Below are 228,839 nucleotides of genomic sequence, written 5' to 3'. Positions count from 1 at the left end.
AAAACTTAGGCCGGCCCAGGGGATCAGCAGCATCAGCAGGCTCGCCAGGAACAGCTGGCGCTTCAGGCTCAAGGGTTACACCTCACGGGCATTCCAGCGGTAGCCCATGCCGTAGGCGGTCTGGATGCCATCAAAGGTTTCGTCCAGTTGAATAAATTTGCGCCGGATGCGTTTGATGTGGGAAGTCACCGTGTTGTCGTCCAGCACGGTGCTGGCGGCTTCCATCAGCTGGTCCCGGGTGCGGACATGGCCGGGGTGCTGGACCAGTGCGTGCAGCATCCAGAATTCGGTCACTGTCAGGTCCACCGGCTGGCCGTTCCAGGCGATGGTCATGCGGTCTACATTCATGGTCATCCGGCCCCGGTGAATCACTTCGTCCGGCTTCTGCAGGGCTTCGGCCCAGGCCTCGGCCCGGCGCAGCAGGGCGGTGATGCGGGCCAGCAGGTGATCCAGGCTCATGTCCTTGGTCACGTAGTCGTCGGCGCCAAGGCGCAGGCCGTGCACCGAGTCGATGTCGCTGTCCCGGGCGGTCAGGAAAATAATCGGCAGGGTGGCCGACAGGGCCCGCAAATCCTGGCACAGGGTAAAGCCGCCTTCGGGTTCGTCGCCCAGGCCTACATCGATAATGGCCAGGTCTGGCAGGCTCTGGCGCAGCACCTGCCAGGCGGAGGGCCGGTCACCATAGGCGGATACCCGGTAGCCCCGGCGTTCGAACGCGGCCCGGTAGTTGTCGCGGATACCGGCCTCGTCTTCTATCAGAACAATGTGTTTTTTCATGGCTGTGTGTTTCACCGGAATGTGTAGCCATTAAACCACGCTCAAGGGCTGGTACAAGTTGTGCCGGCCCGATTGCCATAATTCATCATTTTTTGTCGCCGGCCTGCCCGTTTCTGCCACGGCGGCGCCCGTTCCGGCTGTTGCAATGGCATCACCAACTTCCACTAAAAAGGATGCCGTGATGATGTTGCTGTCGCTGCTTGCCAACCCGGCCGTGCGGGCCGACCTTTATCCGCAAACGACCCGCACCGCTCGCCCGCTGATCAACAAACGCCGGTGGCTGCGCTGTGCCGAAGGTGTCAGCCTGTGGCTGGCGGTTCTTTTGATGCTGTTTGTCCATCCGCTGTATGCCGAGGCCAGTGACCGGCAAGCCGGGCAAGCTGAGGAAGCCGGCCAGCTTTACCTGGTCGACAGCCAGGGCAACCGGCAGCAGCCGGCACTGGTTCTGGACAGTGAGTTTCAGGTGCGGGTGTCCGGCCTGCTGGCGGAGACCACGCTTACCCGGGAATTCCGCAATACCAGTGACTCATGGCACGAAGGCATTTTCGTGTTTCCGTTACCGGAACAGGCCGCCGTATTCGGGTTGACTATGACCGTGGGTGAACGCCGGATTGTCGGGCGTATCGAGCCCCGGGCCAAGGCCCGGGAAACCTATGAGAAAGCGAAGTCTGCCGGCCAGCACGCCGCCACGCTGGAGCAGCAGCGCCCCAATCTGTTTACCAGCCGGGTGGCCAATATCCCGCCCGGTGAAACCGTCCGGGTGGAGGTTCGCTACCAGCAACCGGTGAGCTATCGCCACGGCGAGTTCGAGTTGCGCCTGCCCACCACGCTCACGCCCCGTTACATGCCGGGTGAATCACTTATCGAGACAGCAACGCAGTGGCAGGCGGGCTGGGCCACGGCCACCACGCAAGTGCCGGATGCTGCGGAGATCAGCCCGTTCACGGTGCGGGCGGCTGATGTAGATGAGCGCAGCCACCGGGCCCGGATTGAGCTGGCCATCGACAGTGGATTCCCGCTGGCCGGGGTAACCAGCCCCAGTCACAGCCTGGTGACCGAGGCCGACGGCGGCCGGGTGGTGGTGCGTCCGGAAGCCCGGGAAGTGCTGATGGATCGTGACCTGATTGTGCGCTGGCGGCCGTTAACCGGCCGGGAACCGGCTGCGGCGGTGTTTCACCAGCAGTGGCAGGGTGAGGATTTTCTGATGGCGATGATATTGCCCCCGGACGCCACCGGCCCGGTGTTGCGCCGGGAGCTGTTGTTTGTGATTGATACCTCCGGGTCCATGGCAGGAGAGTCCATTGTCCAGGCCCGTTCGGCACTGCTGAAAGGTCTGGATAGCCTGCGCCCGGGGGACTATTTCAACGTTATTCAGTTCAATTCCCAGGCCCACAGCCTGTTTGCCCGCCCGGTGCCGGCCGAGGGCCATTACCTGGCCCGTGCGAGGCGGTATGTGGAAGGCCTGAACGCCAACGGCGGCACAGAAATGGCCGGCGCGCTGTCACTGGCGATGGCGATGGAACAAGCGCCGGCAGAAGGACTGGTGCAGCAGATGGTGTTTATCACCGACGGTGCCGTAGGCAATGAATTGGCGTTGTTCGAGCGGATCCGTACCGGCCTTGATGAACGAAGGTTGTTCACGGTGGGCATCGGCTCGGCCCCTAATATGCACTTTCTGCGCGAAGCGGCCCGCTGGGGCCGTGGCGAGTTCACAGCCGTACACAGCGCGGGTGAAGTGAATCGTGCCCTTAACGGCCTGTTTGCGGCCATGGAAGCCCCGGTTATGAGTGATCTGGGCGTGCGCTGGCCCACCGGTGGCAATCCGGTGGAAACGGTGCCCGCCAGGCCCGGTGACCTGTTTCAGGGCAGCCCGCTGGTACAGGTGGTGCGCGGTGTGCCTGCCGGTGGTGAGCTGGAGGTCTCCGGCCGCCTGGCCGGCGACCGGCCCTGGAATATCCGCCTTGATCTGGGCAGTGCGGCTCCGGCCAGCGGCCTGAACCGCCAGTGGGCCCGGGGCCGGATTGACGAGCTGATGGATGCCGCCCGCCTGCAGGGTGAAGCGCCGGATGAGCCGGCGATCGTGGCGTTGTCGGTGCAGCACGGGGTGATGTCGCCGTTCACCAGTTTTGTGGCGGTCGAGGAGCAACCGGCCCGACCGGCGGAGGCGAAGCTGGACACCGAGGCGGTTCCCACCTTGCTGCCAGCAGGTAGCCGGGACGGCATGTTGCGTTACCCGCAAACCGCCACCGCCTGGCCGTTGCTGGCAGCACTGGGCCTGTCCGGATTGATGCTGGCACTGGCCATGTTGCTGCTGAACCGGAGGCCAGCATGATGAACCGCCTGCTATTGCTGTTGTTTGGTGCCTCCGCCACCGTGTTGATGTTCGGCCTGTGGATTCCGTTCAAGGCGCTGGTAGCCCAGGAGCTGCTGGCACTGGCCTGGGCCGAAACCCAGGCGCGGCAAGTGGAAGCCCGGCCCTGGCCCTGGGCCGATACCTGGCCGGTGGCCAGGCTGGAGTTGCCGGAGCTGGGGGTGTCGATGATTGTGCTGGAGGGCCTGCACGGAGAAAGCCTGGCATTTGGCCCGGGGCGGATGGTCACCGGGGAGCAGGGGCCGGTGATTCTGGCTGGCCACCGGGATACCCATTTCCGGCCCCTGGAGCACCTTGAGCAGGGCCACCGGGTGCAGCTGCAGGGCCAGGACCAGCAGTGGCAGCAGTATCAGGTAACCGGAACCCGGGTGGTGGACAGCAGAACAGAGTCCATCGATACCAGCACCTTCGGCCCGGATACCCTGCTGCTGGTAACCTGTTACCCGTTTGATGCGCTCGATGCCAACGGCCCGCTGCGTTTCGTGGTGGAGGCAAAACCGGTTAACAGACCGGTACAAAAGGATACTGTTGCCGCCCTCTGATTTTGGCGTACACTTGTGCGCCAAAATTTCGAGTAACGGTAAAGCTGTATGGCAGTCGCAAGAAAAATCCTGGCCTGGCTGAGTGTTCCGCTGATTTGCATGCTGGCCCTGATTGGCTACATCGCACGGCCTTTCAACCCGGATAACAACCGTTTGCTGGCATGGACACTGGCCCGTGTGGGGCGCTGTCTGCTGGGTATGAAGCGCCCTTTGTATGGCGCCGAAAACATGCCGCAAGACCGGCCCACGGTAATCATCGCCAACCACCAGCAGAACGATGACCTGTTCGTGGTGGGCGACCTGCTACCGCCGCGCACTGTGGCGGTGGGCAAGTCCTCACTGGTGTGGTTGCCGTTCTTCGGCCAGGTGTTCTGGCTCGGCGGCAACATCATCCTCAATCGCGGCCGATCCCATAAAGCCGTGGCAGCCATGCAGGCTACCAGTGATGCTATCCGCAATGACCGCAAAAGCATCTGGGTGTTTCCTGAAGGCACCCGTAGCCGTGGCCGGGGGCTGGGCAGCTTCAAAAAAGGCGCTTTCCACACGGCTATTGCCGCCGGAGCCCCCATCACCATGGTGTGTGCCGGCGAGTATCACGGCCAAACCCGTGGCTGGGCCGGCCGCCGGAAACCGGTGCCGGTACATATCCTGCCGCCGGTAGAAACCACCGGCCTGACCCGTGACGATGTGCCGGAGCTGATGGCCCGGTGTCACCAGCAGATGGCAGACGCCATCACAGCCCTTGGCCACCACCCCGGAACTGCTTGAATGCCCGCCCGAAACAGGGCAGTCTTCTGGCAGGATTGAACAGCACAAAAGGGGAATGGATAAATGAGCTTTATCTGGTTTCTGATTATTGGTGGTTTGGCCGGCTGGCTGGCAGGCCTGATCATGAAGGGTAAAGGTTTCGGGGTACTGGCCAATATCGGTATCGGTATTGTCGGCTCGGTGATCGGCGGTGTGCTGTTCAGCATGCTGGGCCTGGCGGTAAAGAGCATGGTCGGTGAGCTGGTGACAGCCACGGTGGGTGCTGTGTTGCTGCTGGCTGTGGTCAACAAAATCAAGCAGGGCTGACATGATCGTACCCGTAACCGCAGTCTTCGCGGCCGTTATCGGCCTGTTGTTGCTGGTGCTCTCGGGCCAGGTGGTGAAGTACCGGCTCAAGTACCGCATGGGTCTGGGGGTGAATGACGACCCGGAGTTTGAAGCGGCGGTGCGCGCCCACGCCAACCTGGTGGAGTACGCGCCGGTTGGCCTGATCATGCTGGCCATTGCCGAGTTGAACGGTGTCGCCAGCGGCCTGGTCTACTGGACCGGTATGGCATTAGTGGTCGGGCGAATCCTGCATGCCTGGGGCATGATCAACGGCAAGGGTGGCCCCCACAAGGCCCGTATGATCGGTATTTTGCTGACCTGGCTGGCGATCCTGGTGGCGGCGTTGTTGCTGCTGTGGAATGTCTGGCAGGTATACGGCTGAGCCGGATAGCTGTCTAAGAAACGGGGCCCTCGAGGCCCCGTTTCTGTTTACGGCGCGTGACGTTTCAGAGGGCCTGGGCCATATCCACGGTAAGATACTCCAGTTCCACCCGCCGGTTGGCTGCGTGGTCTTCCGGCCGGGTCAGGGGGCGTTCGGCGCCCCAGGTGGTCATCAGGATAGCACTTTGCGGCACGCCCTCCTGAATCAGCAACCGGGCTACAGCGTTGGCACGCAGCCTGGCCAGGAAGCGGTTGTACTCGGGTGAACCAAAGTTGTCGGTATGGCCGTGGATTCTGACCCGTACACCGGGGTGGTTTTTCAGGTAGGCGGCATGCTGGCGCATAATGGCAGCATCGCCGGCGTCAGGCACATGTTTGTTAAAGCCATAATGGAACCGGGTGCGGTGAGGGCGGCCGGCTTCTGTCCCCAGCGAATCTGCCATTACACCGGAGAGCAGGGCGGCCCGGGCGAGCATTTCGGGGTTGTCCAGAACGAGTACGGTCATGTGCAGTATCCTTGAGTCCAGTGTCAGGTTCTTCTTGTTATTGCCGTTTCACTATTCAGTTATAGAGCAATAACAACAATTGGCTAATGGTCGATAGCCCCTGACGGGGTTGTTGGTCACCGATTGAATGGCATTTGTGTGACCTGGTGATGACATTACACCGCGAAAAGAAGGCCCCGCTGTGGTAAAAAACAGCTTTTCAGGGACAGATTATGATGAATTGTGACCGCCCATGCTGATTATCCCCGCCGAGAACGCCATTAACTGGAAACGCCCACCCTGGGTAACCCTGGGCCTGATGATGGCCTGTGTCATGGTGTTCCTGTTCTATCAGGGAGCAGACGACCGCAAGCTGGACGCAGCGATCGAGCAGTACCTCGATGGCAACCTGCTGGCACTGGAAGCGCCCGCCTACGAAGACTACCTGCAGCGGGAAATCCGCTTCGAAGGCGACCAGCAGAGTGTGCTGGAGCTGCAGGAGTTCCAGGCACTGAGGGAGCAGGATGAACAAGGCTGGCAGGCGGTTACCCTGCTGTTTGACCGGGACTATTACCAGTACCTGCAAGACAATCGTGACCTGATCTGGTCGGTAGCCGAGCGCAACCAGTGGTCGGAGCAGCGCGGTGCCATTGAGGAGCAGTGGATCAGCCGCATGAGCGCCTTCCAGCTGGGGCTGGTGCCGTCTGACTTGTCGCTGTATACCCTGATCACCTACCAGTTTCTGCACGGCGGCTGGGGCCACATCATCGGCAACCTGCTGTTTCTGTTCCTGCTCGGTTTTACCGTGGAGCGGGCGCTGGGCCCGGGCAAATTCCTGGTGGCCTACCTGGTGTGCGGCGCCCTGTCCGGGTTGGTATTTACCGGGTTTTCCATGGGCAGCCAGATCCCGCTGGTGGGCGCATCCGGTTCCATATCCGGGCTGATGGGTATGTACGTGGCCATTTATGGCCTGCAGAAAATCCGGTTTTTCTACTTCCTGGGTGTGTACTTCAACTACTTCCGGGCGCCGGCCATTGCCATGCTGCCGGTGTGGCTGGGCAAGGAGATCTACGATTACTGGTTCGCCGGAGCTACCGGTATTGCCTACATGGCCCACGCCGGCGGCCTGCTGGCGGGGGCTGCGCTGGTCTGGCTGTTGGGCAAGAGCTGGTTGCAGGTAAAAGAAGAGTTCTTCGAGCCGGAACCGGAGCAGCAAGACGAGCAGTTTACCCGGGGGTATGCCCAGGCCATGGCCAGTGTTGGCCGCATGGAATTCGACCTGGCCCGGCGCCAGTTCGAGGCTTTACGGGAAAACTATCCGGACAGAACGGTATTGCTGGAGCACCTGTACCAGCTGGCCAAGTTGCGCCCGGACCTGCCGGAATACCGGGACCTGGCCCGAACCCTGATGGCCGATGCCATGAACCGGCGGCAGCCAGAACAGATGCTGGACGTCTGGAACGAGTACCTCAGCAAGGGCGAAGCCCACCACCCGCTGGCGGTGGAAGACCATAACCGGGTGCTGTTCACCAGCCTGAAAAACCACGACCTGAAAGCCGCTGAAAAGGCCTTCGAACGCATGCGCCTGAAGGCCGAGCCGGATATGGTGCAGGAAGCCTGCCGGTTACTGCTGGCCGAGTTCGAAAAGCTGCAGATGGAACCCAAGGCCCGGCATTACCGGCAGTTGTTAAGGGGCTAGTCCGGCACCTGAAAGCTCGCTTTCGGCCCTTTCAAAGGCTGCCGGTTGCGGGCCTGTTCCAGCCACACCTCAATATCCTGGTGCACCGGATGGCCGGCGCATCGCTTCTGGATAAACGCCAGGAATGCGCTGGCCTTCTCCCATTGCTGAAGGCCATTGGCCAGGGCCTGGGCCACAATCAGGTAGGCCGGCGCCAGCTGGTCACTGTTCGGGAAGCGTTTGTGGAAGTCCTGCAGCAGGCGGATAGCCGTTTTCGGGTGGCCCCGGTGATACAGGGTGGTGGCACAGGTTACTGCCAGTTCCGGGTCTTCGAGCTTGAAGCCGGGCTCCAGCGTCTGCAGGGTTTCTACCAGCCGGTTCAGCCCGTCACCGTCCTGCCGCGCGGCCAGCCAGGCCATGATTCTGGGGTGGAACCGGTACAGCTCCCGGGCATCGTTCCGGGCGGTCAGCAGCTGGTATAACTGGCCGACGCGCACCGGGTTATCCCGGTCATTCTTCAGGGCTTCCAGCAGCATGCTGTGTACCCGGTCGTAGTTGCCGTCTTTCAGGTTCATGTCCAGGTCGGCATCAAACCGGCTGCTGCGATCCCGCTGGTGGTTTTCGGTTATACCTTCCCCATCCTGCAAGTCTGACGCAAAGCCCAGTTCCTCTTGGTACTGGAACAGCAGGTATCCGAGCATGTGGAACAGAATCAGGGTGAAGGTACTGTTCAGAAAGCCCGCTAGGGGTTGCGCTACCCACATGGGGAAGTGGTTGACGGCAAAGTCCTGGGCTGCACCGGAGGCCAGGGTCAGCAGAATCAGGTAGCCATAAAGCAGGAAGTAGGGGGTGCCGATTCGGGAGATCAGTACCGCCAGGTTCATGGGGTTTACTGCGGCACCCACCGACCGCTCCATGGCCAGCACCATGATGCTGGCGGGCAGGGCCAGTACCGCAAAGGCCAGTGCCAGCATCATCAGGATCGGCCCGCCGATCATGGCGGCGGCGCCCACAAGGCCGCCCATCAGCACAAACACCAGTAGCTGCAGAATCACGATATTGAACCCGCTGCCGGTAAAGGCAACGGCCACGGGTGGTGGCTTGAGGTGGCCTTCGGCGGTGTGGTTGATCACCGCGTAGGTGTACTTGAACAGGGCCAGTGCCAGCACAATCCAGATCAGCAGGCCGATCAGGTTGGGTGGTGCAATCAGCGGCACCAGGGTGCAGATGGCGATGACGATCAGCGGGTCAGTATGGAACGGGTAGCGGAAAAACGCGCCTACCCGTTGCCAGAAAGGTACCACTTCAGTGGCGGCGCCCAGATAACGCATGGCTTTGCTGCAGCGGGGGCACAGTGCCCGGCGCTGGCGGGTGTCGGCATCGGGCATACAGCGGGTGCAATAATGCAGCTGGCATTCACCGCAATGCCACTTGGCGGGCTCACCCGGGTGGTAATGACAATCGTGCTTCACGGAGAGGATCCTGGTCCGTCAGAAAACAGGCGCTAATGATGACAGAACTGGCAGGGGGTCGCAGCCATTGTGTTCACACTGCGGCGCTCTTTATGGGCAGATGCAGGTATCGGCAGCTCAGGCTGCGGTTACCCGGTTCTTGCCGCCGCGCTTGGAGTCGTACAGCAGTTGGTCTACACGGTCCAGAATGCTGGTGGGCGTGTCCTCGTTCCGGGATTCGGTTACGCCGATCGACAGGGTTACCTGGCCAATCTCGTCGAAAACCTGGCTGGCCAGGGCGATACGGATACTCTCGGCAATAACGGTTGCTTTCTCAAGCCCGCAGAAAGGCAGCAGCACGATGAACTCCTCGCCACCCCAGCGCACGGCCTTGTCGGTTTTGCGGATTTCTTTTTCCAGTACACCGGCAACGCATTCGATCACATCGTCACCCCGGTTGTGGCCAAAGGTGTCGTTAACCGCTTTGAAGTCATCGATGTCTGCCATCAGGATGCAGAATGGTGAGCTGTTTTCCTGGGCTTTAAGTAACGACAGGTCCAGTTCGATCTCGCCGGCCCGGCGGTTCAGCAGCCCGGTCAGGCCATCGTGGGACGCCTGCTCCCGCAGCTTCAGTTCTTCAAACACCCGGTCGCTCAGGTCTTTGATAATGCTGATGTAGTGGCTGATCTCGCCCAGGGCATTCTTCACTGGAGTGATGGTTTGCTGGCAATGGATCTTGTGGCCATGCTTGTGGCGGTTAACCACCATGGCCCGGAAGGGCACGCCGCTGGTCAGGTGGCCCCAGAGGTCCTTGTAGAAGGCATCGTCGTGTTCGCCGGATTTCAGCACCGACGGCTTCAGGCCTACCACTTCCGCCGGTCGGTAGCCGGTGATGATTTCGAAACCCTGGTTGGCAAACTCGATCACGCCATCAGCGGTGGTGATAAAAATGCCGTCGTAGGCCGCATCGATGGCTTTGATGAACAGGTTACCGGTGGACTGCTCGGCCTGCAGCTGGGTGATGTCTTTTTGTACCGAAATGTAAAAGCGGGGCTTTCCGGACTCATCCATCACCGGCGAGATGGTCCATTCCACCAGGTACGGGCGGCCATCCTTGCGGTAATTGAAGGTAGAGCCGGTGAAGTGCCCGGTGGTGTCCAGGTCATTGCGCAACTTTTCGATCACGCTTTTGTCGGTCAGCGGCCCTTGAAGAATGCGCGGGTTCTGGCCCTCCAGCTCGTCCGGGCTATACCCGGTTGTTGCGCAGAAGGCCGGGTTGGCATAGAGAATCCGGTGTTGGGCGTCGGTGACCAGTATAGAGCTGAACGACAACTCGGTTGCCGCGCGCAACAACATGAGTGAGTCATCAGCAGAGATACCTGGCAGGTTCATGGAAGGTACCTTGGTCAAGTTGCCGCCTGTGGTGTCGGGTGACGTTGGATTGAAACCATAGGCCAGCATTGTTCAGATTGCCGGCCGTGTCAACGCAAGTGACTATTCACCAAGGAAATGCTGAACATTCATCGTCGCCGGTTGAAGTCTCACTTATCGGTGCAATAGTTAGTGGATAGAGTGTTACCAGACAAACTCCACGAGGAGGCAATGTATGTCGAACACATCACCAAGCAAAGACAGCCTGAATACCCTCTCCACCCTGAGCGCGGGCGGCAAGACGTACCACTACTACAGCCTGCCCAAGGCAGCAGACACCCTGGGCGATCTCAACCGCCTGCCGTTCTCCCTGAAAGTACTGATGGAGAACCTGCTGCGCAACGAAGACGACACCACGGTCGACCGTTCCCACATCGATGCCATGGTGCAGTGGCTGAAAGACCGGGGCTCCGACACGGAAATCCAGTTCCGTCCGGCCCGGGTGCTGATGCAGGACTTCACCGGGGTGCCCGGGGTGGTGGACCTGGCCGCCATGCGCGAGGCGGTGAAGCAGGCGGGTAAAGACCCGGCCCTGATCAACCCGCTGTCGCCGGTGGACCTGGTCATCGACCACTCGGTAATGGTGGACAAGTACGGCAATCCGTCTGCCTTCAAGGACAACGTCGCCATCGAGATGGAGCGCAACCAGGAGCGCTACGAGTTTCTGCGCTGGGGCCAGCAGGCCTTCGACAACTTCCGGGTGGTGCCACCGGGGACTGGCATCTGCCACCAGGTGAATCTGGAATATCTGGGCAAAACGGTGTGGCAGAAGGAGGTGGACGGTAAAACCATCGCCTACCCGGACACGCTGGTGGGCACCGATTCCCACACCACCATGATCAACGGCCTGGGCATACTCGGCTGGGGTGTGGGCGGCATCGAAGCGGAAGCCGCCATGCTCGGCCAGCCGGTCTCCATGCTGATTCCGGAGGTGATCGGCTTCAAGATCACCGGCAAGCTGCGTGAAGGCATTACCGCCACCGACCTGGTGCTGACCGTGGTGGAAATGCTGCGCAAGAAAGGCGTGGTGGGCAAGTTCGTGGAATTCTATGGCGACGGCCTTAAAGACATGCCGGTAGCCGACCGGGCCACCATCGCCAATATGGCGCCGGAATATGGTGCTACCTGCGGCTTCTTCCCGGTGGATGACCAGACCATCACCTACATGCGCCTGACCGGCCGCGATGAGGAACTGCTGGAACTGGTCGAGAACTACGCCAGGGCCCAGGGCCTGTGGCGGGAACCAGGCCATGAGCCGGCGTACACCGACACCCTGGAACTGGACATGGGCGATGTCGAGGCCAGCCTGGCCGGCCCGAAGCGGCCCCAGGACCGGGTAGCCCTGAAGAACATGAAGGCTTCCTTCGAGTTGCTGATGGAAACTGCTGAAGGCCCGGCGAAAACCCAGGAAGGCAAGCTGGAATCAGAAGGCGGCCAGACCGCAGTGGGGGTGGATAACAGCTACGAACACCCGGCCAGTCAGCCGCTGGAAATGAACGGCGAAAAGTGCCGGCTGGACCCGGGTGCCGTGGTGATTGCTGCCATTACCTCCTGCACCAATACCTCCAACCCGAGCGTGATGATGGCCGCCGGCCTGATCGCCCGGAAGGCGGTGGAGAAGGGCCTGAGCACCAAGCCCTGGGTGAAAACTTCTCTGGCGCCGGGCTCAAAGGTGGTCACCGACTACCTGAAAGTGGCCGGCTTGCAGGACGACCTGGACAAGCTCGGTTTCAACCTGGTGGGTTACGGCTGCACCACCTGCATCGGTAACTCCGGCCCATTGCCGGATGCCGTGGAAAAGGCCATTACCGATGGCGACATTACTGTAGCCTCGGTGCTGTCCGGCAACCGCAACTTTGAAGGCCGGGTGCATCCGCTGGTGAAAACCAACTGGCTGGCTTCGCCGCCCCTGGTGGTGGCCTATGCCCTGGCGGGCAACGTAAGGCTGGATCTGACCAAAGACCCGCTGGGCACCGACAAAGACGGCAACCCGGTGTACCTGAACGACCTCTGGCCCAGCCAGGCGGAAATTGCCGAAGCGGTCGAGAAGGTGAAAACCGACATGTTCCGCAAGGAATACGGCGAGGTGTTCGAAGGTGACGACATCTGGAAGTCCATCAAGGTACCGGAGAGCAAGGTGTACGAGTGGAGCGACAAATCCACCTACATCCAGCATCCACCCTTCTTCGAAGGCATGGGCGAGCAGCCCGAGCCCATCGAGAACATCAAGGATGCCAACATCCTGGCCCTGCTGGGGGATTCGGTGACCACAGACCACATCTCCCCGGCCGGTTCCTTCAAGCCGGACACTCCTGCCGGTAAATACCTGCAGGAACACGGTGTAGAGCCGAAAGACTTCAACTCCTACGGCTCCCGCCGGGGCAACCACGAGGTGATGATGCGCGGCACCTTCGCCAACGTGCGCATCCGCAACGAGATGCTCGACGGCGTGGAAGGCGGCTTCACCAAATTCGTGCCCACCGGCGAGCAGATGGCCATCTACGATGCCGCCATGAAGTACCAGGAAAGCGGCACCCCGCTGGTGGTGATTGCCGGCAAGGAGTACGGCACCGGCTCCAGCCGGGACTGGGCCGCCAAGGGTACCCGCCTGCTGGGCGTGAAAGCCGTGGTGGCGGAATCCTATGAGCGTATTCACCGTTCCAACCTGATCGGCATGGGGGTGATGCCGCTGCAGTTCCCGGAGGGTACGGATCGCAAGAGCCTGAAACTCACCGGTGAGGAAACCATCAGCATCGAAGGCCTGTCCGGCGAGATCAAGCCGGGCCAGACCCTGACCATGACCGTGAAGTACAAGGACGGCTCCACCGAGAGCTGTGAACTCAAATCACGGATTGATACCGCCAACGAGGCGGTGTACTTCCAGCATGGCGGTATCCTGCACTATGTGGTGCGGGAGATGCTTCGCACCGCCTGATGCCATCCTGCGGGGCCAGCCCGGCTGGCCCCGTGTCCTGCCTCGTATTTTCAGGTAAGCTGGCGACCTTTTCGATAACCCCTGAATGAAGACAAGGTACCATGGCTGACTCCCCACGCGACGACATCAAAGCCAAACTCAACCTCGAAACCTCCCGCATTCACTGGCACGAGCTGCAGACCTACTACGCCCGCGGGCAAGTTGTGCGGGTTGCACCGGAGCTGGACTTGCTGGATGTGGCCGCAGAACTGACCGCCGACAACAAGGCCCGGTTCGAACAGTGGATGACCTCCGGGCAGGTGGGTGAAGTGGCACCGGACCTGGCGCGCGGCTGGTACGACCGCAACGCGGAACTCTGGGCCGTGGTCATTGCGCCCTGGGTACTGGTGCAGGATCGCTCGGGCGCCAGCCTGCACTGATCGTTTCCCTTAGCCGTTCTTTTCCGAGGTTGCCATGCTCACCGGCGCTTTGCTGATTCTTGCCCCGTTATTTCTGGGCTTTGCCTTTGCCCTGTCCAATCGCCGGTTGATGACGGCGATTCACTACACCGTGGAAGGGCTGGTGTATTTCATTCTTGCACTGCTGGGCCTGAGCCTCGGGCAGATGGAAGGGCTGCTGGGGCAGCTGGGCACCATGGCGGGACAGGTCAGCGCGCTGGTGCTGGTGTTACTGGTAGCGAACATGCTGGGGCTGTGGCTGTTTCATCGCTGGGCGCCACTCGATACCGGGGAACAAACCGGCGAGGGTCGGCCGGGCTACCGGCGCCTGTTCCTGGCCGGGCTGAAACCCCTGTTGGCGGTGCTTGTGGGGGCTTTGCTGGGTTATTTCCTATTTCCGGAGCTGCCGCTGGTGGACGATGTGGCTACCGGCGCCTTGATGTTTCTGCTGTTTCTGATTGGCCTGCAATTACGTAATGCCGGCCTTTCCCTGCGCAAGTTGCTGATGAACCGTCAGGGGCTGGGCATTGCCCTGGCGCTGGTGGCAAGCTCCCTGGTGGCGGGCCTGGCGTTGATTCCGGTATTGCAGGTGCCCTGGCACCAGGCCCTGGCGCTGGCGTCTGGCTTTGGCTGGTATTCGCTGTCCGGCATTGTCATTGGCGATGCCCTGGGCCCGGCCTGGGGTGGCGTGGCGTTTCTGAACGACGTGCTGCGGGAAATCATTGCCCTGGCGTTGATTCCGCTGGTGATCACCGCTCGCCCGGCCATGGCCATCGGTTACGGTGGTGCCACCGCGATGGACTTCACTTTGCCGGTTATCCGCAGCAGTGGCGGCCTGGCCTGTGTGCCGGTGGCCATTGCCTCCGGTTTTCTGCTGTCGTTTCTGTCTCCGGTGTTGATGGGCGTGTTCCTGTCTTTCGGCTAAGCTGAATAACAGGGTTCTGGTTGGGTCCGATGGCCCTTGCGGGTAGGCGGCTGCAGAACATCTGTATTACTATCCGACACATTGTGTTATTCGGAGCCTTTCATGCACCGCCGTCGCTTCCTACAGCTCTCGCTTGCCGCCGGCCTGGCCGCCAGCCTGCCCGGTTGTGGCCGGGGTGACCCCCTGCGAGTCGGTATTCACCCCTGGATCGGGTACGAGCCCTTGTACCTGGCGGAAGAATTCGGCTGGTTACCGGATACCGTGCAACTGGTCAAGGGCACGGCGGCCAGGGATTCCATGAGCGGCTTGTTGTCAGGGCAACTGGACGCAGCCGCCCTGACACTGGATGAAGCGCGGCGGGTCTGTTCGGCGGGGGTAGACCTGCGGCTGGTGGCGGTCACCAACGTTTCGGTGGGCGCCGATATGCTGCTGGTTCGACCGGACATCACCGCAATCGAGCAGCTGAAGGGGCGAGCGGTGGGGGTGGAACTCAATGGCGTGTCCGGGGTTATGTTGCTGCACCTGCTTGAACGGGCAGGGCTGACGACAGGGGATATTTCGGTTGTCGATATACCGGTAGACCAGCACCTGGAAGCCTGGAATAACGGATTGATTGATGCGTCGGTCTGTTATCAGCCGGTCGCTGCCCGCCTGGAGCAGGCCGGGGCCGTCAGCCTGTTTGACAGCCGGGAGTTGCCGGATACCATTTTTGATGTGCTGGCGGTAACCCACCGGGCCGAAGGCCGCCAGCCCGGGCCAATAAAGGACCTGGTGGCCGGCCATTTTGCTGGTTACCGGTACCTGGTGCGCAACCTGCACGACGCGGTTTACCGGATAGCAACGCGGCAGGGCATGGCGCCGGAGCTTATCCGCCAGGCACTGGCAACGGTTATGTTGCCAGATCTCGCCGCCAACCAGCGTTACCTGGCCAAGAGCGGAACAATTGAAACAACGGCCATACGCCTGGCCGGGCTTCTGGAACGGGAGGGACTGATGGACAAGCACCCGGAACACGAACGGATCGCCAGCCAGCAGTTTCTGCCAAGGCGGGCAGAGTGAGTTGGTTATCGGTTCTTGCAGGTAACCCGGGGCGGGCGATTGCGCTGTTGGTGCTGCTGGTTCTGGCGCCGCTCCCGGTGGCGGCAGAAGCGGATAGCGTGACGCTGGGGGTGCTGGGATACCGCCCCGACCCCCTGGTGATGGCAAAGTATCAGCCGCTGGCGGACTATCTGAGCCGGGAGACCGGCAGGGATATCACCATCCGTGTGCTGGCCCAGGAAGAAATGGACCGTGCGGTTGCTTCCAACCGCATTGATTTTTTCCTGACCAATCCGGCCCATTTCCTGATGATCCGCAGCGAGCGCAGCCTGACCGGCGTACTGGCTACCCTGCAGCGCGACTGGAACGGCATCACTACCGGCAGCATTGGCGGTGTGATCATTGCCCGAGCCGGGCGCAGTGATATTCAAGCACTGGAAGACCTGCGCGGCAAAAGCATTGCTACCCCGGGCCTTCACTATCTGGGCGGCTACCAGGCCCAGGCCCTGGAGCTGCAGTCGGCAGGCCTGGATATCCGGCGGGATAACCGGATCATCTATCTGGGTAACCATGACCGGGTGGTTCGGGCTGTGCTGGCGGGAGACACCGACATCGGCTTTATCCGAACCGGTGTTCTGGAAGAACTTCTGCAGGAAGACCCGGGGCTGGAAACCGCGCTGAAGGTGATCAACGCCCAGAACCTCCGGGGCTATCCGTTCCGGCTTTCAACCCGCCTGTATCCGGAATGGCCACTGGTGTCGCTGCCCCATGTGGATTCCCGCACCATTCGCCAGATTGCCTCCGCCCTGTTTGCCCTGGAACCGGACGACCCGGCTGCCGTGGCCGCAGGCCTGGCTTCCTTCTCGCCCCCGGCCGATTACCAGTCGGTGGAACACCTGACCCGCAGCCTGCGCCTGCCGCCTTACGACCAAGTCCCCCAGGTAACCTGGCTGGATGTACTCCATCAGTACCGGCTATGGGTAGCGGTGGTAACCGTGTTGGTGCTGTTATTGCTGGCTACCAGCATCTGGCTGGGCCGCAAGAAGCGCCAGCTGTCCCGGGAAAGCCGCCGGCTTCAGGAGCTGGTGGCAAGCTGGCCCCAGCCCATGCTGATGATTCGTGGCCGGGCCCTGAGTGACTGTAACCGGGCCGCAGTGGAGCTGCTGGAGTGCCGCTCTGCTGGCGACATGCTGGGCCAGCCCCTGGAGCGGTTTTCCCCGGAGGTCCAGCCGGATGGTCAGGACTCCGCCCGAAAGCTGGCAGGACTGCTGCAGCGGGTTCAGGTAGGGGATGTTGCTCAATCCGAGTGGCTATTCGGCCGGGAGGATGGCAGCCACGTGTGGGTGGACATGACCCTGGCCCCGGTCTACCAGAATGATGACGACACACCATCGGTGCTGTGTTCCTGGTACAACATCACCCGGCGGAAACAGGCCGAAGAACGTCAGCGGCTGGCCCTGAAGGTGTTTGAAAATGCCCGGGAAGCGATCTTCATCACCGATGCCCATGGTGTGGTCATCGACACCAACGAGGCCTACTTCCTGATTACCGGCTGGGACCGCAACACCGCAATAGGCCGCCTGCCACCGCTGCCGGTGGATGAAGGCAGCTCGATACTGGTGGCTGCCCGCAAACACGGAGTATGGAGCGGCGAGTTCGCCAGCCGTAACCGGGATGGCCGGCGGCTGATCCTGAGCCTGACCCTGAGCAGCGTGGTGGATGAGCAGGGCGAGAAAAGCCATTTCGTGGGTGTGTTCAGTGATATCACCCGGCTCAAGGAAACCGAGAAGAAGCTTCGCACCATGGCGCACTATGACGCCCTCACCAACCTGCCCAACCGGGTGTTGTTTGCCGAGCGCCTGCAGCAGGCCATGGCCCAGGCCAGGCGGCAGGATTACCTTTTGGCGGTGCTTTATATCGACCTGGATAAATTCAAACCGGTGAATGATGCCTTCGGCCATGACGCCGGTGACCAGTTACTGGTGGAAGTGGCCCGGCGACTGCGCACGGTGCTGCGGGAAGAAGATACCCTGGCACGGCTTGGTGGCGACGAGTTTGCGGCCATCGTAGTGAACGTGGCCGATGTGGACGCTATTGAAAACCTGATGGACAGGCTGCTGACGGCGGTTGCCGAGCCGGTCTGGGTGGCTGACCACATGGTGGAAGTCTCTGCCAGTGTCGGCTACACCCTGTATCCCCAGCCTGCGGAGCTGGACGGCGACCAGCTGCTACGGCAGGCCGACCAGGCCATGTACCAGGCCAAGAACACGGGCCGCAACGGTTATTGCGGGTTCTCCGGCACCGGCTCCTGATGGTGATAGCCGTTCAGGATATCGGTGCCGGCGCGCCAGTAGAGTGACTTGGCCCACTGGTCGCTCAGCCGGCGTACCGAGCTGAGGGTATCCAGCATCTGGTCCCCGAGGGTGGTGGCCAGCCGCTGCCAGACAATTTTCTGCAGGGTGTCGTTCTTCAGGCTGTGATAAACCTGTTCGGTTTTCGCCAGCAATTCCGGAGCCGGTTCTTCCGACGCCACCAGTGCCCGCAGGGTGTCCAGATAGTCGCTGTAGGCCTGTTTGGAACCGGCAAATTCGGTGCGGTCTGCCAGTTCCCTGAGGGTCAGCAACCGGTCTGCCAGGTCGGTGGCTTCGGCCAGGTAGCGACAGGTGCGAACGCTGATCGTCAGGGCATCGACAATGGAGACCTGCATTTTCTCCGCCCGCAACCGCCCGATATAGTCGGTAATGGCGCTGTTCAGGGACTTGATGGCCTCCATTTTCGGGCGGATCTGGGCGACATTCAGGCCTTCCCGGTCCAGGCATACCCTCAGCAGGCCCCGGGTATGGCCGATCAGCCGTTTCATCTCCTGGTCCACGGCACCGATCGCCAGTTCCGGGGTGGTGATCAGGGTGTCATCCAGGTGCCGGGGTTCGGCATTGTCTTCTTCCTTGCTGCGGAACAGCCGGCCCAGAAAACGGGCAAAGGGTGTGATAAACGGCAGCATTACCGCGGCGCCCAACACGTTGAACAGGGTGTGGAACAGGGCCAGCGACACTGCCGGGTTGGCTTCCAGGTCCAGCAGGTCGGTCAGTGTGGCGACCATCCAGAGCATCACCGGCAGGATCAGCAGGGCGATGATGCCGGTCACCACGTTGAATAGAATATGGCCGATGGCCAGGCGCCGGGCGTTGGCGGTGGCTTTCAGGGCCGACAGCGCAGCGGTGGAGGTAGACCCCAGGTTGGCACCCACCACGGCTGCGGCGGCATTATCGAGCGGGATCAGTCCACCGGCAGCTGCAGTCAGCACAATGGCCAGCGAGGCACTGGAGGATTGGGTCAGAACGGTGGCGATCAGGCCAATCATGAAGAACGCCGGCAGGCCGTAGTCCGGGCTGATGATGTCGCCACTGGTAAGGCCGCCGGCGGCGGATTCCAGCGCGGTTTTCAGAATCGACAGGCCCAGGAAAAACAGCGCAAAACCGGCCAGGGCCTCTCCCAGAAACTGGTTTCGGGGCGTGCGGCTGATGGTGCGGAATCCCACGCCCGCCGCCAGCAGGGGCAGTGCAATGGCTTCGATTTTGAAACCGAAGCCCACCAGGCTCACCAGCCAACCGGTCATGGTGGTGCCGATGTTGGAGCCGAAGATCACCCCCAGGGAGTGTTTCAGGGACAGCAAGCCGGCGTTAACAAAGCCGATGGTGGCCACGGTGACCGCGCCGGAGTGCTGCACAATACCGGTAATCACAAAGCCGGCCATCAGCCCTCGCATCGGGGTGCGCGTCCAGTGGCCGAGCAGGTGGCGCAGGGAATGGCCGGCGGCGTTTTTCAGGCCGTTGGTCATCATTTCCATGGCCAGCATGAACAACGCCAGCCCGCCGAGTACCTGAAAAACGGATGAGATCATGGTTGCGGGAAAAACACCCTGAGACTGTTTTGATAAGTCTGGCTCACAACCTGCCCGAGCGGTAGTTCTTTAACCTCGGCGATTTTTTCCGCCACGAACGGCAGGTAGAAGGGCGCGTTCTCCCGCCCGCGGTAGGGCACCGGCGTCAGGAACGGGGCATCGGTTTCCAGCAGAATCTGCTCGATGGGTGTCATGCGCACGATGTCCCGCACGTTTTCTGCCTTGTTGAAGGTGGTGATGCCGTTAAAACCCAGACACCAGCCCTGGTCCAGGGCGTATTGCGCCAGGCCGGGGCCGGAGGTAAAGCTGTGAATGACGCCGCGCCGTTCCAGGGTGTTTTCGAATTCCTTGAGGATGGCGATGGTGTCGTCATCGGCATCCCGGCTGTGGATCACCACCGGGAGGTTGGTGTCGCAGGCAATTTGCAGCTGGCGGCGGAACACCTCCCGCTGCACTTCGCGGTCGGCGTTGTCGTAGTAATAATCCAGGCCGATCTCGCCAATGGCGACGATCTTGCTGTCGCCCGCGTGCTGGCGGATTTCGGCTTCCACCGCATCGGTGTAGCTCTCGGCTTCATGGGGGTGGATACCCTGGGTGCCATACACCCAGTCGGCAGCCCGGCTCAGTTCCCGCACTGCCGCCAGGTTGTCCGGCGACACCGCAATGGTGATGACCTTTTCGATGTTGACCTTCCGGCTGTGCTCGAGAATATCCGCCAGGGGCTGGTCTTTCAGATAGTCCAGGTGGCAGTGGGTCTCAATGATCGGGTGATCGAAAACGGGAATCTCGCGACGTTTTTTGCTCATATCCGGGGTTCTGGCTCCATCGCAGCACAGGGCTGGCTGCTATCCTGAAAGTTGATACCCTGAGTTTAACAGTTTGCATACAGCTTGACCTGCCCGGCAGGCCTAGGGAGTTTCCTTGATGAAGTACACGGCCTTTGCCCGTTCCTGGTTTCTGAACCCGAAACAACCGGGGCTGGGGCATTACCCCACAGAGCTGGATGACAGCGCCGGTGTGCCATCGCTTGAGGCCAGCCTGGAAGACATCGGGGAATACCAGCGCAGGCTCTGGGCCAACCGCAAGCAGGCACTGTTGCTGGTGGTCCATGGCCCGGATACCAGTGGCAAGGACAGCCTGATCCGCACACTCGCCACCTATGCAGACCCTGCCGGCTTCCATGCCTGGTCGTTCAGCCGGCCGACCGGGGCCGAGGCCGCCCATGATTTTCTGTGGCGGGTGACGCCTTACCTGCCGGCCTATGGCCAGATGGTGGCCTTCAACCGCAGCCACCATGAAGCGGTGATTGGCGAGCGGGTGTGGCCGGTGCGGGCCGAAGACACCTACAACTGGCCGGCCCGGTACCAGGCAGTCTGTGACTTCGAACGACACCTGGTGTCTGAAGGCACCTGTATTGTGAAAGTCTGGCTCAACCTGTCGGAAGATGAGCACAAACGGCGGTTGCTGAAACGCCTGGACAAGCCCAGGAAACGCTGGAAATTCGATCATTCCGATATCGAAGGCTGGAAGCAGCGGGCCACTTACCAGAAGTATGCCGAGCAGGCGCTGGCGGCAACCCATACCGACGATGCACCCTGGTTTGTTGTGCCCGGAGACAGCAAGCCGGTTGCCCGTGCGATTGTGGCGGCGCTGGTGGCGGATGTGTTGAAGCAGCTGGCACCGGAGTATCCGGCGGAACATCCGGAGGTGCTGGAGGAGTATCGGCAGTTGCTGGCCGAAAATGGCGTGAGTTAACGGAGGCAAGTCATGCACATTGTGGTGATAGGCGGCGGTGTGGTGGGTGTAACCACTGCCCGGGAGCTGATACGGCGGGGCCACAGGGTAACGGTACTGGAACGGCACCCGGTGGCGGGTAACGAAACCAGCAAGGGCAATGCGGCCCAGCGCTCCTACGGGGTGGTGTATCCCTGGGCGGACCCCTCCATGGTGTTCAAGTCCCTGCCATGGCTGTTGCAACAGGACGGCCCGCTGAAACTGGGCCTGCCGCCGTCGCTGGAGGCCTTGCGGTTCATGTTTGCCACCCTGCGCTACGCCTGGTCGCCGGGGTTATTCGGGCTGAACAAGCGGGCCATGTTGCGCCTTGGTATCTACAGCCGGGAATGTTTCCTGGCACTGGAACAGGAACACAAGCTGGCCTTTGACGGTGCCCATCAAGGCCTGCTGCACCTGGCCAGCACGCCAGGCGCCATGGAAGACTACCGCAAGCTGCATGAATTGCTGGCCGGCATGGGCATTGCCTCAAGCCTGCTGACCCCGGAGCAGGTGCGGCAGGTGGAGCCGGGCATGACCGGTGGCGGCCCCCTGTACGGTGCCATTCGCTACGACACCGACGGCACCGGTGACTGCCACCTGTTCAGCCGGGAACTGGCACGGGTCTGCCAGGAGCTGGGGGCCGAATTCCGCTATGAAGTGTCAGTGGAACACCTGCTGGCGGACCAGCAGCGGGTGAATGGCGTTCAGATCCGGCGGGCTGATGGCCGTACCGAGATTGTCGAGGGGGATGCCTTCGTGGTGTCTGCAGGCTGCTGGTCGCCGGAGCTGGTGCGGCCGTTGGGGCTGAAGCTGCCGATATACCCGGTCAAGGGTTACAGCATTACCGTGCCACTCAGCGAGCCTGGCCGGGCGCCGGTGAGCACCATTCACGATGACAACTTCAAGGTGGTTTCCACCCGGCTGGGCAACCGCCTGCGGGCCACCGGGTTTGTGGAGCTGGCGGACTTCAACCGGGACATCCCCGGGGCCCGCATTGCCACCATTAAAAAATCCGTGCAGTCGCGCTTTCCGGGGTGCGCCAACCTGGATGACGCCGAAACCTGGACCGGGTTCCGGCCGATGACGCCGGACGGCCCCGCCATTATCGGGCGAGGCCCCAGGGACAACCTGTTCCTGAATACCGGGCACGGTACCTTCGGCTGGACCCTGTCGGCAGGGAGCGCGGCGGTGATTGCCCAGGTGATTGATGGCGAGGAGCCGGCGGTGCAACTGGACGCCTTCCGGCCCGGGCGGTTCTCCGAATAGCTCAGAGCTTGCGCTCGATGTTGCCGCACAGGGTATGCACAAAGCCGATATCCCGCTCCGACAGCAGGGGCAGGCGCTCGAACACCCATTGCGACAGCTTTTCATCGGCTGGGGCATCCAGTTTCGGCAACAGGGTTTCCAGCCGGGTACGCAGGGCACCGAGACCGGCGGCTTCCGTTTCTTCGGCAGGGCTGTCGGTGCCGGCACCGGCGAGCCCCGACAGTTCCCAGGCGTAGAGCATCACCGACTGGGCCAGGTTCAGTGACGGATAACTGACCGCCATGGGGAAGCCGGTCAGCAGGTCACACAGGGCCAGTTCGTCGTTCGACAAGCCCCGGTCTTCCCGCCCGAACACCAGGGCCGCGGTAGCCACTGCCGCGCCCTTGTTGGCCAGTACCGATTTCAGCTGCGCCGGCGGGTGCCAGTCCTGCCGGTTATGGCGGGGCTTGGCCGAGGTGCCCATCAGCAAATCCGCGGAGTTTCTAACCGCTGCCAGATCAGGGAAAATGCGCGCGTTATCCAGGATGTGATCACTGCCGTGAGCCAGCCAGTGGGCTTCAGGCCGGGTGTGCAGGTCGGAATTGACCAGCCACAGCTCGGCAAAACCCATAGTGCACAGGGCCCGGGCAGCTGCGCCCACGTTTTCCGGAACTTTTGGTTCAACCAGTACAAAGGCCAGTTTCATGACGTTACCTCCGGCGGCGAGTTTACACCAGCCAGCGAGATCTTTTTACAGCCACTGGCAGCAGGTGAATGACTGGCTGGTCCGGCACCAGGAGTTGTGGCAGCCGGCACCGTTTATGGAGCCGGAACCGGCCTGGTGCGAACGTTATCCGGAGCTTGCACACTGGCTGGACACGCTGACGCTGGACGCCTGCGAAGCCTTTGAAGAAAACCTGGCGGCGTTTGCCGTCGAAGCTGCCCGGTTTGTGCCGGGCCTTGCTGACTACGGGCCCCTGGTAGAGCTGCCGGAACTGTCACCTCCCGACAGCGGGGCCCGGTCGGCACTGCCGGAGCTGCAGGCCGTGGATATGCCCGGTCGCAAGCGTTTGCAGGCCGGTGCCTTTGCCGCCGCGGTGCTGCCGCTGGAACAGCCTGTGCTGGATTGGTGCTGTGGCAAAGGCCACCTGGCACGAACGCTGGCGGCCCGGGGGGCGGCGCGCGTGCGGGGCTTCGAGTGGAATGATGAACTGGTTCAGGACGGCAACCGGCTGGCCCGGCATTACGGCGATCCGGTGCAGTTGCACCACCAGGATGTGATGGCGGATTCCCTGAACTGGCCTGCGGGAGTGCATGGCGTGGCGCTGCATGCCTGTGGCGACCTGCACCGGCAACTGCTGAAGCGCGGCGCGGCGGCCGGTACGCCGAGACTGAGTTTTTCCCCCTGCTGTTATCACCTGACGGCCCAGGAGCCGTATCAACCCCTGGCACAAGGCAGCCGAAACCACGCACCCGCCTTGAGGCCTGGCCGTAACACCCTGCGCCTGGCCGTGCAGGAAACGGTCACAGCGCCCGCAAGGGTAAGGGAGCAGACGGCCCGGGTAACGGCGTGGCGGCTGGGTTTTGATGCCCTGCAGCGTTATCTGAGGGCAGTAGACGGCTATCTGCCGGTGCCTTCCCATCCGCCGTCCCTGAATAACGGTGACTTCGAAGGCTTCTGCCGCTGGGCTGCGGGCAAGAAACAGCTGGACTTGCCGGATAACCTGGGCTGGCAGCACTGGTTGACGCGGGGTGAACAGCGGGCGTTGCAGGTTCAGCGCCACGAGTTACTGCGGCATCTGTTCCGCCGGCCACTGGAGCTCTGGATGGTGCTGGATTACGCGGTGTTTCTGGAGGAGCAGGGCTACAGGGTGCGCCTGGGCCGTTTCTGTGCACGGGAACTGACGCCCAGAAACCTGCTGGTGGATGCGGTTCGGGTGGAATGACTGCGGTTGAAACAAGTAAGGCGCCCGAAGGCGCCTTACTTATTCACTACCCGTCCGGTTGGTCTTAGCGACGAACCTGGATGCGGGCTTCTACACGGCGGTTCTGGGCACGGCCAGCTGCAGTGTCGTTGCTGGCAATCGGCTCGACTTCACCGTAACCAACTGCAGTTACACGGTCCGGATCCACACCCAGTACGGAAGTCAGGCGATCAGCCACGGCTTCGGCACGGCGCTGGGACAGGAAGCGGTTGTATTTGGCATCACCAATGCTGTCGGAGTGACCGGCAATCTCAACGGTGGTGTCCGGGTACTCTTCCATGAAGTCCGCAGCCTTGCGGATTTCGGCGTCGTAGGTGGCGTCAATCACGGAGCTGTTAGTGGGGAACTGAACTCGCAGTTCGATGGTTTCGATGGTCTCGGTGACACCTTCGCAACCGGTTTCGTCCACTTCAGCACCAGCGGCAGTGTTCGGGCACTGGTCCTTGCTGTTCACCACGCCATCGTTGTCGCTGTCCAGCTCACAACCACGGCTGTTTACTTCAGCGCCAGCCGGGGTGTTCGGACACTGGTCCTTGCTGTCGGCAACGCCATCGTTGTCGGCATCCAGTTCACAGCCACGGCTGTCTACCTGGGCACCGGCCGGGGTGTTGGCGCACTGGTCACGGGAATCGGGCACACCGTCGTTGTCCGCATCCGCCGGCTTGGGCTCGGTGGTGGTGCGGTGGAACGCGAGGCTCAGGCCCAGAGACACCATGGTGTCGAAGGTGCTTTCGTCAATGCCGTGGAACTCGCGGAGGTCACCGCGCAGGGAAATCATGTCGCTGATGTTGTAACGCACACCGGCGCCCACGTTTACACGGGTTTCGTCATGGTTGGTGCCAGCAGTAAATACCGGGCCGTCACCGAAATCAGCATGGCCGGCACCGAAGGCCAGGTACGGGTTCCAGGCAGAATCCTGGCCGCGGAAGTAATACAGGCCGTCCAGGCGCAGTTCTTCGAACTCGGAATCGCCGTCCACGTACTTGCGGTCTGCATCAGCGCGTGAGTAAACCGCTTCTACCGCCCAGTGGGGTTTGAACCGGTATTCAATACCAACACCGTAGGTGTCGGTTTCGCTCAGGTCACGCTTGTCGTCAAACAGCTGATAACCGGCGAACGGGTTCAGGTAAATGGATTGCTTGTCGGCGGCCAGGGCTGGCGCAGACAGGGATGAAGCTAAGACGGCCAAAGCGACCGGGCGCACGATGTTCATGCAGAACCTCCTGTTTCATTTTTATGTTCCCGTTCTCTCATCAGGAACGCAGACAAATCCCTAGATTTAATGCCTTATCTGGAATCTAGGTTAGTAAGCCAAAAAATACAAAAAATTACACCTTTACCGGGGTCAGGATTTGTACGCAGGGAATTCCATTTATGGATCAGTCTGTTACCGGGGTGAAGTACAGGTGGGCGCTTTTCTTGCTGAAATTCAGGATGTCGCCATTATCAAAGCGTACCTCGAATGAGCTTTCGTCTTCCCCGGTTACGCGGCCGGCGCCAAAGATGGCGTGAATGAGCCGGGGCTGGTGCCATACGGGTTGTGAGGCGTCCGGGGTGCTGGCTGGCGCCTGGCCATCCAGGGTGATTTTGGCCCTTTCGGCATAGCGCAGGCTGACCGGGGTGAGGGGATGCCGGAGCGTTATGGGCTGGGCAGAGGCGGGGTTACCTGCGTCCAGAACCTGCCCCAGCTCACGGGCCAGGGGGAAGCAGAATTCTGCCACGAAGCGGCTGGGGCCCTGATCACCATCCAGGTGCGGGTGGCTGCTGTCGGGGCGGGTAATCAGGTGCAGCTGCTCCCGGCAACGGGTCATGCCCACGTAGAGCAACCGCCGTTCACTCTCCAGCAGGGCCCGGGCATCGTCCTGCGGGCGGGGGCTGTAGGGCAGGTACTTTTCCTGCAGGCCGGGAATGATGACCACCGGCCACTCCAGACCCTTGGTGCGGTGGATGGTGGATAAGAGTACGCCCTGCTCCCTCTGTTCGCCGGCTTGCTGTTTCAGGGCCTTGAGGTGGTCCAGCGCACCGGCGGCGTCAACATCCAGGCTTTTCAGGTAGTCGCGGAAGCCCTGGATGGTGTCGATGCGCTCTTCGGCGCTGTCGTGGGTCAGGGCGAGGCTGCGAATGCCTTCGTACAGATCGGTATGGTCGGCGTAGACGCTGATCAGTCCGGCCACGGGGCCCTTGTAGTTGCGCAGCTGCATCAACACTTCGCCCAGTTTTTTCAGCTTGCGGGCGGCCATGGGGGCCAGGGCGTTGAAGTCCATGGCCAGCAGGCGTTCGTGCCAGTCGCTGTCGAAGCCGGCGAGGAACTGCGCCAGGTTTTCCAGTTCCGGCTCTTTCAGGCCGACGTGGGGAAAACGCAGCAGTTGCCGGGCCAGGTCCAGCCGGTCGCTGTCCGGCAGCTGTTGCAGGCGGCCGCTGACCACCATCAGCAGTGCGATGATGGCCTGCACTTCCCGGCTGAACAGGGCCCCTTTGCCGCTGTCGATGCGATAGGGGATGTGCCGGGCCAGCAGTTTCAGCTCGATCGGTACGCTCTGGCTCCAGACCCGGAACAGGATGGCGCTCTGGCTGGTTTGCTCCGGGCTTTGTCGCTGCAGGATTTTCAGGATCTGGTCGCTGTCGTTGTCTGCCCGGTGCAGGTTTACTTCGGTAGCCGGAGTGGATAAGTGGGAGTGGCACAGGACATCCTTGCGGCCAGTGTTGTGGCAAATCAGGTGGTTGGCCAGCAGGGCGACCTGGTGGCCGTACCGGAAGGTGTAGCTGAGGGTCTGTTCCAGGGGGCTTTCGAACTCGTCGCTGAACCGGCGCAGGATAAATTCAGGCTTGGCGCCGCGGAATTCGTAGATGGTCTGGTCCGGGTCGCCGACCACGGTCACCCGGGCGCGGTCGCCGGCCACGTAGCGCAGCAGCAGGTGCTGGATTTCGTTGGTGTCCTGGTATTCGTCCACCAGGATCAGGTCCATTTTATTGCCGACGAGGCGCTGCAATGGCGGGTTCTGGTGAATGGCCATGACCGGTTCGTACAGCATGTCGGCGTAGCTGATGCGGCTCTGGCTCTTGCGCCATTGCTCAAAGCTGTGAAACAGGTCGATCAGGTATTTGTGTTTTTCCGAGTAGCCCAGTTCTTCGAATACGATTTCTGCTGGTGACAGGCAGGTTTTGACCAGGTCGACAAAGCCGGTGGCGGTTTCCACATAATCTTTTTTGTTGCGGCGGATTTCGTCGGCCAGGTCTTCCGGTGCCAGCCGGCGGGTGAGCAGCCAGGCCTGGTAGCCGATTTCCTGTTCGGTGAGGATTTTTTCAGAGAATCCGGGCAGGTAGCCTTCCCGCACGAAGCGTTTGTACAGCCGCAGGCCCATGGCGTGGTAAGTGCGGATTTCCGGCAGGGCCAGGCCGGACTGGTGGCACACCTCTTGTAGCTTGCGCTGGAAGTCGATGCGGGCGCTGCGGTTGAACATGAGTACCAGCACGCGGTCCGGGTCGTGGCCCTGTTGCAGCAGGTGGCGTATGCGCCAGGCCAGGGTGGAGGTTTTGCCGCTGCCGGCCACGGCGGTGATCACCGAGTGTTCGAAGCCGGCGGTGATGATGGCCCGCTGTTCGTCGGTTAGGTGGGGCGGCAGGTAGCTGGTGTCTGGCATCTGGGGCTGGTTTGGCATGGCGGGTATTGTACTTGGCTGCTGGCAGCGGGAGTAGCCGTGCCGCATAATTGCCTGAGACTTTTGTCATTCATGCCCGCACTGCGCCGGGGGTGGCCTTCAAAAAAACGCTCCTGTCGGCACATCCATGTGGCGCTTCTGCTCCGCCATCCATGGCTCCGCAAATTTTTTGAAGGCCACCCCCGGCGCAGCGCTCCATCGGAGTTGCCTTCAGATTATGCCTTCCTCGATCACACAGAACTGGCAAACCTTTTCGGCTCAATTGGCCCATACCGGTCAACGCCGCCTCGTTCTGGTGGAGGGTGAACAGGAGTGGGCCCGGGGCTGGGTGCAGGAGCGGCTGGGTGGTTTTGATGTCGCCGGGGCGCTGTGGGTTGGCCGTGATGAGGACGCCGGGGTTGCGGGTGTCCGTGGTGTCTCGGCGGGGCAGTACAAGCGCTGGCTGGGGCGGGAGGCCGGGGTGTTGGTTTGGGATGGCTGGCAGGGGAATCCGCCGGATGGGTTTGCGGGGTTGGCGGGTACGTTGAGGGCCGGTGGGTTGTTGTTCTGGTTGATGCCGCCGCTGGCGCAATGGCCGGGGTTTGAGGATCCGGATTACTTGCGCACGGGGCTGGACGGGGCGGGGGAGCATCCGTTTTTGGCGCGGTTGGCGGAGGTTGTGGCGTCTGACGGTGCGGTGGTCCGGGTTCGGCAGGGTCTTGATGAGCGCCCGCTGCTGCCGGATGTCCGGTGTGATGATGCAGCGTTCAGGCCGGGGGCGACGGCGGAGCAGTCGGAGCTGGTGGCGCGGCTGGTGCGTTTCGGGTTGGGGCGGCGTCGGCGGCCGGTGGTGGTGACGGCAGACCGGGGCCGGGGGAAGTCGGCGGCGTTGGGGATGGCGGCGGCGGAGTTGTTGCTGGCGGGGCGGCAGCAGGTGTTGGTGACGTCGCCTTCGGTGGACAATCTGCAGAGTTTTTTCCGGCATGCGGCGGAGGTTCTGGGCGACCGGGTTGAGAGCCGGTCGGAGTCGGAGCTGGTGCTGCCTGGCGGGCAGGCGATTCGTTTCCTGCCGGTGCCGGAGTTGCTGGCGCAGAAGCCGGAGGCCGAGGTGGTGATGGTGGACGAGGCCGCCGGTTTGCCGGCGAGCTGGCTGCGGGAGGTTTTGCTGGGTTGGCCTCGGGTGGCGTTTGCCAGCACAGTGCATGGCTATGAGGGCACCGGGCGTGGCTTTGCGATCCGGTTCCGGCAGGTGCTGGACCGGGAGACGCCGCACTGGCAATCGGTGGAGCTGAAGCAGCCGGTGCGCTGGGCGCAGGGTGATCCCCTGGAGCGGGTGTTGTTCCGGATGTTTCTGTTGGGTGCCCGGGGGCCGGACAGCAGCAAGCCGAAACCCGGTGCGGTGCATGTCGAACCCTGGAATCTGGCACAGGCCAGCGAGGCGGAACTTGCCGAGGCCTTCGGCTTGCTGGTGGATGCCCATTACCGCACCACGCCGGCGGACTTGCGGCAGTGGCTGGACGATCCGGCCGCCAGCAGCTGGCGGGCGGTGGTGCAGGGCAAAACCGTGGGTGTGCTCTGGGGATGTGTGGAAGGTGGCCTGGATCAGGGCCTGGCCGTCCAGGTGGCCATGGGCCAGCGCCGTTTGCGGGGGCATTTGCTGGCGCAGTCCCTGGCCAGCCATGGCGGCTTTGCGGAGGCGGCGCAGCAGCGGTGTTTTCGGGTGGTGCGCATTGCCGTGGCAGAGCCGGCCCGGCAGCTGGGTGTGGGCCGGGCGCTGGTGGCGGCGGCGGAAGATTTTTGCCGGAGCCAGGGGCTGGATTCGCTGGGTACCAGTTTTGGTGGCGAAGCGGGTTTGCAGTCGTTCTGGCAAGGTTGTGGATTACGCCTGGTGCGTATCGGGCTGACCCGGGAGAATTCTACCGGCGAGTTTCCGGTGCAACTGCTCAAGGGCGTATCCCCGGCGGGCTGCGACCTGGAACAGCGCCTGCGCCGTCGGTTTGCCAGGCACTGGCAGGTGCTGATTCCCCGGCACTGGCCCGACATGCCCCCGGAATTGCTGGCGCAGCTTGCCGCAGACCTGCCTGCCACGGCAGAGCCCGGGCCGGACGACTGGCAGGATTTGCGGAGCTTTGCCGAGGGCTATCGGGGGTTTGAAGTGACTTTGCCGCTGCTGCGTGAAGTCTGCAGCTGGCCTGGCTGGATGGCCTGGCTGGCCGGGCAGGAAGATGCCGGGCTCTGGTGCCGTGCGGTACTTCAGGGTTGGGCCTGGCCGCAGTTGCAGGCGCTTGGGCTGGTCACCGGCAAGCGAGAGGGCGAAATGCGGCTGAGACAAATCGTGGCCCGCTGGCTGGCGCAAGTGTCGGAGTTGTGACCGTTTCGATTTAATTATCACCACCCGGCCCGCAAAATAGCTGAAAAAATCAAACAAGAGAGTACGAATGATGAGCAGGGATGCGGGCAGTCGCTTTCATTTTGTGGTTTTGGTGGTGCTGTCGTTGCTGGCTGGTTGCAGCAGTACGGGCGAGGTAGGCGATACCGGGGCAACCGGCGCGGATTTGCTGGCAGCGGTTGCGGCCAATGAAGACCGGGCGGTGCTGGATATGCTGTCGCAGGGCGTGGACCCGGACCCCAGGGCAGGTTCTTCCAAAACCCCGCTGATGCTGGCAGCGGCGGAGGGTAACCGGCGTATTGTCCGCTTGTTGCTGGCGGCCGGTGCCGATGTGAACAGCGAAGACAACAGCGGTTACACGCCGGTGATCCATGCGGCGGAAAACGGGCATTTGTCGGTGGTTCGCGCCTTGTTGGCGGCGGGAGCCAACGTCAATGTCAGCCAGGGCGGCGAATCCCTGCTGATGAAAGTGGTGGAAGCCGGCGACCTGCTGACCGCCGAGATGCTGCTGGCCGCTGGTGCTGATGTGCACTACCGGCGCACCGATGGTACCACGGCCCTCGACATTGCCCGGGCCCGCAATAACCAGGACCTGGAAATGCTGCTGGTGCAGGCGGGCGCTGCCCGCTGATTCCCTGGCCCGGTGTCAGTCCAGCTGCATCGGGTCGTTCAGGTCGTCCCACACCGGCTCGAAATGCCGTTCAATCACTTCTTCCGGTACGTCCCTGGTGGATTTGAACGACCACACCGGCGTTTTATCTTTATCTACCAGCACTGCCCGGATGCCTTCGGCGAGGTCGGGGCGGCGGGTGCATTCCAGTGCCATGGCCAGTTCCATCCGGAAAATATCCTTCAGTGACATCTGCTGACCCTTGCGCAGCTGGTGCCAGACCAGCCAGGCGGTCACCGGGCAGCCATTCTTCAGGTTTTCCGCACAGCTTTGCCACCAGGGGTCGTCAATGTCGGCGGCGAGTATCTGTTCGATGATGGCGGGCAGCTCGGTGCCTGCGGTCAGCCGGGCGATGGTCTGTTCGTGCCGCTCCAGGTGGCCCGGCGCCAGGCTCCGGTAATCCAGCGCTTCCACCTGGTTCAGCAGGCGGAACAGCCGGTTGTCATCGGCGGCGGCCTCGCCGGTCCAGCGCTCATCCTGCAGGCGGGCCAGCAGGGTTTCGATCTGGCCGGCATCAATCACCAGGTCTGCCAGCCCCACCCGCAGGGTGTCGGCCACGTTCAGGCGGGCCCCGGTCAGCCCCATAAACAGCCCGAGGCGCCCCGGCAGACGGTTCAGGAACCAGCTGGCACCGACATCCGGGAACAGGCCGATGCTGATTTCCGGCATGGCCAGGGTGACATCGGGTGTGACCAGCCGGTAGCGGCAGGCCGACAGCAGGCCCAGGCCGCCCCCCATCACAATGCCCCGGGCCAGGCCCACCACCGGCTTCGGGAAACGGTGCAGGCTGTAGTCAAGCCGGTACTCCCGGGTGAAGAAGCGTTCCGGGGCAGATGTGTCACCTTCGCCTTTCAGGGCCTGGTAAAGGTTGCGGATGTTACCGCCGGCACAGAAGGCCCGTTCGCCACTGCCTTGCAACACCACCATGCAGATGCGGTCGTCTGTGGCCCAGCGATCCAGGGTTTCCTGGGCCTGGTTGACCATGTCCTCGGTCAGGGCGTTGAGGGTCTGGGCTGCATTCAGGGTAAGCAGACCGATGTGGCCCTGGCGGCAGGCGAGTTCCTGAACCTCTACAGACATGTGGCGTGATCTCCGGTGTGCAGGTGATTTTGTTAATTAATGTATTTTTGCGGTTTGTTCGTACTGTCCTATAGTCAGCACGAGAGTAAAACAGCACTATGGTCGCACGAATGTCCTTGACCTATCACATTTGAGGCCTTGGATGGCTGTGCTATAAAGAAAGTCTGACTTACGGTCCGGTTGATAAAAAACTGAATTGTAAACGTAAAAACGATGAGAGGATGAACTCTATGAACCTGAAACACTTCGCAGTTGCTGGTCTGTTCGCACTGGGTGCTGCTGCGCCTGCCGCTTCCATGGCAGCCGATGCCGAAGCCGGTAAGGCCAAGGCTGGCGTTTGTGCCGCGTGCCACGGCCAGAACGGTATCTCCCAGGTGCCCATTTACCCGAACCTGGCAGGCCAGAAAGAGCAGTACCTGGTTGCTGCCCTGAAAGCCTACAAGGCTGGTCAGCGTCAGGGTGGCCAGGCTCCGGTCATGCAGGGCCAGGCAACTGCCCTGAGCGATGAAGACATCGCCAACCTGGCGGCTTACTACGCAAGCCTGCCGGCTGGCGGCAAGTAATTGCCCGGCAGTGGTGCGGCTCAGGCCGCACCACTGACAATACGGTAACTGGGCCGATAAGCGGATGATCCTGGCAGTTTCATCCGGTTCTGGGCAATAAACTGCTCCAGCATGGCCTCAAGGGGTTTGATCAGCGTCGGGTCTCCGGCAATTTCAAACGGTCCCTTTTCCTGAATCTGCCGAATTCCGCTTTCCTTCACATTTCCCGCCACGATACCGCTGAACGCCTTGCGCAGATTCGCCGCAATCAGGTGTGACGGTTGATCCCTGTGTAATTCCAGCGCCCGCATGTTGCTGTGGTTGGGCTCGAACGGTAACTGGAACACCGGGTCGATCTTCAGCATCCAGTTGAAGTAGTAGGCATCCTGCATGGCGCGGCGGAAGGTCTCCACATCCTTGATGCCCTGCTTCATGGTCTGGGCTACCCGTACCGGGTCATCAATGATGATGTCGTACTTGCTGGCGGCTTCGTCGCCCAGGGCATTGCGGATGAACTTGTCGATCATCTCGAAGTATTCCGCATTTTCCCGGCGGCCGGTAAACACCACCGGGAAGGGCAGGTCGGCGTTGTCCGGGTGTAGCAGAATACCCAGAAGATACAGAATCTCTTCGGCCGTACCCACGCCACCGGGGAAAACGATCACCCCGTGGCCGCAGCGCACAAAGGCTTCCAGCCGCTTTTCGATATCCGGCATGATCACCAGTTCGTTGACAATCGGGTTGGGCGCTTCCGCCCCGATGATGCCCGGTTCGGTTATACCAATGTAACGACCGTTCTTGATCCGCTGCTTGGCGTGGGCAATGGTCGCGCCTTTCATGGGGCCTTTCATGGCACCGGGGCCGCAGCCGGTGCAGATGCTCATTCCCCGAAGCCCCAGCTGGTGCCCCACTTCCTTGCTGTACTGGTACTCGTCATGGCTGATGGAATGGCCACCCCAGCACACCACCATGTCGGGCTGGCGGCCGGGCTCCAGGGCCCGGGCATTGCGCAGGATATGGAACACCAGGTTGGTAATGTCTTCCGGATTATCCTTGCGGAAGCCGGAGACGGTGTCTGGCAGCGAGTGGCTGTAGACAATATCCCGCAACACCGAGAACAGGTGTTCCCTGATGGCCCGCAGCATTTCGCCGTCAACAAAGGCGTGCGCCGGGGCATTGATCAGCTCCAGCTTCAGGCCCCGGGGCTGGGGAACCAGCCGCACATCGAAATCGCCGTGGGCTTCCATCAGTTCCTTGCAGTCGTCGGTTTCCATGCCGGTATTCAGCACCGCCAGGGCGCATTGCCTGAACAATCGGTACAAACCCCCTTCACTCTTGTCCTTGAGCCGGTTTACCTCGTGGGTGGAGAGAATTTCGAGGCTGCCCTCCGGAGAGACCAGGGCATTCATGGTGGGTTCGGTCATCGGTGTTGGAACTCCTGCTGTTTCGGCAATGACGGATTTTGAGCCACTCAGGCGAAAGGGTACACTAAGCGCTTTCCGCCTTTTACGCTACCCGACGTTCCTCCGATCAAAGTCCTTTTTTATGAAATTACTGATTCGTCCCGCCGCTGAAGTGGCCATCAAAAGCAAACCCGTTCGCCAGCAGCAAATGCGTCAGTTGCGGCAGAATATCCGGAAACTCCTGGCTCGCTTGGATGCCGACATCCGGGTGGATGGCAGCTGGGACCGGGTAGATGTGGACGTGCCCGAAGGCCGGGGCCTGACCGGCGCGGTGATTGATGAACTTACCCGCATTTCCGGCATTTCCACCATCCAGGAAATCGCGGTTTACCCGTTTGTGGACCTGGACGACGTGGGCGCCAAGGCTGTACAGGCCTTTGCTGGTCGACTGAAAGGCAAAACCTTTGCGGTGCGTGCACGGCGCCATGGCCAGCATGATTTCCGTTCGATTGACCTGGAGCGACTGGTCGGCGGCGCGCTGATGCAAGCCTCCGAGGCCCGTGGGGTCGATCTGAAAAATCCGGAAGTGGAAGTGCGCATCGAAGTGAACGATGACCAGTTCCACATTGCCCATCGCCGTCACGAGGGCCTGGGCGGCTATCCGCTGGGTACCGTGGAAACCGTGATGACATTGATCTCCGGTGGCTACGATTCGTCGGTAGCGGCTTACCTGATGATGCGCCGCGGTATCCGCAGCCATTTCCTGTTCTTCAACCTTGGCGGCACCGCCCATGAGGTTGGCGTGCGCCAGGTGGTGCACTACCTGTGGCAGCGTTACGGCGCGTCCCATAATGTGAAGTTTATCTCGGTACCTTTCGAGGGTGTGGTGGCCGAAATCATGCGTTCGGTAAACCATCGCCACTGGGGCGTGGTGCTCAAGCGCATGATGCTGAAAGCCGCTGCCGAAATTGCCCGGGATTACACCGCCACCGGCCTGGTGATGGGCGATGCCGTGGCCCAGGTGTCGAGCCAGACCCTGACCAACCTGAACGTGGTCGATCGCGCCAGCGATGAAGTGGTGCTGCGCCCGCTGATTGCCATGGACAAACAGGAAATCATCCGCATTGCCCGGGACATCGGCACCGAGCCCTTCGCCCGCAACATGCCGGAATACTGTGGCGTGATTTCCAGCAAGCCGGTCACCCGCGCCAAGCTGCACCGGGTGGAGGAAGAAGAGACCCACATGGACCCGCAAGTGCTGGCCAGCGCCATCGCCAACAGCGAGCACACCAAGGTGAGCGAACTGCTCGACAGCGTGGTGACTCCGGAAGAGGTGGAACTGGTACAGACCCCGGCGGTAGACGATGTGATCATCGACGTGCGCCACCCTTCCGAGGAAGAGCGGGCGCCGCTGACACTTACGAACAACGAGATCCTGAAGATCCCGTTCTATGAGCTCAACCAGCAGGTGCCGGGGCTACCGGCAGGCCGTCAGTACCTGTTGTACTGTGACCGGGGCACCATGAGCCGCATGCACGCCGGTCACCTGAAGGCGGAAGGCCTTAACAACGTGAAGGTTTACGCTCCGGGCGCCTAGCCTTCCAGCCCCCTGAAGAACTGCTGGACGTTCTCGCTGAGGGCGTCCAGGTCATATCCCCCCTCCTGTACGATCAGCGTCGGCAGCCCCAGCTGACGGATGTGGGTGCTGAGCCGGCAGAAGCCCTCGGATGACACCGACACCTTGGCCTGCGGGTCGTTTTTGTAGATATCGAAGCCCAGCGGCAGGATCAGCACATCGGGCTGGTACAGCCGCACGGCCGCCAGTGCTTCCTCCACGCGGGCAAAGAAATCCTCCTCGCTGGAGCCGTGGGGCATGGGCAGGTTGATGTTGTAACCGTAGCCTTCGCCTTCGCCGCGCTCGTCCTCGAAGCCGCTCACCACCGGGTAGAAGTTGGTGGGGTCGCCATGGATAGAGATATACAGCACATCGCTGCGATTGTAGAAGATTTCCTGGATACCCTGGCCGTGGTGCATGTCGGTGTCCAGGATCACCGTGCGCGGGAACCGGCTTTTCAGGTGTTCGGCGGCAATGGCCGCATTATTCAGGTAGCAGAATCCCCCGGCGGCATCTTTGCGAGCGTGGTGGCCGGGCGGGCGGCACACGGCATAGGCGTAGCGCTCGCCGGCAATCAGCGCATCGGCCGCCCCGAGAGCGGTCTGGGCCGACCAGTAGGCGGCCTTCCAGGTATTCTCGCCAATCGGACAACTGCCATCGGCCAGGTAACAGGCTGCTTCCGCCAGGACACCCCGCAGGGCATTCGGGGAACGCACGAAGATGTTGGACATCACCTCGTCGCCCCAGTCTTCCATCTCCATCCAGCGCCGGTGGGCGGACTCCAGGAACCGAAGATAACCCAGGTCATGCACCTTCGAGATTGGCGCCGCACCCTGGTCGGCAGGCTGGAACACCGGAATGCCCAGCGCTTTCAGGCCTTCCACCATCTGGCCGGTACGATCCGGCACCTCCTGGGGCTGGCGCATCTGGCCCCGGGTGAAATACGTCTTCGGGATGTGCAGATCCTGTGACGGATGGAAAAATGCTTTCATGTCCGGCCTCCTTGATTCACTCCCTCGAGTATAGGCAGAGACCGGGATGGGTCAAAAAATCCCCGCTGACTTTACAGGCCGGCCCCCAGCTACCACTATGAAGGCAGAACCCGAACCCCGGATCCCGGCCCGCAACCGGGCGTGATCAGGCACAGAAAAGGAGTCGAGATGATCGAATCACCACTGTTGCAGAATCTTACCGGCTACATTGGCGGGCGCTGGACAGACAGCGCCGGTGGCAGCACCTTTGATGTCTACAATCCGGCCACGGGCGAGGTGATTGCCAAAGTGCCTTCGATGCCGGAGCACGACATACTGGATGCGGTTGAAGCCGGCAAGCAGGCCCTGCGGCTGACCAACCCCTATCCCCTTGAAACCCGCCGCAAATGGCTGGAAGACATCCGCGATGCCCTGAAGGACAACCGCGAGGAAATCGGCCGCATCCTGTGCATGGAACACGGCAAGCCCTGGAAAGAAGGCCAGGGCGAAGTGGACTACGCCGCCGGCTTCTTCGATTACTGCGCCAAACATATCCAGGCGCTGGATGCCCACACCATTCCGGAAAAGCCGAAAGACTGCACCTGGACGGTTCACTACCGCCCCATCGGCGTCACCGGCCTGATTGTGCCCTGGAACTTCCCCATCGGCATGATCGCCAAGAAACTCTCGGCAGCCCTGGCGGCCGGCTGCCCCTCGGTCATCAAACCGGCCAGTGAAACCCCGCTGACCATGATTGCCTTCTTCAGCATCATGGACAAGCTCGGCCTGCCCGATGGCATGGTCAACCTGGTGATGGGCAAGGCCAGCGTCATAGGCAAGGTGCTGTGTGAACACAAAGACGTACCCATGCTCAGCTTCACTGGCTCCACCGAAGTGGGCCGAAAACTGATCGTCGACACCGCCGAGCAGGTGAAAAAGCTGTCCCTGGAACTGGGTGGCAACGCCCCGTATATCGTCTTCGACGACGCCGACCTGGACGCCGCCGCCGACAACCTGATCGCCAACAAATTCCGTGGTGGCGGCCAGACCTGCGTGTGCGCCAACCGCATCTTCGTCCATGAAAAAGTGGCCGACGCCTTCGGCGAAAAACTCGCCGAGCGAGTGAATAAAATGACCGTCGGCGACGGCATGAACGATGGCGTCGACATCGGCCCGCTGGTCAACCAAGCCGGCTTCGACAAGGTCAAACGCCACCTGGAGGATGCCCTGGCCAAAGGCGGCAAACTGGTTGCCGGCAAGCAGCCGGATGAGTTGGGTGAAGGCCTGTTCTTCCCGCCCACAGTGGTGCAGGGCGTTGACCGCAATATGGCCTGCTACCAGGAAGAAACCTTCGGCCCGCTGGTGCCCATGGCCCTGTTCCGCACCGAAGAGGAAGTCATCGAAGCCGGCAACGACACCGAATTCGGCCTGGCCTCCTACGTCTTCACCGCCGATGCCGAGCGTGCCCAGCGAGTCGCCGCCGGCCTGCGTTTCGGCCACGTAGGCTGGAACACCGGCACCGGGCCTACTCCGGAAGCGCCGTTTGGTGGCATGAAAGCGTCCGGTATTGGCCGCGAAGGTGGCTTGGAAGGCTTGTTCGAGTTTGTGGAAGCGCAGACGGTTCCACGAGGCTTCTAAAGCTCTGAGCCCTCATCTCCTGGAGTTGTCGCACGGGGGAGGTGCCCCTTCGTTGCCAGACAGCGCAGGAACGGGGACTTCTTCCCAGGACTGTCTGTGGCCATGGATGGCCACAGTCAAGCGCACAGGGATGTGCTCGTAGCGTGTCCTGGGAAGAAGTCCCCGTTCCTGTGCGTTAACTCCAAAGATCCTGAGCGTTAACTCCAAAAGAGCGGCGCCAATCCCTGCCCGACAAACCTGCTTTTCTCCTGTTATACTCTCAGGCCTGTTTATTTAACCAGTAAAAGCCAGGTGCTATGGACGTTTCCCACATTATTGACCCCCTGAACGATGCCCAGCGCGAGGCCGTTACCGCCCAGAACGACCACCTGCTGGTACTGGCCGGCGCGGGCAGTGGCAAAACGCGGGTGCTGGTGCACCGGATTGCCTGGCTGATGACTGTGGATCGGGTGCCGCCGACCGGCATCCTGGCGGTGACCTTTACCAACAAAGCCGCCAAGGAAATGCGCTACCGCATCGAAGAAATGATGAACATCCCCTCCCGGGGACTGTGGTTCGGCACCTTCCACGGCATCGCCCACCGCTTGCTGCGCTCGCACTGGAAAGACGCCGGCCTGCCGGAGAATTTCCAGGTGCTCGACAGCGACGACCAGCTGCGCATGGTCAAGCGGGTGATGCGCGAGTTCCAGATTGATGAAAGCCAGTGGCCGCCGAAACAGGCCCAGTGGTTTATCAACAGCCAGAAAGACGAAGGCCTGCGGGCGGACCATATCCAGGAAAACCCCGGTGACCACTTCACCAGCACCATGCTGAAAATCTACCGCCAGTACGAAAAACTCTGCCAGCAGGGCGGCCTGGTGGACTTTGGCGAACTGCTGCTGCGCTCCCACGAGCTGTGGCTGCACCGGCCGGAGCTACTGAGTCACTACCAGCAGCGCTTCCAGCACATCCTGGTGGACGAGTTCCAGGACACCAACACCATCCAATACGCCTGGCTTCAGGTACTGGCCAGCAACCGCGTGCCGCTGACCGTGGTCGGGGATGACGACCAGTCCATCTACGGCTGGCGTGGTGCCAAGATCGAAAACATCCAGCAGTACCAGCGGGACTTCCCGAACGCCCGCCTGGTGCGGCTGGAGCAGAACTACCGCTCCACCCAGATGATCCTGAAGGCGGCCAACGCGGTGATCGCCAATAACCAGGGCCGCCTCGGTAAAGAGCTGTGGACCGACGGCCCCGAAGGCGAACCGATCAGCCTGTACGCGGCCTTTAACGAACAGGACGAAGCCAATTACATCGCTGACTCCATCACCGCCTGGGTCAACGACGGCAACCTGCGCAGCGAATCCGCCATCCTGTACCGCTCCAACGCCCAGTCCCGGGTGCTGGAAGAAGCCCTGATGCGCCAGGGCATTCCCTACCGGGTGTATGGTGGCCTGCGGTTCTACGACCGCCAGGAAATCCGCAACGCCCTCGCCTACCTGCGCCTGGTGCAGTACCACCGTGATGATGCCGCCTTCGAACGGGTGGTGAACATCCCGACCCGCGGCATCGGCGCCAAGAGCCTGGCGGAGCTACGTGAATACGCCACAGAGCAGGGCATTTCCCTGTGGGAATCTGCCGAACGCCTGCTGGCAGCAGGGCAGGTGAAAGGCCGGGCGAAAACCGGGCTGCAGTCGTTTATGGAAATCATCAACGGCCTGTCTGCAATGGTGTGCGAAGCCTCATTGCAGGGGCTGATGAAGCAGGCCATCGAAGCCAGTGGCCTGAAGGACTACCACGCCAGCGAAAAAGGCGAGAAAGGTCAGGCAAGGGTAGAGAACCTGGAAGAGCTGGTAAATGCGCTGTCCGATTTCGAGGTGGAAGACGGCGTCGACCCGCTGGCAGAATTCATCGCCCAGGCGGCACTGGATGCCGGCGAAGCCCAGGCCGATGCCCATGAAGACAGCGTGCAGCTGATGACCCTGCACTCCGCCAAGGGCCTGGAATTCCCGCTGGTGTTCCTGGCGGGCGTGGAAGAAGGTTTGTTCCCCCACAGCATGTCGCTGGAAGAGCCGGGGCGTATGGAAGAAGAGCGCCGTCTGGCCTACGTAGGCATTACCCGTGCCATGAAAAAGCTGGTGCTCACTTACGCCGAATCCCGCCGCTTGTACGGGCAGGAAAAATTCCACGCGCTGTCCCGCTTCGTTCGGGAGATTCCGGGTGACTGCCTGCAGGAAGTACGGTTACGCAATACGGTGACCCGGCCGGCGATGGTGTCCCGCCCCAATGAGAGCATGTTCAGTCAGGATTCGGCGCAGCAATCGGGTTTCAGTCTGGGGCAGCGGGTGCGTCATCCGAAGTTCGGCGAGGGTATCGTAATGAACTCCGAGGGCACCGGGCACCACACCCGGGTGCAGGTAAACTTCGACGAGGGCGCCAAGTGGCTGGTGCTGGCCTATGCGCCGTTGGAGGCCTGCTGAGCTTGGTTGCAGGCATCTTGTAGCCTGATGGTTTTGGCGATGGCATGGGTGTGGGGTAGTCTTTCCAAAAAGCGCTCGAGCCGTCCATGGGCGCTTGTGTTCCGCCATCCATGGCTCCACAAATTTTTGGAAAGACTACCCCACACCCATGCTTCGTCATTCTGAGAATCCGAAACGGAAAAGCTTAGGAAGAAGTAGGTTGTTGTTTAGAAGTATTGGGAACTCGTTGTGGTGTCTGGGGCAGGTATCGGGAAGGGCTGTCCAAAAATGTGCGGAGCCATGGATGGCGGAGCAGAAGCGCCACATGGATGTGCCGCCAGGAGCGGTTTTTGGACAGCCCTTCCCGATACCTGCCTGACTCCGAAGTCCTGGCCCGGAGCCGAAAACTCCCAAACCGCGATTACATCAGAACCGCGTAAATCACCCCGGCCAGAATAATCCGGTAGAGAACATACGGCCACATGCCCACTTTGTTGAGCCACTTCAGGAAGAAGTGGATGGCGGTGATGGCCATCAGGAACGACGTTACGCCGCCAATCAGGAAGCCATTCCAGTCTACGATCACATCGGATGATGCCACTTCCAGCAGCTTCACCGCAGACGCCAGCACGATAATCGGAATCGCCAGCAGGAACGAAAACCGCGAGGCGGTTTCCCGCGTCATGCCCAGGAACAGGCCGGCGGTGATGGTGACGCCGGAGCGGGAGGTGCCGGGGACCAGGGCCATGGCCTGGGCGATGCCGACGACGACGGCGTCTTTCCAGTTCAGCGAATCCATGGTGCGCTGGCGTTTCGGCAGCCAGTCGGCAATGCCAAGCAGGATGCCGAACACCAGGGTGGTGAAGAAGATCACTGAGGCGCCGCGCAGTTCGTTGTCGATCATGTCGAGCAGGGCCAGGCCAGCGAGGCCGGCGGGAATGGTGCCGATGACCAGGTACCAGGCCAGGGCGCCCTGGCCGACGATTCTGCGCTGGCCAATGGAAATCAGGCCGTCCCGGGCGATGCCGAAGACATCCCGACGGAAGTAAAGCACCACGGCCAGCAGCGTGCCCACATGCACCGACAGGTCAAAGCCTACGCCCTGGTCTTCCCAGCCAAAGAAGGCAGGTGTCAGTATCAGGTGGGCGGAGCTGGATATGGGCAGGAATTCGGTCAGTCCCTGGAGGAGGCCAAGGAAAAGGGCCTGGTAAACATCCATTCTTTTAATTCCGGTCGGTGGTGCTGATTAACGGGTTTGGCGCGCTCAGAAAACGAGCGGGATATTAGCAGGGTGACTGCCGGCTGAACAGGCGCGGCAGGTTACGCACCCAGCAGCACGCCGCCGGCGGCCATCACGATCACCACGCCCCAGGCCGGGAGTTTCCATACGCTTAGCAGCATAAACCCGGTCAGGCCAAGGGCGAATTCGCCGGGGCCGACGATGGCGCTGGTGAATACCGGCTGGTACAGCGCGGCACCGAGAATGCCCACCACAGCCGCGTTGGCGCCGCGCATCAGGGCCTGGGCGCGGTGCCAGCGGCGGAAGTTGTTCCAGTGCGGCAGTACCGCCATCAGGATCAGCATGCCGGGCAGGAAAATGGCCAGCAGGGCCAGCGCGGCCCAGATAATTGGTGCAGAGGGCCCCATCACGGCACCCAGATAGGCGGCAAAGGTAAACAGCGGGCCGGGGATGGCCTGGGCGGCGCCGTAGCCGGCGAGGAATTCATCGGCGGTTACCCGGCCGGTCTGTACCACTTCCGCTTCCAGCAGCGGCAGCATCACGTGGCCACCGCCGAAGACCAGGGCCCCGGCGCGGTAGAAGCCATCAAGCATATCCAGCAGGGTGGAGGGCGCGAGCCATGCCAGCAGGGGCAGGCCGACCAGCAGGAATACATACAAAACAGCCGTCAGCCGGCCGGTGCCCGCTGACACCGAGATGCCGGAATGTCCGGCCGCACCGTCGTCGGCAGCGCGGCACAGCACCAGGCCCCCAAGGGCTCCGACCACAATCGCGGAAACCTGCCCGGCAGTACCGCCCACAAACACCACCAGCAGAACCGCTGCCAGGGCGATACCGGCCCGCTGCTGATCCGGGCACAGTGAGCGCGCCATGCCCAACACGGCGTGGGCTACTACGGCTACAGCGGCCACTTTCAAGCCATGGATAATGCCCTGGCTGACCGCACCATCCAGCAGGCTGGCGCTCAGGGCAAAGGCCACCAGGATGATGGCCGAGGGCAGGGTGAATGCGGTCGAGGCGGCAGCAGCACCCCAGCCGCCACCGCGCTGCAGGCCAAGGGCAAACCCCACCTGGCTGCTGGCGGGCCCGGGCAGGAACTGGCACAGGGCGACCAGATCTGCATAGTCCTGCTCTGACAGCCAGCGGCGCCGGGCCACAAACTCATTACGGAAATAACCCAGATGGGCCGCCGGGCCGCCAAAGGAGGTCAGGCCCAGGGCCAGGAAGGCCAGGAAAATTTCCCGAATTCGTGCAACTGACACCGGGCCAGGGGCCATATTCACTCCCAAAGACAATCTCTGATCAGGCCGGGAACTTGTCCCGGGTGTTATTGGCTATGCGCACCAGCATCAGCATCAACGGCACTTCCACCAGTACGCCCACCACCGTGGCCAGCGCCGCCCCGGATTGCAGGCCGAACAGGGCGATGGCGGCAGCCACGGCCAGTTCAAAGAAGTTGCTGGCACCGATCATGGCACCGGGTGCGGCGATGCAATGGCGCACCTTCCACAGCCTGGCCCATCCGTAAGCGAGCAGGAAGATGAACACCGTCTGGATAATCAGCGGCACCGCAATCAGCAGTATATGCAACGGATTTTGCAGAATGACTTCACCCTGAAAGGCAAACAGCAAGACCAGGGTGACGATCAGCGCCGCCGGTGTCACCGGGCCGAGGCGCTTCATGAACACGTCATCGTACCACTGCTCGCCGTGGCGGGCAATAAGAGCGCGGCGGGTCAGGTAGCCGGCAGTGAGCGGAATCACGATGTACAGCACCACCGACAGAATCACCGTATCCCAGGGTACCTGGATGTCGGAAATGCCCAGCAGGAACACCACAATCGGCGCAAAGGCGAACAGCATGATGATGTCGTTCAGGGACACCTGCACCAGGGTGTAGGCCGCATCGCCTTTGGTCAGATAGCTCCAGACAAACACCATCGCCGTGCAGGGGGCGGCGCCCAGCAGAATGGCACCGGCCAGGTATTCGCTGGCCAGTTGCGGAGCGATCCAGGGCTCGAATACCACCATCAGGAAGAACCAGGCAATGGCGAACATGGTAAAGGGCTTGATCAGCCAGTTCACGATGGTGGTGATGGCGAGGCCCTTGGGCTCCTTGCGCACCCCGACCACAGCGCTGAAATCAATCTGCGCCATCATCGGAAAAATCATCGCCCAGATCAGGATGGCGATGGGGATGGATACCTGGGCGTATTCGAAGCGGGACAGGGTCTCGGGGATTGAGGGGGCGAGCTGCCCGAGGGCTACACCGGCCACAATGGCCAGCGCCACCCACACGGACAGGTAACGCCCGAACAGGTCCATTCCGCCGTCAGTGGCTTCAACCGTGTTTACATCGCTGTTACGGCTCATTGCACATCCTTAAATGGAACGTTGGTTCACACGCTTCGACAGTTCTTCGGCGCTTTCCTTGCGTTCGGAATAGCGGTCGGTCAGGTAATCGCTGCGGTCCCGCACCAGCAGGGTGAACTTTACCAGCTCCTCCATGACATCCACGATACGGTCGTAGTAGGCCGAAGGCTTCATCCGGTCGTTGTCGTCAAATTCCATGAACGCCTTGGGTACGGACGACTGGTTCGGGATGGTCACCATGCGCATCCAGCGGCCCAGCACCCGCAACTGGTTGACTGCGTTGAATGACTGGGAGCCGCCGCACACCTGCATCACCGCCAGGGTTTTGCCCTGAGTCGGCCGAACGGCGCCCATGGACAGGGGAATCCAGTCGATCTGGGTTTTCATTATGCCGGTCATGGCGCCGTGGCGTTCCGGTGAGCACCACACCATGCCCTCGCTCCACTGCACCAGCTCCCGCAGCTCCTGAACCTTCGGGTGGGAGGCATCTTCGGCATCGGCCAGGGGCAGGCCGCGGGGATTAAAGATGCGGGTTTCCGCACCGATGGCTTCCAGCAGGCGGGCGGCTTCTTCCACCGCCAGGCGGCTGAACGAGCGCTCGCGCAGGGAGCCGTACAGCAGCAGAATCCGGGCGGGATGTTCTGAGGCCGGGGCCTGGAACACCTTCGATGCAGTGGGAACGTTGAACAGCTCAGCTTTAATATTGGGAAGATCCGCGGTTGGCATGTTGATCGTCGATCCTTTACGTCATCACTGTGTCACACTAATATGCGAAAAACTGCATATTCGAATAAGCGTATATATTGGTCGGTAAATATGAAAGGTCAAGCCCATTACAATCCGGTGACTGTGTTCAAGGCATTGGGAGATGAACTCCGGCTGGCAGCCACGCTGCTGATCTACCGCCATGGCGAGCTGTGTGTGTGTGAACTGATGGCGGCCTTTGAAGCGCCCCAGCCAAAAGTCAGCCGGCACCTGGCCTCCCTGCGGGAGGCCGGCCTGCTGGAAACAGAGCGCCGAGGCCAATGGGTCTATTATTACCTTCATCCGCATCTGCCAGACTGGGTAGTGCGGGTTCTGGAGGGAACCGCCCGGAACAATTTGGCACTGATCGGGCAGCCCCTGGCCAGGTTGCAGGCCATGGCAGACCGCCCGGCGGTGCAGTGCCCCTGATCACGAATTTACAAGGATTGCGAACCTCGCAAGGAGAACACCATGAGCAAGATCAAAGTAGGCATCAACGGATTTGGACGCATTGGCCGTTTGGCACTGCGGGCGGCTTGGGGTTGGCCGGAGCTGGAATTTGTGGCCGTCAATGACCCGGGTGCTGACACCAACACGCTGGCGCACCTGCTGAACTTTGACAGCGTGCATGGCCGCTGGAACCACGAAGCCACCGCCGATGGCGATGAGATGGTGATTGACGGCCAGCGCATCCGCGTGACCCATAACAAAGCCATTGCCGATACCGACTGGTCTGGTTGCGACCTGGTGATCGAGGCCAGTGGCGTGAACAAGAAAGTTGCCGTGCTGCAGGGCTACCTGGATCAGGGTGTGAAGCGGGTGGTGGTGACCGCGCCGGTGAAGGAAGCCGGAGCCAAGAACATCGTGCTGGGCGTGAACGAACACATCTTCGATCCGGCCAATGACCGAATCATCACGGCGGCCTCCTGCACCACCAACTGCCTGGCGCCGGTAGTGAAGGTCATCCACGAGAAACTGGGCATCAAGCACGGTTCCCTGACCACGATCCACAGCCTGACCAACACCCAGACCATCATCGATGCGCCCCACAAGGACCTGCGCCGGGCCCGGGCCTGTGGCAGTTCGCTGATTCCCACCAGCACCGGTTCCGCCACGGCGATTATCGAAATCTTCCCGGAACTGAAAGGCAAACTGGATGGCCACGCGGTGCGGATTCCGCTGATCAACGCGTCACTGACCGACTGCGTGTTCGAGGTGGAAACACCCACCGATAAAGACACCGTAAACCGTCTGCTGAAAGAGGCCTCCGAGGGCGAGCTGAAGGATATTCTGGGCTACGAAGAGCGCCCGCTGGTGTCTATCGACTACAAGACCGACCCCCGTTCTTCCATCGTCGATGCCCTGTCCACTCTGGTGGTAAACAGAACCCATGTGAAAATCTATGCCTGGTACGACAACGAATGGGGCTACGCCAACCGCACCGCAGAACTGGTCCGCAAGGTAGGGCTGGCCTGATATGAGCGCTGCCATCCGACAGTATCTGGTGATCACCGGTAACTACTGGGCTTTCACCCTGACCGATGGCGCGCTGCGAATGCTGGTGGTGCTGCACTTCCACCAGCTGGGATATTCGCCTCTGGAAATCGCCCTGTTGTTCATCTTCTACGAGTTTTTCGGGGTGGTGACCAACCTGGTGGGCGGCTATCTCGGCGCCCGTATGGGCCTGAACCGCACCATGAACATCGGGCTGTTTCTGCAGATTGTGGCGCTGGCCATGCTGGCGGTGCCGGCGGCCATGCTCACGGTGCCCTGGGTGATGGCGGCGCAGGCGTTGTCTGGCATTGCCAAGGATCTGAACAAGATGTCCGCCAAGAGCGGCATCAAGTTGCTGGTTCCGGACGAGCAGCAGGGCACCCTGTACAAGTGGGTGGCGATCCTCACCGGCTCCAAAAACACCCTGAAAGGGGTGGGCTTCTTTCTGGGCGGCTTACTGCTGATGGCAGCCGGCTTTACCGGCGCGGTGATCCTCATGGCAGTGGCGCTGGGGCTGGTGTGGCTGGCCAGCCTGTTCCTGCTGGGGCAGGATCTGGGCAAGAGCAAGGCCAAGCCGAAGTTCAGCGAGATCCTGTCCAAGAGCCGGGCCATCAACGTGCTGTCTGCTGCGCGTATGTTCCTGTTCGGTGCCCGGGATGTCTGGTTCGTGGTGGCCCTGCCGGTGTACATGGCCACGGTGTTCGGCTGGGACCACTGGAAGGTGGGAGGCTTTATGGCCAGCTGGATTATCGGCTATGGCTTTATCCAGACCATTGCACCCAAAATCACCGGACACTCCAACGGTAAATCCGGTGCGGTGTTCTGGGCGGCCTTGCTGGCGGTGGTTCCGGCAGCCATTGCCGGGGCTTTGATGGCCGGCTGGTCGGCACAGGCGGTGGTGATCGGCGGTTTGCTGCTGTTCGGGGTGCTGTTTGCCATCAACTCCTCCCTGCACAGCTACCTGATTGTCAGCTACGCCCGGGGTGATGGGGTGTCGCTGGATGTGGGTTTTTACTATATGTCTAACGCTGCCGGCCGGCTGCTGGGTACCATCCTGTCTGGCTGGGTGTATCAGGCCTACGAGCTGGAGGCCTGCCTGTGGATTTCCGCAGCCCTGGTAGCCACAGCGGCCGTGTTTTCAGTATGGTTGCCGGAGCGCTCGGACAAGCCAGGCTTCAGCCAACTGGCTGCAACAAAGACAATAAAATGATCGGGTTACTTCGGCGTTTCCCCCTGCCAGTCATTGTACTGGCGCAACTCTTTGGCACATCCCTCTGGTTCAGTATCAACGGAGTCTGGTTATCCCTGTCCGCCGAGCTGGGGCTGGCGGAATCGGATCTGGGCCGGTTGACGCTCTCGGTTCAGGCCGGCTTTATTGCGGGTACGCTTGCCCTGGCGGTGACCGGGCTGGCAGACCGCTTTGGCGCCAGCCGTATCTTCCTGGTATCGAGCCTGCTGGGTGCGCTTGCGAACGCCGCATTCGTGACGGTGGCCGGAGTATTTCCGCTGGACAGCCTGCTGCGGTTCGCCACCGGTCTGTGCCTGGCCGGAATCTACCCTCTGGGTATGAAACTTGTCATTGCCTGGACGCCCAAATACGCCGGAGCGGCCCTGGCCTGGCTGGTGGGCATGCTGACTTTGGGTACAGCTCTGCCGCATCTTATGCGTGGGGCAACGCTGGGCATGCCCTGGGAGTGGCCACTGCTCGCATCTTCCTGCCTGGCACTTCTGGGCGGGTTGTTGGTATTTCTGTTGGGCGATGGGCCGCACCTGCCCAAAGCCAGTGGTCGTCTCCCGCTCAGTCAGGGGCTGGCGGCTTTGCGTAGTCCCCGCTTCAGGGCCGTGGCGGGCGGTTATTTTGGCCACATGTGGGAGCTATATGCCTTCTGGACCTTGGTGCCGCTGTTGATCGGGCGAGAACTTCAAAGGCTGGGGCAGGGTGAGGCTTTGATACCCTGGCTGTCATTTGCGGTAATCGGCATCGGCGCTGCCGGCTGTATCGGTGGCGGTCGGCTCAGTCGGACCCTGGGCAGTGAGTGGGTGGCCCGGCGGGCGCTGATGGTGTCCGGGGCTCTGTGTCTGCTCTATCCCTGGATGAACGGGCTGCCGCCTTTGTTGTTAATGGTTTTGCTGTTGGTTTGGGGCGTGGCGGTAGTGGCCGATTCACCGCAATTCTCTGCACTGGCGGCCTCGACCGCACCGAAGGAAACCGTGGGTTCATCCCTGGCTGTGATGAACGCGGTGGGCTTTGGCCTGACACTGCCTGCCATCTGGCTCACCAGCGGGTTCTGGAACGCCTGGGGTGTCTGGGTCGCTTTGCTGTTGTTGCCGGGGCCGGTGTTCGGCCTGTGGTCCCTGAGCCGGGGAAAGCCCCGGGCCTGATACACTTGCCGACTCCTTCGTCCTCCAGCTATGGATCGCCATGACCCAACGCATTCTTCTATTGTCAGGCTACGATGCCGCCAGCCATCGGCGCTGGCGAGAGCAATTGGTCACCCTGCTGCCCGGTTATCACTGGCAGACGCTGGCGCTTCCGCCCAGATTCTTCCAGTGGCGGATACGAGGCAATCCGGTGAGCTGGCTGGACGAGCCCTGCCTGCAGGAATCCTGGGACCTGGTCATTGCCACCTCCATGGTCGACCTGGCCACATTGCGCGGGTTGCACCCCTCGCTGGCAAACACGCCGTGCCTGCTTTATATGCATGAAAACCAGTTCGCCTTTCCGGTCAGCGATCAGCAGCGGGGCCGGGTAGAGCCGCAAATGGTCAATCTCTACAGCGCGCTGGCGGCCGATGCGGTGGTCTTCAACAGTGCCTGGAACCGGGACAGCTTTCTGCAAGGCGTTGAAGGCTTTCTGAACAAAATTCCGGATGCGGTGCCCGACGGGGTGATGGAAAAACTCAGGGAAAGGTCTTCGGTGCTGCCGGTGCCGATTGAAGACCGGTTGTTTAGCGATCAGCCCCGGCCTGTGAACCGGGCGTGTCCGCACTTGCTGTGGAATCACCGCTGGGAATACGACAAGGGGCCGGACCGATTGTTTACATTGCTGGAGCAGCTGACAGAGCGTGCAATGCCTTTCCGTATCAGCGTGGTGGGCGAGGGCTTTCGCAGCCGCCCGGAAGCATTTGACCGGATTCACCGGCAATTTTCAGGGCACATTGAACACTGGGGCTTTCTGGAGCGCCGCGCAGATTATGATCGCTTGCTGGGCCGTGCCGATATTGTGCTGACGACAGCGCTTCACGATTTCCAGGGGCTGGCGATGCTGGAAGCCATGGCTGCCGGGTGTTTGCCACTGGCACCGGACCGTCTGGCCTACCGGGAGTATGTGCCGCCGCAGTGCCGGTACACCAGCATTGAGTCTGACAGAGCGGCGGAAGCCAGGGCGGCAGCTGATCAGCTGGCCAGGCTGCTTGAACAACCACCTGTTGCGGAGCCACCGAATCCTTGGCGGGCTTCAAGGCTGGCGCCCCGGTATCAGGCTCTCATCGAACAGCTGGTGTCGAAAGGTCAGTGATTCTGCTCTGGCACCTCCCGGATGCGGCCGTGCTCGTCTATGGCTACGTATACAAACAGGCCTTCCGTTACCTTGCGCGGCGTCTTTGAGCTGCGGTCCAGGGTCCAGACTTCCACCTGGATCTTCATGGAGCTGCGCCCAATGTCCACCAGGTCACAGTAACAACCTACCTGGGAGCCCACCCGCAACGGCGACAGGAACTCCATACGATCCATGGCCACGGTGGCATTGCGGCCCCGGGAAATGCGCCCGGCCATGGCAGCGGCGGCAATATCCATCTGTTTGACTAGCCAGCCGGCGAACACATCGCCATTGGCATTGGTGTCTGAGGGCAGGGGAATCACCTGCAACATCATCTCCCCGCGTGGGGCGGGTTTGTCGTCATCGTATGCTTTCATGAATGGTTTGCCTTACGGAAGCTTATGAATTGTTTTCCGTGCATGGTAACGGGCTGGCCGCGCGCTGCAAGAAAATTTCGCTAATGACGGCTATATTTCAAAAGCTGTAACAAAGTTGTCACAGAGTCTCCCTAGGATGCACTCATCGGTAAAGCAGATACCAACATAACGTCCACCGATACTGGAGACATAACGTGATGAAATTGAAAACTGCAATCGCTTCTGTTGCCCTGGCGGGCAGCATTGCCGCCGTGTCCACCCCGGCCATGGCCCGTGATACCGTCAATGTCGTCGGTTCTTCCACTGTTTATCCGTTCGCCACTGTAGTTGCCGAGCGTTTTGGCCGTAACACCGACTTCCCGACTCCGAAACTGGAATCTACCGGTTCCGGCGGTGGTCTGAAGCTGTTCTGTGCCGGTATCGGTACCCAGCACCCGGACATCACTAACGCTTCCCGTCGCATGAAGAAGAGCGAGTTCGAGCTGTGCCAGAGCAATGGCGTGAAGGAAATCACCGAAGTGAAAATCGGTGCTGACGGTATCGTTATCGCCAACTCCAAAGATGCTGGCAAGCTGGACCTGAGCCTGAAGCAGGTGTTCCTGGCCCTGGCCAAGGAAGTTCCGGATCCCAAGGGCGGCGACAAGCTGGTCGCTAACCCTTACCAGAAGTGGAGCGAGATCGACTCCAGCCTGCCGAACCTGGAAATCAGCGTGATGGGCCCGCCTCCGACTTCCGGTACCCGTGATGCTTTCGTTGAAATCGCAATGGAAGGTGGCTGCAAGACCTTCGATTTCATCAAGGCCATGCCGAAGAAAGAAATGAAGAGCGTTTGCCACAGCATGCGTGAAGACGGCCCGTTTGTTGAGGCTGGCGAAAACGACAACCTGATCGTTCAGCGCCTGGCGCAGGACAAGGACACCCTGGGTATCTTCGGTTACAGTTTCCTGATGGAAAACAGCAGCCAGATCCAGGCCGCGACTATCGGTGGCGTTGAGCCGACTCCGGAAACCATCGCTGATGAAGATTACCCGGTTGCCCGCTCCCTGTTCTTCTACATCAAGAACGCTCACGTAGGCGTGGTTCCGGGCATCAAGGAATATGCCGAGGAATTTACTAGTGAAGGCGCCTGGGGCGATAACGGTTACCTGGTCGACGTAGGCCTGATTCCGAACCCGCGCAACACTCGCATGGAAGTGGCCAAGAATGTGCGCAACCTGAAGCCGATGACCGGCAACGAGCTGTAAGCAGCTCCGGGTAGTCAGGGACGACGACAAAGAACGCGGGCCGGGGAGGTTCGCGTTCTTTTGTTACAACCAGATGAATAAAACAGCCGCTAAACTGGCACAATAATAAAAACGTTGAGCTGGCTTTAACTCAACATTTACACGATACAGAGAACGTTATGCAAACGGCCAATCTGTTGCCTCTGATCCTGGTGATTGCCGTCATCGCCTATGGTTTGTCCTACATGCGCTCGCGCGCGGTAGCCGAGCCCATCGGTGGTATTCGCAATCTGAAGGCGCTGCCCTTTTACTACGCGGCCCGTGCCGCTTTGTGGTGTGCGATCCCTGCGCTGGTTGTGCTGGCGCTGTGGGCAGGTTTTGAAGGCAAGGTTATCCAGAACTATGTGGTGGCTTCGTTGCCGGCAGAACTTGCACCTGAGTCTGACGGCCAGGCGAGCCTTATCCTTTCGCAGATCAACAACGTGGCAGCCGGCAAGCTGGATCCGCAGTTTGTGCCCCCGGAAGTGGTGGGTGCAGCGGACCTTCTGGATGCCCTCAAACAGCGCAGTGCCAGCTTCAAGGCCACGCTGGTAATTCTTCTTGCGGTACTGGGCGCAGCCTATGCCTGGACCCGGGTACAACCCCACATCAATGCCCGCGAGAACGTGGAGCGCACCTTGCGGTGGATTTTCTTTGTCTGTGCGGCGGTTGCCGTTCTGACCACCGTCGGCATTGTCTTTTCCGTGATTTTTGAAACCTTCCGGTTCTTCGGCAAGGTTCCCATTACCGAGTTTCTGTTCGGCACGTCCTGGAGCCCCCAGACTGCCCTTCGGGCTGACCAGGTAGGTTCAGACGGTGCTTTCGGTATTATCCCGCTGTTCACCGGCACCCTGCTGATTTCGGCCATTGCGCTGCTGGTGGCGGTGCCTGTGGGGTTGCTGTCTGCGGTGTACCTGTCTGAGTACGCAACCAGGCCGGCCCGGGCGGTGATCAAACCGCTGCTGGAGATGCTGGCAGGCGTACCTACCGTGGTGTACGGCTTTTTTGCGGCCCTTACGGTTGCCCCGTTCATTCGGGACCTGGCTGAAAGTATCGGCCTTGAAGCCTCATCCCAGAGCGCGCTGGCGGCGGGCCTGGTGATGGGTGTCATGATTATTCCGTTTGTTTCATCGTTGTCTGACGACGTGATCAACGCCGTACCCCAGACCCTGCGGGACGGTTCCCTGGCACTGGGTGCCACCCAGTCAGAAACCATGAAGAACGTAATTTTCCCCGCGGCCCTGCCGGGAATTATGGGCGGCATCCTGCTGGCGGCTTCCCGGGCCATCGGCGAAACCATGATTGTGGTGATGGCAGCAGGCCTGGCAGCCAACCTGACGGCCAATCCGCTGGATTCCGTCACCACGGTTACGGTGCAGATTGTCACCCTGCTGACCGGTGACCAGGAATTCGACAGCGCCAAGACCCTGGCCGCGTTTGCCCTGGGCATGATGCTGTTCATCGTAACCCTGGCCCTCAACGTGGTTGCCCTGAAGATTGTCCGCAAGTATAGGGAACAGTATGACTGATCAACGTTCACAGGCGGAGATTGTCCGCCAGTCACTCAAGCGGCGGTACCGCAAGGAGCGCCGGTTCCGGCTCTACGGCATGACCGCCATCGCCATCGCCCTGTTGTCCCTGGTGGTTCTGTTTACCGACATCATTGGCAAGGGCTACACCGGCTTTATCAAGACCACAATGACCCTTGAGGTGGTGCTTGATGGCGAGCAGATGTACCTGGACGACGCGTCTGACAAAGACCAGATGTCCATGGCGGACTTCCAGGCGCCCATCATAACGGCCCTGCAGAAGCATTTTCCCGATGTGCAGGAGCGCTCGGACCTGCGGGAATTGAGCCGGTTGGCCGGCAGCTATGCCAGCAACCAGGTCAAGGATTTGCTGGAAAAACAGCCGGAATTGCTGGGCAGCACCCAGACCATGGAGTTCCTGGTGCACGATACGGTGTCGGTCTATGTGAAGCATGCCGACAATCCGGCCTACAGCATCCGTTTGTCGGAACAGCAGCAGCGCTGGGTTGATGAGCTGGTTGAGAAGGGCGTGGTAGATACCGGTTTCAACGATGTGTTCTTCAGCCGGGGCGATTCCCGGGAGCCGTCCAATGCCGGTATTCTGGGTGCCATTGTCGGCTCCCTGCTGACCATGGTGGTTACCCTGGTGATTGCCTTCCCGATGGGGGTTGCGGCAGCGGTGTACCTGGAGGAATTTGCGCCCCAGAACAAGTTCACCGATTTTATCGAAGTCAACATCAACAACCTGGCGGCGGTACCGTCGATCATCTTCGGCCTGTTGGGCCTGGCGGTGTTTATCGGGGTGTTCGGCTTGCCGCGCTCCGTACCGGTATTGGGTGGCCTGGTGCTGGCGCTGATGACCCTGCCCACCATCATCATTTCCAGCCGTGCGGCCATCAAGAGTGTGCCGCCCTCTATCCGTGAAGCAGCGGAAGGCATCGGCGCCTCGAAAATGCAGGTGGTGCTGCACCATGTGGTGCCCCTGGCCATGCCCGGCATGATGACCGGTTCGATCATCGGCATGGCCCAGGCACTGGGTGAGACCGCACCGCTGCTGCTGATTGGCATGGTGGCATTCATCGTGGAGATTCCTGACGGTTTCTTCAGTTCCGCCACTGTGCTCCCGGTACAGATTTACCTCTGGGCCAGCAGTGCCGAGCAGGGCTTTGTTGAACTTGCCTCTGCCGGAATCATGATCCTGCTGACCTTTATGATCACCATGAATGCATTGGCCATCTGGCTCCGTAAACGTCTTGAGCGCCGGTGGTAAGGAGTTAAACCATGAACACTATGAATTCGACAGTAACCAGCAACACCGAAACCACCGAGGCGCCCGCTGTTCCCGTTCAGGACGAGCGCCCGGCAGAGACGATCATCCAGGAAGGGGTCACCGTTGGCAGCCCCTACGCCGACGACCCGAAGTTCAAGCTGCGGGATGTTGAGGTGTTTTACGGCGAAAGCCGGGCCATCAAGAAGATCAGCCTGGATATTGCCCGCAACGAAGTGATTGCCTTTATCGGCCCGTCCGGGTGCGGCAAGTCCACCTTCCTGCGCTGCCTGAACCGGATGAACGACAGCATCGATATCTGTAGCGTGAAAGGCGAGTTGATGCTGGATGACCAGAACATCTACGACTCCAAGCGTGACGTGGTTGAGCTGCGGGCCCGGGTTGGCATGGTATTCCAGAAGCCGAACCCGTTCCCCAAGTCGATCTACGATAACGTGGCCTATGGCCCGCGTATTCACGGCCTGGCCAATCGCAAGTCCGACCTGGACGATATTGTGGAAGACAGCCTGCGCAAGGCTGGCCTGTGGAACGAGGTAAAAGACCGCCTGGATGCCACTGCCACCGGCATGTCCGGCGGTCAGCAGCAGCGTCTGTGTATTGCCCGGGCCATTGCCGTCAGCCCCGAAGTGATCCTGATGGACGAGCCCTGTTCAGCGCTGGACCCGATCGCTACCGCCAAGGTGGAAGAGCTGATCGCGGAAATGTCCGAGAGCTACACCATTGTGATCGTAACCCACTCGATGCAGCAGGCCGCCCGGGTATCCAACCGCACGGCGTACTTCCACCTGGGCCACCTGGTGGAAGTGAACGAAACCGACAAAGTATTTACTTCGCCGGACCACGAACTGACCGAATCCTACATCACCGGTCGTTTTGGTTAATCAGGTCCGGGAACCTTGGAGACAAAGAAGATGCCGAACAGAAAGGATGATGTATACGGAGATCATATCTCCGGCAAGTTCAACGATGAACTTAACGAGCTGAAAACCCAGTTCCTGAACATGGGGGGCATGGTGGAAAGCCAGGTGGAGCAGGCTATCCAGTCACTGGTTGACAGTGACGGCCAGCTGGCGGAAAAAGTCCGCCTTGGCGACAAGCTGGTCGACAAGATGGAAATGGACCTGGATGAAGAAGCCATCCTGGTCATCGCCCGCCGGCAACCGACAGCCCGGGACCTGCGCCTGGTGATTTCCGTGATCAAGATGGTGGCGGACCTGGAACGTGTGGGTGACGAAGCCAAGAAAATTGCCAAGATGGCCATCAAGCTGACCGAAGAAGGCCAGGCTCCCCGGGGTTACGTGGAAATCCGCCACATCGGCACCCACGTGCTCAGCATGCTGCACGATGCCCTGGATGCCTTTGCCCGACTGGATTCCGAGCAGGCCCTGCGCATCATGAAAGAAGACAAGCAGGTCGATGAAGAGTACCAGGCTGCGGCCCGGGCCTTGCTGACCTTCATGATGGAAGATACCCGCAACATCACCCGTTGCATGATGGTGATGTGGGTACTTCGCGCCCTCGAGCGCATTGGTGACCACGCCTGTAACATCGCCGAGCACGTCATTTTCATGGCCAAGGGTGAGGATATTCGCCATTCGCCGATGGAAGAAGCAGAGCGGGTCGTCGGCCGCTGATACCCAGGGCGGAATCCGGTGATATCGGGTTCCGCCCTTATTTGCGCACCTCATTTGCTCAACTCTGGTTTTCCTATATTCTGTCGGGGTCTTGACCAACTCTGAGGATATATGACGCTTCTCATCGCGTTTGCGATTGTTTCCATTGGTTTTTCCTTCCTGTGCTCCATTCTGGAGGCGGCGTTGTTGTCCATAACGCCCAGTTACATTGCATCCCTGAAAAAAGACCGGCCGGACCTGTTTGCCCGTTTGCGCAAACTCAAGGATGAAATTGACGATCCGCTATCGGCCATCCTGACCCTGAACACCATTGCCCATACCGCCGGTGCTACGGGTGTGGGTGCCCAGGTTGCGGTGGTGTTCGGGGAAGCCTGGCTGGGTGCGGCCTCCGCGCTTATGACCCTGGCCATTCTGATTTTCTCCGAGATCATTCCGAAAACCATCGGCGCCAAGTACTGGCGCGGCATTGCCCCGGCCCTGCCTGCGGTGCTGGGCTTTATGGTAAAAGCGCTGCTGCCATTCGTGTGGTTGTCCAAGCAGGTTACCCGACGCATTGCCCAGGGCGAGGGCGAAACAGACATTCGTGGTGAAATCAGCGCCCTGGCTGAAATCGGCCGCGACCAGCAGGCCCTGGATGAAGACGAGCGCCGGATTATCCACAACGTGCTGCGCTTTCATGAGATCAAGGTGAGTTCGGTGATGACGCCACGCACCGTGTGCAAGTACATCACCCCGGAAACGACGGTGCCGGAGTTCCGGGAAAAGGTGATCAAGGCTCCGTTTTCCCGCTATCCGATGATTGATTCAGAGGGCGAAACCCTGGGCTATGTGCACCGCTCGGATCTGATTACGATGGCAGAAGACGCTGATCTGAAAAGCGGTTTGCGACAGATTATGCGGGTGAAGGCCAACACCAACATTGAATTCCTGTTCTCGGAAATGTTGCGGGAACGCCAGCACCTGGCGGTGGTTTATGACGAGCTGGGCACCTGGCTGGGTGTGGTGACCCTGGAAGATATCCTGGAAACCCTGTTGGGCACCGAGATCATGGACGAAACCGACAACGTCTCTAACCTCCGGCGCTACGCCAAGCAGCGCTGGAGCCGGCGCCTGAAGCGCTCTGGCGGTTCGGAGTAGGTTTGAAGCATCACGGCCGGAAGGGTTACCGGCCGTGATGCCTGTAGTCAGGCCTGCTTCATCTTGTCAGTATAAGGCGGCCAGCCCAGTGGCTTGCCGGCCAGCAGGTGCAGATGGATGTGGAACACCGTCTGCCCGGCATTCTCTCCGCAGTTCATCACCACCCGGTAGCCGTCTTCGGCAAAGCCCATGTCTCTGGCCAGTTTTCCGGCCACCCAGTACAGGTGTCCCACCACTTCCCGATCGCCTTCTTCAATGTCGTTGATGGTCGCGATCGCCTTTTTCGGGATGATCAGCAGGTGTACCGGTGCCTGGGGATTGATGTCCCTGAAGGCGAGGCTGAGGTCGTCTTCATAGACGATGTCCGCCGGGATTTCCCGGTTGATGATTTTGGTGAAGATGGTTTCCGACATGAAAACTCCCTGTTCGTTGTTAAGCGTGCAAGTTGACCACTATAGACTGCCGAGACCCGGCAGACGATTGACCATTTGTTGAAGCGGTGCGGGCAGTTTGTCGTCCAGCCCCATGGCGTAGCGGGCGACGCGGTTGCGGGCGAACGGCAGGGCGCGGGCGGCGCCGAGGCTCAGGTTGCGCACAAGGTGTACCGGCGGTATGGCGTTGCTGAACAGGTGGTAGAACAGGTCCATGGCCAGCATCATGCGCTGGTTGGCGGGCCGGCGTTGCTGTTCGTACAGGGCCAGCCAGCGTTCGCAGGCGAGGTCGTCACCACCGCGCCGGGCTTCTTTCAGCAAACCCTGCAGGCACTGGGCATCCTGGAAACCCAGGTTTACGCCCTGGCCGGCCAGCGGGTTGATGGTGTGGGCGGCATCGCCGGCCAGTACCACCCGGTTCAGGTAATAGTGTTTGGCGTGCTGGCGGGCAATGGGGAAGCTGGCCCGGGCATCAATGCGAGTCAGCTCCGGCAGGCGGGCGGGAAACCGTTTCTGGATCTCGGCCATCAATGCCGGTTCATCCATGGCCTTGAGTTCCGCCAGCCGGGCCGGGTGGTCATACCATACCAGCGAGCCCCAGCATTCACCGGGGAACTGTTCGCCGGCGCTGTGCAGGGGTAAAAAGGCCCGCGGACCGCTGGGGAAGAAGCCTTGCCAGGTGATGTCTTCTACGCTGCCCCGGTAACGCACGGAAATCACCATGGCCTGCTGGTCGTATTGATCGCGGGTAACGCCGATGCCGGCCAGGTCCCGAACCCGTGACATAGCGCCGTCCGCACCGATGACCAGCTGTGCTTCCAGTTGGCTGCCATCATCCAGGGTGACCCGGGCCTGTTGTTGATCCTGCTTCAGGTCCTGCACGCTGCGGCCGGTTATCAGGGTCACGTCCGGCTCGGCTTCGGCGCTCTGCCAGAGCGCCTGCTGGGTGATGCTGTTTTCCACAATGTGGCCCAGGTGGCGGGCGCCGAGCTGTTCGGCACTGAATTCCACTTCGGTCAGGGAGGTTGGCAGCAGTCGGCTCAAGGGGTTGGGGGTTTCGTCCCACACCGCAAGGCGGCGATAGGGTGTGGCGCGCATGGCCAGGATGGAATGCCAGGCTCCCAGGCTGTCCAGGTAGCGTTCGCTGCCGGCACTCAGGGCCGACACCCGGATGTCCGGGGCACTGGAGGCATCGAAGGCGCTGGGTTCGGCTTTGTCGATCAGGGCCACACGGATGCCTTGCTGACCAAGGCCGGTGGCAAGTGCGGCGCCGACCATGCCGGCGCCCACGATAATGGTGTCAAATGCTTGGTTCATATCCGGTTCCTGTCTGTTGGCATCAGTTTACGCGATGCCGGGCGCCAGACAAGCGACCGGGGTCAATCCGGCGGGTTTCAGTATCCGGCCAGCAGGGTTTCCTCCCGGGGTTCCGGTCTTTTGCGGTTCTTCAGTAGCCAGGCCGGTTTCTGGGTGCCCGGGCGGGTGAAGCCTTGATTGATCACCATGGGTTGCACCAGGTTGAGGAAATCCCGGGTTTTCATGTGGATGGATTCGGTGTGGCTGCCGGCGGCAAATGCCAGTTCGGGCTGTTCGGTGAGTACTTCGGCGCAATAAACCGTCATTCCGAACAGGTTGCCGAACGGTGGCATGGCGCCCACTTCGCAATCCGGGAAACTGTCCTGGAATTCCTGTTCGTCTGCCAGTTCCACAAAGTCGGTGTCGAGAATGCGGGACAGTCTGTCCCAGCGCACGCGCCAGGTGGCGGGCATCACCAGCATGGCCATCTTGCCATCCAGTTCGATGATCACGGTTTTAACCACACGGTCACCGGCAATCTTCACATGGTGGGCGAGTTGTTGGGCAGTAAAGGCGGGAGGGTGGGACAGGCACATGTATTCCACATTGGCCTTGTCCAGGTAATCTTTTAACTGCTGTACCGGCATGTTCACAACCTCCTGACAACATGGACAGTGTTGCAGAGCCGTCTGCCAATCCCGGGCCAGGCTCCGGTAAGACGGGGTAAATTCCCGCCTTACCGACAGCTTAGCGCAGGATCTGCAGTTTGCGAATAACCGGTTGTGTCTGTGTGACAGGCTTCCGGTCAGTCAGCCTTGTACATATGCACGTCGCGCTGCGGGAAAGGGATGGAGATACCCTCGGCGTCGAACGCTTTCTTCACACGTTCCTGCATGTCCCAGTAGAACGGCCACAGGTCGCCGGCCTTGGTCCAGGCCCGTACGGTCAGGTCGACAGAGCTTTCGCCCAGGCCACCCACTACGATCAGCGGAGCCGGGTCTTTCAGGGCGCGTTCGTCTTCTTCGATCAGGCGCTTGCAGATCGCCTTGGCCTTGTCGATGTCGTCGCTGTAGCCGATGCCGAAGGTCATGTCGCAACGACGGGTTTCATACACGCTCATGTTGGTCAGGCTGGCGTTGGACAGCTGGCCGTTCGGGATCACCACGCGACGGTTATCGAAGGTGTCGATGATGGTGTACAGGATGCTGATTTCACGCACCGAACCCAGGAAACCCTGTGCTTCGATGGCATCGCCCACCTTGAACGGCTTGAAGATCAGGATCAGTACGCCACCGGCAAAGTTGCCCAGGCTGCCTTGCAGGGCCAGGCCCACGGCCAGGCCGGCGGCACCGATAATGGCGACGAAGGAGGTGGTGGCAATACCGACCATGGAAGCTACGGAAACCAGCAGCAGGATCTTGAGGATGGCGCCGATCAGGCCGCACAGGAACTTGTTGAGGGTGGGGTCTTTCTTGCCCAGTTTGTTGTCCAGCACGCCGACAAAACGATTGATCAGCCACAGGCCGACAATGAGGGTGATGATGGCCAGTACTACTTTCGGGGCGTAGGCCATAACCAGTGCGATGCCCTGGTCAATCCATTCAGACGCTTGTCCGTTACTTATGATGTCTTCCATATAGAAGCTCCTTGATCGTTAGTATTTTCTGAGGTGGCGAAAACCCGACAAATGATTGCCAGCACAATATTTATCTGACAAAGAGTATATAGCAGACATATTAAATGTCAGCGTCAGAAAGTGTTGGTACGCAGCGGTTAGTTATACGGATTGTGATGCTCTCTGGCATATGCCGTGATTTCATCGGGGCCGCCCCGCACCAGGATCCGGCCCTGTTTCTGGCTCAGCTGGTAATCGTACATGGGGTCGTAGTAATCGGTGAGCAGGGCTTCGATCCAGAGATGGTGGCCGCTGGTGTCGCCGGTGCGTTCCTGTTGCTCCAGGGCCTGCTCCATCAAGGCGCGAAGTTCCTGGTGGCGCGCCCCGCCCAGGCGTTTCCGGATACGGTCGATGGCGCTCAGCAGGTAGTCCCGGAAGTTCAGCCAGCCGGCTTCTTCGCCATCCCGGGCGATGTAGTCGGCCAGCATGTGTTCCACATAGTCGGTGCGGATAATATCGACACGCTCTGCCATGGGCTGTTCCAGGATCAGCAGCGGCGATTCGCTCATGCGGGCCCGGAAGTGTTCCGGTAGCGCGCAGCGGCCGATCAGCCGGCTTTCGTCTTCCAGGTACACCGGCCCGCCTACCTGGTGGTGTGCCTTGAGCATGGCAACCGCCAGGTGGTTTTCGAAATCGATCTGGGACGGCTGCGGGGTGACTTGCCGGCCGAAGCTGGAGCCCCGGTGGTTGGCCAGGCCCTCCAGGTCGACCGGGTTGGGAAGGTCCATCAGTACCCGGGTTTTGCCGGTGCCGGTGCGGCCGCTGAGAATGCGGAAGTCTTCGCTGTCGATCAGCTGGTCCAGGCTGTCGATCAGAAAGCGTCGCAAGGCCTTGTAGCCACCTTTCACCAGCGGGTAATCAATGCCGGCGTCCTTGATCCATTGCTGGGTCAGACGGGAGCGTAACCCACCCCGAAAACAGAACAGGTAGCCGTCCGGGTGACGGGCTACGAAGCGCTTCCAGGCTTCGATACGCTGGGCTTTTACATCACCGGCGACCAGTTGGTGGCCAAGCTCGATGGCCTTGTCCTGGCCCTTTTCCTTGTAGCAGATGCCCACCCGGTGGCGTTCCCCGTCGTTCATCAGGGGCGCGTTCTCGGCGTTGGGAAAACTGCCTTTGCTGAACTCCACCGGGGCGCGAACGTCCATCAGGGGAACGTCGCTCAGGAACAGGTTGAGGTAATCGCTGGTATCGGGTCTGCTTGCCATGTCAACGGATCGCTGTTGTTCTGGGTAGGGCGGCAGTATACCGGAGTGCCGATTTCCGGGCATCCCGGCTGGTGTCCCGTCTGACTTATTCCTTAATCTACTGCTTGCCTCTGAGGACTCTGACCAAGGCGACAGTCTGCAGGTGTGGTGGTTCCACATCAAGGACTGGCAACACAGGCTCAGAGTCCTCAGAGGCAAGCCCTTCGGGAGCATCTGAAAAGCCGAATAGTGTCGTTCTGCTGTCTCGATTTGGAACCACCAAATTTTCACCAGCACGCCTAACTCTTCGGCTTTGCAGATGCTCAGTAGGTTAAGGAATTAGTCAGACGGGACACTAGGGTACAATGGCGGTTTGGACTGCCGAGAGAGCCAGCAATGACCCCGGAACACCTGAACCAGCACCTGCGCAAGACCCTGAGCCGTGGCCGTGTGGCCGCATCGGCACCGGCAGGTTGCCCGGACCTCCCCTTGTACCTGTTTGATCCCTCGGTACTGGAAGGTCCCCTGAGCCATGATGAAGCCCAGGCCGTGGTAGCTGAGCCGGCGTACTGGTCATTCTGCTGGGCCAGCGGCCAGGTGCTGGCCAGCTGGATTTTGCAGCATCCGGAGTTGGTGGCTGGCAAAGCGGTACTGGATTTCGGCTCCGGCTCCGGCGTGGTGGCGGTGGCGGCGGCGCGGGCGGGTGCTGCCCGGGCCATTGCCTGCGATATCGACCCGGCAGCGCTGGATGCTGCAGCAGCCAATGCCCGGCTTAACGGTGTGCAGGTGGAGCTTTGTGACGACTGGGCGGCGCGGCCGGAATCCCTGGACCTGGTCACCGCGGCCGATGTGCTCTATGACCCTGACAACCGGCCGTTGCTGGAGGCGTTCCGGGCGGCAGCAAGCCGGGTTTTGCTGGCAGATTCGCGGGTTCGGGATCTCGGTAACCCGGCCTATCAGCTGCAAACGGTGATTGAAGCCAGGACCTGGCCAGACCTGAACGAATTCGAGGAGTTCAACAATGTGCGTATCTACCTGGCGGAAGGCGCAGGCTAAGAAGTTGCTGCAGCAGAAAAAACAAAGGGCAGCTCTAGGGCTGCCCTTTAACAGGTTTGAACCGCCATCCCGGGCAGTTCACAGTCGGAACAAGTGGTGCGTCCGTGCACTCGGGGCAACCGCCGTGTTGCCGTAATCCTTGCGTCTTTCCCTGATGGCCAGCGTCCGAGCCGGCAATCCAAATCGTTATCCCTTAAGCGAGGCATCCCTGTGTCCTTGCCTCTCCCCACAGTCCCTGCAGGGGTGCATCCAGTGCGTCGTCCTTTTCCCTGTCATCCTTGACGGTTCCCACTATACCAAGGCCAATCTGACAAACGTGTGACCGGCGCACACCATTTGCGGGCTTCAACTATCACGTTAATAGTTTTTTCTTTGAATTCATGGCTCTGCGGGAAATGGCTATGGGCCGGGCTGCGTCTTCGTACGTGAAGACACTGAAAGTTCCTACAGGCTTGTGAGATATCTCTTACAAGGATTCAGGCGAATCTCTCAAATCCATTTCGCGCGGCCTGCGTGTGCCGGGCCAGGGCAGCATGCCGATGGCAATCCCCAGGCTGTCTGCCAGCACATCGGCCAGGGAAAAATCCCGGTAGGGCAGATTGGCCTGGACCACCTCCAGCAGCAGCCCGAAACCCAGAAGTGCCGGGGCATACCAGAAGGCGCTCAGGCGCGGCCAGGCCAGCCGGGTAACGATGGTCAGCTCGATAAAGGCAATCAGGTGATTGACCTTGTCATTATCGGACGACGGAATCGGGTAGCTGCTGCTGGTGGTGGCCAGGTACAGAATGGCGACAACCGACACCAGCAACACGGCCTGCCACAGGCGGCGCATGTGAAGAATATGCCGGATGGTTGGCCAGAGTCGCGTCATAGGGTAATCCGAAGGTGGTTGCGTGCTGTGGGAACGAGGCTGACATGATATGCTTTGCGCCCCGTTATTGTCATGGCAGCGGAGGACCACCAGCAATGCTCAAAGGAAACTTTTTTCGCGGACTGGGCTACCTGGGGGAGGGCTTCAGGCTGATTCGCCAGCCCGGCCTGCGGCTGTTCGTGATCATTCCTGTTGTGATCAACGTCATCCTGTTCGGGCTGATGTTCTATTTCCTGGCCGAGATGTTCTCCCTGATGATCGCCGGTGCCATGGCCTGGCTGCCCGACTGGGCATGGCTGCAAGCGCTCGATTGGTTGTTCTGGCTGCTCTACGGCGTGGTTATCCTGCTGATGCTGGCCTACGGCTTCGTGATCGTTGCCAACCTGATCGGCTCTCCTTTTTATGGTTACCTGGCCGAGTTGACCGAAAAACACCTCACCGGCCAGGAAGTCAGCACGGATGGCAGCTGGGCCGCCATCATCAAGGACATTCCCCGGGCGCTGTGGCGGGAAGTCCAGAAAATTGCCTATTACCTGCCCCGGGCGCTGGGCCTGTTTATTATCGGCCTGATTCCGGTCGTTAACCTGGTGGCAGCGGTGCTCTGGTTCCTGTTCAACAGCTGGATGATGGCCCTGCAATATGTGGATTTCCCGGCCGATAACCACCGGGTCAGCTTCCCGAAATTAAGAAAAGACCTGGCAGCCAGCCGGCTTTCGGCCCTGGGCTTCGGCCTGCCGGTGGCCCTTGCGGCCATGGTGCCGGTGCTCAACCTGGTGGTGGTGCCGGCGGCCGTGTGCGGTGCGACCGCGTTCTGGGTGCGTGAAAACGATTCAAACCAACAGTAATTCAGTCAGCGGAGGTTTCTTGGAAACATCGGAATTTGTCATTGGTCAGCGTTGGGTAAGCCACAGCGATACCGCTTTGGGTCTGGGAATTGTTACCGACATTTCCGGGCGCAGGGTCACATTGGGCTTTCCCGCGGCCGATGAGGAGCGCACCTACGCCATCGATAATGCTCCCCTGTCGAGGATTGTGTACCAGATGGGTGAGGAAATAGAGACTTTCGAAGGCGAGAAATACATTGTGCGCGCCGTGGAGGACCTGAACGGCGTTCTGCTGTACCACGCCGACGATGGCGAAAATATCCACCAGGTTTCGGAAGTGAAGCTGGCCGGTTCGGTGAATTTTTCTGCCCCGCACCAACGCCTGTTTGCCGGCCAGTTCGACCGTAACGGAGCCTTCCGGTTGCGGGTGTCGACCCTGGAACACATGGATCGCCTGCGGGCCTCGCCGGCCCAGGGGCTGATTGGCGCCCGTACCCAGCATTTGCCGCACCAGCTCTATATTGCCCACGAAGTGGCCCGCCGCCACGCGCCCCGGGTACTGCTGGCCGATGAGGTGGGCCTGGGCAAAACCATCGAAGCCGGCCTGATCCTGCATTACCAGCTGCACACCGGCCGCGCCCGCCGGGCCTTGATTGTGGTGCCGGATTCGCTGATTCACCAGTGGCTGGTGGAAATGCTGCGCCGCTTCAACCTGCGTTTCTCCATCGTCGACCAGGGCCGCTACGACGACCTCAAGGCCCAGGAAGATGATGTCGATGCCCTGGTAAACCACATCTTCGGTGACGATGATGACGGTGTTAACCCGTTCGAGGCGGACCAGCTGGTGCTGTGCAGCCTGGACTTCCTGGTGCGCAGCGAAAAGGCCAGGAACCATGCCCTCGCCGCCGGCTGGGACCTGATGGTAGTGGATGAAGCGCACCACCTGGCCTGGTCGCCGGAGCAGGCCAGCCCCGAGTATGAAGTAGTGGAAAGCCTGTCTGGGGCCAGCAAGGGCTTGCTGTTGCTGACGGCCACCCCGGAACAGGTCGGGATTGCCAGTCACTTTGCCCGGCTGCGCCTGCTGGACCCGGCCCGGTTCCATAACCTGGACACATTCCGGCAGGAAGAGCAGCAGTATGAGCGTATCAACCAGGTGGTGCGCCGGCTTCAGGAAAACCCGGACGCCATCGCCGAGGACGACAAGTCCGCCTTGTCTGACTGGCTTGGTAGTGAACTGGACGAGCTGCTGGCCCGCGACAACGCCCACCATGCCGTGATTGATGCCTTGCTGGATCGCCACGGCACCGGCCGGGTACTGTTCCGCAATACCCGCGCGGCCATTCAGGGCTTCCCCGAACGCCAGCCGCTGCCGGAGCCGTTGCCGTGCCCGGAACTCTATGAAGAAGTGCGCCACGGCAAAACCGGCCTGGCGCCGGAGCAGTCGGCCCCGGAAGAGCAATGGCTGGCCGATGACCCCCGCGTGGCCTGGCTGGAAAAGAAACTGGCCAGCCTGCGCCCGGCCAAGGTGGTGGTCATCTGTGCCCGGGCCGACACCGCCATGGCGCTGGAACATTACCTGCAGTTGCGTGCCGGTATTCGCAGTGCTGCCTTCCATGAGCACCTGAGCCTGCTGGAGCGGGACCGGGCCGCGGCCTACTTCGCCGACACCGAGCAGGGCGCCCAGGCGCTGATCTGTTCCGAGATTGGCAGCGAGGGCCGCAACTTCCAGTTTGCCCATCACCTGGTGCTGTTTGACCTGCCGGAAAACCCGGACCTGCTGGAGCAGCGCATTGGCCGGCTGGATCGTATCGGCCAGACCGAAGCCATCCGGATTCATATCCCGTACCTGCAGGGCTCCAGCCAGGCGCTGCAGTACCGCTGGTTCCATGAAGGCCTGAACGCCTTTGCCGAGAGCTGCGCCGTGGGTGTCGCGGTGCACGAACACGTGGCCGATAACTGGCAGAAAGCCCTGGACGGCGATGACAGTGTCATCGAGCCGCTGCTGGCGGACAGCGCCGCAGAGACCCGGCGCCTGAAAACCCTGCTGCATAACGGCCGGGATGCCTTGATCGAGCTGAACTCCTGTCGCCGCGAAGGAGCCAATGCGCTGATCGCCGAGATCGAGAAAGAAGAGGGCTCTGCCCGGGTCCGGGATTACCTGGTGCAGGCGTTCGACATCCTGGGTGTTGATGTGGAAGACCACAGCGAACACGCCGATGTCCTCAAGCCCGGAGAGCAATACCAGGCCGGCCATGTGGCGGAGTTGCCGGAAGACGGGCTGACCGTCACCTGGGAGCGGGAGCAGGCCCTGCAGCGGGAAGATATGGCGTTTATGAGCTGGGAGCACCCGATCGTGACCGGGGTGATGGATTCGGTAACCAGTTCCGGCCTGGGCAAGGCGGCGCTGGCCAATCTGTCGGTCAAGGCCCTGCCACCGGGTACCCTGTTGCTGGAAGCCGTGTTCGCGGTGCATTGTCCGGCGCCGGAAGCCCTGCAGCTGACCCGCTACCTGCCGGTTTCGCCGCTGCGCCTGGTGGTAGACGTCAACGGCCGGGACCTGTCCAAGGCCCTGCCCCATGACCGGCTGAACGAGCTGTGTTCCAACATCCGCCGCCGGACCGCCCAGGCCATCGTGCCCAAGATCCGGGCAGAAGTGGAAACCATGGTGGACCATGCCGAGCGGCTGGCCGAACCGAACCTCGAACCACTGCAGGAAAAGGCGCTGGCGCAGGTGGAAGCCGGCTTTGTACCGGAAATCCGCCGCCTTGAAGCCCTGCAGAAAGTAAACCCGGCTATTCGCGATGAGGAAATCGACTTCCTGCGCAAACAGCTGGAAGCCGCCCGCGAGGCGGTGGGCCATGCCAGCCTGGCGCTGGAGGGAATCCGGGTGATTGTCACATCCTGAGGCCCCTAACTGTCTGAATCCGGTGTGTTATCTGGAATACAGGCATCTGTTAGGGTAAGTTGAACGTAACGAAGTGTTAGCGAAGTGGCTCCGGCTGCGTGCCGGAGGCTCTAATCCATGGAAGACAGAGAGAACTTGCGATGACTTTGATTCTGTTTCTGGTAGCACTGGCCGGCCTGCTGTTTGTGATGCGCCGGGAGTCCGGTGCCAAGCCGGCCATCGGCGTGATGCTGGTGGTGGGTGTGCTGTCCCTGTTTATGGCTTCCGGCTGGCTGACCCTGCTTCTGTTCCTGGGTGCGGCAGCCACGGCCGCTGCCGGTTTGCCCCAGTTCCGCATGAACTGGCTGACCCCCCGGGTGTTCGCCATGTTCAAGAAGGTGGCGCCGAAGGTTTCCGACACTGAAAAGGTGGCCCTGGAGGCTGGCACCGTAGGCTGGGACGGCGAGCTGTTCACCGGCCGCCCGGACTGGCACAACCTGCTGATCAACCGTCATACCGGCCTGAGCGATGAGGAACAGGCCTTTGTGGATAACCAGTGCACCCAGGCGATTTCCATGTGCAATGCCTGGGACCTGGCGGTAGAGCGGGCTGACCTGCCCAAAGAACTGTGGGATTTCCTGAAGCAGGAAAAATTCTTCGGCATGATCATTCCGAAGGAATACGGTGGCCTGGGTTTCTCGGCCAAGGCCCAGACGGCGGTACTGCAGAAACTGGCCGCCAATGAAATGCTGATGGTGACCGTGGGCGTGCCCAACTCCCTCGGCCCGGGCGAGCTGCTGGTCAAATACGGTACCCAGGAGCAGAAAGACTATTATCTGCCGCGCCTGGCGGATGGCCGGGAAGTGCCCTGTTTCGGCCTGACCGGCCCGCGCGCGGGCTCCGACGCCACCTCCCTGCCGGACACCGGTATCGTGTGCAAACAGGAAGTGGACGGCAAGGAAGTGTTGGGCATCCGCCTGAACTTCGAGAAGCGCTGGATTACCCTGGCGCCGGTGGCCACAGTGGTGGGCCTGGCGTTCCGGATGTTCGACCCGGACGGCCTGCTGGGCGATACCAGGGATCACGGCATTACCTGTGCGCTGATTCCCCGGGATACAGACGGCATGGAAATCGGCCGTCGCCATTGCCCCATCGGCTCGCCGTTCATGAACGGCCCGATCAAGGGCAAGGATGTGTTCATCCCGCTGGATTACATCATCGGTGGCCAGGAAATGGCCGGTCAGGGCTGGCGTATGCTGGTTGAGTGCCTGTCGGTTGGCCGCTGTATCACCCTGCCGTCCGGTGCTGCCGGTGCGGCTGCCTATGCCGTGGGCACGGCCGGTGGCTTCACCCGTATCCGTCGCCAGTTCAACACCCCGGTGGCAGAGATGGAAGGTGTCCAGGCCCCGCTGGCGCGGATTGCTGCCAAGACCTACATTGCCCAGTCTGCGGTCAACCATACCGCCAACATGATCGACCAGGGCGAAAAGCCGGCGGTGCCGTCGGCCATTCTCAAGTACCACCTGACCGAGTTCCAGCGTGACATCCTCACCGATGCCATGGATGTGCACGGCGGCAAGACGGTTACCCTGGGGCCGCGCAACTATCTGGGTATCGGTTACAGTGGTGCCGCGGTGTCGATCACCGTGGAAGGCGCGAATATCATGACCCGCAGCCTGATGATCTTCGGCCAGGGCGCCATTCGCTGCCATCCCTATGTACTCAAGGAGCTGGCGGCCAAGGATAACGATGACATCAAGGCCTTCGATGAAGCCTTCTTCGGCCACGCCGGCCTGATCTTCGGCAACGCTGCCCGCGCTTTCACCCAGGCCCTGGGTATCGGCAAGGCGGACGTGCCGTTTGACAGCGCGTCGCGGCCCTATGCCCAGGCCCTTGCCCGCTTCAGTTCTGCCTTCGGCTTGTGTGCCGACGCGGCCATGACCACCCTTGGCGGAGAGCTGAAAATGCGTGAGCTGATTTCCGCGCGCCTCGGCGACATGCTGGCCAACCTGTACCTGGCCTCCATGGTGCTCAAGAACTGGTATGAAACCCAGCCGGTGGATGGCGAGAAGGAACTGATGCAATACAGCATGACCCTGCTGCTGCATCGTACTGAGAAAGCCCTGGACGAATTCCTGAAGAACCTGCCCAACCGGCCGGCCGCCATGGCGTTGCGGGCGGTAACCCTGCCGCTGGGCCGTCGCTGGGCTGAGCCGGGCGACGAGCTTACCCGCAAACTGGCCAACAGCATCAGCACGGATACGCCGGTGCGCAGCAAGCTGACAGAAAGTGCGTGGACAACGGCAGGTGAGGGTGATGTGGCCAATCCGCTGGCTCAGTACAACAGCCTGCTCAAGGACTATGGCAAGGCAGAGCAGTTGTACCGCAAAGCTACCAAGGCCTACGCCAAGGGCGAGTTGCCCATGACTGCCCTGCATCCGGAAGAACGGTTCGAGGCGGCCCTGGAAGCGGGTATCTTCAGCCAGGAAGAGGCCGATTTCATGCGCGAGTATGAGGCGCTGGTGCTGGAAATGCTGACCGTCGACGATTTCCCGTTCGACGAGTTCGCCCGCAACAAGGACACCCTCATTGACCACAATCCGGCCTGAAGCAGGCCGCTGATATGTGGCTGTCGGTAGTTGCTGTCAGTGTTGGCGCCGTGATCGGCGCCAACCTGCGTTGGGCCCTTAGCCTGTGGCTGAATGCCAGTTACCATGCCATTCCCTGGGGCACCCTGGTGGCCAACCTCAGTGGTGGCTGGCTGATCGGGCTGCTGATGGGCTTCTTTACCCACAGCAGTGCGCTGGCTCCGGAGTGGCGGCTGTTCGCCGTGACGGGCCTGTGCGGTGCGTTGACGACCTTCTCGGCCTTTTCCCTGGAAATGTTTGCCGCTATGCAGGAAGGCAAGTGGGCGGTGGCCCTCACCGGCATCCTGGCCCACGTGATTGGTTCCATCCTGATGACGGCCCTGGGCTTCTGGACCTTCACACTGTTCAGGGGATAAAGACGGTTGCGGATGACCGCTCCGGCCCTGGTATCACTACCTACATAAATTATTGAATTTACCCTTGGCAAGCCGGAAATTCAGGAGTAGAGTGAATCCTGAAGGAAAGATTAGCAAAGCAGTTCATGAATAAGACGTACCTCCGCAGTTAGTAGTGCCGTCCTGTTTTTGATCCCGCGAGTTCAGTTTTTCCGTAACACGCTGACCAGCACCAGAATGGTGTGTGGCAGCAGATAAAATGATTGATTTCAGGAAGTTTACGTATGTCTACTGTTACCGGTACTGTTAAGTTCTTCAACGAAGCAAAAGGCTTTGGCTTTATCACTCGTGAAGGCGGCCCGGACGTATTTGTTCACTACAGCGCCATCCAAGGCTCTGGATTCAAGACCCTGGCCGAAGGTCAGCAGGTTGAGTTCACCGTAACTCAGGGCCAGAAAGGTCCTCAGGCGGAGAACGTTGTTCCGCTGTAATCTGTAAAGATTCAGGAACATCAAAAAAGGCAGCCAAGGCTGCCTTTTTTTGTGGCCGTTTGGTTGTTTGGTCAGTTGCCAAACAGCTCCTGATAGAACAGCAGGGTGCCATCCCAGGAACGGCGGGCGGCATCCTCGTCGTAGCCAACCGGCATACCGAACTTTTCGGCAAAGGCATCCGCACCCGGATTGGTGAAGGAGTGCTTGACCCCCGGGAAGCTCACCAGCGTCAGGTCCACCTCGGCATCCTGCATTTCCTGAACCAGGCCGGCCACCTGTTCTGATGGCACCATCGGGTCGGCGCCGCCGGTATACACCTGTACCCGTGCGGTCACTTTGCCGGCTTCGGCCTGCAGAGGGCTGGCCAGGGCGCCGTGATAGCTAACCACGCCATCAAGGTCGACGCCCATCCGTGCCATATTGAGCACCACAGCACCGCCAAAGCAGTAGCCCTGGGCGGCAATCTTGTCAGCATCCACCGATTCGTGGTTCTGCAACAGCTCCTTTGCTTTGATAAAGCGGGCTTTTACCTGCTCCATATCCCGGGTGGCTTGTTTCATGAACTCCTGGGCGGTATCCGGGTGCTCGGCCAGCTTGCCTTCGCCATACATGTCCAGGGCAAAGGCGGTATAACCGGCGGCCGCCAGCTGTTCTGCCTGTTCCCGGACAAAGTCGTTGTGGCCCCACCATTCGTGTACCAGCAGGATTCCGGGTCTTTTACCTTCGGCTTCATCATCCCAGGCCAGGTAGCCGCTGAAGACCTGGCCATCGAGCGTGTATTCCACGGTCTCGGTGCGAAGCTCGGCATGTGCGTTGAGGCTGGCAATGGCCAGGGTAAGGGCGGCGAGCGAGTGTTTGTTCAAACGTGGTTTCATGGCGGTTCCTGCTCCTGTTCATCAAGAACTAAAGGGTATGATAACGGCGGGCTTTGAACAAAATAGCATCAAAGCCGTCTTTTACCACCGGCATTCTTGACTATAGTTAAGTACAGGAACGGTTGTAAGTCTGAACTGGTTCAGGCGCCGTATATCCCCATACCAACAACAGCAACAATGCGGGGTGGTCTATGCTCCTGTCACATGCGTTCGGTCTCTTTACTCACCCTGACCAGGAGTGGGTATCCATCAGAAAGGAACACGAGAATCCAACCAGGCTTTATATCGCTTACATTGCCATTCTGGCGGCCATTGCTCCCATCTGCGCCTATATTTCAACAGCACACTTCGGCTGGTCTGTGGGTAGCGAGCGGCTGATCAAACTTACGGAAATCAGTGCGGTTCAACTGAGTGTCCTGACCTACGTGGCAATGCTGGTGGGGGTGTTTGCCCTCGGCTATGCCATCAACTGGATGGCCAAGACCTACGGTGCCAAGGAAGAACACGTGCCTTCCAATGGTATCGCCCTGGCGGCTTATTCCTGTACGCCCCTGTTCCTGGCGGGCTTTGCCCTGCTGTATCCGGTGCCCTGGTTCAACGCTGCGGTGTTCCTGGCAGCCGCGTGCTACGGCGCCTGGTTAATGTATGACGGTCTGCCCATTGTGATGGGCATCGAGAAAGAGCGTGCTGTGATGTACGGTGGCGCTTTGCTGACGGTCGCACTGGTGATCCTGGTGTCCACCCGCGTGGGTTCGGTGATCCTGTGGAACCTGGGGGCTGGCCCGGTCTTTATCAGCGGATAACCGGATGTCACCTGCGTTTGGATCGTTTACGGGAGCTTCGGCTCCCTTTTTTATTTGACCTGTGCCAATGGCAAAGGCCTGTGCCGGCCTTGTAGTATGGTTGAGTCCACTACAAGGAATCAGTAATGACCGGATCTCCCCCATCTTCCGACTCCGCAGCGCTGGAGCCTGGGTCCCTGCTTTCTGAGCACTGGCAGGCTGTGCCGGCCGCCGAGGCTCGTGAACGCCTGAAGGCCGAACATCCATTATCCAACGCCGAAGCCGCTGAACGCCTGGCCACCCTGGGATACAACCGTTTGCCGGAAGCGGCCGCATCCGGCCCGCTTGCCCGCCTTGGCCGGCAACTGAAGAATTTCCTGATCTATATGCTGATGACGGCGGTGGTGATTACCGGTGCCCTCGGCCACTGGGTCGATGCCGGGGTCATCCTGGCAGTGGTGGTCATCCAGACCCTGGTCGGCTTTCTGCAGGAGGGGCGGGCCGAACAGGCGCTGTCGGCTATCCGGCACATGCTGGCGCCGAAAGCGCGGGTTGTCCGGAAAGATGGCCAGCACCAGGTGGATGCAGCAGAACTGGTGCCGGGCGATACCATTTTGCTGGAACCGGGTGACCGCGTACCGGCGGATATCCGCCTGGAAAAGTGCCACAACCTGAAAATTGAAGAAGCCATCCTGACCGGCGAATCCGAGGCGGTGGATAAAACCACCGAGCCGGTGGAGGCCGAGGCTGCCCTGGGTGACCAGACCTGTATGGCCTTTTCCGGCACCATGGTGGCCACCGGAACCGGCCGGGGTGTGGTAGTGCGCACCGGCGCCAGTACCGAGATTGGCCGGATTTCCGGCCTTCTGGCCAGCACGACCACACTGAAAACGCCCTTGCTGGAGCAGATGGACCGGTTTGCCCGGGTGTTGTCGATTATTGTCATCCTGACCGGGGTGGCGATTTTCTTCGGCGGCCTGGCGTTCAGCGGCCTGGAGTTCCGGGAGCTGTTCATGGCGGTGGTGGGGCTCACCGTTGCGGCCATTCCCGAGGGCTTGCCCGCGATTCTGACCATTACCCTGGCCATTGGTGTACGCCAGATGGCTCGCCGCAAGGCCGTGGTCCGGCGTATGCCGGTTATCGAAACCCTGGGTGCGGTGTCGGTGATCTGTTCCGACAAGACCGGAACCCTGACCCGAAATGAAATGATGGTGACCGCCGCAGTGGCCGGCGGCCAGCGCTTCGATGTCACCGGCGAGGGCTACAGTTTTGAGGGTGCCGTTTGCCGCAACGATGCTCCGGCAGATGCCAGCCCCGTGCTGGCGGAAATGGCGCGGGCCGCGGCCCTGTGCAACGACGCCAGCATCAGCCACCGGGATGGCCGGGCCGTGATTCATGGCGACCCCATGGAAGCCGCGCTGAAGGTGTTTGCCAGCAAGGCGGAGTTCGATGTAGAAGCCAGTGCCCGGGATTGGCCAAGGGTCGATGAAGTACCCTTTGATACCAATATCCGCTTTATGGCGACCCTGCACCATGATCATCATGGCCATGAGGTGGCCTACCTGAAAGGGGCGCCAGAGCGGATTCTGCGGATGTGTTCGCACCAGTTATCGGACACCGGTGAGCCGGTTGAACTTGACCACCCGGCATGGGACGGAATCATTGCCGGGATGGCGTCCGAAGGCCTGCGGGTACTGGCGATTGCCCGCCGGCCCGTGGCAGCCGGCCGCCGTGAGCTGGTTGTGGAAGAGCTGGAGCAGGGGGCTGAACTGCTGGGTGTGGTGGGCCTGCTGGACCCGCCCCGGCAGGAAGCCATCCGGGCTATCGAAGAATGCCACAGTGCCGGTATCCGGGTAAAAATGATCACCGGCGACCACGCCCTGACCGCCGGAGCCATCGCCCGAAAGCTGGGGTTGCGGAATACCGACAAGGTGCTCACCGGCAAGGACCTGGACGCCATGGACGAGCAACAGCTGCAGCAGGCGGCCGGTGAAGTGGATGTTTTCGCCCGCACCAGCCCGGAACACAAGCTGAGGCTGGTGGCAGCCCTGCAGGCCCTGCACGGCGTGGTGGCCATGACCGGTGACGGGGTGAACGATGCCCCGGCCCTGAAGCGGGCGGATGTGGGTATCGCCATGGGCGTGAAAGGCTCGGAAGCGGCCCGGGAGGCTTCGTCGGTGGTCTTGCTGGACGACAACTTTGCCAGCATTGTGGCCGCGGTGCGGGAAGGCCGTACGGTCTACACCAATTTGCGCAAGGGCATTGCCTTCATGCTGCCGATTAACGGCGGCGAGTCGATCAGTCTGATCACGGCCTTGCTGCTGGGGCTGGCGCTGCCTATATCCGCCCTGCAGATTCTCTGGGTGAATATGGTGAGTTCGGTGGTGCTGGCCATGACCCTGGCTTTCGAACCGCCGGAGCCGGGCGTGATGGCCCAGCCGCCCAGGCCACGGGACGAATCCCTGCTCAGGGGCTTTGTAGTCTGGCGGGTCGTGTTTGTCTCCCTGCTGTTCCTGGCGGGTATCTTCGGCGCCTGGTTCTGGGCCATGTACAACTATGACGATGCGGTGGTGGCCAGTACCCTGGCGGTGAATACCCTGGTGGCCATGGAGGTGTTCTACCTGTTTGCGGTCCGTTACCTGGATACGCCGTCGATCACCTTGCGGGGTGTGCTGGGTACTCCGGTGGTGCTGCTGGCAGTGTTTGCAGTGATTGTCCTGCAGTCCCTGTTCACCTGGGTGCCCTGGTTCCAGGACACCTTTGCCAGTACCGCGCTCTCCCCTGAAGCATTGGGCTTTGCGGTACTGGCCGGTGTCGCGGTGTTGGTGCTGCTGGAGCTGGAAACGGCAATCCGCCGGCGCTTCAGGGCAGCCCGCGGGTAATCACGGACGGGTCACCGCGGCCTTCCACGGCGGCCAGCTCGGCACTGGAGAGCCAGGCTCCGGGGGGCTTGTCCAGCACCTCGGCGCAGGCTGCCAGGGTGTGGCCCCAGGAGCAGTGATTGGCAAACAGCATGCCGCTTTCATTCAGGGTGCCGCCACGGTTGACGTAACCCAGCACCCGGGTGTGGGACGGCTGGGGGAACAGGTTGTGCAGGTGGCCCCGGAATACTTCCGGGCGCATATGGGTAAGCGCAACCCGTCGCTGCAGGCGATGGGGGAACAACCGCTCCCGCTCGAATTCGTTCAGGCAGAAGGCGGCTTCGTGCGGGTCCCTGGGCTGGCGGAAGCGCCCGGGCTCCTGCAGGTACACCAGCCGGAACGCGGTGCCGGTTTCCCGCAGGCGCTCGCAGGCCCGGATGGCTTCAGACAGCTGGTAGGCGCCGCTGGCAATCAGCAGAATCGGCTCTTCTCCGGTGGAGGTATCTTCGTCGACCACCAGCGCGCCGTGGCGGGCCAGGGTTTCTGCCTCACCGGCATTGAACACGCAGGGCCGCTCCCGCTTCGGGATCACCATGCAGCTGATCCGGCCCCGTTCAGTGAAGACCGAAGGCAGAACTGCGAGGGTGCTGTTGTAGTCCGCCGGGAACAGTACCCGGGAAACATCGCTCATCTCGCCCAGCATGGCTTCGCAGAAGGTGGTGTCCTGGTGTGACTGTTCGTTCTTGCCGTTCTCCCAGGTGTGGGAGGTGGCTATCACAGGAAAGCCCAGCCAGCGGGCCGGCCGGCCCACTTCTTTCTGGTGCCGGGCAAAGATCAGCTCCTGGCGAATGGCGCCGAGCATTTTCACGCAGAAGGCTTCGTAGCTGGCGACCAGGTTCAGGCCGGCCTTGTTGGCCAGGCAGGCAGACACCACGGCCTCTTCATTCAGGGCGGTGATGATCTTGCCGTGGATCGATTCCTGGCGGCTTTCCGGGTCATTAACCCGGTGTTTCAGGTCAGCCAGGATACCGGTCAGGCGGTTACTGGCCAGTTCGTCAGGATTGCCCACCCGGGGGCGTAACCCGGGGTTGTCCTCCACCAGTGCCCGGAAGAACTCGTCGACGGCCGAAATGGGCGAACTCTGGTTCTGGCCCCAGGGCAGGGCCGGTATGGAAGGTTCCGGCGGGTTACGGGTGGCCAGGGCGTGGTCCCGCTCCAGCGGGCGCTGTTGCAGGGCATGTTCGTTCAGTTCGGCAACAGCTTGCTGGAGATGGGTCGGTTCAACCCACAGGGGCGCAATGTGCTCCTGGAACAGATCCCTGGCCCGGGTATCCAGCCGGGGGTTGCCCGGAAGTGGCAGGTTATGGGCGCTGTTCTGGCCGGCGCCGTAAAAGCCGAAGCCTTTGACGGTTTCAGCAATGCCGTAGGGAATCTGCACCGGATACGCGGTGTCGCCTTTTTTGGCTGCCTCGCCGTTGGCGGCCAGCGCGGTTTCCATCTCGTACAGGGCGCAGACAAAGGCAGCCGGGTCTTTGCCGTCAAAGCGGAAAGGCGCAAAGCCACGGGCTTCCAGGTGCTGTTCGAAGCGCTCCAGGCCTTCCCGGGTACCCAGTTCGGTGCGCTGCTCAATACGGCGACCATTGGCGATCATTGCCGGCAGCACTTGCCCGCAGTCTTCTGCCCGCCACCAGCGCGGTATCCAGTCACTGCCGCGCTGTTCTTCAGCGGCGCCGTCAGACAGGAAGGCGACCAGGGACTCACCGGGTAGCGGCATGTGGGCGTACTGCAGTTCAGCGAACCCCAGATAGCCGCCTTCAATAATGCCGCCGGCGGTGTGCGGGTTAACGTGGCTGCCCAGGGGCGATGCCATGGAGCCGTCGGGCTTTTGCCGGTAGCTGTAAAAATCCGAGGCCAGGCGGGACAGGCCGTCTGCGGCCTGGTACCGGGTTTTCTGTTCCGGGTGCAGGTTACCGGTCAGAACGTTGATGGCCTCTACGGCAGCAACGCAGTGGCCCTGGCCCATCAGCCAGCTTCGGGTTTGTCCGGTCAGGTTGTTCAGGGCCAGGTAGGCGGAATAGGCCGGCACCATGTTGAGTGCGCCACCGGTATGGCCTTCCGGGGCGGTTTTGAAATCCTTGGGTTGCAACGGAGCACCGGTAATATCCACCCGGTTGCAGTAGGTCATGTGCACCACCAGCCACAGGCCGGCGCTGGTCAGCCGGTCCAGGGCAATCAGTTTGCGGTATACGCTGTCGGCGTCCGGCTGTTGGCCTGCTGCCACCAGTTTCTGTGCCAGCGCCTGTACCTGGCGAGCGGTGGTCTCAGAGTGCCGGATGATGCCATAGCCCTGTTGCCAGCACTGGAACACCGGGCTCGCCGCGGTCGCATCCGGCGTTGGAACCTGTTTGATGGGCGAAGACATAGTCGGCCTCCATGACATTGATAATTGTCAGAGCAGTGTAATGGCAGTGCCGGGAGGTGCCCTTGATGCAGGTCATTGGCGTCTGCATCTATTGACGGGCTAATGATCGCTTGCGTGGGAGGGCAGGGGTGCGCTTGTTGATTCGAGACCGGCCCGGGCGGGCTGGCCCCAGTAATAACCCTGGCCCTGCAGGCCGGGGAACTGCTGAAGCCAGACGGCGATGGCTTCTTCTTCCACACCTTCCACGACAACGTCCAGGTCCAGGGCGGTGCCCAGTTCCAGTGCCGCTTTCAGGATTTTCTGGCGGGCCGGATAGTCCAGAACATTGTGCAGGAAGCTGCGGTCTATCTTCAGTTCATCCAGCCGGAACAGGGCCAGGGTGCCCAGGGAGGAATGGCCGGAACCGAAGTCGTCCAGGGCAATCCGGAAACCCATGTCGCTGAGGATTTCGATGGTATGCCGGGCCAGCTCCGGGTCGGTCATCATGGCGGTTTCGGTGATCTCCAGGATGATATTCCGGGGCAGCAGATGGTGCCGGCGCAGGATCGCCCGGGCCTGTTCGGCGAACAGCGGGTGAGCCAGGTCCTTGGCAGAAATATTGACGCTGATGGCGATGTGGTCGCCGTACCTTGCCCGCAGGCCGCTGGCATCACGGCAGGCCCGGTCCAGCACCCAGCGGGTAACCTGGTGGATAATGCCCACTTCCTCGGCCAGCGGAATCCACTGGTCCGGGGGGATTCGTCCGAATTCGCTGTGTTCCCAGCGCAGCAGGGCTTCCACCGAGCTGATCCGGCCGTCGCGGATACTCACTTTCGGCTGGTATTCCAGCCACATGTCGCCGGAGTTCAGGGCATCTTCAACGTCCAGCATCAGGATCTGCTGGCGGTACTGCCACTCGGCAATAGACGGGTCATAAACACTCAGGGCATTGTCGCTGTTCAGGGAGGCAAAGCCCGCCGCCGACAGCAGGCTGCCGGCGTCGGTGCCATGCTCCGGGGCGTGGGCAAGGCCCAGTGACGCAGCCCAGGAGAACGAAAACCGGCCTTCCATGAAGTTGCCCGATAACCAGTCGGCAATGGCACTCAGGGCGCGGGTTTCGAGCTCCGGCTGGTTCGGGCTGCGGCGCAGGGCAAAGGCATGGTTGACGGTATCCAGTGTGGCAATGGCATAGCCGTTGATGGGAATCAGCTGCTCGCCTAATGCCTGTTTCAAGAACCGGTTCATCTTCCGCAGGTACTGCCTCAACAGCTCTTCGGCAGAGCGGTAACCCAGCGCCTGCTCCAGTTCATTGAAGCGGGTCAGCCGCACCATGCACAGCGTGTAAGGGGTTTGCCGGCTGTCGATGGCGGTCAGTGCCTCTTCCAGCATGGGGCGGTTGGGTTTGCCGGTTACCCGATGGGTTTTCAGGACCCGGTCGTAATCCTGTTCGATGCGGGCGCGCAGGGCCTGTTCTTCCCGGGCGCGGATGTCGGCGCTCAGCCGGCGTTTGCGCTCTTCCAGTAACAGCCGGCCGACACCGCTGGTGAGGATCAGGGAGCCGGCGGCTGCCCCCAGAAAGAACGCGGAGTCGGTCAGCGGATTGACCGGCAGCCAGCCGATGGTTGTCAGGGACGTGGTGAGTGCGCCGACCAGAATGGCCAGTACCGACAGGGCGAAGTAACGGGCGTAGACGTGCTTGCGGATCTGCCCCAGCACCAGTCCGAAGATGAACATGCCACCGGTGGCGGCAACTACCAGGAACACATCCTGCCCCAGCGGGCCGATGGCGAAGGGGGCCGCCAGCAGGTGCAGGCCGGCGGCCAGGCTGAAGCCCCGGAGTAGCCGGGCGCCATGCCGGCCCACGGCAATAAAATGGGGGGTGAATTCACACAGGGCAATCAGGCATAGTGGCAGGCTGACGGACAGCAGGGCGTTGAGCTCCGGTATGCCGGGCCAGATCAGCCAGAGCCCAAGGCCATCCATCACCAGCTGGCTGTAGATAACACCCACCATCAGCACACTGAGCCAGGCCAGTCCGGGCCGGCGAAGCCTGATGACAATGCTCAGGTTGAGCAGCAGGGCAAACACCAGCATGCCGGTGACGAAGGATTTCCAGACCATGACCGGGAGGTCAGGCTCGGCGATGGCCGTGTCGCCAACCAGCGACGAAGCGTGTTGGCCCAGAAATGCCGCCAGCAAACCATAGACTGCCACCACCAACAGCACCACAAACGGAAACCAGCGTTGCAGCCCGTTGCCACTGGCGCGCCGGCCCCGGGCGCGCTCTGGGCTGTGTTGGTTTTTGGAGGCTGCGCCCATTCCGTAGCAATCCTGATTGGTGCAAAGGCTTTGATACACAATGTTACTCGATATAACATCTTGCAACATTATGAATTTGAACAAATTTTAATGCATTTAAAGATATTTTACATTTGGAGTTTCATGCGGATGGTTAAAATGAGACCTGTTCCCGATAGCTCCATTCCAACAGAGGATACCCCGTGACCATCCAGATACTGACCACCGGCGGCACCATCGACAAGGTGTACTTTGATGCCATCAGCAAGTTCGAGATCGGCGACAGCCTGTTGCCGGAACTGCTGGCAGAGTCGAATATCCATGAGGGCTATGCCATCCGGGAGCTGATGCGCAAAGACAGCCTGGAACTGACCGATGACGACCGCGACGGCATTCTCGAGGCGGTAAAGCAGACCGAACATTCCCGCATTATTATCACCCATGGCACGGACACCATGGCCCAGACGGCCCAGGTCCTGAAAACCCTGCCCGATCGCACCATTGTGCTGACCGGGGCCATGCAACCGGCCCGGATGCGTCGTACCGATGCCATCTTCAATATCGGCTTTGCCTGGGCGGCGGCCCGGCTACTGCCGCCGGGGGTCTACATTGCGATGAATGGCGAGGTGTTCGAGGCGGGAGCGGTGCGCAAGAACCTGGAGGCCCAGAAGTTCGAACGTATCGATGACGCAGCCCGGTAGCGCTCGCTAAACCGAATCGATTTCTGACCGGGTCAGTTCCCGAAACTGGCCCGGTGCCAGCCCTGCATCCAGTTCAATCGCGCCGATGCGTTGTCTGTGCAGTGTCGTGACATGGTTTCCCACCGCCGCCAGCATGCGTTTGACCTGGTGGTAACGGCCTTCGCTGATGGTCAGCTCTATCTCCTGTTCAGAACAGGCCACCACCTGCGCCGGTCGCGTGGCCGTGTCTTCTCCGTTGAGCTGAATGCCTTGTTCCAGGGCCTGTCGGGCTTCCGCCGTTAAGGGCTCGGCCAGTTGTACCCGATAGGTTTTCGGGCAGTCCCGCCGGGGCGAGGTAACCCGGTGCGACCACTGGCCATCGCTGGTGAGCAGGAGGAGTCCGGTGGTGTCTTTGTCGAGCCGTCCGGCAATGTGCACCTGCCGCGCCAGTTCCGGTGGCAGCAGGTCCAGCGCGGTGGGCTGGCTGCTGTCGGTGGTGGCGCTGATCACGCCGGCGGGCTTGTGCAGCATCAGGTACAGCTCGCCGGGCAGGGTCACCGGCTCGCCGTCGAGCAGCACGCTGTCTCCGGTGTTGATGTTGGCGCTGGTGCTGCGGCACAACTGACCGTTCACCTGAACCCGCTTGCCGGTGATTGCCCGCTTGGCGTCTTTGCGGGACAACCCGGTGCCGTTGGCAAGGTATTGGTCCAGGCGCATCAGCAAGCATGTCCCTGAGCCGGCGGGGCCAGTGTGGCCAGGCACAGCACCGGCAGCTCTCCGGTCAGCCGGGCCCAAAGCAGTGGCAGGGCGTCCGGATTGACGGCCGGCCGGCCCAGCCGGCCGCTGGGGATCGGGGCTAAACCCTGATCCGAGAGGTTCGCCAGGGTAAAGGTAAACGGGTGCGCGCCGGGAATGCCCAGGCGGATGTCGGTGGCGGTAATCTGTTGGTCGGCCTGCTCATAATGCAGGAAGCCGCGGGTGAACCACTCAAGGCGCCGGGCTTCCGGCAGGTCTGCTACCCGGGCCCGGAGCACCGGATTGCGGGGGAAGTACTCCAGTGACAGTTCCGGCGTGCGATCCAGAAAACCGGTAACAATCTCCACCCGGGTGTCGTCGGTGATGGCCGTGGCCCGCCATAACAGGGTATTGAACGGCATGGGTTGTACCATCAGAGCCGGCTGTTCCAGCCCGGCCCGGGCCAGTGCCGGTTGAACCCTGTCGGTGATGATCTGCTGTGCAACCAGCGTCCAGCCCAGATACAGGGTGGATAGCCCCAGTGCCAGGCTCAGCGCGGTGCGAGCCGGCGGGCGCACCAGAAACGCCAGGCAGCCTGCCAGCAGCGGCAGGGTGTAGAGCGGGTCAATAATGAAAATACTGTTGATAGCCACCGGAGTGCCGAACGGCCAGAACAGCTGGGTGCCGTAGGTGGTGAACGCGTCCAGCAGGGGGTGGGTGATCAGGATAAGTGCTACCAGCGCCAGCCATCGCCGGTAGCTTATGACAGGCTTCCAGCGCCACAGGCCCCAGGCGATCAGCAGCGACAGGGGCGCGAGAATCAGCAGGGAATGGCTGAAGCCCCGGTGCTGGGTAAAGTTGGCGACCGCGGTGCCATAGTCGATGACTACGTCGAGGTCCGGCAGGGTGCCCAGCAAGGCGCCGGTCAGCAGTGCCGACCGCCCCAGGGTTTTGCCAGCCACGGCTCCGGCCAGGGTGGCGCCAAGGGCGGCCTGGGTAATGGAGTCCATGGTTCAGCTACCGGCCTGGATATCCAGCGCCTGCAGCAGTTGCCCGGACGGAAAGCCGTCGGCAATAAGGCCTTCGGCTTTCTGGTACTGGCGGATGGCCTTGCGGGTGTTGGAACCCAGAATGCCGTCAGGCTCGCCGCTGCTGTAGCCCTTGGCGTTCAGGCTTTCCTGCAGCTGCATGATCTGATCCCGGGATAAGGCAGGCTGGTCTTCCGGTGGTGGGTTCTGCAAGCCGCCGGCACCGGCCACCCGGTCGGCCAGGTGGCCAACGGCGATGGCGTAGAACTCCGAGCGGTTCCAGCCCATGATGACCCGGAAGTTGCTGTAAGCCAGGAAGGCCGGGCCCTGGTGGCCGCTGGGCACCACCAGTGCGGCTTTAATGGGCTCCCGGGCCAGGGCGTTACCGAAGGCATCGGTAATGCCCAGTTTCCGCCACTCGGCCAGGGGCAGCCGGCGACCATCGGCCTGGCTGAAGTCAAAGTTTTCGGGCAGTAATACTTCCCGGCCCCAGCGGTAGTCGCCGTCCCAGCCCATGGATTCCAGGAACTTGCCGGCCGACATCATGGCATCGGGCAGGCTGTTCCACAGGTCCCGGCGGCCATCGCCATCGGCGTCTACGGCGTGTTTCAGGAACACCGTGGGCATGAACTGGACGTGGCCCATGGCGCCGGCCCAGGAGCCTTCCATCTGCTCCGCCGGAATGGCGCCCTCGTCGATAATGCGCAGGGCGGCAATCAGCTGTTCGGTGAAGAAGGTCGTGCGGCGCGGGTCACAGGCCAGGGTGGTCAGGGCACTGGGCACCTGCATCTTGCCGAAGTAGCTGCCGTAGTTGGTTTCCAGGCCCCAGAACGCCACCAGGTATGGCGCAGGCACACCGGTTTCCCGGGTCACCCGGGCCAGCAGGTCCTTGTGCTCGGCCAGCATTTCCCGGCCCTTGCTGATCCGGCTTTCGTTAACCCGGCGGTTCAGGTAGTCGGCAAAGGTGGTGGTGAACTCCGGTTGCCGGCGGTCCAGTTCGATTACCCGTTCCAGGTAGCTGACATCGGCCATCACCCGGCTGGCAGTGTCGGCACTGACACCGGCCTGGACCGCTTTGTCTTGCAGGCCTGCCTTGCACTCTGCAAAGGCGGCGTCGGTCATGGTGGGTAGTTCTGCCATCGAAGCCTGGCTGGTAAAGAGCAGGGCTGGCAGGAAAAGGGCAGTCAGGGCGTGACGTACTGGCCCCGGCATCGGCTGATTGGCCACAGTAAAACCTCGCAAGATGAATGGGCGGGTATGAATGCCATGTTAGCGCGTTTTTACGGTTCGGAAATACCGCTGAACCGGCCCGGGAGTGACAATTCTTTAATCCCGGAGTTCCGGTACCCGTTCTACCAGTCGCTCACGGGGGAAGTGGCAGATGAATTCGCTGCCTTCGCCGGGTTTGCTGCGGATTTCCAGGTTGCCATCGTGGTTGATCAGCACGTGTTTGACGATGGCCAGTCCCAGACCGGTGCCACCGGTGTCTTTATGCCGGCTCGGGTCGGCGCGGTAGAAGCGCTCGGTCAGGCGGGGAATGTGAACCGGGTCGATGCCGATACCGCTGTCTTTGACGGACAAATGGGCGCCGTCGCGGTTGGCCGTCCAGGACACGGTCACTTCGCCTTCCGCCGGCGTGTACTTCACGGCGTTGAACACCAGGTTGGAGAAGGCGCTGCGCAGCTGGCTTTCATCGCCCTGCAGCAGCCGGTGGTCGGAAATATTGACGGTAATGCGGTGCTGTTTGCTGCCGCTCAGGGCCTGGGCGTCGTGACAGATCTGGTTCAGCAGGGCATCCATGTCGGCAAGGGTGTCATCTACCGTGTGTTCACCGGTTTCAATACGCGACAGCAGGATCAGGTCGGTAATCAGTGCTTCCATCCGGGATGACTGGGCGGCCATGGTGTTGATGGCCCGGCGCCACTTGGGTGGCAGTTCGTCGGCATGGTCAACGAGGGTTTCGAGGTAGCCGCTGATTACCGTGAGCGGGGTGCGCATTTCATGGGAAACGTTGCCCACGAAGTCCCGGCGCATCTGTTCCAGCTGGTACAACCGGGTAACGTCCTTGGCCACGATCAGGCGGTCGTCGTCGCCGAACAGGCTGATCTGGATCTGCAGGTGGAGATGGGGCTTGGCCGGGGAATTCAGTTCCAGTGGTTCCCGGTAGTCCCGGGAATCGAAGTAGGCCTTGAAGGCCGGGTTTCGGATCAAGTTGTGGATGTACTGGCCCTGGTCGGTACTGCGCCGGAACCCCAGCAGGTATTCGGCAGAGCCGTTCCACCATTCCATGGCACCCCGGGCGTCGGTCATGATCACGCCGTCGCGCATGGCGTTGGTGGATTCCTGAACCCGGTTGATACGGGCCCGGAGGCGGTCCTGGGTACGCAGGTGGCTCTGGTGCAGCTTGTTCAGGCCGTCAAACATGCTGCCCCACATGCCGATACTCTGGGGCGCTTCTTCACTGGCGTCCGGGTTGCCCAGCCACTGGTACAGGCGGCGGGCCTGGATCAGGGTCCACCAGAGGTAACCCACCAGGCCAACCAGCAAGCCGTATACCGGTTCACCAAAATACAGGCCAACCAGCGTGGTGCCGGCCAGGCTGGCCAGGATCAGGCGCAGATATCGTGACCAGTTGTGTTGCATCAGGCGCAGCCTTGTTCTGTGTTCTGGTATCAGGCCAGGGGCCGAAGCGGTTATGCGACCCTGGTGGAGAACCTGTAGCCGGTGCCCCGGACGGTCTGGACCAGGTGGTCGTAGCGGTCGCCAAGGGCCTTGCGCAGGCGCCGGATATGTACGTCTACCGTACGCTCTTCAACATAGACATTGCCACCCCAGACCTGGTCCAGCAACTGCGACCGGGTATAGACCCGTTCCTGGTGGGTCATGAAAAACTGCAGCAACCGGTACTCGGTGGGGCCCATGGTCAGGGCGCCTTCCGGCGTGGTTACCCGGTGGCCGACAGGGTCCAGGGTCAGCCCGTCTACTTCGATCGGGCTGTCGACGCCGGCCGGCGTTGCCCGGCGCAGTACCGCTTTCAGCCGGGCAACCAGTTCCCGCGGGCTGAAGGGCTTGGTGATGTAATCGTCGGCACCAACTTCCAGGCCCTGGATCTTGTTGTCTTCCTCAACCTTGGCGGTCAGCATGATAATCGGGATGTCGGCGGTTGCCTCTTCCTTTTTCAGCCGCCGTGCCAGCTCGACACCACTGGTGCCCGGGAGCATCCAGTCCAGCAGGATCAGGTCTGGCTGCCGGTCAACAACCAGGGCGTGGGCCTGGCGGGCATCCTCTGCCTCGAGGTAGTCGTAATCAGCCATTTCGAGGGCCACGGCGATCATTTCGCGGATGGCTGGCTCGTCATCGACGATCAGGACAGTTTTTCCATTCATGTGCTTCAACCTGTGTCAGAACCCCGGGAGCAGGGTTTGCGCTCCCCAGTAATGTTGCTGGCTCATTACAACGCGTCTTTGTTACAAGTATATGACACGATTGAGTTAGCGGCGGTTCCGTGCATGCTGGCAACTCAGAGAAGCTGGTCGATCACCAGCCCGGCAAATACCGCAAACCCGGCCCAGTTGTTGTTCAGGAAGGCCTTGAAGCAATCTTCCCGGGCGCGGTCGCGGGCCAGGTACTGGTGATAGGCAAACAGGCCTGCCATTACCGCCACGCCCAGATACCAGAACGCGCCCAGTTCTGCCTGGCCTCCTACAATCACCAGGATCAGCACCACCAGCGCCTGCAGTATGCCGATGATCGCCCGGTCGGCTTCGCCGAACAGGATGGCGGTGGATTTAATGCCGATTTTCAGGTCGTCATCCCGGTCCACCATGGCATAGAGCGTATCGTAGGCCACGGTCCACAACACGTTGGCGGTGAACAGCAGCCAGGTAAGCTGGCTCAGCTCGTTGGCCTGGGCGGCCCAGGCCATGGGGATGGCCCAGGAGAACGCGGCCCCCAGAAACAGCTGGGGCAGGTGGGTGTAGCGCTTCATGAACGGGTAGATAAACGCCAGCAGGGCGCCGCCGAATGACAGGTACAGGGTCAGCCGGTTGGTGAACAGCACCACCATCAGGAAGGAAACCAGGCACAGGCCCAGAAACAGGGCAACGGCTTCCCAGGACTGGATGCGGCCGGTGGTCAGGGGGCGGTCCTGGGTGCGTTTTACGTGGCGATCCCAGTCCCGGTCGGCAAAGTCGTTGATGGCGCAGCCGGCGGCCCGCATAAAGAACACGCCCAGGGTGAAAATAATGACGTTGGCAATGGACGGGCTGCCGTCGCCGGCCAGCCAGAGTGCCCAGTAGGTGGGCCAGAGCAACAGCAGGCTGCCGATAGGCCGGTCAATGCGAAGCAGGCGGGCATAGTCGGCCAGGCGTGCCTGGACAGGGTCTGGCAGGGCATTCTGCAACATGGTGCGCTCTTCCGTGGGTCAGGTGCGTGGCAAACACCGGATTATAGCCAGCCAGGGCCCGGGGGTTAAACCGAAGCTTACCGGTACAGCACCGGCAACAGGTATTCGCCCACCATCAGGGCGTTGTTGCCGTGGTGGAACAGGGAACGCCGGGCCAGCCGGGGCTGAAGCGGATGATCGGGCTGGCACAGGCCGGTTTCCAGCGGCCCCCGTGACCAGTCCGGGCTGCTGAACAGAAAGGCACCCAGGGGCTTGTTGCCCAGGTGGCGCAGTTGCCTGCCCTTGCCTTCAAAACAGTGGTGGGGGATGACCGTGCGGGCCAGGACCCAGGGCTGGCCATCGCCGCACAGGCGGACTTCGCGGATCCAGGCCTGTTGTCGGGGCTGCAGCCCGAGCCGGCGAACCTCTTCCGGGAACGGCGTGGCGTAGCCTTCGCGCGCGACTTCCACATGGAAGCTCTCGAGGCACCGGTGCTTCAGGGCCTGGGTGAAAGACCCTTCCACCTGCAGCCAGTAGCGGGCCGGGCCGTGAACTTCCGGGTTGCGCAGCCCGGCCGCAGCCAGCGACCGGTACCAGCGGGTAGGCGGGATCTTCAGGCTGTTTTCCCGGTCAGAGTCCTTTGACAGCATAGATGCCGGGGGCGTTACGCCAGTAACCTTTGTAGTCCATGCCGTAGCCGAACAGGAAGCGGTCTTCAACGTAGAGGCCGGTAAAGTCGGCTTTCAGGCCCGGACGGGCCTTGCGGTCGTGGATCTTGTCGACCAGTACCGCGGTCAGCACTTCCCGGGCGCCGTGGGCCATGCAGTAGTCAGCGATGGCGCACAGGGTGGTGCCTTCATCCAGGATGTCGTCGACAATCAGCACCGTGCGGTCTTGCATGTCGGATTCCGGCTGGAGTTTCCACTCGAGGATGCCGCCGGTGGTTTCCTGGCGGTAGCGGGTGGCGTGCAGGTATTCCGCCTGCACCGGGAATTTGAGGCGGGGCAACAGCTGGCCGGTTGTGATCAGGCCACCGTTCATAACGCAGAACAGCAGCGGGTTACTGTCTTTCAGGCGATCGGTGATGGCCGAGGCCATGGTGTCGATGGCGGCACTTACCTGTTGTTCGTCTACCAGGCAGTCGGCTTCAGCCATGACCTGGTTCATTTCGGCGACGGTATCGGTCATAACGGTCGGTCCTGTCGTAAAACCGGCGATTATACCGAACCGGTTGCCCTGAAGGGAGGGGCAGATGGTGAACGGACTATCTGTAATCATGCCTATTGGCACAAAACCCGGGCAACCGGCGTCTCGCGTGGCATTGGTCACAGGCCGGGTGGAGGGTATTATGGCGCCCGGGATTTTAACGGAGAGCAAGTATGAAGAAGTGGCAGTGTGTAGTGTGTGGCCTGATTTACGACGAAGCCGAAGGCTGGCCGGAAGACGGCATCGCGCCGGGCACGAAGTGGGAAGATGTGCCGGATGACTGGGTATGCCCGGACTGTGGCGTGGGCAAGGAAGACTTCGAGATGATCGAAATCGGCTGATTAACGGAGCAGGACTATGACCGACCAGGCACCGATTGTAATAGTAGGCACCGGATTGTCCGGATACTCGCTGGTGCGGGAACTGCGCAAGCTGGATAAAACCGCTCCGGTGGTGATGGTAACCGCAGACGACGGCGTGAATTACTCCAAGCCGATGCTGTCCACCGGCTTTACCAAGGGTAAGGATGCAGAAGGGCTGGCCCAGGGCGACACCAGGGCAATGGCCGAACAGCTGTCGGTGGACATTCGCACCTACAGCACCGTTACCGGTATTGATACCGGTGCCCGCGAGCTGGTGCTGGGCGACGAGCGGCTGGCCTACAGCAAACTGGTGCTGGCCTGGGGCGCGGATGTGATCCGGCTGGGCCTGGACGGTGATGGCCTGGACCGGGTCTATTCGATCAACGACCTGCTGGATTACCGGGCGTTCCGCAAGGCCCTGGAAGGTGGCAAGCGGGTGGCCATCATGGGTGCGGGGCTGATCGGCTGTGAATTTGCCAACGACCTGCGCAACGGCGGTTATGAGGTGGATGTGATTGCCCCGGATGCCGCCGTTATGCCCAGTTTGCTGCCGGAGGCGGCCGCCAACGCCGTGCAGCAGGAGTTGCAGGCCCTGGGTGTGAACTTCCACCTGGGCACGGTGGTACAGCGGGTGGATCGCGACGGGCAGGGCGTAAAGCTTGCGCTGGCCAACGGCGACACCCTGGCGGCAGACCTGGTGGTTTCTGCGGTCGGTCTGCGGCCACGCACCGAGCTGGCCCGGGCTGCGGGCATTGAAGCCGGTCGCGGCATTGTGGTTAACCGGGCCCTGGAGACGTCTGCACCGGATGTCTATGCCCTGGGTGACTGCGCCGAGGTAGACGGCCAGGTGCTGCTGTATGTATTGCCGTTGATGGCCTGTGCCCGCGCCCTGGCGAAAACCCTTACGGGTGAACGCACCCAGGTGAGCTACGGTGCCATGCCGGTGATGATCAAAACCCCTTGTTGTCCCACCGCGGTGTGCCCGCCACCGGCTGGTGCCGAAGGCGAATGGGACATCGAGCAGGAGGGTTCAGACGTGAAAGCCCGCTTCCTGTCGCCATCGGGCGAAGTGCTCGGGTTTGCGGTGACCGGCCGGTTTGCCGTGGAAAAACAGGCGCTGTCCCGGGAAGTGCCGCCCATCCACAGTGACTGAGCGTTGCGAAATTGTTTCACCTGAGGTAGAAAATCTTTCGTAAGCTAAGGAGCTGGTCGCTGGCTCCTGACCAAAACAACAGGAGCATGCATGCTGGAAATAACCCGGAAGCTGATTGATTTGCTGGATTTGTCGCCCATCGGAGATGACCATTTTCAGGGTGACAGTGAGGATCTCGGCTTTCCCCATGTGTTTGGCGGCCAGGTACTTGGGCAGGCGTTGATGGCGGCCAGCCGTACCGTTGAAGGCCGGTTGTGCCATTCATTGCACGCCTACTTCCTGCGCCCCGGCAACCACAGCATGCCGATTGATTACGAGGTTCAGCGGGTTCGCGATGGCGGCACGTTTTCGGTGCGCCGGGTCATTGCCCGCCAGGACGGCAAGGAGATCCTGACCGGTTCCATGTCATTCCAGGTGGCCGAGGAAGGGCTCAGCCACCAGTTCCCGATGCCGGAAGCGCCAGCGCCGGAAACCCTGAAATCCGAACAGGAACTGGGGCAGTTGCTGGTGGACCAGGTGCCGGAGAAGCTTCGGGACGTGCTCACCCGGGACCGGCCCATCGAGATCCGCCCGGTGAACCCCGGCAACCCGCTCAAACCGGAGAAACAGCCGCCCTACCGCCAGAACTGGTTCCGGGCCCTGGGGCCACTGCCGGATGATCCGGTCTTGCACCGCTGCCTGCTGACCTACGCGTCGGATTTCTCGTTCCTCGGCACCTCCATGGCACCCCACGGCCGCACGTTCATGAACCGGAACATGCAGGTAGCCAGCCTGGACCATGCCATCTGGTTTCACCGGGACTTCCGAATGGACGAATGGCTGCTGTACGACAAGGACAGCCCCAGTGCCTCCGGCGGTCGTGGTTTCAATCGGGGTAATTTCTTCACCCGGGATGGCGTACTGGTGGCTTCGACCACTCAGGAAGCGTTGATCCGGGAACGGCAGGGCTGATCTGCCAGCCAGTCGATAATGCGGTCAAAAGGTTGCGGCCGGGCCAGGATATAACCCTGAACCAGGTCGCAGCCCATGCTTTCCAGCAGCTTCAGTGTTTTCTCACTCTCCACACCCTCTGCCACCACGGTGTAGCCCAGGCTGTGGCACATCTCGATGGTGGTGCGCACAATGACCCGGTCCTCCTCCCGCTCTGCCAGCTCGGTGATCAGTGAGCGGTCGATCTTGATCTCGCTGGCGGGCAGCTGCTTGATATAAGACAGCGAGGAATAGCCGGAGCCGAAGTCATCAATGGACAAGGGGATGCCTGCGGCATTGATGGCTTTCAGGGCTTTCAGGGAGTTGGCCGGGTCCTGCATCATGGAGGTTTCCGTTACCTCGAAGGCCAGGTCTCCGGCGGGGCACTGATAGCTCTGCATCATTCGTTGCACAAACACCGGGAAGTCCGGTTCCCGCAGGTTGTTGGGGGAAATGTTGACGGCGATACGAGTCGGAGCGCCCTTTGCCGCCAGCTTTTCCCGTATTTCCAGTGCTTCCCGCAGCACCCAGCGGGTGAGGGGTTTGATCAGGCCGGTTTGCTCGGCCAGTTCGATCACTTCATGGGGCGGGACTTGCCGCTCCCGGTCCGGCCAGCGGATCAGGGCCTCGAAGCCGGTAATGTCGCCGCTTTTCAGGCACTGTTTGGGTTGCAGGTACAGGGTCAGCTGGTTCAGCTCCAGTGCCTGTCGAAGCTCGGACACCAGGGTCAGCCGTTCGGCGCTGTAGGAATCCTTCGACGGCTTGTAATGGGCCACACCCCGTTCCCTGGCCCGTTCCGAACCCTCGGCAATGACGGCTCGCCGGATCAGGGTGTTCACGTCCGTGCCATGATCGGGGTAGATGGCCACCCCCAGCTGGGGGGTGAGCGGTATCTGCATGCCCAGGAAGTCAATGGGCTGGCGGATCACTTCGATATCCCTGAGCACGTGGCGAGGTACGGATTCCGTGCGGTCAGCGTAACTGATCAGCGCGAAGGTTTGCGGATCCAGGCTGGCCAGGTAGAAATCCCGGCCCTCGCTCTGTTCGATGGCAATGATGCCCGGAACATTCCGGGTGACATCGTTGAACTGTCGGGATGCCAGTTCCAGTATCCGGTCGGTGTTGCGGTGCCCGAGCGTCTTGGTCACGGCATACAGGTTGTTCAGGTGAATCACTGCAATGCCCAGCCGTTGCTTCGGATTGCGGCGGATCAGTTCGCTCACCCGCAGCTCGAAACTGCTGCGGTTGGGCAGCCCTGTCAGCGGGTTGTGCAGGGCCTGGTCCATCAATCGCAGTTCCGCGTTGCGGCGGGCTTCCAGTGCGTGCAGTTCCGCTTCCCGCGAGTGCAGGCGGTCCTGCCGTTCCCGGTAGATCCGGATCGCCAGGGCCAGGCTGAGCAGCATGGCTTCCAGGGCCGAGCCCAGTTCCATGCCGTAGGAGGTAATAAAGTTGTTGGGAATCCAGCCGTATTTGTTGGCGGCCGTGATGGCGCTACCGAGGGTCAGTGCCGCCCAGGCCAGGGTGTAGTACATGGCCTGGGGGTTGCCCCTGAGCCACTGCAGGGGGCCGATAAAGGTCAGCAGCAGTGAGCTTGGAATCACCAGGGCCACGCTCAGGCGCATACCGGTGTTGTAATCGATGAACAAGTTGGCCGCCGCCATGGCCAGGTTCAGGGCGAGCACCGCCAGTACCAGGCGATCCATTTTCGGGCTGACCTGTTTGAGCCGTAAAAACGCCCTGGAGAACATCAGGGTGCAACTCATGGCCAGGGGCACAATCATCGCCATGGCCCGGTTCTGTATGGTCGGACTTTCCGGCCACAGTAGCTGGTAGGTAATACCGTTCAGGCCGCCCACCAGCAACAGGTAGCCGAGGGTGGAGAGCACATAGAACAGGTAAACGGCTTCTTTCAGGGCGATAAAGACAAACAGGTTGAAGCAGATAACGGCAATCAGGATGCCGTAATAAACGGCGTGGAGCTGGCTTTCAACGGAGGCCTTTTCGAAATAGCTACGATTGTTCCAGAGCTGCAGTGGTGCCTGCATGGCACCTTCTGTCTGTATCCGCAGCAACACCTGGTAATTGCCGCCAGGCGCCAGTTGCAGGGGGAACAGGAAATGGGGATGTTGTACCGGCCTTTCGGCAAAGGGCATACGGTCGCCGGTTATTACTTCCCGCAGTAACCGGTTGTCTTTAAACAGATAGAAGCCGATAGCGTCGAGCTGCGGGTAGCTGATTTCCAGCAGGTTGCTGTTGCTTGCGTCGGTAACCGGGAACCGGAGCCAGACCTGGTCCCGGATATAGCCAAAATTGGGGGTCTGGTCCGGCAGCCTCTGCCATTGATCCGAGGCCATGACTTCGCTGGCGGTGACGCTGGCATCCGGGGCCAGGCGCAGATACTCCATTTCCGGAATATAGGACGCAGGTGCCGCATGGAGGTGAAGCGACAAAGTCAGCAAAGCTGTCAACGCTGCCAGAAGCCGGGCCAGTTTCATCAGGATCTGTTGTTACCGTTATTATCGTTCTGAGTCGAGTATGGCCTGTCGCTGCAGGTGGCTCAAGGGCAGCCGGACAGAGTTTTGGCAACTTGTGTAAATAAAGGTCAGATTCCGTTAACCCACTCTTTTACCCAGGGCAGGGCTTCGGCTTCAGGCTCCATGGTTTCCAGCGCGTCTATGCGCAGGGTTTCCCCTACCTTGCGGGCAGCGGTTTCGTACAGGGCTTCTTCCATCAGGTCGCCGGCGCCGCAGAAGGTGTCACCGTAGGAGCTGTCGCCCAGCACGATAATGCCGAAAGGGCGACCAGGCTGCTGTGGCAGTTGTTCCCGCAGCGCCAGGTAAAACGGCAGCAGGTTGTCAGGGATTTCCCCCTGGCCGGTAGTAGAGGTGCAGACCAGCAGGGCGTCGTCGTTGCCGGTAATGTCTTCCAGGGCCGGGGTCTCCAGCACGGTCACCTGGTGCCCTTCGGCTTCAAGCTCTTCCTTGATCTTGCGGGCGGTCAGCAGGGCGCCGCCGTAAACACTGCCGGTGAGTATTCGAATTGCTGCCATGTTACTGCCTTATGTCTGTTCAGGTATCTGCATTGCCGGCAGAGATGGTAATGCGGCAATGGGCCGCGCTCAAGCCGGGCTTTCCGCAGCGGGCTGGCTGTCCTGGCTGCGCACCCTCGGGGCGATGCGGTTGCGGCCATCTTCCTTGGCACTGTAAAGGTTGGTGTCGGCCAGTTTCAGCAGCTCGTTGACGGACCCGGCCTTGGAAATCGAGCAGACGCCGGCACTGATGGTCACCGGCAGGATCTGCTCCTGGTGGCGGAACTCGGTAGCCGCCACTTCCGCACGCAATCGCTCTGCCAGGGTCAGGGCCTGCAGCAGGGTGGTGTCGGGCAGCAGGATCAGGAATTCCTCACCGCCCCAGCGCGCCGCGATATCCGTTTGCCGGATCACCTTGCGCACCAGGCTGGCAAAGTGCCGGAGGGCGGCATCGCCGGCATCGTGGCCGAAATCGTCGTTGACCCGCTTGAACAGGTCCAGGTCAATCAGCACCACGGAAAAGTGGTGCCCGGAGCGCTGGTAGCGGGAAAACTCGGCGGCAAGGCGGTTGTGCATATCCCGCCGGTTCGCCAGGCCGGTGAGCTCATCGGTACGCGCTGCTTTTTCATGGCTTTCGGCCAGTTTCAGCAGTTTGTTTCGGGCCTGAAGACGGCCGGCCTCCAGCACAAAGCAGAAAATGGATTCGAAGGTGAGGGTGGCAAAAAAGCGTATCTTGAAGTCAGTGGAGTATTCGGCGGCTACTCCGGGCAGGTTGGGAAACTGGAATACGATGATCGCCAGCAGATAGCAGAACAGCAGGATGGCGGTGCCGCCCTTCAGGCTGGTGAGGAAAAACAGTAGCGGAGGGAACACGTAGAACCACAGGGGGCCGGTGTTGCCTTCGCCGCCCGAGGCGATCAGGTAAGCAAACAGCAGGGCAACGGTAATCAGCAGTCCCGCCTTCTGCGCCAGCCGGTTGCCGGTCCGGAAATACCAGAGCATATTGGCCAGCACCGGTATATTGAACAGCCAGAGCACGATGGCATGGGTGTGATGGTCGGCGAACCAGGCCTTGAGGCCGATGCCGGTGAGGAACAGCAGGGCCATGGCGGATAACCCGGTTAATAGCCGGGAAATCTGCCGCTCCTCATGGTCTGTGGATATGATCTGGCTAGCGCCGGTGGCATCCGTCATCTTGTGTTGTTCTTTTTGACAGGTTTTTGCCAAGTATGCGCCAAAAAACCGCGGCTTTGGAGTGATGTCCGTCCGGTTTGTGATCTTTGGTCTCCATGACAGTTCGGTTTCAATTTTATGATAAAAATTTTATAGTTTGCGCGCGGCAAAATTGCCTGAACTCATTCCGTTCACAAGAGACCTAATTGTTTATGGCCCGTTCCAGCAGCTTTCTGGATAACCTTCTCAGCAGCCCCTCCACGGAACGGTACAGGGTTGGTTTCAGTGTTCTGTTCCTGCTCTGTGTCTGGTTGATTGTCGGCTCTTTCAGTCAGGGATTACCCAACAGCATGTTGCTGATGGCCGCAGCGGTCATCGGTGGTTATATGGCCATCAATATCGGTGCCAATGACGTAGCCAACAACGTGGGCCCCGCGGTGGGTTCCGGTGCCTTATCGCTGGGCGCCGCCGTGTTGCTGGCGGCGGTGTTCGAGGCAGCCGGCGCGCTGATTGCCGGTGGCGACGTGGTCTCTACCATCAAGGGCGGCATTATTGACCCTACCACCCTGGAAGATCCCCGCGCCTTTGTCTGGCTGATGACGGCAGCTTTGCTGGCCGGCGCACTTTGGCTGAACCTGGCCACCTGGATGGGCGCGCCGGTTTCCACGACCCACTCAATTGTGGGCGGTGTGCTGGGTGCCGGTATCGCGGCCGGTGGCTGGGCCATCGCCGACTGGGGTGTGATGGGCAAGATTGCGGCCAGCTGGGTGATCTCTCCGGTATTGGGTGGTGCCCTGGCAGCGCTGTTCCTGTTTGCCATCAAGAAAACCGTGCTGTACCGGCAAAACCTGGTGTCGTCGGCCCGCACCTTTGTGCCTGTCCTGGTATCGATCATGGCCTGGGCGTTCACAACCTACCTGATGCTCAAGGGCGTGAAGAAAATCGTAAAGGTGGACTTCCTGTCGGCGTCGATCATGGGCCTGGTGGTGGCTGCCGTGGTGTGGTTCATCATGCGTAACCTGGTGAGCCGTCGTGCCGCGACCATGGAAAACAGTTCCAAGGGCGTGAACACGCTGTTCACCTGGCCGCTGATTTTTGCTGCCGCGTTGCTCAGCTTTGCCCACGGTGCGAACGACGTCGCCAACGCCATCGGGCCGCTGGCAGCGATCAACGATGCTATTCGCGCCGGTGGTGGCGTGGTGACCTCTGCCAGCATTCCGCTGTGGGTCATGATGGTGGGTGCGCTTGGCCTGGCCGTTGGCCTGATGTTGTTCGGCCCGCGCCTGATCAAGACCGTGGGCAGCGAGATTACCGAGCTGGACAAGACCCGGGCCTTCTGTATCGCCCTGTCGGCGGCACTGACGGTAATCCTGGCGTCCCAGCTGGGGCTGCCGGTCAGTTCAACCCATATTGCTATCGGTGGCGTGTTCGGTGTGGGCTTCCTGCGGGAGTACCTGAAGTCCAACTACGCCAGCCAGCTGCACAAGATGATCGAGCACCATGACCCGGCGGATCAGGAGCGCCTGAAGCCGTTCCTTGACGATTTCCGCAACGCCTCTGTGGAGGAAATGGAAAAGCTGCTCAAGCAGGCGAAGAAGAAAAAGGAACAGGTGCCGCTGTCCAAGTCCGAGCGCAAGCGCCTGAAGAAGATTTACAAGGAAGAGATGGTCAAGCGCTCCCACCTGGTGAAGATTGCCGCAGCCTGGATTATCACCGTGCCGGCGTCCGCCCTGATGGCTGCGTTCCTGTTCTTCGCCCTGCGGGGTTTGATGGTTTAATGCCGGGCGGGGCTGGTTAGCGCCCCGCGGTTTGGCCATACTATGAGCATCAGGCCCTGTGCGGGCCGTTTTGCTTCAACGCTATTTTTCAGGGAGTCAGGAATGAGTTCATCTTCCGAGAGCCGTCAGGCCAGAATGATTGAAGAGTTACGGGTGTTTATCAAGAAGGTGATGAGCGAGCCGACCATCGCCGTAAAGTCCATGGAGATTGCCCGTAAGTACAAGGGTGAGCCTAATGCTGACGAGTTGATTGCCCGCGAGATCAGCGCCAACACTACGATCCGTATTCCGGAGACCTGGAGTGAGGCTGACAAGATGTTTCTGGAGATCCTGCACGAGGTGCTGGATGACGAAGAGGCCCTGTATTAAAGCTTAGCCAGGTGCAGGGCAGGGTGTGCGAGGAGCTGTTCAAAAACCGCTCCTTCGGCACATCCCTGTGGCGCTTCTGCTCCGCCATCCCTGGCTCCGCAAATTTTTGAACAGCTCCTCGCACACCCCGCCCCGGGCATAGTTCATGCCGTCATCGCACCAGCTACTTCTCATCTTAATGAATGAGCCGCATCATCCTTGGGCTGACTTCAGCCTGGGTTTTGCCTTTGATGGCCGGGGGCTCAATACGGCTTCGGCCATTTGATGCAGGATGGCGATCTCATCGGCAATGCCGTCTTCCTTCGACAACTCCCGCTGTTCTTTCAGAATGTCTGCCAGGATCTCCGGCGTTGTTAGCGGGTTAGCCAACACCACCCGGAATACGATGCACGGGAAGTGGTAATAGCGGGCCGGTTCCAGTCGGGTTCGGGACACGAATGCTTTGCCGCGTTCCCGCTGGGTTTTCTGGATGAACTTGGTGATGCGGTTCAGGCAGGTGTTCATTTTCTCTGCCTGCAGTTCGTCTGCGATGGCCAGGGCCTGTTGAACCGGTTCCGGGCAGTAGCGGTAGGTCAGGATGTTGAGTTCCGGACGGGTGATGAGTTCGAAGTCCGGTTGTTCGTCGATCATGCCGGCGAAGGTCCTGGCTTTTTCGATGCCCTGGTTGATCAGGATTTCGTAGCCTTCCCGGGCCAGGATTTTCAGGCCGGAGTGGATCAGCATGGCCATGCCCGGGCGGGAGCCTTCGAGGGTGGTGCTGCCGAGGTCTCTTGAGCCTTTTCGGATGATGTACTGGGCGTGGTGTTCTACCGCGCTGGCCAGGCTGGGGTCTTTGAAGACGACCAGGCCGGCACCCATGGGTACGTACAGCTGTTTGTGGGCGTCGAAGGTGACGGAGTCGGCCTGTTCTATGCCCCGCAGCAGGTGTTTGTAGGTGCGGGAGAACAGGGTGGGGCCACCCCAGGCGGCGTCTACGTGGAAGTGGGCGCCGAATTCACGGGCTATGTCGGCCATGCTGTCCAGCGGGTCGACGGTGCCGGTTTCGGTGGTGCCGGCTACGCCGCAGATGGCCATGACCTTGATTTTCTGTTTCTGCAGTTCCAGGCACTTGTCGCGCAGGGCATCGGGCAGGATTCGGTTGTATTCGTCGGTTTCAACCGGCACCAGGGCATCGCGGCCCAGGCCCAGCACGTCAGCGGCTTTGCGTAGGGAGTAGTGGCCGCGTTTGGAGACGACGATGGCGGCGCCTTCGTAGCCGTAGTATTTCAGGGCCCGGAACAGGCCTTCTTCGTGCAGGCCGCGGAAGCTGCCTTCGGCGGGGAAGGCGCGGTTGCGGGCAACCCACAGGGCGGTCAGGTTGGCGATGGTGCCGCCGGAGCACATGGCGCCCAGTGCGTGCCGGGGGTCGTGCATCCATTTCCGGTAGAAGGAGCCGTCCTGCTGGTACACCAGCCGGTGGATCATGCCCAGTACCTGGCGCTCCATGGGGGTGAAGGCCTTGGAGGTTTCGGTTTTGACCAGGTTCTGATTCAGGGCAATCATGATTTTTGACAACGGCAGCATGAAGTAAGGCAGTGCCGAGGTCATGTGGCCGATAAAGGCCGGTGAGGCGGTGTGTACGGAGTTGGCGACCAGTTTGTCGAGCAGGAACTGGGCCTGTTCTGAGACGAACACGGGTTTTTCCGGGATCACATAGTCGGAGAAGTCTTTTTCGACTTCCGAGAGATCCCGTTCAACGGCAACGATGTGTTCCTGCAGGAACCCGGCCAGGTTGCTGGAGATGTTCTGGTCGATACGGCTGAGCGTGGATTCCGGGGCTTCGGGCACCGTGAACACGCGATACATTGCCTCGACCGAGGCCTGGGCGGATTTTTTCTTTCCGGTCATAGCACCACACACTCAGTGGTTGTCCACGGGTCGGTTCCGGAAACCCGGCGGACGGGGCCGGGGCTGGGCCCGACATTGAATTTGGTGGCCTGCCGGTGGGCAGGTCATCTACTCCTTGAGGGGCCGTAGTATAAGGCCTGTGCGGGTTTGACGCTATGCCCCGGGGCTTTCGGGGCCTTTCGAGTCGTGGCTCAGAGGATTTCCCGGTGGATGTCGAGGATGGGGGCGTCTATGCGCTCCTGTATGTCTTTTTCGACCTGGTCGAGGCGCTGGGTGATTTGCTGGGCGCTGGCGCCGAGGGCGGCGATGGTCCAGGTGGCGCAGTCGAGGGCTTCGTGGTCGGCGGTTTCAGCCACAGCCAGGTCGGGTTCTTTGCCCCAGATGGCTTTCATGGCGGTGAAGGCTTTGCGTTTGGCTTTTATGTCTTCGCAGCCGTAGAGCTGGAAGTGCAGGGTCAGGACGCCTACGTGGGGGGTGATGTCCTGGTGCTGTTGTGGGGTTTTGCCTTCTTTCAGCAGTTTTCTCAGGGCTTCTGACATGGTCTGGTTCCGCGTGTTGGTGCAGGAACCGGCGGGGGATGGCTTTCCAAAAACCGCTCCTTCGGCACCCCTGCGGGGTCCGGCCCACAATCGTAGATTGTGGTCGTTCGGCTGTCGCATGAAGCTTTGCTTCATAAGCGCTCGGCCGAACCCATGTGGCGCTTCTGCTCCGCCATCCATGGCTCCGCAAATTTTTGGAAAGCCATCCCCCGCCGGTTCACAAACCTCGCAAGGGGAGTCTCTTCAGCCGGCTGCCATTTGTCTGGTGCGCCAGGCTGGCTGGGTTTTCCCTAGCCTACTACAGGCGTCCCCCGTTTGATAATCGCCACCGGGTTGGTGCCGGAGGGCAGGTTGCCGTAGTTCATGCCGCCGTTGTTTTGCAGGCGGGAGGCGCAGAAGGCGTCGGCGACGTCTTTGTCGCCAAAGCGCAGCAGCAGCGAACCCTGCATGGTCAGGGCCATGCGGTCGACCAGGTTTCTGGCGCGGTACTGGAAGTCGCTGATGTCGGCGAAGTCGTGTTGCAGTTGGGCCAGGTATTGGTCGAAGCGGCGGTCGGCGCCTTTGGCTTCGGCGGCTTCTTTGAAGAAGGCGTCGAGGGTTTCGGGTTCTTTCTGCAGGGCGCGGAGGGTGTCGAGGCACTGGACGTTGCCGCTGCCTTCCCAGATGGCGTTGACGGGGGATTCCCGGAACAGGCGGGGCATGATGCAGTCTTCCATGACGCCGCTGCCGCCGATGCATTCCATGGCTTCGTAGGCGTGGTTGGGGGTGCGTTTGCAGATCCAGTATTTGCCGACGGGTGTGGCCAGGCGGGCGAGCAGGCGTTCGTGTTCGTTGTCCTGGTTGTCCATGGCCCGGGCGACCCGCATGGTGTAGGCGAGGGCGGCTTCGTTTTCGATGATCAGGTCGGCCAGGACGTTTTGCATCAGTGGCTGGTCGCTGAGGGTTGCGCCGAAGGCACTTCGGTTGTGGCAGTGGTGCGTGGCCTGGGCGACGGCCTGGCGCATGCCGGCGGCGCTGCCGATCATGCAGTCGAAGCGGGTCATGGCGACCATTTCGATGATGGTTCTTACGCCGCGGCCTTCTTCGCCGACCATCCAGGCCAGGGCGCCGCGGATTTCCACTTCGCTGGAGGCGTTGGCGACGTTGCCCATTTTGTTTTTGAGTTGCTGTACCTGCCAGGGGTTCTTGGTGCCGTCCGGGCGCCAGCGGGGCATCAGGAAGCAGGACAGGCCGCTGGTGGTCTGGGCGAGTACCAGGAAGGCGTCGCACATGGGGGCGGAGACGAACCATTTGTGGCCGACCAGTTCGTAGGGCTGGCCGGGGCCTTGCTGGCCCATCGGGTAGGCCATGGTGGTGTTGGCGCGCACGTCGCTGCCGCCCTGTTTTTCGGTCATGGCCATGCCGATGGTGACGGAGGTTTTTTCGCTGTCCGGTACATTTCGGCTGTCGTATTCGTTGGCCAGGATTTTCGGGGCCCAGAGTTTGGCCAGGTCCGGCTGGTTCTGGATGGACGGGATGGCTGCGAAGGTCATGGTCACCGGGCAGCAGTGGGCCGCTTCTACCTGGGAGTGCAGGTAGTACCTGGCGGCGCGAGCGACGTGGGCGCCTTTGCCGGGGTTGGTCCAGGGAGAGCTGTGCAGGCCGTTTTCCAGGGCTACCCGCATGAGTTCGTGGTAGGCCGGGTGGAAGCTGACTTCGTCAATCCGGTGGCCGTAGCGGTCGTGGGTGCGGAAGCCGGGTTTGTTGGCGTTGGCCTGGTTGCCCAGTTCGATGGTGTCGGCCAGGCCGGCCCAGGCCCCGAAGCGGGTGAGGTCGTCGTTGGCGAAGCCTGCGCCTTCCCGCAGAACGGCTTCCCGCAGCGCGGTGTCCTGTTCGTAGAGGTTGTAGTTCTCCAGCGGCCGGGGCTGGTTGATGACCTCATGGGTGGCCGACAGGTAACGGTTGTCGGTGGCGGACTCGGCTTTGCGCTGCGGGTTGTTCATGTTCAGCTCCTGGTGCCGGTCAACCCCCGTAGGCAGAAGCAGACGATGGTGTTGACCAGTTCATTGTCATTGTTGTCGTTGTCCGGTAGCTCGCTTGTCTGGGTTGGAGACAACGGGCCTACCAGGGCTTCGGATATCGCGCCCACCAGGCATGTAGCGGCCAGGCGGGTGTTCTGATCCGGGATGGTGCCTTCGGCGATGCCGTCCCGGATGGCTTGTTCAAACAGGTTGGCGTAGGCCCTGCGGTACGCCAGTCGTTCTTCTTCTACTTTCGGGTCCACCGGCTCGGCGATCAGCGCCCAGGCTTTCATCGGGCCTTTCAGGGCCCGTTGGGCAAACTGGCGCAGGGCGTGGTCCAGCCGCTGTACCGCATTGCCTGTTATGGCCAGGGCTTCGGCTACCTTGTCGACTTCGCGCTGGGTCGCCAGCCGGAAAATCTCCGCAAACAGGTCTTCCCGGGATTCGAAATGCCGGTAAATCGTGCCGGTTGCCACGCCGGCGAGGCCGGCAATTCGGGTAACACGGGCGCTCTGGAAGCCGCCGCCTGCCACGCATTCCCAGGTGCTTTCGATGATCTTCTGGCGCGCCTGGGCTTTGCGTTGGCGCATTTTTTCGGTTTCACGATAAGCCATGCCGGCTCCTTACAAGCAGTGAATCATTATTCATTCTTTGTGTCAATTTGAAGGGCCTGGCATGTACTGGGATTGGCCCTTCAAAATCAATGGCATGCGCCGTGTTACAAAAATTTACAAAAAAGTGGTTGTCAGGAAATAGCGCCGTCAACGAAACCGGATTATAAAGACGCCAAGACGGGGCCGCAGGCGGCCGGCAGTCGAGACGGGGTGCTGCCCGGGAGGGCGTACAGGGCACCTGAAAATCTGTTTTCGTTGATGGAGAAAAGAGCATGAGTGAATTCGACGAAAGCAATCTGGAGCAGTCCGGTAACTGGTGCAGCGACAGTGAGGATAACCATTCTGTTGCCGGCCGTGCCCGGGTAAGGGCCCAGCTGCAGTCAGATATCGAAGCCTTTTTGCAGGGTGGCGGCAAGATCCAGGCAGTGGATACCAGCTTCCGGGCTGATACCCCTCGCAAGGTGGAAGTGGGCTTTAACAACCGTTCCATCTGAGTTCCTTCCCCGATTTCCCTTCTTTACCAGGGCGGCCGGTTCGGCGCCGTCCTGGTTTTTGTCATTGAATTGTCATCTGAGTACTGCAGACTTGCCCCCGGCCCTGCAACAGGCGGCTCACCGGGTGTATGATGTCATGACTTTCCAAGGCCATCCATGTTCAGGAGGTATTTCATGCCCAAGCCACGCCAGCCGCTTTCCAACCGAGCCTATCCGGCTACCCGTCTGCGCCGCAACCGTGCCAGTGATTTTTCCCGGCGCCTGGTGCGGGAAAACCAGTTGTCGGCCGACAACCTGATCTTCCCGGTGTTTGTGCTCGAAGGCGAGAACCAGCGTGAGGCGGTGCCGTCCATGCCGGGTGTGGAACGACTGAGTATTGATCTGCTGGTCGAGCAGGCGGCGGAGCTGGTTGAGCTGGGCATTCCTGCGGTGGCGCTGTTCCCGGTGGTGCCGGCGGAGAAAAAGAACCTGTCCGGCTCTGGCGCCTGGGATTCCGATGGCCTGGCCCAGCGTGCGGTGCGGGCGATCAAGAAAGCCCAGCCGGAACTGGGTGTGATTACCGATGTGGCGCTGGACCCGTTCACCACCCATGGCCAGGACGGCATTATTGATAACGACGGTTACGTGCTCAACGACGTGACCGTAGAAGCCCTAGTGAACCAGGCCCTGTCCCACGCCGACGCCGGCGCCGATGTGGTGGCGCCCTCCGATATGATGGACGGCCGGGTGGCCGCCATTCGTGAAGCCCTGGAAGGTGCCGGTTATGTGAATACCCGCATTCTGGCCTACTCTGCCAAGTATGCCTCCAGCTATTACGGCCCGTTCCGGGATGCGGTCGGTTCCGCCGCCAACCTGGGCAAGAGCAACAAGTCCACTTACCAGATGGACCCGGCCAACAGCGACGAAGCCATTCACGAGGTGGCCATGGACCTGGCGGAAGGTGCCGATATGGTGATGATCAAGCCGGGCATGCCGTACCTGGACATCGTGCACCGGGTGAAAACCGAACTGCAGGTGCCGACCTTTGTTTACCAGGTCAGCGGAGAGTACGCCATGCACATGGCGGCGGCCCAGAACGGCTGGCTGGATGGCGATGCGGTGATGATGGAAAGCCTGATGGCCATGCGCCGGGCCGGTGCCGATGGCATTCTGACTTATTTTGCCGTGCGCGCTGCGAGACTGATGAGAGACCGCGCGCGGGCGTGACGCAGGCGACCGCCTGCCCAGACAACGGATATGGATAGCGATGACTACTGAAACTGCCAAGCAGACAATCGATGCCGAACTGAGCGTGCCTGCGCCGGTTGAGCTTCCGCCGGTAGGCGAGGAAGTGAACCTGGACGCCAGCGAGAACTACTTCAACCGGGAGCTGAGCCAGCTGCAGTTTAACTACCGGGTACTGAAGCAGGCGCTGGACACCACGCACCCGCTGATCAACCGGCTGATTTTCTGCTGCATTTTCAGCAGCAACATGGACGAGTTCTTCGAGATCCGGGTGGCGGGCCTGCGTCAGCAAATGAAGTACGGCCGGGAAACCGTGGGTGTGGACGGCATGCAGCCGGACCAGGTGCTGGCGGAGATCAGCCGGGTAGCCCACGAGTACATCCACGAGCAGTACGACATCCTGAACAATGTCCTGATTCCCGAGCTGGAGCAGGAAAACATCCACTTTGTGCGGCGCCGGGAATGGACCCCGGCCCAGGCAGAGTGGGTGCGTACTTACTTTGAAGAAGAGATTCTGCCAGTGGTCAGCCCCATCGGGCTGGACCCGTCACACCCGTTCCCGCGCCTGGTCAACAAGAGCCTGAACTTTATTGTGGAACTGGATGGCAAAGACGCCTTTGGCCGGGAAACCGGCATGGCCATCCTGCCGGCGCCCCGGTCGTTGCCCCGTCTGGTGCGCCTGCCGGATGAAGTCTGCGAAGGTGGTGAGAACCTGGTGTTCCTGTCGTCGATGATCCACGCCCACGCGGATGAGCTGTTCCCGGGCATGGAAGTAAAGGGCTGTTACCAGTTCCGTTTGACCCGTAACGCTGACCTTGAGCTGGAAGATGACCTGGAAGACCTGGCGTCGGCCCTGCGCGGCGAGCTGCTCAGCCGTCGCTTTGGTGACGGTGTGCGCCTGGAAGTAGCCGATAACTGCCCGGAAGAACTGGTGCAGTTTCTGTTGCGGGAATTCGGGCTGACCGAGCGTGACCTGTACCAGGTGCATGGCCCGGTGAACCTGACCCGCCTGATGGCCGTGGGTGGCCTGGTAGACCGGCCCGACCTGACCTACTCCAGCTTCTCGCCGTCCATTCCGCGCCAGATCCGCAGCAAGGAATCCATGTTCGATGCCATCCGCAAACGGCCGATCCTGTTGCTGCATCCCTACGAGAATTTCAGCCCGGTGGTAGACCTGCTGCGCCAGGCCGCAAAAGATCCGAATGTGCTGGCCATCAGGCAGACCCTGTACCGGACCGGTGCCGATTCGGAAATTGTCGAAGCGCTGGCCGATGCCGCCCGGCGCGGCAAGGAAGTGACCGTGGTGATCGAGTTACGGGCCCGCTTCAGCGAGGCGGAAAACCTGGAGCTGGCCAGCCGGTTGCAGGAAGCCGGGGTGATCGTGGTGTATGGCGTGGTGGGCTACAAAACCCACGCCAAGATGATCCTGATTGTGCGCCGGGAAGAAGGCCGCCTGCGCCGCTATGTGCACCTGGGTACCGGTAACTACCACGCCGGCAACGCCCGTCTGTATACCGACTACAGCTTCATGACCTGTGACGAGTCCATCGGTGACGACGTGAACAAGCTGTTCCAGCAGCTGACCGGTATGGGCAAGGCCCTGAAGATCAAGAAGCTGTTCCATGCACCGTTTACCCTGCACAACCGGTTGATCAGCCTGATCGAGCGCGAGGCCAGCTATGGCGACAAGGGCCGGATTATCTTCAAGTTCAACGCCCTGACCGAGCCGCAGATGATCAAGGCCCTTTACCGGGCCTCCCAGGCCGGCGCGAAGGTTGACCTGATCATCCGGGGCATCTGCTGCCTGCGGCCGGAAGTACCGGGGCTGTCGGATAACATCCGGGTTCGTTCGGTGATTGGCCGGTTCCTGGAGCATACCCGGATGTATTACTTCGGTAATAATGGCCGTCCGGAAGTTTACTGTTCCAGTGCTGACGGCATGGAACGCAACCTGCTGCATCGGGTAGAAACCGCATTCCCGGTGGAAGAGCCGGCACTGGTGGCCCGGTTGCGGGAAGACCTGGACACCTACCTGGCGGATAACTGCCAGGCCTGGGTGCTGCAGCCCGATGGCAGCTATATCCAGAACCAGCCGGCCGAGGGCGAAGAGCCCTTTGCCTCCCAGCTGGTGCTGCTGGAGCGCCTGACCAGCAAGCCGGTCTGAGCCCGGATACAACAACAAATACCTAAAAACAGGACTCTGATTTTGAAATTCAACAAGTGGTTGGTCGCCGGCGGAGTGATTCTGGTCGGTGCCGGCCTCGCGCCCTGGGGCGTGGGCTATGTGACCGAGCAGCAGTGGTCCCGGGCTGCCCTGGAAGTAAACGCGGCCCAGCCTTTTGTGCACCTGGAAACCCGGCAGTATCAGCGTGGTGTGCTGGCCTCCGAAGCTGATGGCACCCTGACCATTACCGACCCGGCCCGGGGCGACAGTTACCGGGTAGACTTCCGCGTGAAGGTGTCCCACGGGGTGACCGGCAGCCTGATGGATTTCCGCCCGGACGCCGGCTGGCAACCGGAGGGCGCCAACTGGTTTCGTGGTGAAAAGCCCCGCCTGACCCTTGAAACTCGGGTTTGGGGCTCGGCCACCCTGGTGCTGGAAGCGCCGGCAATGGCGATCGATAACCCGGCATCGGGCGAGTCCCTGCGCAGCAGCGGTGGCCTGGCCAGCATCAGTGTGGGCAGTCTGGGTGAGAAGGCTGATCTGATGATGGTGTGGCCGGCACTGTCGCTGTCTGGGCCGGAGCTGGACCTTGCTGTGGACGATGTCCACCTGGAGCAAAGCCTGGCCTGGTTGAGTGGTGATATCTGGACCGGAACCGGCACCTTGTCGGTGGAGACCCTGTCGGTACAAAGCCCGGGTGCGGAGCCCGTGGTCCTGGATGGCCTGGCCATGACCAGTGCCAGCGAGGCGAAGGACCAGGATCGTCGGCTGGATTCAACCCTGGAGCTGGATGTGGCGTCGGTGAGCGTCGGCAGTGACGCATTCGGCCCTCAGCGGATGGCGGTTTCGGTGGATAACCTGGATGTGGCTGGCTGGAATGCCTTCAGTTCGGCCATGACAGACCTGCAGGCGATGACGGTCAAGGCCGGGGCTGGCGGTGGTGCCAGCTTCGAGGAACAGATGGCGGTGATGCAGCGGTTCAATGAGTCGATCCGTGACCTGGCCGCAGCCGGTTTTTCGGCCGGGATCCGCGAGTTGAGCCTGGAAACGCCGGAAGGGCCGGTGCAGGGCAGCCTGGATATCTCTCATCCGGAATTGTCCGGTGCTGAAAAGGACGCCATGCTGATGGTGATGCAGGGCCTGACCGGCGAGCTGGATTTTTCCATGCCGATGGCACTGGCCGAAGATTATGCTGCGGTGCGCATGCAGGTAGCGCCGCTGATCAAGCAGGGTTTGCTGGTTCAGGAGGGTGACCGGCTGGTGATGGATGGCCGCATGGAAGATCTGGTGCTGGACATCAACGGGCTGCAGATTCCGCTGCCACCGCTGCTCTGATATCAGGCCGCTGCACGTGCTGGCAGCGGTTCTGCTGTTATTTTCCCGCTTTTGCCTTTCTTCTCGCCAGCCGGGTTCAGGCCTGGCTGAATTTCTGTTTCAGCGCCTCGGCCACCGCCGGATCGACAAATTCCGAGATGTCTCCGCCCAGGGATGCGATTTCCCGGATCAGGGTGGAGGAGATGTAGGACAGGTGGTTGGCCGGGGTCAGGAACACGCTTTCGATTTCCGGGGCCAGCCGGCGGTTCATGTCGGCGAGCTGGAATTCATATTCGAAGTCGGAGACTGCGCGCAGGCCACGCAGGATGACGGTGGCGTTCTGTTCCCGCACAAATTCGGCCAGCAGGTTACTGAAGCCGGTGACGGTCACGTTGGGCACGTGGGCGGTGGCTTTGCGTACCAATTCGCAGCGTTCTTCGAGGTTCAGTAGTGGCTGCTTTTTCGGGTTGTAGGCGACGGCGACGACGATTTCGTCAAACATGCGGCCGGCCCGTTCGATGAGGTCGGTGTGGCCGTTGGTGATGGGGTCGAAGGTGCCCGGGTAGATGACTTTTGGCATGCGCAGCTCCTTTTGTTTGTGGGCGGTAGCATAGCAGCGTTGGGGGTTGTTCTGTAGTCCGGGACTTTGGGAGATTGGTTTTATAAATTGGTGCAGGTCACAGGCTGGGAGGCTCTGTCCGGGAAACGCTACAAGCACATCCCTGTGCGCTTGACTCCGGCCATCCATGGCCTCCGACATTCCCGGACAGAGCCACCCAGCCCGCGCCCCTAACTAAGTGCAGCCTTCCCCGGGAACTTCGTCAGCTTGTCAGTTTCTGCGCCAATCTGGTGCTGTTCCTCGCCGCCAATGCATAAACCGACAACTGCGGGTTCGCGCCGATACTCGTTGGAAAGATCGATGCGTCGTGGATGCTGAGGTTGGGAACGTGGTGGTGTTCACCGAAGCCGTTGACCACGGAGTCTTCCGGGTTGCTGCCCATGCTGCAGCCGCCCATCTGGTGGGCGGTGAACAGGCGGGCTCGGTGGGGTTTCATGGGGAGTTCGGCGATCGCTGCCTTGGCTTCGGCCCAGGTTTTGGACCAGGTGGAATCCAGGTGCATGGCGCGGACGGCTTCGGCGCCGGCGGCGAACTGGATTTCGGCCATGTGCAGGTAAGCCTGGCGGATGCCTTGCCACAGGTAGTCGGTGACCGGGTAGTCGAGTACCGGGCTGCCGTCGTCGCGTAGGGTGACGGTGCCGCCGGGGCTTTGTTCGTGGAAGCCGTCGCGCAGCAGGGCGATGACGGATTGCATTCTGGCCAGCTGGCTGAGGTCGGCGAGTTGGTCGGGGCCGTGGCCGGGGACGACGCCGGCGGCCATGGCCGGGTGCAGGGGGGGTACTTCGAGTTTGTAGCCCACGGGGCCGTCTACGCCCTGGCTGAAGTTGAACTGGTCCGAGTAGATGGACTGGGGTGCGCCGTAGAAGGGGTCTACGTTGGCCGGCATGCGGGCCACGGTGGCGTTAACCGGGTGGATGAAGGAGCGTTTGCCCACGCGCTGGTGCGGGTCGGGCAGTTGCGAGCGCAGTAGCAGGCCCGGTGAGCCGATGGCGCTGGCGGCGACGACAAAGTGCCGGGCCTTGAGGGTGACGGTGACGCCGGAGGGGGTTACGCCGTCTGGCCCCATGGCGCTGGCCTGCAGGTGGTCGATGCGGTCCTGGTTCATGACCAGTTTTTCGGCGCGCAGGCCGTGGTACATGCGGGCGTTGTTGTCGAGGGCGCCGGGGATGGTGGTCAGCAGGGCGCCTTGCTTGGCGTTGGTGGGGCAGCCCACGCCGCAGTAGCCGGAGTTCCAGCAGCCTTTAACGTTTCTGGGAATCACCTGCCAGGTGTAGCCGAGTTTTTCGCAGCCCTGGCGCAGGATGTCGTTGTTCAGGTTGGGGTCGGTTTGCCAGGGCGCCATGGTGTGGCGCTCTTCCCGGCCCTGGAACCAGGGCGCCATGGCGTCGGGGGTCAGGCTGTCGAGGCCGAATTGCCGGCTCCAGTAGGTGAGGGTTTCGTCTGGAGTGTGGAAGCTGCTGGTCCAGTTGACGGTGGTGGAGCCACCTACGCAACGGCCCTGCAGTATGGCGATGGCACCGTCGGCGGTGGTCCGGCTCATGCCTTCCTGGTAGAGGTTGGCGTAGGACGTCAGTTCGTCCATCTTGAAGTCTTTCTGGTAATACAGCCGGCCTTCTTCCACCAGGATAACGGCTAAGCCTTGCCGGGCAAGGATTTCTGCGGTGGTGCCGCCACCGGCACCGGTGCCGATGACGACCACATCGGCTTCTGCTGTCTGGTTGCTGGTGAGGGTGCTGGCGTCGGTAACCTTCCAGCCGGCGGCCAGGCCCCGGGCAATGGGATCATTCATGGACATACTGCGCTCCGTAATCCGGGGTCTTTCAGGTGTTTTTGAACTGGGGTAAGACGTTCACGATCCATTCCTGTGGCCCGGGGTAGCCGGTCAGGTGCCACTGGTTCTGGTGGCCGTAGAAGGCCACGTTGCAGATCTTGCTGAGGGCGATGTAGCCGTTATTGAGCAGGCCGATCCGGCTGTTGCGCCAGCGGTTCAGGAAGGCGTCGGCTTCGCTGGTGGTCACGGATGGCCAGTCGGACCAGACCCGGGCCAGGGTGACCCGGGTGGGGGCAAAGTTCAGCAGGTCGAACAGCTTGCGCAGTTCTTTCTGGTTGGGGGCGCCGAACTGGACGATGCCCTGGTCGATGCGCTCGATGGTGGCGGCAACGGCAAACTGGCGCTGGTTCGGTTCTTCCGGCAGGGCGCCGGCGAACATGGCCGGTAACAGGGCTTCGAACAGCGCGATGTCGTCCTTGCTCAGAAACCGGAAGCGGTAGCTGGCGTCCATGCGGCTGTCGACCGCACTGACCCGCACGGCCGGCGCGGTGGCGCAGCCGGACAGGCCGGCGGTAAGGCTGACAGTGCCGAGGAAGACGGCGCCGCCTACCCCGGTTTTCAGGAAACTGCGTCGGTTCATGGGGCTCACCGGATAAAGAATTTGTAGACCATGCGATGGGCAGCGGTGCCGTGGGGTGCGTACACGTATTTGCCGCTGTTGAACTTCTGCTTGGTGAAGATGGCCCGGTGGTGCGAGAAGGTCAGGAAGCCTTCGCGGCCGTGGTAGTGGCCCATGCCGGAGTCGCCGATACCGCCGAAGGGCAGGTCGTCCTGCGCTACGTGCATCAGTGCATCGTTGATGCACATGCCACCGGAGTGGGTGTTGTCCACCACGTGCTGCTGCTGGGTTTTGTCGTAGCCGAAGAAGTACAGGGCCAGCGGACGCGGCCGTTCGTTGATGTAGTGGATGGCTTCGTCCAGGCCGCTGTAGCTGATCACCGGCAGGATCGGGCCGAAGATCTCGTCCTGCATCACTTTCATGTCCGGCGTGGTTTTCAGTACCAGGGTCAGCGGGATCTTGCGGGTGCCTTCCTTCATGTCTTCGTTGGCGGGGTTGATTTCCACCAGTTCGGCGCCCTTGGCCCGGGCATCTTCAAGGTAACCCTGCAAGCGGTCGTACTGGCGCTCGTTGATGATGGCGGTGTAGTCGTCGTTGTCCCGCAGGCTGGGGTACATTTCCGCGAATCGGGCGCGGAATTCATCCACGAAGGCCTGCACCCGGTCGGCGGGGCACAGCACGTAGTCCGGTGCCACGCAGGTCTGTCCGGCGTTGAAGGCCTTGCCGAAGGCGATGCGCTGGGCGGCGTCTTCCATGGGTACATCCGGCGATACAATGGCGGGCGATTTGCCGCCCAGTTCCAGGGTCACCGGAGTCAGGTTTTCGGCCGCGGCGCGCATCACCAGCTTGCCCACCGAGGTAGAGCCGGTAAATAAGAGGTGATCAAACGGGCGCTGGGAAAAGTCTGCGGCGACGTCGGCCTCGCCGGTGATCACCGAGACCATTTCCTCCGGGAACATGGATTCGATGATTTCCTTGAACAGGGCCGAGGTGTGCGGCGTGTACTCGGACATTTTGATCATGGTGCGGTTGCCCGCAGCCAGCGAGGCCACCAGCGGGCCTACCGCTAGGTACAGGGGGTAGTTCCAGGGCACGATCACGCCCACCACGCCCTTGGGCTGGTAGTGCACCTTGTTGCTGGCCGGCTGGAACAGTACCGAGACATGGCGTTTGGACGGCTTCATCCAGTCGCCCAGGTTCTTCAGGGTGTAGTTGATGCCCTGAATGGACGGCATGACTTCGGCAATCAGGGATTCATCCTTCGAGCGGCAGCTGAAGTCCCGGTCGATGGCATCGGTGAGCCGGTCCTGGTTGCTCAGCAGGGCGCGCTTCAGGCGTTTCAGGTTTTCCTTGCGCTCGGTGAGGGATGGCATCGGGTTGGCGCGGAAGGCTTTTTTCTGCTCTTCGAAAACCCGGTGGGTGTGCTGGATCTGTTTCTTGCTCTCGGTGAGCTGAACAACGGTGGCTCCCATTTTCTCTCCCCTTGCCGTCAGGCCTGCCTGTACAGCTTGTTGTTATCGGTGGCTGCAATCCGGTGGATTTGCACTTGCGGCTATTATTAGAGTATATACTCTAGGCAGTCAAGAAGCGGTGGATAGCCCATCGGGCCATCTGCGAGACAGATAACAACAAACACCGGCGGGCGAATGAAAACCAGAGACAAAATTCTGCTTTCCAGTCTGGAGCTGTTCAACGAGCGGGGTGAGCGCAATATCACCACCAACCATATTGCCGCGCACCTGGCCATTTCTCCGGGCAACCTGTATTACCACTTCCGGAACAAGTCCGACATCATTTACGAGATCTTCCAGGAATATGAAAATCTGGTGGATTACTACCTGGATATCCCCGAAGACCGGGCCATTACGCTGGAAGACCTGACCTTTTACCTGGAGTCGGTCTTTGACGGACTCTGGAGTTACCGGTTCTTCCACCGGGACCTTGAATACCTGCTCGACAGCGATCCGCGCCTGCGCCGGGACTACCGGGAATTTACCAACCGCTGCCTGGCCGCCATTAACCGGATTTTCGGCAAGCTGGCAGAAGCGGGCATTATCGAGCCTCAGCCCGAAGAGCTGCGTTCGGCCATGTCACTGAATGTCTGGCTGGTGATCACTAACTGGATGGCATTCCTGAAAACGGCCCACGCCAGCGAGGAGTCGGCCAGCCTGACTCTGACCGAGCTGAAGCAGGGCATTTACCAGGTGCTGACGCTGGAAATACCGTACCTGACGCCTGAATACCGTGAGCGGGTGATGGTACTGCGAGAGAAGTATCGCCCGGTTTTGCCGGAGGCGGTGCCGGCTTGATTGTAGCTGGCGGTTATTTTTTGAGCAGATGTTGAACTTTTGGAAGAGTGCGGTGTCACAGGTAGTGACGTGGGAAATCGGACTTTTCTGCGTCTCCTGAGTGAGTTCTCAGGTTTAGCACGTCGCAAACCCTGACGTTTCGCCGGCCTGCGTCTTTGCAGGCCGGTTTTTTGTTTTTCTTCTGCTTATTCTTCTGTCTCTTCCGCTTCAGGCGCTTCCAGCCAGTCGGTCAGGGCCTCGCGGCATTCGTCGACGCCCCGCTTCGAGGTGGCCGAGAACATGATCAGGTGCTGTACGCAGCTAAAAGGCTTGAGTTTGCCGGCGATGCCCAGCATGGCAGTCTTGGCTTGCCCGAATTTCAGCTTGTCGGCCTTGGTGGCCAGGATCATCAGGGGCAGGTTATTGTGTTCGCACCAGTCCACCATCATCTGGTCGAAGTCGGTCAGCGGGTGGCGGATATCCATCACCAAAACCAGGCCGCGCAGGCAGCGGCGCTCGTTCAGGTAGTGGCCCAGGTGTTTCTGCCAGTCGTCTTTCATGTCGCGGGAAACCTTGGCGTAGCCGTAGCCGGGCAGATCCACCAGGCGCATGTTTTCGCGATTCAGGGTGAAAAAGTTGATCAGCCGGGTGCGCCCCGGCGTTTTACTGGTGCGGGCCAGCTTGCCGTTGGCGGTGATGGCGTTCAGGGCGCTGGATTTGCCGGCATTTGAGCGGCCGGCAAAGGCCACTTCAGCGCCGAAATCCGGTGGGCATTCATCCAGCCGTGACGCACTGATCAGAAATCGGGCGCTGTTGAATGAGAGGCTTTTTTGAGTCAGATCAGAGTCCACGACGGTTGGCGTTCCTTTGGATTTCAGTTATCGGCGATTAATGTATAATGCTACACCAATTCAGGGCGGGACGCCTCGCGTTACCGCTTTAGCCCCGGTTATGAGCCTGTTTTGTCAGTGCTTGCCGGTTGCACAACGAAGAATACTTTCAAGATGCAAAGATGAGAGAAGCGGAGCGAGCATGAAAAGACTGATCGCAGGAGTTGTTCTCGGAGTTGGCCTGACAGCAATGGCTCACGGGGCAGGAGATCCGGCAGCGGGTGAACAGAATGCAGCGGTATGTGCCGGCTGCCACGGACAGGGCGGAGCCAAGCCGATCATGGCGGCGTATCCGAAGCTGTCCGGTATCGGCGAGCGTTACACATACCTGCAGCTGGTAGATATCAAGAACGGCGACCGTTCGATTCCTGAAATGACGGGCCTGCTGGACGCCATGTCTGACCAGGATCTCCAGGACCTGGCAGCCTATTTCAACGAGCAGGACATGGTGGTTGGCCAGGCTGATCCAGAGCTGGTGGAACAGGGCCAGGCCCTGTACCGTGGCGGCAACATGGCTTCCGGTGTTCCGGCCTGTTCCGGTTGTCACAACCCTCGTGGTACCGGTAACGAGCCTGCGGGCTATCCGGCACTGAGTGGCCAGACTGCCGAGTACGTTGCCAAGCAGCTGAATGCCTACCGTTCCGGTGAGCGCGCTGGCGGTGCCAACGCAGCCATCATGATGGATGTGGCCTCCAAGCTGACCGACGCGGAAATCGAGGCAGTTGCCAACTACGTTTCCGGCCTGAACTGATCGTTCCTGGTAACGCTGCGTCAGAAACCCCGCTTCGGCGGGGTTTTTGCTATTTACCTTTCTGTAACGATTTGCCCATGGCCTGCGGTGGAACTTTTTCCGTATGCTGGGTCATAATCCCTGATAACTCAAAATCATGGCTCGGAGATTTTCGATGATCAGAAGCTTTGGCTCTGTTGTATTTCTTGCTGCCGCCCTGCTTGTTTCAGGCGTGGCGAATGCCCAGTCCTGGCAGGACGGCAAACACTACCGCACGCTGGATAACCCGGTGCGCACTGCCTCAGACAGTGGTGTCGAGGTGGCGGAGGTGTTCTGGTATGGCTGTCCCCACTGTTACAACTTCAAGCCCCTTGCGGAAGCCTGGGAAGAGAAGGCGCCGGAGTATGTAAACTACGTTCGCCTGCCGGCGGCCCTGGGACAAAGCTGGGAGCCCCATGCCTACGCTTTCTACGCCCTTGAAGCCATGGGTGAACTCGACAAGGTGCACGACGCCCTGTTCAATGCGCTGGCCGGAGAGCGTCGCCCGCTGAATTCTGCAGAGGCGCTGGCGGATTTCGTGGCTGACTACGGGGTGGACGCCCAGGAATTTGTCGACACCTACAACAGCTTCGGCGTACGTGCCCGGGTGCAGCAGGCGCAGTCCAAGATCCGTGGTGCGCGCATCACCGGAACACCGACTATGCTGGTAAATGGCAAGTATGTGGTCAGTGCCTCCATGGCTGGCAGCCACGAGAATGTTCTTCAGGTAGTCGAATACCTGGCCGAGCAGGAGCAGGCAGGAGCCGAGTAATACGGTGGCCGCGTGCCAGCGCTGAAGCTGGCCGTTTTCTGGAGCAGTCCGGGGATTTCCGCGCATGTATAAACAGATCCGCAATCAGCTGAACGGGATTCTGAAATCGCAAGAAAGCCCCCGGGGTGCCTGCTCGGGCAGCGAGCATGTGCCCGAGTTTGAGGCCCACCGCCATATCCGTTTGCTCACCTTTAATATCCAGGTGGGCATCAATACCTCGTCATACCACCACTATCTCACCCGCAGCTGGCAACACTTCCTGCCTAACCGCCGGCGCATCGAGAACCTGGATCGAATCGCAACCCTGCTCAGCCAGTACGATGTGGTGGCCTTGCAGGAGTGCGATGGTGGCAGTCTTCGCAGCGGTTATATAAACCAGGTGCAATACCTGGCCGAGGCGGCAGGCATTCCGTACTGGTATCAACAGCTGAACCGTAATCTGGGGCAGATTGCCCAGCACAGTAATGGCCTGTTGAGCCGGTTTCGGCCGCTGGACGTGACCGAGCACAAGTTGCCGGGAGTGATTCCGGGCCGGGGAGCCATCATTGCCCGTTACGGGGCAGAGGATGATCCCCTGGTGCTGGTGCTGATGCACCTGTCCCTGAGTAAGTCGGCGCAGCAGCGCCAGCTGGGGTATATCCGGGAACTGATTGCCGACTACCGGCATGTGGTGCTGATGGGGGATATGAATGCCCATGCAGAACAACTGCTGACCAGGACGCCCCTGAAAGAAACCGACCTGATTCCGCTGCCGGATACCGCCCACAGCTTCCCCAGCTGGCGGCCGGAAAAGGCGCTGGATCATATCCTGGTGAGTCCGTCGCTGGAGATCCGCCGTTCTGAAGTAGTGAGCTATCCGGTGTCGGACCACCTGCCCATCGCCATGGACGTCGCCCTGCCCAAGGGATACCTGCAAACCTTCTGATCCTGCTCCAGATTCAGGCACAAAAAAACCCGGCCATGGCCGGGTTTTTCGTGGAGGCAGGATCAATTACTTGATCTTGGCTTCCTTATACGCAACGTGCTTGCGGACAACCGGATCGTACTTTTTGATCTCGATTTTTTCCGGGGTGTTACGCTTGTTCTTTTTGGTCGTGTAGAAGTGACCAGTACCTGCTGATGAAACCAGCTTGATTTTCTCGCGCATGATGCGGCTCCTTAAACTTTCTCGCCGCGGGCACGAAGATCGGCCAGCACAGCGTCAATGCCTTTTTTGTCGATGATGCGCATGCCCTTGGTGGATACGCGCAGCTTCACGAAACGCTTCTCGGACTCAACCCAGAAACGGTGGTTCTGCAGATTCGGCAGAAAACGACGACGAGTGTGGTTCATCGCGTGGGATACATTGTTACCGGTAACCGGACGCTTACCGGTAACCTGACAAACTCTGGACATACTTGCCTCCGACCTGAGCAATGGTCTATCTATACGAATTCGTTATTTAATGCGTCTCTGGTTGCTCCGGAGCCATAACTGCTACCGGTTCGCGCCTCTAAACTGAACGCTGCTCGCCAGACGCCGCCAGAAAGGGACGCTTTTATACCAGAACTGGCCAGCCAACGCAAAAAATTGTTGGGAAATTGTCCAGTTTTCCGGTGGCGACCCTGCAGCGGTTACATCAACCCTCGTTCAGCCAGCGATATTACCTCACCGTGGCCGATAACCATATGGTCAAGAACCCTGATATCCACCAATCCCAGCGCTTCCTTCAATCTGCGGGTCAGGGAAATGTCGGCCTGGCTGGGCTCGGCCACGCCACTGGGGTGGTTGTGGGCGAAAATGACGGCTGCGGCGTTGTCTTCCAGGGCCTGGCGCACCACTTCCCTCGGATACACTGCGGCGCCGTCGATGGTGCCTCGGAAAAGCTCCCGGTACTGGATGACCCGGTGGCGGTTGTCCAGGAACAGTCCGGCGAATACTTCGTGGGGATAGGTGCCCAGCCGGCTGGTGAGAAAGCGCCGGGTGTCTGCCGGTGAGCGCAGCGGATCCCCCTGGCGCAGGGGTTCGTCCATGACCCGCCGGGCCATTTCCATGGCGGCCTGCACCTGGGCGTACTTGGCGGTACCCAGGCCTTTCACTTGCAGAAACTGCCGGCGGGAGGCGGTCATCAGCCCCCGCAGGCCGGAGAATTCGTCAATCAGGTGTCGTGCCAGCGCCATCACTGGCATGCCGGTCGTGCCGGTGCGCAGAAAAATGGCCAGTAATTCAGCGTCAGACAGGGATTGGGCGCCATGGGCGAGCAGGCGTTCTCTGGGCCGCTCGTCGGTGGGCCAGCTGGAATCGGTCATCCGGGCTTCCTTGCTTTGGTTTGATACGGCCGATGCGTCCTGCATCGGGTTCTCAGAATTACAAAGGTTACCTGAAAAGGTAACATTTGGTAAACGAACGGGGTGGCCGCGCAGGCTGCCTGCCGGCCCGTGGCGTGCTATCTTATAACCCTTTCATTTTACGGGATTACGGAGCCCCCATGGCTGCCAAGCGAATTCTGCTGGGAATCACCGGCGGCATTGCCGCCTACAAGAGTGCCGAACTGGTCCGGTTGCTGAAAAAAGCCGGGCTGGAAGTGCGGGTTGTGATGACCCGTGGTGCCGAGGCGTTCATAACGCCACTGACCTTCCAGGCCCTCAGCGGCGAGCCGGTTCGTACGTCCCTGCTGGACCCGGAGGCGGAAGCTGGCATGGGGCATATCGAACTGGCCAAGTGGGCCGACCAGGTGGTGATTGCGCCGGCGTCTGCCGATTTCCTGGCCCGGCTGGCTCAGGGCATGGCAGACGACTTGCTGACCACTGTGTGCTGTGCTACCGAGGCGCCGATCGCGGTTGCGCCGGCCATGAACCAGGCCATGTGGAAAAATTTCCGCACCCAACGCAACGTGCAGCTGCTCTCAGAAGATCCACAGATTACCCTGTGGGGGCCAGATCAGGGCGAGCAGGCCTGTGGCGATACCGGCCCGGGCCGGATGCTGGAGCCGGAAGCCCTGGCCCGGCTGGTTATGGCATCGCCGGAACCCCCGGCTACGGGAGTGCTTGCCGGTCGACGGCTGGTGATCACTGCGGGGCCAACCCGGGAGCCCATTGACCCGGTGCGCTACATCTCCAATCACAGCTCCGGCAAGATGGGCTACGCCATTGCCCGTGCCGCCGCTGCCGCCGGTGCCCGGGTGTTGCTGGTCAGTGGCCCGGTAAACCTGCCGGCCCCGGAGGGCGTGGAAGTGCGCCCGGTAGTGACGGCAGGGGATATGCTGCGGGCGTCCGAGCAAGCGGTCACCGAAGGTTGCGATGTTTTTATCGCCACCGCCGCCGTGGCGGACTACCGGCCGGAAAACTGCGCCGGCGACAAGATCAAGAAAACCAGCGAAGCCATGAGCCTGGCGCTGGTGCGCAATCCGGATACCCTGGCCACCATCGCGGCCAGGCCTGATGCGCCCTTTACCGTGGGCTTTGCGGCGGAAACCACAGACGTCGCCCGCTACGCTACCGACAAAATGCAGCGCAAGAAACTGAACATGATTGTGGCCAATGATGTCTCTGCGCCGGGGCTGGGCTTTAACAGCGACCAGAATGCCGTTACGGTTTTCTGGCCGGAAGGGCAGGAGTCCATCGGCCCGGACAGCAAACAGGCCATCGCAGAGCGACTGGTTACGCTCATTGCCAGCCACAGTGACAGGATTGAAAACGCATGACCAAGAAGAATTTACAGGTCCGGATTCTGGACGACCGTATCGGAACCGGGATCCCGTTTCCCTCATACGCAACCGACGGTTCTGCCGGCCTCGACCTCAGGGCCTGTGTCCAGCAGCCGCTGACGGTGGCGCCCGGGGAAACCCACCTGATCCCCACCGGCCTGTCGATTTATATCGAAGACCCGGCGCTGGCGGCCATGATCCTGCCTCGCAGTGGCCTGGGCCACAAACACGGTATTGTGCTGGGTAACCTGGTGGGGCTGATCGATTCGGACTATCAGGGCGAGCTGATGGTGTCCTGCTGGAACCGGGGTCAGACCCCGTTCACCATTGAAGTGGGCGAGCGCATTGCCCAGCTGGTGCTGGTTCCGGTGGTTCAGGCGGAGTTTGAAGTGGTGTCGGAGTTCCATGCCAGCGAACGGGGTGCCGGCGGATTTGGCTCTACCGGGAGCCACTGACCACACCCTAAAGGCTGAGAGCCGTCAGCACGGCTGCCAGCTATACTTCGCAGAGCAAGGCAGCATCGGGACTCAAAAATAACTGCGGGATGCACTATGAAATTCGGTAAAAAGAAGAGCAAAGAGTCCGCCCAGGACCAGACGCCGGAACAGAGCCCAGTAGAGCAAAGTAGCAAGTCACAGGAGCCGGTGGCCAAAAGGGGGCGTCGTCTGGGGTCGGTTGCGTTGCAGCAAGCACTGGCAGTGTTACTGGCCGGTGTAGTCGCTGTGCTCGCCGTGTATTTCCTGTCGGTGATGCCGGCGGCGGAAAAGCGCCATGAAGCATCGCGTCAGGTGGAAGCCGACAGCGCCCAGCAGCGCTTGAACCGGTATTTCACTGCCCAGCAGGATCAGGTTCAGGCCATCGCCAGCCAGCCCCATGTACTCCGGGGCCTGGCTGGAGACACTAGTGCCGAGGTGTTGGCCGGTCAGCTCCAAAATGCCTTGCCCGGTGCCAGCGCGGTGTTTGTTTTCCTCCATGGTGATATCCCGCGGGCTGGCAATAACGGCTCCTTGCTGGGGTTTGCCGGTGCTGAGCTGGCTCGTCGGGCCGAAAAAGGTTTGCCGCTGCAGCCGGACGCCTTCCCCCGGGATGGTGTCTGGTATATCCAGTTTGCTGCGCCGGTCCGGAATCCGGTGAGCAATGCGGTCGTCGGAACCGTACTGGCTGTCTTTGATGCTGACATTCTGCAACCGATGCTGACGGTCTCCAATGGCCGGCTGGGCGGTCAGCTGGCCTTGGTCCAGACCATTTCCGGCAGTTCCGGAACCGTTGCCAGCGCCGGTAACGGAAACGGGCCCTCAGAAACCCGCACATTGACCAACCCGGACTGGTCCGTTGTGTACCAGGCAGCCTCGGCACCGGAACCGGTGGTCAGTCCCATGGCACTGGCACTGCTGATCGGTATTCCGGCCCTGCTGGCAGCGGTACTGGTATGGATGCTGCTGGCGGCAGCCCAGCGCAGTATCCGTGAAGATATGTCTGCACTGATCCAGTGGGCCCATAAGGCCTTTGTCGGTGAACGGTTGCGCCTGCCGGCGTTGCATTGGGATACGGTGGCCTCAGCCGGCGAAGTGCTGCACCGGCTGTCGCTGGCTGTAGACAGCCGGGTAAACAAGGCGGGTGAAAATGGCAACGGCAAGCCCGCCCGGGCCAGCGCTCTTGCCTCCGATAGCGCCGCTCCCATGTTCCAGGACGATATTCCCGATGTGGATATGATGGATGGCGATGAAGACGTCCTGGGCTTCGGCGATGCCCCGATGTTCGACGACGAACTGTTTGACGAGGATGAACCGGTTCTGGCTGAGACCACGCAGGTGGACGTGCGGCCGGAAATTTTCCGGGCCTATGATATCCGCGGCATTGTTGGCGATAACCTGACCGAGGATGTTGTCGAGGTTATTGGCCGGGCCATCGGCTCTGAGGCGACCGACCGGGGCGTTACGTCTTTGTGTATCGGTTACGACGGCCGGTATTCCAGCCCGGGCCTGGCCGATGCGCTGGCACGGGGTGTGCTCTCCACCGGTTGTAGCGTGATCGAGGTGGGCGCAGTGCCCACGCCGGTGCTGTACTTTGCCGCCCACCACCTGGAAACCGGCTCTGGTGTGATGGTGACCGGCAGCCACAATCCGGCCAACTACAACGGCCTGAAGATTATGCTGGGGGGCGAAACCCTGTCCGGCGATGCTATCCAGAAGCTGTATGACCGCATCCAGAATGCCGACTTCAGTGCCGGCCAGGGTGAGTTGTCCCGGGAAGATGTGCGCCGGGCCTACCTGGACCGGATCGTCGGTGATATTGCCGTGGCCGCACCCCTCAAGGTGGTTGTGGATGCCGGCAACGGAATTGCCGGTGAGCTTGGCCCCATGTTGCTGGAAGAACTGGGTTGCGAAGTGACACCGCTGCATTGTGACGTTGACGGTGACTTCCCCAATCACCATCCGGACCCGGGCAAGCCCGAGAACCTGCAGGACCTGATCGCGAAGGTGCAGGAAACCGGCGCGGATATTGGCCTGGCCTTTGACGGCGATGGCGACCGGCTTGGCGTGGTGACCAACAGTGGCAAGATTATCTGGCCCGACCGCCTGCTGATGCTGTTCGCCCGGGATGTGGTGTCCCGCAATCCGGGTGCCGATGTGCTGTATGACGTCAAATGCAGCCGTCGCCTGGCTGGGGTGATTTCCGAAGCTGGTGGCCGGCCCATTATGTGGAAGAGCGGCCACTCCCTGATGAAAGCCAAGATGCAGGAAACCGGTGCCTTGCTGGCGGGCGAACTGAGCGGGCACATCTTCTTTGCCGAGCGCTGGTACGGCTTTGATGACGGCCTGTATACCGCCGCCCGCTTGCTGGAAATCCTGGGGATTGAAGATCGTCACAGCGATGAGGTGTTCGAGGACTTCCCGGAGGACATCAGCACCCCTGAGCTGAATGTACAGGTTACCGAGAGCGACAAGTTTGCCATTATCGAACGCCTGGAGCAGCAGGCTGATTTCGGCGACGGCAACGTCAGTACCATTGACGGCCTGCGGGTAGACTACACCGATGGCTGGGGCCTGTGCCGGGCATCCAACACCACGCCGGTGCTGGTGCTGAGGTTCGAGGCCGAAAACGAAGACGCCCTGGAGCGGATCAAGTCCGTGTTCCGGGAACAATTGCAGAAGGCGGCACCGGACCTGGTGGCCGAATTCTGATTCAAACCATTCTCTGACAGTAAGGATTAACACATCACCATGGCGCTGGATCGTGAAACAGCAATGCAGGTGGCCTCGGTACTCAGCCGGGGCCTGCCCTATATCCAACGGTTTACCGGCAAAACGGTTGTGATCAAATACGGCGGCAACGCCATGGAAAACGAAGACCTGAAGAGCAGCTTCGCCCGCGACGTGGTGTTGATGAAGCTGGTTGGTATCAATCCCATCGTGGTGCACGGTGGTGGCCCCCAGATCGGTGAACTGCTGGAGCGGCTGAACATCCAGTCCCGCTTTGTGAACGGCATGCGGGTGACCGACTCCGAGACCATGGACGTGGTAGAGATGGTGCTCGGCGGCCAGGTCAACAAGGAAATCGTTTCCCTGATCAACGCCCAGGGCGGCACCGCCGTGGGGCTGACCGGAAAAGACGCCAACCTGATCCGTGCCCGCAAGCTGGAAGTGGTGGATCGTTCTCCGGAGCTGGAACGCCCGGAAATCATTGATATCGGCCATGTCGGCGAAGTGGCCAGCGTGAATGTGGATGTGATCGACATGCTCACCCGCAGCAACGTGATTCCGGTGATTGCGCCCATCGGTGTCGGCCCGGACGGTGCGTCCTACAACATCAACGCAGACCTGGTGGCCGGCAAGGTGGCCGAGGCCATGAAGGCGGAGAAGCTGATCCTGCTGACCAACGTCTCCGGCCTGAAGAGCAAGGACGACAAGGTGCTGACTGGCCTGACCGCGCAGCAGGTCAACGACCTGATCGAAGACGGCACCATCCACGGCGGCATGCTGCCGAAAATCCGTTGCGCCCTGAGTGCGGTGGAAAACGGCGTGCGTACCTCCCACATCATTGATGGCCGGGTGGCCCATGCCTGTCTGCTGGAAATCTTTACCGACGAAGGTGTCGGTACCCTGATTTCCCGTAACTGAAGCCGATAACCGGGAGTAACCGTGGCATGAAGCGCCTGCTGTCCTTTCTGATCATTCTGGCCCTGGTGGTGTTTGTCGGCTTCAAGGCCGGTGCCTGGTGGCTGGCGGATCAGCGGCTGGCGGAGGCGCGCACGGCACTCTCGGAGATCGGTGTATTGCAGCGAGGCAACATCAGCTCGGCACTGGATGGCCGGTTACTGCTGAAACAAGCGGGCTGGCAGGACTTCCGGCTGACCCAGCCACTGGAGCTGGGCCTGGTGGAGCTGGACACCGGCTCGCCGGTGAGCCTGCTGACGGCACTGATGTACCCGGAGCCGCTGCCATCTGACTGGCAGTTGAAGGTAGAGCAGGCCAGCATGGTTCTGGAACCGGTGATGTTCCGCAACTGGGTAACCGCCGGCGCTGAAGCCGAGGATGCACCGGCTCCGCTGGTTGTGCTGTCCTGTGCGCCGGATCCGCGCCAGCAGCTGGGCAGCGGCGACCTGACCCGCATGGGTATTGAAGCCATCCGCGGTGACCTGTTGCTGATTCAGGACAGCGAAGGCCTGCACGCGGAACTGAATACGGTGGATACCGGCAGCCTGGAAGTGCACTGGCCCGATACCCGCTTGCAACTGCTGGATTCGGAGCTGACCCTGGCCGGAGAGCAGGACAATGCCAGTGTTACTTTGCGGGATGGTGGCCTGATGCGCCGTTTGTCAGCCTACTGTGGCCGGGAAACCGGGCTCACGGTGAACGAATGGGCAGGCAAGGCGGCAACTGCACTGGATGCCGGGCTTCGGGCCCGGGGATACCAGGCCAGTGACCAACTCGTTGCACTGTATCGACAGTGGCTGACCGAAGGCGGCGAGCTGGTATTCCCGGTTGCGGCCACCACCGGTACACCGGATATCCCGGTTCGCACCGAAGGCAGCCCGGAGGCCGCCTGGCCGGTAACCTACAATGGCGCCACGGTTCCGGATGTCTACCTGACCACCATTGAAGTGGTTGAGCCGCCTCTGCCGGCTGAAGCCATGGAGCCGGTCGCTGTCCAGGAAGAGCCGGGCAAGCAGGGGTGGTATGAAGAAGATTCCGAAAACGCTGCGGGCTGGATCGGCCGGCAGGTTCGTATAACTCTGTCGAACGGTAACCAGGTGGAAGGCCGGCTCGACATTGTCGGGGAAAGGGAAATGGACATCACCCGTTCGGTGGGCGGCGGCGAAGTATCCTATCCGATCCTGATTCGCGCCATCAGCCAATTCGAAGTCTGGCGGCGCGGCCGGGCAGACTGACGCCAACAAGCCGGGAGGCGAGGATGGTGCACACAGACAGTAAAGCCAGCGTGCCGGGTATCCGGGAGATGCTGGCCCGATTGATTTCCCAGCCATCGATCAGCAGTGCGTCGCCGGACTGGGACCACAGCAACGAGGCGGTGGTTCGCACCCTGGCGGAATGGCTGGAAGCGCTGGGCTTTGCCATCGAGATCCTGGATGTGCCGGGCATGCCCGGAAAATACAACCTGGTGGCTACCCTGGGCAGCGGCCCCGGAGGCCTGGTTCTGTCCGGCCACACCGATACCGTGCCCTTTGACGACAAACGCTGGCACAGCGACCCCTTCACCCTGACCGAAAAAGGCGATCGCTGGTATGGCCTGGGTACCTGCGATATGAAAGGGTTTTTCCCGCTCGCCATCGAGGCGGCGAAAGCCTTTATCGACCAGCCCCTGAAGCAGCCCCTGATTATCCTTGCCACCGCCGACGAAGAAAGCTCCATGAACGGGGCCCGGGCGCTGGCCGAGGCGGGCAAACCCAGGGCCCGCTATGCCGTGATTGGCGAGCCCACCAGCCTGCGGCCGGTGCGTATGCACAAAGGCATCATGATGGAGCGGCTGGCCTTCGAGGGGCAGTCCGGCCATTCCTCGAACCCAGATTTAGGCCGCAACGCCCTGGAGGGCATGCACGAGGCCATGACCGAACTGCTGGCCCTGCGCGGCCAGTGGCAGGAGAAGTACCGGAACCCGGCGTTCAAGGTGCAGGTGCCCACCCTTAACCTTGGCTGTATCCACGGTGGCGACAACCCGAACCGTATCTGTGCCCGCTGTGAGCTGCACTTTGATCTGCGGCCGTTACCGGGCATGGACATGGATAACCTGCGCCAGGCTATCCTGAACCGCATCCAGCCGCTGGCGGAGCGGCGCCAGCTGGCCCTCAGTTTCGAGCCGTTGTTCGATGGTGTGCCACCGTTCGAGACGCCGGCGGATGCGGCACTGGTGCAAGCCTGCGAAAAGCTCACCGGGCACACCGCCCATGCTGTCGCCTTCGCCACCGAAGCGCCCTGGCTGCAGAAGCTGGGCCTGGAAACCCTGGTGATGGGCCCTGGCTCCATTGACCAGGCGCACCAGCCAGACGAGTACCTGGAACTGTCGCAATTACAGCCCACGGTGGATATTCTTCGGGGCCTGATCAGGCAGTTCTGTATCGGATGAACAGGGAGACCGGTTTGAAATCAAACGAATGGCTGCACGGGTTCCGGCACTCATCACCGTACATCAACGCTCATCGCGGGCGCACGGTGGTGCTGACCATGCCCGGCGATGCCATAGAGCACCGCAATTTTATTAATATCATCCACGACATCGCCCTGCTCAGCAGCCTGGGTGTGCGACTGGTGGTGGCCTTTGGTGGCCGCCCGCAGATTCAGTCGCGGCTGGATGATGCCGGCCTGGAATCCACCTTCTCCCGCGGGCTCCGGGTTACGCCCGATGACCATCTGCCGCTGGTGATGGAAGCCATTGGCGGCTTGCGCGCCTACGTTGAAAGCCAGTTGTCCATGGGGCTGGTGAACTCGCCCATGCACAACGCGCGGATCCGTGTCAGCAGTGGCAACTATCTGACCGCCAAGCCGGTCGGGGTATTGGATGGCATCGATTTCGGCTACACTGGGCGGGTACGCCGGGTCGATAGCCGGGGTATCGAGCAGTTGCTGGAGCTGGGCCACATTGTACTGCTGCCGCCCATGGGCTATTCACCCACCGGCGACGCCTTCAACCTGTCCTACGAGGATGTTGGCAGCCAGGTGGCGGCCGCGCTGCAGGCGGAAAAGCTGATTGTCTTTATTGATGATGAAGGCCTGCTGGATGAAGACGGCTCGCTGATCCGTGAGTTGTCTGCGCGCCAGGCTTCCGAGCGGCTGAACGACAATACCGTGACCGGCCACGATGCCGCGCTGCTGAAAGCTGCCTGTGATGCCTGTGTTAAAGGGGTGCGCCGGGCCCACATAATCAGCTACGCCGAAGACGGCGCCTTGCTGGAAGAACTGTTCACCCGGGACGGCTCCGGCACCCTGGTGAGCGGTGACAACTACGAGCAGATTCGCCAGGCCCGGGTGGAAGACATCGGCGGGATACTGGAGCTGATCCAGCCACTGGAAGAGCAGGGCGTACTGGTGCGCCGCTCCCGGGAAATGCTGGAAACCGAAATCGACCGGTTTGTGGTGGCAGAACGGGACGGCACCATTGTGGGTTGCGCTGCCCTCTACAATTACCCGGATGAAGGCGCCGGCGAGCTTTCATGCTTCGCCGTTGACCCTTCTTATCGCCGGGCAGGCCGGGGTGACGACATCCTGGCCATGGTGGAAAAGCTGGCCCGCAGCCAGGGCATCCGCAAACTGTTTGTGCTCACCACCCAGACCGAACACTGGTTCCGGGAGCGGGGCTTCGAGCCGACGGCCGTGCAGAACCTGCCGGGGCCCAAGCTGGCGGCCTACAACACCCAGCGCAACTCAAAGGTGTTCGTCAAACCGATGTGACAACTCCGCCAGCCGGGCCCTGCGTTTCGGTTCCGGCTGGCCGGACAGCTGTTCCACCTGCCGGTAGAATTCCCCGAAGTTGTAGTCCAGCTCCCGCAACAGTTGCCGGAACGCCGGCACATGCTGGTTGTACTGCCGGAACAGCGCCAGGTTGGCGTTGTTCAGCTGCACCGGCGGCGCCCCGAAAGGGCCGGGCTCCGGGTAGTCATCGGCCAGCCGGGCATAGGCCTGCGCCAGCTGCTCCAGGTGTCCTGCCTTGCGCTCACGCAGTTGTTCCGTGGTCAGCCTGTCCTGCCGGTTGTACAGCTGCTCCAGCTCTGCCGTAGTTGCCTCAACCAGGGCCAGGGTTTGGTTTCGGTGCTCCTGCCGCAGCAAGGCCAGGTCAAAATCTTCCGCACTGTTTTGCTGCTCGAGCCACAGGCGCAACCCTTCCAGTTCCACGGCGGTCGCAAAGCTCTCGTTGAAGGCGGTATCTTCGGCCATGTAGACCACCTGGTGGGCCAGTTCGTGGAACATCAGCGCTACCATGCGGTCATCCGACAGTCGGGTAAAGCCGGTGTGTAGCGGGTCATCAAACCAGCCCAGTGTTGAGTAGGCCGTCACCCCGCCAATAAAGGTGTCGTAGCCCTGCAGGCGGAACCGGGCCTCTTCCTTGCGTGCCTGTTCGAGTTTGAAGTAGCCTCGGTAAGCCTGGCAGCCGAGCACCGGATAGCACCAGCGGTGGGGCTCCAGGGAGAACTCGGGCACCGCCACCAGGTTGACCACCACCCAGGGCCTGTCCAGTTCCACGAACTCGGTAAACGCATCGCCTGTGGGCAGGTCGAGCCGGTTGCGGGCGAAGCGGCGGGCAGCTTCGGCAAGCTCCAGTTTCTGCCGCAATTCCGGCGGTGTATCCGGCTGCTTTTGCAGGCGCTCTACCGGCTCGCCCCGCATCATCAGCGACAGGTGGCCGCCGATGGCCTGGCTGTAGTAGCCGAAAGTCGAACACCCGGATACACCAGCCAGAAGTAGTAAAAGAAGATTGATCTGAATAAGCTGTTTCATGACATGGAATGTTATGATGAAACACGCGCACGGTCACTGAGCAAATGCATTGCCAGCCATCGCCGTCGAACCGGTAACCGACCAGGATGTCCATGGAACCCAAAGAACGTCGCAGCAGCACCCGACAGCCCATCAAACTCGCAGCCCAGCTGGATATCGGTGCAGGTAATCCGTTGCCGTGCCAGATCGCCGATTTCTGTGCCGAGGGCATGTACATTCGTTATTCTGCCGAAACTTCCGGCAAGATCGAACGGGCGTTCTCGGGTGATGCGCCGCAAGAGCTGGTGGTGCGTTTTCGCGGGCTGGAAGGTAACCGCCGTTACGAGCTCCAAGTGACACCCACCCGCCGTACCGAAGGGGCCATGGGCGTCAGTTTTACCCGCTCGGACCCCGAGGCGGTCAACGCCATGCTCAAGCTGTGCGGCGCCAGCCGGGAACAGGATCGCTCCTCCCTCAAGGCGCCTTCTGACCGGGTCCAGTTTGTCCTGCACCAGGCCGCCCGGGCAATTACCCACTACATCGAACCCCTGATGGATGCCTGCATCGTTCAGATGGCCGAGGAACTGCAGGCTGCTGCCAGGAAGGCTTCCCATGACCAGCAGGCCAACGAATACCTGGAAGCGGCCGGGCAGATCCACAGCCGCCAGCGGGTCATCTGGCACCAGATGGCGGCCAGCCTGCAGTCACCCCTGAAGCCTGAACCCAAGGGCGCCCCCGGCGCGGCGCTGTCGGTAGTCGACAAGAACGAATTCGAGGAATGGCTGGCGGTACGGGTGATGGTGACCCGGGCCGACACCCGCTATCGCGGTGACCTGCTGCAGCTGAAGCTGCGCCTGGACCACCTGCAGGTGGCCAACCGCACTGGCCACCATAATCCGCTGGGGCCGGCCCTGGTCAGCGAGGCGTTCCACAATGCCCTGGGGCAGCTCAACCTGTCCCGGGATGTGGAAAAAATTTGCCTGAAGGTTTTCGAGCTGACGGTGCTGAAGGAACTCGGGCCCATGTACCGGGAACTGAACAACATACTGATTCGCCATGGTGTGTTGCCGGATCTCGACCTGTCCCGCTACCTCAGTGAACAGCCCGATCCCCGGCCAACCAGGACGCCGCCGGAGCCAAAGCCGGCCGAAGAGCCGAAACCGGCTGTGGCCGATCAGCAAACTACTGCGGACCAGAACAGCGACCCCGCTAACCGGCCAGCCGGTGACTTCCGTGGTTATTCCCAGTCGGCCCGGACGGCGTTCGCCACGGTTCGCAACCTGTTGAGTACCCTCCAGGCCAGTCGGGCGGCCGCCGGGGAGCCGGCAACCGGGATGTTCCCCGCCGATGCCCGGCCGCTGTCGCCGGGTGAGCTGTACCGTGATCTGCAGGAACTGCAGCTACAGGTTGTCGGTGACGAAGACGATACCGCATCCCTGAAAGAGCGGGTGCTGGGCAAGGTTCGGGAAAATGGCGAAGACGCCGGCCTGAACGAGGAACAGCAGGAAACCCTCGATGTGGTCGATCGCTTTTTCCAGAGTGTGTTGTCCAGCCCGAAACTCAGTGAACACGCCCAGGCCATCATGCGCCGGCTGGAAGTGCCGGTACTGAAGGTGGTGATGCGTGATCCTGCGTTTTTCGAGGACCATGGCAGCCCGGTTCGGGAAGTGATGAACCGGCTGGCCCAGCTGGGTATCCGGGGCGGCCGGATCAACCCGGTGGTGCAGCGCCGGGTTGATGAGCTGGTGCACCGTATTGCCACCGAGTTCGAGCAGGACCCGGGGATGTTCGAACAAACGCTTGCCGAGCTGGACGGGCTGATCGAACGCCAGAACCAGATTTATCGCCGCAATGTTGAGCGGGTTACGGCGGCGGCAGAGGGGGCCCAGAAAGTATCCGAGTCCCGGGCGGCGGTCACTGAAGCGGTCAACCGCAAGATTGCCGGCTGCCGGGTGCCCAGGGCACTGATGACCCTGCTGGAAGGCGGCTGGCGTGACCTGCTGTCGCTGACCTGGATCCGCCAGGGCCCGGACAGCCAGGCGTGGGCTGATTACCTGGAGGTGATCGACTCCCTGCAGGCCTTCGGTGAAGACCCGCAGATGGAGATCAACCTGCCGGAACTGCTGCGGCTGATCCAGGATGGCCTGGCGTCTATTTCCGGTAACCATATGCCCTCGTCCCGGATTCGGGAAGAACTCAAACGGTTCCTGGTGCGGTCGCCGGAGCAGCCGCCTGAAATGGTGGATGTGCCCGAGGCCGAGCCGGAGCAGGATGCGTCAGCACAGGACCAGGATGGTCTGAGCGAACTGGAGCGGCGCAACCTCCAGCGCTGGATTACCCGCGCCCAGCAGTTGCAGGGCGGGCAATGGCTGAAGGACCTGAGCCAGCCGGAACAGCCCCAGCATATCAGGCTGGTGTGGGTAGCCCGGGGCTTCGGCCGCTTTGTCTTTGTGAACCATCAGGGCATGAGAGTGGTGGAGCTGGGCCTGGAAGACCTGGCCCGCCAGATGCGCCGTGGCGTGATTGTGCCGGATGCCGAGTATGATCGGCCGCTGGTGGATGAAAGTATCGACCGCATGGTCAAGGATGTTTACGACCAGCTGTCCTGGGCATCCAGCCATGACCAGTTGACCGGCCTGCTGAACCGCCGGGAATTCGAGCGTATGCTCGACCAGCAACTGGCGGGACGGGAAGAAAACCTGGTCTTGCTGTACCTGGATCTTCGGGGTTTCCGGCTATTGAACGACACGGCCGGCTACCAGGCCGGTGATGAAGTGCTGAAACGCCTGGCGGATATCCTGTGCCGGCAGGCGGAGGGTGGCCGGCCGGTGGCGCGCCTGGCGGGTAACGAATTTGCCATGCTGGTGCCGGCGGACAAGGGCAACAGCATTGCCAAGGCGCTGATCAGCGCCATCGAAACCGATGTGTTCGAATTCGGCGGCAACCAGTATGCGTTGTCGGCGAACGTGGGGCTGGTGCCGGACCTGCCGGTGCTGGTCAATGGCGAGCGCTGGTTGCGGGCCTCCGAGCAGGCGCTGACCGCCGCCCGCAAGAAAGGCGAGGGCACCATTGCCGAGTATGCGCCGGACAAGGCCGACCAGGACCGCCAGGAACAGATTGCTGCCCGGCTGGCGAACCTGCGGGACCCGGGCGACGAGCGCATGTTGCTGCGCTGCCAGAAGATTATCCCGCTGCATGGCAAAGCCAGGATGCCGTCCCAGTACGAAGTGCTGATCAGCATGTACGACGACAGCGGGCAGCTGATTACTGGCCGGGACTTCATCCGCATGGCCGAGCGCTATGACCGGATGCAGGTGGTGGACCGCTGGGTGGTGGGCCACATGCTGGACTGGTTGCGGGAAGAGGCGCCGGACCCCGGCGCGGTGGGTGGAATCTGTATCAACCTGTCCGGTCACTCCCTGAATGACCAGTCGCTGCTGGAATTTATCTACGAAAAGCTCAGCAAGCAGGATGCGCCCATTGAACGGCTCTGGTTCGAACTGACAGAAGCTTCGGCCATCAATGACCTGCAGGCGGTGGCCGACTTCATGGCGGAAATGAAGGAGCTGGGTTGCCGGTTCTGTCTGGGTGACTTCGGTAGTGGCCCCAGCTCGTTCCAGTTCATGCGTTCGCTGCCGGTGGATCTGATCAAGATCGACAGCGCCTTCACCAGCCAGCTGGTGGCCAGCGAGACTGACCAGACCATGGTGAAGTCCATGGTCGACATGGCCCACTACATGGAGCGGGAGGTGATTGCCTCGCAGGTGGAGTCCCGGGACGTGCTGGACCTGTTGCGACAGCTGGGTGTGGACTATGCTCAGGGCTTTGTGATCGAGAAGCCGCGGCTGCTCGACAGCCTGACCTGATCCGGGAGCTTTGCCGTTTATGTCCAAACGCCATCCTGTTATAGCCGTTACCGGGTCCTCCGGAGCGGGCACCAGTACAACCGGCCAGATCTTCAGCCGGTTGTTTGCCAGTGAAGACATCAGCGCGGCCATGGTCAGCGGCGACAGCTTTCACCGATATACCCGCGAGCAGATGGCCCGGCTGGCCGCCAAGGGGCAGTTCGGCGAGCGCAACCACTTTGCCCTGGCGGCCAACCACATCGACCGCCTGGAAGCCTTGCTGTACGACTACAGCCATACCGGCAACGGCCGTTATCGCCACTATGTCCACGATGAAGACCGGGAGCTGATTGCTGCCGGTTTCAAGCCCGGAACCTTCACCCCCTGGCAGTCATTGCCGGCGGATACCGATTTACTGTTCTACGAAGGTTTGCATGGCGGGGTGGTCAGCGAAAACTACAACATTGCCCAGTATGTGGACCTGTTGATCGGCGTGGTACCCATCGTCAACCTGGAATGGATCCAGAAGATTCACCGGGATACCAACCAGCGGGGTTACAGCCCGGATGCGGTGGTCAAAACCATCATCAACCGTATGGACGACTATGTGCACGACATCGTGCCGCAGTTTTCCCATACCCACATCAATTTCCAGCGCATCCCGCTGGTGGATACCTCCAACCCGTTTATTGCCCGGGATGTGCCCACCGAAGATGAAAGCATGGTGGTGATCCACTTCCGGGAAGCCACCGATGTCGACTTTGCCTGGCTGCTGCAGGTGATTCCCCACAGCACTCTGTCCCGCCACGATACCCTGGTGATTCCCGGTACCAAGATGCCCCTGGCCATGGACCTGATCGTCCGGCCCATGGTGCAGAAGCTGATGGCCGGCAAGGCCTTCGCCTGAGGCTCAGGCGGTCAGATGGCCGCTCTGGTAATCCTTCAGGGTCTGTTCGATTTCTTCCCGCGTGTTCATCACAAACGGGCCGTATTGCACGATCGGCTCGCCGATCGGTTTGCCGGCTATCAGCAGCAACCGGGCCGGCTGTGTGCCGCCCTCCAGCATCAGCTCGTCACCGTCATCCAGTACACTGGCTGCCGATGGCTGCAACCGGGTGCGCTCGTCCCCCGTGATCAGTTCGGCGTCGCCTTCGTACAGGTACAGCATGGCGTTGTGGCTGGCCGGTACCGGCAATGACAGCTGGCTGCCGGGCTCCAGGTGAATGTCAGCGTAGATGGCATCGGTACTTCCGCCAGTGACCGCACCGGATACCTGGCCACCACTGAGGGTCATCTCGCCGGCAATCAGCTTGACGGTGGCGCCGCCCTGACTGAAGGCCGGAATGTCTTCGGGCTGGATATCCCGGTAGCCGGCCGGTTTCATTTTTTCCGCCGCCGGCAGGTTCAGCCACAGCTGGAAACCGCGCATCAGGCCGGATTCCTGCTGTGGCATTTCCGAGTGCACAATGCCCCGGCCGGCTGTCATCCACTGCACGCCGCCGTTGCGCAGGTTGCCCCGGTTACCCAGGTGGTCTTCGTGCAACATGTGGCCTTCGATCATGTAGGTGACCGTCTCGAAACCCCGGTGCGGGTGGGCGGGAAAGCCTGCAATGTAATCCTGGGGCTGGTCAGAGCCGAACTCGTCGAGCATCAGGAAGGGATCCATGCGGATGCTCTGGCGCTGGCCCAGGGAGCGTTTGATTTTTACCCCGGCACCATCGGAGGTCTCCAGTGCGGGGATAATCTGTTTCAGGGCGCGATGCGTCATGGTGTCGTCCTCTCGGTTAGCAATGGTTCCATTAAACCGGGGCGACGGGCAGGATGAAAACGCAGAATTCTGGCGGGAGGGATCAAAAAAACTGAAGGAGCGGCCGGCGGCCCGTCCGGGCCACCGGCAGGGCCGGATTATTCCACGTTTCGGGAGTAGAAAATCTCCAGCATTTCGCGGCGCAGGCGGTCTTCGATGGACTGGGCTTCGGCCGGGTCCAGTTCGCTGGCATTCACGCCGAATACATAGTTATCCAGGTTGAAGTCCTTCAGCATCATCTTGGTGTGGAACAGGTTTTCCTGGTACACGTTCACGTCGATCATCTGATAGGCGTTCTGGGTGTCTTCGGTCAGGTAGTTCTGGATCGAGTTGATGTCGTGGTCGATGTAGTGCTTGGTGCCGTCTACATCACGGGTGAAGCCGCGCACCCGGTAGTCCACGGTCACGACATCGGAATCGAAGCTGTGGATCAGGTAGTTCAGTACCTTCAGCGGTGAAATCAGGCCGCAGGTGGACACGTCGATATCCGCCCGGAAGGTGCTTACGCCGTCGTGGGGATGGCTTTCCGGGTAGGTGTGAACGGTTACGTGGCTCTTGTCCAGGTGCGCAACAATGGTGTCTGGCAGTGGGCCCGGCGATTCCTCGTTATTGGCTTCACTGTCGGTCACTTCGTGCTCGGCAATCAGCATGGTGACAGACGCGCCATGGGGCTCGTAGTCCTGGCGGGCAATGTTGAGGATGTTGGCGCCGATGATCTTGACCACGTCTGAAAGGATCTGGGTCAGGCGCTCGGCGTTGTACATCTCGTCGATGTAATCAATATAGGCTTCACGCTGTTCTTCGGTCTGCGCGTAACAGATATCGTAGATATTGAAGCTCAGGGACTTGGTCAGGTTGTTGAAACCGTGTAGCTGGAGTTTGGTTTCCATAATAGTTGATCACCTTTTGCGCAGACCTTTAAGAAAGTTGCGTATTATGCATACCGTATGTGTCATTGGATAGTCGTTGCAATGACTTTTTCCAGCCGGTTATTCCGCCTCGTGGATCTCGTAACTGTGGCTGATTTCCACGCCTGCCTTACCCAGCATAATCGATGCCGAACAGTACTTTTCTGCCGACAGGCTAACTGCCCGTTCTACCTGCTTTTCTTTCAGGTTGTGGCCGGTTACCACAAAGTGCAGGTGAATCCTGGTGAACACGGAAGGCACGGCATCGGCCCGCTCGGCCTCGAGCTCGGCGTGGCAGGCGGTGACGTCCTGGCGGCTCTTTTTCAGGATGCTCATGACATCAAACGACGAGCAGCCACCCACGCCCATCAGCAGCATTTCCATGGGGCGGGGGCCCAGGTCCTGGCCGCCGTGGTCGGGCGGTCCGTCCAGTTGTACGGTGTGGCCAGTGCCACTGGTGGCTTTGAAGCTGGCATTGCCGGTCCAGTCAACGGTAGCTTTCATCGGTGTCTCCATCGGCTATTCGGGTATGGCCGGGAATGCTAGCACAGTTGCCCGCAACCGGCCTTCTTGTTATAAGTTGCCGGGCACATCAGTAAAAACCCTAACCTGCAGGGAAAAGCGGGGATATAAAAAGATAAGCACTGCCAGACTCTGAGGAGGCACGTCTCGCATTATGGCTACTATCGTCAAGCCGGTTGAGCAGAAGACCAAACATCTCGATTATTTTCTTTCCCAATGCCATCGCCGGCGCTATCCCGCCAAAAGCACCATCATCTATGCAGGCGACAAAAGTGACTCCCTGTTCTACATCGTCAAAGGTTCGGTGACCGTTATCATTGAAGACGACGATGGCCGGGAGATGATCATGGCCTACCTGAACGCCGGGGACTTTTTCGGCGAAATGGGTCTGTTCGATAACATGGATTCCCGCAGTGCCTGGGTCAAGGCCAAGACCGAGTGTGAAGTGGCGGAAATCAGCTACACCAAGTTCCGGGAAATCGCCCAGCAGGATCCGCGGGTGCTGTATTTCATCGGTGAGCAGATGGCAACGCGCCTGCGCCAGACCACTCGCAAAGTGGGTGACCTGGCCTTCCTGGACGTAACCGGTCGGGTAGCCCGTACCCTGCTGGACCTGTGCAAGGAACCGGATGCCATGACCCACCCGGACGGCATGCAGATCAAGATCACCCGCCAGGAAATCGGCCGCATTGTCGGCTGTTCCCGGGAAATGGTGGGCCGGGTGCTGAAAACCCTGGAAGATCAGGGCCTGGTGCGGGTGAAAGGCAAGACCATGGTGGTGTTCGGCACCCGCTAAGGTCAGTCCATCAGGGCGACGGATTTAATCTGCATCCAAACCTGCTGGCCCTGCTCCAGTTGCAACTGGTGCAGGGAGCGGGTGGTCAGGCGGGCCAGGAAAGCGGTTGGCCCGGCTCCCAGGCGTACCAGGCTGGTGCCGGGGGTTACCTCGGTATCAATCTGGTCGATACAGGCCGGTAACAGGTTCTGGATGCTCTGGTCCGGATTTTCCTCCAGGGCAAGGCTGATATCCCGGGCCAGCACCTGTACCCGCACAGTCATTCCCTCACTCAGGTGATCATGGTGGCGCAGCCAGAGCTCGCCGCCATCGAACGCCAGCCGGCACAGGTGCCAGCGGGTATCCACCTCGATAATCTTGCCTTCCAGAAGAACCCCTGCATTTTCTTCCAGCCGGAACGGGTGATCGGTGCGGGCCAGGGTTTCCTGCAGCGGGCCCTGGGCAACCACCCGGCCCTGATCCATCATCACGATATGATCTGCCAGCCGGGCCACCTCGGCGGTGGAGTGGGATACGTAGAGCACCGGCAGCTCCAGGCTGTCCCGCAGCCGTTCCAGGTACGGCAGGATGTCCTGTTTGCTCTGCTGGTCCAGGGCCGTCAGGGGCTCGTCCATCAGCAGCAGTCGGGGGCTGGTGAGCAGGGCCCGGCCGATGGCCACCCGCTGGCGCTCCCCGCCGGATAATCCGGCCGGCATCCGCTCCAGCAGGGGCGACAGGCCGAGCCACTGGTGCACCTGTTCAGGTTCTATTTTCCGGTGGGCTTTGGGCACCCGCCGGTATCCGTACAGCAGGTTTTTACGCACCGACAGGTGGGGAAACAGGTTGGTTTCCTGGAACACATAGGCCAGGGGCCGGTGGTGCACGGGCCGGCTGAGCTTTCCGGCCTGCCAGGGTTCGCCCAGCACGCTCAGGTGACCCTCGGCAGGCTGCAGGCCGGCGATGCAGCGCAGCAGGGTGGTCTTGCCGCACCCGGAGTGGCCGAAGATCGCGGTTATCCCGGAGCCGGGCAGGGTCAGGTCTACATCCAGGGTGAAGTCCCCCAGCTGGCACCGGAGGCAGGCGTTGACGGTACCGGTCATTTCACCACTCCCGGCTGGTAGCGGCCATTCAGGGCGTACAGGCTGACCAGCACCACAAAGGAAAACGCCACCATGCCGGCAGACAGCCAGTGGGCCTGGGTGTACTCAAGGGCTTCCACATGGTCGAAGATGGCCACCGACAAGACCTTGGTTTCTCCCGGAATGTTGCCGCCAATCATCAGCACCACCCCGAATTCACCCACGGTGTGGGCAAAGGTCAGTACCGCGGCAGTCAGAAAGCCCGGACGCGCCAGCGGAATCACAACCGAGAAAAACCGATCCCGGGGTGAAGCCCGCAAGGTGGCGGCGGTCTCCAGCAGGCTCTGGTTGATGGTCAGGAAAGCGGTTTGCAGGGGCTGGACGGTAAAGGGCAGGGAATAGATAACCGACGCCAGCACCAGCCCTTCGAAGGTAAAGGGCAGCAGGCCAAGCCCGAGGCTCTCCATCAGGCGGCCCAGGGCACCGTCCGGGCCCATAACGATCAGCAGGTAAAAACCCAGCACCGTGGGTGGCAGTACCAGTGGCAGTGCAACCACGGCCGAAACCGGCTGGCGCAGCCAGTGCCCGGTGCGGGCCAGCCACCAGGCGATGGGCGTGCCAATCACCAGCAGCAGTGCGGTGGTGATGCCTGCCAGTTTCAGGGTCAGCCAGACGGCCTGCCATTCCGGGCTCATGAAGTCTCCGCCAGTTCAGTGGTTGGGCTGTTCAGGAATATCGTAGCCGTCTTCACGGATGATCGCCTTTGCCGGTTCGCTGGCGAGAAACAACATCCACGCCCGGGCCGCCGGATTATCCTCGCCGTGGCCCAGCAAAACAGCCTGTTGCCTGATGGGCGTGTGCAGATCATTCGGTACCAGCCACAGGGAGCCTTCCTCATTCCACGCCCGCGTTTGGGCGAGTGCTACAAACCCTGCGACGGCATTGCCGGTGGCGACAAACTGGAAGGTCTGGGCAATGGAGTCGCCACTGACCAGCGCGGGTCGGAGGGCTTGTGCGAGCCCGAGATTCTGCAGCGCTTCCATGGCAGCGATGCCGTAAGGGGCGGTTTTCGGGTTGCCGATGGCCAGCCGCTCGGGTTGTCGGGCCAGCCAGGCCAGGCCATCGGTAAACAGATCGGGGGTTCTGCTCCAGAGCGCCAGCCGGCCCTCGGCATAGTCAAATCGTGTGCCGGCGACCGCCAGCCCCTGTTGTTCCAGTAACCGGGGTCGTTCCTGGTCAGCTGCCATAAAGGCATCAAACGGCGCGCGATGGCGGATCTGGGCATAGAGTTTGCCGGTAGAGCCGTAGCTGATGCGCAACTGGTGACCGGTCTGTTGTTCGAACAACGGCGCCAGCCGGTTCATGGTGCCGGTGAAGTTGGCGGCTACCGCCAGGGTGGCCGTTTCCGCGAGGGCTGCAGACTGGAAAACAAGCAGGGCAGTGCCGATCAGGCCGGCAAGGGCTCGGTGCAGGCGTTTTCCCGAACCGGAATACATTGCAGAAGGTGTTGCCATACGTCCTCGGCATTGAGTTCATTCAGCATCTCGTGGCGGCCTCCGTCAAACAGCCGGAAGGTCACCTTCTGGATGCCTGCCTCCCGGATCGCCCGGAAGTGCTGGCGGATACCCTTGCCCATCTCGCCCACCGGGTCATCGGTGCCGGCAAACAGGTGTACCGGAAGATCCTGCGGCCATTGTCCGGGATTGATGCCAAGCATACCAGCGATGAAATCATGCCACAGGCCGGCGCTGCACTCGAACCCGCACAGCGGATCTGCCCGGTAGCGGTCCACTTGTTGCGGGTCCCGGCTGAGCCAGTCGCAGTCGGTACGGTTAGGGCGGAAGTGCCGGTTGAACTGGCCGAAGGTCATGGCGCTTATGAGCTTGCTGTGGTGCCGGCGGCCCCGCAGCAAGCCGATCAGCCAGACCAGTGCGGTGGACGCCCGCAGCTGGGGTTTGTGAATGCGGTTGGTGGCACTGAGCACCAGTGTGTCGAGCTTGTCGCCGTGCTGCGCAGCATAGCTCTGGGCGATGAACGACCCCATGCTGTGGCCCAGCAGGGTGACCGGCAGCTCCGGAAACTGCTGGCGGATGTGATCCACCACCAGGCCGAGATCGTCCACCACTTTCTGCCAGCCCTGATGGTCTGCGTAGTGGCCCAGGTCTTCCGGACGGCAGTCCGGGCCATGGCCCCGGTGGTGATAGGTGACAACCGCCACGCCCTGATTGCCCAGCCACCGGGCCAGGCCGGCATAGCGGTTGCCGTGCTCGGCCATGCCGTGGCTGATCACTAAAGCCGCGCCGGGGGTGTCCGGGCAAAACAGGGTGCCGGTTATCCGGTGTCCGTCAGTGGCGGTCAGGTTCAGGGTGGTTTCGCTCATGCAGGGTGCCCGGTTGTTCGCTGTTGCTGGTGGTCGGGCGCTGCCACTCCGGTGGTCGCCACAAATGTCCGAGACGGGAGAGTAGACCGCCCGGGCGGCTCATGTCGCGGAACATGTCCACATATTCGTGGGTCCAGAGCACAATCAGGTTGGTGGAATGGATTTGCCGGGTGATGCCGTACTCCGGCGGATTGGCATCGTTTTCCGGGGCAAAGGTGCCGAACAGCCGGTCCCAGATGATCAGGGTGCCGCCGTAGTTGCGGTCAATGTATTCCGGATTGCGGCCATGGTGTACACGGTGGTGGCTGGGGGTATTGAACACCCGTTCGATCCAGCCGGGCAGCCGGCCCACCAGCGTGGTGTGCACAAAGAACTGGTACACCAGCGAGAAGGCATAGGCCACGCCGATCCACACCGGGTTGAAGCCGATCAGGGCCATGGGCAGGTAGAACACCCACATACAGTTGAAAATGTTGGTGGCGTTCTGGCGCATGGCAGTGGAAAAGTTCATGCGTTCGGAGGAATGGTGCACTACGTGGGCCGCCCAGAACCAGCGCATGCGATGGCTGGCCCGGTGCATCCAGTAGAAGCAGAAATCCACGCCCAGGAAGGTCAGGAATCCGGTCAGCCAGTTCAGTTCCAGCTCGAACAGGCGGTAGTGATAGCAAAGCGCATAGACAGGGAAGGTTATGATGCCGGCAAACAGTAACTCGGTAACCTGGTAACCGGCGCCGAGGGCAAAGTTGCGGATGGCTTCGGCGGTATCCATCAGTTTCGGGTCGTGACGGATTTTCCGGTACTCCCAGAAGGTAATACCGATAAAGATGGGGGTGGCCACCATGAAAATCAGCTGCCGCTCATCCAGGGCCAGCCACGGGGCCAGTGTGTGCCAGAGTGCCAGCAGGCCGCTGTCTTCCAGTACGGCCCGCATCATGTCGAGTAATGCCATGGGAAACCTGTTTTGTTTTTATTCAGGTTTTATCTTGGCATAACCAACAATAAATGCACTGTCGCTGTTGCGACAGCGGAGGTGGCCTTTTCGGCCAACAGCCCCGGTTACCGGTGCTTTTGGTATACCTGCACCACCGGCTCCAGTTTCGGACGCCAGTCTGCTAGCCAGGCCTGCACCGGTTTCGGGATCTTTGCCGGCCTGGGCCAGGGCACCGGGTATTGCTCGGGCTGGAACAACGGGGCCAGCAGCGCTGCGGCGGTCAGGTCAGCCCGGGTGAACCGGTCACCCACCAGGTACGGCTGCCGCTCGTACACCTCTGCCAGCTCGGTAATCAGTTGCTCCAGGATTTCCTGTGCGGCATCGGCGGTCTTCTGGTTAATCTTCATCCAGTTGCGCATGATCTCGTCCACCCGGCTGAAGGCCAGGCTGAGCAGGATGCGGTTGTAGAACGGTGTGCCGGCAGCCAGCAGGGGCACCACTACCTTCGGCCGTTGCAGGAAGTAGTGGTAGACCCAGGTGCGGATGGCTGCGCCAGCCAGTTCGTCCAGCTTTGTCTCCCAGCTGCGAACCTGTTCCTGCAGGGCCGGGTCTTCGGGCATCAGGGCGGGTTCCGGGAAAGTTTTATCCAGGTAGTCCAGGATCTCTGAAGAGCCCTGGATAATCTGGCCATCGTGGTCCAGCACCGGCACCGAGGACCCGGCCCGGGTCAGCTTCTTGATGGTTCTGCTGTGCTGCCCGGGTAGCAGGTTGACCGGCTGGTACTTGATGCCCTTGTAATCCAGGGCCCAGCGAACCTTTTCGGAATAGTGGGAGATGCAGAACTGGTAGAGTTTCACGGCCATGGTGATGATTCCCCTGAAATAGATGGCGCAAGGTTACCCTGTGTGGCCCCGGTACCACAACGGGCCGGTTCCGTGTGACGGAGCATGGTGAAACTGGCCAGGAATCTCTAAACTAGCGCCCCGGAGTCTGGACCAAAATAGGATGTTGTGATGTTTAAGGGACGAATTTTTTCGCTGACCATTCTTGCCGGCTGCAGCCTTGTACTGGCAGCCTGCGCTTCCCAACCCAAAAACCTGGCCCTGTCGGACTATGGCAGTTATCGCTGCGGCCAGCTGGATATCCGGGTTGCCCCGGCTGAAGACGGCCAGCTTCTGGGCCTTGAGTATCTGGGCCGCCGCGTATTGCTGAAACCGTCCCCCACCGACACTGGTGCCCTCTACGTGGCTCCGGGCGATACCTCCACCCGCTTCCTGGCCGAAGGCAAGCGGGCAACGCTGACACTCAAGGGTGATGTGCTGCCGGAATGCCTGGAACCGGGCGCGATAGAATCCCGGTTTGAGGCCATCGGTGCCGACCCGGACTGGTCGGCGCTGATCGAGAACAACCGGATGACCCTGACCCCGCCGTACCAGCAGCAAGCACTGAACGAGATCTGGCTGACCGAAACCCTGGCCAATCGCCACGGCCGGACGTTTGAAGCGAAAACCGAAGCGCAGTCGCTGGAAGTGCGGGTGGCACACCAGCTGTGTGAAGTGGGCCTGGACAAGCGCCAGTATCCGTCCCAGATCCGGCTGACCCTGGACGGCAACAGCTTTGAAGGCTGTGGCGGCGACCGGGAGCGGCTGTTCCGGGGTGTGCAGTGGGTGGTAGAAGACCTGGCCGGTGCCGGGCTGATCGACCGCTCCATGGTTACCCTGCAGTTCCTGGGCAATGGCCGGGTAGCCGGGCGTGCATCCTGCAACCGGTTTATGGGCAACTACCGTTTGAGTGATGATGGATTGTCGTTCAGTACCCTGGGCAGCACCATGATGGCCTGCGCGCCGTCGCTGATGAACCAGGAGCGCAAGTACCTGGAATTGCTGGGGCAGGTGGTGGATGGCCGCATCGGTCGCCAGGGTGAATTGCTGCTGGAAACCGGCAACGGTGAGGTGATCAGGGCGTTCCCGGCGACGACCGACAACCTTTAACTCTCTTCCCCGTCCCGCCCGGTCAAATTTCTGCAGCATTTGCCGTCTACCCTGACAGGTCGATGCTGCAGAGAGACCAGCCATGACCGAATTGCGGGCCCTCACCCCCCACAGTGCCATTCCCGAACAACAGGCCGGCCGCGACCGCAACCAGAAGCGCCTGTTGCGCAGTTTCCTGCCGGAGCTGGTGCAGCTGGAGCGGCAGCTGGCCGAAGCCCCCGAACAGGTCACCACCACCGTCGCCGGCGAGGTTGCCGTGCGGGATCTGCACTTGCCCATCTACCGGGTGGACCTGGGTTCTACCCGGGACGATGTGCCGGCGGTGCTGATTGTCGGCGGAGTTCACGGCTTAGAGCGCATTGGCAGCCAGGTGGTGATGGCCTGGCTCGATTCGTTCCTGGCCCGGCTCGGTTGGGATGACCACCTGAACGCCTTGCTGGAGAAAGTCCGCATCACTCTGCTGCCGATCCTGAACCCCGGCGGTATGTACCTGAACCAGCGGGGCAATCCCAACGGCGTCGACCTGATGCGCAACGCGCCGATTACCGCCCAGGACCAGAGCGCCTTCCTGCTGGGCGGCCAGCGCCTTTCATCCCGCCTGCCCTGGTATACCGGCGATCCGGAGCAGGGCATGGAGCCGGAGAACCTGGCACTGGAATCTGTGATTCAGGACCTGCTGCCGGGCCGGCCCTTCAGCGTGGCGCTGGACTGCCATTCCGGATTTGGCTGGCAGGATCAGATCTGGTTTCCCTACGCCTATCGCCGCCGGCCCATGCGCCGTATCGGGTCGGTGATGGCCCTCAAGCTGATCTGGGAACAGGCTTATCCCAATCACCACTATCGTTTCGAACCCCAGTCGGCCCACTACCTGACCCACGGTGACCTGTGGGATTACTTCTACAAGCAGGTCAACCGCAGCAGTGACGGGGTGTTCCTGCCCCTGACCCTGGAAATGGGCTCCTGGAAGTGGGTGCGCAAGCGCCCGCGCCAGTTGCTTCGGCTGGACGGGTTATTCAACCCGCTGGTACCCCACCGCCATCAGAGGGTGTTGCGCAGCCACCTGAGCTGGATGGACTTCCTGGTGAATGCGGCCAGCAGTTACCAGAACTGGTTGCCCGAGGGCGATGAAGAGTCCATGCTCAGGGAAGCCGCCATCATGCACTGGTACAGGGATAACCGATAACATGCACTGGATCCTCCTGCGGGGTCTTACCCGGGAACGGGCACACTGGGGCGACTTTCCCGAGCGTTTGCGTGCGGCCTTTCCGGACCAGCATTTCCACCTGGTGGACCTGCCCGGCACGGGCATCCATTACCGGGAAGCCAGCCCGGCCACAGTGCGTGCTATTCGCGAGCAGGTGTGCCGGCAGGTTAGCCATATTCCCCGGCCGTTCAGCATCCTGGCGTTGTCTATGGGCGGCATGGTGGCCCTGGACTGGGCCCAGCATGCCGAGCCCGGCGAATTGCAGCACCTGGTGCTGATCAACACCAGTTCCGGTTTCAGCCGGCCCTGGCAGCGAATGCAGCCGGCGGCCTGGCCGAAGATCCTGCGTTTACTGGCTCGCTGTGAACTGTTCCATCGGGAACGGGACATCCTGCGCCTGACCTCCAACCGGGATATTCCCCTGAGCCTGTGCAAGGCCTGGTACAGCATCCAGCGCCAGCGCCCGGTTTCGTTCACCAACGCCCGCAACCAGCTGCTGGCGGCTGCCCGTTTCAAACCCCTGGAAAAGCGCCCGATGGCCGATGCCCTGATACTGGCCAGCAAGGGCGACCGGATTGCCAGCTGGCACTGCAGTGCCGAACTGGAACGGCGCTGGTGCTGGACCCTGAAGCTGCACCCGGATGCCGGCCACGACCTGCCGCTGGATGAGCCGGAGTGGGTAATCCGGCAAATGGCTGACTGGATGCCCGGCACCCGATAGTTTCTTGACGCAACTGTTTTTTCCGGTCAACCTGCTGTATTCAAAGCCCGTTTTTCTGCCAGGGAGCCAATAACAAGATGAAGATTTTCGAAACCCGGACTGCCCCCAACCCCCGCCGCGTGCGCATGTTCATGGCCGAGAAAGGCCTGCTGGACAAGGCGGAATTTATTGAGATAGATATCCAGAAAGGCGAAAACCTGACGCCGGAATTCGTGGCCCGAAACCCCATGAAGAAAGTCCCGGTGATGGAACTGGACGACGGCACCTGCATTGCCGAAACCATGGCCATCTGTCGCTATTTTGAAGAAGCCTACCCCGATGCCCCGAAACTGATGGGCGAGACTGCCGCCGAGAAAGCCCTGGTAGAGCAGTGGCTGCGCTGGCTGGAGTTCTATTTCTTCATGCCCACGGGCATGTGCTTCCAGCACACCACCGGCTACTTCAAGGACCGGATGACGCCCATTAAAGAGTGGGGCGAAGAATGCGGGCAGGGCGTGGAAAAGTTCATGCACTTCCTGAACACGCACCTGGAAGGCAAGGACTATATTTGCTGCGACCGCTTTACCGCGGCCGACATCAATGCCTTCACCACCGTCGCCTTCGCCCGGGTGGTGAATATCCGTATCAAGCCGGAGCAGGCCAACCTGCAGGCCTGGTTCGACCGCATCAAGGCCCGGCCTTCGGCCCAGGCCTGAGTTACCGGTCGGGCCGGGCCAGCTCGGCCCGGTTCCGGCCGTTTTCCTTGGCCTGGTAAAGCGCCTCATCAGCCCGGCTGACCAGCAGTTCCACCGACTCAATCCCATCGAAACACGCAACGCCCAGGCTGATAGTCTGGGTGTGAGTGGTGCCGCTCATATCCATCGGGCAGCCTTGCAATTGCTTTCGGCACTTCTCGGCCACATTCAGGGCGCCGGGAGCATCTGTTTCCGGTAACAGAATCAGAAATTCCTCACCGCCCCAGCGACACAGGACATCCTGTTGGCGCAAAGCTGACTTCAGCCGTGCCGCAGCCTGGCGCAGCACGTCGTCTCCGGCCTCGTGGCCCCAGGTATCATTAACCACCTTGAACTTGTCCAGATCGGCGAGGATCACACTGAACGGCTGCTCCGAGCGCTGGGCCCTGACCTGTTCCTGGCGCAACAAGGGCATGAACGCCCGGCGGTTGAGCAGGCCGGTCAGGGAGTCGGTTGTTGCCATTTCCTGGAGCTGTTGCCGGGCCAGGAAGCCTTCGGTCGCCACCTTCCGGACAAAGGCCATCAGTACGCAGGTCACAAACATCAGCAGGCCGGGGGCAATAAACACCGCCAATATGGTGAGCATCGGCAGGCCCGCCCAAAGGGCTGCTATCATGAACAGCGTGACCGGCAGGGCCACGATGAAAAGCCATTCCTTGAAACTTCGCAGCCCGAGTACCGTGGCGCCGAAAAAGGCGATGGTCATGGCATCGGAAACCTGGGTGACCATAATGGGCTCATAGCGGGCGAACAGAAACAGCAGGGACAACGCCAGTCCGCCCAGCGCCAGCCCCATCAGTCTCAGGAAATAGCGGGCCGGCCATTGGGGAATATTGATCCAGTGGGCTGCCAGCGTCAGCAAGATAGCCGCAATCAGTGGTAACCTCAGCAGCAGCTCGGTATATCCAAGATCTGCAGTGTGGCGGTGAAAATAGGTATGTGACAGGTGATACAGTGAGACCGTCACCAGCAATAGCCACGCACTGCCATAAGCCATGCCGGATTCCATCCGTTCACGGTAGGCGTCGAAGGCGGGCTGCCACTTGGGTGGAACAACGGCGGGATTGTGGGGCAAAAATACGCTCCTTGAGCAGGATAGCCGGATATTGCAATGTACAACTAAATTGCGAGGATACGCCATAAGGTAAATGGCGTACCTCTTTCGGGGTTTAACAGGACGAGCAAGCTATGCCGCAAGAACGATTGCAGAAAACGCTGAATGGTATTGACCAGGCTAACCAGGCGGATCCAAACCTGGAAGTGGTTGATGGCCAGCAACTGCCCAGGGAATACGCCTACAGCCTGCACATGACCCGCTGGCTGTTCGCGCTGGAACCAGAACCCTCAGAACGCATGCAGATTGCCTGCCGGGCCCAGCACCTGGAACGCTGGACCATGCCCCGGAGCGACTATGGTGAGGGCCGCAAGAACTATTATCAATGGCGCCTGGCCTGTGGCCGGATGCACGGCCGCCGGGCGGCGGAGATTATGGCCGAAAGCGGCTATCCGCAGGAAGAATGCGAGCGGGTAGAGACGATCATCACCAAGCGCAAGCTTCGGGAAGACGAAGATACCCAGTTGCTGGAAGACGTGGCCTGCATGGTGTTTCTGGAACGGTACTTTGCCGGGTTCTTTGAAGACAATCCGGATTTCGACAAGGAAAAGTGGCTGCGCATCGTGCGCCGCACCTGGGACAAAATGAGCCCCCGGGCCCACGAAGCCGCGCTTAAACTGGCGGAAGGCATGCCCGCGCATCTGCTGGAATTGCTGCAGGAGGCCTTGGCTGAGCCTGAGAGCTGATCAGGATGCACAGGCTGGCAGAAGGTACCCGCCAGCCTGTTCTGACTGTGAGGTTAGCCCTCCGGGAAGAAAAGCTCCTGCAATTTCTGCCCGGGTTCCGGCGCCCGCATAAATGATTCCCCCACCAGGAACCCGTAAATGCCCCGGCTGGTCATGGCTTCCACATCGGCGCGGGTCATGATGCCGCTTTCGGTAATCGTCAGTCGGTCATCTGCAATACGGTGGTGCAGTTCAAAGGTTGTTTCCAGAGAGACCTCAAAGTTGTGCAGGTTCCGGTTGTTGATACCCACCAGCGGCGTGCTCAGGGTCAGCGCATCGTCCAGCTCCTCGCCATCATGCACTTCCACCAGCACATCCAGCCCGATTTCATGGGCGATGCCTTCCAGTTCCTGCATCTGGTCCTTGGTCAGGCACGCGGCAATCAGCAGGATGCAGTCGGCACCAATAGCGCGGCTTTCATACACCTGGTAGGGCGCCACCATGAAGTCCTTGCGGATCACCGGCAGGCTGCAGGCGGCTCGGGCGGCTTTCAGGTAGTCTTCGTGGCCCTGGAAGAAATCGTGGTCGGTAAGCACTGACAAGCAGGCTGCGCCGCCTTGTTCGTAGCTCTCGGCAATACGTTCCGGTTCGAAGGGATCGCGAAGGATGCCTTTGCTGGGTGACGCCTTCTTGATTTCAGCAATGACCGCTGGCCGCTGCGCTTCGATGCGGGTGCGCAGGGCATTGGCGAATCCACGCGCTGGAGCTTGATCGCCGGCCATGGCCTTCAGGTCTGCAATCGAAACCCTGTGCTTGCGCTCGTCAATTTCTTCCCATTTCCGGTTAACGATTTTACGCAGGATGGTGGGAGTCTTATCCAAATGTCTGTCAGTCATAGCAGGCCCGTAAATAGTTTGCGAGAGCGGCTGGGGAGGGGCGTTCCAAAACTGTCTGCAGCCAGGGATGGCTGCAGTCAAGCCCTACAGGGATGTACTTGTGGGCGTGTTTTGGAACGCCCCTCCCCAGCCGGTCGTCCGGCACCGAATTCAACAGGCCGGGATTAAAAGCACTGAGAAAAGTCAGCCAGTTCCGACATCTTGCCAGCAGCTAAACCGGAACCCATGGCATCCAGTGCCATGTCGACGCCTTCTTTAGCGGTCTTGGCCAGGCCGGCGACATAAATGGCCGCGCCGGCGTTCAGCGCGATCATGTCGCGGGCTTTCTCGGTGGTTTCGTCATGGCTGCGGCCGAAGGCGGCTTTGATTAATGCCAGCGATTCGTCAGCACCGTCTACCGTCAGGCCCACCAGCGACTGGCTCTTGATGCCCAGGTCTTCAGGCGTCAGGTCGTACTCGTTGATTTCGCCATCCTTCAGCTCTGCAACATGGGTAACGGTGGCCAGACTGATTTCATCCAGGCCATCCTTCGAGCAGACCACCATGATGTGTTCTGCGCCCAGGCGCTGCATCACTTCTGCCATCGGGCGGCACAGTTCCCTGGTGAACACGCCGATCAGCTGGCGAGTGACGCCGGCCGGATTGGTCATCGGGCCAAGGATATTGAAGATGGTCCGGCAGCCCAGCTCCCGGCGCGGGCCGATAGCGTGTTTCATGGCGCCATGGTGGGCCGGCGCAAACATGAAGCCGACGCCGATCTGCTCCACGCAGCGGGCCACTTCTTCCGGTTTCATGTCCAGATTGATGCCGGCCTTTTCGATCAGGTCGGCGCTGCCGCTTTTGGAGGACACGCCGCGGTTACCGTGCTTGGCCACATAACCGCCGGCGGCGGCCACTACAAAGGCGGATGCCGAGGAGACGTTGAACAGGTTGGCGCCATCGCCCCCGGTGCCCACGATATCCACCAGCGGGCTGGCGTTGATTTCCACCTTGGTGGCCAGTTCGCGCATCACTTCGGTGGCGCCGGTGATTTCGTCGATGGTTTCGCTCTTCAGACGCAGGCCCATCAGGAAGGCACCGATCTGGGCGTCGGTGGCTTCGCCGTTCATCACGATGCGCATCACATCCTTCATTTCGTCCCGGGACAGGTCCAGGTTGGAGGCGATGCGGTTCAGTGCTTGTTTCATGTCCATGGGGTCGTCGGCCTCTTGTTATGTTCTCAGGAAGTTGCGCAGCAGTTCGTGGCCCTGCTCGGTCATGATCGACTCGGGGTGGAACTGCACGCCCTCGATGGGCAGGGTCTTGTGGCGCACGCCCATGATTTCTTCTACGGAGCCGTCGTCGTTGCGGGTCCAGGCGGTAATTTCCAGGCACTCGGGCAGGGTGTCCTTGTCGATTACCAGGCTGTGGTAACGGGTTGCCTGCAGCGGATTGTTCAGACCCCGGAACACGCCAGTGTCTTTGTGGTACACCGGGGAAACCTTGCCGTGCATGACCTGGCCGGCGCGAATGATGTCACCCCCGAACACCTGGCCGATAGACTGGTGGCCCAGGCAAATGCCCAGGATCGGCAGCTTGCCGGCAAAGTGGCGGATCGCCTCCATGGAAATGCCGGCTTCATTCGGCGTGCAGGGGCCCGGAGAAATTACCAGCCGCTCGGGCTTCAGGGCCTCGATCTGCTCGATGGTGATTTCATCGTTGCGGTACACCTGCACATCGGCACCCAGCTCGGCCAGGTACTGCACCACGTTGTAGGTGAAGGAATCGTAGTTATCGATCATCAGCAACATAATCTGTTCCTCCGCCTCAGTGGTCGTAGTCGTTGTAGGTCATGGCCACAGCCTTGAAGATGGCCCGGCCCTTGTTCATGGTTTCTTTCCATTCGAGGCGGGGAATGGAGTCTGCCACCACGCCGGCGCCGGCCTGGATGTGCAGGGTATTGTCCTTGATCACGGCAGTGCGGATGGCGATGGCGGTGTCCATGTTGCCGTTAAACGACAGGTAGCCCACGGCGCCGCCGTAAACGCCGCGCTTCACCGGCTCCAGCTCGTCGATGATTTCCATGGCCCGGATTTTCGGGGCGCCACTCAGGGTGCCGGCGGGCAGGGTCGCGCGCAGCACATCGAGGCAGCTGGTGCCCTGTTTCAGGCGACCGGTGACGTTGGAGACAATGTGCATCACGTGGGAATAGCGCTCGACGATCATCTTGTCGGTGAGCTTGACGGTGCCGGTTTCCGAGACGCGGCCGGCGTCGTTGCGGCCCAGGTCGATCAGCATCAGGTGCTCGGCGATTTCTTTCGGGTCGGCCAGCAGTTCGTTTTCCAGCGCCTTGTCTTCGGCCTCGGTAGCGCCGCGCTTGCGGGTGCCGGCGATCGGGCGCACCGTCACTTCTTCGTCTTCTACCCGGGCCAGGATTTCCGGCGAGGAACCAACAATGTGGAAGTCGCCCAGGTCGAGGAAGTACATGTACGGCGATGGGTTCAGTACCCGCAGCGAGCGGTACAGGTTCAGGGGCGGTGCCTCGAACGGGATCGACATGCGCTGGGAAATGACGGTCTGCATCACGTCGCCGTCAAGCACATAACCCTTGATCTTGTTCACCGCCGCTTCAAATTTTTCCTGGCTGAAGCCGGACAGGAAATCGCTTTCGCTGATCATCTTGCCGCGCAGGTGTTCCGGGGTGCGGGGCGCGTTGGCGGTCTGCCGGTGCAGCTGGTTTTCCAGTTCGTCGATGCGGGCCTGGGCGTGCTCGTAGGCGTCCGTGGCGGATGGGTCCGCATGCACAATCAGGTGCAGTTTGCCGCGCAGGTTGTCGAACACCACGATTTCGTTGGACACCATCAGCAGGATATCCGGGGTGCCGATCTTGTCGGGCGGGCAGCTGTTGCGCAGGCGCTTTTCGATGTAGCGCACGGTGTCGTAGCCGAAATAGCCCACCAGGCCGCCGTTGAAGCGGGGCAGTTCGGGCAGGTCCGGGGCGTTGAAACGCTGCTGGTATTCATCGACGAAGGCCAGCGGGTCGTCCACTTCCGCCTGCTCGACCACTTCGCCGTTACGGCTTACTTCAATGCGGTGATCAAAGACTTTCAGCACTTCCTGGCTGGGCAGGCCGATAATGGAGTAGCGGCCCCATTTTTCGCCGCCCTGTACTGATTCGAACAGGTAGGAATAGGGCCCGCTGGCCAGTTTCAGATAGGTGCTGAGGGGAGTGTCCAGGTCCGCCAGTACTTCGCGGTACACAGGGATGCGGTTATAGCCGGCTTCAGCGAGCTCGCGGAATTGCTCGGGTGTCATGGTTCGGTTTCCTGAAATCTGATCTGCGTTTTGTCAGAACGGTGTTACACCGTTGTGACAGGTGGTGCGGGCATGCAGGCGTGTGCCATCAGCCCCGTGGCTTGCTCAGCCGGTGCGCCATCGCCACCATCGTGTTGCGCGGGTTGTCAGGATGCCTCGCGCTGCAGTCAGATTCAGTCCCTGCACGGCAGGAATCTCCCGAAATGATGTGTTCAAAGTAAAACGTCCTTGCGAGATTACAAAAGCTGGGCCAGCGAATCAACAACCGCGTCGGCACCGAGGCTGTTTACCGAGCCCCCGAAGTTGTAACCATAGCGCACGGCCACGCAGGGAATGCCGGCGGCCTGGGCGGCGTTAACGTCTGCGGCGGAGTCACCCACCATCACGGTGGTGCCCCGGGTGCCGCCCAGTTGTTCCATGGCGTAGAGCAGCGGTGCCGGGTCCGGTTTCTTCACTTCCAGGGTATCGCCGCCCACCCAGATCCGGAAGTACTGGTCCAGCCCGGTCTTGTTCAGCAGCGGGGCCACGAATCGGTCCGGCTTGTTGGTCACCACGGCCATTTTGCAGCGCAGGCTGCGCAGGTGGTTCAGGCACTCGGTTACGCCGTCGAACACGACGGCATTGCGGCCGTTAATCTGGCCGTAGGCGTGGTAGAAGATTTCCAGCGCGTCGTTGTAAAGGATTTCGTCTTTCAGTGCCGCGGGTTCCCAGTCGGTTTTGTCAGCCAGGGCCCGGCGCACCAGGATGCCGGCACCGTTGCCGACCCAGTTGCGCACTTTCTCCAGACCGGCGGGCTTGCGGCCCAGGTGTTCCAGCATCTGGTCGACCGCCGCGGCCAGGTCTGGCGCGCTGTCTACCAGGGTGCCGTCCAGGTCGAACAGGGCAACGCCGGGCCAGCGGGGGTTGAACAGACCTTTCAGGCTCATCCGCCAATCACCTTGCGGGCCTGTTCCAGCTCGGCGCGCATGGCATCGATGGTGGCTTTGTAATCCGGCGTGTTGAAAATGGCGGAACCGGCCACGAAGGTGTCGGCGCCGGCTTCGGCGATTTCCCGGATGTTGTCGGTCTTCACGCCGCCGTCGATTTCCAGCCGGATGTTGTAGTTGCTGGCATCAATTTTCTTGCGGGCTTCCCGGAGTTTGTCCAGGGTGCCGGGGATGAACTTCTGGCCACCAAAGCCCGGGTTCACCGACATCAGCAGCACCATGTCGAGCTTGTCCATCACGTAATCCATGTAGCTCAGGGGCGTGGCCGGGTTGAACACCAGGCCGGCCTTGCAGCCGCCGTCGCGGATCAGTTGCAGGGAGCGGTCAATGTGCTTGCTCGCCTCCGGGTGAAAGGTGATGTAGCTGGCGCCGGCGTCGATGAACATGCGGATCAGGTCGTCTACCGGCGATACCATCAGGTGCACGTCGATGGGGGCGGTTACGCCGTGCTTGCGCAGGGCTTCGCACACCATGGGGCCGATGGTCAGGTTGGGCACGTAGTGGTTGTCCATGACATCGAAGTGCACCACATCGGCGCCGGCGGCAAGTACGTTATCAACTTCTTCGCCCAGCCGGGCAAAGTTGGCGGAGAGGATGGACGGCGCAATCAGATAGGGGTTCATCGTGGCTCTCTCGATCAGGTGATTCGTCGGCTGAATGGAATGGGGCAAGTCTACCAGCTTGGCGCGGCTTTTCGCAGCGCGGGTGCTACGGATATCAGCGCAATTTGCGATCCAGTTCTGCTAATCGCTCAGGAGTACCTATGTCCATCCACTGGCCGCGATGGTGCAGGCCCCGCACCCGCCCGGCCACCATGGCGCGGCGAAGCACAGGCCCCAGTTTGCCGGCGTTGTCGTCCAGTCCGGTAAACAGCCGCCGGTGCAGCAGGCTGATGCCGGTGAAGGTAAGTTTGTCCGTGCCTTCGCTGGCCAGGGTGCCGTCCTGTTGCAGGGCGAAGTCGCCGTCAGGATGGTGAGCCGGGTTGTCGGTGACGACCAGCAGCGCATCGCAATCCGGAGTGGCGGGCGGTTGCAGTTCGGCCAGTGGGAAGTCTGTCCAGATGTCGCCGTTGATCACCAGGAACCAGTCTTCCCCGCCGCCGGTCAGCAGGCGCAGGGCGCGGACAATGCCGCCGGCGGTTTCCAGTGGTTCGCCTTCCGGTGAATAACGGATCGTGAGGCCGAATGCCTCGCCGGTGTCCAGGGCCTGTTCGATCTGTTGCCCGAGCCAGGCGTGGTTGATGACCACGTCGCGAAAGCCGGCCCGGTGCAGGTTTTCCAGGTGGTAGGCAATCAGCGGTTTGCCGCCGGCTTCGAGCAGGGGTTTCGGAGTGGTGAGGGTCAGCGGGCGCATGCGCTCGCCTTTGCCTGCCGCCAGAATCATCGCTTTCACGGCTGGCGGGCCTCCGCAGCCGGCAACGGACCAATGCGCTCTTCGATGGCGGGAATCACCACCTCGCACAGCCATTCGTGGAAGTGCCGGAAGGCCGGCTGGCGGGCGCTGGCGTCGCGGATGTAGCTGACGGTTCTGGGAATGTCGGCCAAGTAGCCGGCCTTTCCGTCCCGGATGGCCAGCCGGGCAAAGATGCCGGCGGCTTTCAGGTGCCGTTGCATGCCCATCAGCTCAAACCACTGCCGGAAGGTGTCGGCGTCGGCCCGGTGCAGCCCGGCGTCCAGGCTAACCTGGCGATAATGTTCCAGCCAGTTAGCGATATCGGCTTCCGGCCAACGCACGTAGCAGTCTTTCAGCAAGGAGACCGCATCGTAGGTTACCGGGCCGGTCACGGCATCCTGGAAGTCGATCACCCCGGGGGCGATCTGGCCCGCGCGGATCAGCAGGTTGCGGGAGTGGTAGTCGCGGTGCACGATCACTTCCGGCTGGGCCAGGGCGCTTTCTTTCAGCAGGCCGAAGGCGGTTTCCAGCAAAGCCCGGTCCTGGTTGTCCAGCTTCAGCTCCAGGTGCTGTTCCAGCAGCCAGTCCGGAAACAGGGCCATCTCCCGGTCCAGCAGGGCGTCATCATAGGCCGGCAACGGATAATTCGTGGGCGGTGGCATTTGCCCGATTCGCACCAGCTCGTCCAGCGCCTGGCGGTACAGGGTGTCGGCGCTGTCGCCGTCCAGTTCTGCCAGCATCAGCCGATCACCGAAATCTTCCAGCAGCAACAGCCCCTGTTGCAGGTCCTGGGCCTCGATGGCCGGTACATGCACGCCGTGGCGGTGCCAGTGTTCGGCAATGGCGACGAAGGGCCGGCAGTCTTCTTGTGCCGGCGGGGCATCCATGACAATAAACGCTGTTCGGGGCTGGCCCGGCGTTTCCCGCCAAACCCGGAAGTAACGGCGGAAACTGGCGTCACCGGAAACCGGTTCCGGGCTGGCGCTGTTGAAACCGGGAATTTGCCTGACCCAGTCGGTCAGCAGTTGCAGGCGGGTATCCATGGTTGTCGGGTGCGTCCTGAGTTGTCTTTGGTGTCCGGGAACGTTAGCAGAGGAGTATAAAGAGGGTAAAACGGATTTGCAGCGGGGTTTCCGTTAACAACCCCGGGGGGCGCGTGTAAACTAGGCAGCTGTTTTTAGTGTCAGTCGCCATTTATCCGGAACAGGAATATTGCCGTCGTGCCCAGCCGTTACCGTCACCTGTTATGGTTCAAGCCCCGTTGCGGCGGGCTTTTGCTGGCGATGGCCCTGGTGCCGGCAGCAGGCCTGGCCCAGGATGCCGGCAAGCAGGCGCCGAGTGCGGCCGAGATCGACTGGCGGCCCCGCAGCCAATTACCGGCTGAAGTACAGGCTGGTTTGCCGGTCTTCTGCGATGGCGGTTACCTGCCTTCCGGCACCGCCGGCGGCGCCATGCCAGTGTTGCCGGCCGGTGAGACCGAGGCACCTCTGGAGGCCAGTGCGCTCAGTGCCCGCTACGAGCTGGATGCGGAGCTGTACCTGCAGGGGGAAGTAAGGCTGCGCCAGGGCAGCTTCCAGGCCTCCGGCTCGGAGGCACGATACGACACCCGCTCCGGAAGCCTGAACCTGCAGGGGCCTCTGGTGAGCCGGGGCGAAGGCTTCCTGCTGACCGGTAAAGACGCCCGCTACTCCACCGAAAGCGGTCAGCTGGATATCAACACCGCCACCTTCCTGCTGCACGAATCCGAGATGCGCGGCGAGGCATCGTCCCTGTCGCGCATTGGTGAAAACCAGGTGCTGATTACCGATGGCCTGCTGACCACCTGCGGCCCGGGCCAGAACGATTGGGCCATCGTTGCCTCGGATATCGAGCTGGACCAGGCTGAAGGCTTTGGCACCGCCAGGCATGTGCGCCTTGAGGTGCTGGATGCCCCGGTGTTCTACTGGCCCTACATCAGTTTCCCCATTGATGACCGCCGCAAGACCGGTTTTCTGTACCCGCAGTTCGGCTCGTCCAGTGCCGGTAGCGGCGCCTTCCTGGCCTTGCCCTATTACCTGAACCTGGCGCCCCACTACGACGCCACGCTCACGCCTCAGTACATTCATGGCCGGGGCCTGTTTACCGAACTGGAAGGCCGGTATCTGAGCCGGTTCGGGGAGTCGGTGCTGCAGCTGGGCTACATCGATGACGATTCCTACTACAAAGACGAGAATCCGGGCGCAGACGGCCAGCGCTGGGCCCTGGATCTATCGACCCGGGCAGCCTTCGGTGGTGGCTGGAGTGGTTACGGTGATTTCTCGGTGGTGTCTGACGAAGACTACCTGAGCGACCTGAACCGCTCCCTGGAAATTGACCAGGCGACTCACCTGCAGCGTCGCGGCGGTGTACGTTATTCCGACCAGAACCAGTATTTTGATGCCTACCTGAATGGCTACCAGACCATTGCCGAACGTATTGCCGACGTCAACAAACCCTATAACCTGTTGCCGGAAGTGCTGTATGCCGGAACCACCGAGGTGGGGGCCTTCGAGGCGGGCATCGAAAGCCAGTACTCCTGGTTCTATCGGGATAACGAAAACCTGACCGGCCTGAACCGGGCCAATGGCCAGCGGGTGCGGGCGATTCCTGAACTAGCCCTGCCCATGCGCGCGCTCTGGGGCTTCAGCCGGCCGTCGGTGAGCCTGGATTACACCCGCTACGACCTGGAAGACTACACACTCGGCAACAGCAGTTTTGATCGCACGGTGCCGGTGTTCGAGTGGGACAACGGCCTGTACTTTGACCGCCGCTCCAGCCTGTTCGATATTCCCTATAACCAGACCCTGGAGCCCCGGCTTTATTACGCCTGGGCCGATGCCGAGGCCGACCAGAACGACATCCCGGATTTTGACACCGGCCTGAAAAGCTTCCGATTCGACCAGCTGTTCCAGCGTGACCGCTTCACCGGCGGTGACCGGGTGGGGGATGCCAACCAGCTGACCGTGGCCCTGACCAGTCGCTTCAACGACCTGCTGACCGGCGCCGAGCGGGCCCGGGTCAGTATTGGCCAGGTGCGCTATTTTGATGACCGGGAAGTGAGCCTGTTCGGGCAGGGTGCCTCCGACCGAAGTAACTCGCCGCTGGCCGGTGAGCTGGTGCTGAACCCGATTGATAACCTGGAAATCCGCAGCTCCGGCCTGTGGGACCATGACACCCAGAGAACCGAGGAAGGCCGCAGCCAGCTGATTTTCCATTCCGAGGATTACCGGTACCTGGCAACGCTGGGCCATACCTACAGCCGGCCCGATGACATTGAACAGACCGATGTAGGTGCCGTGTTCCCGGTCACCAACCGGGTCAGTGCTATCGGCCGCTGGGTGTGGGATTCGGAACTGGACCGTACCGTGGGTACCCTGGCCGGACTGGAATACAACAACTGCTGCTGGAGTGTGCAGGTAGTGCACCAGAACTACCTGACCGACGATGAAGAACTGGATACCCGCCTGCTGTTCCGGATCGAGCTGAAAGGCCTGGGCGGCAGTGGCGGAGCATCTGACAACATTGCCGATGCCATCTACGGCTATGACGAGCGCGAGCGCCGCCGTTTCGGAACTCAGCGCCGCTAAAACGAACCAATACCGTCAGCCGGGCCTTGCCTGGCTGACGACCCGGAATGCACAAACCAAGAGGTGACTATGAAGGCGACTGTACGCCACGGACTGACCCTGCTGCTGACCATGGCCATGATGACCATATCGTTGGCGGTACAGGCTGAACGCAAGCTGCTGGACAGGGTGGTCGCCATTGTCGACGACGATGTCATCCTGCAGACCCAGCTGGAAGCCCGGGTGAACACCATTGTAGGCCGGCTGAGCGCCCAGGGTACCGGCCTGCCACCACGCCAGATGCTGGAGCGGCGGGTACTGGAGCAGCTGATTGCTGAATCCGTCCAGCTGCAGATGGCGGACAAGATGGGCATGCGCATCAGCGATAACGAACTGAACGAAACCCTGGCCAGCATCGCCCGCAGCAATGGTATGACCATGGCCCAGTTCGAAAGCCAGCTGGCGGAAGAAGGTGTGACCTACCAGCAGGCGCGGGAGCAGATCCGCAACGAGATGCTCACCAGCCGGGTGCAGCAGCGCCAGGTGGGCAACCGGGTGCGCATTACCGATAACGAAGTGGAAAACTACCTGCAAGCCCAGGCCGGTGCCGGCAGCGATGGTGCTGAATACCGCCTGGCCTATATCTTTATCCAGGTAGACGAGCCGGGTAACGAGGCGTCTGTGCGCCAGGCCCGTAACCTGGCGGATAACCTGCGCCAGCAGATCCTGGATGGCCGCGATTTCCGGGAAGTGGCTGTTGCCGAATCCGACGCCAGCAACGCCCTTGAGGGTGGTGATATGGGCTGGCGCTCTGAAAGCCAGCTGCCGTCGCTGGTGGCGCCGGTGGTGCCGGACCTGGAGCCGGGTGTGCCCTCTGCCGTGCTGGAGAACAACAGCGGCTTCCACCTGGTGATGGTGATGGACAAACGTGGTGGCGAGCAGCAGCAGATTATCGAACAGCACAAGGTTCGCCACATCCTGGTTCGTCCGTCGGCAGCGGTGACCGAGGCCCAGGCCGAGCAGCGGATCCGCGATATCTACCGACAGTTGCAGGACGGTGCCGACTTTGCCGAACTGGCCCGTGAGCTGTCAGACGACCCGGTATCCGGCTCCGATGGCGGCAACCTGGATTGGGTGAGCCCGGGCCAGATGGTCCCCGAGTTTGAGCAGGCCATGCTGGATGCCGACGTGGGTGAAATCTACGGCCCCGTGCGCTCCCAGTTCGGCTGGCATATTCTGCAGGTTCAGGAACGTCGCAAGCAGGATGTCACCGCCGAGGCCCGCGAATCCCAGGCCCGCCAGGCCATCTATCAGCGCAAGTTCGAGCAGGAACTGCAGAACTGGCTGCGGGAAGTCCGTGATGAAGCCTTCGTGGAGTTCAAGGGCGAGTTCGCCGATATGAACCCGCAAAGCGAGGAAGCAGACCCGTCATGAGTACACCGGTCATCCTGGCGCTGACGGCGGGCGAGCCGGCCGGCATCGGCCCGGAACTGTGCCTGCAGCTGGCTACCGAAGCCCGGGACGCCGGGCTGGTGGTGATTGCCAGTCGCGAGTTGTTACAGGCCCGGGCCAGCGCGCTTGGCCTTGAGGTCCAGCTTCACGACTGGCAACCGGGCATGGTGCCGGAAATCCGGGCCGGACACCTGTCGGTTCGGCATGTGGATGGTTGCCAGTCAACGCTAGCCGGGCAGCTGGATGCCGCCAACAGCCAGTATGTGCTGGATACCCTGACCGTTGCGGCCAGGGGCTGCCTGAACGGCGACTTTGACGGCATGGTCACCGCGCCGGTGCACAAGGGCGTGATCAACGAAGCCGGCATTGTCTTCAGCGGCCACACCGAATTCCTGCAGGAGTTGTGTGGCGTTGAACGGGTGGTGATGATGCTGGCCACGGAAGAACTCCGGGTGGCGCTGGTAACCACCCACTTACCCCTGAAAAACGTATCGGCGGCCATCACGCCGCAGCGCCTGACCCAGGTAACCCGTATTCTCAATGCCGACCTGCAAACCTTCTTCGGCATTGAGCAGCCGCGCATCCTGGTGGCGGGCCTGAACCCCCACGCAGGGGAAGGCGGCCACCTGGGCCGGGAAGAAATCGAGGTGATCGAGCCAACCCTGGAACAGTTGCGCGCCGAAGGCACACAGCTGACCGGGCCGCTGCCGGCGGATACCCTGTTTACTCCGCACTGGCTGGACAATGCCGATGCGGTATTGGCCATGTACCACGACCAGGGCCTGCCGGTGCTGAAATTCCAGGGCTTTGGCCGTGCCGTAAACATCACCCTCGGGTTGCCCATTGTCCGCACCTCGGTCGACCACGGCACCGCGCTTGACCTGGCCGGCACCGGCAAGGCCGACGCCGGCAGCCTGCACACCGCCATTCGGGTGGGCGAGCATATGGCCCGCTGCCGCAAGGCCGCACAGGCCGGAGAATCATCATGAGTAACAAACACGGCCACCAGGCCCGCAAGCGCTTCGGCCAGAACTTTCTGCACGATCCGGGCGTGATCGAACGCATTGTCCGTTCCATCAACCCCAAGCCGGACGATGCCATTGTCGAGATCGGCCCCGGCCTGGGCGCCATCACCGAAGAGATCCTGGCGATCAATCCGCGCCTGCAGGTAGTGGAGCTGGACCGGGACCTGATCCCGGTGCTGCGCACCAAGTTTTTCAACTACCCGGAATTTCAGATTCACGAGGCCGACGCCCTGAGCTTCGATTTTCGTGAGCTGATGACCGACCGCCCCCTGCGCATTGTCGGCAACCTGCCGTACAACATTTCCACCCCGCTGATTTTCCACCTGCTGGAGCAGAGTGGCGTGGTGCAGGACATGCACTTCATGCTGCAGAAAGAAGTGGTCCAGCGGCTGGCGGCGGTACCCGGCGACAACAACTATGGCCGGCTGGGCATCATGGCCCAGTATTTCTGCAAGGTGCAGCCGCTGTTTGAAGTCGGCCCCGGCGCCTTCCGCCCGGCCCCGAAGGTGGATTCCGCCATTGTCCGCCTGGTGCCCCACAAAGAACTGCCACACCCGGCGAAAGACCTGAAAACCCTGCAGGCCGTGGTACGTACCGCCTTCAATGCCCGCCGCAAAACGCTGCGCAAGGCGTTGGGGGCGATGGTAACGGTGGAGCAGTTGCAATCCCTCGGCATCAACGACGGACTACGCCCGGAAAACCTGAGCCTGGCGGACTATGTAAAGATTGCGGATTTGCTGGTGGACAGCGGAGCTGCGCCGGCGGGGAACAACGAGGTAAGTAATGACTGACTACGCCATCGGCGATATTCAGGGTTGCTATGATCGCCTGCGGGATGTGTTGGCCAAGGTGGATTTTTCACCGTCCCGGGACCGGCTCTGGGTGGCCGGTGACCTGATCAACCGGGGGCCATCCTCGCTGGAAACCCTGCGCTACATCGAAAGCCTGGGCAGTTCCGCGGTGGTGGTGCTGGGTAACCATGACCTGCACCTGCTGGCGGTAGCGCTCGGTGGCCACAGCCCGAAGAAGAAAGACACCCTGCACGACATTCTGGAAGCCCCGGACCATGAGCGGCTGATTCACTGGCTGCGCCAGCAACACCTGTGTGTGCACGATGCCGATCGCAACCTGCTGATGGCCCACGCCGGCCTGCCTCATATCTGGAACGTGGAACAGGCCGTGGCCTGTGCCCGGGAAGTGGAAACGGTGATCTGCGGCGACAATGCTGGCGAATACTTCAGCCAAATGTATGGCAATCAGCCCGAACGCTGGTGTGATACCCTCACCGGCATGGATCGCTGGCGGGTGATCACCAATTACTTCACCCGTATGCGCTTTATTGCACAGGATGGCAGCCTGGAACTGGCCACCAAGGAAGCGGCTGCCAACGCCCCGGAAGGTTTCGCACCCTGGTTTACCTACCCGCGTAAAGACGATGTAACCGTGGTGTTCGGCCACTGGGCGGCCCTGGAAGGTAAAACCGGCAGCGAACGGTTTATCGGCCTGGACACCGGCTGCGTATGGGGCGGTGCCCTGACCATGATGAACCTGGATACCGGAGAGAAAATTCACTGTGACTGCAGCTGACAGCAACACCCGGATTGTACGCTGGGCGCTGGTAGCCGGCGCTGTTGCCGGTTTGCTGGCGGTGATGGCCGGCGCTTTCGGTGCCCACGGCTTGCGTAACCTGGTGAGCGAACGGGGCCTTGAAGTGTTCCAGACCGCGGTCAGCTATCAGATGTACCACGCCCTGATCCTCGTCGTGGCCAGCGTGATGCCGGTACTCGGCCTGCCCCGGAAACTCCTGGCCGTGGCCTGCGGCTTCTGGCTGGTGGGCATCCTGCTGTTCAGCGGCAGCCTGTACCTGCTGGTGCTGACAGGAACCCACTGGCTTGGGCCGGTTACTCCGGTAGGCGGGCTGTGTTTCATGGTGGGCTGGGCACTGTTGGCCATCGCAGCCCTGAAGAAATAACAAAGGTGATCACAACCATGCAGGTAAAGGTTAATGGCGAAGCCATGGAACTCCCGAGCGGAGCCACCATTGCCGCCTTGATTGAGCAACTCGCACTGGCCGGGAAACGCGTGGCGGTGGAAGTGAACGAAGACATCGTACCCCGCAGCCAGCACCCGGACTTTTCCCTCAGCGAAGGTGATCGTGTGGAAGTGGTACACGCCATCGGAGGCGGTTAATCCTCCTTGCTGCGAACGACCACTCCCGACTCTCATTTCGACAGAAATCAGGCAGGTTATGACAGACACACCAGAGATTCAGCTCCCCGAAGACAAACCCCTGGAAATTGCCGGCAAGGTGTACCAGTCCCGCTTGCTAGTAGGCACCGGCAAATACCACGACCTGATGGAAACCGGCCACGCCATTGAAGCCAGCGGTGCCGAGATTGTGACTGTAGCAGTACGCCGAACCAACATCGGCCAGAATCCGGACGAGCCCAACCTGCTGGACGTGGTTTCCCCGGATGCCTATACCATCCTGCCGAACACGGCCGGCTGCTACACCGCCAAAGACGCGGTACGCACCTGCAAACTGGCCCGGGAACTGCTCGATGGCCACGACCTGGTGAAGCTGGAAGTGCTGGGCGAACACAAGACCCTGTACCCCAACATGCCGGAAACCCTCGCAGCGGCCGAAGAGCTGATCAAAGACGGCTTCAAGGTAATGGTGTACTGCTCCGACGACCCGCTGCTGGCCATGCGCCTGGAAGAAATGGGCTGTGTTGCCATCATGCCCCTGGGCGCTCCCATCGGCTCCGGCCTGGGTATCCAGAACCGCTACAACATCCGGTTGATTGTCGAGAACGCGAAGGTGCCGGTGCTGGTGGATGCGGGCGTAGGCACCGCCTCAGACGCCACCATCGCCATGGAGCTGGGCTGCGACGGCGTACTGATGAACACCGCCATCGCCCAGGCCAAAGACCCGATCAAAATGGCCAACGCCATGCGCCTGGCCATCGAAGCCGGCCGCGAGGCCTACCTTGCTGGACGTATGCCGAAGAAGCTGTACGCCAGTGCGTCGTCGCCGATCGACGGCACCTTTTTCTGATTTAATAATTAGCCACGGAATCCGCGGAAAAACACGGAAGGGAAAGACGAAAAGCTTTTTTGCCACGAAATCCACTAAAAAACACGAACAAAGATTACTGATTAAAAACCAAAAGGTCTTTGACTTTTGTTTCGTGTTCTTTAGTGGATTTCGTGGCCAAACAGTCCTTATCTTTTCATTTTTCCGTGTCCTTTCGTGGATTCTGTGGCAAAAAAACAGAGCGCTGTAGTCCTGATATGACCACTCAAAAACCCAGCCGGCGGGACACCATCCTGCAGGCCCTTGTTGAATTGCTGCAAAAAGACCCCGGGGCCCGGATCACCACCGCTGGCCTGGCCAAAACCGTGGGTGTAACCGAAGCCGCCCTGTATCGGCACTTCCCCAGCAAACGCAAAATGTTCGAAGCCCTGATCGAGTTTGCCGAGGAAGCAGTTTTCTCCCGTTGCCAGGTGGTGTTGCAGGAGCAGGAAGACGTTCGTGTGCGTTTGCAGCAGCTGGTGCACCTGGTACTGGTGTTCGCCGAGCGCAACCCGGGCCTGTGTTGCGTGCTGACCGGCGATGCCCTGATGGGCGAAGACGAGTCGCTGCGCAAGCGCGCGTCCCAGTTTTTCGAGCGCCTGGAAACCCAGTTCCGCCAGGCCCTGAAAGAAGGCGAAATCCGCCAGGGCCTGCGGCCCCGCACCAGCGCAGCCCGGGGTGCCGATTTCGTAATGGTGTTCCTCGAAGGCCGCATCCAGCGCTTCGTACGCTCCTCATTCTCCCGCTTGCCCTCCACCGACTTCGACGAGGCGTGGGGCCTGGTTGCCGAGGCCGTCTGGGGCTGAGTTCTGGTACGCCTAGCCTGCAGGTTTCGGGGGCATAGTCTTGGTAGCCTGCGAGGTCGGGGGTGTTGTGGGTGGGGGTTGCCCTTCGCAGAAGCGCTCCTTCGGCACATCCATGTGGCGCTTGTCTTCGGCCATCCATGGCCTACGAAATTCTGCGAAGGGCAACCCCCACCCACAACGGTCTAACTCCGGCAGGAGGCCGATCCCAACTGCGCGAAGTCTGCGCTACGTCAGAAGTTTGCGTTCTCATAAAGCGAAGATGGTGTTTCCGGCGCGATTCCTGTGAAGTCAGAAAGGCGCTGGCTGGATACCCTTTCCCGAAATTTCGGAGGCCATGGATGGCCGGAGAGAAGCGCACATGGATGTGCTTGTAGCGGTTTCGGGAAAGGGTATCCAGCCAGCGCCCTACCGCCCAACCTGAAGGCTACCAAGACTATGCCCCCAAACTCGAAGGCTAGGCGCCCCCAACTCCCAAGCCCCGAAGCTCAGTCGTAACCAGACGCCGAACGGAGTATGGCGCGAACCGGCTCCCATATTGCCGGGGCGGAGATGAGGATGTCGCGCCCCCAGAGGTCGGCCGGGTAGTCATCGGGTACATCGCCGAAGTGGCCCACCGTGGCGCCGGCTTCCCAGGCGATCAGGCGGGCGGCGGCGAAGTCCCAGGGGCTGACGTTTTCGTAGTAAATGTCCAGGCGGCCACAGGCCACCCAGCAGATATCCAGTGCCGCCGAACCGATGCGGCGCAGGTCGCGGCATTGGTGGATCATCGCATCCAGCCGGCGTACCAGCGGTTCCAGGTTGTCCTTGGTGTAGGGGAAACCGGTGGCGAACAGGGATTGCCGCGGTTCCGTGGCGCCGCTGTAGCGGATCGGCTGGCCGTTCAGGGTGGCGCCTTCGCCCTTGGTGGCCCGGAAGGTTTCGCCGGGGAAAGGCGCGTGTACCACACCCACCTGCACCTGCCCGCGCTCCGCATAGGCAATGGAGACCGCTACCTGGGGGTGGCCGTAAGCGTAGTTTACCGTGCCGTCGATGGGATCGATGACCCAAAGCGGGGTGTCCAGGGACTCGGCCTGCGACAGGTCCGGCATGGTTTCTTCAGACAGGATACGATGATCCGGGAAGCGCTCGCGGATGGCGTTGGTGATGAACTCATCGGCCATCACATCGGCATGGGTGACCAGTTCGGTCTGGTGTTTGTAGTCGGTGCGAAGGGTGTTCTGGTCGCGCTCGTGGCGGATCAGTTCGCCGGCTTCAACAGCCAGGGCTTCGGCAAAATCGGTGATTTCGCGCAGAGAAACAGAGTCAGACATGGCACCCCCGGTCAGAAAACATGAGGGTGCCAGTCTAGCACGACAGAATCAGAGGCTGTTCAGCCACTTCTCCATCTTGTCCATGGCCAGTACCAGGCGCGGGCCGGCTTCCTGGACGAAGTCCTCCCCCAGCTCCTGGTCTGCATAGCTTCCGCCGGCCAGTTCCAGTGCCTGGGTGCCGTCGAAATCCACGAACGCCAGGCGTGCGCCCATGTGGTCGGGCACAAAGCCGAAATCACTGGAGGGCAGGATGGCCACGCCGGTGTCTTCCAGCAGGGCGGTGCAGAAGGCCTGGGAGGTTTTGATGTCCTTGCGGGCCAGCTTTTCACTGAAGGCGGAGAAGTCCGGGAACAGGTAGAAAGCTCCCTCGGGCTTACGAACCACGGCGCCCATGGCGCTCAGGCGGGAGTACATGTACTCGCCCACCACTTTCAGCACCCGGCGGGACTGTTTCAGGTACTCGTCGATGTCTTCACCGCCTTCGAATGCCGTGATTGCCGCATGCTGGATGGGCGCACTGGTGGAGGTGAAGGTCTCGCTGGCAATGATCGCCATGGCGTCCTGCAACGGGCGCAGTTCCGGCGGGAAGATGAAGGTGCCCAGACGCCAGCCACCGGCGCCCAGCCACTTGCTCATGCCGGTGCTAATGATGGTGCCTTCCGGGTAGTAGCGCGCAATGGACTTGTGCCGGCCCTCGAAGTGCACTTCACCGTAGATTTCATCCGACAACAGGATCAGGTTGTACTTGCGGGCCACGTTGGCGATGGCCAGCAACTGGTCATCGGTGTAGGTGCAGCCGGTGGGATTGGACGGGTAGTTCAGGATCAGGATGCGCGGGCGAGATGGATCGTCCCGGCAGATGATGTCCAGTTCTTCCGCCGTCAGCTGCCAGTTGTTTTCTGCGTGGGTGGGCAGCCAGTGCACCGAACGGCCAATGATGCGGGCCTGGGGGGCGTAGGACACCCAGCTCGGGCGCGGAATCAGCAGGTCGCCGTAGTAGGCCAGCTGCAGGATGAACAGCAGTTCCTTGGAGCCCGGGCCGATCAGTACGTCTTCCCAGGTGCAGCGCATACGCTCGGCCCGGTTGATGTAGCCGGCAATGGCCTGGCGCAGGCCTTTCAGCCCCTTCACTGGCAGGTAGTCTTTCTCGTGGGCGTGTTCTTTGAGGGCATTAACCACACGTTCCGGTACCGGGAACGGAGACTGGCCCAGTCCCAGCTTGATAATGTCCTTACCTTCCGATCGCAGCTGGTTGCTGAGTTCGTTGATACGCAGGGTAGAGGAGGGCTGGATGCCCCGAACGTTCAGGTTGATGGCGAAGCGGTGGTCGTTTTTGATGTCCATTGTCCCGGTCTGTTGGTTGGTGGTGACAATGGCAGTATAGGAAAATTATCGCGCCCTGATCCACACTTCCACCCGGCCGTTTCTCTGGTTACCGCTGCCACCGACAGGCATGTATTGTCCGTAACCAGTGTAGGCCACCCGGGGCAGTCCTGTCTGGTGCAGGGCCTTGCGAACGGACAGCGCGCGCAGTTCGGAAATCATCTGGGCCCGCAGTTCGTGGCTCTGGGCGTCGGCAAAGCCGATCAGCAACAGGTCGTCCGCGGAGCGGCCGTGCTGTTCCAGGTAATCGATCACCCGCAGCAGGTCACGCTGGGCTTTGTTATCCAGCTTGGTGCGGCCTTCCGAGAACCGGAAATTCACCGTCAGGCGCTGATACTCGGCGGTCAGGCGTTTGAAGGTGTCCGGCACCGAGCTATCAAGCTCCGGCTTTACCGCAATCGGGTTCTGGGAAATAAAGCCGGATTCGGCCACCAGCGCCTGCCCTTCATTGCCGAGGGCGAATTCAATCAGTCCGCGGGCGAATTCCGGGGTCTGGTTGCCCATGGTGTACATGAACAGCCGGCGTGACAGCGGGTAGTCTTCGCTGGCCACGGTGAGCTGGTTCGGTTTCAGGGCCGGGGCATTGCCGTCGGAAATGGCCAGCAGCTTGCTGTTGCGCACCGAGGCCAGGCCCGAGAAGCCGATGCCGCCCGGGTCCCGGGACACATCGTCGGAAAGCTGGTCGTTGGATTCATAGCGCAGGGCGCTGCTGTCCAGCGTGTAGGTTTTGCCGAGGACCAGGGATTTAAAGGTATCCCAGGTGCCGGAACGGTCGTCCCGGGCGTACAGGCTGATGGCGCGGTCCGGGCCGCCAAGTTCTGACCAGTTGCGGATTTCGCCGGCAAAGATCTGCCCCAGCGTTTGTATGCTCATCTTGCTGACGGGGTTGGACGGGTGCACGAGGATGGCCAGGCCATCGATGGCAATTACGTGCTCGCTTTCCAGTGCGGTCAGGTCGGCCTGTGCACTGACCTGCTGCGCTTCCTCCGGTTTCACCGGCCGCGAGGACGCCCAGATGCCGGCCTGGCCGCTGGCCAGGGTGCGAAAACCGGTGCTGGAACCGTGGGCAGCTACCAGCACGCTCACGGTGCCGCCTTCGCTGGCAATGCTCAGAATCTTTTCGTTTTCCACGCCGGTGGAGTCGGCCTTAACCGCGCCGCTACCGATTTGTTCCAGGTGGCCGGTCACCAGCATGGGGGCCAGGGTGGCACCTACGGTGTTGGAGCCGTGAATTTCCAGGTTATGGGCCAGGGTGGAAGACAGGGGAAGGGCAGTCAACAGCGCCAGTGCGCCGGCTTTGAAAGCTGCAGAAACGGAATAAGACATCGCCAGAAAACCTATTCAGGACAAGAAGTTGTGCTGGCGCAAGGATGCTACATAAATATGACAGTTATGTTTCAGGTCGGCCGGGCAAGGCCTGGATTCGGAATTTTCAGGTAGCGAATTGTAAGCAGTCTTCGGTCAGAACCGGTGTGGGTCCAGCTCCATGTGTACGATTTTGCGGCCGAGCATGATCACCCGGCCGGTATAGCGTTCCTCGCCGGTGGTGGCGAAGTCGAACAGGAACCGGCGCCACACCCTCAGGCTGCCTTGCGGGTCCCGCTTGAACCACAGGCCCCGCAGGTACACGGCATCGTCGAGCAGAAGCACGTCCATGCTTTTGCAATAACGGTGAGCGGCTTGCAGTACCGAGTCTTTGATGGCCTTGGCCTGCCACCAGTACCAGACCAGAAAGCCGGCAACGAAAAGCCAGAAAAGGGTTCCGAGGGTCAAGGGTGTGTCCTGTTATGTTGCCTGTGTGAGAGTTTGATAAGCATCAATAAATCCCTATTAACCACAAAGAATGCAGGGGTTTTGCAAGATCTGGCTAGGGATTTGTGGGAATGTTGCTTACAACAGCAGTCTCACCTTTTACCTGTCTGAGTAGTATGCAGAACTTTATCGTCAATTCCGAGCTGGAATCTTACCTTCGCCTGAACCGCGCCGCCTGCGGGGAGTGGACGCTGGCCCTGCAGGATTTGCTGGGCTGCACCGGGCTGGTTTGTGATTTGTCCCGGCCGAAAGCCGAAGCCGGCTCGTTGTCGGCGCTGGAAGTCGGAGCGGGCATGGTTGCCGCTTTGTCGGTCAGCCAGAACCTCACCCTGAAACACTGTTGCCTGGATTCGCCCTTGCTGGTGTTCCGGGTTCAGGGGCGGTGTGAGGTTGTGTCTGCCGGTAAGGCAGCGACCACGGTCTTTCCGTTTCAGGTAATTCCGCCTGCTCAAACCTTCAGCCTGAGGGTGGCGGCAGACAGCCGTGTGCTCCTGCTCCGGCTGGCAGACCAGCCCGATGCGCCGCATACAGGCCCGGCCATTGGTGATGCGATCACCCGTTGTATCCACGGGTTCCTGTTCCAGGTCGGATTTCTGCAAGACCACGATCACGGATGCCGGGCGGCGGAAACCCTGTTGCAGGAGATCAACGGGATACTTTGCGGAAACACCGCTGCTGCCTCGGCAACGACAGCCATTCCGGAGCCCGACCGCCGGTTACTCAAGGCCATCAGCAAGATACGGACAGAGCCGGACTGGCCCTTTGACCTGCAGGAGTTATCCAGCCACGCCGGAGTGAGCGAGCGTAATCTCTACTACCTGATGAAACGGCAGACCGGCATGACACCCTACCGCTATTATCAGCGCTGCCGGCTGATTCGCGTGCGCCGGCGGCTGGTGGATTGCCAGTGCGCAGTGCCCCATATCTCCCGCTACGCAGGTGATGAAGGTTTCAGCCACTTTGGCCGTTTCGCGGCGCTCTACCGGGAACACTTCGGAGAGCTGCCCAGCGAAACGGTTCAGTGGCGCCGGCGTTTGCAGGCTCAGGAGCTGCTGGCGCCGGCACTTTCCTGATCTTCGTACTCATCAGCAGCGGAGCCGTGATGGTCACGGGCCAGCAGGATGTAGAACGCCGGCAGCACGAATACGGTGAACAGGGTGCCAATGCCCAGGCCGGCACTGATGGTCAGGCCGATGGCAAACCGGCTTTCGGCGCCGGGGCCCACCGCGATCAGCAGCGGCACCATGGCGAAGATCAGTGCCAGTGAGGTCATGATGATCGGCCGCAGGCGAATAGCTGCTGCCTCAATCACCGCTTCTACTTTGTTCAGGCCTTGCTCTTTCTGCAGCTGGTTGGCGAACTCCACAATCAAGATGCCGTTCTTCGACACCACACCAATCAGGGTGATCAGGCCCACCTGGGTGTAGATGTTCATGCTGGCGAAGCCCAGCACGATGAACGCCATGGCGCCGGCAACGGACATGGGCACCGAAACCAGGATGATGATCGGATCGCGCCAGCTTTCGAACTGCGCCGCCAGTACCAGGTAAATCACCAGCAAGGACAGGAAGAAGGTCACCACCAGGGCGCTGCCCTGGGTCGCCAGCTGCCGTGATTCGCCGGTGTAGTCGAAGCTGAAGCCCTGCGGGAACATTTCGCCTGCGGTCTGCTCCATGAATTCCATGGCGGTACCGGCGGCCACGCCGGGCATGACTACCCCTTCGAGCGTGAGCGAGTTCAGCTGGTTGAACTGGGTGCGGTTGGATGGTTCCACTTCCTCGGTAAAGCTGACCACACTGGACAGCGGCACCAGCTCGCCGTTGCCGGCGCGGATGTAGTAGTCATCCAGTGCTTCACGGCTGGCGCGGAACTGGTCGTCCACCTGCGGAATCACCTGGTAGGAGCGGCCTTCCATGTTGAAGCGGTTGATATAACCACCACTGAGCATGCTGGCCAGCGACTGGCCGACATCCTGCATCGACAGGCCCAGGTCTGCCACCCGGTCACGGTCCACATTAATGCGGGTGCTCGGTTTGTCGAAGTTGATGGATTTCTTCAGGAACATGAAGTTGCCGCTCTGCATGGCCTTGCCCAGCAGTTCATCGGCCACCTGGTCCAGCTGCTCGTAGCTGCCGCCGGTGGTGATCACGAACTGGAACGGCAGGCCACCGCCGGAACCCGGCAGGGCCGGCAGCGGGAACACCGCGGTTTGCAGGCCGGTGACATTCTTCAGCTCGGCATCCAGCAGCGGCTGGGCCTCGAACTGGCTGATTTCCCGCTCGCTCCAGGGCGACATCTTGAAGCCGCCAAACACGGCGTTCGGGCTGGTGACACCCAGGATCATGAAGTCTTCGTTGTAGCCGGGCACGGTGGCCATGCGGTCCTGCACTTCCTGGCCGTGCTCATAGAGGTAGTCCAGTGTGGACGTTTCCGGCCCCAGGCCCTGATAGAACAGGATGCCCTGGTCTTCGGTGGGGGCCAGCTCGTTCTGGCTCATCATCACCATGAAGTAAATCGAGCCCAGCACCACCACGGCGAAGAACACCACCACAGACTTGGTTTGCATCAGCGAGGTCAGTGCTGCTTTGTACAGGTTGGCCAGGCCGTTGAAGGTTTTCTCCACCAGTTGCTCGAACTTGCCCGGGTTGCCGTGGGGCTTGAGTACCTTGCCGGACAGCATGGGTGAAAGGGTCAAGGCCACGATGCCGGAGATGACCACGGTGCCGGCCAGGGTGAAGGCAAACTCGGTAAACAGCGAGCCCACCAGGCCACCCATAAAGCCGATGGGGGCGTACACCGCCACCAGGGTGGTGGTCATGGCGATGATAGGGGTGGCCATTTCCCGGGCGCCGTTAATGGCGGCCTCGAACCGGGATTCGCCCTGCTCGATATGCCGGTGCACGTTCTCCACCATGATGATGGCATCATCCACCACCAGGCCGATGGCCAGCACCATGGATAACAGGGTCAGCAGGTTCAGGGAGAAGCCGAACATCAGCATGACAAAGGCACCGCCGATCAGCGACAGCGGTACAGCAACAGAGGGCACCACAGAGGCTCTTACCGAACCCAGGCACAGGAACACCACCACCAGTACGATGAGCATGGCTTCGATCAGGGTACGGATAACCTCGTTGATGGAGTCTTCGATAAAGTCCGAGGCATCGTAGGCCAGGCGCACATTCAGGCCGCTGGGCAGCTGGCTTTCGATGTCGGGCAATTCGTCTTTCACCAGGCCGGCTACGGTCAGCGGGTTGGCGCCCGGTGCCATTTCGATCGCCACATAGGTGGCCGGCTGGCCTTTGTAGAGGGCGAGCTGGTCGTAGTTCTGGGAGCCCAGCTCAACCCGGGCGATGTCCTGCAGGCGAATCAGGGTGCCGCCGGACTGTTTTACCACCAGGTTGCGGAAGGCTTCCGGGTCTGCGATGTCGGTATCACTGGTCAGGCTCACTTCGGTGTACTTGCCACGGGTCTTGCCCACAGCGGCCTGGTAGTTGTTGGCGCGCAGCCTGGAGGCTACTTCTACCGGCGTCATATCGACTGCAGCCAGTCGCTCAGGGTCCAGCCATACCCGCAAGGCGAAGGTACGGCCCAGCAGCTGGGCCTTACCCACGCCAGACAGTGCCTGCAGCTTCGGCTGAACAACACGGGTCAGGTAATCGGTAATCTGGGGTACATCCAGCTCGGTGCTGTAGAAGGCGATGTACATCAATGCGGTGTCGTCACCGGTGGTGGAGGTGATCACCGGGTCTTCGGCTTCTGCCGGCAGCACGTTGCGCTGGCTGGCCACCTTGGCCTGGATTTCCGCCAGGGCATCGTTGGCGTCGTAGTTCAGCACCATCTTGGCCTGAATGGTGGACACACTCTGGGAGCTGGTGGAGGTCAGGTAATCAATGCCGCTGGCTTCGGCAATGGCCTGTTGCAGCGGCGTGGTGATAAAGCCCTTGATCAGGTCCGAACTGGCACCGGGGTAGGCGGTGGTTACCGTCACCGTGGTGCTTTCCAGCTTCGGGTACTGGCGGATTTCCATTTCCATGGCGGCCCGGGCACCGAGCAGCAGGATCAGCAGGCTGACCACCGTGGCCAGGACTGGCCGGTGGACAAATATATCGGTGAATTTCATTACTCAGACGCCTCCTGGCCGGATTCGTCCTGAATCTCAACCCGCTGGCCCGCCCGCAGCCTGAGCAGGCCCTTGGCAACCACGGTTTCACCGGATTCGAGGCCGGACGTTACGGAGGCCCTGCCCTCACGGACTTCGCCGGTGGTGACGCTGCGGCGGCTGACCACCAGCTGGCCTTCATCGTTTTCTTCCACTACGAACACGAAGTTGCCGTAAGTGTTATAGGAAATAGCCTCGCGGGGCAGGGTGACCACTTCGTTATCCCGGGGCTGGCCGGTCTGGACAGTGGCAAACATACCCGGGCGCAGAAGGTTGTCTTCGTTGTTCAGGATGGCGCGCATGCGCACGGTGCGGGTTTCCGGGTTCACCGAGGTGTTAATGGCGCTGACGTCACCCTCAAAGGTGCGGTCAGGCACTGCGGCTACAGTGACAGACACCGGATAGCCCTGATCGACATCCGGCAGGTATTTCTCGGACAGGGTGTAGTCCACGTAGATCGGGTGCAGCATGTTGATCTCGACGATCGGGGTGCCGGTGCCAATGTACTGGCCCTGGTCCACCATCCGGATACCCAGCTTGCCGTCAAACGGGGCCTTGATCACCTTCTTGTTCAGCTGGGCCTCGGCCTCGTTCACCCGCGCTCGGGCGGCATCGTAGTTGGCCTTGGCTTCGTCGTACTGGGACTGGGACACGGCGCGCCGCGGCAGCAGGTCGGAAATCCGCTTGAACTCCTGCTGCGCCAGTTGAGCCTCGGCCCGACGGGTGCGCAGGGCGGCTTCGTCGATAGCGGCATCCAGGCGAACCAGGACGTCTCCCTGTTTAACGGTGTCGCCGGATTCAAAGCTGATGCTTTGAATCACTCCCGGCACCTCGTTGGCCACCTCAATACCGTTAATGGCTTCTACGCTGCCCACGGCCTTGATGGCCGGTTGCCAGTTTTCGGTGGTTGCCTCGGTCACGGAAATGATCGCCGGCGGCTGTGGCTGTGACAGCATTTCCTTCATCTGGCCAAACTGCATGAATTTGTAGCCGAAGATGCCGCCAAGGACGATACCAAGGAAAATGATGACGATGACAAAACGGGATGCGGTGCGCATAGATTTGTTCCTGGGAAAAAAGTTCTTGAGACTGATTATGTCGCCGGGACGGGAAGGCTGACAGCTTTCCTTGCGCATCAGATGACAGCGACCAGACGCTTGCTGCTCACTCGGGCGTCAGCTCAGCGTTAACCAATAGGATGCTACAAAAAGCACTTGAGTTTGTCATCCGTTTGCAGAAAAAACGCAGTATATATACTGCTACGTTTTACGTGTGAATGACGGGGGTGGATCTGCTCTCCGCGGTAATCTGTTATGCTCCGGTGACGATACAAGCGGGTGAGGATTTGGAATGCAGTTGATTCTCGGCCTGGCCCTGGCGGCCGCCGTGTTTGTCATCCTGAAAAAATGGGGTGCGCTGTCGCCGGAAGGCCAGAAAGCGGCCATCTGGAAAGTGGTGCTGGTGGCTGGCGGTGCCCTGTTGCTGTTTATGGTGCTGACCGGCCGGGTGCACGTGATCACTGCCGGCATTGCGGCCCTGATTCCGCTGCTGAGAAAACTGCCGGCGCTGATGCGTTACGCGCCGATGTTCCGTAAGGCCATGGGGGATTCATCCGGGCCGGAATCGGCCGGACAGGCCGGTACGGGTGGCCAGCGGGCACCGGTTGCCGGCGCCATGACCGAGCGGGAAGCCTGCGATATTCTGGGGGTGACGCCGGGTTGCACCCGTGAAGAGGTGGTGGCTGCCCACCGCAAGCTGATGCAGAAGGTGCATCCGGATCGCGGTGGTAACGATTACCTGGCCGCCAAGCTCAACGAAGCCCGGGACCTGCTGATCGGCAAACGCGGCGCCTGATCAGGGCAGGATATCCACTTTCACATCGATGGCCAGCTGTTCCGCCAGGCTGCTGTTGCGCTGATAGACCAGGCCGCCCTGCTGGCGGCTTTCCGATGTGCTGACCCCGCCCAGAGACACCCATTGCCCGGGTTCCACACGGCGGATGGTCACCAGCGCCTCGGTTTCATAACCGGGCAGTGCTGCCGGGTCTTCCTCGAACGATACAATATTCAGCTCCACTGCCTGGTCGGAAATCGACTGGGGGCTGACCACAAACCCGCTGCGGGTTTCCACCTGTTCCAGGATCACCGCCGGGTTGCGGCCACCCTGAACGGCGAAGGGCAGGGTGCGCACGCTGCCGGAGGTAATGTGGGCAGATTGCCCGTCCTGAACCACCAGGTGGCGCTGGGAGCTTGAGTTGCTGGAACGGCTGCTTTGCTCGACTCCGGCGGATACCCGGTTGCGGTTTACGCTGACACCAGCACCGGAACCCGAGCTGTCTGAACTCTGCTGGTAGCGCACGGTAATGCGCATCTGTACCGGAGGTACATCCAGCGAGCCGACCAGGGTGCCGATTTCATCCAGCAACACAGGCTCTCCCCTTACAACCAGTTGTGTTCCACGGGCCGTTACTGACACCGGAGCTTGCTGGTACAGGGTGCGTACCTGCTGCGCCAGGTCTTCGGCGGTGCGGTTCTGCAGCTGGTAAATGCGGGTTTCCTGTTCTGCCCGGGCCGCCGCCGGAGCCGCCAGGCCAAGTATCAGAACGGCCAGCAGGGCCAGAGTGGAAAACCGGGCGAAAGGATTGTGCATCTGGGCCTCCGAAGCCACGTTAACGACACCCACCGGAAAATAATCCGGATTGCGGGTTGCCAATCTGAAAACCGCGGGTATATAGTGAAAAGCATGAAGACTCTACACGCAGCCTGTCAATTGAACGTTCTGAAAGCTTTCGGTGAAAAACAGAAGGCCGCAGGTTCTGCTGTGTATTTTTGGTGGTTTGGTTATGGCTTTTATTTTAGCCAGAGCCCGGGCCGCCCGTAAGATCTTCATCGACCGAACACAACGAGGAAGGCAGCCCGGCAAGCAACCCAGGCTGCCACCGGACTCCGAAAAGCCCCGACTGGTAGCCCAGCCGGGGCTTTTTTGATTCTGACACAGGGAAACGGGAACACAGACATGAACATGCCGCTGAAATCTGAAACACTGGACGCGCAATCCTCAAGCGCCTGCCAGCACCGCCAGGAAGCCAGGTTGCCTACCGCCGCCGAGTTGCGCCAGCAGTTTCCTGCCGATGAGCAACTGGTTCGGGCCATTGCCGGTTACCGTGAACAGATCCGCGCTGTACTGCTCGGTCAGGACGACCGCACCCTGATTGTTATGGGGCCCTGCTCCATTCACGACGAACAGGCTGCCCTGGACTACGCCACCCGCCTGAAAGCACTGTCAGACGACGTCAGTGACCGGTTCCTGATTGTGATGCGCGCCTACCTGGAAAAGCCCCGCACCACCGTGGGCTGGAAAGGTCTGCTGTACGATCCGGAACGCACCGGCCAGGGCGACCTGAAGCAGGGCCTGGAGCGTTCCCGCAAGTTGTTGCTGGCGTTATCCGAACTTGGCCTGCCGCTGGCCACCGAAGCCCTGAGCCCGTTCATGATGGATTACCTGGGGGACCTGGTGAGCTGGACCGCCATTGGCGCCCGCACCACCGAATCCCAGATCCACCGGGAAATGGTCAGCGGCCTGCCCATGCCCACCGGGTTCAAAAATGGCACCGACGGCGGTATTACCGTGGCCAGCCATGCCATGAAGTCTGCCTCGTACCCTCACCACCACATGGGCATTTCCCACAGTGGCTCACCGGTGATGATTTCCACCGCTGGCAATCCGGACACCCACCTGGTGCTGCGCGGCGGCCGGGGCGTGACCAACTACGATGAGCTGAGCATCGCCAAGGCAGTGGCAGAGCTGGAAAAAGCCGGCGTATCAACGGCCGTGATGGTGGACTGCAGCCACGACAACGCCTGCAAACAGGCCGAGCGGCAAGTGGACATTGCCCGGGATGTGATGGCCCAGAAGCGCAATGGCAACCGGCACATCAAGGGCCTGATGCTGGAAAGCTTCCTGGAATTCGGTCGCCAGGATGATGGTAAAGAGCTGGTCTACGGCTGCTCGATTACCGATCCGTGCCTGGGCTGGGAACAGACGGAGGCTCTGATCCGCTCACTGTAGACAACAACAGCTGCCCGGCCAGCAGCACCAGGATGCCCCCCATGGCCCGATCAAGCCAGTGTCCGAACCGGTTGAAACCCCGGCGGACACGGGGGTGGGTAAAGAACACCGCCACCATGGCAAACCACAGGCCCGTGGCCAGTGCCATGTACAGGCCATAGCCTGCCTGCAGCAGAATGGGTGTGCCCGGGTTGATCACCACCGAGAACAGGGACACAAAGAACAGCGTTGCCTTGGGGTTCAGGGCGTTGGTCAGAAACCCGAGCCGGAAGGCTGCCATTCCTGTCTGTTGGGTCTTTTCAGCCGCATCCACATGCACTCCGCCCGGCCTGGCCCGCAGACAGTGCCAGGCGATGTACAGCAGATAAACCGCGCCAACCACTTTCAACACGGTGAACAGCATCACCGATTGCTGGATGATCAGTCCGATACCTAGCAGCGAATAGCCCACGTGCAGCAGAATACCCAGCCCGATACCCGCAGCCGACAGCAACGCGTTGCGCCGGTTCTGGGTCAGGGCCTGGCGCAGCATCACCGCAAAGTCCGGCCCGGGGCTCGCTACCGCCAACAGGTGCACCAGGGCCACCGTAAGAAATTCCAGCCAGTAATTCTGCACCTGTTTGCTCCTGTTAACGTAGTGACCTGTTGAGCTTTATGGTTGTAAACCGATGAAGGTGATGGCCGGCAAGCATAGAAGGATTTTTTTCCGGTTTCACCTGTCAGGATTCCGTAAGCTTTCTATACTTATAACTTAACCTGCAGAAAAGACGGGAATTTCCGGTTTTCAGAGGAGGCCAGATGAACAAGCGTGACGTGGATGTAGCGATCATCGGCGCCGGCACTGCCGGCATGGTGGCTTACCAGCGGGTGGCAAAGAAAACCGACCGTGTGGTGCTGATTGAGGGTGAGCAGTACGGCACAACCTGTGCCCGGGTGGGCTGCATGCCCAGCAAATTGCTGATTGCCGCCGCCGAGCGGGCCCACGACCTGAAATCCGCCGGTGACTTCGGTGTGCTGGCTGGCGATGTCCGCATTGATGGCCGGCTGGTAATGCAGCGGGTACGTGCCGAGCGGGACAAGTTTGTGGCGCCAGTGGTCCGCTCCATGGAGAAACTGCCGGAAGAACATCGCCTGATGGGCCATGCCCGCTTTCTGGATGCCCACCGGCTGGAAGTCGGCGACCATACCGAAGTCCGTGCCGATCGCATCATCATCGCCACCGGCTCCCGCCCCAACATACCGGGTATCTTCAAGGAAGCCCGGGACCGGCTGGTTGTGAATGACGACATCTTCGACTGGCAGGACCTTCCAGACTCTGTCGCGGTCTTCGGCCCCGGGGTCATCGGCCTGGAGCTGGGGCAGGCATTAAGCCGGCTGGGGGTTAAGGTGCACCTGTTCGGCGTCAGCGGCGGCATCGGCGGCCTGCGGGATGAGAAAGTCCGTGATTATGCCCTGAAAACCTTCAGCGAAGAGTTCGCTTTAAACCCGAAAACCGAAACCCGCCGGGTAGAGCGTACAGACGGTGGTGTGCAGATTACCTGGCTGGAAGACGGCAAAGAGCACCAGGAAACCTTCGACTATCTTCTGGCGGCCACCGGGCGCCGGCCGAATATCGATAACCTGGACATCCAGAACGCCGGCATCGAGCTGGACGACCAGGGCATGCCGGAGTTTGACCCTTACACCCTGCGCTGTGGCGACAGCCATATTTTTATCGTCGGGGATGTGAATAACCACCGGCCGTTGCTGCATGAGGCCGCAGATGAAGGCCGCATCGCCGGAGACAACGCGGCGGCATATCCGGAGGTACAGACCGGATTGCGCAAAACCCCGCTGGCGGTTGTGTTCAGCGATCCGCAGATTGCCTCGGTGGGCCTGACCATTCACCAGGTGGATGAAAAGTGCCGGGGCTGCTTTGCCGTCGGTGAAGTGAGTTTCGAGAACCAGGGCCGCAGCAAGGTAATCGGCAAGAACCGGGGCTTGCTGCGGGTGTATGGCGAGCATGGCAGCGGATTGTTTATGGGCGCGGAAATGTTCGGCCCTGCGGCCGAGCATATTGCCCACCTGCTGGCCTGGTGCGCCCAGAAGCGGATGACCGTGAGCGAGATGCTGGAAATGCCGTTTTACCATCCGGTGATTGAGGAGGGCTTGCGATCAGCCCTGAAAGACCTGAACAGAAACCTGAAGCTGGGCCCGGAGCCCGCGGAAGGCTGCATGGACTGCGGTCCGGGCGTTTAACACGGGCCGCTGGCGGAGCTGACCTGTGTCAGTTCACTATGACGTGTGATGTTGCAAGCTTACCGGTGCGGCGGCAGCGTCCCTTGCATTTTGCTGGTGCCGTGCCCATATCTTCTCATGGAAGAAGTAGGCCACGGTGTTGATGGCCGGTTCCACCATGGCAATCAGGCTGCCGATCAGGATGTCACCGGTCAGCAGATAGGCCACTGTGAAGGCCACGGTAAAGTGGGTGATGGCGAAGGTAATCGTTTTCAAAACCGACTGATCACCTTTCGTGCTGTGCTCGTGGACAAACAGTTTCAGTGTGCTCATGATCAACTCCGCGTTTATCAGGTCTATGATTCAATTTAAGGACAAACGAGAATTATTTTCAAATAGATCATGCGATATCCTGCGATAGGTTCGAGCTATAAGGTTTCAGGCTATCGAATAAGCTTTTACTATTAATGACATTAAGTAATGGAACTGGGCTCAGGGCCCGGAACTGACTTAGAGTAGTAACCAGAGACAACCCGACGACGAATCAGGAGGTTCAAATGGGTAAGAACTTTATTGGTCTGGATACCGAAAAAACCGCCGCACTGGCTAGCTCACTGAATGATCTGCTGGCCAACTACCAGATCTTTTACATGAACGTGCGTGGTTACCACTGGAACATCAAGGGTGAGAACTTCTTCCTGCTGCACGAGAAATTCGAAGAGCTGTACAACGACCTTCTGCTGAAAGTGGATGAAATTGCCGAGCGTGTACTGACCCTGGGCCACCGCCCGGCTCACGCGTTCAGCACCTACATCGAAACCGCCGAAGTACCGGAGCGCAAAGACGTATCCAACGGTAAAGAAGCGGTTGAGAACATTGTTGAAAGCTTCGGCAAGCTGATCGCCAAGCAGCGCGAACTGCTGGAACTGGCCGGTGAAGCCGGTGATGAAGGCACCTCCGCCCTGATGAGTGATTACATCTCCGGGCAGGAGAAAGACGTGTGGATGTACCGGAGCTACCTCGGCCAGTAAGCCAGGCAGAACGGTAACCTGAAATGGCGGCTCCCCGGAGCCGCCATTTTTGTATGTGCGTCATCGACTTGTCTTTTTTCTGACGCGGTTTTGTCATCTGTTTGCCATAGCTTGGGTCGTCATTTACACACCGACGACACAACCCGAGGTAAACATGATTTTCCAGCGAACCCTTCTGACCTCCGCCATTCTGGCCGCCACCGTTGGCCTTGCTGCCTGCGCTACCGGCAGCGGTTCTGACACCCAGCCCAAGGCTTCCTTGCCGGGTCTGATCGAACTCAATGTACTGGGAAGCTACAAGGCTCCGGGCAATGTGTTCGATGAAAGCGCCGCCGAAATCGTCGCTCATGATGCTGCCAACCAGCGCCTGTTTGTGGTGAATGCCAATGCGGCCACCGTGGACGTACTGGATATTCGTAACCCGTCTGCACCGGTGCTGGTTAACACCATCGACGCCAGCCGAGAAGGCGCCTCCGCTAACAGTGTGGCGGTGTATGGTGACCTGGTCGCCGTCGCCATCGAAGCCGAGGTGAAGCAGGACAACGGCAAGGTGGTGTTCTACAACGCATCTGACCTGTCCAAGGCCGGTGAAGTGACCGTGGGCGCCTTGCCAGACATGGTGACTTTCACCCGCGATGGTCAAAAAGTGCTGGTTGCTAACGAAGGCGAACCGAACGGTGACTACACCCGAGACCCCGAAGGTTCCGTAAGCGTGATCGACCTGGCTAACGGTGTGGACAAAGCAACAGTGAAAACCGCCGACTTCCGCGCCTTCAACGGCCGCGAGCAGGCCCTGCGCGAAGCCGGTATCCGGATCTTTGGTCCGGGTGCTTCTGCCGCCCAGGATTTCGAGCCGGAGTACATTGCGGTTTCGGTTGATAACACCCGTGCCTGGGTAGCCCTGCAGGAAAACAACGCCGTCGCGGTGCTGGACATTGAAAACGCACGCATTCTGGACGTGCTGCCGCTGGGCTTCAAAGACCACCGCATGCTGGGTAACGAGCTGGATGCCAGCAACAAGGATGGCGGCATCAACCTGCGCAACTGGCCCATCAAGGGCATGTACCTGCCGGATGCCATGGCCAGCTATGGCTACAACGGCAAGACCTACTACATCACCGCCAACGAGGGCGACTCCCGGGATTACGATGGCTTCAGTGAAGAATACCGGGTTAAAGACCTTCAGCTGAGCGAGGCTTTCGGCACCGAGGCCCAGCGCAAGGAACTGCAGGACAGCGCCAACCTGGGCCGTCTGAAAGTGACCGGCACCCTGGGCATGGCTAATGATTGCGATCCGTCCAGCAGTGCCACTGATGTAGAGAAAGACTGTGTGTTCGGTGAACTCTACAGCTACGGCGCCCGTTCTTTCTCTATCTGGAACGAGCAGGGCCAGCGGGTGTTCGATTCCGGCAATGATTTCGAGCGCATCACCGGCAACCTGATCCCTCACGGCTTTAACGCCAGTAACGATGAAAACGGAGCCGACGACCGTTCAGACGACAAAGGCCCGGAGCCGGAAGCGGTCACCATTGGCGAGATCAACGGCCAGAACTACGCCTTTATCGGCCTGGAACGGGTGGGTGGCATCATGGTGTACAACGTGACCAACCCCCAGAACCCGCAGTTTGTGCAGTACCTGAACAACCGGGATTTCTCTGCCGACAAGGCGGCGGTAGAAGCTGGTAAGGCCGGTGACCTGGGCCCGGAAGGCCTGGCCTTTATCCGCGCCGAAGACAGCCCTAACGGCCAGCCGATCCTGGCCGTGGGTAACGAGGTGAGCGGCACCACCACGTTCTATGGCATTGACGTGGTGGGCGACTCAGCCAACTGATCCTGAAGCCTTTATTGCCCATCAAAACCGCGCCTTCGGGTGCGGTTTTGTTTTTTCGGATACTGAGTCTTAAAAACCGACTTTCCATAACACTTTGTAATAACTCTGTCACAACCCCCCTCCATAGTGTCGTCTCAGTTGAGTTAACACCTTAGTCATCGGATTCAGAACGTGACGAGATTTACCCGCATTACCAGTTTGATGATGGCCCTGATGCCGCTGCCGGTTTTGGCCGAGGTACAGCTGACTCTCGGGCCCTGCGTGAACGTTCAGGCGGTTCAGGGCAGTGAACAAACGGCTTCGGCTGGCCAGGCTATGACGTTGGCCGATGGCACCGCGCAACTGGTGGTGGAGTGCACCACCGAAATCGGCCGGGAAGAAGTGCTGGAAACCAGCGACGCCTTTGTTGTGCGTTTTGACGCTACTGACACCGAGCTGACTCTGAGCGCACCTGACATTGATTCCCGGAACGAGATGGACAGTTTCAATCAGCAGGGCGACTGGCAGCTGACAGACCGCCAGGGCGAACGAGTGGCGTTCACCGCCGATGTGCTCGAGAAAGAAGGTTTCCAGCTGGTGCGGGACTATGCCCGTGAGCTGGCCGCCTATAACCGTTCCGGCGCCGCAGCCGCAGTGACTGCACCGGCAGCCACCGCAGGCCCGGCACCGTTAACCAACCAGGAAGGGTTGTTGCTGGATTCGCACGTCGATCCGGATCAGGAAATGGTCAGCAGGATGCTGCGCTACTGGTATCTGAAAGCTGACGAACAAACTCGAAAAGAGTGGGACAGCTGGGTCGATTCCAGCAACCGATAAACACCAAACCAAACTGAAAGTGGAGTTATAAGAAATGAAGAAGCTTCTTCTGGCTGTTGCTGTGTCTACTGTTGCCGCAGGTTCTGTAAACGCTGCGACCATCTACGAAAAGGACGGATTCACCTACAAGCTCAACGGTGATTTCCAGATTCAGCTGCGTAAGAAAATTGGGGTATACGGATTTAATGGTTGATGGGGCACCTTCACCCCATCAATCTGATACCACCCTCAGATGGTTGATAGATCGACTCCGTAGTTGAGTTCCTCTGCGAAGTCCGGCAGTCCGTAACCGATGGTTTTCTTGTAGAAAGGAGAGACCTTCGCAGTCGGTGCCTTTTTCTTGTGCTTCGTGGTGTAGAGCATTCGTGCCCGCATCACCTCGAAGGAGTAACCGCGCCCTTCACGGTTCTTGTCCTTGGCCAGTCGGTTGATGGACTCCGTGTAAGCGTTGGTGACGGGCATGTCCGTCTCGAAGTAGGTCATGGTCTCTTCGCGCCAGTTTCCCACTGCCCTGACCAGATCGCTCCAGACTTCCTTTTGGCCCTTCGGGATGGTGGCTATCCACTCGTCCAGGGCGGCTTCTGCCTGGAGCCGTGTGGTGGCGTCCCAAGAGCTTTTTGCCAATAATGAGCATTATTTAACCCTTCAACGCCAAAATGCGTCTGGCACCGTTAAGTACAATGCCCCCCGCGATGGTGCCGATAATCAGATCCGGATAATTGGAACCGGTCCACGCGACCAGGGCGCCGGCGGTGATGACCCCCAGGTTGATCACCACGTCGTTGGCCGAGAATATCCAGCTTGCCTTCATGTGCGCCCCGCCTTCCCGATGTTTGGATATGAGCAGCAGACAACTGGTATTGGCAATCAATGCGACGAATGCGATAGCCATCATCACCAGCGATTCAGGCTCACTACCGAATACAAAGCGTCTCACCACCTCTACGAGCACGCCCACAGCCAAGATCAGTTGCAGTACACCAGCAAGATGCGCGGCACGTACCTGCATTTTCACGCTATGTCCAACCGCATAAAGGGCAAGCCCGTACACCGCCGCATCGGCAAAATTGTCCAGGGATTCTCCAATCAGGCCGGTGGACTGGGCGATCAGACCGGCAGTCATTTCCACCACGAACAGAAGTGCATTGATGCCGAGCAACCAGCGCAGGGTCCCGGATTCTTGCTTAGCAGAAGCTGCCGAAAACTCGGCGGCCTTGATGGTCTCCGGATTTGCAGCGACGGTTTCCTGAAGCGAGGCGCCTAGCCCCAAGGTCTTCAGTTTCGAGGTGACGGGCTCGACCTCGCCGTCATGCACGACCTTCAGCCGGCGGTTCGACAAGTCGAAGGACAGCGCCCGAATCTCCTCAAAGCCGTTCAGGGCTAGGCGAATCATTCGTTCTTCTGATGGACAGTCCATCTTCGGCACGGCATAAACACTGACCCATCTCCCTGGCGCCTCGGAGGAGGCCTGTATATCGGTATCCGCTGCGGACGTTGCATCACCGCCACAGGCGCCACCACAGGATTTGCTCATGATACGACTCCACTTGAACAATGTTGTGGTACCATTTAAAACTATAAAGCTACTATAAGGTCAATAGAGTAAAGAATCCGTTGGGGAGGAGGCTGATGCGCATTGGTCAGTTGGCGCAGTTGGTAGGGGTCGAAACACAGACGATCCGCTTCTATGAACAGCAGGGCTTGTTGCCGCCGCCTGATCGGCAGGACAACGGTTACCGTGTCTATACCGAGAAGCATGGTGAGGGGCTGGCCTTCATCCGTCGCTGCAGAATCCTGGGCCTGTCACTGGCTGAGATTCACGAACTACAGAGCTATCAGGACGACCCTCATCAGCCTTGTACCGCCGTCAACGCCTTGCTCGATGATCACATCTCTCATGTGCGGTCGCAGATAACCGCTCTGCAAGCGCTTGAGAAACAACTCGTTTCACTGAGAGCGAGTTGCAACGATGACCGGGAAGTTGAGGCGTGTGGGGTTCTTGCTGGAATTAGCGAAGGAAACATGCACCAGCAGTAGGTGAAGCATCAACCAGATAATCCGATGAGATGCCGGTCTGTCTCACTCTCATGCAAAGGTAAGATCAACCATTTAATCCGCTTACCCAATAAATAAAGCCGTTGCCAAAAATGGAATTGCCAACCCCAGCGAATAAACGGCCAGGTACAGCATGCCGGTTTCAGCATTCGCATGGGTGGAACTGAGAGCCAGGATAGCGCCCAATATCGGGCCAATACACGGTGTCCACCCGACGGCAAAGGCCAAGCCGAGAAGGAACGCTGCCGTGGGCCGTCCACCCTCAAGGGTTTGCCCAAAGCGCCAGTCGCGCTGTAACGCGGGCATGCTCCACCAGCCCAGCATAAATAGCCCCATCAGCACAATCAGAATGCCCGCCACCAGATTGGCTTCCTGCCGGTAGGCCATCAGCCACTGACCGAGCAGACTAGCGCTGGCACCAAAAGCGATGAACACTACACTGAACCCAAGGACAAAACAGATACTGAGCCACAGAGATTGCAGTCGACTCGAACGGTCTGTGACAGTGCCGCCCGTAACGACCGATAGATACCCCGGAACCAGCGGCAGAGTGCAGGGTGAGAAAAATGACACCAGGCCGCCAAAAAAAGCAGCCAGCATTCCCCATGTCGCAAGATCTGGCATTTCCGTGAGTCCTCAATTTTCTGAGTTCAGTTGACGGTGGAGGGCATCAAGCCCATCCGTGTTTTGTTCGACACCGGTCGACTATTTCTGTGCGTCTGGGAGCGACTCCTGAACAAGACGAAGTAGCGGTTTGGGACCAAACTCCGTGAGTTGGCGGCCATTCACGAAAAAAGTCGGGGTGCCCCGAACACCGATGGTTTTGACGTCCTGCATGTCCTGATCAAGGATGGCGCTTATCCGTTCGGATTGCATATCCTCACGGGCTTGGGACAGGTCCAGACCGGCTGCCTCGGCCGCTCCCCATGCCTTGGCAACCTTCGGGTCGTCGTGCCAGGCCGGCTGCACCTCCAACACAGCTTCCAGCACCGGTTCATAGACATCTTGCAGGCGAGCTGCTTCCAGAATTCTGGAGACTTCCTCGGAACCCTGATGGAACATTGTGTACCGCAAAACAAGCCGCACCTGGCCTGGATACTCAGCAAGTATCTGTTTCACGATCGGGTAGAACGCCCGGCAGGCTTCGCAGGAGGGGTCGAAAAACTCAACGATGATCACCGGTGCGTCGGCAGGCCCGAATGTGGGCGAATGGAAGCGTACCAATGCTTGTTGGTTCGCGATCGGTTCGGCAGCGGCAACAGACTTTTCGCCGGTGGTGGCCGTTTTTTGAGGCTGCTGGGGCTGTGGCTTGAATAGGACGGCGGCTGAAAAGGCTGCGATCAGCACGAGACACACGACAACAAAGATGGCACGACGATTCATGTATGAACTCTCCGACGGATAAGCAAGAGCAGAATGATGATGGCAACAAAAATGGCCAGCGATAGAAACGGAAGCGGCAGCCCACCAAATATCGTCATTCCGTCACCCGAGCAGGACGGGCCAGTGGCCGTGCAGGGCTGAATGGGTTGTGGAATGAGCCCCACATAAAGCAGTGAGTGGGCTAGAGCGAACAGGGAGCCAATGACAGACAGCGGCATAGCGTAGCGCCAAACGTTAAAATCCGAGTAGTAGCAGGCGACTGCGAGAATCACCGCCAACGGAAACATGAAGGCGCGCTGAAACCAGCACAGAACGCACGGAGCCTGCCCGAGAACTTCCCCGATGTAGATGGCTGAAAGCGAGGACCCCGCCGCCAGTAGCCAGGCTGACAGCAGCAGCCCCCATGGAATCACCCGGTTATTGGTGGTCACCGGGATGGCTCTCTGGATTCATTGGCACAAGTGCTTTGCGAAGAAGAGCAGCAGCTGTTTCCAGCGGTATCGCCTTCATCTTTGCTCGATTTATCGGCGGTTTCAGCCCCACCGGCACGCCATTCCTCCATACCCTCACGGATGACCTGCCAAGCGGAGTGCAGGAATAGCGCAGCAATGGCGAGGCCCACAATGATGTCCGGCCAGAGGGTATTGGTGAGGGCGACCAATCCTGCCGCAATGATTACACTGCTATTGGCGAACAGATCGTTCCTGGAACACATCCAGGTGGAACGCATATTGAGATCGTCCGCACGATGACGGTAGAGCAACACAAAACAAACGCCGTTTGCAAACAGGGCAAGAGCGCCGACAGCGCCCATCCACTCGGCGGCGGGCACTTCCTGTATCACCAGCTTGCGGATGGCATCGGCGACAACAACAAGCCCGAACAACAGCATAAAGCCGCCTTTGAACAAAGCCGCTCCGGCACGCGCGCGACGGCTTCGGTCCAGCACGAACAGTGTCAGTGCATAGACAGACGCGTCGCCAAACATATCCAGCGAATCGCCCAGCAACGCGGTAGAGCTTGCAATCCAGCCGGCGCTGAATTCCACCACAAACATCACTGCGTTGATGGCAAGCGCAATGTAAAGCACCCGGCTTTGGCTCGCTCGCAATTGTGCCAGTTCACCGGCCTTGTTTTCACAGCAGCTGTCCACGACGAACCCTCCTAAAACGTGCAATACATCGATACACTGGTGGTTATAGTAACTATAAGGTCAATAGCGATGAGCGAAAAAAGGAACACGGTCGGTCGGCTAGCTGATGATACGGGCGTTAAGCCCGTGACCATCCGTTATTACGAAAAAATTGGACTGTTGCCGAAAGCGACCCGCTCGGAGTCGGGCTATCGTCTCTACTCCGAAGAGGATCATTCGCGGCTGCTGTTTATTCGACGAAGCCGCGGGCTCGGATTTAGCCTTGACGATATTCGTGAACTGCTTTCACTGGCGGATCGTCAGCAGGAGTCCTGTGCGGGTGTGGACGCCAAAGTTGAACAACAACTGGTTCAAGTGCGCTCTCGACTGAAAGATCTACATGCAATGGAACACGAGTTGGAAAGACTGAGTGCGTGTTGTGACGGCGGAGTTATTATGGACTGCCGAATTATCGAGACACTCTCCGGCTCTGCTTAACCACTTTGTATGTGCCCGCCAACCAGGACTGTCTCAATTCGAGTTGGGACAGTCTATTCAGTCAGGCATCCTCCTGAATAAGAGCAACGAGGTCATGCCGAATTTCTTCTCTACTCAGATCGGGCCGCATTAAGAGGCGGGGGTTACCTTCGCGATCAAATACATAAATCGCGCTGCTGTGTGACACCGCATAATTTCCATCAGCGGCAGGTTCGTCATAACCGAAGGTTGTTCTATATCGTTTTGCCAGTTCACGAAGCTGGGGTTCTTTTCCAGTGAGTCCTACAATATTGTCGCCGAAGAAATCCACGTATTTTGCGAGACGCTCAGGCGTGTCACGTTTCGGATCGACACTCACGAACAAAGTGAGTACTTCATCCTGAAGCGCGGGGTCCAGGCCACTGGTTGCCTGATTGAGTTTTTGCAGGGCGGTCGGGCAAACATCGGGGCACGAGGTGAACCCGAAAAACAGCATTCTCACGCGGCCACTGTAATCATCGCCAGATACAGACTTGCCCTGGCTATTGATCAGGTCGAATTCCAGCTCAGGCATCAAGCCACTGATGTTTTTACCGTTCCAGTCTTCCTCGTCATTGCCAAAGCAACCAGTCAGCAATAGGGCTGCTATCAGCGTTAAGGTCGCCGATATGATGTTGGTGCGCTGTCGCCAGAAGCGAGTTCTCATGACGCTGTTTCCTCAAGTTGTTTGGATTGGTTGGTATATTTTCCGTCCTGATGCATGGCTCGCCGGAGCATCAGAAGAATGCCAAGAATGCTCATCATGGCCGGAGGAATATAGGTCAGCATGCCTCCCAGTAGCTGGTCGACTTCCGGGTCCAGCGGCCAGGCCCTGCCACAGACTTCGTAAACGTCATAGACCATGTCACGTGAAAACACGATCCACGCCCCAAGAAACATCTGAAGCACACCTGCGGCGGCCAGAACCAACATGCGTCTGCCATACCCCAGCGATGAGGTGATCGCCGGCGGTCTTGGATCAAAGATCAACCACCAGAACAGCAGGCCATCCAGCAACATGCTCCAGTTCATGACCCAATACAGATCCCGGCTGAGCATGGCGTCAAAATGGATTGATGGCCACAGCCAGAAATAGATAAGCCCGACAAACAGGAAAAGGGCGATAAAAGGCTGTTGCAGAACGTTATAGACCCAGCCCAGAGGCCTCAATGTATGCCTCCAGCCCGGGCTGATTTTTGCGAACCAGAACCGCATGACCGGTAAAGGGTTGGACAGGGCGATCAGGATCGGACCGATATGATGAAGAATCAGGTGCTGACCCCGATGGACGAAGAACATGTATTGTGCGTAGTAATCGAAGCGGGTCTGCATCACCGCATAACAGATCAGTACCCCCAGGGTGAACGCAAAGATCCGCAGTGAGCCTGGCCGGTCCTGTTCCGGCATCCGAATTAGCCCGACGCCATAGAATCCCATCACGAGCATGTAGCTGAGTATGGTCAGCGGCGAGAAATCGTAGGGTAAAAGGTAGTCAAGCAGTGACATAGCGTTGCCGGTTGTTTTGTTGTTATTTCAGTGACCCTACCTTGGATGTCACCAGGTCGTACAGTTCCTGAGGCCCCAGGCGGCTCAAGGTGTCTCCGTTAACGTAGAATGTTGGGGTTCCGGAAATTCCAACCGCCTTAACGTCCGCAGCATCCTGTTGAATAATGCCGTCAATCTCGGGTGAGTTCATACCGGCCCGAGCGGCTTCGACATCAAGTCCGGCTGACTCCGCCGCATCCCATGCTGCGGCGACCTTTGGATCATCGTGCCATTTCGGTTGTGCTTCCATAACAGCGTCCAGTACCGGCTCATAGACCCCCTGTTCACGGGCGGTTTCCAGGATTCTGACGGCCTCTTCCGAGCCTTTGTGAAACAATACGTAGCGCAGTACCAGACGCACGTTGTCCGGGTAGGCAGCCTGAATCTGTTTCACATAGGGATGCATGGCGCGACAACCTTCGCAGGATGGGTCGAAGAACTCGACAATGGTTACCGGCGCGTCCTCAGGGCCAATAACGGGAGAGTAATCCCTCACCAGTGGCGTTTTTTCAACAACGGCGGGTTCATTAGTGCCCTGGGAGCGATCGTAAATAACAAAAGCACCAGCAAAGACAACCAGACAAAAAAGAAGGAGACTGATGACCAGGGTTCGGGTTTGCACGGGAGATCTTCCTATTTTAAATGAGTTTACGGGTTTCAGATTATTCAGGTGTCCGGTAGCAGCCGACTAGGCACCCACCGCAGATAAAGCATCATTCCAAACAGTTCCAACAAAGACTGGACGACAATCACCACGACGGCCACAGCCCAGGCCTCTGGCATTGACAGTGCCAAAGGTAAAACCACGAAGGAGTTGCGTGTTCCTAGGCTGAAGATGACGGTGCGACCGGTTTCTACCGGTAATCGAAAGACCCGGCGCAGAGCCTTTCCAACCAGAGCCGCAGCTAGAAGATAGGCCGGAAACAGAATCATCAAGGGCCAGATAAGTGAGCCGGTACTGTCGATCTGGCTGACCTGTGTCATTGAGATGATGAACAGTACGACTGTCAGCAGAGGGACCGGCATCAGACCCATGAAGCGAATGAACCCGATGGCTTTTCTGGAGTTTTCGGCCCATTTTTCAGTCAGAAATGCCAGGATAAGCGGGACAATAATCAGCCCGCCAAAGGCCGGCAGGAGGTGCCGCCCAAGCTCAAGATTCACGTCGAACTGATTACCCATGAAAAGCCAGAGGTAAAGTGGAAGAAGACCCAGTTGAGCAATCAGCAGAACCGGTGTTGCCGCAATGGCTCGGGTGCTGTCCCCCTTGCCTAGGTGAGTGAAGGTGACAAACCAGTCGGTACAGGGCATCAGCAATACCAGAAGCACTCCCAACTTCAGCGCGTCATTGTCCGGCAGCGCCAATATCAGCAAGGCAGTGATCGCCGGCATGACCAGAAAATTTCCGGTGAGCAAGGCACCCATGAACCGACGGTCCCGGAACATATCAGACAGGTGGGTCAACGGTGTTTGAGTAAATGTGGCGTAGAGCAGAACTCCGAGCAACCCCCAGATTAAGTAATCCGGCACACTGTCACCGAGGGACGATGTCCAATCCACAGACAGTCCGAAAACAACAGCGATGAGGTAGGCCCAGACCTGGTGGCGTTCAATTACGTCTCGCATGGCGTGCTCGTAACCGAGTGGAATGTCGGCCATTCGCAGCATATCTGCCACACGGTACCCTTTTCAGCAGCCCTGCTAGCCATGGCCATAAGTATGGGCATCTTTGTGACTGTGATCAGGATGTTCAAACTCCAATGTTGAATGAGTGATGCCGAACTCGTTTTCCAAAGTTCGTTTTATCCCACCCTTGACTTTTTCAAGTTCATTCCAGGCACTTATTTCGACCACCACATGGGCGTCGAGGGAGGCATCATGCTCACCCATCTGCCAGAAATGTACGTGGTGAAGGTCTAAAACGCCTTCTACGTTTGATAAAGCCTCGATGACAGAATCTGTGTCGATATCCAATGGACTACCCAGCATGAGTGTCCGGATGGTTCCGCCGATTTCCGTTAGACCCAGGTAGAGAATATAGCTTGCGATACCAATTGTGATCGCGGGATCAACCCAACGCATGTCGTACAGGAGAATCAGGGCGCCGCCTACAACGACTGCAATTGACGCAAACGCATCAGACAAGTTGTGTAGAAACAGCGCACGGATGTTGACGCTGTCCTTTTGCATGGAGTAAGTAAGCAGCGCGGTCAAACCATCCACTACCAATGCGATAATGCCAAGCCAAACTACCCACCACCCCTTGATTTCCGGGGGATCTATGAATCGCATGCCACCTTCGTAGATCAAATATGCCCCGATCATTATCAAAGTGGTGTAATTTATGAGTGCCGCAACAACCTCAATTCTCCCGTAGCCAAAGGTCATCTTCGAGTCGGCCGGGCGGCGTGCAATCTTCCGCGCCGCAAATGCGATAAATAGTGACGCCATATCCGAAAAGTTGTGTATAGCGTCGGCTATCAGCGCCAAGCTGCCAGCGAAGATCCCTCCAGCGATCTGAGCCAAGGTTAGGATACCGTTCGCCCAGATAGCTACTGCAACTCTCTTATCCTTAGTATCCGGTGACATGTGAGCATGCTCGTGGCCCATTGTTTTCTCCTTGGTCGTTGCTGTTCAATTAAACGTAGTCGCAACACTCGCTAAGCCTGGCTCAGAGGGCTTAGCGAGTGTTGCGACCGCGCGAAAACTAGCCATTCTGGCGATTTTCCATGTTATTCCCGGCACCTTTCTCGGCTGTGAAGCTCGTGACCAAAATCATGGCCACGCCCAGGACGATGAACACGTCGGCAAGGTTGAACGCCGGCCAGTGCCGGGATTGCCAATGAAAATCCAGGTAATCGACAACATAGCCTCGAAAAACTCGGTCGATGACATTTCCAAATGCACCGCCAAGTACCATCGAATAGGCTAGTGCTTCGGTTCGCTTATGGCTGTCCCGAATCAATTTGACCAGAACAGCCGAGACGACAATGGCTATCGCAATAAAAAAATATCGCTGCCAGCCACCGCCATCGGCAAAGAGACTGAAGGCAGCGCCTTTATTCCATACGTGCACCCAATTAAAGAAAGGGGTGATCTCAACCGATTGTCCGTAAGCCATGGATTGCTGGACGAGCCATTTAATAAGTTGGTCGGCCAGAGCTATAAGTGCCGAAAAGCCGAGAAAAGTGAGCGTAAAAAAGCGAGAACGGTCTTCAGACATCGAATTATCCTTTTAGCGCAAGGATGCGCTTGGCACCAATGAGTACAATGCCTCCCACAATACCGCCAATAACCAGATCCGGGTAGTTGGAGCCGGTCCAGGCAACAAGAAGGGCTGCAAGGATAACTCCCAGATTGATAACCACATCATTGGCCGAAAATATCCAGCTGGCTTTCATGTGAGCACCGCCGTCACGGTGTTTGGCGATCAGGAGCAGGCAACTGATGTTGGCAATAAGGGCCACAGATGCGACGGCCATCATCATTGACGACTGGGGATCACTGCCAAACAGAAAGCGCCTGCCAACTTCAACCAGTACCCCAGCGGCAAGGATAAGCTGGAGTATGCCAGCCACATGCGCCGCTCTGACCTGCATTTTGATGCCGTGCCCAACGGCGTAAAGCGCGAGACCGTAGACGGCGGCATCGGCAAGCATGTCTAGCGAGTCTGCAATCAGGCCAGCGGACTGGGCGATCAGGCCCATCGTCATCTCGACCAGAAACATCAGTGCGTTGATTGCCAGCAGTATCCATAAAGTGCCGGACTCTTCGCTTTCGTTGGCCTTAGAAGATTCAGCCGCTCTGACGGATTCAGCGCTGGCGTCTTCTGTCCTCTGCAAGGAAGCGCCCAGACCCAGGGTTTCCAGTTTGCTGGTAATAGGTCCGACTTCGCCTTGATGGATAATTTCCAGCTTTCGATTCGATAGGTCGAATGAGAGTGACTGAATGTTGTCAAAACCCGTGAGCGCCATTCGAATCATTCGCTCTTCTGAGGGGCAATCCATTTTCGGCACGCTGTAGGTGCTGAGCTGGCTGTCTGTTTCGGCGGTGACGGGGCTCTGAAGCTCATTGTTAACGACAGAATCTTCGCTGCCACACTGTCCATCGCAGGGTTTGCTCATTTTCGCGGCTCCGGTTCTCACACAAGTTCCGTTATTTAAAACCCTGTAGTCACTACAGGGTCAACGTTAAGTTGTTAGTTTTTGACGACACTGGTGAACCCACCGCGATTCGACGACTTGCGGTATGACCCTGTAGTAACTAAAGAGTTGAACTGGAGTACATTAAAAGGAGTTTGAGCAACGATGAGGCAGGGCAACAAGAGCGTACTAATCCTTGGTAGCTACGGAGCTGCAGGGGCGGCTATTGCAACACTCTTGGGCAACGGATCGACAGCGACATTGTCTTGGCAGGCCGGTCGCTGGAAAAAGGGCGTGAACGGGCGGAACAATTAGATCGCCCGGGGAATACCGGGCAGAGCTGGCATCAAATTAACAAGGTGGTGTCCGGTTTAGCGGGGGCCACCACAGGGAGCGAACAGAAGAATTTAGTGAATGACCTGGCGTCAGACGGAAAGCGCTTCCGTGCCCACGACGCGATGTACGAAGACAGCCGCTTATATTCAAGTTCAATTCAGTGTCAAAGGATATAATAAAAGGTTTTGGTTTTAGGTTGTAGAAATACAAAGAAAAAATTTAAAAATGTAACAACTCTGCAATAAGTGCAAAGCACCATCTACTCAGCATTTGAAAGACTTCAAGTGTCATTTTGAATCTATCTAATCTGAAGAGGTGTCCATGAAAAAGTGTCTATCAATGTTGGTGTTTGGTGGGGTTGCAGTAACTTCAATGAATGCACTAGCGGGGGAAGGTCCTATCCTGTACGGCAAAGCCAATGTTTCGTATGAAAACCAGGACGACGGTAATAGCGATACCTGGAAGCTCCAGAGTAATGCGTCCCGTCTGGGGGTAAAAGGGGCGCTCAATACCGACCTCGAAGGCTTGGAGGCGATCTACAAGGCAGAATTTGAAATATCGATTGATGATGGAGATAAGGATGGCCAGACTTTCTCGCAGCGTAATATTTACGGTGGCTTCAAGCAGGCGAACCTCGGTGCACTGATTGCGGGAAAATTTGACACACCTTTAAAGTCAGCGCAGGGCAAGGTTGACCAGTTCAACGACTTACAGGCGGATATAAAAAATATCATGGCTGGTGAAAATCGGACCAGCAACATTGTTCAATACAGTTCTCCACGTCTGTTTGATGCTGTGGGCGTTAGTGTTGCCGTCATCCCGGGTGAAGAGCAGTCAGCTGGGGCAGAGAACGACGGACCTGCGGATGCAGTTTCCAGCTCTTTTACGTTTGAGAATGATCGTTTTTACGGAAGTATTGCCTACGATTCTGATATCGAAGATTCACTGGAAGCCGATTCAAGTGGCGATAGTCGTCTTAATATCCTGCGAACCGTAGGGAAGGTCCGATTAAGCAACTTCGAGATCGGCGCAGTTTACCAGTTGGCAGAAGAAAGCGATGGCCCTGGAGAAGATACGTCTTATCTGGTTGGTGGTGCCGTTAATCTTGAGCGTTGGAAGATCAAGGCACAGTACGGACTGACCGAAGCCGAGACAACAAACGAGGAGCTAACCCTGCTGGCCTTGGGGCTCGATTATAAACTGGCGAGCAAGAGTAAGGTCTATGCGTATGTGTCTCAGGTGGAGGCGGACTTGGCCGACTCTGAGGACTCCACATTTGGTGTGGGCTTCGAGCATAAGTTTTCCATGTAGAGTCGAGCGTGATCGCTGAATACAGGGGGACCGACGTATCTGAAATCTTTTCCGGATTTCAAGCTCATTTAAGGTTCGTGTGAGAGTCTACTTGTGAGTTAACTAAGGTTATTTAATGGCGGGAATGCTTCATTCTCGCCTTTTTTTTGACCTTTAGTTCGTTGTTCTAGCTGGTTTTAAGATTTGCGCCACGATCCGTACGAATCGGATATCACAAACAATTAAGAAAGAAACTGGAGGGGAATACGTTGAAGCGCAACATTCTGGCCACTGCGATTGCAGGGATGACAACACTGTCGGGAAGTTGGGCCGCGACGGCAGCGGAGGTTGAATTCCACGGTGATATGGATAACCGCTTTCAGGCCTACACCAATCAAAGAGACTGGTTTGCTGGTGGTAACTCAGGTGGCGGTACGCTGAAAGATGACGAGCCGACCGAGAGCTTCGGCGAGGTCAAATATCGCTTCTGGGCGAAGGCAACTTCCGACGACAAGAAAGTTACCGGTGTATTCGCGACGGAGATTGGTGGCATCCGCTACGGTGAGGGGTCGGGTGGCGACTATTCCGGTGATGGTGTGAACATCGAAACACGGTGGGCTTATGTGGATTTCTTGGTGCCCAACACGCTAGACCAGCGCGTCTCGCTGGGCTTGCAGCCAGTGTCAGTGAACCGACATGTCTGGACTGAAACCGCCACAGCCGCTGTTTGGAAAGGCTCACTGGGCTCTGGATTTGACTATCAGTTGTTATGGGGGCGAGGTGACTCTTCCAATGAGAGCGGCGTCGACTCAGAACAGGACGAAGGCTGGGATGGCGCGGACAACTTCGCGATCAACCTGAACAAGCGTTACTCACCGAACCTGAGCGCGGGCCTATTCTATCTCTATCAGATGAATGATCAAATTGCTGAGGGAGTAGGTACGGTAAATAGCAGGGAGTATGAACTGAAGAGTATCGCTGATAACTCCAAATATTCCGTTTCCAGCTTTGGGGTGGAGATGGATTATGGTCAAGAGACGTCGCTAGGCCGCATGTTCGTGAAGGGTACGGTGATTGGCCAAAGCGGAACAATAGAAGGTGTAAATTTCGTCCCATTGAATGGTGCTACGAATCCCAATACGAACTATGACCTTTCGACCGTTCTGGGACGCGGCGAGCTCGGGCTGCAATTTGGACCAAACCAACTGACGTACACCGTGCTCTACGCATCGGGCGATGGCAATGAGCAAGACGGGGACTTCGACGCCTTCATCGCCACGGATGTCGACTTCAGCGACAGTATGATTTTTCAGGAAAACATGACGAGCGATGACTACTTCGCCGAAACGCCCTATATCCTCGACAAAGGGTATTTCATGAACAAGCTACAGCTCGATCATAAAGTAGCGGCCAATATTACGGTCAGCGGAATGATTGTCTACAACCGCTTGGCTGAGGACATTGCACTTGCCGATGGATCGTCCTCAAAAGATCTCGGACTGGAATTTGGCTCCAAGGTCTCGTACTTCCCATACCCTTCGCTTGAGCTGTCGGCAGAAGCTGCATACCTGGCATCAGGCGATGCCATGGATGCGCTGGAGGAAACTGCCTTACAGGACGGCAAAAGCGATCAGGACATTGTTCATGTTGCCGGTCGGGTAAGGTACAAGTTCTAACAAGAACGGGGTGGTGGGAGCGCCACCCCGCTTTTGTTATACGAAATGAATCCGCATTAAGTGACTTTTTCCTATGATGACTCGTTCTGCAGTATTTGTGTTCCTGATGCTACTACTAGCTGGTGCGGTACAGGCGGTTGAGCGTGAGCATCCAGCAAAGGCAAAGGTCATTCAGGTAGATCGTGATCAAAAAGTGCTTTCCCTCACAGTCGACGATGCCACTGTTGAGGTAGGTGATTTGTTTGTTGTGTTGCGGGAGCCTGATCATGCAGGCATCCCGGAGAAAAACCTTGCAGTCATCGGTATCGAGAGTATCGGAAAGGATCAAGCAGTAGGGAAAGTGCTGTTTGGAACGATGCCCTCCGTTGGCGCTGTATCGAAACGCTTCTACGGTATTCCGGCGGTGTTTACTGACAGAGTCGGCGATCCCACGCCGGTAACGCCGGCGTTGAAAGCCCGATTTCCTGATCTTTTGTGGCGGGACGAGCCAGAGGCGTCAAACGATGTGCCATTGGTGCGCTTTCAAGTTACCGGGAGAGGTCAAGCCGTTGCGACCTACAATAACACCTGGTTGGTCGGCATCGTACAGACCGATGCTGAAGCACATCGGGTAGGTTCAGTTGAGGGGGAGGCTTCATCGTCTCCATATGCGAAGCTGCCAATCAATGCAAAGTCGTTGTCCGCGTTTCGTTCTGGCAGCGATTACTATTTTGCGGCGGAGCATGGAAACAAACTCAGCTTTTTCCTTGTTGATTCCAGCGGGGCTGTTCAGAGCCTGGCGTCCATTGAGGTGCCCCGTCGGGAGAAAGTCATCCGAATGGACTGGTACGTTTCAGAGAACTCATATTACCTCATTTTGAATCAGTGGAATGGCCGTAGTGTTTCAAGTTCTTTGATCCAGTTGGCCGAGGGGAAGGCTGAAACCATCGGTTTCATTCCCTTAATCTTGGGATTGCAGGATTTGGACGCTGACGGTCGCCGGGAAACTATTCTCGGGCAGTCTTTCTACTCAGAGCAGGGGTTTGGTTCAGAGATCTATAAAATATCAATCTCACCGAACGGGCCTGATCTTGAGAAGGCCGTTCATGAAGAATTAAGCCAGTACACGCCAGTGTTCCGGGTAATCGGTGCCGTTGTTCAGAACGAACCGAGACCTTTGAATATGGTGACCGTCTCCCAAGGGAAGGTTTCATTTTTCCCTGCTGGCACCGAGGGCCCACATCTGGACTATGAGATTGGAAGCCGGGTGGCAGGCACGAGTATGACTTACGACGTGTCGCCTGAGTTGGTGTTTAGTCCGAGGCAAACACTATTTTTGCCGAACCTGCTCGTACGCTCCGGTGGGGACGCAGTTAATATCGGGATTCCACAGGAATCCAGTGCAGCCGAAGATATGATAGGTGTTTATGATACTCGAGTTGATTGGTTGACGCTGAGATCCGGGAAATCTCCCAAAACGCAGTCAACAAGTCTTCTAACGTCGGTTCCGGTGTCCCCCGTATCAGGCAATACAGAGTTATTCTTTATGTCGCCGGATGAAAACTCAGTTCAAAGTGACAGTTTTGACGTTGAGACGTTGGTGTATCGGGCTGCTATGCCTACTGGTCGCTGACTAAAGCTGGATAAGTTGCCCTTGTAGTCGTCAAATGCTTCTGGGAAGCTCGATTAGAACCCGAAGACCACCTTTGGGTGATAAAGAAAAATGCATGGCACCACCGTAGTCATTGATGATTTCCTCAACGATTGATAGGCCAAGGCCATAGCCAGGGGTTTTTTCGTCCAGTCTTTTCTGGCGCTTGGTAAGATCGGCGAGTTGGTGTGACGCTACTCCGGGGCCGTCATCTTCAACAAGAATGGTCAAAGTGTCATCGTGAAGTTTCAAGTGTAGATGAACTTCCTGAGAGCACCATTTGCTTGCGTTATCAAGCACATTACCCAAGATCTCATTAAAATCACGCTCATCAATTGGCCAGACAAGCTCTCTGGGTAATGTTTCTTGAAGATGGATCTGTTTGTAAGGATAGATTCGACTGACTACGTCCACCAGTGCCAGAGTTCTCTCAATGATCGGTGTCGCCTTTCCAATGTACTGACCGGACATTTCGGTTTTTCTCATTTGAGTGTCGATCAGCTCGTGCATTTCAGACAGTTGAGACTTAATTTGACTCGCGATTGTGGTGGGAATGGCTTCGTCATTGATCATGGAGTTTATGACGGCAAGGGGGGTTTTTAAGCTATGAGAAATATCTGCGGCTAGGTGGCGTGAACGGGTAAGTTTTTTGTCGTACGACTCTAATAGACGATTAAGATGTTTGACAAGTTCATTGAATTCTTCAGGTACGTTCTCATCCAGTCTATTACGCTGACCCTTTTTAAGCGACGTTAATTGGGCACTCATCATTTTTAAGGGTTTTAGTGCGATAGTTACCCCAATAAATATGATCAATGATATCGTAACGAGAATTGTAAAAGATATTATCCATATAAGAACGTGGATTTTGTCAAGCGTGTTTGGTGAGTAGGAGCTTTTTTCAATTATAGTAACGCTTAGTTTATCTTTTCTATTATTAAATATTTTGTAGTAGCCAAGGATTGAGCGATCATCATCCGATATGTGAAAAATTCCAGGCTTTCTGAATGATTCTACCACCTGTAAATTCGGTTTAATGTTCTCGCTTGTAAAACTCCGACCTTGACTGTCTTCGATGTGAATAGAATATTGAGACAATGAAATATTTCTGATAGAGGATTTTGTAATTTCTCCTTTATGATTTGTTAGCATCTTTACAAGTCGGTTGCCTGCAGCCTCTAACTGCTGCCTGTGAAGCTCGTCATGGATATAGTCGATTAAAAGAGTGTGTGAGTAGAATATTAGCCCGGTACACGCGAAGCCCGTTAGAGCCAAGAAAGTAAGCAGTTTCCGTTTTATTGAAGGGCGTTGTTTTTTTCTAGGCATATTGGCTGCCAATCAGGTGGTTAGAAGTTGTATCGACTAAAACTAGGCCGAAAAAAGCCGCACTACAAAAGTAGTGCGGCAAGACGGAATGGTGGAGACCATTCACAATGCAACTGGATTTTAAATATCATCTATTGGCGAAATTTTCTTCTTAATTCATCAGCCGTCTTCAATCGACAGGAACGTAGTGCGAAACTCGTTCTAATGACTAAACTGATCTTCTGAAAACTGGTCCAGTTCAGATAGATTGATATCTCCCGATTTGATCATCTCGTGATAGATATCGTCGTTATTCGATAACATCAATTTCCGGCGTGCCTCCATGCCCACTTCAGATAAGGCCGCCTGTGTCATTACCCTATGCTGTCTCTTCATATCCTGAATGCCGCTTTTAGAGAGCATGTTTTGTGCCAGCTTATCATCGTTGGCCTCAGAGGCATGGAGACTTCCTGCCGCCATGGTTAATGCTAGAGATGTGAGCAAGAGATGTTTTCTCATGGAGTCACCTTTAAGTTGAATGGCCTGCATTCCAATGGAAACAGATGAACTTTAACTCAGCTTGAAAAAACAAAATTAGATGATGAAAAAAGGGCATAGTTAGAAGAACGGTTGCGATGGAGTGTTAATACAAAGGTATTAAGGGTTCTTTTTTTCAACTTCGTTTCAAGTTCATCTGCTATCAATGGTGATGTGTTGTTCTGGCTGAAAGTGCCGGCATAACCAGCAACTTACCGGTGGTGGCATGTAACCGAAGCGCCTTACCGTTTGGTTTATGAGGTGTCGATCGCCGGTAGGGGATCTTATAACGAAAGCTCACGGAGACTGATTTATAATGCAAACTAAAAAACTTAGGTTAGCGATAAGAGCAACACTTGCGATTTCAACCATGGGCCTGGTGGTCCCATCTGCTTTGGCGCAATCAACTGCGGAACTTCAAAAGCAGATCAATGACTTGCGCAGTCAGGTGGATCAGATGGCGGGGACCAATGATTCCAAGGGGTGGTTGCTGCCCGGCACAAACACTTCGGTTACGATTGGTGGTTACGTAAAATTGGATATGATTTACGACACAGACCAGGATGTCGGTGACTTGCATGATCCGAGTGTTCTCGATACATCCGTAGAGGATGGTGATAGCTCTTTGAGAGCGCATGCCCGTCAATCACGAGTGCGTCTCGGAACCAGTACCCCGACCGATATTGGAGAAGCCAAGACAGTTGTTGAGGCAGACTTCTACGGCGGTGGTGGCAACGAACTGTTCTCCAATTCACGGGGGCTTCGTATTCGTCACGCCTATGGCGAGCTCAACGGCTGGCTCGCGGGTCAGACGTGGAGTAACTTTATGCACTTTACGGCTTACCCGACTACACTGGACTTTAATGGGCCTGTGGGTGTGAGCTTTATTCGTCAGGCACAGATTCGTTACACGATGGGCCTGGGTGACGGACAGTTCTCGGTGTCAGCTGAAAATCCTGAAACCAGTGGGTTTGAAGGTTCACGTGATACCGTTCCTGACCTTACAGCCCGTTACAAGTGGACTGGGTCTGGTGGTGGATTTGAGGTTGCTGGCTTGGCCCGTTCTCTTAAGACCGACGACGCCAGTGCGACAGGTGACGACGCTGCGTTTGGATATGGCGTCATGGCGGCTGGTCGACTCAACGTCACTTCAGAAACCTCGCTCATGGCCGGAGTTGTTTTAGGCGATGGTGTAGGTCGTTATCTTTACAGCTCGTATAGTAACAACGACAGCACTGCGAGTCGGACTGGCATCGGTGAGGCATATATAACTTCCGATGGTGATCTCGAAACTATCGAGGCTTATGGCTTCAACGTTGCGGCGAGCCACAAGTGGACGCCAAAATTCACCACGAGTGTGGCCTATGGGTTTCTAGAGGGTGATCAGGACGAGACTCTCTTTCCAAACTCTTTCCAAACCCTAGAGAGCGCGTACTTCAGCAACTTCTACCAAGTGACTGATCCGGTGACTGTAGGGGTTGAGCTGTCTTACGCCAACAAAGAACTGGCAAACGGTGAGTCAGCTGATAACACCCGTCTTCAGTTGGCTGCGCAATTTAGCTTTTAATTCGTTATTACATTGCTCCACATAGTTGGACCCTACGACGGGCCTTAGTAGGCCCGTCGTACATTATTGTTTACCTCCACGTCGATGCCGTCAGGGGCTCTTTCTCCTCTCCTCCTTTTTCGACATTATCCCTGCCATTGTTTCGTCGGTTTGACCTGCCCCGGTATTTAATCCAACAGTCCCCTAGTAAGTAATGTCCGTTCAGTCGCAATTTAGCTCTGATGGAGCGGCATTCAGACTGATTTAAAGGTTTGTCTGTAGTGTCGTCCTGGCAGTTACGGCGAAAACGCTGATTCATGTATCTCAGTCAAATAGCCAGGATGATATTGAATGAACAAACGACTGTTGTTGTGGGTGCTGATAGTACCCGGAGTCTTGAACGTCATGCCTTCGGCGGCGGCCACCGCCGGGGAGAGCGTTTCACTCAAGGAGTACCAGCAAGCCAAGGCCAGCCAGGCTGTCTCCTTGAATGAGGCAATGGTAATGGCATTTGAGAATAGCCCGGTGTTGGCTTTGAGGCGGGCTGCTGTGTCCATGCAGGAAGCTGGTCTCGATCACGCCAGCCGTTGGGCGCCCAGTAATCCAGAGCTTGAGTTGAGTGGACGTGACAATCCAGATCAGGCGGATCAGTCCCTGAACTACGAGGTTCGGGTTACTCAGGAAGTCTGGATGGGCAATAGAGGCGATCTCAGTCAGTCACGTGCTCTAAGCAATCTCACCGCTCAACAGCAGGAACTTGAATACCTGAAAATAGCCACAAAAGCGCGAGTGCGGGCCGCCTACTTCAAGATACTGCTTGCACAGAAAGAGCTGGAAACGGCAACCCGCACCGTTGAGCTGATGCAGAGAACCAAAGAGCTGGTTGAGGTGTCCGTTGAGCGGGGCAAACAGACCCGGATTGAGCTCAATACCGCCGCCATTGGCTTGGCAAGAGCAAAAAGCCAAAAGGCCGAAGCGCGCAAAAGCTTAGGCAGTCAAAAATTGACCTGACGGAAGTTCTTGGGGTGTCCCCCTCCGATGCGGTAGGGGTCGCGGGGGAGCTCAATGTAGCTCGTGCCAACCTGCCACCAACTAATCGGCTTGTAGCGATGGCTCAGCGCCAGAGAGGGGATCTGAAGGCGGCAGCAGCCAGAATTGCTGCGAATGAGTCCGGCCTGGAACTGGCCAAGAGTCTAACGATTCCGAACCTGAAAGTGTTCGGATTCTACGAGCGGGAGGAAAGCTCCAACCTTTTTGGTGCGGGTGTGTCGATGCCTCTGACCGTGTTTCATGATTATTCCGGTGAAAAAAGGAAGGCCTCGGCTCAGTTGAAAATCTCCGAGCTTGAGGCCGAGGCGCTGCGTTTGGCGACTGAACGCCAGGTCGTATCTGCTGTAGCTCAGTACGAATCCGCCGTAAGCAGATTGCGCCAGATGAACGAGTCGATTCTCGAGCGTTCGGAGGAAACGCTGCAACTGATGCAGAAAGCTCTTCAAGCGGGAAAAGTCGATGCTTCCGATGTCCTGTCCGCTCAGGACAATCTTTTGTCGGTGAGGCAGGAATACGTCCAAGTGCAACACGACTATATCGACGCCGTCCGGGCGTTGGAAGTGAGCACCGGTGGTGCCCTTTCAATGTCATCCGGTTCCTGATGACAAGAAAATTAATGGTTGAACGTTCTCTTATATCGAAGGTGTTTAGATGATTCGAAATCTGCAGATATTGTTTGTCGCGATCAGTTTTCTGGTCTATCAGCCACTGGCGTACGGCGCCGAAGAAGCCGAAGGAGGGCAGCACCAAAAGGGTGAGGCTGGGCACTCGGCTGAAGGCAGTGAGGCCCGCGAAGTTCATCTGACTCCAGAGCAGAGGGAGTTGCTCTCCGTGCAGACTGTAACGGTGCCCCGAGGTCGTGCTGATAATATCGTTACTGCGCCAGCTGAAGTTCATTATGTTCCGGATCGCGTCGCTGAGGTAGGGCCGCTATTGCAGGGAAAGCTTACGAGACTGGCTGTTGATCTGGGGGACCAGGTTGAAAAAGGCCAGTTGTTGGCCACGTTAAACAGCGTTGAGTTGGCTCGCATTCGTTCCCGCCTGAACTCGTTGAAAGCTCGGAAAGAAGCCGCGACTGCGGAGTATCAGCGAGAAAAGCAATTGCGGAGTGAAAGCTTCACCAGCGAAGAAGAGTTCCTGGACGCCAAGGCCGCTTATCTTGAGATTACAGCGGAGTACGATTCAATTCGTGAGCAACTGGAGGTTTTTGGCAGTGATTCGTCAGGCGCAGATAGCAGTCTTGCACAGTACGCGCTCCGTTCTCCTATCCAGGGGCGCATTGAGCGCATGGATGCCCGGTTGGGCCAAACCTTAAGCTCTTCAGATACGCCTTTTACCGTAGCTGATACCTCTGTGGTGTGGGTGATGTTGCAAGTTGCCGAAACTGACATTGGCAGGGTATCCGTCGGAGATGAAGTTCAGGTCTTCTCAAAGTCGGTTGCAGACCGCTTTCACACCGGGGAAGTGTCCTGGATCTCAAATGAGCTTGATGAGGAAACCCGCACCATTACGGTTCGCGTTGTACTCGAATCCCCCAACGGCGACCTTCGTCCAAATACCTATGCCAAAGCGAGAGTCATGACTCAATCGGCGGCATCACTGCCCCTAGTTCCACACGATGCCGTGCAAACCATCGATGACGAGTCCGTTGTATTTGTTCCGGGTAATGAAGGGGGAGCCTACAAGGCGGTTCCAGTCACTCTTGGTAAGGAGGCTAACGACTGGATAGAGATTAAGTCCGGCATCAGCGCAAACACGGAAGTGGTTTCAGTGGGCGCTTTTGATCTGATGTCGGCCATTACCGCCAGTGGCCGCAGCGCCGCTCACGGACACTAATACTCGGGGGGAGCATGATCAACGCAATTGTGAATTATGCGCTGAACAATCGTTTGATGACGCTTGTCTTTGCTATCGCCGTGATCGTTGCCGGCGTATTTTCATTTCAAAAACTGCCGGTGGATGCGTTTCCGGACGCGACACCGACCATGGTTCAGGTATTCACTACCAGTCCTGGATTGTCGCCGGTTGATATCGAAACGCTGATTTCCTATCCCGTTGAGATCAGCATGTATGGTATTCCCAAGTTAGAAAAAGTGCAGAGCACGTCGATTTTCGGACTTTCGCGGGTGACCATCTATTTCGAAGATGGCACCGATATCTACTTCGCCAGGCGGCTGGTAAACGAACGGCTATCCGAGGCCAAGCGCCAGATTCCCGAAGGGATGGGGGAACCCGAACTCGGGCCCATCGCAAGCGGTCTTGGGCGCATCCTGATGTATTCCCTGGAAGCTGAGGATAAAGATCAATACAGCCTGCAGGAAATTCGCACGATTCAGGACTGGATTGTCAAACCCCAGCTCAGGACCGTGCCGGGCGTAACCGGTGTGCTTTCTATCGGCGGCGAGGTAAAGCAGTACCAGGTCAATATTGATGCGCAGAAGCTTCAGGCAAGGAACCTGACGGTGTCTGATGTTCGAGGTGCCCTCACCCAGAATAATCGTAACGTTGGCGCCTCATTCATTACTCGAGGAGGTGAAGAGTACATTGTCCGTGGTTACGGCTGGGTCAACTCCGGTACCGCAGGCATCAAAGATATCCGGAACATCATTGTGTCCAAGAGTGAGGGAGAATCTCCTATTTACGTCAAGGATGTGGCGGAGGTTGGCCTTGGACCGGCAATTCGCCGTGGCGCAGAGGTGTCCTCAGGTGAGGAGTCCGTGGGCGGCTACGTGATGAAATTGATTGGTACCAACACCAGTCAGGTTCTAGAGGATGTCAACGCAAAAATCGATGATCTGAACAAGTCACTTCCTGAAGGGCTGAAAATAGAAGCGTATTACTCTCAGGCAGACTTGGTGGGCAAGGCTATAGGCACTGTCGAGAAAGCGCTGCTTGAAGGCTCGGTTCTGGTGCTGGTTTTTCTCTATCTGTTCCTGGGAAATATTCGTTCCACACTGATCGTGGTGGCGACGTTGCCGTTGTCTGTACTCTTTGCGTTCATTGCTATGCGCATGTCGGGCCTGTCGGCCAACCTGATGAGTCTGGGGGGGCTGGCTATTGGCATCGGCATGATGGTGGACGGCGCCGTCGTGATGATAGAGAACATCTTCCGACATCTGGAAGAACGATCAGAGGAAAATGTCAGCGTTCTGAGGCTTGTGGGTGAATCCGCCCGGGAAGTGGCCCGTCCGATCGTGTTCGCCATAGGCATCATCATTATCGTTTTCCTTCCACTGTTTACGCTACAGGGCGTCGAGGGCAAGCTGTTTTCGCCCATGGCCTACACCATCAGCTTTGCTCTGATCGGTGCGCTTTTGCTCGCGTTAACGTTGGTGCCGGTTCTGGCCTCCCTGTCATTCAAGATGGGCGGGCGTCACAAAGAGCCGAAGCTGGTTCTGTTCCTGAATCGGTTATACAAGCCGGTGGTGAATACTGTCGTCAAAGCCCCTAAGATTGTGATGGGCGTTGCCGTCATTGCTTTTGCCGGCAGTCTTCTGCTGTTTCCCTATCTCGGGAGCGAATTCGTGCCCACGCTCAGGGAAGGCACGTTCCAGATTCGCTCGACATTGCCGCCTGGAGCAAGCCTGGAATCTGCCATCAAATACGGCAAACGGATCCAGTCCGTTGTAGATGAATTTCCAGAGGTGACCGGCACCTATGCCAGGATCGGTCGTGCCGAGGTGGGTGGTGATCCTGAACCTGTGAACGTTGTCGCGACGCTTGTCAATCTGAAGCCTCTGGATCAGTGGCGAGAGGAAGTGAGCTATGAGGATCTCCAGAGCAGGATTGCAGAGGCTTTGGATGAGCGGGTTCCCGGGCTTGCCAACAATCTGTCCCAACCGATTCAGCTCAGAACCGACGAGCTCTTGTCAGGCGTTCAGGCGCAGCTGGTCGCCAGCATCTTCGGTGACGACCTGGACGAGCTGGGCCGAATCGGCAGGGAAGTAGCGGCCCTGGCGAAAGAGGTGCCGGGTGCAACAGATGTGCGCGCGCAGCAGAGTGCGGGTAAAAAACAGATCGTTATTCGCCCCGACCGTGAAGTGCTGGCGCAGTTCGGCATCAGCGTCGATAACCTGATGAGTACGGTTGAAACCGGTATAGGTGGTAAAGGCGCCGGGCTGGTGTTCGACGGTGTCCGTCGATTTGAGATTTTCGCCCGGCTGCAAGAGTCCTATCGCGGGTCCATCGATGAAATCAGAAAGCTTCCCCTCAGGGGCAACAGTGGCGAGCTTATCCCGCTTGCACGGGTGGCCGATGTTGAAATGTACGCAGGCCCCAAGAAAATTTCACGCTCCAATGCCAGTCGCCGTCAGTACGTGCAGATGAACGTGCGTGGTCGCGATATGGGCGGTGTTGTTCAGGATTTGCGCAAGCGGATCGAGGAGCAAGTGGATATGCCGCCGGGGTATTTCGTGGAGTTCGGCGGTCAGTTTGAAAACCAGGAAAGGGCCATGGCAAGGCTAGCGATCGTTGTGCCCATTACCCTGGCGCTTATTTTCCTGCTTCTCTTTTCTGCATTCAGTAGTCTTCGCTATGCGGCGCTGATCTTCATGAATGTGCCCTTTGCGGTTACTGGTGGCATTGTCGCGTTGTTTGTGACGGGGCTTTACCTCTCCGTGCCCGCTGCTGTGGGGTTCATTGCGGTGTTTGGCGTAGCCGTACTGAACGGTGTGGTAATGGTGAGCTACATCAATCAGTTGCGGGACGAAGGCTACGAAGTCACTGAAGCAGTCAAGCTGGGCGCTCAACGTCGTTTGCGGCCGGTTCTGATGACAGCCTCTGTGGCTATTCTGGGGCTGATTCCCCTGCTGCTGGCCGATGGCATTGGCTCTAATGTCCAACGGCCACTGGCAACGGTTGTGGTTGGCGGTCTGATCACGTCAACGCTGCTGACGTTGGTAGTGTTGCCCAGCGTGTATCAATGGTTTGCATCCGAACGTCGTGACGTTGAAGTCTGATAGTCAGGAGGCGGTTTATGTATGAAATAAAAGCGTATGTCAGAGAAGTGATGGCAGAGCATGTGGTTGATGCTCTGGCCAAAGTTAAGGGGGTGGCAAGCATTGCTGTCGTGTCTCTCAACGAATTTGGTCATCTGGTTGGCGATGAATCGCCTCTGGAGAAAGTGCAGATGGTCAAGCTGGAAGTAGATGTAGCGACCGATGCTGTTGCCGATGAAGTTGTGGACATCATTGTGCGAACGAGCAGGACCCGGGATGGACACCCGGGGGACGGCAAGGTACTGGTATCCCGACTGGTTCAGGCCGTTCGTATTGAAGACGGGGCGACCGACGAAAGCGCACTCCAACCCACTTCAATCTAGCCCCTTCCTGAAATGAGATGGTGGCATCGCGGCGATTGGTCGCGAGCTGCCGTTCTTAGCCTCATTGAGAAGCGCTACAAAGAGTTTTTAGCGACTCATATCTGAACTGTTTTTCCGAATTCAAACTCATTTCAAAGTTTGCACTTATTATCTCGATCTTTTCCTGCCTCGTCATAGGCGCCTTACACCTATGATTTTTGGCTATTAATCGCTTCGGGAGAAAGTCGATGAAGGCAAGCAAGCACTCGCCTCGGGCGTTGCTGTGTTCAGTACTATTGTCCATTCCTCTGTTCGGTCAAGCTGAGACTGTTAATTGGGCGAGTTGGCTCACTGGCCAGATAAGCAAGCACCCGGAGGTACTGGCAGCGACAGAGCAGGCGGCAGCGCGGAAAGAGGACGCTGAGGCAAGTGAACAACCGCTGTATAACCCGGAGCTGTCTGTGGGAGCAGACAGAACGGGCAGTGAAAACAACTTTGAGGCAGGGCTGTCACAAACGATCGATTGGTCTGATCAGCAGGGTGCATTAAAGGAGAAGGCAAAGCTGATCAGGCTGTCTGCGCAAGCTGGCTTGAGCGAAGCAGTTCTGACACAAACGTCTGAATCATTGTTTGCGCTTGTCGAGTGGCGCGCTACTACGCTGTTTGAGGAAATTGCTGAATCCCAACAGCAGCGCCTGGATGCCTTGCTGGACCAGGTTGAACAGCGCCAGCAGGCAGGTGATCTGGGGCGTGCCGACGCAGAGCTTCTGTTTTTAAATCTATCCCGTCAGTTGAGCGAAGTCGCCCAGGCAAAGGCCGCAGTTGATCGGGCAGAAACTCAGGTTAGAGAACGTCTGCCGGACTGGAGGCCTCAGGATGGGGGAATCCCCGAGTATATCTGGTCAGCGCTGGAGTCCCAGATTGGTGAGGCTGATCTGTTGGCACACCCGTCAATTGCAGCCGCTCGAGCCAAGTGGCAGGTGTTGAAAAGTGAGGCAGAGGTTGCGAGACGCAAAGCCACAGCATCGCCGACAGTAGGGCTGAGCGGAGGGCGTGACGGCGGCGAGAACGTGGTTGGCCTGACATTCTCGATCCCTCTGAACGTCCGTAATAACTACAGCGCTGAAATCCGGGCCGCGAATCGACGGGCTCTGGAGGCCGAAGCGCGGTTTCAGGCGCTCTACCGGAAACAACAATATGACCTGGCAGGCGCTCGCGCTTCCTGGAAGCGATACGACAAGCAACTTCGTCGATGGAAAGAACTATCCCAGGGGCGTGTACAGCGAAGTGCCGATTTGCTTGAGAAGCAGTGGCAGGTCGGCGACCTCTCCACCTCTGAGTATCTCCAGGCGTTAGGCCAGCGCGCGGAGAGCCTGAAAACCGGTATTGAACTGGAAAAGCTGGCGCAGCTGGGCCTGATTGAACTCTTGAGCCAGTCTGGCGAACTGATCACCCCCTTCCAATAATATTCTGGAAACTGGATAGTCATCATGAAAAAAACTCTGATTTCAGTATTTGTATTGACGCTGTTTATAGCTCCCCCTTCATTGGTGCAGGCCGAGGAAGATGCGCATAACGAGGCGGGCCATGATCATGCCGCCGGTGGCGACGATCATCGAGAAGGTACCGGTGAAGAGGATGAGCATGAGGGCGGGCATGCTGAAGAACGTGAGCATGAAGAGGAAGAAGGTCATGGCCACGAAGAGGAGAGCGATGGTGGTCATGAAGAATCAACTACCGCAAGCATCAATGCCAAACAGAAAGAGCTCGCCGGCATTGAGGTAGCAACCCTCGAGAGCAAGCGCGTTGACTATGAAATCTACGCTCCCGGTGAGCTGCTGACCAACGGCTATACCAGCTATCACGTGTCCCCCCGGGTTGCCTCGGTGGTGTTGAGACGTCACGTGGAATTGGGTGAGCACGTAACCAAAGGTCAGCAACTGGTAACCCTGTTCAGTGAGACGGTGGCACAGGCGCAGGCTGATTACAGGAAGGCTTTTCCTGAATGGGAGCGAATCAGCGGGCTGGGTCGTTCCGTGGTTGGTGATCAGCGGTTCAATACGGCGAAAGCGAATATTGAAGCGGCGAGGGCGACTCTGCTTGCTTATGGGCTAAACGATGATGACATTGGTGCGTTGAAGGCCAGCGGCGTAGGTAGTCTCGGTGAATACACGCTCAGAGCTCGCGTGGATGGCGCAGTGCTGACCGATGAGTTTGAGCAAGGACAAAGAGTTGAGGCAGGCCAACCGCTGGTGACTCTGGCTAATGAAAGCGAACTTTGGGTAGAGGCTCACCTGCCAGCAAACTCCGACATTGTCCTTAAGCAAGGGGCCGAAGCGGAAGTAAGAGTTGCAGGCCGAGTAGCTGTGGCAACGGTATCCCAGGAAGCTCATACCATTGACGCTGTGACCCGCACGCGAATTGTTCGGTTGGAGCTGGACAATCCGGAAGATCGTTTTCATCCCGGAATGTTTGCAGATGTGTATTTCCTTTTTAAAACCACGGAGCCGGTGCTTGCGGTGCCGGAGAGTGCGTTGATGCGAGGCGCCGATGGCGACTGGACGGTCTATGTGGAAGAGGCTGAAGGGGAGTACGAGCCTGTGGAAGTGGAACTGGGTCGCGCAATTGGCGGACTCCGTGAAATTTCGGGCCTGACTGCAGGCCAACGGATCGTTTCGCGGGGCGCATTTTTTGTGGCCTCTGAAATTGCCAAAGGCGGCTTTGACCCACACAACCACTGATTCCGGGAGCCATTATGTTCAACCGAGTTGTCGACTGGGCGGTTCAGAACCGCCTGTTGGTTCTTATTGCGCTTGCAGTGCTTATCGCCACGGCCGCGTTTCAGATCCCAAAACTGAATCTTGATGCTTTCCCTGACGTTACAAACGTCCAGGTCGCTGTTAATACAGAGGCGCCCGGACTTGCGGCCGAGGAAGTCGAGCAACTGATCACCTATCCCATTGAAGCGGTGATGTATGCGTTGCCGGATGTTGAGGAGGTTCGGTCCATCTCCAAAACCGGGTTGTCTGGTGTCACCGTGGTCTTTAAAGAGGGCACGGATATCTATTTCGCGCGCCAACTGGTGTTCGAGCGGTTGCAGGCCGCGCGGGAGCTGATTCCGGACGGGGTCGGGGTGCCTGAAATGGGCCCGAATACGTCCGGTCTCGGCCAGGTCTACCAGTACTTGCTGATAGCGGACCCGGATTCGGGGTACGACGCAATGGAATTACGCAGCTTGCACGACTGGCTGGTCAAGCTGTTGCTGATACCTGCTGAAGGGGTAACAGAGATTCTGTCGTTTGGCGGAGAGGTCCGCCAGTACCAGGTCAATCTGAACCCGGCGCGAATGCTGTCCTATGACTTATCACAGAACGACGTCATGGACGCCCTGGAGAACACCAACTCCAATGTTGGGGGCTGGTATATGGGCCGTGGACAGGAGCAGTTGGTTATTCGCGGTATGGGCTGGCTGGGTAATGGCGAGCAGGGGCTGGAGCAGATCCGTCAAGTGCCCGTTAAAACCAGTGATGGCATTACAGTGACGGTGAGCGATGTCGCCCAGGTAGCGCTGGGCACTGAAATTCGCCAGGGTGCGGTGACCATGACCCGGAAGGATGAAGACGGTCAGGTTGAACAACTGGGTGAAGTGGTTTCTGGCATTGTACTCAAACGAATGGGGGCCAATACAAAAGCCACCATCGACGGCATCGAGGCCCGCATTGATCGCATAAATCAGGCGCTTCCGAGTGGGGTTCGTTTTGAGCCCTATTACAACCAGGCGGATCTGGTGACCAAGGCCGTAGAGACGGTGACCAATGCACTTCTGTTGGCTTTTGTGTTTATTGCGATCGTGCTTGCCCTGTTTCTGATGAATCTTCGGGCAACAACGCTCGTGCTGCTTTCTATACCGATTTCTATCGGTATTGCGCTGATGATCATGGCCTGGTTCGGTCTCTCGGCCAACTTGATGTCTCTGGGCGGCATTGCTGTGGCAATTGGCATGCTGGTGGACGGCTCTGTTGTTATGGTCGAGAACATGTTCAAACATCTGACGCATCCGGATGCTGAGCATGACGCCCGTCGGGATGAATTGGTGAAAAACGACCCTGACCCATTGGACGCGTCACACGATGACCATGGCATTGCGCTTCGACTGCAGGAGGCAGGCCGGGAAGTGGCGCGACCAATTTTTTTCGCGACGGCGATTATCCTGGTCGTTTTCATGCCTTTATTCAGCTTTGAAGGTGTGGAAGCCAAGCTTTTTCAGCCAATGGCGATCAGCATAATGTTGGCCATCGTGTCCGCTGTGATCGTTGCTCTGGTGGTTGTGCCGGCCTTGGCATCGTTTATGTTTCGCAAGGGTATTCGGGAGCGGGAAAGCTTCGTTTTAAAACCTCTTGAGAAGTTCTACCGCAAGGGCCTTGACTGGTCGCTGAAACACACCAGATCTGTTGTCGGTGCTGCTGCTGTTCTTGTTGTGCTGGCGGCTCTGGTCGTGCCTCGACTCGGCACTGAGTTTGTCCCTGAGCTGGAAGAGGGAACGATCAACCTCCGGGTTACGCTGGCCCCTTCATCAAGCCTTGATACGGCGCTTGAAGTTGCGCCAAAATTGGAAGCCATGTTGATGGAGTTTCCAGAAGTGACTTACGCTCTCTCCCGGGCTGGCCGAGCAGAAATAGGTGGCGACCCGGAGCCCGTTAACAATATAGAGATCTATATTGGCTTAAAACCAACTTCGGAGTGGACCAGCGCCAGTAATCGCTATGAATTGCAGGCCCTGTTTGAGGAGAAGCTCGAACAGCACCCGGGGCTACTGTTTAACTTTTCTCAGCCTATCGCGACTCGGGTTGATGAATTGTTGTCAGGTGTTCGTGCGCAGTTGGCCATCAAGCTCTTTGGCCCGGATCTCGACGTACTGGCGGAGAAAGGCCAGCAGATTGAAGCGGCGGTCCGAACAGTTCAGGGAACACGAGACGTGGCCATGGAGCAGATTGCTGGTGAAGCGCAGTTGGTGGTTCAGCCTGACCGTCAGGCACTCTCCCGGTACGGACTTGCCGTGTCTGATGTGATGAGTGTCGTCCGGGATGGACTGGGTGGTGCCGCCGCGGGCCAGATCATCAACGGAAATGAGCGGTACGATATCTATGTGCGTCTGGCCAAACGTTTCCGGGAAGACCGGGATGCCATTGCCGATTTCAGGTTACAGGCGCCGTCCGGAGCCTGGGTGAGACTCGGTGATGTGGCCGATGTATCTATTGAGTCCGGCCCGCCTCAGGTGCGCCGCGATGACGTTCAGCGCCGTGTGGTCATTCAGTCTAATGTGCAGGGTCGTGACATGGGCAGTGTGGTTGCCGATATTCAGGATACCATCGCGACAGAAGTGAACCTTCCCCCCGGCTATTCGGTGGATATTGGTGGTCAGTTTGAAAACCAGCAACGAGCTCAGAAGCGATTGACCATTGTGGTACCTGTATCTCTGGGCCTGATCGCGCTGTTGCTGTACTTTGCTTTCAGTTCGGTTGGTCAAGCGCTGTTGATTCTGGTCAACGTGCCGCTTGCCGTTATTGGTGGCGTCTTTTCACTCTGGATCTCCGGCCAGTATCTTTCGGTGCCCAGTTCCGTTGGATTTATCACACTGTTTGGTGTGGCGGTGCTTAACGGGGTCGTAATGGTCGAAAGCATCAATCAGCGAATACAGGATGGGTTGAACGTGGATACTGCGGTGTTTGAAGGTGCCGTCTCCCGTTTGCGTCCTGTCTTGATGACAGCAATAACCTCGGCACTCGGTTTGATACCGATGCTATTGTCGACGGGCGTGGGTGCGGAAATCCAGAAGCCATTGGCCAGCGTGATTGTAGGTGGCCTCGTGACTGCGACTTTCCTAACGCTTTTTGTTTTGCCGGCTCTATTCACGCGCTTCTCAAGGTCTAAACTCGATGATATGCAACGGTAGAAGAGAGGTGGAAATACACAGTTTTGATCGCGAGCAGGGGAGGGTAATCCCTCCGTCATAGCGGGGCGGAGGAATTATGGTTGTGCTCTACTCTGGGAAAGGAAGCACAACTGTAATTCTGGCGCCCCCTGTTTCTGAGGGGCCAATGTTCATCCGTCCGAAATTGTCTTCTAGTATTTCGGACACGATGGACAGTCCCAATCCAAATCCAGAAACGGTTTCGTCAAGCCGGGAACCTCTATCCATCACTTTTGAGGCCGCTTCTGGAGTAATCCCAGGGCCGTCGTCTGCAACTTCTATCGTTAGCCCGGAATCGGTCTGGCTTATTGAAACGTCAATCTCAGCCTGACTCCATTTCCCGCCGTTTTCGAGCAGGTTACCGAATAACTCTGATAGGTCCTGACGCTCCATGGGCCAACTGAAGTTATTCGGCAAGGATGTATTAATACGGAAACTCTTATCGGGAAAGATTTTTTCCATGACAGAAATGACGTTGTTCGCTATTTCAATCGGAAAACATGTTTGCCCCATCTGCCTGCCGGAGATATCTGCCTTGCTCATGCGGTAGTTCAAGGACCGGCTTAGATCCTTTAGGTTGGAGGTCATGAACTCTATGTCGTCGCGGGACGGAGGTAATGAACCAGTGTCTGACAAGATTGCGAGATTGGCAGAGATCGAGGTCTTGACCATGTGAGAAAGATCGGAATTGAGGCGGCGGTGGCGGTCAAGGCGACGACTTGCTAGTTCAAGTAGGTTATTGAACTGTTTGATCAGCGGACTGAACTCCTCTGGTGCGTCAGGATTCAAACGAGGTTGTTTGCCAGATTGCAGTCTCCTCATGTCTTCCTTGATGTGTTCGATCGGTTTCAAAGCGAGGTAAGTAGTGGTGCCTACCAGAGCCAAGAGAACAACAAGTAATAATGCGGAGGCAGCCAGCAAGGTCAGGTGAGCCCCACTGGATCGCTCGGCGAGTCCACTTTCCATTTCCAGGATGGTGACTGACGAAAGCGGGCTGTCAATTCCGAAACCTCGTTTCAATCCAAGAAGGCCATCTGCACCTTGGGATATTTCTACAAAGCCCGCCGGCTTTCTTGAAACCATTCGCAACGTTGTTTGATCTATGTTGCTACTGGCAATGATGCTTCCGTCTTTCACTTCGACGACGAGGGCGTGCTCCAGTAGCAATTGGAATCGATCAATCATGCTGCCAATCTCGTCGGGCGTCGGAACTTCGTTTTCAATGATGGTTTGAAAACTCTCCACCTCCTTGTCAAGGCGATGTTTTCTGGACTCGTTCGAAAGCTGCTCTATTACATAAGTGTGCGAGAAAAAAATTAGTAAAAAATACAAGAGGCTGAAAGCGATGCCATATTGGAGGAGAGTTTTTCGGATGCTTTTCTGCGCTGTCATGAAGGTGCTTTTGTCGATTGAGCGGAAGGCTTCAGTTGAAGGCACATAGAGGTGCTCTGATCGGAAAGCATAGTTGGAATCGAAGCGTGCCGCAACGGGTGCGAGCCGGAGCGAGGGACGCTCTGGTCTTCAGATCGGTCTGGCTTGGTCTTATCGTTCTTAGGCATTTGAATAACTTGATTTAGTGTCATCAAATCAAAGCCGACCTAAATGGCTTTTGAGCTTGTGGTAGCCGCTGAAAAAAAACGTTTCATCAGCATATATTTTCAAGTGTGTTTAAAGTTTCGATGTTCTACTAAACACCCAAGGCCATTGAATGTTGCTGGTCTAATTGAAAAAAATGTCGGAGCCGTTTTATGAAGAAAGTATCCATGATTATAGTAGCTTCTTTCGTGGCAAGTGGTGCTTCTATAGCCCACGCAGGAGGGCAAGCGGACAGATACAACGAGGCAAGAAGCTATCCTAATAAGAGCATAGATGAACGTTCCTCCCAGTATCGTGTGGAAGAGAGCGAGACCATCAAAAAACTGAAGGAAGAACATAGATTGATTAAAGAGTTGATTGGGGATCTCTTGGAAAAGCAATAACATTTATCGTTGTTTACTTGGAGCCAGACGGGCAATTACGTGGCTCCAAGATTAATTTAATGGTAGATTTTGTTAATTTTCCCAAAATTGCGAAAGTCGCGCTTTAGTATTGATGAATCTCGTAAGGAAGACAGAGCGCAAAATGTTGGAAAGCTGCATTCTTAACTAAGATATTTTGCAGTATTCATGGCTAATTCAGACCTCCCTCGATTTTTCATAAAACCATATATAATCTAGAATTACCAAGTTAAAAATAGTTCTATTTTAGTCATCGTTTTTTCAATTCTTGTTCCTATTTGGTGCGCATTATTGATGAGCGCACTATCGACGAGCAATGCAACACTTGAAGCAGAGTGCTTATTGCATTGAATTGTTAAATATTTAATCATTTTTATGAACTGCGGCCCTGATTTGACAATAATTGCTCATAGAATAAGTTTTTTAAAAGGTGGCACAAAACGTGTATGCATTATAGGTGCGTTATTCAATGCGCAAATAACTAAGCTGCCCAAATAGAAGGTAAAAACGATGAAAAGACGTATCTCGACTAAAGATTGTTTGCTAAATGTTGGTTTGCTCGTAACTCTCCAAGCGGTCCCGTTAATTGCCAGCGCAGGTGTTAGTGCTAATTTGGGCATAACAAGCAACTACTTATTTCGCGGTGTGACACAAACAGATGGCTCAACGGCGACGCAAGGCGGGCTTGACTACGAACATGCGTCGGGGCTTTATGTTGGCGGCTGGGGCTCCAATGTGGATTTCGGCGATGGGACGAGCTACGAGCTTGATCTTTATGCTGGCTTCTCCGGTGTAATTGAGGATATCGGTTACGATGTTGGCTACATTTATTACTCTTACCCTGATGCTCCTGAATCTATTGATTTTGGCGAAATATACGGAGAGTTGAGTTACAGCATTGTATCTATAGGTGTTGCTTACACAGCAAACAGCGACGTAAGCGGCGAAGGGCTGTTCGTTCCAGGCGATATCTATTATTACGCATCAGTTGATGTGCCACTGGAAGACGATTTCAGCACAGGTGTTTTGATTGGCTATTATGATTTCACTGATGATGGCAAGGCGTCTATTGGCGAGGCGAGCTACGGACATGCAGCTGTTAACGTCACCAAAGATGCGGGAAGCTTTGGAGCTTTTAGTGTTAATCTGGAGTACGCTGATATCGATTCAAGTAACGCACTTGGTTCGGTCAGTTCGGACGACCCGAAGTTTTGGCTGGGCTGGACTAAGTCTTTTTAATCTATTTGGTATTTTTCACCGAAATGGTTAATCGTTGAGAAAGCTGGCCCGGTTTGTGGGCCAGCGCATTTATCTGGCGAGCCCTGGTCCTTGAGGAAAATGGTTAAATCACAGTAAAATCATTTAAGCTTCAACCCTTTTTTGAAGAGAATCTCTTGCAAAGTAATATCCTTGTCCTCTCAATGTTTTTATTCGTTTTTTTCCGAGTATCTTTCTGAGCCTGGCTATGTAGACTTGAACGACATTTCTGGTTGGGCACCTTTCGATATTATAGAGTGCTTCAACAAGTTCGTCCTGTGAGAAAACTCTGTCAGGAGAGCGAAGAAAGCATTGTAAAAGGCGGTACTCCGTTGCGGTTAGTCTGAACTCTTTATGATCGGGAGTTGTTAGGGTTCTATAGGTTGCATTAAGTAGAAAACCATCCACGATGATCTTATCAGTTGCTCGCCCGTCTTTTCTTCGTATTATGGCGCTAAGTCGAGCTTTTAGTTCATCGAATTCGAAGGGTTTTGGAAGATAATCGTCTGCCCCGGCATTCAAGCCCTCAACTCTCTCTGTCCAGTTGGAGCGGGCAGTTAAAATAAGAATAGCTTCATCTCTGCCACTGCTTCTCCATTTTTGCATCAAAGAAAGCCCGTTCTCGTCGGGCAGTCCTATATCCAGAATGATCGCCTGATAACTGCTTGTCTCTACGAAGAAATTTGCCTCTTTTCCGTTTTGGGCAACATCTACAGTAAAGTTTTCCTTCGCAAGCCAAACGGAGATTTTTTCTGCGAGTACCGCGTTGTCTTCGACAATTAGAACCTTCATCTATAAGCGCCGTCTCTGGATGTTGGAAAATTGTGGCTGTCGCCCTTCTCGAGAGCAAATCAAAATTAGCTAAGAGACCGGACTTCAAGCGACCCGCTATAACAACAGACGAAGCTGAATCTAGCTTGAAAAAGGCATTACGGTGAGGAAAGTTTTCTATACAAACACTATCCACATGTGATCGCTTAACCACATACCAGGTGGCCGGGTCAACGATTGATCACCGGGACCGCCCTGGGAAGGTCAACTATCACGGACAACCCACTTTTCGGAGCAGGTGAGAAGTTGAGGGTTCCACTGTAGCGTTCGACAATTTCTCGAACAATCGCCAGCCCAAGGCCATGGCCTGGGGTCTGCTCGTCCAGCCGCAACCCCCGTCGACCCAGATTGCCGATTTCAGCGTCCGCGACGCCGAGCCCATCGTCTGTTACGCCGATCTGCAGATTTCCGGAGTGTTGAACGAGTGACAGCTCCACGCATCGTTCCGACCATTTGCCTGCATTGTCCAGAAGGTTGCCCATGATTTCATTCAGGTCGTGCTCCTCGATCGGCCAGCGGGCGTCCTCCGGCAGGGAGCTCGACAGTTCAAAGGACTTTTCCGGGTATAGTCGCCCCAGCATCCAGACTAGATCCCGTGCCTGTTTCAGAGGGTAAGCGCTTTTCCCAACCTGTGGCCCTGCAAAGCGACTTCGGCGCATCTCGGCTTCAAGCTGTTTGTCGATGTCATTGAGTCTCGCGGTCATCTGAAGGCGGAGATCGTTGGAGAGCGGACGACTGGTGTCCTCAAGAATCTGCCGGACGGCCGCAATGGGGGTTTTGACGCTGTGAGACAGATTCGCCAGCGCATCCCTTGATCGTTCCAGGCGTTGATCCAGCGAGTCGAGCAATTGGTTGAGCTGCTGGACCAGCGGTCGAAATTCCTCAGGTGCTTGGACATGAATCCGCGAGACCTTGCCATCCTGAAGTCGCTTCAGCGTGGCCTTCAGTTCGACGACAGGGCGCATGGACAGATTGATACCGAACCAGATCACAACGACCAACAGCAGAATCAGCAGAATAGAGACGATGGCCGTCCACCCGTGCAACTCTGCCTGGCTGCGTTTCAGTGCGCCAAGATCCTCGGACACGATCACTACAATCGGCGTATCGCCGATCCGGAACGACTTTCGGTACGCAAGAATGCTCTTTGGGCCTTCGACGGTGTCCGCATCCCGAACACGAACGGTCCCATCCTTTGCTGATTCTATTAACGACGTTAACACCGGTGCCCAGGAATCCGGGGAAATGATCGTTCTGGACGGAGAATGTATGGCGAAGGCGTGGTGAAAGACTTCCTGAAAATAGTCACCAGTCTGGAGACTGTCCAATTGACCGCCAGAATCACGAATCTGATGCTCCAGAAAGGCGACCTCATCCTTGAGACGTGTCTCGACGAATTCCCGGGACATCCGGTCCAGTAAGAGGCCGTGAACCAGCCATGCAAGCCCCATTAGCGCAATGCCCGCTGGCAGTAGCAATAAAAGCAAGGTGCCTGGGCGCGCAAAGATCTGTCGCCGAAATGTCAGAAGCCAAAGTGGAGGGCTCAGATACTTGGGCCGACCCGGTCATCAAGTATGGCATTGCGCCTGAAACTCTAGAGGGACCTAATACAGTTGGGCATCGCTTTGAGGTAAGCCAGCAGCTGCCCTGGCCGGATCATCTGTCGGCGTCTCGCAAGGCAGCGGAGGCCGGAATGCTTGCCGCCCAGCAGGAGACTCAGTGGCTAATAAGGCAGCTGACAGCTCGCGTTAAGGAGGCGTATGCATATTGGTGGTATACCAATGAAGCGATCAATCTCCATCATGAGACACGCGCTTTGGTAGAGCAACTGGCCACCGTAACGGAACAGAGGCTTGACTATGGCATCGGCTCGCAAAGTGAAATGCTCAGGGTCAAAACGGAGTTGGACACTCTAGATGCCAGACTAGTAGAGCTGCAAGCGGAAAAGGCCGGGCTAGCCAGCGACCTGATTCCTCTGCTTGGGCGTCGTCCGACGGGGGCCAGTTTGCAACTGACGGAGGCATCTGAAACGCTTCTGTTCGCCGATGGACAGTTGGAACCAGATCATCCGCTGATTCGGGCAGCCGAGGCAAGGGAAGCCGAGGCGCGCGCGCGGCTGGATGTTGCCGAAGTCGATCGTAGACCTACGTTCACAGCTAATGCCGGCTATAACAGCCTGTGGGCTGACGAGAGAAAACGTTGGGTCGTCGGCATTGGCGTTCGGATTCCATTTAGTGGGCAGCGCCAGCACAGCGCCGTTCGAAAGGCGACTGCCGAAGCCTCACAAAAACGATGGCTGGCCACTCAGGCTCAGCGGGAATGGCGGGCTTCGATCGCTAAACTGAGGGCAAGCGTTGAGGCCGGCCATGGTCGCCTGAACATCCTCAACGAGCGACACTTGCCAAACCAGCGCGCGCACTGGGAAGCCAGTCTGAACGAGCTGGCCAGTGGCACTGGCAGACTGGAGGACGCAATAAATAGCGCAAGACAGCTTACTGGGGTCAAACTCCGTCGAGCTGGGGTGATCCGTGATCTATATAGTGCCTCGGCCGGATACGAAGCCCTGATACCGGTGCGTACTATCAATGCGTTAAATTAAAGAGGTAATTCAATGGTCAAGTCTTCGGGCATTTTGGATAGCACCAGAAAGTTCCATTCCAAATGCCCGAAGACTCGAAAAAACCACTTGGACCAAAACTCATGAACCTTCCTGAATGTTCGCTTTGCGACCATACCGAGTACCAACAGCTTGTTCCGATCTCATCCAAGGGGGCTCATCGAACGGTCACTCTATTGCGGAATAAATACGTTGTTCCGTTGAATGGGCGAGGGGTCGTGAAGTGAGTCGCTGGTTTTTTGCGGACAGGGTGCGATTTTCTACCAATCAGTTAAACCTTCCGCACCCGTCGGGACCAGGCTTAATCGATGTAAAGATTCGTATCCGAATGTTTCACCTTGCGAAGTGGGTTCCAGGGTAGCGGTTGGGCAGTTATACAGACTTGCTCATAGCATATGAGCGGTTTCTTCTGTGATCACAATTTTTTAATTGTTCTACAATTTGGCGTTTCAGTGAGTTTAGCTTCCCGTTGACATTTGGATAGCATTAGCCGATATTTGTTGTACGGTTATTTTCCGTACGCGATGGCGTCTAGGTTTAAGCCAGTAGTACAGCAAAATGGAAAACACCAAAACAGAGGGACTGGTCGATTGGCCAGCCAGTTGAAAGAGGAACACCGCATGTCAAAAACAAGCGCGCGGCTGGATTTACGAATTGATCCAGCTATTAAAGAATTGGCGGCGCGCGCTTCAGCTCTGACCGGGAGTCACAGTCTCTCAGAGTTTGTCATCCAGGCAATCCGGGAGAAGTCGGTTCGCGTGATCGAGGAGGCTGAGGTGTATCGCCTGAACAGCCAGTCGTTTGATGCTTTTGTGGCAGCTTGCGAGGCAGCTCCAGCACCGAACGAGGCGTTGCTTAGCGCGAAACGTCGCCGGAGCAAAAGGATGGAAAACGGTGACCTTGAGGTTAGAGCCATTAGATAAGAAGTCGCATGACCGGAAATCGTTTGATTGTGGGCTGGAACGGGTAAATGAGTTCCTTAGGCGAGAAGCTCGCAAGCAAATGGACAAGAAAATTAATCGCACCTGGGTGCTGGTGGATGATGAACCTACAAATGTGTTGCCAGCTCCGGTCCTGGGGTATTTCACCCTGACCAGTGCAACCGTGGTGCGTGATGAGTTGCCAGATCAGGAGACCCGTAGTCGATACCCGGCCTATCCCATTCCAGTGATCAAGCTTGCGTGGCTGGGTGTGGATAGCAAACTACACGGATCCGAGCACCGATACGGTGAAACGATAGTTCTTGAGGCGTTGGAAGAGGCGTATCGGATTGTTCAATACACTGGCATGGGAATAGCGGTTGTAACGGACCCTCTTACCCAGAGCAGTGATCGTTTTTTTAAGCGCTACGGCTTCCTGCCTATGGGAAGGCAATTCGGAGATCTGCAGTCGCTTTACTTGCCTATGGGTACAATTGGTCAGCTGATTGATCTTCCATCTTGAGAATGGTCGCAACCAGGAATTGTCGCCCGAACGAGCGTTCAAAGTTTTGGATAACGGGCCTGTAGTGAGATTTTGGTTCCATTCATAAAATGAATGCTCTCGCTGCCAGTCCGTCATCAGCATAAGAGGTATAAAACCTGGCGTTGCTCTCAGGCAGGGCTGGAGCAAACCGACGAGTCCACGATCTCTGGCGGATGGGTCAAGCCCCAAGAGAGCTGCAGGTGGCATTCTACCTAACCTTTATACAGTGCTGCCGCCCCTCTTAGCGCTGCCAATACCAATTGCTCGTCGTCACAAACGGACTGCTTCTTAAGTTGTGCAAGAGCAAGTGCGCCAAGCCGAAAACTTTGTGAAATGGGCAGGGGTAGGGCGTATCCGGTACCTGATCCTTGGCTGGCAGCCAGGTAAATCCTGCCGGGCTGGCGCTCAATCGTTATCCCCTTTGTTGGCCTCTTAAACTCGGCCTTGGGTAAATAGCCCAGACACACACAACAAAGAAGTGGTAGGTCGTCCTCGCCCAATTGGAGAACAATCTTCCTCTTCCATTCAACGCGTTCACCTTGGCGTGGTGCGACTTCCAAATTCAGTGCAGCCAGCGGCACGCCACCCTCTTGGGTGATGTAGGTCGCCTCTGCAGTGAGAGCCGCCTTTGAACCGAAACAGCGTACCTTTGCCTGGAGAGCAGGGTGTTCAGGCTTGACCGTCGACATAGCGGTGAATGCTCAATGCTTGAATGACAGGTTCTGGCTCTATCTTGGATTCGCGCTGGAGTCGAACTGGAACCTCATTACGAAATGCTGGATTTTCACGCCAAGCCAACCTCGGGAGAGTCTCCTGCTGTGCAATAACTACTCCCGAAATCGGGCAACTCTTCCGGAGGACCTTGCCCGCCTCGCGATAGGCGTAGTTTGCTCGCAATTGATTCGGCAGAGTGATTCGGCGGACCAAAGGCTGATCGGGTGAACATTTTCGCCTCAGGACATCTACGGCGGTGTCTGCCAACTCCACATCGCGATCCCTGAGTCCTTCGGCAAGCGCCATGGCCTCATCAAAGCTGAGTTTCTGGATCCGGGCGTGACTGGTTGCCCAGGTCCAGGAGATTGAATCCAAATTACGAGGCATGATCCGGATCTGTCGGTAACACTCCCGCAGATCAAGCGTCTGAATTCCTGCACTTTTCAGAGCGTTCTTCAGCACCGTTTCCCGTGATACCCCGCGCTTCTCAAGGGAAAGGTTCCGGATTTTCAGAACAGTTTCCTTGAAGTGACTTTTAGCTGCATTTAGCTGCTCGACCGCCGACACTGTCGCATCTGAAGCACAAATAATGCCCGCTTCGTATTTCCTGTTGTGAGTATCGTCAATGGTCAGCCCAACCGCATCTATAATCGCAGCTCTGCGCGCATCCGCGGTATAGCGCTGTTTTTCAGTGGCGCCAAAAGTTGGGATATACACTTCAAAATTTCTGGCATGATCCGCTTCTGATAGCTTCTTTAGCCCCTCACAATGATCGACGAGGGATTGATAAGCAGTCGAAAGCTCCTCGATCAAGTCACGCGGGACAGGGACATCGCCAACATCAGAGTTCAACATGTTTTGGATCTCCCAATATCAGAGTACGGCACGGACACTGTGTGAACACAAACAAAATCAAAGACCTGATTTATTATACCATATATTCCTGCAGACGAATCTCTTCATTAGCCAATACCAGACTCTGACGGTATCTTGGTTGCACCTAAGCAAAAGATCCTTGAGATTGCCTGAACTCACGAATTGGACACCATGACGAAACTTGCGATCCCACTAAGCCTTGAGACGTTACAAGAGCTGGATAAAGACCGGACAAGACTCTCCGGCTTAACCAATGCTGAGCTGGCGGGTTTGTTTACCCTGTTTAAACTGGCCAACTCATCAAAACCCTTTAATGGCCCTGCGAGTGAACGTCTCCTTGCGGAAAGCCTCCTGCTGATTGGTGATTCTCAAGAGGCCAGATCAGAAATTGAGGACCTGGTACAGGATCGAGTAGAGCACTTTTCTGACCTGGCTCCGGGCAACAGCGACATGTTCTTTCTCATGTCAGTCTCGGACGTTGCCAACAAAAGTTACCTGGAACAAAAAAACCGATGGCGTTACGGTTGCTCGAAAGAGTTCAACCAGGTGTTCATCAAACGTAACATCCTGGGTCTGCAGCGGAATGTGTCACTATCGACTGAGCATGACCGCTTGATTCGAGCCATCGAGGCCGAGCCGGACGAACCCATGGCCATTCAAGGCTTTGCCGGCGTGGGTAAGACCTACCTCATCACAACGCTTGCGGCCTCCTTGAGCGCCAAAGGTCTCTCTGTTGTAGCTCTGGCTCACACCCGTCAGCAACTCACAGCGCTCATGGAACGCACGCAAGCCGTTCGGGGATTGACGTTAGCGGAATTGATGAAAGAGCTGGTCTATCCTGGAGAGCCTGCACCCAGGCCCTCCAGGGGCTCGCGTTACCGGATGGGGCAGCGCTTCAACCGCACCTATGAGCAAATGGCACATATTCTGGGGATCCAACCGCTTCAGCGAGCGAAGCCTCCCGAGGTTGCCAAAATTGCGTGGAAGACGGTAACGTCGTTTTGCCACAACTCCGGTCATGAGATCACGACTGAACATCTACCCGCTACGATAAAATCTCACTGGTCCGCCTCAGACAAAGTCATTCTGGTAGAAGTTGCTCGCAGGATGTGGGAAGTCATTGTGAATCCGCCAAATCAGGAATCTGAACTGCCAATGCGGATCTATCACCAAATCAAGCATGCTGATGTTGAAGGCAAGGTGCTTCCTCCTACGATCCGTATCGCCCTGGTCGATGAAGCCCACGATCTGCCCCTGCCCATTATTAATATTCTTGAGCGAACGCCGCCACCACAGGCGACATTTACCTTTGGTGATCGATACCAACACCTTTTCGGGGCCGGAGGAACTCAGCGACCAGGGCGATCACGAGGTCGAGAACTAGGCGTATCAGTCAGGGCTGGTGAGAGCACAACGGAGCTTTTTAACCAGGTTCTTGCGGCACACCCCATTACTCCGGAGCTGGAGTTTGTCGGCATCAGACCAGAAAACACCCGGGTTGTGTCCTACCAGACCCTGCCGGCGCCGAGCGGAAACTGCGCCATCATTTTTCGCTCATACTGGGCCTTGTTTGAGCAGTTCCAGCGATGCGCCCATGAAAAAGCCGCTTTCACGTTGATGCCAGGATCGGAGAAAGCCCTGCAGTGGTTCATGGGCGACGTAATCGAGCTGTTCAATCACGGTACGCGCCCAAGCTTCCCAAGCTTATTCCGGTACGGAACCTTCGATGAACTGGTAAAGCGTGAATCGCAACACGCCGATATCAGTCGTATTGTCGACCTGCTTTCCCGCGGTTATCAGCTCAAACACCTCGATGAATCATTGTCTCGGCAGGCGAGGGGCTCTGTAAATGTTCTGTGGCTAGGGATGCCAGAGCACACCAAGAACATGGAATTTGAAAAAGTTGTTATTGCGGACGATTTTTTCAGTCAGACCAACATGGTCTCAAAAGATGCTCTCGTGTCCAGCGTGTACACCGCGATCTCGCGAGTTAAAGCGGAGCTGCACCTACCTGCCGAATTTGATAATTGGGTAAGGGGGCTCTCAAGCTGACCAGGGAAACGTCGGTCCACGGTTCAGCGCGATGCGTTATGCCCCTGCGGTTTTCGGATGATCCGAGGATTACCTTCATCTTAATCTTTAGGGTATACGGATTTAATGGTTGATGGGGCACCTTCACCCCATCAATCTGATACCACCCTCAGATGGTTGATAGATCGACTCCGTAGTTGAGTTCCTCTGCGAAGTCCGGCAGTCCGTAACCGATGGTTTTCTTGTAGAAAGGAGAGACCTTCGCAGTCGGTGCCTTTTTCTTGTGCTTCGTGGTGTAGAGCATTCGTGCCCGCATCACCTCGAAGGAGTAACCGCGCCCTTCACGGTTCTTGTCCTTGGCCAGTCGGTTGATGGACTCCGTGTAAGCGTTGGTGACGGGCATGTCCGTCTCGAAGTAGGTCATGGTCTCTTCGCGCCAGTTTCCCACTGCCCTGACCAGATCGCTCCAGACTTCCTTTTGGCCCTTCGGGATGGTGGCTATCCACTCGTCCAGGGCGGCTTCTGCCTGGAGCCGTGTGGTGGCGTCCCAAGAGCTTTTTGCCAATAATGAGCATTATTTAACCCTTCAACGCCAAAATGCGTCTGGCACCGTTAAGTACAATGCCCCCCGCGATGGTGCCGATAATCAGATCCGGATAATTGGAACCGGTCCACGCGACCAGGGCGCCGGCGGTGATGACCCCCAGGTTGATCACCACGTCGTTGGCCGAGAATATCCAGCTTGCCTTCATGTGCGCCCCGCCTTCCCGATGTTTGGATATGAGCAGCAGACAACTGGTATTGGCAATCAATGCGACGAATGCGATAGCCATCATCACCAGCGATTCAGGCTCACTACCGAATACAAAGCGTCTCACCACCTCTACGAGCACGCCCACAGCCAAGATCAGTTGCAGTACACCAGCAAGATGCGCGGCACGTACCTGCATTTTCACGCTATGTCCAACCGCATAAAGGGCAAGCCCGTACACCGCCGCATCGGCAAAATTGTCCAGGGATTCTCCAATCAGGCCGGTGGACTGGGCGATCAGACCGGCAGTCATTTCCACCACGAACAGAAGTGCATTGATGCCGAGCAACCAGCGCAGGGTCCCGGATTCTTGCTTAGCAGAAGCTGCCGAAAACTCGGCGGCCTTGATGGTCTCCGGATTTGCAGCGACGGTTTCCTGAAGCGAGGCGCCTAGCCCCAAGGTCTTCAGTTTCGAGGTGACGGGCTCGACCTCGCCGTCATGCACGACCTTCAGCCGGCGGTTCGACAAGTCGAAGGACAGCGCCCGAATCTCCTCAAAGCCGTTCAGGGCTAGGCGAATCATTCGTTCTTCTGATGGACAGTCCATCTTCGGCACGGCATAAACACTGACCCATCTCCCTGGCGCCTCGGAGGAGGCCTGTATATCGGTATCCGCTGCGGACGTTGCATCACCGCCACAGGCGCCACCACAGGATTTGCTCATGATACGACTCCACTTGAACAATGTTGTGGTACCATTTAAAACTATAAAGCTACTATAAGGTCAATAGAGTAAAGAATCCGTTGGGGAGGAGGCTGATGCGCATTGGTCAGTTGGCGCAGTTGGTAGGGGTCGAAACACAGACGATCCGCTTCTATGAACAGCAGGGCTTGTTGCCGCCGCCTGATCGGCAGGACAACGGTTACCGTGTCTATACCGAGAAGCATGGTGAGGGGCTGGCCTTCATCCGTCGCTGCAGAATCCTGGGCCTGTCACTGGCTGAGATTCACGAACTACAGAGCTATCAGGACGACCCTCATCAGCCTTGTACCGCCGTCAACGCCTTGCTCGATGATCACATCTCTCATGTGCGGTCGCAGATAACCGCTCTGCAAGCGCTTGAGAAACAACTCGTTTCACTGAGAGCGAGTTGCAACGATGACCGGGAAGTTGAGGCGTGTGGGGTTCTTGCTGGAATTAGCGAAGGAAACATGCACCAGCAGTAGGTGAAGCATCAACCAGATAATCCGATGAGATGCCGGTCTGTCTCACTCTCATGCAAAGGTAAGATCAACCATTTAATCCGCTTACCCGAAAATTGGTGACAACAAAAATGAATATGTTGATTTCGACGACCTGGAAATCAAAAACTACGTAAGCTATGAGCTCGGCAATAACATGAAAGCCTTTGGCCGTCTGGATCTTGACTTTAAAGATCACGCCAATGGTAATGAAGAAGAAATTGCCGGTGACAATTACGCGTCAACAGATGAGCCGATTGAAGAGGCATATGTTGGTATCCAGTACGGCGTAACCTCTTTCTCCTTCGGTAAGCAGAACTTCGCTTCTGACGAATTCGGCATCGAAGAAGCCTATGAAGCACCGCTGGACGAAGATCAGTTTGATGCGGTAGACACAGACGGCGATGACACCTTCCGCGTAGACGTAGAACTGGATCAGGTATACCTGGTTGCAAGCTACGAGCTGGAAGCCGAAGACAAAGATGGCATCACCGGTGAATTCTTCGATCTGTTCGCTGCTACCGAAATCGCTGGTCTGGAACTGGCTGCCGCTTTCCAGCAGCACACTCCGATTGGTGGTGATTCCCTGGACACCTGGGGTCTGAGCGCCGGTTACGACTTTGGCATGTTTGGCCTGGCCGCTGACTACAGTGTCACCGACGACAGCAACACAGATCGCGAAACCACCCTGTATAACGTTGCTGCTACCATCGACGTCACCAGCACTACCGGCGTTGCAATCGGTATGCAGAACCAGGAAGAGGACAACGAAGAAGACGTAACTGGCTGGTACGCTAACGTGACTTATAAGTTCCCGGAAGCCAAGAACGTAAGCGTGTTTGCTGAAATTGCTGACACTGATGAAGACGACACCGACATGGGCTTCCTGGCCGGCATGCGCGTGAAGTTCTAAGCACTACCTCCAAAGCACCAACCACAGTCATACCCACGGTTGGCGCATGGAAAAACAAAGGCCGGGCAGCAATGCCCGGCCTTTGTGCATCTCACACCGCCACATCCAGTGGCGGCACCTGCTGGTGTAAAAACCATTTCTCTGTCACCACCTTCCGTGTAAACCAGTGTGAGCGCATCAGCGTGCTGGCAATGGGTTGCTTGAGCCATTCCGGCAAGTCAAAACCATGTTCCTGCTCAGACGCCCGATTGCCAAAGCGGGCCGCGATCTGTTCGCCGTAGGGCTGCAGGGAAACCGCAGAATAATCCGGGGCTTCCTGTATCACTTTCGCAGCCATCAGGGCCGATTCGATGGCCGGGCGGATGCCTTCGCCGCTCTGGGTGTAGGCCAGCCCTGCGGCATCACCGATCAGCAACACGCCATCGTCCAGCAGCGGGCGGTCGGCGTGGGCATACAGCAGGTAGGCGTGACCCTTGAACCGGCCGGGCAGGTCGGCGGGAATGCGCCCGGCTTGTTTCATATCTTCTACAAAGGCTTCCAGGTGATCCGTCAGTCGGTGATTGTCTTCCCGGCCCAGGCCGATGTTCAGGTAGCTGCCTTTGCGGAATACCCAGGCATAGCCCTTGAGATCGCGGCAGAACCAGAGCTCCGGCGTGTCGCCCCGGGCTTCGCAGGCGCGGGCCTGTTCCGGTGTCATCTCGAACTCTACTTCCTTGGCCGCAACCACGGTTTCATGCTTGCCGGGGCCGTTGCCCAGCTGCCGGGCCACAGGGCAGAAGTGACCGCCGGCGCCCACCAGTAACGGCGCCTGCCATTGTTCGTTGATCACCCAGTTGCCGCTGTCACGGGTGATGGATTTTACCGGCGTACCCAGCTGTTTGGTGCAGGACACCCGGCCAAGCAGGTAGTCATCAAACTCGCAGCGGCGGATGCCGTAACTGACCACTTCACCGTGGTTGTTCTCCACCGCGTCCTGGCCCATCATGCCGATGCGGAAGCGGCGAATGGGTTGCAGGGTGCGGCCATTGCCATACTCGTTGGCATCAATATCCAAGCTTGCCAGTACCGCGGGGGTTACCCAGCCTGCGCAGGTTTTATCCCGGG

Annotated in this window: 205 protein-coding genes and 3 pseudogenes (2 of these 208 running past the window's edge); 107 read left to right on the top strand and 101 right to left on the bottom strand. The window is 59.2% G+C overall.

The genetic code is table 11. From position 1 onward, the window contains the following. Positions 1-72, bottom strand: the 5' end (the start) of a protein-coding gene (locus tag AQ621_RS14740) for an ATP-binding protein (protein ID WP_058342046.1). Its footprint begins 1,932 nt before the window's first position; the window shows 72 of its 2,004 coding nt (coding positions 1-72); it begins with the start codon at positions 70-72; its stop codon lies beyond the left edge, outside the window. 3 nt (positions 73-75) lie between these two features. Then, positions 76-777, bottom strand: a complete 702-nt coding sequence (gene pdsR / locus AQ621_RS14735) for a proteobacterial dedicated sortase system response regulator (protein WP_058342045.1) — start codon at positions 775-777, stop codon at positions 76-78. A 145-nt stretch (positions 778-922) separates the two neighbouring features. On the opposite strand from pdsR, the gene AQ621_RS14730 reads away from it, so the two are divergent. The 5 genes from AQ621_RS14730 (at position 923) to AQ621_RS14710 (ending at position 5,167) form a co-directional block, all read left to right on the top strand. Next, positions 923-3,109 carry a marine proteobacterial sortase target protein gene (locus AQ621_RS14730; protein WP_227508353.1) on the top strand — a complete coding sequence of 729 codons (2,187 nt, stop codon included), beginning with the start codon at positions 923-925 and terminating at the stop codon, positions 3,107-3,109. Beyond that, on the top strand, positions 3,106-3,690 hold the full coding sequence (locus tag AQ621_RS14725) for a class GN sortase (protein ID WP_227508352.1): 585 nt from the start codon (positions 3,106-3,108) through the stop codon (positions 3,688-3,690). The genes AQ621_RS14730 and AQ621_RS14725 overlap by 4 nt, the downstream gene beginning before the upstream one ends. A 48-nt stretch (positions 3,691-3,738) precedes the next feature. Beyond that, complete coding sequence (locus tag AQ621_RS14720; RefSeq protein ID WP_058342043.1) at positions 3,739-4,458, top strand: lysophospholipid acyltransferase family protein; 720 nt, start codon at positions 3,739-3,741, stop codon at positions 4,456-4,458. A 63-nt stretch (positions 4,459-4,521) separates the two neighbouring features. Next, the gene (locus tag AQ621_RS14715; RefSeq protein WP_058342042.1) at positions 4,522-4,764 is read left to right on the top strand and encodes a GlsB/YeaQ/YmgE family stress response membrane protein; all 243 of its coding nucleotides are present in this window, start codon (positions 4,522-4,524) and stop codon (positions 4,762-4,764) included. A 1-nt stretch (position 4,765) separates the two neighbouring features. Continuing rightward, positions 4,766-5,167: an MAPEG family protein gene (locus tag AQ621_RS14710; protein WP_058342041.1), complete on the top strand. Its 402-nt coding sequence runs from the start codon at positions 4,766-4,768 to the stop codon at positions 5,165-5,167. Between the two features lie 64 nt (positions 5,168-5,231). On the opposite strand, the gene AQ621_RS14705 is transcribed toward AQ621_RS14710, so the two are convergent. Next, positions 5,232-5,672 (bottom strand): OmpA family protein, encoded by a 441-nt coding sequence (locus tag AQ621_RS14705; protein WP_058342040.1) that lies wholly within the window; start codon positions 5,670-5,672, stop codon positions 5,232-5,234. 232 nt (positions 5,673-5,904) lie between these two features. On the opposite strand from AQ621_RS14705, the gene AQ621_RS14700 reads away from it, so the two are divergent. Then, positions 5,905-7,350 (top strand): rhomboid family intramembrane serine protease, encoded by a 1,446-nt coding sequence (locus tag AQ621_RS14700; RefSeq protein ID WP_058342039.1) that lies wholly within the window; start codon positions 5,905-5,907, stop codon positions 7,348-7,350. On the opposite strand, the gene AQ621_RS14695 is transcribed toward AQ621_RS14700, so the two are convergent. Together AQ621_RS14695 and AQ621_RS14690 are read right to left on the bottom strand one after the other, a co-directional pair. Continuing rightward, positions 7,347-8,801 (bottom strand): B-box zinc finger protein, encoded by a 1,455-nt coding sequence (locus AQ621_RS14695; protein ID WP_058342038.1) that lies wholly within the window; start codon positions 8,799-8,801, stop codon positions 7,347-7,349. The two genes, AQ621_RS14700 and AQ621_RS14695, sit on opposite strands and share 4 nt — an antisense overlap. A gap of 117 nt (positions 8,802-8,918) precedes the next feature. Beyond that, positions 8,919-10,190 (bottom strand): sensor domain-containing diguanylate cyclase, encoded by a 1,272-nt coding sequence (locus AQ621_RS14690; protein WP_201785339.1) that lies wholly within the window; start codon positions 10,188-10,190, stop codon positions 8,919-8,921. A gap of 196 nt (positions 10,191-10,386) precedes the next feature. On the opposite strand from AQ621_RS14690, the gene acnA reads away from it, so the two are divergent. The 5 genes from acnA (at position 10,387) to AQ621_RS14665 (ending at position 17,858) form a co-directional block, all read left to right on the top strand. Next, entirely contained in the window at positions 10,387-13,146 is a 2,760-nt protein-coding gene (gene acnA / locus AQ621_RS14685; RefSeq protein ID WP_058342037.1) for an aconitate hydratase AcnA, read from the top strand. 101 nt (positions 13,147-13,247) lie between these two features. Further along, positions 13,248-13,565, top strand: a complete 318-nt coding sequence (locus AQ621_RS14680) for a DUF2288 domain-containing protein (RefSeq protein ID WP_058342036.1) — start codon at positions 13,248-13,250, stop codon at positions 13,563-13,565. 34 nt (positions 13,566-13,599) lie between these two features. Beyond that, the gene (locus tag AQ621_RS14675) at positions 13,600-14,508 is read left to right on the top strand and encodes a LysO family transporter (protein WP_058342035.1); all 909 of its coding nucleotides are present in this window, start codon (positions 13,600-13,602) and stop codon (positions 14,506-14,508) included. A gap of 102 nt (positions 14,509-14,610) precedes the next feature. Then, positions 14,611-15,567, top strand: coding sequence for an ABC transporter substrate-binding protein (locus tag AQ621_RS14670; protein WP_058342034.1), 957 nt, complete (start codon positions 14,611-14,613; stop codon positions 15,565-15,567). Continuing rightward, a complete protein-coding gene (locus AQ621_RS14665; RefSeq protein ID WP_227508351.1) occupies positions 15,564-17,858 on the top strand; it encodes a diguanylate cyclase domain-containing protein in 2,295 nt (764 codons plus the stop codon). The genes AQ621_RS14670 and AQ621_RS14665 overlap by 4 nt, the downstream gene beginning before the upstream one ends. Here AQ621_RS14665 and AQ621_RS14660 read toward each other — a convergent pair. Together AQ621_RS14660 and AQ621_RS14655 are read right to left on the bottom strand one after the other, a co-directional pair. Next, positions 17,828-19,447, bottom strand: a complete 1,620-nt coding sequence (locus AQ621_RS14660) for a Na/Pi cotransporter family protein (RefSeq protein WP_058342033.1) — start codon at positions 19,445-19,447, stop codon at positions 17,828-17,830. The genes AQ621_RS14665 and AQ621_RS14660 overlap by 31 nt on opposite strands. Further along, positions 19,444-20,253, bottom strand: a complete 810-nt coding sequence (locus tag AQ621_RS14655) for a TatD family hydrolase (protein ID WP_058342032.1) — start codon at positions 20,251-20,253, stop codon at positions 19,444-19,446. Before AQ621_RS14655 ends, AQ621_RS14660 begins: the two co-directional genes overlap by 4 nt. 118 nt (positions 20,254-20,371) lie before the next feature. Between AQ621_RS14655 and AQ621_RS14650 the strand changes: the two genes are divergently transcribed. Both AQ621_RS14650 and AQ621_RS14645 read left to right on the top strand, forming a co-directional pair. Then, complete coding sequence (locus AQ621_RS14650) at positions 20,372-21,202, top strand: polyphosphate kinase 2 family protein (protein ID WP_058342031.1); 831 nt, start codon at positions 20,372-20,374, stop codon at positions 21,200-21,202. A gap of 12 nt (positions 21,203-21,214) precedes the next feature. Continuing rightward, positions 21,215-22,486, top strand: coding sequence for a D-amino acid dehydrogenase (locus AQ621_RS14645; protein WP_058342030.1), 1,272 nt, complete (start codon positions 21,215-21,217; stop codon positions 22,484-22,486). Between the two features lies 1 nt (position 22,487). On the opposite strand, the gene AQ621_RS14640 is transcribed toward AQ621_RS14645, so the two are convergent. Beyond that, on the bottom strand, positions 22,488-23,171 hold the full coding sequence (locus AQ621_RS14640) for a tRNA/rRNA methyltransferase (protein WP_022988546.1): 684 nt from the start codon (positions 23,169-23,171) through the stop codon (positions 22,488-22,490). On the opposite strand from AQ621_RS14640, the gene AQ621_RS14635 reads away from it, so the two are divergent. After that, entirely contained in the window at positions 23,170-24,411 is a 1,242-nt protein-coding gene (locus AQ621_RS14635; RefSeq protein WP_058342029.1) for a methyltransferase, read from the top strand. The genes AQ621_RS14640 and AQ621_RS14635 overlap by 2 nt on opposite strands. Before the next feature lie 64 nt (positions 24,412-24,475). Here AQ621_RS14635 and AQ621_RS14630 read toward each other — a convergent pair whose 3' ends face one another. Together AQ621_RS14630 and AQ621_RS14625 are read right to left on the bottom strand one after the other, a co-directional pair. Further along, entirely contained in the window at positions 24,476-25,663 is a 1,188-nt protein-coding gene (locus tag AQ621_RS14630; protein ID WP_058342028.1) for an OmpA family protein, read from the bottom strand. A gap of 166 nt (positions 25,664-25,829) precedes the next feature. Next, entirely contained in the window at positions 25,830-28,109 is a 2,280-nt protein-coding gene (locus tag AQ621_RS14625; RefSeq protein ID WP_173637055.1) for an ATP-dependent helicase, read from the bottom strand. A 217-nt stretch (positions 28,110-28,326) separates the two neighbouring features. Here AQ621_RS14625 and AQ621_RS14620 point away from each other — a divergent pair, with 217 nt between their 5' ends. Further along, positions 28,327-30,459 carry a tRNA(Met) cytidine acetyltransferase TmcA gene (locus AQ621_RS14620; RefSeq protein WP_058342026.1) on the top strand — a complete coding sequence of 711 codons (2,133 nt, stop codon included), beginning with the start codon at positions 28,327-28,329 and terminating at the stop codon, positions 30,457-30,459. 67 nt (positions 30,460-30,526) lie between these two features. Further along, positions 30,527-31,108, top strand: coding sequence for an ankyrin repeat domain-containing protein (locus AQ621_RS14615; RefSeq protein WP_227508350.1), 582 nt, complete (start codon positions 30,527-30,529; stop codon positions 31,106-31,108). A gap of 15 nt (positions 31,109-31,123) precedes the next feature. Here AQ621_RS14615 and AQ621_RS14610 read toward each other — a convergent pair whose 3' ends face one another. Next, a complete protein-coding gene (locus AQ621_RS14610) occupies positions 31,124-32,227 on the bottom strand; it encodes an enoyl-CoA hydratase/isomerase family protein (RefSeq protein WP_058342025.1) in 1,104 nt (367 codons plus the stop codon). A gap of 230 nt (positions 32,228-32,457) precedes the next feature. Here AQ621_RS14610 and AQ621_RS14605 point away from each other — a divergent pair, with 230 nt between their 5' ends. Then, positions 32,458-32,790, top strand: coding sequence for a c-type cytochrome (locus AQ621_RS14605; RefSeq protein WP_022988539.1), 333 nt, complete (start codon positions 32,458-32,460; stop codon positions 32,788-32,790). A 20-nt stretch (positions 32,791-32,810) separates the two neighbouring features. Here the strand turns inward: AQ621_RS14605 and ppnN are convergent, their stop codons facing one another. Continuing rightward, positions 32,811-34,193, bottom strand: coding sequence for a nucleotide 5'-monophosphate nucleosidase PpnN (gene ppnN, locus AQ621_RS14600; RefSeq protein WP_058342024.1), 1,383 nt, complete (start codon positions 34,191-34,193; stop codon positions 32,811-32,813). A gap of 121 nt (positions 34,194-34,314) precedes the next feature. On the opposite strand from ppnN, the gene thiI reads away from it, so the two are divergent. Further along, positions 34,315-35,769: a tRNA uracil 4-sulfurtransferase ThiI gene (gene thiI / locus AQ621_RS14595; protein WP_058342023.1), complete on the top strand. Its 1,455-nt coding sequence runs from the start codon at positions 34,315-34,317 to the stop codon at positions 35,767-35,769. Here the strand turns inward: thiI and AQ621_RS14590 are convergent. Continuing rightward, positions 35,766-36,779, bottom strand: coding sequence for a histone deacetylase family protein (locus AQ621_RS14590; protein WP_058342022.1), 1,014 nt, complete (start codon positions 36,777-36,779; stop codon positions 35,766-35,768). The genes thiI and AQ621_RS14590 overlap by 4 nt on opposite strands. 168 nt (positions 36,780-36,947) lie before the next feature. Between AQ621_RS14590 and AQ621_RS14585 the strand changes: the two genes are divergently transcribed. Together AQ621_RS14585 and uvrD are read left to right on the top strand one after the other, a co-directional pair. Beyond that, the gene (locus AQ621_RS14585) at positions 36,948-38,396 is read left to right on the top strand and encodes an NAD-dependent succinate-semialdehyde dehydrogenase (RefSeq protein WP_058342021.1); all 1,449 of its coding nucleotides are present in this window, start codon (positions 36,948-36,950) and stop codon (positions 38,394-38,396) included. Between the two features lie 296 nt (positions 38,397-38,692). Continuing rightward, complete coding sequence (gene uvrD, locus AQ621_RS14580) at positions 38,693-40,858, top strand: DNA helicase II (RefSeq protein ID WP_058342020.1); 2,166 nt, start codon at positions 38,693-38,695, stop codon at positions 40,856-40,858. 400 nt (positions 40,859-41,258) lie between these two features. On the opposite strand, the gene AQ621_RS14575 is transcribed toward uvrD, so the two are convergent. The 4 genes from AQ621_RS14575 to arsH form a co-directional block, all read right to left on the bottom strand. Then, a complete protein-coding gene (locus tag AQ621_RS14575; RefSeq protein WP_058342019.1) occupies positions 41,259-42,056 on the bottom strand; it encodes an undecaprenyl-diphosphate phosphatase in 798 nt (265 codons plus the stop codon). Positions 42,057-42,157: 101 nt separating this feature from the next. Further along, positions 42,158-43,354 (bottom strand): chromate efflux transporter, encoded by a 1,197-nt coding sequence (chrA, locus tag AQ621_RS14570; RefSeq protein WP_058342018.1) that lies wholly within the window; start codon positions 43,352-43,354, stop codon positions 42,158-42,160. 25 nt (positions 43,355-43,379) lie between these two features. Further along, the gene (gene arsB, locus AQ621_RS14565; protein WP_058342017.1) at positions 43,380-44,450 is read right to left on the bottom strand and encodes an ACR3 family arsenite efflux transporter; all 1,071 of its coding nucleotides are present in this window, start codon (positions 44,448-44,450) and stop codon (positions 43,380-43,382) included. Between the two features lie 9 nt (positions 44,451-44,459). Next, positions 44,460-45,176: an arsenical resistance protein ArsH gene (gene arsH / locus AQ621_RS14560; protein ID WP_058342016.1), complete on the bottom strand. Its 717-nt coding sequence runs from the start codon at positions 45,174-45,176 to the stop codon at positions 44,460-44,462. A gap of 90 nt (positions 45,177-45,266) precedes the next feature. On the opposite strand from arsH, the gene AQ621_RS14555 reads away from it, so the two are divergent. From AQ621_RS14555 to AQ621_RS14535, 5 genes are read left to right on the top strand one after another with little or no spacing between them, the layout of a single operon-like run. Beyond that, positions 45,267-45,623 carry a metalloregulator ArsR/SmtB family transcription factor gene (locus tag AQ621_RS14555; protein ID WP_058342015.1) on the top strand — a complete coding sequence of 119 codons (357 nt, stop codon included), beginning with the start codon at positions 45,267-45,269 and terminating at the stop codon, positions 45,621-45,623. Positions 45,624-45,665: 42 nt separating this feature from the next. Continuing rightward, positions 45,666-46,670, top strand: coding sequence for an ArsJ-associated glyceraldehyde-3-phosphate dehydrogenase (locus AQ621_RS14550; RefSeq protein ID WP_058342014.1), 1,005 nt, complete (start codon positions 45,666-45,668; stop codon positions 46,668-46,670). A gap of 1 nt (position 46,671) precedes the next feature. After that, a complete protein-coding gene (arsJ, locus tag AQ621_RS14545; protein WP_058342013.1) occupies positions 46,672-47,898 on the top strand; it encodes an organoarsenical effux MFS transporter ArsJ in 1,227 nt (408 codons plus the stop codon). Then, the gene (locus AQ621_RS14540; protein WP_058342012.1) at positions 47,895-49,070 is read left to right on the top strand and encodes an MFS transporter; all 1,176 of its coding nucleotides are present in this window, start codon (positions 47,895-47,897) and stop codon (positions 49,068-49,070) included. Before arsJ ends, AQ621_RS14540 begins: the two co-directional genes overlap by 4 nt. Positions 49,071-49,110: 40 nt before the next feature. Continuing rightward, positions 49,111-50,205, top strand: a complete 1,095-nt coding sequence (locus AQ621_RS14535) for a tRNA-queuosine alpha-mannosyltransferase domain-containing protein (RefSeq protein WP_058342011.1) — start codon at positions 49,111-49,113, stop codon at positions 50,203-50,205. On the opposite strand, the gene AQ621_RS14530 is transcribed toward AQ621_RS14535, so the two are convergent. Next, entirely contained in the window at positions 50,199-50,603 is a 405-nt protein-coding gene (locus AQ621_RS14530; RefSeq protein ID WP_058342010.1) for an acyl-CoA thioesterase, read from the bottom strand. The genes AQ621_RS14535 and AQ621_RS14530 overlap by 7 nt on opposite strands. A 197-nt stretch (positions 50,604-50,800) precedes the next feature. On the opposite strand from AQ621_RS14530, the gene AQ621_RS14525 reads away from it, so the two are divergent. From AQ621_RS14525 to AQ621_RS14500, 6 genes are all read left to right on the top strand, one after another. Then, entirely contained in the window at positions 50,801-51,847 is a 1,047-nt protein-coding gene (locus AQ621_RS14525) for a substrate-binding domain-containing protein (RefSeq protein ID WP_227508349.1), read from the top strand. Between the two features lie 158 nt (positions 51,848-52,005). Then, positions 52,006-53,394, top strand: coding sequence for a phosphate ABC transporter permease subunit PstC (gene pstC / locus AQ621_RS14520; protein ID WP_058342008.1), 1,389 nt, complete (start codon positions 52,006-52,008; stop codon positions 53,392-53,394). Beyond that, on the top strand, positions 53,387-54,664 hold the full coding sequence (gene pstA / locus AQ621_RS14515; protein WP_058342007.1) for a phosphate ABC transporter permease PstA: 1,278 nt from the start codon (positions 53,387-53,389) through the stop codon (positions 54,662-54,664). The genes pstC and pstA overlap by 8 nt, the downstream gene beginning before the upstream one ends. 11 nt (positions 54,665-54,675) lie before the next feature. Continuing rightward, entirely contained in the window at positions 54,676-55,563 is an 888-nt protein-coding gene (gene pstB / locus AQ621_RS14510; protein ID WP_058342006.1) for a phosphate ABC transporter ATP-binding protein PstB, read from the top strand. 30 nt (positions 55,564-55,593) lie between these two features. After that, on the top strand, positions 55,594-56,316 hold the full coding sequence (gene phoU, locus AQ621_RS14505) for a phosphate signaling complex protein PhoU (RefSeq protein WP_058342005.1): 723 nt from the start codon (positions 55,594-55,596) through the stop codon (positions 56,314-56,316). A 111-nt stretch (positions 56,317-56,427) separates the two neighbouring features. Beyond that, positions 56,428-57,453 carry a CNNM domain-containing protein gene (locus AQ621_RS14500; protein ID WP_058342004.1) on the top strand — a complete coding sequence of 342 codons (1,026 nt, stop codon included), beginning with the start codon at positions 56,428-56,430 and terminating at the stop codon, positions 57,451-57,453. A gap of 47 nt (positions 57,454-57,500) precedes the next feature. Here AQ621_RS14500 and AQ621_RS14495 read toward each other — a convergent pair whose 3' ends face one another. The 5 genes from AQ621_RS14495 to mnmH all read right to left on the bottom strand — a co-directional run bounded on the left by AQ621_RS14495 (position 57,501) and on the right by mnmH (position 62,063). Further along, on the bottom strand, positions 57,501-57,866 hold the full coding sequence (locus tag AQ621_RS14495; RefSeq protein ID WP_022988513.1) for a histidine triad nucleotide-binding protein: 366 nt from the start codon (positions 57,864-57,866) through the stop codon (positions 57,501-57,503). A gap of 39 nt (positions 57,867-57,905) precedes the next feature. Further along, positions 57,906-59,201: an FAD-dependent monooxygenase gene (locus AQ621_RS14490; RefSeq protein ID WP_058342003.1), complete on the bottom strand. Its 1,296-nt coding sequence runs from the start codon at positions 59,199-59,201 to the stop codon at positions 57,906-57,908. Between the two features lie 77 nt (positions 59,202-59,278). After that, entirely contained in the window at positions 59,279-59,827 is a 549-nt protein-coding gene (locus AQ621_RS14485) for an aminoacyl-tRNA deacylase (RefSeq protein WP_058342002.1), read from the bottom strand. Positions 59,828-59,985: 158 nt separating this feature from the next. Beyond that, on the bottom strand, positions 59,986-60,816 hold the full coding sequence (locus AQ621_RS14480; protein ID WP_058342001.1) for a mechanosensitive ion channel family protein: 831 nt from the start codon (positions 60,814-60,816) through the stop codon (positions 59,986-59,988). A gap of 137 nt (positions 60,817-60,953) precedes the next feature. Then, positions 60,954-62,063 (bottom strand): tRNA 2-selenouridine(34) synthase MnmH, encoded by a 1,110-nt coding sequence (mnmH, locus tag AQ621_RS14475; RefSeq protein ID WP_058342446.1) that lies wholly within the window; start codon positions 62,061-62,063, stop codon positions 60,954-60,956. A gap of 375 nt (positions 62,064-62,438) precedes the next feature. On the opposite strand from mnmH, the gene AQ621_RS14470 reads away from it, so the two are divergent. Next, positions 62,439-63,098, top strand: coding sequence for a 50S ribosomal protein L11 methyltransferase (locus tag AQ621_RS14470; RefSeq protein ID WP_058342000.1), 660 nt, complete (start codon positions 62,439-62,441; stop codon positions 63,096-63,098). A gap of 466 nt (positions 63,099-63,564) precedes the next feature. Here AQ621_RS14470 and AQ621_RS14465 read toward each other — a convergent pair whose 3' ends face one another. Further along, complete coding sequence (locus tag AQ621_RS14465; protein ID WP_036219163.1) at positions 63,565-63,969, bottom strand: VanZ family protein; 405 nt, start codon at positions 63,967-63,969, stop codon at positions 63,565-63,567. Between the two features lie 95 nt (positions 63,970-64,064). Between AQ621_RS14465 and cysZ the strand changes: the two genes are divergently transcribed. The 5 genes from cysZ (at position 64,065) to AQ621_RS14440 (ending at position 71,151) form a co-directional block, all read left to right on the top strand. Next, entirely contained in the window at positions 64,065-64,814 is a 750-nt protein-coding gene (gene cysZ / locus AQ621_RS14460) for a sulfate transporter CysZ (RefSeq protein ID WP_022988506.1), read from the top strand. A gap of 19 nt (positions 64,815-64,833) precedes the next feature. Then, positions 64,834-67,698: an RNA polymerase-associated protein RapA gene (gene rapA / locus AQ621_RS14455; protein ID WP_058341999.1), complete on the top strand. Its 2,865-nt coding sequence runs from the start codon at positions 64,834-64,836 to the stop codon at positions 67,696-67,698. A 140-nt stretch (positions 67,699-67,838) separates the two neighbouring features. Continuing rightward, positions 67,839-70,286 carry an acyl-CoA dehydrogenase gene (locus tag AQ621_RS14450; protein ID WP_058341998.1) on the top strand — a complete coding sequence of 816 codons (2,448 nt, stop codon included), beginning with the start codon at positions 67,839-67,841 and terminating at the stop codon, positions 70,284-70,286. A gap of 14 nt (positions 70,287-70,300) precedes the next feature. After that, positions 70,301-70,681, top strand: a complete 381-nt coding sequence (gene crcB / locus AQ621_RS14445; RefSeq protein WP_058341997.1) for a fluoride efflux transporter CrcB — start codon at positions 70,301-70,303, stop codon at positions 70,679-70,681. 263 nt (positions 70,682-70,944) lie between these two features. Beyond that, positions 70,945-71,151 (top strand): cold-shock protein, encoded by a 207-nt coding sequence (locus AQ621_RS14440; protein ID WP_058341996.1) that lies wholly within the window; start codon positions 70,945-70,947, stop codon positions 71,149-71,151. 71 nt (positions 71,152-71,222) lie between these two features. Here the strand turns inward: AQ621_RS14440 and AQ621_RS14435 are convergent, their stop codons facing one another. Beyond that, positions 71,223-72,026, bottom strand: coding sequence for a dienelactone hydrolase family protein (locus AQ621_RS14435; RefSeq protein WP_058341995.1), 804 nt, complete (start codon positions 72,024-72,026; stop codon positions 71,223-71,225). Between the two features lie 191 nt (positions 72,027-72,217). Between AQ621_RS14435 and AQ621_RS14430 the strand changes: the two genes are divergently transcribed. Continuing rightward, positions 72,218-72,829 carry a Yip1 family protein gene (locus AQ621_RS14430; protein ID WP_058341994.1) on the top strand — a complete coding sequence of 204 codons (612 nt, stop codon included), beginning with the start codon at positions 72,218-72,220 and terminating at the stop codon, positions 72,827-72,829. 125 nt (positions 72,830-72,954) lie between these two features. Next, positions 72,955-75,690, top strand: coding sequence for a cation-translocating P-type ATPase (locus tag AQ621_RS14425; RefSeq protein WP_058341993.1), 2,736 nt, complete (start codon positions 72,955-72,957; stop codon positions 75,688-75,690). On the opposite strand, the gene AQ621_RS14420 is transcribed toward AQ621_RS14425, so the two are convergent. Together AQ621_RS14420 and AQ621_RS14415 are read right to left on the bottom strand one after the other, a co-directional pair. Further along, the gene (locus AQ621_RS14420; RefSeq protein ID WP_058341992.1) at positions 75,671-78,091 is read right to left on the bottom strand and encodes a phosphoketolase family protein; all 2,421 of its coding nucleotides are present in this window, start codon (positions 78,089-78,091) and stop codon (positions 75,671-75,673) included. The two genes, AQ621_RS14425 and AQ621_RS14420, sit on opposite strands and share 20 nt — an antisense overlap. Positions 78,092-78,190: 99 nt before the next feature. Continuing rightward, on the bottom strand, positions 78,191-80,389 hold the full coding sequence (locus AQ621_RS14415) for an EAL domain-containing protein (protein ID WP_227508348.1): 2,199 nt from the start codon (positions 80,387-80,389) through the stop codon (positions 78,191-78,193). Positions 80,390-80,571: 182 nt separating this feature from the next. On the opposite strand from AQ621_RS14415, the gene AQ621_RS14410 reads away from it, so the two are divergent. Next, positions 80,572-81,069 carry an asparaginase domain-containing protein gene (locus tag AQ621_RS14410; protein ID WP_058341991.1) on the top strand — a complete coding sequence of 166 codons (498 nt, stop codon included), beginning with the start codon at positions 80,572-80,574 and terminating at the stop codon, positions 81,067-81,069. Between the two features lie 6 nt (positions 81,070-81,075). Here the strand turns inward: AQ621_RS14410 and AQ621_RS14405 are convergent, their stop codons facing one another. The 8 genes from AQ621_RS14405 to AQ621_RS14370 all read right to left on the bottom strand — a co-directional run bounded on the left by AQ621_RS14405 (position 81,076) and on the right by AQ621_RS14370 (position 88,383). Next, positions 81,076-81,765 (bottom strand): pseudouridine synthase, encoded by a 690-nt coding sequence (locus AQ621_RS14405; protein WP_058341990.1) that lies wholly within the window; start codon positions 81,763-81,765, stop codon positions 81,076-81,078. Beyond that, positions 81,765-82,793 (bottom strand): metal-dependent hydrolase, encoded by a 1,029-nt coding sequence (locus AQ621_RS14400; protein ID WP_058341989.1) that lies wholly within the window; start codon positions 82,791-82,793, stop codon positions 81,765-81,767. Before AQ621_RS14400 ends, AQ621_RS14405 begins: the two co-directional genes overlap by 1 nt. 3 nt (positions 82,794-82,796) lie before the next feature. Further along, a complete protein-coding gene (locus tag AQ621_RS14395; RefSeq protein WP_058342445.1) occupies positions 82,797-84,023 on the bottom strand; it encodes a lytic murein transglycosylase in 1,227 nt (408 codons plus the stop codon). A gap of 114 nt (positions 84,024-84,137) precedes the next feature. Beyond that, positions 84,138-85,454 carry a phosphate regulon sensor histidine kinase PhoR gene (phoR, locus tag AQ621_RS14390; RefSeq protein WP_058341988.1) on the bottom strand — a complete coding sequence of 439 codons (1,317 nt, stop codon included), beginning with the start codon at positions 85,452-85,454 and terminating at the stop codon, positions 84,138-84,140. A gap of 50 nt (positions 85,455-85,504) precedes the next feature. Further along, entirely contained in the window at positions 85,505-86,197 is a 693-nt protein-coding gene (gene phoB, locus AQ621_RS14385) for a phosphate regulon transcriptional regulator PhoB (RefSeq protein WP_022988492.1), read from the bottom strand. A 134-nt stretch (positions 86,198-86,331) separates the two neighbouring features. Continuing rightward, entirely contained in the window at positions 86,332-87,216 is an 885-nt protein-coding gene (gene ubiA, locus AQ621_RS14380; protein ID WP_058341987.1) for a 4-hydroxybenzoate octaprenyltransferase, read from the bottom strand. A gap of 77 nt (positions 87,217-87,293) precedes the next feature. Beyond that, positions 87,294-87,845, bottom strand: a complete 552-nt coding sequence (locus AQ621_RS14375; RefSeq protein ID WP_058341986.1) for a chorismate--pyruvate lyase family protein — start codon at positions 87,843-87,845, stop codon at positions 87,294-87,296. Further along, complete coding sequence (locus tag AQ621_RS14370; protein ID WP_058341985.1) at positions 87,826-88,383, bottom strand: hypoxanthine-guanine phosphoribosyltransferase; 558 nt, start codon at positions 88,381-88,383, stop codon at positions 87,826-87,828. The genes AQ621_RS14375 and AQ621_RS14370 overlap by 20 nt, the downstream gene beginning before the upstream one ends. A 191-nt stretch (positions 88,384-88,574) precedes the next feature. On the opposite strand from AQ621_RS14370, the gene rubA reads away from it, so the two are divergent. The 3 genes from rubA (at position 88,575) to tesB (ending at position 90,867) form a co-directional block, all read left to right on the top strand. After that, positions 88,575-88,742: a rubredoxin RubA gene (rubA, locus tag AQ621_RS14365; RefSeq protein WP_058341984.1), complete on the top strand. Its 168-nt coding sequence runs from the start codon at positions 88,575-88,577 to the stop codon at positions 88,740-88,742. 16 nt (positions 88,743-88,758) lie between these two features. After that, positions 88,759-89,916 (top strand): NAD(P)/FAD-dependent oxidoreductase, encoded by a 1,158-nt coding sequence (locus AQ621_RS14360; protein ID WP_058341983.1) that lies wholly within the window; start codon positions 88,759-88,761, stop codon positions 89,914-89,916. A gap of 90 nt (positions 89,917-90,006) precedes the next feature. Next, positions 90,007-90,867: an acyl-CoA thioesterase II gene (gene tesB / locus AQ621_RS14355; RefSeq protein ID WP_022988486.1), complete on the top strand. Its 861-nt coding sequence runs from the start codon at positions 90,007-90,009 to the stop codon at positions 90,865-90,867. Here the strand turns inward: tesB and AQ621_RS14350 are convergent. The 3 genes from AQ621_RS14350 to AQ621_RS14340 all read right to left on the bottom strand — a co-directional run bounded on the left by AQ621_RS14350 (position 90,834) and on the right by AQ621_RS14340 (position 95,107). Beyond that, positions 90,834-93,380, bottom strand: coding sequence for an EAL domain-containing protein (locus tag AQ621_RS14350; RefSeq protein ID WP_058341982.1), 2,547 nt, complete (start codon positions 93,378-93,380; stop codon positions 90,834-90,836). The two genes, tesB and AQ621_RS14350, sit on opposite strands and share 34 nt — an antisense overlap. 107 nt (positions 93,381-93,487) lie before the next feature. Next, positions 93,488-93,934 (bottom strand): flavodoxin, encoded by a 447-nt coding sequence (locus tag AQ621_RS14345; protein WP_058341981.1) that lies wholly within the window; start codon positions 93,932-93,934, stop codon positions 93,488-93,490. 69 nt (positions 93,935-94,003) lie between these two features. Then, entirely contained in the window at positions 94,004-95,107 is a 1,104-nt protein-coding gene (locus AQ621_RS14340; protein WP_058341980.1) for a GGDEF domain-containing protein, read from the bottom strand. A 191-nt stretch (positions 95,108-95,298) separates the two neighbouring features. On the opposite strand from AQ621_RS14340, the gene AQ621_RS14335 reads away from it, so the two are divergent. Further along, entirely contained in the window at positions 95,299-96,864 is a 1,566-nt protein-coding gene (locus AQ621_RS14335; protein ID WP_058341979.1) for an inorganic phosphate transporter, read from the top strand. A 102-nt stretch (positions 96,865-96,966) separates the two neighbouring features. Beyond that, positions 96,967-97,233 carry a hypothetical protein gene (locus AQ621_RS14330; RefSeq protein ID WP_036219157.1) on the top strand — a complete coding sequence of 89 codons (267 nt, stop codon included), beginning with the start codon at positions 96,967-96,969 and terminating at the stop codon, positions 97,231-97,233. Between the two features lie 192 nt (positions 97,234-97,425). On the opposite strand, the gene panP is transcribed toward AQ621_RS14330, so the two are convergent. From panP to AQ621_RS14310, 4 genes are all read right to left on the bottom strand, one after another. Next, positions 97,426-99,120 carry a pyridoxal-dependent aspartate 1-decarboxylase PanP gene (panP, locus tag AQ621_RS14325; protein ID WP_036219155.1) on the bottom strand — a complete coding sequence of 565 codons (1,695 nt, stop codon included), beginning with the start codon at positions 99,118-99,120 and terminating at the stop codon, positions 97,426-97,428. A 191-nt stretch (positions 99,121-99,311) separates the two neighbouring features. After that, complete coding sequence (locus AQ621_RS14320; RefSeq protein WP_058341978.1) at positions 99,312-99,659, bottom strand: DUF503 domain-containing protein; 348 nt, start codon at positions 99,657-99,659, stop codon at positions 99,312-99,314. Between the two features lie 290 nt (positions 99,660-99,949). Next, a complete protein-coding gene (locus tag AQ621_RS14315; RefSeq protein ID WP_058341977.1) occupies positions 99,950-101,641 on the bottom strand; it encodes an isovaleryl-CoA dehydrogenase in 1,692 nt (563 codons plus the stop codon). A gap of 2 nt (positions 101,642-101,643) precedes the next feature. Next, positions 101,644-102,273: a TetR/AcrR family transcriptional regulator gene (locus tag AQ621_RS14310; protein WP_058341976.1), complete on the bottom strand. Its 630-nt coding sequence runs from the start codon at positions 102,271-102,273 to the stop codon at positions 101,644-101,646. 272 nt (positions 102,274-102,545) lie between these two features. On the opposite strand from AQ621_RS14310, the gene AQ621_RS14305 reads away from it, so the two are divergent. The 4 genes from AQ621_RS14305 to AQ621_RS14290 all read left to right on the top strand — a co-directional run bounded on the left by AQ621_RS14305 (position 102,546) and on the right by AQ621_RS14290 (position 107,490). After that, entirely contained in the window at positions 102,546-102,767 is a 222-nt protein-coding gene (locus AQ621_RS14305; RefSeq protein WP_058341975.1) for a hypothetical protein, read from the top strand. A 174-nt stretch (positions 102,768-102,941) separates the two neighbouring features. Beyond that, positions 102,942-103,973 (top strand): porphobilinogen synthase, encoded by a 1,032-nt coding sequence (gene hemB / locus AQ621_RS14300; RefSeq protein ID WP_058341974.1) that lies wholly within the window; start codon positions 102,942-102,944, stop codon positions 103,971-103,973. Positions 103,974-104,013: 40 nt separating this feature from the next. Continuing rightward, the gene (ppk1, locus tag AQ621_RS14295) at positions 104,014-106,155 is read left to right on the top strand and encodes a polyphosphate kinase 1 (protein ID WP_058341973.1); all 2,142 of its coding nucleotides are present in this window, start codon (positions 104,014-104,016) and stop codon (positions 106,153-106,155) included. A gap of 42 nt (positions 106,156-106,197) precedes the next feature. Then, complete coding sequence (locus tag AQ621_RS14290; protein ID WP_058341972.1) at positions 106,198-107,490, top strand: DUF945 family protein; 1,293 nt, start codon at positions 106,198-106,200, stop codon at positions 107,488-107,490. 76 nt (positions 107,491-107,566) lie between these two features. On the opposite strand, the gene coaD is transcribed toward AQ621_RS14290, so the two are convergent. The 4 genes from coaD to AQ621_RS14270 form a co-directional block, all read right to left on the bottom strand. Then, positions 107,567-108,049, bottom strand: a complete 483-nt coding sequence (coaD, locus tag AQ621_RS14285; protein ID WP_022988472.1) for a pantetheine-phosphate adenylyltransferase — start codon at positions 108,047-108,049, stop codon at positions 107,567-107,569. Positions 108,050-108,290: 241 nt separating this feature from the next. After that, positions 108,291-109,883, bottom strand: coding sequence for a GMC family oxidoreductase (locus tag AQ621_RS14280; protein ID WP_058341971.1), 1,593 nt, complete (start codon positions 109,881-109,883; stop codon positions 108,291-108,293). Positions 109,884-109,908: 25 nt separating this feature from the next. Continuing rightward, positions 109,909-110,499, bottom strand: coding sequence for a hypothetical protein (locus tag AQ621_RS14275; protein WP_058341970.1), 591 nt, complete (start codon positions 110,497-110,499; stop codon positions 109,909-109,911). A 5-nt stretch (positions 110,500-110,504) separates the two neighbouring features. Continuing rightward, positions 110,505-111,950: a coniferyl aldehyde dehydrogenase gene (locus tag AQ621_RS14270; RefSeq protein ID WP_058341969.1), complete on the bottom strand. Its 1,446-nt coding sequence runs from the start codon at positions 111,948-111,950 to the stop codon at positions 110,505-110,507. 174 nt (positions 111,951-112,124) lie between these two features. Between AQ621_RS14270 and AQ621_RS14265 the strand changes: the two genes are divergently transcribed. Then, positions 112,125-112,787: a TetR/AcrR family transcriptional regulator gene (locus AQ621_RS14265; RefSeq protein WP_058341968.1), complete on the top strand. Its 663-nt coding sequence runs from the start codon at positions 112,125-112,127 to the stop codon at positions 112,785-112,787. Between the two features lie 185 nt (positions 112,788-112,972). Here the strand turns inward: AQ621_RS14265 and yihA are convergent, their stop codons facing one another. After that, a complete protein-coding gene (gene yihA / locus AQ621_RS14260) occupies positions 112,973-113,617 on the bottom strand; it encodes a ribosome biogenesis GTP-binding protein YihA/YsxC (RefSeq protein ID WP_022988467.1) in 645 nt (214 codons plus the stop codon). Positions 113,618-113,798: 181 nt separating this feature from the next. On the opposite strand from yihA, the gene AQ621_RS14255 reads away from it, so the two are divergent. From AQ621_RS14255 to AQ621_RS14245, 3 genes are all read left to right on the top strand, one after another. Further along, on the top strand, positions 113,799-114,407 hold the full coding sequence (locus AQ621_RS14255) for a c-type cytochrome (RefSeq protein WP_058341967.1): 609 nt from the start codon (positions 113,799-113,801) through the stop codon (positions 114,405-114,407). Between the two features lie 154 nt (positions 114,408-114,561). Further along, positions 114,562-115,197 (top strand): thiol:disulfide interchange protein DsbA/DsbL, encoded by a 636-nt coding sequence (locus AQ621_RS14250; protein ID WP_058341966.1) that lies wholly within the window; start codon positions 114,562-114,564, stop codon positions 115,195-115,197. Positions 115,198-115,261: 64 nt separating this feature from the next. Further along, the gene (locus tag AQ621_RS14245; protein ID WP_058341965.1) at positions 115,262-116,122 is read left to right on the top strand and encodes an endonuclease/exonuclease/phosphatase family protein; all 861 of its coding nucleotides are present in this window, start codon (positions 115,262-115,264) and stop codon (positions 116,120-116,122) included. Between the two features lie 66 nt (positions 116,123-116,188). On the opposite strand, the gene rpmG is transcribed toward AQ621_RS14245, so the two are convergent. The 3 genes from rpmG to radC all read right to left on the bottom strand — a co-directional run bounded on the left by rpmG (position 116,189) and on the right by radC (position 117,485). After that, complete coding sequence (gene rpmG, locus AQ621_RS14240; protein ID WP_008173465.1) at positions 116,189-116,344, bottom strand: 50S ribosomal protein L33; 156 nt, start codon at positions 116,342-116,344, stop codon at positions 116,189-116,191. A gap of 11 nt (positions 116,345-116,355) precedes the next feature. Further along, entirely contained in the window at positions 116,356-116,592 is a 237-nt protein-coding gene (rpmB, locus tag AQ621_RS14235) for a 50S ribosomal protein L28 (RefSeq protein ID WP_011786975.1), read from the bottom strand. A 218-nt stretch (positions 116,593-116,810) separates the two neighbouring features. Continuing rightward, entirely contained in the window at positions 116,811-117,485 is a 675-nt protein-coding gene (gene radC / locus AQ621_RS14230; RefSeq protein WP_011786974.1) for a RadC family protein, read from the bottom strand. A 179-nt stretch (positions 117,486-117,664) separates the two neighbouring features. Here radC and coaBC point away from each other — a divergent pair, with 179 nt between their 5' ends. The 7 genes from coaBC to argA all read left to right on the top strand — a co-directional run bounded on the left by coaBC (position 117,665) and on the right by argA (position 126,789). Continuing rightward, positions 117,665-118,879: a bifunctional phosphopantothenoylcysteine decarboxylase/phosphopantothenate--cysteine ligase CoaBC gene (gene coaBC, locus AQ621_RS14225; protein ID WP_058341964.1), complete on the top strand. Its 1,215-nt coding sequence runs from the start codon at positions 117,665-117,667 to the stop codon at positions 118,877-118,879. After that, positions 118,876-119,337: a dUTP diphosphatase gene (dut, locus tag AQ621_RS14220; RefSeq protein WP_022988462.1), complete on the top strand. Its 462-nt coding sequence runs from the start codon at positions 118,876-118,878 to the stop codon at positions 119,335-119,337. The genes coaBC and dut overlap by 4 nt, the downstream gene beginning before the upstream one ends. Positions 119,338-119,433: 96 nt before the next feature. After that, positions 119,434-122,067, top strand: a complete 2,634-nt coding sequence (locus AQ621_RS17965; RefSeq protein ID WP_058341963.1) for a phosphomannomutase/phosphoglucomutase — start codon at positions 119,434-119,436, stop codon at positions 122,065-122,067. A gap of 39 nt (positions 122,068-122,106) precedes the next feature. Then, positions 122,107-123,003 carry an acetylglutamate kinase gene (gene argB / locus AQ621_RS14210; RefSeq protein ID WP_022988460.1) on the top strand — a complete coding sequence of 299 codons (897 nt, stop codon included), beginning with the start codon at positions 122,107-122,109 and terminating at the stop codon, positions 123,001-123,003. A gap of 26 nt (positions 123,004-123,029) precedes the next feature. Then, a complete protein-coding gene (locus AQ621_RS14205; protein ID WP_058341962.1) occupies positions 123,030-124,274 on the top strand; it encodes a hypothetical protein in 1,245 nt (414 codons plus the stop codon). Between the two features lie 23 nt (positions 124,275-124,297). After that, positions 124,298-125,467 carry an acetylornithine deacetylase gene (gene argE / locus AQ621_RS14200; protein ID WP_058341961.1) on the top strand — a complete coding sequence of 390 codons (1,170 nt, stop codon included), beginning with the start codon at positions 124,298-124,300 and terminating at the stop codon, positions 125,465-125,467. Positions 125,468-125,481: 14 nt separating this feature from the next. Continuing rightward, positions 125,482-126,789 (top strand): amino-acid N-acetyltransferase, encoded by a 1,308-nt coding sequence (gene argA, locus AQ621_RS14195; protein ID WP_058342444.1) that lies wholly within the window; start codon positions 125,482-125,484, stop codon positions 126,787-126,789. Here argA and AQ621_RS14190 read toward each other — a convergent pair. Continuing rightward, positions 126,763-127,833, bottom strand: a complete 1,071-nt coding sequence (locus AQ621_RS14190) for an aminopeptidase (RefSeq protein WP_058341960.1) — start codon at positions 127,831-127,833, stop codon at positions 126,763-126,765. The genes argA and AQ621_RS14190 overlap by 27 nt on opposite strands. A gap of 92 nt (positions 127,834-127,925) precedes the next feature. Between AQ621_RS14190 and AQ621_RS14185 the strand changes: the two genes are divergently transcribed. Beyond that, positions 127,926-131,678, top strand: a complete 3,753-nt coding sequence (locus AQ621_RS14185) for a DUF1631 family protein (RefSeq protein ID WP_058341959.1) — start codon at positions 127,926-127,928, stop codon at positions 131,676-131,678. A 19-nt stretch (positions 131,679-131,697) separates the two neighbouring features. After that, a complete protein-coding gene (locus AQ621_RS14180) occupies positions 131,698-132,564 on the top strand; it encodes a phosphoribulokinase (protein WP_058341958.1) in 867 nt (288 codons plus the stop codon). Positions 132,565-132,567: 3 nt separating this feature from the next. Here AQ621_RS14180 and AQ621_RS14175 read toward each other — a convergent pair whose 3' ends face one another. From AQ621_RS14175 to AQ621_RS14165, 3 genes are all read right to left on the bottom strand, one after another. Beyond that, on the bottom strand, positions 132,568-133,425 hold the full coding sequence (locus AQ621_RS14175; protein ID WP_058341957.1) for a pirin family protein: 858 nt from the start codon (positions 133,423-133,425) through the stop codon (positions 132,568-132,570). 137 nt (positions 133,426-133,562) lie between these two features. Further along, a complete protein-coding gene (speD, locus tag AQ621_RS14170) occupies positions 133,563-134,354 on the bottom strand; it encodes an adenosylmethionine decarboxylase (protein WP_022988452.1) in 792 nt (263 codons plus the stop codon). Positions 134,355-134,453: 99 nt separating this feature from the next. Then, on the bottom strand, positions 134,454-134,876 hold the full coding sequence (locus AQ621_RS14165; protein WP_022988451.1) for an OsmC family protein: 423 nt from the start codon (positions 134,874-134,876) through the stop codon (positions 134,454-134,456). A gap of 172 nt (positions 134,877-135,048) precedes the next feature. On the opposite strand from AQ621_RS14165, the gene crp reads away from it, so the two are divergent. Then, the gene (crp, locus tag AQ621_RS14160) at positions 135,049-135,690 is read left to right on the top strand and encodes a cAMP-activated global transcriptional regulator CRP (RefSeq protein WP_022988450.1); all 642 of its coding nucleotides are present in this window, start codon (positions 135,049-135,051) and stop codon (positions 135,688-135,690) included. Positions 135,691-135,692: 2 nt separating this feature from the next. On the opposite strand, the gene modC is transcribed toward crp, so the two are convergent. The 6 genes from modC to AQ621_RS14130 all read right to left on the bottom strand — a co-directional run bounded on the left by modC (position 135,693) and on the right by AQ621_RS14130 (position 140,922). Continuing rightward, entirely contained in the window at positions 135,693-136,769 is a 1,077-nt protein-coding gene (gene modC, locus AQ621_RS14155) for a molybdenum ABC transporter ATP-binding protein (protein WP_058341956.1), read from the bottom strand. Further along, positions 136,766-137,443: a molybdate ABC transporter permease subunit gene (modB, locus tag AQ621_RS14150; RefSeq protein WP_058341955.1), complete on the bottom strand. Its 678-nt coding sequence runs from the start codon at positions 137,441-137,443 to the stop codon at positions 136,766-136,768. Before modB ends, modC begins: the two co-directional genes overlap by 4 nt. Positions 137,444-137,458: 15 nt before the next feature. Further along, positions 137,459-138,262, bottom strand: coding sequence for a molybdate ABC transporter substrate-binding protein (gene modA, locus AQ621_RS14145; RefSeq protein WP_145840287.1), 804 nt, complete (start codon positions 138,260-138,262; stop codon positions 137,459-137,461). Beyond that, a complete protein-coding gene (locus tag AQ621_RS14140) occupies positions 138,196-139,128 on the bottom strand; it encodes an alpha/beta hydrolase (RefSeq protein WP_058341953.1) in 933 nt (310 codons plus the stop codon). The genes modA and AQ621_RS14140 overlap by 67 nt, the downstream gene beginning before the upstream one ends. Next, entirely contained in the window at positions 139,094-140,077 is a 984-nt protein-coding gene (locus AQ621_RS14135; RefSeq protein WP_058341952.1) for a sterol desaturase family protein, read from the bottom strand. Before AQ621_RS14135 ends, AQ621_RS14140 begins: the two co-directional genes overlap by 35 nt. 107 nt (positions 140,078-140,184) lie before the next feature. Continuing rightward, on the bottom strand, positions 140,185-140,922 hold the full coding sequence (locus tag AQ621_RS14130) for a glutathione S-transferase family protein (protein ID WP_058341951.1): 738 nt from the start codon (positions 140,920-140,922) through the stop codon (positions 140,185-140,187). Between the two features lie 150 nt (positions 140,923-141,072). Here AQ621_RS14130 and AQ621_RS14125 point away from each other — a divergent pair, with 150 nt between their 5' ends. The 4 genes from AQ621_RS14125 (at position 141,073) to AQ621_RS14110 (ending at position 144,670) form a co-directional block, all read left to right on the top strand. Beyond that, a complete protein-coding gene (locus AQ621_RS14125; RefSeq protein WP_058341950.1) occupies positions 141,073-142,050 on the top strand; it encodes an META domain-containing protein in 978 nt (325 codons plus the stop codon). Positions 142,051-142,132: 82 nt separating this feature from the next. Next, a complete protein-coding gene (locus tag AQ621_RS14120) occupies positions 142,133-143,233 on the top strand; it encodes a M14 family zinc carboxypeptidase (protein ID WP_058341949.1) in 1,101 nt (366 codons plus the stop codon). Position 143,234: 1 nt separating this feature from the next. After that, positions 143,235-143,975, top strand: a complete 741-nt coding sequence (locus AQ621_RS14115; protein ID WP_058341948.1) for an alpha/beta fold hydrolase — start codon at positions 143,235-143,237, stop codon at positions 143,973-143,975. 77 nt (positions 143,976-144,052) lie between these two features. Beyond that, positions 144,053-144,670 (top strand): glutathione S-transferase family protein, encoded by a 618-nt coding sequence (locus AQ621_RS14110; RefSeq protein WP_058341947.1) that lies wholly within the window; start codon positions 144,053-144,055, stop codon positions 144,668-144,670. A 1-nt stretch (position 144,671) separates the two neighbouring features. Here AQ621_RS14110 and AQ621_RS14105 read toward each other — a convergent pair whose 3' ends face one another. Next, complete coding sequence (locus AQ621_RS14105) at positions 144,672-145,784, bottom strand: GGDEF domain-containing protein (protein ID WP_058341946.1); 1,113 nt, start codon at positions 145,782-145,784, stop codon at positions 144,672-144,674. A 113-nt stretch (positions 145,785-145,897) separates the two neighbouring features. On the opposite strand from AQ621_RS14105, the gene AQ621_RS14100 reads away from it, so the two are divergent. Next, entirely contained in the window at positions 145,898-146,509 is a 612-nt protein-coding gene (locus AQ621_RS14100; protein WP_058341945.1) for a DUF4202 domain-containing protein, read from the top strand. A gap of 53 nt (positions 146,510-146,562) precedes the next feature. Here the strand turns inward: AQ621_RS14100 and trpC are convergent, their stop codons facing one another. The 8 genes from trpC to AQ621_RS14060 form a co-directional block, all read right to left on the bottom strand. Beyond that, positions 146,563-147,384 (bottom strand): indole-3-glycerol phosphate synthase TrpC, encoded by an 822-nt coding sequence (gene trpC / locus AQ621_RS14095; protein WP_058341944.1) that lies wholly within the window; start codon positions 147,382-147,384, stop codon positions 146,563-146,565. Between the two features lie 164 nt (positions 147,385-147,548). Further along, positions 147,549-148,577, bottom strand: coding sequence for an anthranilate phosphoribosyltransferase (gene trpD, locus AQ621_RS14090; RefSeq protein ID WP_058341943.1), 1,029 nt, complete (start codon positions 148,575-148,577; stop codon positions 147,549-147,551). Positions 148,578-148,595: 18 nt separating this feature from the next. Then, entirely contained in the window at positions 148,596-149,174 is a 579-nt protein-coding gene (locus tag AQ621_RS14085; protein ID WP_022988436.1) for an aminodeoxychorismate/anthranilate synthase component II, read from the bottom strand. Positions 149,175-149,190: 16 nt separating this feature from the next. Then, positions 149,191-150,678 (bottom strand): anthranilate synthase component I, encoded by a 1,488-nt coding sequence (trpE, locus tag AQ621_RS14080; RefSeq protein ID WP_058341942.1) that lies wholly within the window; start codon positions 150,676-150,678, stop codon positions 149,191-149,193. A gap of 236 nt (positions 150,679-150,914) precedes the next feature. Further along, the gene (locus AQ621_RS14075) at positions 150,915-151,604 is read right to left on the bottom strand and encodes a phosphoglycolate phosphatase (RefSeq protein WP_058341941.1); all 690 of its coding nucleotides are present in this window, start codon (positions 151,602-151,604) and stop codon (positions 150,915-150,917) included. After that, the gene (gene rpe / locus AQ621_RS14070) at positions 151,601-152,287 is read right to left on the bottom strand and encodes a ribulose-phosphate 3-epimerase (protein ID WP_022988433.1); all 687 of its coding nucleotides are present in this window, start codon (positions 152,285-152,287) and stop codon (positions 151,601-151,603) included. Before rpe ends, AQ621_RS14075 begins: the two co-directional genes overlap by 4 nt. 94 nt (positions 152,288-152,381) lie before the next feature. Continuing rightward, the gene (gene murU / locus AQ621_RS14065) at positions 152,382-153,056 is read right to left on the bottom strand and encodes an N-acetylmuramate alpha-1-phosphate uridylyltransferase MurU (RefSeq protein WP_058341940.1); all 675 of its coding nucleotides are present in this window, start codon (positions 153,054-153,056) and stop codon (positions 152,382-152,384) included. Continuing rightward, positions 153,053-154,099: an aminoglycoside phosphotransferase family protein gene (locus AQ621_RS14060; RefSeq protein ID WP_058341939.1), complete on the bottom strand. Its 1,047-nt coding sequence runs from the start codon at positions 154,097-154,099 to the stop codon at positions 153,053-153,055. The genes murU and AQ621_RS14060 overlap by 4 nt, the downstream gene beginning before the upstream one ends. 240 nt (positions 154,100-154,339) lie before the next feature. Between AQ621_RS14060 and AQ621_RS14055 the strand changes: the two genes are divergently transcribed. The 9 genes from AQ621_RS14055 to slmA all read left to right on the top strand — a co-directional run bounded on the left by AQ621_RS14055 (position 154,340) and on the right by slmA (position 162,999). Then, positions 154,340-156,661 carry an LPS-assembly protein LptD gene (locus AQ621_RS14055; protein WP_082641151.1) on the top strand — a complete coding sequence of 774 codons (2,322 nt, stop codon included), beginning with the start codon at positions 154,340-154,342 and terminating at the stop codon, positions 156,659-156,661. 69 nt (positions 156,662-156,730) lie between these two features. Continuing rightward, positions 156,731-158,074: a peptidylprolyl isomerase gene (locus AQ621_RS14050; protein ID WP_058341937.1), complete on the top strand. Its 1,344-nt coding sequence runs from the start codon at positions 156,731-156,733 to the stop codon at positions 158,072-158,074. Then, a complete protein-coding gene (gene pdxA, locus AQ621_RS14045) occupies positions 158,071-159,081 on the top strand; it encodes a 4-hydroxythreonine-4-phosphate dehydrogenase PdxA (RefSeq protein WP_058341936.1) in 1,011 nt (336 codons plus the stop codon). The genes AQ621_RS14050 and pdxA overlap by 4 nt, the downstream gene beginning before the upstream one ends. Further along, complete coding sequence (gene rsmA, locus AQ621_RS14040) at positions 159,078-159,908, top strand: 16S rRNA (adenine(1518)-N(6)/adenine(1519)-N(6))-dimethyltransferase RsmA (protein ID WP_022988427.1); 831 nt, start codon at positions 159,078-159,080, stop codon at positions 159,906-159,908. The genes pdxA and rsmA overlap by 4 nt, the downstream gene beginning before the upstream one ends. Then, the gene (locus tag AQ621_RS14035; protein ID WP_058341935.1) at positions 159,901-160,704 is read left to right on the top strand and encodes a symmetrical bis(5'-nucleosyl)-tetraphosphatase; all 804 of its coding nucleotides are present in this window, start codon (positions 159,901-159,903) and stop codon (positions 160,702-160,704) included. The genes rsmA and AQ621_RS14035 overlap by 8 nt, the downstream gene beginning before the upstream one ends. Next, complete coding sequence (locus AQ621_RS14030; protein ID WP_082641104.1) at positions 160,691-161,089, top strand: DUF423 domain-containing protein; 399 nt, start codon at positions 160,691-160,693, stop codon at positions 161,087-161,089. The genes AQ621_RS14035 and AQ621_RS14030 overlap by 14 nt, the downstream gene beginning before the upstream one ends. A gap of 17 nt (positions 161,090-161,106) precedes the next feature. Then, complete coding sequence (thiS, locus tag AQ621_RS14025; RefSeq protein ID WP_036219231.1) at positions 161,107-161,307, top strand: sulfur carrier protein ThiS; 201 nt, start codon at positions 161,107-161,109, stop codon at positions 161,305-161,307. A 58-nt stretch (positions 161,308-161,365) separates the two neighbouring features. Next, on the top strand, positions 161,366-162,175 hold the full coding sequence (locus AQ621_RS14020; RefSeq protein WP_022988423.1) for a thiazole synthase: 810 nt from the start codon (positions 161,366-161,368) through the stop codon (positions 162,173-162,175). 236 nt (positions 162,176-162,411) lie between these two features. Next, positions 162,412-162,999, top strand: a complete 588-nt coding sequence (slmA, locus tag AQ621_RS14015) for a nucleoid occlusion factor SlmA (RefSeq protein ID WP_058341934.1) — start codon at positions 162,412-162,414, stop codon at positions 162,997-162,999. A 485-nt stretch (positions 163,000-163,484) separates the two neighbouring features. On the opposite strand, the gene AQ621_RS14010 is transcribed toward slmA, so the two are convergent. From AQ621_RS14010 to AQ621_RS13995, 4 genes are all read right to left on the bottom strand, one after another. Then, entirely contained in the window at positions 163,485-164,309 is an 825-nt protein-coding gene (locus AQ621_RS14010) for an inositol monophosphatase family protein (protein WP_058341933.1), read from the bottom strand. A gap of 48 nt (positions 164,310-164,357) precedes the next feature. Beyond that, positions 164,358-165,653, bottom strand: a complete 1,296-nt coding sequence (locus AQ621_RS14005) for a pyridoxal phosphate-dependent aminotransferase (protein ID WP_058341932.1) — start codon at positions 165,651-165,653, stop codon at positions 164,358-164,360. A gap of 45 nt (positions 165,654-165,698) precedes the next feature. Further along, positions 165,699-167,018: a substrate-binding domain-containing protein gene (locus tag AQ621_RS14000; protein ID WP_082641102.1), complete on the bottom strand. Its 1,320-nt coding sequence runs from the start codon at positions 167,016-167,018 to the stop codon at positions 165,699-165,701. A gap of 135 nt (positions 167,019-167,153) precedes the next feature. Further along, positions 167,154-167,465 carry a DUF3301 domain-containing protein gene (locus tag AQ621_RS13995; RefSeq protein WP_058341931.1) on the bottom strand — a complete coding sequence of 104 codons (312 nt, stop codon included), beginning with the start codon at positions 167,463-167,465 and terminating at the stop codon, positions 167,154-167,156. Between the two features lie 155 nt (positions 167,466-167,620). On the opposite strand from AQ621_RS13995, the gene AQ621_RS13990 reads away from it, so the two are divergent. Beyond that, positions 167,621-168,577: an AraC family transcriptional regulator gene (locus tag AQ621_RS13990; RefSeq protein ID WP_058341930.1), complete on the top strand. Its 957-nt coding sequence runs from the start codon at positions 167,621-167,623 to the stop codon at positions 168,575-168,577. On the opposite strand, the gene AQ621_RS13985 is transcribed toward AQ621_RS13990, so the two are convergent. Both AQ621_RS13985 and AQ621_RS13980 read right to left on the bottom strand, forming a co-directional pair. Next, positions 168,547-171,627 (bottom strand): efflux RND transporter permease subunit, encoded by a 3,081-nt coding sequence (locus AQ621_RS13985; protein WP_058341929.1) that lies wholly within the window; start codon positions 171,625-171,627, stop codon positions 168,547-168,549. The genes AQ621_RS13990 and AQ621_RS13985 overlap by 31 nt on opposite strands. After that, a complete protein-coding gene (locus AQ621_RS13980; protein ID WP_058341928.1) occupies positions 171,627-172,724 on the bottom strand; it encodes an efflux RND transporter periplasmic adaptor subunit in 1,098 nt (365 codons plus the stop codon). The genes AQ621_RS13985 and AQ621_RS13980 overlap by 1 nt, the downstream gene beginning before the upstream one ends. A gap of 292 nt (positions 172,725-173,016) precedes the next feature. On the opposite strand from AQ621_RS13980, the gene AQ621_RS13975 reads away from it, so the two are divergent. Beyond that, positions 173,017-173,520, top strand: coding sequence for a DnaJ domain-containing protein (locus AQ621_RS13975; protein WP_058341927.1), 504 nt, complete (start codon positions 173,017-173,019; stop codon positions 173,518-173,520). Here the strand turns inward: AQ621_RS13975 and AQ621_RS13970 are convergent, their stop codons facing one another. Further along, a complete protein-coding gene (locus AQ621_RS13970; protein WP_058342441.1) occupies positions 173,521-174,315 on the bottom strand; it encodes a secretin N-terminal domain-containing protein in 795 nt (264 codons plus the stop codon). It abuts the gene before it with no gap. 366 nt (positions 174,316-174,681) lie between these two features. On the opposite strand from AQ621_RS13970, the gene AQ621_RS13965 reads away from it, so the two are divergent. Further along, the gene (locus AQ621_RS13965; RefSeq protein WP_058341926.1) at positions 174,682-175,734 is read left to right on the top strand and encodes a 3-deoxy-7-phosphoheptulonate synthase; all 1,053 of its coding nucleotides are present in this window, start codon (positions 174,682-174,684) and stop codon (positions 175,732-175,734) included. On the opposite strand, the gene AQ621_RS13960 is transcribed toward AQ621_RS13965, so the two are convergent. Next, a complete protein-coding gene (locus tag AQ621_RS13960) occupies positions 175,679-176,350 on the bottom strand; it encodes a LysE family translocator (RefSeq protein WP_058341925.1) in 672 nt (223 codons plus the stop codon). The genes AQ621_RS13965 and AQ621_RS13960 overlap by 56 nt on opposite strands. Positions 176,351-176,532: 182 nt before the next feature. Here AQ621_RS13960 and AQ621_RS13955 point away from each other — a divergent pair, with 182 nt between their 5' ends. After that, positions 176,533-177,972: a dihydrolipoyl dehydrogenase gene (locus AQ621_RS13955; protein WP_058341924.1), complete on the top strand. Its 1,440-nt coding sequence runs from the start codon at positions 176,533-176,535 to the stop codon at positions 177,970-177,972. Positions 177,973-178,008: 36 nt separating this feature from the next. On the opposite strand, the gene AQ621_RS13950 is transcribed toward AQ621_RS13955, so the two are convergent. Next, on the bottom strand, positions 178,009-178,284 hold the full coding sequence (locus AQ621_RS13950; protein WP_022988407.1) for a DUF2061 domain-containing protein: 276 nt from the start codon (positions 178,282-178,284) through the stop codon (positions 178,009-178,011). A 224-nt stretch (positions 178,285-178,508) separates the two neighbouring features. On the opposite strand from AQ621_RS13950, the gene AQ621_RS13945 reads away from it, so the two are divergent. The 4 genes from AQ621_RS13945 (at position 178,509) to AQ621_RS17560 (ending at position 181,822) form a co-directional block, all read left to right on the top strand. Beyond that, positions 178,509-178,982, top strand: coding sequence for a Dps family protein (locus tag AQ621_RS13945; RefSeq protein WP_022988406.1), 474 nt, complete (start codon positions 178,509-178,511; stop codon positions 178,980-178,982). Positions 178,983-179,136: 154 nt separating this feature from the next. Beyond that, a complete protein-coding gene (locus tag AQ621_RS13940; protein WP_058341923.1) occupies positions 179,137-180,813 on the top strand; it encodes a choice-of-anchor I family protein in 1,677 nt (558 codons plus the stop codon). A gap of 171 nt (positions 180,814-180,984) precedes the next feature. Beyond that, on the top strand, positions 180,985-181,629 hold the full coding sequence (locus AQ621_RS13935) for a DUF2057 domain-containing protein (protein ID WP_227508345.1): 645 nt from the start codon (positions 180,985-180,987) through the stop codon (positions 181,627-181,629). 34 nt (positions 181,630-181,663) lie between these two features. Further along, the gene (locus AQ621_RS17560; RefSeq protein ID WP_227508344.1) at positions 181,664-181,822 is read left to right on the top strand and encodes a hypothetical protein; all 159 of its coding nucleotides are present in this window, start codon (positions 181,664-181,666) and stop codon (positions 181,820-181,822) included. Between the two features lie 35 nt (positions 181,823-181,857). On the opposite strand, the pseudogene AQ621_RS13930 reads toward AQ621_RS17560, so the two are convergent. Continuing rightward, a pseudogene (locus AQ621_RS13930) lies at positions 181,858-182,238 on the bottom strand (transposase); the annotation flags it as partial. A gap of 28 nt (positions 182,239-182,266) precedes the next feature. Further along, positions 182,267-183,163, bottom strand: coding sequence for a cation efflux transmembrane domain-containing protein (locus AQ621_RS13925; protein ID WP_004574643.1), 897 nt, complete (start codon positions 183,161-183,163; stop codon positions 182,267-182,269). A 95-nt stretch (positions 183,164-183,258) separates the two neighbouring features. Between AQ621_RS13925 and cadR (AQ621_RS13920) the strand changes: the two genes are divergently transcribed. Next, the gene (gene cadR / locus AQ621_RS13920; protein ID WP_004364961.1) at positions 183,259-183,666 is read left to right on the top strand and encodes a Cd(II)/Pb(II)-responsive transcriptional regulator; all 408 of its coding nucleotides are present in this window, start codon (positions 183,259-183,261) and stop codon (positions 183,664-183,666) included. A gap of 87 nt (positions 183,667-183,753) precedes the next feature. Here the strand turns inward: cadR (AQ621_RS13920) and AQ621_RS13915 are convergent. The 4 genes and pseudogenes from AQ621_RS13915 to AQ621_RS13900 form a co-directional block, all read right to left on the bottom strand. Further along, a pseudogene (locus AQ621_RS13915) lies at positions 183,754-184,308 on the bottom strand (cytochrome c biogenesis CcdA family protein); the annotation flags it as partial. Between the two features lie 81 nt (positions 184,309-184,389). After that, positions 184,390-185,067 carry a DsbA family protein gene (locus tag AQ621_RS13910; protein ID WP_008173644.1) on the bottom strand — a complete coding sequence of 226 codons (678 nt, stop codon included), beginning with the start codon at positions 185,065-185,067 and terminating at the stop codon, positions 184,390-184,392. Then, positions 185,064-185,498: a disulfide bond formation protein B gene (locus AQ621_RS13905; protein ID WP_008173641.1), complete on the bottom strand. Its 435-nt coding sequence runs from the start codon at positions 185,496-185,498 to the stop codon at positions 185,064-185,066. Before AQ621_RS13905 ends, AQ621_RS13910 begins: the two co-directional genes overlap by 4 nt. Next, positions 185,495-186,220 (bottom strand): cation diffusion facilitator family transporter, encoded by a 726-nt coding sequence (locus tag AQ621_RS13900; protein ID WP_008173639.1) that lies wholly within the window; start codon positions 186,218-186,220, stop codon positions 185,495-185,497. Before AQ621_RS13900 ends, AQ621_RS13905 begins: the two co-directional genes overlap by 4 nt. Before the next feature lie 69 nt (positions 186,221-186,289). Between AQ621_RS13900 and AQ621_RS13895 the strand changes: the two genes are divergently transcribed. Beyond that, on the top strand, positions 186,290-186,697 hold the full coding sequence (locus AQ621_RS13895; protein WP_008173636.1) for a MerR family transcriptional regulator: 408 nt from the start codon (positions 186,290-186,292) through the stop codon (positions 186,695-186,697). Between the two features lie 61 nt (positions 186,698-186,758). Here AQ621_RS13895 and AQ621_RS13890 read toward each other — a convergent pair whose 3' ends face one another. The 7 genes from AQ621_RS13890 to AQ621_RS13860 form a co-directional block, all read right to left on the bottom strand. Beyond that, complete coding sequence (locus AQ621_RS13890; protein WP_058341922.1) at positions 186,759-187,382, bottom strand: SCO family protein; 624 nt, start codon at positions 187,380-187,382, stop codon at positions 186,759-186,761. Next, entirely contained in the window at positions 187,379-188,221 is an 843-nt protein-coding gene (locus AQ621_RS13885; RefSeq protein ID WP_023010648.1) for a cytochrome c oxidase assembly protein, read from the bottom strand. The genes AQ621_RS13890 and AQ621_RS13885 overlap by 4 nt, the downstream gene beginning before the upstream one ends. A 22-nt stretch (positions 188,222-188,243) precedes the next feature. Then, the gene (locus AQ621_RS13880) at positions 188,244-188,882 is read right to left on the bottom strand and encodes a DsbA family protein (RefSeq protein WP_058091791.1); all 639 of its coding nucleotides are present in this window, start codon (positions 188,880-188,882) and stop codon (positions 188,244-188,246) included. A 44-nt stretch (positions 188,883-188,926) separates the two neighbouring features. Then, complete coding sequence (locus AQ621_RS13875) at positions 188,927-189,928, bottom strand: arsenic resistance protein (protein ID WP_206769037.1); 1,002 nt, start codon at positions 189,926-189,928, stop codon at positions 188,927-188,929. 33 nt (positions 189,929-189,961) lie between these two features. After that, on the bottom strand, positions 189,962-190,870 hold the full coding sequence (locus tag AQ621_RS13870) for a cation diffusion facilitator family transporter (RefSeq protein ID WP_008169406.1): 909 nt from the start codon (positions 190,868-190,870) through the stop codon (positions 189,962-189,964). 97 nt (positions 190,871-190,967) lie between these two features. Continuing rightward, entirely contained in the window at positions 190,968-191,483 is a 516-nt protein-coding gene (gene lspA / locus AQ621_RS13865; RefSeq protein ID WP_023011862.1) for a signal peptidase II, read from the bottom strand. A 4-nt stretch (positions 191,484-191,487) separates the two neighbouring features. Further along, positions 191,488-192,384: a cation efflux transmembrane domain-containing protein gene (locus AQ621_RS13860; protein WP_023011861.1), complete on the bottom strand. Its 897-nt coding sequence runs from the start codon at positions 192,382-192,384 to the stop codon at positions 191,488-191,490. Positions 192,385-193,059: 675 nt separating this feature from the next. On the opposite strand from AQ621_RS13860, the gene AQ621_RS13855 reads away from it, so the two are divergent. From AQ621_RS13855 to AQ621_RS13845, 3 genes are all read left to right on the top strand, one after another. Beyond that, positions 193,060-194,049, top strand: a complete 990-nt coding sequence (locus tag AQ621_RS13855; RefSeq protein WP_226595805.1) for a porin — start codon at positions 193,060-193,062, stop codon at positions 194,047-194,049. Between the two features lie 248 nt (positions 194,050-194,297). Continuing rightward, positions 194,298-195,704: a hypothetical protein gene (locus AQ621_RS13850; RefSeq protein ID WP_058341921.1), complete on the top strand. Its 1,407-nt coding sequence runs from the start codon at positions 194,298-194,300 to the stop codon at positions 195,702-195,704. A gap of 73 nt (positions 195,705-195,777) precedes the next feature. Continuing rightward, positions 195,778-197,316, top strand: a complete 1,539-nt coding sequence (locus AQ621_RS13845) for a hypothetical protein (RefSeq protein WP_058341920.1) — start codon at positions 195,778-195,780, stop codon at positions 197,314-197,316. 30 nt (positions 197,317-197,346) lie between these two features. Here AQ621_RS13845 and AQ621_RS13840 read toward each other — a convergent pair whose 3' ends face one another. Beyond that, positions 197,347-198,660: an ATP-binding protein gene (locus AQ621_RS13840; protein ID WP_058341919.1), complete on the bottom strand. Its 1,314-nt coding sequence runs from the start codon at positions 198,658-198,660 to the stop codon at positions 197,347-197,349. A gap of 201 nt (positions 198,661-198,861) precedes the next feature. Beyond that, entirely contained in the window at positions 198,862-199,158 is a 297-nt protein-coding gene (locus AQ621_RS13835; protein WP_058341918.1) for a hypothetical protein, read from the bottom strand. Positions 199,159-199,492: 334 nt separating this feature from the next. Here AQ621_RS13835 and AQ621_RS13830 point away from each other — a divergent pair, with 334 nt between their 5' ends. The 9 genes from AQ621_RS13830 to AQ621_RS13795 all read left to right on the top strand — a co-directional run bounded on the left by AQ621_RS13830 (position 199,493) and on the right by AQ621_RS13795 (position 213,024). Then, positions 199,493-200,743 (top strand): DcaP family trimeric outer membrane transporter, encoded by a 1,251-nt coding sequence (locus AQ621_RS13830; protein ID WP_058341917.1) that lies wholly within the window; start codon positions 199,493-199,495, stop codon positions 200,741-200,743. 330 nt (positions 200,744-201,073) lie between these two features. Beyond that, the gene (locus AQ621_RS17845; RefSeq protein WP_227508343.1) at positions 201,074-201,733 is read left to right on the top strand and encodes a TolC family protein; all 660 of its coding nucleotides are present in this window, start codon (positions 201,074-201,076) and stop codon (positions 201,731-201,733) included. A 98-nt stretch (positions 201,734-201,831) separates the two neighbouring features. Then, the gene (locus tag AQ621_RS17840) at positions 201,832-202,374 is read left to right on the top strand and encodes a TolC family protein (protein ID WP_227508342.1); all 543 of its coding nucleotides are present in this window, start codon (positions 201,832-201,834) and stop codon (positions 202,372-202,374) included. A gap of 49 nt (positions 202,375-202,423) precedes the next feature. Next, positions 202,424-203,608 carry an efflux RND transporter periplasmic adaptor subunit gene (locus AQ621_RS13820; RefSeq protein ID WP_058341916.1) on the top strand — a complete coding sequence of 395 codons (1,185 nt, stop codon included), beginning with the start codon at positions 202,424-202,426 and terminating at the stop codon, positions 203,606-203,608. 14 nt (positions 203,609-203,622) lie between these two features. After that, positions 203,623-206,730: an efflux RND transporter permease subunit gene (locus AQ621_RS13815; RefSeq protein WP_058341915.1), complete on the top strand. Its 3,108-nt coding sequence runs from the start codon at positions 203,623-203,625 to the stop codon at positions 206,728-206,730. Between the two features lie 17 nt (positions 206,731-206,747). Further along, complete coding sequence (locus AQ621_RS13810) at positions 206,748-207,092, top strand: P-II family nitrogen regulator (RefSeq protein ID WP_007151691.1); 345 nt, start codon at positions 206,748-206,750, stop codon at positions 207,090-207,092. Between the two features lie 227 nt (positions 207,093-207,319). Beyond that, on the top strand, positions 207,320-208,537 hold the full coding sequence (locus AQ621_RS13805) for a TolC family protein (RefSeq protein WP_058341914.1): 1,218 nt from the start codon (positions 207,320-207,322) through the stop codon (positions 208,535-208,537). Between the two features lie 24 nt (positions 208,538-208,561). Continuing rightward, entirely contained in the window at positions 208,562-209,812 is a 1,251-nt protein-coding gene (locus AQ621_RS13800) for an efflux RND transporter periplasmic adaptor subunit (protein WP_004581709.1), read from the top strand. 14 nt (positions 209,813-209,826) lie between these two features. Continuing rightward, a complete protein-coding gene (locus AQ621_RS13795) occupies positions 209,827-213,024 on the top strand; it encodes an efflux RND transporter permease subunit (protein WP_058341913.1) in 3,198 nt (1,065 codons plus the stop codon). A gap of 87 nt (positions 213,025-213,111) precedes the next feature. On the opposite strand, the gene AQ621_RS13790 is transcribed toward AQ621_RS13795, so the two are convergent. Next, entirely contained in the window at positions 213,112-214,479 is a 1,368-nt protein-coding gene (locus AQ621_RS13790) for a sensor histidine kinase (protein ID WP_227508341.1), read from the bottom strand. 311 nt (positions 214,480-214,790) lie between these two features. Here AQ621_RS13790 and AQ621_RS13785 point away from each other — a divergent pair, with 311 nt between their 5' ends. Together AQ621_RS13785 and AQ621_RS13780 are read left to right on the top strand one after the other, a co-directional pair. Beyond that, a complete protein-coding gene (locus AQ621_RS13785; RefSeq protein WP_004581712.1) occupies positions 214,791-215,021 on the top strand; it encodes a hypothetical protein in 231 nt (76 codons plus the stop codon). A 528-nt stretch (positions 215,022-215,549) separates the two neighbouring features. After that, entirely contained in the window at positions 215,550-216,278 is a 729-nt protein-coding gene (locus AQ621_RS13780) for a TorF family putative porin (protein ID WP_058341911.1), read from the top strand. 123 nt (positions 216,279-216,401) lie between these two features. Here the strand turns inward: AQ621_RS13780 and AQ621_RS13775 are convergent, their stop codons facing one another. Together AQ621_RS13775 and AQ621_RS13770 are read right to left on the bottom strand one after the other, a co-directional pair. Further along, on the bottom strand, positions 216,402-217,088 hold the full coding sequence (locus tag AQ621_RS13775; protein WP_004581714.1) for a response regulator transcription factor: 687 nt from the start codon (positions 217,086-217,088) through the stop codon (positions 216,402-216,404). Between the two features lie 209 nt (positions 217,089-217,297). Next, positions 217,298-218,578 carry an ATP-binding protein gene (locus AQ621_RS13770; RefSeq protein ID WP_226595800.1) on the bottom strand — a complete coding sequence of 427 codons (1,281 nt, stop codon included), beginning with the start codon at positions 218,576-218,578 and terminating at the stop codon, positions 217,298-217,300. A 68-nt stretch (positions 218,579-218,646) separates the two neighbouring features. Here AQ621_RS13770 and AQ621_RS13765 point away from each other — a divergent pair, with 68 nt between their 5' ends. From AQ621_RS13765 to AQ621_RS13755, 3 genes are all read left to right on the top strand, one after another. Then, a complete protein-coding gene (locus AQ621_RS13765) occupies positions 218,647-219,726 on the top strand; it encodes a TolC family protein (protein WP_133005111.1) in 1,080 nt (359 codons plus the stop codon). A 638-nt stretch (positions 219,727-220,364) separates the two neighbouring features. Then, positions 220,365-220,667, top strand: a complete 303-nt coding sequence (locus AQ621_RS13760; RefSeq protein ID WP_041657499.1) for a type II toxin-antitoxin system TacA family antitoxin — start codon at positions 220,365-220,367, stop codon at positions 220,665-220,667. Between the two features lie 79 nt (positions 220,668-220,746). Beyond that, a complete protein-coding gene (locus AQ621_RS13755; RefSeq protein WP_058341909.1) occupies positions 220,747-221,187 on the top strand; it encodes a hypothetical protein in 441 nt (146 codons plus the stop codon). Positions 221,188-221,420: 233 nt separating this feature from the next. On the opposite strand, the gene AQ621_RS13750 is transcribed toward AQ621_RS13755, so the two are convergent. Both AQ621_RS13750 and AQ621_RS13745 read right to left on the bottom strand, forming a co-directional pair. Then, positions 221,421-221,897 carry a hypothetical protein gene (locus AQ621_RS13750; RefSeq protein ID WP_058341908.1) on the bottom strand — a complete coding sequence of 159 codons (477 nt, stop codon included), beginning with the start codon at positions 221,895-221,897 and terminating at the stop codon, positions 221,421-221,423. Beyond that, positions 221,878-222,777, bottom strand: coding sequence for a DNA replication terminus site-binding protein (locus tag AQ621_RS13745; protein ID WP_058341907.1), 900 nt, complete (start codon positions 222,775-222,777; stop codon positions 221,878-221,880). The genes AQ621_RS13750 and AQ621_RS13745 overlap by 20 nt, the downstream gene beginning before the upstream one ends. A gap of 192 nt (positions 222,778-222,969) precedes the next feature. On the opposite strand from AQ621_RS13745, the gene AQ621_RS13740 reads away from it, so the two are divergent. Then, positions 222,970-224,850: an AAA family ATPase gene (locus tag AQ621_RS13740; protein ID WP_058341906.1), complete on the top strand. Its 1,881-nt coding sequence runs from the start codon at positions 222,970-222,972 to the stop codon at positions 224,848-224,850. 148 nt (positions 224,851-224,998) lie between these two features. Here AQ621_RS13740 and AQ621_RS13735 read toward each other — a convergent pair. Both AQ621_RS13735 and AQ621_RS13730 read right to left on the bottom strand, forming a co-directional pair. After that, positions 224,999-225,379: pseudogene (locus AQ621_RS13735) on the bottom strand (transposase); the annotation flags it as partial. Between the two features lie 28 nt (positions 225,380-225,407). Next, on the bottom strand, positions 225,408-226,304 hold the full coding sequence (locus tag AQ621_RS13730) for a cation efflux transmembrane domain-containing protein (RefSeq protein ID WP_004574643.1): 897 nt from the start codon (positions 226,302-226,304) through the stop codon (positions 225,408-225,410). 95 nt (positions 226,305-226,399) lie between these two features. Between AQ621_RS13730 and cadR (AQ621_RS13725) the strand changes: the two genes are divergently transcribed. Next, positions 226,400-226,807, top strand: a complete 408-nt coding sequence (cadR, locus tag AQ621_RS13725) for a Cd(II)/Pb(II)-responsive transcriptional regulator (protein WP_004364961.1) — start codon at positions 226,400-226,402, stop codon at positions 226,805-226,807. 91 nt (positions 226,808-226,898) lie between these two features. Then, positions 226,899-227,735 carry a porin gene (locus AQ621_RS13720; RefSeq protein WP_319822996.1) on the top strand — a complete coding sequence of 279 codons (837 nt, stop codon included), beginning with the start codon at positions 226,899-226,901 and terminating at the stop codon, positions 227,733-227,735. Positions 227,736-227,826: 91 nt separating this feature from the next. On the opposite strand, the gene AQ621_RS13715 is transcribed toward AQ621_RS13720, so the two are convergent. Next, on the bottom strand, positions 227,827-228,839 hold the 3' portion of the coding sequence (locus AQ621_RS13715) for an NAD(P)/FAD-dependent oxidoreductase (RefSeq protein ID WP_058341904.1). It continues 112 nt past the right edge of the window; only the last 1,013 of its 1,125 coding nucleotides appear in the window; its start codon lies off the right edge, out of view; its stop codon occupies positions 227,827-227,829.

The organism is Marinobacter sp. P4B1, from assembly GCF_001447135.1.
GTDB lineage: Bacteria > Pseudomonadota > Gammaproteobacteria > Pseudomonadales > Oleiphilaceae > Marinobacter > Marinobacter vinifirmus.
The sequence above is the reverse complement of the archived record's forward strand: the minus strand, read 5'-3'. Positions and strand labels throughout refer to the sequence as shown.

Bases quoted from the DNA above. Each gene is read 5' to 3' on its own strand.
- radC (WP_011786974.1), bottom strand. From the start codon at position 117,485: ATGACCGATTCCAGCTGGCCCACCGACGAGCGGCCCAGAGAACGCCTG.
- arsJ (WP_058342013.1), top strand. From the start codon at position 46,672: ATGAGCGCTGCCATCCGACAGTATCTGGTGATCACCGGTAACTACTGG.
- AQ621_RS14655 (WP_058342032.1), bottom strand. From the start codon at position 20,253: ATGAGCAAAAAACGTCGCGAGATTCCCGTTTTCGATCACCCGATCATT.
- AQ621_RS14415 (WP_227508348.1), bottom strand. From the start codon at position 80,389: ATGGGCGCAGCCTCCAAAAACCAACACAGCCCAGAGCGCGCCCGGGGC.
- AQ621_RS14435 (WP_058341995.1), bottom strand. From the start codon at position 72,026: ATGAAACCACGTTTGAACAAACACTCGCTCGCCGCCCTTACCCTGGCC.
- AQ621_RS14275 (WP_058341970.1), bottom strand. From the start codon at position 110,499: ATGAACCGACGCAGTTTCCTGAAAACCGGGGTAGGCGGCGCCGTCTTC.
- AQ621_RS13965 (WP_058341926.1), top strand. From the start codon at position 174,682: ATGAACATGCCGCTGAAATCTGAAACACTGGACGCGCAATCCTCAAGC.
- AQ621_RS13815 (WP_058341915.1), top strand. From the start codon at position 203,623: ATGATCAACGCAATTGTGAATTATGCGCTGAACAATCGTTTGATGACG.
- rsmA (WP_022988427.1), top strand. From the start codon at position 159,078: ATGAGTAACAAACACGGCCACCAGGCCCGCAAGCGCTTCGGCCAGAAC.
- AQ621_RS14125 (WP_058341950.1), top strand. From the start codon at position 141,073: ATGTTTAAGGGACGAATTTTTTCGCTGACCATTCTTGCCGGCTGCAGC.
- AQ621_RS14490 (WP_058342003.1), bottom strand. From the start codon at position 59,201: ATGAACCAAGCATTTGACACCATTATCGTGGGCGCCGGCATGGTCGGC.
- ubiA (WP_058341987.1), bottom strand. From the start codon at position 87,216: ATGTTGCAGAATGCCCTGCCAGACCCTGTCCAGGCACGCCTGGCCGAC.
- AQ621_RS13775 (WP_004581714.1), bottom strand. From the start codon at position 217,088: ATGAAGGTTCTAATTGTCGAAGACAACGCGGTACTCGCAGAAAAAATC.
- AQ621_RS14135 (WP_058341952.1), bottom strand. From the start codon at position 140,077: ATGGCATTACTCGACATGATGCGGGCCGTACTGGAAGACAGCGGCCTG.
- AQ621_RS14010 (WP_058341933.1), bottom strand. From the start codon at position 164,309: ATGTCTGACTCTGTTTCTCTGCGCGAAATCACCGATTTTGCCGAAGCC.
- AQ621_RS13795 (WP_058341913.1), top strand. From the start codon at position 209,827: ATGTTCAACCGAGTTGTCGACTGGGCGGTTCAGAACCGCCTGTTGGTT.
- AQ621_RS13940 (WP_058341923.1), top strand. From the start codon at position 179,137: ATGATTTTCCAGCGAACCCTTCTGACCTCCGCCATTCTGGCCGCCACC.
- AQ621_RS14605 (WP_022988539.1), top strand. From the start codon at position 32,458: ATGAACCTGAAACACTTCGCAGTTGCTGGTCTGTTCGCACTGGGTGCT.
- AQ621_RS14585 (WP_058342021.1), top strand. From the start codon at position 36,948: ATGATCGAATCACCACTGTTGCAGAATCTTACCGGCTACATTGGCGGG.
- AQ621_RS14645 (WP_058342030.1), top strand. From the start codon at position 21,215: ATGCACATTGTGGTGATAGGCGGCGGTGTGGTGGGTGTAACCACTGCC.
- AQ621_RS14530 (WP_058342010.1), bottom strand. From the start codon at position 50,603: ATGAAAGCATACGATGACGACAAACCCGCCCCACGCGGGGAGATGATG.
- AQ621_RS13840 (WP_058341919.1), bottom strand. From the start codon at position 198,660: ATGCCTAGAAAAAAACAACGCCCTTCAATAAAACGGAAACTGCTTACT.
- AQ621_RS13780 (WP_058341911.1), top strand. From the start codon at position 215,550: ATGAAAAGACGTATCTCGACTAAAGATTGTTTGCTAAATGTTGGTTTG.
- rpmB (WP_011786975.1), bottom strand. From the start codon at position 116,592: ATGTCCAGAGTTTGTCAGGTTACCGGTAAGCGTCCGGTTACCGGTAAC.
- AQ621_RS14405 (WP_058341990.1), bottom strand. From the start codon at position 81,765: ATGCGCCTGGACCAATACCTTGCCAACGGCACCGGGTTGTCCCGCAAA.
- AQ621_RS13745 (WP_058341907.1), bottom strand. From the start codon at position 222,777: ATGTTGAACTCTGATGTTGGCGATGTCCCTGTCCCGCGTGACTTGATC.
- AQ621_RS13895 (WP_008173636.1), top strand. From the start codon at position 186,290: ATGAGCGAAAAAAGGAACACGGTCGGTCGGCTAGCTGATGATACGGGC.
- AQ621_RS13980 (WP_058341928.1), bottom strand. From the start codon at position 172,724: ATGCGCACCGCATCCCGTTTTGTCATCGTCATCATTTTCCTTGGTATC.
- AQ621_RS13855 (WP_226595805.1), top strand. From the start codon at position 193,060: ATGAAAAAGTGTCTATCAATGTTGGTGTTTGGTGGGGTTGCAGTAACT.
- AQ621_RS13845 (WP_058341920.1), top strand. From the start codon at position 195,778: ATGATGACTCGTTCTGCAGTATTTGTGTTCCTGATGCTACTACTAGCT.
- AQ621_RS13860 (WP_023011861.1), bottom strand. From the start codon at position 192,384: ATGAGCAAACCCTGCGATGGACAGTGTGGCAGCGAAGATTCTGTCGTT.
- slmA (WP_058341934.1), top strand. From the start codon at position 162,412: ATGACCACTCAAAAACCCAGCCGGCGGGACACCATCCTGCAGGCCCTT.
- AQ621_RS14430 (WP_058341994.1), top strand. From the start codon at position 72,218: ATGCTCCTGTCACATGCGTTCGGTCTCTTTACTCACCCTGACCAGGAG.
- AQ621_RS13885 (WP_023010648.1), bottom strand. From the start codon at position 188,221: ATGTCACTGCTTGACTACCTTTTACCCTACGATTTCTCGCCGCTGACC.
- AQ621_RS14375 (WP_058341986.1), bottom strand. From the start codon at position 87,845: ATGCTGTCAAAGGACTCTGACCGGGAAAACAGCCTGAAGATCCCGCCT.
- cadR (WP_004364961.1), top strand. From the start codon at position 183,259: ATGCGCATTGGTCAGTTGGCGCAGTTGGTAGGGGTCGAAACACAGACG.
- lspA (WP_023011862.1), bottom strand. From the start codon at position 191,483: ATGTCTGAAGACCGTTCTCGCTTTTTTACGCTCACTTTTCTCGGCTTT.
- AQ621_RS13810 (WP_007151691.1), top strand. From the start codon at position 206,748: ATGTATGAAATAAAAGCGTATGTCAGAGAAGTGATGGCAGAGCATGTG.
- AQ621_RS13770 (WP_226595800.1), bottom strand. From the start codon at position 218,578: ATGGGGCTTGCATGGCTGGTTCACGGCCTCTTACTGGACCGGATGTCC.
- AQ621_RS14345 (WP_058341981.1), bottom strand. From the start codon at position 93,934: ATGGCAGCAATTCGAATACTCACCGGCAGTGTTTACGGCGGCGCCCTG.
- crp (WP_022988450.1), top strand. From the start codon at position 135,049: ATGGCTACTATCGTCAAGCCGGTTGAGCAGAAGACCAAACATCTCGAT.
- AQ621_RS14575 (WP_058342019.1), bottom strand. From the start codon at position 42,056: ATGGATGTTTACCAGGCCCTTTTCCTTGGCCTCCTCCAGGGACTGACC.
- AQ621_RS14625 (WP_173637055.1), bottom strand. From the start codon at position 28,109: ATGCCAAACCAGCCCCAGATGCCAGACACCAGCTACCTGCCGCCCCAC.
- AQ621_RS13785 (WP_004581712.1), top strand. From the start codon at position 214,791: ATGAAGAAAGTATCCATGATTATAGTAGCTTCTTTCGTGGCAAGTGGT.
- AQ621_RS14330 (WP_036219157.1), top strand. From the start codon at position 96,967: ATGAGTTCATCTTCCGAGAGCCGTCAGGCCAGAATGATTGAAGAGTTA.
- AQ621_RS14190 (WP_058341960.1), bottom strand. From the start codon at position 127,833: ATGAAACAGCTTATTCAGATCAATCTTCTTTTACTACTTCTGGCTGGT.
- AQ621_RS14480 (WP_058342001.1), bottom strand. From the start codon at position 60,816: ATGGAAGACATCATAAGTAACGGACAAGCGTCTGAATGGATTGACCAG.
- AQ621_RS14620 (WP_058342026.1), top strand. From the start codon at position 28,327: ATGCCTTCCTCGATCACACAGAACTGGCAAACCTTTTCGGCTCAATTG.
- AQ621_RS14005 (WP_058341932.1), bottom strand. From the start codon at position 165,653: ATGGACATCAAAAACGACCACCGCTTCGCCATCAACCTGAACGTTCGG.
- trpC (WP_058341944.1), bottom strand. From the start codon at position 147,384: ATGACTGACAGACATTTGGATAAGACTCCCACCATCCTGCGTAAAATC.
- AQ621_RS17560 (WP_227508344.1), top strand. From the start codon at position 181,664: ATGAAGAAGCTTCTTCTGGCTGTTGCTGTGTCTACTGTTGCCGCAGGT.
- AQ621_RS13730 (WP_004574643.1), bottom strand. From the start codon at position 226,304: ATGAGCAAATCCTGTGGTGGCGCCTGTGGCGGTGATGCAACGTCCGCA.
- AQ621_RS14185 (WP_058341959.1), top strand. From the start codon at position 127,926: ATGGAACCCAAAGAACGTCGCAGCAGCACCCGACAGCCCATCAAACTC.
- AQ621_RS13765 (WP_133005111.1), top strand. From the start codon at position 218,647: ATGTCAGAAGCCAAAGTGGAGGGCTCAGATACTTGGGCCGACCCGGTC.
- ppk1 (WP_058341973.1), top strand. From the start codon at position 104,014: ATGACTACTGAAACTGCCAAGCAGACAATCGATGCCGAACTGAGCGTG.
- AQ621_RS14465 (WP_036219163.1), bottom strand. From the start codon at position 63,969: ATGACGCGACTCTGGCCAACCATCCGGCATATTCTTCACATGCGCCGC.
- AQ621_RS14720 (WP_058342043.1), top strand. From the start codon at position 3,739: ATGGCAGTCGCAAGAAAAATCCTGGCCTGGCTGAGTGTTCCGCTGATT.
- pstB (WP_058342006.1), top strand. From the start codon at position 54,676: ATGAACACTATGAATTCGACAGTAACCAGCAACACCGAAACCACCGAG.
- AQ621_RS14650 (WP_058342031.1), top strand. From the start codon at position 20,372: ATGAAGTACACGGCCTTTGCCCGTTCCTGGTTTCTGAACCCGAAACAA.
- modA (WP_145840287.1), bottom strand. From the start codon at position 138,262: ATGGCAACACCTTCTGCAATGTATTCCGGTTCGGGAAAACGCCTGCAC.
- AQ621_RS14000 (WP_082641102.1), bottom strand. From the start codon at position 167,018: ATGTCTTATTCCGTTTCTGCAGCTTTCAAAGCCGGCGCACTGGCGCTG.
- AQ621_RS14395 (WP_058342445.1), bottom strand. From the start codon at position 84,023: ATGCCGGGGCCAGTACGTCACGCCCTGACTGCCCTTTTCCTGCCAGCC.
- AQ621_RS14280 (WP_058341971.1), bottom strand. From the start codon at position 109,883: ATGTCCATGAATGATCCCATTGCCCGGGGCCTGGCCGCCGGCTGGAAG.
- AQ621_RS14610 (WP_058342025.1), bottom strand. From the start codon at position 32,227: ATGTCTGTAGAGGTTCAGGAACTCGCCTGCCGCCAGGGCCACATCGGT.
- acnA (WP_058342037.1), top strand. From the start codon at position 10,387: ATGTCGAACACATCACCAAGCAAAGACAGCCTGAATACCCTCTCCACC.
- phoB (WP_022988492.1), bottom strand. From the start codon at position 86,197: ATGAATGGAAAAACTGTCCTGATCGTCGATGACGAGCCAGCCATCCGC.
- AQ621_RS14305 (WP_058341975.1), top strand. From the start codon at position 102,546: ATGAGTGAATTCGACGAAAGCAATCTGGAGCAGTCCGGTAACTGGTGC.
- coaBC (WP_058341964.1), top strand. From the start codon at position 117,665: ATGGCTGCCAAGCGAATTCTGCTGGGAATCACCGGCGGCATTGCCGCC.
- AQ621_RS13805 (WP_058341914.1), top strand. From the start codon at position 207,320: ATGAAGGCAAGCAAGCACTCGCCTCGGGCGTTGCTGTGTTCAGTACTA.
- AQ621_RS14130 (WP_058341951.1), bottom strand. From the start codon at position 140,922: ATGGCCGTGAAACTCTACCAGTTCTGCATCTCCCACTATTCCGAAAAG.
- AQ621_RS14310 (WP_058341976.1), bottom strand. From the start codon at position 102,273: ATGGCTTATCGTGAAACCGAAAAAATGCGCCAACGCAAAGCCCAGGCG.
- AQ621_RS14055 (WP_082641151.1), top strand. From the start codon at position 154,340: ATGGCCCTGGTGCCGGCAGCAGGCCTGGCCCAGGATGCCGGCAAGCAG.
- AQ621_RS14675 (WP_058342035.1), top strand. From the start codon at position 13,600: ATGCTCACCGGCGCTTTGCTGATTCTTGCCCCGTTATTTCTGGGCTTT.
- AQ621_RS17840 (WP_227508342.1), top strand. From the start codon at position 201,832: ATGGCTCAGCGCCAGAGAGGGGATCTGAAGGCGGCAGCAGCCAGAATT.
- AQ621_RS14660 (WP_058342033.1), bottom strand. From the start codon at position 19,447: ATGATCTCATCCGTTTTTCAGGTACTCGGCGGGCTGGCGTTGTTCATG.
- AQ621_RS14265 (WP_058341968.1), top strand. From the start codon at position 112,125: ATGAAAACCAGAGACAAAATTCTGCTTTCCAGTCTGGAGCTGTTCAAC.
- AQ621_RS14350 (WP_058341982.1), bottom strand. From the start codon at position 93,380: ATGAAACTGGCCCGGCTTCTGGCAGCGTTGACAGCTTTGCTGACTTTG.
- AQ621_RS14485 (WP_058342002.1), bottom strand. From the start codon at position 59,827: ATGCCGGTACAGCAGTTAAAAGATTACCTGGACAAGGCCAATGTGGAA.
- AQ621_RS14425 (WP_058341993.1), top strand. From the start codon at position 72,955: ATGACCGGATCTCCCCCATCTTCCGACTCCGCAGCGCTGGAGCCTGGG.
- AQ621_RS14640 (WP_022988546.1), bottom strand. From the start codon at position 23,171: ATGAAACTGGCCTTTGTACTGGTTGAACCAAAAGTTCCGGAAAACGTG.
- AQ621_RS14540 (WP_058342012.1), top strand. From the start codon at position 47,895: ATGATCGGGTTACTTCGGCGTTTCCCCCTGCCAGTCATTGTACTGGCG.
- arsB (WP_058342017.1), bottom strand. From the start codon at position 44,450: ATGAGCCGTAACAGCGATGTAAACACGGTTGAAGCCACTGACGGCGGA.
- ppnN (WP_058342024.1), bottom strand. From the start codon at position 34,193: ATGACCGAACCCACCATGAATGCCCTGGTCTCTCCGGAGGGCAGCCTC.
- AQ621_RS14700 (WP_058342039.1), top strand. From the start codon at position 5,905: ATGCTGATTATCCCCGCCGAGAACGCCATTAACTGGAAACGCCCACCC.
- pstC (WP_058342008.1), top strand. From the start codon at position 52,006: ATGCAAACGGCCAATCTGTTGCCTCTGATCCTGGTGATTGCCGTCATC.
- AQ621_RS14555 (WP_058342015.1), top strand. From the start codon at position 45,267: ATGAAAGGTCAAGCCCATTACAATCCGGTGACTGTGTTCAAGGCATTG.
- cadR (WP_004364961.1), top strand. From the start codon at position 226,400: ATGCGCATTGGTCAGTTGGCGCAGTTGGTAGGGGTCGAAACACAGACG.
- mnmH (WP_058342446.1), bottom strand. From the start codon at position 62,063: ATGGCAAGCAGACCCGATACCAGCGATTACCTCAACCTGTTCCTGAGC.
- AQ621_RS14035 (WP_058341935.1), top strand. From the start codon at position 159,901: ATGACTGACTACGCCATCGGCGATATTCAGGGTTGCTATGATCGCCTG.
- AQ621_RS13755 (WP_058341909.1), top strand. From the start codon at position 220,747: ATGGACAAGAAAATTAATCGCACCTGGGTGCTGGTGGATGATGAACCT.
- AQ621_RS14020 (WP_022988423.1), top strand. From the start codon at position 161,366: ATGACAGACACACCAGAGATTCAGCTCCCCGAAGACAAACCCCTGGAA.
- AQ621_RS13835 (WP_058341918.1), bottom strand. From the start codon at position 199,158: ATGAGAAAACATCTCTTGCTCACATCTCTAGCATTAACCATGGCGGCA.
- argB (WP_022988460.1), top strand. From the start codon at position 122,107: ATGGCGCTGGATCGTGAAACAGCAATGCAGGTGGCCTCGGTACTCAGC.
- AQ621_RS13830 (WP_058341917.1), top strand. From the start codon at position 199,493: ATGCAAACTAAAAAACTTAGGTTAGCGATAAGAGCAACACTTGCGATT.
- thiI (WP_058342023.1), top strand. From the start codon at position 34,315: ATGAAATTACTGATTCGTCCCGCCGCTGAAGTGGCCATCAAAAGCAAA.
- AQ621_RS14715 (WP_058342042.1), top strand. From the start codon at position 4,522: ATGAGCTTTATCTGGTTTCTGATTATTGGTGGTTTGGCCGGCTGGCTG.
- AQ621_RS14450 (WP_058341998.1), top strand. From the start codon at position 67,839: ATGACTTTGATTCTGTTTCTGGTAGCACTGGCCGGCCTGCTGTTTGTG.
- AQ621_RS14115 (WP_058341948.1), top strand. From the start codon at position 143,235: ATGCACTGGATCCTCCTGCGGGGTCTTACCCGGGAACGGGCACACTGG.
- AQ621_RS14270 (WP_058341969.1), bottom strand. From the start codon at position 111,950: ATGGGAGCCACCGTTGTTCAGCTCACCGAGAGCAAGAAACAGATCCAG.
- AQ621_RS13890 (WP_058341922.1), bottom strand. From the start codon at position 187,382: ATGAGAACTCGCTTCTGGCGACAGCGCACCAACATCATATCGGCGACC.
- AQ621_RS14680 (WP_058342036.1), top strand. From the start codon at position 13,248: ATGGCTGACTCCCCACGCGACGACATCAAAGCCAAACTCAACCTCGAA.
- AQ621_RS13800 (WP_004581709.1), top strand. From the start codon at position 208,562: ATGAAAAAAACTCTGATTTCAGTATTTGTATTGACGCTGTTTATAGCT.
- AQ621_RS13760 (WP_041657499.1), top strand. From the start codon at position 220,365: ATGTCAAAAACAAGCGCGCGGCTGGATTTACGAATTGATCCAGCTATT.
- AQ621_RS14635 (WP_058342029.1), top strand. From the start codon at position 23,170: ATGACGTTACCTCCGGCGGCGAGTTTACACCAGCCAGCGAGATCTTTT.
- modB (WP_058341955.1), bottom strand. From the start codon at position 137,443: ATGAGCCCGGAATGGCAGGCCGTCTGGCTGACCCTGAAACTGGCAGGC.
- AQ621_RS13820 (WP_058341916.1), top strand. From the start codon at position 202,424: ATGATTCGAAATCTGCAGATATTGTTTGTCGCGATCAGTTTTCTGGTC.
- AQ621_RS13990 (WP_058341930.1), top strand. From the start codon at position 167,621: ATGCAGAACTTTATCGTCAATTCCGAGCTGGAATCTTACCTTCGCCTG.
- cysZ (WP_022988506.1), top strand. From the start codon at position 64,065: ATGCTCAAAGGAAACTTTTTTCGCGGACTGGGCTACCTGGGGGAGGGC.
- AQ621_RS14360 (WP_058341983.1), top strand. From the start codon at position 88,759: ATGACCGACCAGGCACCGATTGTAATAGTAGGCACCGGATTGTCCGGA.
- AQ621_RS14710 (WP_058342041.1), top strand. From the start codon at position 4,766: ATGATCGTACCCGTAACCGCAGTCTTCGCGGCCGTTATCGGCCTGTTG.
- AQ621_RS14470 (WP_058342000.1), top strand. From the start codon at position 62,439: ATGACCCCGGAACACCTGAACCAGCACCTGCGCAAGACCCTGAGCCGT.
- AQ621_RS14075 (WP_058341941.1), bottom strand. From the start codon at position 151,604: ATGAGCCTGAAAGGTCTGTTCAACCCCCGCTGGCCCGGCGTTGCCCTG.
- AQ621_RS13970 (WP_058342441.1), bottom strand. From the start codon at position 174,315: ATGCACAATCCTTTCGCCCGGTTTTCCACTCTGGCCCTGCTGGCCGTT.
- AQ621_RS14060 (WP_058341939.1), bottom strand. From the start codon at position 154,099: ATGGATACCCGCCTGCAACTGCTGACCGACTGGGTCAGGCAAATTCCC.
- chrA (WP_058342018.1), bottom strand. From the start codon at position 43,354: ATGGCCCCTGGCCCGGTGTCAGTTGCACGAATTCGGGAAATTTTCCTG.
- AQ621_RS14180 (WP_058341958.1), top strand. From the start codon at position 131,698: ATGTCCAAACGCCATCCTGTTATAGCCGTTACCGGGTCCTCCGGAGCG.
- AQ621_RS14110 (WP_058341947.1), top strand. From the start codon at position 144,053: ATGAAGATTTTCGAAACCCGGACTGCCCCCAACCCCCGCCGCGTGCGC.
- AQ621_RS14590 (WP_058342022.1), bottom strand. From the start codon at position 36,779: ATGAAAGCATTTTTCCATCCGTCACAGGATCTGCACATCCCGAAGACG.
- AQ621_RS14165 (WP_022988451.1), bottom strand. From the start codon at position 134,876: ATGAAAGCTACCGTTGACTGGACCGGCAATGCCAGCTTCAAAGCCACC.
- AQ621_RS14340 (WP_058341980.1), bottom strand. From the start codon at position 95,107: ATGACGGATGCCACCGGCGCTAGCCAGATCATATCCACAGACCATGAG.
- AQ621_RS14615 (WP_227508350.1), top strand. From the start codon at position 30,527: ATGATGAGCAGGGATGCGGGCAGTCGCTTTCATTTTGTGGTTTTGGTG.
- pdxA (WP_058341936.1), top strand. From the start codon at position 158,071: ATGAGTACACCGGTCATCCTGGCGCTGACGGCGGGCGAGCCGGCCGGC.
- AQ621_RS14320 (WP_058341978.1), bottom strand. From the start codon at position 99,659: ATGTCAGAAGCCCTGAGAAAACTGCTGAAAGAAGGCAAAACCCCACAA.
- coaD (WP_022988472.1), bottom strand. From the start codon at position 108,049: ATGCCAAAAGTCATCTACCCGGGCACCTTCGACCCCATCACCAACGGC.
- AQ621_RS13985 (WP_058341929.1), bottom strand. From the start codon at position 171,627: ATGAAATTCACCGATATATTTGTCCACCGGCCAGTCCTGGCCACGGTG.
- AQ621_RS13750 (WP_058341908.1), bottom strand. From the start codon at position 221,897: ATGTCGACGGTCAAGCCTGAACACCCTGCTCTCCAGGCAAAGGTACGC.
- AQ621_RS14255 (WP_058341967.1), top strand. From the start codon at position 113,799: ATGAAAAGACTGATCGCAGGAGTTGTTCTCGGAGTTGGCCTGACAGCA.
- AQ621_RS14670 (WP_058342034.1), top strand. From the start codon at position 14,611: ATGCACCGCCGTCGCTTCCTACAGCTCTCGCTTGCCGCCGGCCTGGCC.
- AQ621_RS14630 (WP_058342028.1), bottom strand. From the start codon at position 25,663: ATGAACATCGTGCGCCCGGTCGCTTTGGCCGTCTTAGCTTCATCCCTG.
- AQ621_RS13950 (WP_022988407.1), bottom strand. From the start codon at position 178,284: ATGAGCACACTGAAACTGTTTGTCCACGAGCACAGCACGAAAGGTGAT.
- trpD (WP_058341943.1), bottom strand. From the start codon at position 148,577: ATGGACATGAAACAAGCACTGAACCGCATCGCCTCCAACCTGGACCTG.
- phoU (WP_058342005.1), top strand. From the start codon at position 55,594: ATGCCGAACAGAAAGGATGATGTATACGGAGATCATATCTCCGGCAAG.
- AQ621_RS13910 (WP_008173644.1), bottom strand. From the start codon at position 185,067: ATGAATCGTCGTGCCATCTTTGTTGTCGTGTGTCTCGTGCTGATCGCA.
- trpE (WP_058341942.1), bottom strand. From the start codon at position 150,678: ATGACACCCGAGCAATTCCGCGAGCTCGCTGAAGCCGGCTATAACCGC.
- AQ621_RS14500 (WP_058342004.1), top strand. From the start codon at position 56,428: ATGACGCTTCTCATCGCGTTTGCGATTGTTTCCATTGGTTTTTCCTTC.
- AQ621_RS14705 (WP_058342040.1), bottom strand. From the start codon at position 5,672: ATGACCGTACTCGTTCTGGACAACCCCGAAATGCTCGCCCGGGCCGCC.
- AQ621_RS14335 (WP_058341979.1), top strand. From the start codon at position 95,299: ATGGCCCGTTCCAGCAGCTTTCTGGATAACCTTCTCAGCAGCCCCTCC.
- AQ621_RS14400 (WP_058341989.1), bottom strand. From the start codon at position 82,793: ATGGACTCCATTACCCAGGCCGCCCTTGGCGCCACCCTGGCCGGAGCC.
- panP (WP_036219155.1), bottom strand. From the start codon at position 99,120: ATGACCGGAAAGAAAAAATCCGCCCAGGCCTCGGTCGAGGCAATGTAT.
- pstA (WP_058342007.1), top strand. From the start codon at position 53,387: ATGACTGATCAACGTTCACAGGCGGAGATTGTCCGCCAGTCACTCAAG.
- AQ621_RS14725 (WP_227508352.1), top strand. From the start codon at position 3,106: ATGATGAACCGCCTGCTATTGCTGTTGTTTGGTGCCTCCGCCACCGTG.
- AQ621_RS14245 (WP_058341965.1), top strand. From the start codon at position 115,262: ATGTATAAACAGATCCGCAATCAGCTGAACGGGATTCTGAAATCGCAA.
- thiS (WP_036219231.1), top strand. From the start codon at position 161,107: ATGCAGGTAAAGGTTAATGGCGAAGCCATGGAACTCCCGAGCGGAGCC.
- rubA (WP_058341984.1), top strand. From the start codon at position 88,575: ATGAAGAAGTGGCAGTGTGTAGTGTGTGGCCTGATTTACGACGAAGCC.
- arsH (WP_058342016.1), bottom strand. From the start codon at position 45,176: ATGCCAACCGCGGATCTTCCCAATATTAAAGCTGAGCTGTTCAACGTT.
- AQ621_RS14495 (WP_022988513.1), bottom strand. From the start codon at position 57,866: ATGTCGGAAACCATCTTCACCAAAATCATCAACCGGGAAATCCCGGCG.
- AQ621_RS14085 (WP_022988436.1), bottom strand. From the start codon at position 149,174: ATGTTGCTGATGATCGATAACTACGATTCCTTCACCTACAACGTGGTG.
- tesB (WP_022988486.1), top strand. From the start codon at position 90,007: ATGCTGGAAATAACCCGGAAGCTGATTGATTTGCTGGATTTGTCGCCC.
- AQ621_RS14250 (WP_058341966.1), top strand. From the start codon at position 114,562: ATGATCAGAAGCTTTGGCTCTGTTGTATTTCTTGCTGCCGCCCTGCTT.
- rpe (WP_022988433.1), bottom strand. From the start codon at position 152,287: ATGAACCCCTATCTGATTGCGCCGTCCATCCTCTCCGCCAACTTTGCC.
- AQ621_RS14730 (WP_227508353.1), top strand. From the start codon at position 923: ATGGCATCACCAACTTCCACTAAAAAGGATGCCGTGATGATGTTGCTG.
- AQ621_RS14120 (WP_058341949.1), top strand. From the start codon at position 142,133: ATGACCGAATTGCGGGCCCTCACCCCCCACAGTGCCATTCCCGAACAA.
- AQ621_RS14175 (WP_058341957.1), bottom strand. From the start codon at position 133,425: ATGACGCATCGCGCCCTGAAACAGATTATCCCCGCACTGGAGACCTCC.
- AQ621_RS13740 (WP_058341906.1), top strand. From the start codon at position 222,970: ATGACGAAACTTGCGATCCCACTAAGCCTTGAGACGTTACAAGAGCTG.
- AQ621_RS14315 (WP_058341977.1), bottom strand. From the start codon at position 101,641: ATGAACAACCCGCAGCGCAAAGCCGAGTCCGCCACCGACAACCGTTAC.
- AQ621_RS14205 (WP_058341962.1), top strand. From the start codon at position 123,030: ATGAAGCGCCTGCTGTCCTTTCTGATCATTCTGGCCCTGGTGGTGTTT.
- AQ621_RS14370 (WP_058341985.1), bottom strand. From the start codon at position 88,383: ATGACCGATACCGTCGCCGAAATGAACCAGGTCATGGCTGAAGCCGAC.
- uvrD (WP_058342020.1), top strand. From the start codon at position 38,693: ATGGACGTTTCCCACATTATTGACCCCCTGAACGATGCCCAGCGCGAG.
- AQ621_RS13955 (WP_058341924.1), top strand. From the start codon at position 176,533: ATGAACAAGCGTGACGTGGATGTAGCGATCATCGGCGCCGGCACTGCC.
- AQ621_RS13875 (WP_206769037.1), bottom strand. From the start codon at position 189,928: ATGCTGCGAATGGCCGACATTCCACTCGGTTACGAGCACGCCATGCGA.
- AQ621_RS13945 (WP_022988406.1), top strand. From the start codon at position 178,509: ATGGGTAAGAACTTTATTGGTCTGGATACCGAAAAAACCGCCGCACTG.
- AQ621_RS13975 (WP_058341927.1), top strand. From the start codon at position 173,017: ATGCAGTTGATTCTCGGCCTGGCCCTGGCGGCCGCCGTGTTTGTCATC.
- AQ621_RS14535 (WP_058342011.1), top strand. From the start codon at position 49,111: ATGACCCAACGCATTCTTCTATTGTCAGGCTACGATGCCGCCAGCCAT.
- argE (WP_058341961.1), top strand. From the start codon at position 124,298: ATGGTGCACACAGACAGTAAAGCCAGCGTGCCGGGTATCCGGGAGATG.
- AQ621_RS13870 (WP_008169406.1), bottom strand. From the start codon at position 190,870: ATGGGCCACGAGCATGCTCACATGTCACCGGATACTAAGGATAAGAGA.
- hemB (WP_058341974.1), top strand. From the start codon at position 102,942: ATGCCCAAGCCACGCCAGCCGCTTTCCAACCGAGCCTATCCGGCTACC.
- AQ621_RS14140 (WP_058341953.1), bottom strand. From the start codon at position 139,128: ATGAGCGAAACCACCCTGAACCTGACCGCCACTGACGGACACCGGATA.
- AQ621_RS14550 (WP_058342014.1), top strand. From the start codon at position 45,666: ATGAGCAAGATCAAAGTAGGCATCAACGGATTTGGACGCATTGGCCGT.
- phoR (WP_058341988.1), bottom strand. From the start codon at position 85,454: ATGCAACACAACTGGTCACGATATCTGCGCCTGATCCTGGCCAGCCTG.
- rpmG (WP_008173465.1), bottom strand. From the start codon at position 116,344: ATGCGCGAGAAAATCAAGCTGGTTTCATCAGCAGGTACTGGTCACTTC.
- AQ621_RS14440 (WP_058341996.1), top strand. From the start codon at position 70,945: ATGTCTACTGTTACCGGTACTGTTAAGTTCTTCAACGAAGCAAAAGGC.
- AQ621_RS13925 (WP_004574643.1), bottom strand. From the start codon at position 183,163: ATGAGCAAATCCTGTGGTGGCGCCTGTGGCGGTGATGCAACGTCCGCA.
- AQ621_RS14420 (WP_058341992.1), bottom strand. From the start codon at position 78,091: ATGTCTTCGCCCATCAAACAGGTTCCAACGCCGGATGCGACCGCGGCG.
- AQ621_RS14525 (WP_227508349.1), top strand. From the start codon at position 50,801: ATGAAATTGAAAACTGCAATCGCTTCTGTTGCCCTGGCGGGCAGCATT.
- modC (WP_058341956.1), bottom strand. From the start codon at position 136,769: ATGACCGGTACCGTCAACGCCTGCCTCCGGTGCCAGCTGGGGGACTTC.
- AQ621_RS17965 (WP_058341963.1), top strand. From the start codon at position 119,434: ATGAAATTCGGTAAAAAGAAGAGCAAAGAGTCCGCCCAGGACCAGACG.
- AQ621_RS14050 (WP_058341937.1), top strand. From the start codon at position 156,731: ATGAAGGCGACTGTACGCCACGGACTGACCCTGCTGCTGACCATGGCC.
- AQ621_RS14100 (WP_058341945.1), top strand. From the start codon at position 145,898: ATGCCGCAAGAACGATTGCAGAAAACGCTGAATGGTATTGACCAGGCT.
- crcB (WP_058341997.1), top strand. From the start codon at position 70,301: ATGTGGCTGTCGGTAGTTGCTGTCAGTGTTGGCGCCGTGATCGGCGCC.
- pdsR (WP_058342045.1), bottom strand. From the start codon at position 777: ATGAAAAAACACATTGTTCTGATAGAAGACGAGGCCGGTATCCGCGAC.
- dut (WP_022988462.1), top strand. From the start codon at position 118,876: ATGACCAAGAAGAATTTACAGGTCCGGATTCTGGACGACCGTATCGGA.
- speD (WP_022988452.1), bottom strand. From the start codon at position 134,354: ATGGAAACCAAACTCCAGCTACACGGTTTCAACAACCTGACCAAGTCC.
- AQ621_RS17845 (WP_227508343.1), top strand. From the start codon at position 201,074: ATGAACAAACGACTGTTGTTGTGGGTGCTGATAGTACCCGGAGTCTTG.